Genomic DNA, 230,686 nt, shown 5'->3' with positions numbered 1-230,686 from the left:
CAATTGACTGTAAAACAACTGGAGTTGTGGGATATTGATACTCCTTATTTGTATACATTGGTTACCAAAGTGATGCGAAACGAGGAATGTATGGATAGGTATACGACTCCTGTCGGTATCCGTACATTTAGTTTTGATGCCCGGAAAGGATTTACATTGAACGGTAGGCAAACCAAGATTAACGGGGTATGTATGCACCATGATCTGGGCTGTCTGGGGGCAGCTGTCAACACACGTGCCATTGAACGGCAATTGCAGATTCTGAAAGAAATGGGATGCAATGGCATACGTTGTTCCCATAATCCTCCCGCACCCGAACTGCTTGATCTCTGTGATCGTATGGGATTTATCGTGATGGATGAGGCTTTTGATATGTGGCGGAAGAAAAAAACAGCACATGATTATGCCCGTTACTTCAATGAATGGCACGAGCGCGATTTGAATGACTTTATTTTGCGTGACCGCAATCACCCTTCTGTCTTTATGTGGAGTATCGGTAATGAAGTCCTCGAACAATGGAGTGATGCTAAAGCGGATACATTGAGTCTGGAAGAGGCCAATTTGATCCTGAATTTCGGGCATTCTTCTGAAATGCTGGCAAAAGAAGGAGAGGAGAGTGTCAACTCTTTGCTGACGAAGAAGTTGGTAAGCTTTGTGAAAGGGCTTGATTCTACCCGTCCTGTCACTGCCGGATGCAATGAACCGAATTCCGGCAATCATTTATTCCGTTCCGGTGCACTGGATGTGATTGGCTATAATTATCATAATAAAGATATTCCTCATGTTCCGGCTAATTTTCCGGACAAGCCCTTTATCATTACTGAAAGTAATTCGGCATTGATGACACGTGGATACTACCGTATGCCCAGTGACCGGATGTTTATCTGGCCCGAGCGTTGGGATAAACCCTTTGCTGATTCTACTTTTGCCTGTTCATCTTATGAGAACTGTCATGTGCCTTGGGGAAACACTCATGAAGAAAGTCTGAAGTTAGTCAGAGACAACGACTTTATCAGCGGGCAATATGTATGGACAGGATTCGATTACATCGGAGAACCGACTCCTTACGGATGGCCTGCACGTAGTTCATTCTTTGGTATTGTCGATCTGGCAGGTTTCCCAAAAGATGTCTACTATCTATATCAGTCGGAATGGACAGATAAGCAAGTGTTGCATCTTTTCCCGCATTGGAACTGGACTCCGGGGCAGGAGATCGATATGTGGTGTTATTATAATCAGGCTGATGAAGTGGAATTGTTTGTGAATGGAAAGTCGCAGGGAGTGAAATGTAAAGATGCTGATAACCTGCATGTTGTTTGGCGTGTAAAGTTTGAACCGGGAACGGTGAAGGTTATTGCACGCAGAAAGGATGAAGTGGTAGCGGAAAAGGAAATTCATACTGCCGGAAAGCCTGCAGAAATTCGCCTGACTCCTGATCGTTCAGTTCTGGCTGCTGATGGAAAAGATTTGTGTTTCGTCACTGTAGAGGTGCTGGATGAAGAAGGGAATCTTTGTCCGAATGCAGATAATTTGGTGAATTTCACTGTGAAAGGTAATGGTTTCATCGCAGGAGTGGATAATGGAAACCCGGTATCGTTGGAACGCTTTAAGGATAAAAAGAGGAAAGCATTTTATGGAAAATGCCTTGTTGTCATTCAGAATGACGGGAAACCGGGAAAAACGGAGCTGACAGCTACTTCGGAAGGGCTTCGGCAAGCCGTGGTGAAGATCTCGGCAAAAGATTGTAAACTGTAAATGATTATGGGAATAATGAAGATATTTTTATTGACTATATGTTTCCTGTCTGTTCAGACAGGTATGGTGGTGATTGCTCAAGACAAGAAACAAAAACCGGTGTATCTGGATGATACACAACCGATAGAGGTCAGGGTACAGGATGCGCTGAACCGTATGACTGTGGAGGAGAAAACTCGTCTTAGTTATGCACAAGGGAAGTTTAGCTCCCCTGGTTGTCCCCGTTTGGGTATTCCTGAACTCTGGATGAGTGACGGTCCTCATGGCGTGCGTGCCGAAATTAACTGGAATGATTGGGGATATGCCGGATGGACGAACGATAGTTGTACTGCTTTTCCTGCACTGACCTGTCTGGCAGCTAGCTGGAATCCGTTATTGGCAGAGAAATATGGACAGGCCATCGGTGAAGAAGCCCGTTATCGTGAAAAGGATGTTTTGTTGGGACCGGGGGGTGAATATCTATCGTACCCCGCTCAACGGGCGTAACTTTGAATATATGGGGGAAGACCCTTATTTAGCCTCGGAGCTTTGCGTGCCTTATATTCAGGGAGTGCAGAAGAATGGAGTAGCCGCCTGCGTAAAACATTACGCACTGAACAATCAGGAATTATGGCGGGGACATATCGATGTGCAACTAAGCGACCGTGCATTGTATGAAATATATCTGCCTGCTTTCAAGGCTGCTGTAGAAAGAGGTAAAACGTGGTCTGTTATGGGAGCTTATAATAAAGTGCGTGGAACTCATGCTGCCCATCACAAATTGCTGAATAATGATATATTGAAGGGGGAATGGAATTTCGACGGATGCGTCATCACGGACTGGGGAGCTGCACATGATACTTATGAAGCTGCCATGTACGGATTGGACATTGAAATGGGATCTTATACCAATGGTTTGACTTCGGAATCGGAATTCGGTTTTGATGATTATTATTTGGGTAAGTCTTATCTGAAAATGGTTCGCGAAGGTAAGATTTCGATGGAGGTAGTGAACGATAAGGCCGCACGTGTGTTACGTCTGATTTTCCGTACAGCGATGAATCGTCGGAAACCGTTCGGTGCACTGACCAGCGAAGAGCACTATCGTACAGCTTATGAGGTTGCAACAGAGGGCATTGTCTTGTTGAAAAATGGGACAGGTAAGAAACAACCTGCATTATTACCCGTCCCCCAGGGAAAATATAAACGTATTTTGGTTGTGGGAGATAATGCTACCCGTAATTTGATGTTAGGCGGCGGCTCTTCGGAGTTGAAAGTTCAGAGGGTGGTTTCACCATTAGATGGTATAAAAGCGAAGTTTGGTGAGGATGTGGTTTATGCACAAGGCTATACAAGCGGTCGCCCGATGTATGGCCGGGCAGATGTTATTCCACAGACAACAGTAGATTCTTTACGTAATGACGCGGTAGAAAAAGCGATGAATGCGGACTTGGTGATCTTTGTCGGAGGACTGAATAAGAATCATTTTCAGGATTGTGAGGGTGGTGACCGTTTGTCGTATGGACTTCCTTTTGGACAGAATGATTTGATAGAAGCTCTGTTGAAAGTAAATAAGAATCTGGTAGCAGTAATTATTAGTGGAAATGCGGTGGAAATGCCTTGGGTGAAGGAGATACCCTCTATTATTCAGTCGTGGTATTTAGGCTCTGTCGGCGGAGAGGCACTGGCTGATGTGTTGAGCGGAGATGTGAATCCCAGCGGTAAGTTACCTTTTTCTTATCCGGTGAAACTGGAAGATTGTCCGGCACACTTCTTTGGTGAGATTAGTTACCCGGGTGATAGTATCCGTCAGGAATATAAAGAAGATATTTTGGTTGGTTATCGTTGGTATGATACGAAGAAGATCCGGCCGCTCTTTCCTTTTGGCTATGGCATGAGTTATACCACTTTCGAATATAGTAAGCCTGTGGTATCGGCTAAAACAATGAATGCTGATGGCAGTATTGATCTTACTGTAAGAATTAGGAATACAGGGAAAATAGCAGGGAAAGAGATCGTTCAGTTATATGTTGGCGACGAAGAGTGTAGTGTTCTTCGCCCGGTGAAGGAGTTGAAAGACTTCCGGAAAGTACGGCTTCTTCCGAATGAAGAAAAAGAAGTGAAGTTTACGATCAAACCGGAAGCATTGCAATTCTTTGATGATAAACAGCATACTTGGGTGGCAGAGCCTGGGAAATTTAAGGCATACATTGCCGCTTCTTCTTCTGATATTCGCGGTACGGTGACATTCGAGTATACCCAATGATAAAGTTAACAGGTTAATACACAGTGTTTAGTGGACATATAGATACAGCGTGGTGGATATATATACTCACCATCGTGTATCTATATGTCCACTACGATAAGTATATATGTCCACCAAATTGAAAGATGATGTCTTGGTAAACTATAAAAGGTAGAAAGCAAAGTATTACTACTTGTTTAAATTGTTCGTGTGGTTTGTTCACATTGATATGTCGTACTACTTTTACTCCTTAGTAAAAGTGAGTGTACGTTTATAATGCTTTAAAGGCGTATTGCTTTTAAGGGAATTAAGTTAGGGTTTTAATAGACCATTATCTGCCCATTCTTGTACTGAAAATGTGCAATTCCTAAATCGTTCAGTGCGTCCAACAGACTTTCTACCGAAACATTCCGGCTAAAACGAAAATGAATCCGTTTCTGTAAGAGGTTGGGTGAGTGGCAGATGACGCTGATATTATACCAAGTCCCTAAACTCTGTAATACTTGCATCATCTTCGTGTTGTCGAAATAAAACTCATTATCCGTCCATCCTTCTTTTTCGGTCTGCGTAGCCTTTGATACAACGATATCACCATTTGTTTCTAATGTGGCGGATTGACCTGGTGATATTTCCTTCCGGTGCGAAGAGTCGGTTTTTGCTACTTGCACCCGTCCTCTATATAATGTGACAGTGGGCGTATTACAAGGATAGGCATTTACATCAAATACTGTCCCCAATACCTGTGTCTGTATATCTCCGGTGGAAACGATGAAAGGACGAAGACTGTCTTTTGCCACTTCAAAGCGTGCTTCTCCGGTGAGGTTTACTATCCGCTTGTTTTGCGGAGTAAACTCTTTGGGGTATTCCAAACGACTGTTTGCACTTAACAGCACGTGGGTTCCGTCTTCTAATGTCAGATTAATGATAGTCGTTGGCGGGGTGGAAACGATTATTCTGCCGTTTTTTTCTTGTGTTGTGACCTGCTCGGGAACATTGAGAGCGGCAAATATTTTGATATCCGATGCTGTACTGTCTGATTTATTCCAGGGTGACCACAATATTAAGAGCAGGGCAATAGCTGCTGCCATGCCACCGGAAAGCCATATGCGGCGATATGCTTGTCGTTTCTTCTGCTCCTGTCGTTGCGAGAAAGCTGTCCATGCTTCCCGTGTCTCTTCCGGTAGGGGCAAATCGCCTAACGCTTCGCCAAAGGCATTTTGCAAACGACGTATCCCGGCATCCTCTGAAAAAGGGCGGCAGTCATCTCCCGTTAGTCCGTAATCGGGGGATTCCTCTTTGGGAGTATACTTTTTCTTTTCTTCCATTATCTGTTCTCCTTCCTTGATCGTTCATGATTTTCATCGTTCATGACTTCGCGTAATGTACGCAGTGCTTTGGATATATGCTTTTTTCACTGTATCGGGACTGATGCCAAGTTGTTCGGCAACTTCCCGATAGGTGAGATGCTCGTAGTAACACAGCCGTAAGATAGTGCAGGTAGGATCAGGCAAACTTCGGGCTATCACTTCCGCCTTTTGCAATAACGCTTCGTGCTCCTGATAGTTGCTCTCCACATCAGCTAGTGTCGCTTCGTAGATTGCTCTCGCATTATCATGCTCCACTTGAAGGTGTTTCAGGCGGTTGAGACAGGCGTTGCGGACTGCGGTATAAATCCATCCGCCCCGGTCGTTCTTATCCAACTGCTCAAAATGTGTCCAGACCTGTTCCATCACTTCGCTCACTATATCCCGTGCTTCTTCTTTATCTCCCGTCAATTGTGAGGCATAACGTACCATTCGCGGATACATTTCCACAAACATCTGCTCGAAAACTTCTTTCTTTGTATGGTCTTTATGAAACAGGAACATGCTCTCTTAGGGGGTTGATACTGCAAAAGTACACACTTCTCTTTAAAAAGAGAGTCTACAGACGCGATTTTTCACTCTCTCCGGCTCCGGTTCCTTTATATTTGCTTTTCGCCGCGTTGAACTGATAACTCAGCCGGATGCCGAAACGCTGCTGGTCTGAATAATCGCGGTTGGAACTGAATGTCCGGTCGCCATAGATGGTGAAGTATCTGTAGCCGGTGTGAAAGATGTCTTTGGCGGTTACCGATATTTTTAGCGACTGGTCTTTCAGGAACGATTTGGTCAGTTGGGCATCTACTCTTCCTTCGGTTTTCCAAATGGCGTAACTTTGTTTGGCTCCGGGCGACAGTACTCCTTTGATATTGAAGAACCAGCCTTTAGGGAAGTTGAAACTGTTGTCGAGACTGAAATAGAACCGTGGCTCATTCCAGTGCTGGGTGATGCCTATGGAAGTACCGTGGGAGTCAAACCAATTGATGCCGGTGGTCAGTTGAGGTTGCCAGATGCCGAATTTTGGTGAAAGGACGATGCTGCTTCCATAGCGGTTGGAATGCGGAATGCTTGCCATGCCGAACAGCAATACACCGGGATGATTGATGTCGTCATACGGGCGGGTGTAGCTGGTGTACATATTCCAGGAATGGTCGTAGTAAATACTGAAATTGATCCATTTCCATCCGGCGTCGAAGAAAGTTGCACGATGTATCTGGGGGACGAGAAACGGGTCTCCGCTCCGGTAAGAGTACTTGTTTTGATACGTGACGGCACTGGTGAGCATATCATAGCTGGGACTGTATTTCAGAGTGCGGTGGGAAAGGGCGAAAAACCAGTTGCCGGAGGTATATCTGATGCTGACTACCGGTATCCAGTCGCGATAGGTGGGGCTTTGACCGTCCTGGTGAATCCCTTTCTCGTAGTAATCTGTTTGTTGAAATTCATATCGCAGTCCGGCTAAGATATTGAACTTCCCCAATGGCAGGTTGTAGTCGATGAAGCCGGAAAACATAGTTTGTTTGATGCGGTCGTCGGCATCGGCGGAGAAGCCGCTTTGGAGAAATATGTCGTGGCGGTTGGTGAATGTCTCTTCTGTTCCGAAACTGAGTTTGCCTTTCCGGAGTGGGGTGGTGATCAGGAGTTTGGCGGCATAGAGGTGGTTGCGTACGCGGTTGCTCGAAGTGGCGTCTTCGGTTCCGTTGTTCTCGGCGTATTGACGGATGCGGTCCCGGCCATACAGATAGTCGGCGTTGAAGTCGATGTTGCATTTGCCGAACGTAGCGTTGTAGTATCCGTTGGCTGCCTGCCACCAGCCGGTATGCGCATCTGTCTGCTGGCGAGCATACAGGTGGTCTACTTCTTTGCCGTCTTGCAGAATGAGGGTTGTCCCTTCATTGGTAGTATGCGCATTACCTATGTTCGTACCGGGCATATAGCGCATACCGAATGACTGATCCTCGTCGATTTCGTAGTTGAATCCCAGTTCGCCGTTGAAGGTGCGATAGGTTTGTTTGCTTTTGTTCTCCGTTGATTGGTTCCAGTCGGACGAAGCGTAAATGTCCTGACTGTGGATGCTTGTCAGGTGATTGTTGATTTCGGCAAAGTCCCCTTTTACGAAAATATCCAGTCCGCCGGTACGGTAGTTCAAGGATATGCCTTCGTTGCCGATCGGTACATGTCCTTGCGAGTAATCGGTATAGAAACTGCCGCTCATGCCTTGTCCCCGTTTGCGAATGGTGTGGAGACGGATAACGGCACCTACGGAAGAGCCATATTGCACCCCCGGAGTGGTGATGATTTCTGCAGAAAGTATTTCGTTGGCTTGCAGGCGGTTCAGTTCTGTGTTGTCCCTGACTTTGCGTCCGTTGATATAGATTTCGGGAGTGCCCCTACCCAATACGGTGTATTCTCCGTCCGTACCTGTGACAAAAGGGAGATGTGAAATCATTTCGCTTGCCGATCCCATGAGTGAAAGGGGAGTTCCGGTTATATTGGCGGTTAATGTTCCGTCTTTCCTTTCTATCAATGGGCGTCCGGCGGTTACCACTATCTCTTTCAGCAGTTTCGTATCGGGTTGTAACCGGAGGATGTTTTGTTGCCGGCAGGAAATAATTTGCGGACAGTAACCTATATAGGTTGCTTTCAACAGGCAATCTTCCCCGGCTATGGCAGGCAGACGGAAAGAACCGTCCTCTTCTGTCACGCTCCCGGCCAGGAAACTGGAATCGGCAGCAAGCGCAAGTATATTGACGAATGCTAGGGGAGTTCCTTTCTCGTCATAGACTTTGCCTTGTACGGTTATGGCTTTGTTTGATTTCTTTCGTTGTACGACGAAATACTCTTCCCGTTCGACGGAAACGAAAGGTTTACCTTTCAATACGATGTCTATGGCTTCGCATTCTGTCTTTTCGTGAATACTGGCTGTCACGCGATAACTTTCGGTGCCGTTGTAAGTGAAGAGAATACTTTTTCCCCCTTTCTTTTCTATCTGTTTCAGTGCTTCGGGCAAGCTTTCATTCTTCAGTTCCAATGAGAACTTCTTGATGACTGCCTGTGCTTGTGCGTGGGAGGGAATAAAAGATAAACCGTATCCAATCAGTAACCAGCCGATTGTTGTCCAAGTAAAATTAAACTGTCGCATACTACTTCTGTTTTTGTAATTTTACTTATACTACAACAAAGGGGAGTGATCAGGTACGGTTTATCCGAATTATTTTTGCAGTTTATTTCAGTTTCTTCTGATACTCGTCCGAATTCAGTATTTCCAAAGCCTTTTGTATACTTTCATTCGTTGTATTCATTACCCGGAAATATTCGTTCATATCCCAAAGGTCGCGGGCGATCAGTGCTTTGAGTTGCGTTTTGATAAGTGGGAGCGATTTCTGATATTGTTCTTCATTGAACTTCACACCCTCTTTCTCACCCATTTCCCGTAAAGTAGCCAGCATATCGTCATCAATGACAAACTTCTCGTTGAATGATTCGAACTTCTTATACTTGTTAGCTAATTCTTTCCGGTGTCCCTCGATAAATTTCATGGTAAATTTGATAACCACTCCTTTAGCTACCAGGTTCCGGTGATAATCCGTATACAATGTAGTGTCGATGGGCACGAAATAATCAGGCATAATGCCACCTCCGCCATACACAGTACGTCCTAGTTTCTTTGTCTGCGCTTTCAATGAATCTGGGAAATGGATGCTGTCGGCATTCATAAGCTCACCGTGGTTGAAGCGCTCTATCAGGTCTTTATTGTAATCGACAGTGCTGTCGTATGGTTTTTGGATCGAGCGTCCCGATGGAGTATAGTAACGGGCGATGGTTAAACGAATCATGGAACCGTCCGGTAAGTCGATAGGACGTTGCACCAAGCCTTTACCGAAAGAACGGCGGCCTACAATAATTCCTCTGTCCCAATCCTGTACCGCACCGCTGACAATTTCGCTGGCGGAAGCTGTATACTCGTCTACCAATATGATGAGACGACCATTACGGAAGTCCCCGTTACCTTTTGCATAGAAATCACTACGCTTGGCAGTCCGGCCTTCGGTATATACGATTAGCTCCTTTTGTTCCAGGAATTCGTTAGCAAGGTCAATGGCTGCATTGAGATAACCACCTCCGTTTCCTTGCAGGTCAAGAATCATATCTTTCATACCTTGCTTCTGGAGATCTTTCATTGCTTTCTTGAACTCTTCAGCAGTTGTCGCTCCGAAGCGGTTGATGCGGATATAACCCGTTTTAGGTTGAATCATATAAGAGGCGTCGAGGCTAAGGATAGGTATCTTATCTCTTTTCACTGTAAACAATAAAGGGTCTTGCACGCCACGACGAACGATTGTCAGATTGACTTTCGAACCTTTCGGGCCACGAAGACGCTTCATAATATCTTCCGTACTCATTTTCACTCCGGCAATAGCGCTGTCATTCACGGCAATGATACGGTCACCGGCAAGGATACCGACTTTCTCGGAAGGGCCGTTGCTGACAGGCTGTACCACCAACAGGGTGTCTTCTATCATCTGGAATTGCACTCCGATACCCTCGAAGTTACCTTGGAGCGGTTCGTTCATCTTCTTCACTTCCTCTGCATCCGAGTAAGTAGAGTGCGGATCAAGTTGTGCCAGCATCTTGATGATGGCTTCTTCTACCAACTTGTCTTCATCTACTTTGTCCACATAGAAATTGGAGATTGCAAACTCTGCCATTTGTAACTTTCGCATGGCTTCGGAACCGAAGTTCTGGGCTTGTGCGGCAACTGCCCACAAGCAAACGGATAGTATAATCGTTAGTTTCTTCATCATCTTTTCTGACTCACCGCCTATTCCCTAACAAGTGTTATTCACTCATTTTCATTCCTTTGGGAATAAACTGGCTGATATCTTTATTATAGGTTAATAACTCGCGTACAATCGTAGAGCTGACGCAAGTCAGTTCCGGTTCTGTGAAGAGCAGGATGGTTTCAATCCCCGCCAGTTTACGGTTAATGTCCGCAATGGTCTCTTCATATTCGAAATCCTTTACCGTACGGATACCGCGGACAATGAACCTGGCCCCTACTTCCTGCGCAAAATCAATTGTCAGACAGTCGTAGGACATCACTGTGATGCGAGGTTCGTCTTTATAAAGTTCCCGAATCATTTCCTCCCTTTTCTCAATGGGGAAGTAGGTATTCTTGTTCTCATTGATACCGATTCCTATCACGATTTCGTCCATAAAGGTAAGTGCACGCTCCACTACCGAATAATGTCCGATGGTGAAAGGGTCGAAAGTACCCGGGAATATTGCTTTTCTCATGATGCCAAGTCTTCTTCTATAACCAGATTATCTATAATAAAGTTCTGCCGTTCCATAGTATTTTTACCCATGTAGAATTCGAGTAGTTCTTTTACTGCATCCGTTTTGCGCAGTGTCACCTGTTCCAGACGCATATCCTTGCCGATGAAATGTTTGAACTCGTCCGGTGAGATTTCTCCCAAACCTTTAAATCGGGTGATCTCCGGATTCGGTCCTAATTCGTTGATGGCATTGATACGTTCTTCTTCGCTATAGCAGTAACTTGTCTTTTTCTTGTTACGTACACGGAATAAAGGGGTTTGCAGGATATATACATGTCCTTTCTTGATGAGGTCGGGGAAGAATTGCAGGAAGAACGTAATCAGCAGCAAGCGGATGTGCATACCGTCCACATCGGCATCGGTTGCTACGATCACTTTGTTGTAGCGTAGTCCCTCAATACCATCTTCTATATTCAGGGCTGCTTGAAGCAGGTTGAATTCCTCGTTCTCGTAAACCACCTTTTTCGTCAGTCCGAAAGAATTCAACGGTTTACCACGGAGGCTGAATACTGCTTGAGTATTTACGTCACGACTCTTGGTGATGGAACCGCTTGCAGAGTCTCCCTCGGTGATAAAGATGCAGGAGTCTTCTTCCAGTCCTTTTCCTTTCGGGTCGTTGAGGTGGATGCGGCAGTCGCGTAATTTACGGTTATGCAGGTTCGCCTTTTTTGCGCGCTCACGAGCAAGTTTCGTTACACCTGCAATGGCTTTACGTTCTTTTTCGGATTCCTGTATCTTCTGTTGGATGGCTTCCGCTATATCCGCATTCTTGTGCAGGAAATTATCTACTTCAAGTTTGATAAAGTCGCCTACATATTTGTTGACCGTCACGCCACCGGGAACCATATTGGTAGACCCTAGTTTAGTCTTGGTCTGGCTTTCAAAAATCGGTTCTTCCACATTGACGGCAATGGCGGCAACCAGTCCGTTACGGATATCGGTATAATCCATGTTCTTGTTGAAGAACTCTTTGATGGTGCGGGCAATGTGTTCTTTGAAGGCACTTTGATGCGTACCACCCTGGGTAGTATGCTGACCGTTGACAAAAGAATAATATTCTTCTCCGTACTGCCCTGTATGTGTGAAGGCGATTTCGATGTCTTCCCCTTTCAGATGGATGATCGGGTAAAGTCCGGTTGCCGTCATGTTGTCGTTCAAAAGGTCTACTAGACCATTGCGTGACAAGATGCGGTGTCCGTTATAAATAATGGCAAGCCCTGTATTAAGGTACGTGTAATTACGTAGCATTGTTTCAATAAATTCGGGCTTGAAGCTGTAATTCAGGAATAGTGTATTATCCGGTTCGAAGAAGATATAAGTTCCGTTTTCTTCTTCGGTGTTCTGCGTCTCATCGGTCAGCAGGTTACCTTTTGAGAAAGTGGCGATACGTACTTTGCCATCGCGGTAACTGCGTACCTCGAAATGGGAGCTTAGAGCATTGACGGCTTTCACACCGACACCATTCAGTCCGACACTTTTCTTAAATGCTTTACTGTCGTATTTACCACCGGTATTCAGCATGCTGACTGCTTCGATGAGTTTTCCTTGCGGGATGCCCCGTCCGTAGTCGCGTACGCTGACACGAAGGTTTTCTTCAACGGTAATCTCGATTTTCTTACCGGCTTGCATTTTGAACTCGTCAATACTGTTGTCAATTACTTCTTTCAGGAGGACATAGATTCCGTCTTCGGCATGTGCACCGTCGCCCAGCCTTCCGATATACATACCGGGGCGTGTGCGCACATGTTCCATGTCGCTCAGATGGCGGATGTTGTCGTCAGTGTACTCTACTGCATTGTTGTTGTCTACAGGTATCAATTCGTTCTCTTCCATAGCTGTTTTTATTTTATCTCTTTGATGAACGCACGGCGGCGCTTATGTTGTTGAGTCTCAAAGTAATCCCATTGTGCCTGAACTTTTCCGTTCAGCTCCAGTTCGGGGTTGCTTTCCGCAAAGATAAAACCTAATTTTTGATAAACTGGAATTAAATCGGAAAATAACAAAGCATTAACACCTTTATTTTGGTATTCCGGTTTCACTGCAACAAGTAGCAGATCAAGCATTTTGGCACGGCGTTTCATGAATAGTGCTTTTAGCAGATAGAACCATCCGAGCGGTAACAGACGCCCGTGTGATTTTTGTAGTGCCTCGGCAAGGGATGGCATGGAGATACCTACACAAACCAGCTCGTCATTGGCATCGGTGATCAGGGTAACCATCCGTAAATCAAGGATTGGGAGGTACATTTTTACGTACTGGTCGATTTGTCGCTGTGTCAATGGAGAATAGCCGTAAAGTGGGCTGTATGCTTCGTTCATCAGTTCGAAAATCTTCTGTCCGTAGTCTTTGGCTATTTTTCTTCCGGAGGTGTATTTCTTTATTTTGAGGTTGTATTTTCGTTGGATCAGTTCGGAGATACGTTTGTGCTTGTCGGGAATGGCGTCCGGTATGTAGATTTTGTATTCCACCCAGTCGGCGTCTTTCTCGAAACCTAGCTTTTCCATGTGTACAGGATAGTAGGGGTAGTTGTAGATAGTGGCCATGGTGCTAAGCTGGTCGAATCCTTCAATCAGCATTCCTTCAGCATCGAAATCGGTAAATCCGAGAGGACCGGCAATGTGAGTCATGCCTCGTTCTTTTCCCCAGTCTTCTACTGCTTTGATGAGTGCGGATGACACTTCGGGGTCGTCGATAAAGTCTATCCATCCGAAACGAACGTTCTTACATTCCCACTTTGCGTTCGCTTGATTGTTGATGATTGCAGCTACACGTCCTACTATTTTATCGTCCCGATATGCGAGGAAATAATCTGCTTCACAGAATTCGAATGCTGCGTTCTTCTTCTTGTTGAAGGTGTTGAGCATATCGTCATAAAGATCAGGCACAGAGTAAGGATTATCCTTGTACATTCTGTAATTGAAACGGATAAATTTCTTAAGCTCTCTCTTTGTGGAGACTTTCTTGATTGTAATAGCCATATCTCGTATTTATGATTTGAGGAGGCAAAGATACGTGATAATCTTTAAATTACAACGCGTAGGGTGGCAAAAACTGCGCGAGGGTAAAACAATGCACATTGCCGGAATAATCGCAAACAATCATACAATTTCCGGATACGGCAACTGTTGAGAATATGGGTGCTCCAAGATTTAGTTTTTCTTTTATGATACCGGTTGACTGGTCGATGGCGTAAAGGTAGCCATCGGAAGCTCCGATAAACACGGTTCCTTGCGAAGCGACGGGACTGGTTTCTACTCCGGCTTGCGGTGTGGTGGAGTAAGGTGCAGTGTACACCAGAGACGGTAATGTTTCAGCTTTCCATTTGTTGAAAAGGGTTGATTTGTCCAGTGCCATCACTCCGCGTTCTACGGTTCCGAAAATGATCTCATTTTCAGTGACCAGAGGGGTAGAGGTGGCATCCAGATTGATTGATAAATCTTTTTGTTGAAGTACTGTTCCGGTTTTAGGATCGATGGTAAACAGGCTTTTGGAAGAGATAATCCATAATTTGCCATCTTTGTAAACCGGAGACGCACCACGATTGCCAAGTCCGTTGTCCGAGAGTTTCCAAAGTTGTTTTCCCGTGTGGATGTCATTGCCGTATAATCCTCCCCATTGAGTTCCGCTGATAAGTACACCATCGGCAATGGTTAATGTGGTGGTGGAGCCTTCACGTTGCCGCCAGTCTTTGTTGGTCCATAGAGTACGTCCGGTTTTCAGGTCATAGGCAGATAGACCTACACCGATTCCGGCATAGACTACTCCGTTATCTGTTGTCAGTCCCTCGGTGAGATATGGATAGCTGTCCAAGTTGATTCGTTGTTTCCATAGCAGCTGACCTGTTTTTGCATCAATGGCATATAGATGGCAGGCGGCATCCTGTGCTACAATAATTCCATCTTCGTAAGCAATGGTATTCTTTATTGAGTTTTCTGTCCGGTATTTCCATACGGGATTCCCGGAGTTGAGGTCGAATGCGCATATATAGGTGTTTAGTGAAACATTATCGTCTGTGGTAGCTGTAAATACTTGGCCGTCCGCAATGAGGGGGGAAGTCATAAAAATGTTGCTTCCGGCATTGGCGGTCCAAGCCAGTTGCAGAGGGAGATGGAGGTTGGAATGATTGATTCCTCCGGTATGGGCGGCATTTTGGAGTAAGGTATTCCAGTTCTCACCGGGAATGATGGACGGTTTGAAACCATTCTCATAAATGAAAGAACAGGAGTCTGTCGCTTTCTTTCCGTCATTGAAAGAGGAGGTGACTGTCAGTTTCAGTTCTTTCCCGTTTTTATCGGAGGGGATTGAAATATTAGCAGTCCAATTCCAGTCGGTGAGCGGTGTGAGAGTGCCTCGTACTACTTCTTCGTTACTTTCCGGAGTGGTCAATATATATGAGATTTGTTGGGTCTTTGCTTGCGAATTGTATGCATTTACAGAAATGGAAAGTTGTCCGTCAGTGTTGGTTCCCACTTTTTGTTGTTTCATTGGAAAAACAATGGTGGTTTGCGGGGCGACGAAAGCATATCGTAGCTGTGTGGTGATGTTGTCGTTTGCGTCTACTTTAATGTTGCGGAAAGAGGAGGGGGAGTGGTCAATACCACCTTTGTCCAGTGTGCCGGTACAAATGGTATAGATTCCGTTTTGATTGCGCACATAGTTGTAGTGCATGTGCCCGTATATTTGGGCTTTGGCATTGAATGGGCGGAAGTCGAGCACGTGCTGATTGTCTGCTTTGAATACGAAAGTATCATTGGGAGTAAATAGGTCGTGATTGAAAATAATCAGGGCTTGGCCTTTCTTCATGGAGGAGAGGTCATTTTTCAGCCAGTTATATACATCTTTCAGAGTGTAATCGGTCGGGTTGTCGCCGTGGTCGATGGGGGTGACCACGTAATGGATATTGCCGATATCAAATGAATACCAGGTCGGGCCGTAGATTGATTCATAAAGTTCTTCGCCGTAGTTGCCTTTTACAAGGTCATGATTCCCTATGCAGTAGTAAACAGGGCAGTTCATGGTTTGTGAATTTACTATCCGGTTGTGCATTTGCAAGCCCGGTTCGTAACAAATATCTCCGGTGTGAATCAGAAAGGCGGGCTTTTCGCTGTTGATGTAATTTTTCAAATCTGTCACCCATCTTCCCAGTCCTCCGGTAGCTTCAGTATCAGTGATTTGGATGAAAGAGTGCTCTTTGGATTGAGTCCGTTCACTTTCTGTCAGCAGGAAGTCATAGGTTTTTCTGTTTTCCTGGGTAGGCAAATAGAATTGTTGCGTTTCGAATCCGGCAGGGGTGGTAATAGTGATAAATCTTGTTTTTGCGAATCCGGGTAAAGAGAACCGACCTTTTTTATCTGTTTTTACCACATTCAATCCATCTGTTACCATGACTCCCATCAGCGGCTTATCGCTTTTATCCAATATGCCCGATTGGTTGCTGTCGATATAGACTGTCCCTTTAAATTGAGCGCATAGTGGGAGGCATAGTATCAATGACAATAGTATGACGGATAGTTTTTTCATGATCGGTTCTCTGTCTTTTAGTGTGTTAAGCTAATAATCTTTTTTCCTTATTTTAGTTGTTTCATTTCTTCATTATACCTTACTTCTTCTTTACACAAGGGTTTATACCAGGTTTTTCTTAGTATCAGTGTCGTAACCAGAAGTAACGCGATAGAACTCCATAACCCCAGTTGTTCGCGGACAACGAGATACATCGGAATGATCGTGAGGCTGCATTGCCAGATAATACCGATAACCACGTTGAATGCATCTCTTTTGAAGTTCTTGTTGGGCTGTATATGGGGGTAACGGGCTAATGCTTTTTCTTCAATCGGTTTCCACCATCCCCATGGACGTACACGGGTGTAGAAACTGATTAATGTTTCTTCGTCTGTCGGAGGTGCACTGTACGTTCCGGCAATACATCCTATCAGAGAGACACCGAACAGTACCGGGAAGAAGTAGAGCACCCATGCGTCGGGAACTGTAAACTTCATGACAATGGCTGCTATGACTCCGGCAGTCATTCCCCAGAAGTAACCTTCGCCATTGAAGCGCCACCAATGCCATTTCAATACATTGGCTGCGATGTATCCTCCGAAGAGTGCGCCTACAATCCATTGGAATATTTCATTGATGTCTTTCAGGAAGAATCCGATGATAGTGCTGACAACTACCACTGCAACAGAAATGATATAGCTGCTGCGTATCTGTGTTTTCACACTCGCTTTCGGATTGATATATTTCAAATAAATATCATTCACGATATAGGCTGGTGCGGCATTGACTGTGGATGCAAAGGTTGACATGAAAGCCGCCAGTAGTCCGGCTAATAGCAAACCTGCCAGTCCTGCCGGTACGTAACGTGTGATTAGGGGGGGGAGAATGGTCTCAAAATCGGTCCGTGTCACTTCCATTTGTGTCAGGCCGCCATCTTCCTTAAAGAAGTAGATAGCCAACAAGGCAAATCCCATAATCATCAGGTAGCGGGGAATTAACAGTACGACCGATACGGAGCCGCTCATCATAGCCGCTTCTTTAGGGGATTTGCAGGATAGAATTTTCTGCATATCATAGTTGGGTGCAGGTCCTGCCATACTCATAAATATTCCTTTGAGTAAAGCCATCATGACGAAGATACTAATCAGGCTATATGGTTCATTTGCCATGCGTTCCGTCAGGAGGTTCATTCGGCTGCTCCAGTCAATGTCCAGTGTCCATCCGAAGAAAGGGGAATCCCATCCGGCGGGAACGAAGGAGTGAATCATATCCGGTGCTACCATTTGCATTCCGATAATAACGATCACTATACCTGCTACTGTCATAATCAGGAATTGCACCACATCTGTCCATACAATACTCAACATACCTCCGAGCATTACGTAGAATGTGGCAATAGCGGTAAAGAAGATACCATATACGTGGGGGACGTATTCTGCCGGAACATTGAAAGGAATGTAAGGAGATACTACTTCCCAGGGGATGAATATCTCCATAAACTTGCCAATACCTATGAAACCGTAACTTAGAAAACCTAAGACACTCAATAGTGCGAAGATGATAACAATCGTATGTGAAAGAGTAGACCCTTTACCTTTTCCGAAACGTGTCTTGATCCATTCCGCTCCGGTAAGTACATTGGAACGGCGGAGCCACACCGATAGATATATCATTAGAAATATCTGATTGAATACCGGCCATAACCAGGGAATCCAAAGGCTCTTGAATCCGTAAGCGAATGCCCAATATACCATTAGCATCGTGCCTGTGATGTCGAACATTCCGGAAGCATTGGATAGTCCGAGCATATAGAAAGGCAGTGATTTCCCTCCTAGAAAATAGGAGTTCATATTTTGGGCAGCCCGTTTTTTTAGAATAAGTCCGATGGCAATCATAGCGATCAGATAAGCGCAAATGATGAGAAGGTCGGTAGTGTGTAATTTCATACTATAGGTTTGAATCGATTTATATGTTATGATCTTTGTGACAAAGGTAGGTGGAAAGCGATAACGAAACAAATATTATTTTAACTCATTCTGATACTATGTTGATATCACCGGAGTTTTCTTTTTGTATTGACATATTCAGTGATAGATGCGGAGATGCGGGTGGAAGTAGTTCTATATAAAGAGGAGAATGCAAAACTGCCGGTTTTAAGCAATAAAACCGGCAGTTTTGCGCTTTGTGCCTGAATACCTTAAAAATGAAACTGTTCTGCCAAGATCAGTTTGTTGGCTTCTACGGACTTACAAATGTTCTTCACAGAAGCAGCGGAACGGAAACCGTCCGCAGGTGTGTGGAAGCAATAGTCTATCAGTCTGTCGATTGTAGAAGTTGCCACATGCATACGAGTATCGGAAGAGGCATAATAGATATACACTGTTCCATTTTCATCAGCAATCCATCCATTAGAGAAAAGTACATTGGATACATCTCCTATCCTTTCTTCTCCCATGGGTGCCAGTAAGAAACCACCCGGTTCGGCAATGATCTTTGTCGGATCTTCCAAAGAAGTCATGTACAGATAGAGCACATAGCGCAGACCGGCGGCGCATGCACGGACTCCGTGAGCCAGGTGCAACCATCCTTGGGAAGTTTTGATGGGATGAGGCCCTTCACCGTTTTTCACCTCTTTGATGGTGTGATAATGACGGTGGTTTATAATGGTTTCTTCTTTTATTTCTGCATGGGTGATGTCGTCTATCAGTGCCCAGCCGATACCTCCGCCGTTACCGGCGTTGATAAAGTTATCCTGCGGACGGGTATATAAAGCATATTTGCCATTTACAAATTCCGGATGCAGTACGACATTGCGCTGCTGACTTTGGGAAATCAAATTAGGGAGACGTTCCCAGTTCTTTAAATCTTTGGTACGTATGATACCCGCTTTGGCTACGGCAGAAGACAGATCACCCGGCGCAGCGTTGGGATCAAGACTTTCGCTGCAGAAAATTCCATAAATCCAGCCGTCCTCATGGGCTGTCAAGCGCATATCATATACATTCGTTTCTTCGGGATATAAATCCGGGAGTTGAACCGGATACTCCCAGAAGTGGAAACGATCAATACCGTTAGGGCTTTCGGCAATGGCAAAGAATGATTTGCGATCATACCCCTCTACCCGTCCCATTACAAGATATTTCTCATTGAACTTGATTGCTCCTGCATTGAATACGGCATTAATGCCGAAGCGTTCCATAAAATATGGATTTGTCTCGGGGTTGAAGTCGTATCTCCATTCCAGTGGAGTATGGGCAGCCGTTAATATGGGATATTTATAGCGTTCGAATATTCCATTGCCTGGCAGTATCTTTTCATTTTCACGTGAGATGAGCGTTTCGTATTCTTCCATAAGAACACGTAATCTGTTATCATATCTATTCATATCTATTCAAAATTAATAAAAAGAGACTGACCACAATACAGACAGATACAAGGGATATACTGTGTTGCAAGAACAGTCTCTTTTTATGTTTGTCACTTCAAAAGTATGGGGGTACTTTTAAAATACATGCGTCAAGTTTACAAATTATTGTTTAGTTATAAAATACGAACGAGCTGTACAGTTCGGTTCCGTAAAACTAACCCAATACCAGTCGTTTTCAACTTTATCGATACGGCAATTTTCTGCCGGATATTTCACACTTTTATCTATTGCATTTCTTGTCACCTTATACAGTACAGCGTTGCTCTTATCGCCCACTGTCAAGTCTCCTGTAAATTGGATGGCAAAACCGCTGGCATACGTTCCTGTTCCTTTTATAACCAGTTCGGACATGTTGAACTCTGCTGCGTGAGTTACTGTGCCTACTGCTGAGGTAGATAGGCTTTGGTAAGAAGCAGAACCGGCTATAAAGTAGCGATAAGACGGGTTTGTCAGATAAGGGTCGTCGATATATACCACATTGATGCTGATTGATTCCCCTTCCTGGTCACTGATAGTTATCGTCTTGTTGAAACGGTATCTTTTAAGACCTTCGACTACGACATCCGTTCCATTCTCCGCCATTGTACATTTCAGATAAGTGGCAGAGCCATTATTGACACAGGTATATTCTCCGTTACCGTCCAGAATCTTGAGAATCAGAGGTTCACCAATAGTCAGATAAGCAATTTCTTCACTGTTGTCGAGCACTAGTTGTTTGACTACTTTCACAGAAAGTTCAGCAGTCTTATTCAGTCTGTCGGTAACTGTTACGGTCGCAATGCCCGGTGCCAGGGATTCCACTTGGATATGTCCCTCTTCATCCACCGTAGCTTTGGCTATGGATTCTTTATCGACTGTCACTTTGTATCCTCTATTTCCTGTATGTATGTTAATCACTTTATTTTCACCCAGATACATTTTAGTGGATGAAACAGCCAGAACTAGCTCACTTAACTGATCTACTATAACTTTTACATTGGTACTCATTTGTGCCCAGTCGGTGATTGTCAGATTAGTGATGCCCGCTTTCAAGGCTGTCACTTTAATCATATTTCCTTCGGCAACGGCAGTGGCCACTTCTTCATTAGAACTGACTATCTTGTAGTTGCCATTTCCCTGAAGCATCTGAATCGTTCCTTGTGGTGCTTCATCAAAATTAATTATCAGCTCCTGTGTATCTGTCACGAGATTGTGATAGGAGGGATCTTCATCGTTACAGCCAGAGAAAATAGTAGCGGCTGCAAGCAGGAATCCTGCTAAATATAATAGATTTCTTTTCATGATATTCATTGTTTATTTAGGATGATTATTCAGCTCCAATGTCTTTCATTTTACCGGTGATGGTTACAACGCTAAATTTGGGAACAGTGATGGCGCGCAATCCGCTAAGAGACGGGTTTACTTTCTTACGCTGCCATTTTACACCCTCGTCTGACGTATATGAAATCATTGTCTGGAATTCTTTTCCCTCAATCTCCAGTTTAGTTTCGAAAGCTTTGCTTGTAGAGTTATTCACTAATACGATCGTATAAGTGTCGTCTTTAACATAAGCTGTCATTAACAGTTCTTTAGGGAAAACTTCTTCACCATTTTCAGGAGCAATCGTTTTTACGTCTACGCGACGGCTTCCCTCCGGAATGAACTTGGTGAACTGTCCATAACTATAATAGCGGGCGGCTCTTTCATAATTTGTTCCGGGTAGTGCCTCTTCCAGTCTGATAAGTGCTTCATTATTGGTACAAGGACGTGCGCCTGCCCACCATACAAATGCATTCAGATTGGAAACAGCCAGATAATTGTGGAAAGTAGTGGCCCATTGCATTGCATTTTTCCAGGATGGATCGTATGTGTCTGTAGAGCTGGTCTCTGTATTCCATATATGAATGTTATTTTCTGCACAGAGAGGTGATTGTACGAATTCAGTGTTACCGATTAAAGTATATCCATGAGCAGCTGCAATGATATTAGAATTTGCTAATTCGGGGCGAGCCTTCAAACCGTTTTCAAGGAAGGTGACTCCCGCTTTCCACCATGAGTGTTCTCCAAAGATAATTTTCATATCCTGATAACCTGCCTTGTCTAAAGCCGGGCGAAGATTATCTTGGCAGAAATTTGCAAGATTGGTGTAACTCCAGCTACATCCATTCCAACCCGTTCCGCTACTGTTCGGCTCATTGGATGGTGAAATGGCATAAATCTTGATTCCGAATTTCTCTGTATATGCTTTGATGAAGTCTATCAGATAATCAGCGAATGCATCTTCCGAACCGGATTTCAAACTACCGCCGGAAGGCTTACCATTAGATTTCATCGTTCCGGGAGGACTCCATGTGGAAAACATGAACTTTACATTTTTGTATTTCCTCTGGAGAATGTCCACTAACCACATTTGCCCCAACTGTACCTGTTCGCCGCATCCTGAACCATTAAAGTCTCTCCAGTAATCATTAATCATAGACGGATCATTGGCTGCCAGATTGAATGTGCGGTTAATGCCGAAGTCGATAACGTTGGTGACAGGATTCTGATAGTGTGGAAATACTTCTCCCCGGAATATGTTCAGTTTTAAACCATTTTCGCCAAACAGATCGTCCACTACGTCTTCACGCATCATATTATTCCAGATGCGGTGTGACCATTCGGCAAAAGCACATCCGAAACCATCAATAATCTGATGCTCATGTCCATCCCCGAACTGCATTTTGATGACAGCCTCGGTGGTTGGTTCGGCAGAGAATCCGTCATCTTCATCGGTTTCTTCTACCGGATCAGGAATGTAGACATCACTGTGACTCAGACTTCCGTCGTCACAAGAGTATCCTAGAAATAGGAAGAGGGATACGAATAATAATGAATATATCTTTTTCATATTGTTTCTTTATTAAGTTAATCTTGTCTGGACATTATTTCCATAGACTGGTTTGCACCATGGCAGTATTATTGTTCAATTCACTTGTCGGTATAGGATAGTAAAGGTGCTTTTCCTGAAAATTTTCTGCACCCTGCTTCCCGTTGGCCTTGAAAATCAATTGAATTTCGCTGACAGAATACCAACGCTTGAGATCATAAAAACGGTGACCTTCTCCGAAGAATTCCAATAAACATTGATGTTCGATTTCAGTCATAAGTTCCTCTTGTGCGAAAGTCTTTTCCTGAAGTCCTGCTCTGTTGCGGATTAGTTTTAAAGCATAGTTGGCACCGTCCGGATCATTGGTTTTGGCACATGCCTCGGCATAAAGCAGCAAGACTTCCGCAAAACGCATCACACGTAAGTTGCTGGACCTTCCTTCCTTATTACCCATATTATCCGGTGCTTTATCATCTACATAGTATGCGGTATTTTTCTTGATTAAGAATTTACCTGCCGTTCCGTTGACATTGAAGCTGGGAGCTCCTCCTGCCATTTTACCCTCATTACCTTCCCAAAGCTCATCCATCGAGTAATTGTTTCCATACCATTTTTCGTTGGGTACTTTGTCGCCGTAGTTGGCTGCATCAAAGAAAAGACTGGCATACATACGTTTGTCAAACTTGGTATCTGCATCGCTCGGGCGAGTTTCTTTGGTGAATTCTCCTACGATGAAAGAGCTCGGCATCAGTTTGGCCCATCCGCCGGATTTTACCGGACCGATAAACTGTGGTATATAGCAACCCAGACAGATTCCACTTTCGTTGCTCCATGAGTATTCTCCGTCGGGACTGTATGCTATTTCATACACGGATTCTTTATTGAACTCATCTTCATTTGTGAAGTTCTTACCGAAGTTGTCAACTAACTCATAAGAATAAGGAGCTTTTAATAATGTTCCTAATAATTGCTTGGCTTCCGGATATTTATGTTGGGTGGCATATACTTTACCCAACATTGCGATAGCAGCGCCTTTGGTAACCCGCTCTTTGGCAGTGGTGCGTTCTACGGGCAGATTGCATTTGATAGCGTTACCCAGATCTTCTTCCACTTGTGTCCATAATGCTGCTTCAGTGGCAGGCCCTTTGTTGGTTTCATCTTCGTTAGACGGTATCAGTCGCAAAGGGACTTCTTTGTAGTTGTTGACTAACAGAAAATATTGATAGCCGCGCAGAAAGAGCGCTTCGCCCTTAATCATCGAACGATCTTCTTCCGTAATGCCCGAAGCCGGTACCTGGTCGATATAGCGTAATACGATATTGGCACGTTGGATACCCGAATAAAGCGCTCCATAAGGATCGTTGCCGGTGGACGGTGAATTCAGGAAGTTTGCAATATTCCACATGGGAACTTCTTCTCCTTTGATGGTGAAGATATCGTCGCCGCGACCGTTGAGGTTCAGCCAACCGTCGAATGCGCCGAAGTATCCGTACATGGCTCCTTTTATAGGTGAATAGGCGGCTGCCAAAGCACTTTCCGCATCTGCTTTATCTTTCCAGAAGTTGCTTTCAGTGAAATGGTTAGGGTCCGACAGATTCAAAAAGCTGGATTCGTTGCACGATGTCAGTGCTCCGGAAAGAAGAGCTGCCATGCACATATATGATAACCAATTTCTTTTCATGTTTATAGACTTTTAATGTTTAATATTAATTTAAGGCATTACAGGTTAACTTGTATTCCGAATGAGATGGTGCGGGGCAATGGATAACGTCCCTGGTCGATACCTCTTGAGAATACGTTGTAGTCAACACCGGCAACAGTACTTTCACCCAAATCCGGAGTATAACCCGAATATTTGGTCAGTGTGAATAGATTTTCCATTGAAGTGTATATTCTTACATTCTCAAGTTTGACTTTTTTGGTCAGGTTTTTGGGCAATGTATAGCCGATATCCAATGTTTTCAGACGCATATATGAACCATTCTCAAGCCATCTGTCGGAGTATGCCCATTTGTTGTCTGCACCATCTGTTTTAGAGAAGCGTGGAATATCGGTGTTCTGATTGTCCGGTCTCCACGAGTTTGCCAATACAGTGCTCATATTTCCGTTGAAGTTTCCTGATTCCAGGCGATAACGCGGATAATTATAGATTTTGTTACCTACCATACCGTCAAAGAAAAGGTTGAAGTCAAAGTTGTTCCACTCACCACCCAGTCTGACGCCGAAAGTGAAATCGGGGAAAGGGCTTCCTACATCATGCTGGTCGTCTGTATTAATCTTGCCATCACCGTTCCAGTCCTTGTAGCGGATATCGCCGACCTGGGCTCCGGGTTGAATGAGTTCGCCGTCTTTGTTCTTGTAATTGGCAATCTCTTCTGCCGAACGGAACAAACCGTCTGTTTCAATCAGGTTGAAATAGGACATGGAATGTCCTTCGGCAAACATATTGATACCACGACCACCGGCACCGTGTGCGCTATAACCGGAAATCATCAGATTCTGGCCGCCCAATGTGATTTTCGTTACTTCATTCTTGTCGGCAGCGATATTGGCACCTATATAATAAGTGAACTTATCTTTGATAGAACCCCGATAATTCACGGCAAATTCAAATCCCTTATTTCGTACCTGTCCTGCATTTTGGATCGAGTTTCCGCTGATACCGGTAGATGCGGTCGAGGGAATAGGCAGCAGTACGTCATTGGTGTTTTTCACATAAGCATCGGCAGTGAAAGTTAATTTTCCGTTCAGCAGGCTGACATCCAGACCGATGTTATATGTTTCTGTATTTTCCCATGTCAGATTGGCTGGTGAAATAGCCTGTACATAAGGCATGGAGCCAAACCATGGTGAATTGTTCGATATATAGTTCATTCCATCCGATACTACACTTTGCGTAGGATAGTAGCTGGTCATTTCCTGATTACCGAGTTTACCGTAGCTGAAACGTAACTTCAATTGGTCGAATACATTTTCCAACGGTTTGAAGAACTTTTCGCGGTTAATGTTCCATCCGATGGAAGCGGATGGGAATGCACCATATTGATGTCCTTTCTTGAAACGTGACGAACCGTCGCGACGGATGGAGGCAGAAAACAGATAGCGGTCGTCGAATGAATACATGACACGTCCGAATAGAGATACTAATGCCAGTTCATTCAGGCTGCTGGATGCTTTCAGGTTGGACGGATCCACATTGCCCGGCATTGTTTCTATGAATTGGGCCATATCGCTATTCTTTCCATATAAGCTGTGGCTTTTGTCTTTCTGCGCAGAGTAACCGGCGAGAAGTGACAGGTTGTGTTTGCCGAATGTACGGTCGTAGTTCAAAGTATTCTCTAAAACCCACGATTCCCAGGTGGATGATTTTTCTTCCAGGTCGGGTTTGTCATTCTTTCCAAATGTACCTAAATCGTATGCATCTGTATATTTGCGCCATTTAGTATGTTCTTTTCTGATACCTACGTTGAGCTTGTATTTTAATCCTTTGATGATTTCCGCTTGCAAATAGGCATTGAGGAAAATTCTGGTTGTTTCAGTTCGCTCATCATTGACCGTCATTTCTGCCAATGGGTTGGGTAAGTTGATATCGTTGGAAGTACCCCAGCCCCCTGAATTCGTCGGGTCATAGACGGGTACAACGGAGGGAAACTGGAAGATGTCGAACATTGTATCCTGATGAATGTAGCCACTTCCTTTTGTCATGTTTACAATCAGCGATTCACCTATGGTTAATCGATTGTTCAGGAAAGAATAATCGCTCTTCAGGCGGATATTATAAGACTCATGATCTGTATTGCGCAATATACCCTCTTTATTGAGATAACTTACGGATGAACTGTAAGAACCATTTTTCGAACCGCCGCTGATTGTAGCATTGGCTTTGTAGGTCATGGCGGTGCGTAACATTACATCCTGCCAGTCTGTACCCTCACCGATAAAAGGAGTTGCTCCGTTTTCTGACCCGTAACCGTCGCCCGCCAGACGATAATAACGTGCGAAACGACTGTATTCTTCTCCATTGAATACTTTTAGTGTTTTAGGGGTTTGGCTGATACCTGTGAAGAAGTTGATATCCAATTTGGTTGGCATATCTTTACGGCCGCTTTTCGTAGTGATCAATACCACGCCACCTGCTGCACGTGAACCGTAGATGGCTGCTGCGGCAGCGTCTTTTAATACCTCGATAGAAGAGATATCATTCGGATCGACCATGCTGATGTCGCCAAATGCACCATCAATTACATACAGTGGATTGTTGTTGGATAATGAACTGATACCGCGTACGTTAATTGTCATCGTTCCATTCGGATCACCGCTGGAACTTGCCACTGATACTCCGGGTATCTTTCCTTGTAATGCTGTTGCAGCATTGGAAGCAACCTGTCCGTTAAGCTCTTTGGCACTAACCGAACTTACAGCTCCCGAAAGATGGCTTTTCTTCACTGTACCGTAACCGATAACTACTACTTGTTCAAGAGCAATATTATCTTCTTCCATTGAGACGTTGATCGGAGCACCGGATGTAACTGCTCTCTCTATATGTTTCATACCTATTGTAGAGAATACCAGCGTATTCCCTTTGTTCGCTTTGATGGAGTATTTACCATCCATGTCTGTTACTGTGCCGGTGTCTTTTCCTTTAATTCTGACTGTGACTCCAGGTAAAGGTTCATTTGTTGCAGCTTCTGTTACTACTCCTTTTACTTCAATGTCTTGAGCCGCTAGTGGAATGCTAGTCATGCAGAGAAATAAGAATAGTAAGAAATGAATTTTTCTTCTCATAATTTATTGCATTAGATTTATAAACTCTGGTCAACTGTCAATTGATCCATGGAAACTTCAACCAACAATTGTATGATGCAAAAATAGAGGATTATGCCATGTGATGCAGATATTATCTTAGCACGTTCTGATATTATTTTGCCTGTCTTTGTGTGATGTATTTATTTTTTTATGGCGAAGATGTACTTTACATATAGAGCTTAAATGTCCTGCTTTTGGGCTGTGAATGGCTTGCTTGCTATATTTGTATATCCTGTATGTTGGATATTAATGTCTTATTTCTTGTTTTTGAAAAAGGAACAATGGTATTATAAGGGAGAAAGGTAGTATTGCTTAATTTGCAGAAATGATACTATTTTGCAGCTTAATACATGAAATTATAACGAGTGGGCGTATTCGATTTGATGAAATGTGTATCGAATGAGGGATAAGAATAGGCTTTTAATATAAAAAAGAAAAGCGCAAAGCTGCCGATTTTATGTATTGAATCAGACAACTTTGCGCTTTATTTATTGGACGCTTTAAAAATAAAGCTGTTCTGCCATGACGAGTTTGTTCGCTTCTACAAGCTTGCAAATGTTCTTCACAGAGGCAGTAGAACGGAACTCATCTGCTGGAGTGTGGAGACAGTAATCTACCAACCTGTCTATGGTCGAAGTTGCTACATGCATACGAGTATCGGAAGAGGCATAATAAATATACACTGTTCCGTCCTCGTCTGCAATCCACCCGTTAGAGAAAAGTACATTGGATACGTCGCCGATTCTCTCTTCTCCCATAGGGGCTAATAAGAAACCGCCCGGTTCGGCAATGCTCTTTGTCGGGTCTTCCAAAGAAGTCATGTACAGATAGAGCACATAACGCAGACCGGCAGCGCATGCGCGAACTCCGTGGGCCAGGTGCAACCATCCTTTGGGGGTTTTGATAGGATGGGGACCCTCACCGTTCTTTACCTCCTTAATCGTGTGATAATGGCGGTGGTTAATAATGGTTTCTTCTTTTACTTCTGCATGGGTGATGTCGTCTATCAGTGCCCAGCCGATACCTCCGCCGTTTCCGGCATCGATAAAGTTATCTTGCGGTCGTGTGTAAAGAGCATATTTACCATTTACAAATTCCGGATGCAATACCACATTCCGTTGCTGACTTTTAGCGATCAGATTGGGCAGTCGTTCCCAATTTTTCAAGTCTTTGGTACGCACAATACCCGCTTTGGCTACGGCAGAAGACAGATCACCCGGGGCAGCGTTGGGATCAAGGCTTTCGCTACAGAAAATACCATAAATCCAACCGTCTTCGTGGGCTGTCAGACGTATGTCATAGACGTTTGTTTCTGTCGGGTCTATGTCGGGTAATTCTATCGGATACTCCCAGAAACAGAAATTATCTATTCCATTAGGGCTTTCAGCGATGGCGAAGAATGATTTCCGGTCATTTCCCTCTACACGTACTACCATCATATACTTTCCATTCCATTTGATGGCTCCCGAATTCATGGTGGCATTCACACCGATTCGTTCCATTAGGTATGGATTCGTTTCCGGATTCAGATCATAACGCCACTCCAAGGGAGTATGCTCGTTTGTTAGAACCGGATATTCGTATCTTTCAAAAATCCCATTGCCCGGAAGAATCATTTTGTTTGGGCGGGTTATCAGAGCTTCATGCGCTTTTTTGAGAAGACGCAATCTATTGTCATAAGTTCTACTCATAATACTATTTCTTTATAAAATAATTCCAGGTCTGATAAAAGAGTCCGGAATTATTTTATCGACAATACATAACTTAATTGTTCCTCTTTCGAGTTACCGGATTGTCTTATTTGAACTTTCCGGTGATTGTTACTACACTGTATTTAGGAACATTCACAGAACGTTTGCCAGTCGAAGACGGATTCAATTTCTTACGCAGCCATTTTACACTGGAATTGGAAGTGTATGAAACCATGCTGTCGAATTCTTTGCCCTCTATCTCCAGCAAAGTGTCAAAGCCTGTGGTTTTAGATTTGTTCACCAGTACAATGGTATATGTGTTGTCTTTGATGTATGCGGATGCACTTAAATCTCTCGGAATTCTGTTTGCCGTTGTTGAGGCAGTTTCTACATCTACACGTATGGAACCTCTTTGAATATATCTGGAGAATTGTCCGATAGAGTAGTAGCGGTCTACACGGTAGTATGAATCACTAAAATCCCATTTGTCGGTTTGAAGTAAGTTTTCTCCCGTTGACGTGCAGTAGCGTGCTCCTGCCCACCATACGACGGCACTGGTCTGTGCTTTCGTCAGGTAGTCGTGATAGTTCTTTGCCCATTTCATTGCATCATTCCAAGTCTCATCACGGGTTTTGTCATCACAGGTTTCTGTTTGCCATACATGTATACCCTTTTCCTGAGCTGCTGTCATTGGCAGAATATTGGAGTCAACTGTAGAGTAACCATGTCCTGCAGCCACAATGTTGGCATTCACTAATTCCGGGTTATTCTTTAATGAAGTTTCTACCCATGTTACGGCATTTGCCCACCAGGGTAACTCTCCATAAATGATTTTTGTATCCTGTAAGCCTTGTTTATCCAGTTCTGGACGTAGGTTTTTGATTGTAAAATCTGCCATTTGCTGATTACCCCATAAACATCCGTCCCATCCGCCCATGGCTTGGTCGGGTTCGTTCCAGCCAGAGATACCGTAGACATTGATACCAAATTTGTTTTTAAAGGCCTTTGCAAAGCCGGTTAGGAACTCGGCATATTCTTTGCTATATTCACTGTTGAAAGAGCCACTTCCACCACTGACTTCTTCGCCCACGCCAAAAGATTTCCATACGATCGGAGGAGTTCATACAGAGAAGAAATAATAGATATCCATCAGTTTTCTCTTGCACAAATAGTCGATAATCCACAATTGCGAATATTCCTTATATATCTCGCTATCTGCACTCAATAGTGCTTTTTGTTCAGCAGAATGTGCTCCCAGATGATAGTTTTCTTCAGTTTTGAAATTGAAAGTTTTGCCATCTTTAGATGCGGATGAAGCACATACTTCCCCACGATAGATATTAAATCTCAATCCATTTTCGCCATACAATTCGTCCATGAGCTGTTCACGTTTTGTACATCCGTATACAGCTTCCGCCCATCCGAAATTACATCCGAAACCATCTATTTCCTGGTGTTTGCTTTCCGGCTGGATTCTGATAACCGACTCTGTAGTTGGTTCCGCTGAAATACCGTCGTCTTCGTCTGAAATGACTACCGGGTCCGGAATATTCACTTCATCATGGCTCAGGCTGTTATCATCACAAGCTGTGATACCTCCGAATAACAGGAACAATGATGTGCTTAAAAATAAATATATCTTTTTCATAAAATCGTTTCTTATAGTATTCTTAATTATTTCCACAAATTATTCTGTTCTACAGATGAGTTGTTCAGCTCTCCTGCCGGAATAGGGAAATATTTATGTTTTTCTCTGAAATTGGTTGCACCCTGTTTATCATTTCCTTTAAATATTGCCTGAATTTGAATGGTTGAATACCAGCGCTTCAAGTCATCGAAACGATGTCCTTCACCGAAGAACTCAAGTAGACATTGATGTTCAACTTCTTTCATCAGATCGCTTTGTGGGAATTCTTTTTTCGGCAAACCTGCTCTTTGGCGAATTTCGTTCAATGCCCAGTTGGCTTGGTCTGTATCTACCTCTTTTGCACAGGCTTCAGCATAGAGCAATAATACTTCTGCGAAACGTATAATGCGTACATTGTTTGCTCTTCCCTCTATATTACCCATGTTATCGGCACTTTTTGATTTTACGTAGTGAGCGGTGTATTTCTTCAGAAGAAATTTACCGACTTGAGCACCAGTGGCCTGACTGACATTAAAGGTTGGAGCACCACCAGCCATTTTGGAAGCATTTCCGGTCCAAAGGTCATCCATTGTGAAAAGACCACCATAGAACTTTCCATCGTACCAGCCGTTTTCTTCCGACACCCAATCGCCATACTCGCTCGGAGTGAAGAACATGCTGGCGTAGATACGTTTGTCATATTTTGAGTTGGGTTCTGCGGTTGGGTCTGTATCGGTTACCGTTTCTTCTTCTCCCTTGTCATTAATGATCGTTTTAGTAGGACGGTTGCCGCGCGTTTCAGTTGTAAATTCACTAACAAGGAATGCAGAGGGCATCAACTTCGCCCATCCTCCAGATTTTGCAGGTCCTACAAACTGTGCCAGTGAGCTACCTAAACTGATACCACCCTCATTACCCCATGACATATCTCCGTCACTACTGTATTGCAATTCGAATACAGATTCGGCATTGTTTTCTTTAGCAGTAGTAAAGTTGTCGACGAAGTTCTCCATCAATTGATAACGTTTGCCCGATGTTCCGAATGGACTGTAAGACGAATCAATCAACCCTTTCAATAACTCTTTGGCTTCTTTGTATTTTTGCTGCATTACATATACTTTTCCGAGTATAGCAATGGCAGCTCCCTTTTCGATACGTCCTTTTTGTTCGGCAGGACGGCTTTCCGGCAGATTGCCGTCATTGATTGCAGCGAGCAGGTCCTTTTCAATTTGCATCCAGATTTCAGATGCGGGAGAAGCCGTTTTGTTGGGATCATCCTCGTTTGACGGAACCAGGCGCAAAGGCACGTCTCCATAGTTGCTCACCAATAGAAAATATTGGTAGGCTCGTAGGGTGAGGGCTTCGCCTTTGATGGTGGCACGGTCGCCCTCCGCAATACCGCTTGCCGGTACCTGATCGATGTATCTAAGTACAATGTTAGCACGTTGTATGCCTGTATATAGTGCACTGTACGGGTCATTTCCTGTTGTTGCGGAGTTTTGAAACGTGGCTATATCCCACATACTGGCTTCTTCGTTCAGTATCGTGAAAATATCATCTCCACGGCTATTGAGGTTCAGCCATCCGTCGAATGCCCCATAATATCCATTCATCTGATATTTGATGGGCGAGTAAGCTGCCGCTAATGCACTTTCTGCATCTGCCTTATCTTTCCAGAAGTTTTCGTTGGTAAAGTGGTTTGGGTCTTTCAGATCTAGAAAAGAGTCGCTGCAGGATGTCAGCACTCCTGATAGGAGGGCTGATATAAGCATATATGATAACCAATTCTTTTTCATAATTTCATTTTTCTGTGTATTAATCTTAGTATTTATAATCCTAATTGGATACCAAAAGAGAACGTACGTGGAATGGGGTAGCGTCCTTGGTCAATTCCTCTTGAGAATACATTGTAGCTTACACCGGTTGAAGAACTTTCACCCAGGTCGGGAGTATAGCCGGTATATTTGGTCAGTGTCAACAGGTTTTCCATAGATACATAAATGCGCAGGTTTTGAATCATTGCTTTCTGTAACCATTGTTTCGGGAAAGTGTATCCGAGGTCAATTGTTTTCAGACGTACATAAGAACCGTCTTCCAGCCATCTGTCGGTATAAGCCAGTTTGTTGTCCGTACCATCTACTTTAGAGAAACGAGGCATGTCAGCGTTCGGGTTGTCCGGTCTCCATGAGTTGGCAACGTTTGTGCTTAAGTTACCGTTGAATGCGCCTGACTCGAGACAATAACGGGGATAGTTATAAATCTTGTTACCGGCTACACCATCAATAAAGATGTTGAGGTCGAAGTTATTCCAGTCACCGCCCAGTCTCAGACCAAAATTAAAGTTAGGAAGCGGGCTGCCTACATCATGCTGGTCGTTTGTGTCAATCTTTCCGTCACCATTCCAGTCTTTGTAGCGGATATCACCTACTTGTGCACCCGGTTGAATTAATTCGCCTTTGCTGTTCTTGTAGTTTTCGATTTCTTCCATGCTGCGGAAGATACCATCTGTTTCAATCAGGTTGAAGTAAGACATGGAATGTCCTTTCTTGAACATGTTGATACCACGTCCGCCTGCTCCGTGAGCTGAATATCCGGAGATAGACATATATTTTCCGCCGGCAGTGATTTCGGTAACTTTATTATTTGCAGTGCTCAAGTTGGCACCAACGTAGTAGTTTACTTTGTCGCCGATAGAACTGCGCCATGTAGCGGATACTTCGATACCTTTGTTTTGTACTTGTCCTGCATTTTGGATAGAGAGCCCACTGATACCGGTGGAAGAAGCATAAGGAATCGGTAACAATACATTATTTGTATTTTTGATATAGGCATCTGCCGTCAGTGCCAATTTTCCATTTAGTAAAGTTACATCCAGACCGATATTGTAAGTTTCTGTATTTTCCCATGTCAGGTTGTCTGGAGATACTGCGTTTACAAAAGGCAGTTTACCAAACCAGATACTGTTGCCTTGCAGATAGTTCATGCCGTCACTTACCACACTCAGTGTAGGGTAGTAGCTGTCCATTTCCTGATTACCCAATTTACCGTAGCTTAAACGCAGTTTTACTTGGTCGAAGATATTCTCCAATGGGCGGAAGAATTTCTCTCGGTTGATATTCCATCCTACGGAAACAGACGGGAAGCTGCCATAGCGGTGTCCATCCTTGAAGCGTGACGAACCGTCACGACGGATAGAAGCAGACAACAGATAGCGATCATCGTAAGAGTACATCACACGTCCGAAGAGAGAAACTAATGCCTGTTCATACAAAGCACTTCCGGCTTTCATCGTCGTTACGTTTCCGGTCATTGTGTCGATATATTTGGGAAGGTCCGAGTTGCTTCCATTTAAAGAATAGCTCTTGTCTTTCTGTGCAGAATACCCCACCATAGCGGATATATTGTGCTTGCCGAAAGTACGGTCGTAGTTCAATGTGTTTTCAAGTACCCATGAGTCGAAACTTGAGAAGCTTTCTGAAAGGTCCGGTGATTCGTTGATCCCGTAAGTTCCCAGATCATATGCGTCTGTATAATTACGGTTTTTGGTGTGGTTTCTTCTTAGACCCAGATTCAGTTTGTATTTCAAACCATTGATGATTTCGGCCTGGAGGTAAGCATTCAGGAAGATTTGCGTGCTTTCACTTGTAATATCATTGATTTCAGAGATTGCATAAGGGTTCGGAAGATTGATATCAGCAGATGTACCCCATCCTGTAGCGTTTTCCGAGTCAAAAATAGGAACAACGCTAGGGAAACGCAGTAAGCCGTTCATTGTGTCTTGATCTGTACCGCCTTTACCCTCTGCTAGGCGAAGAATTAAAGATTCACCTACAGTTACACGATTGTTGAGGAAGCTGAAATCACTTTTTAGACGAATATTGTAAGACTCGTGGCTGCTGTTACGCATAATACCATCTTTGTTCAGATAACCACCTGATGCGCTGAAAGATGCATTTTTTGAGCCTCCTGTAACGGCAACATTGGCTTTGTATACCATCGCTGTGTTCAACATGACGTCCTGCCAGTCTGTGCCTTTCCCAATGTATGGCACAGCATCGGTTTCTGCACCGTAACCATCAGCGGCAAGACCGTAGTAACGTGCGAAACGGCTGTATTCTTCTCCATTCAATACATTCAGTTTTTTAGGGTTCTGCTGAACGCCTGTGAAGAAGTTAACGTCGACTTTGGTCGGCATTTCTTTGCGACCGCCTTTAGTAGTAATCAATACTACACCACCGGCAGCGCGCGAACCATAGATGGCTGCTGCAGCAGCATCTTTCAAAACTTCGATAGACTGTATATCGTTAGGGTCTACCATGTTGATATCACCAAATGCACCGTCTACTACGTATAGTGGAGCATTGTTTGATAAAGAACTGACACCACGTACGTTGATAGTGGTTCCATCATTCGGATTACCGCTGGAACTCATAACGGATACACCTGCAATTTTTCCTTGTAGGGCAGTAGCGGCAGTGGTTGCCACGTCTCCATTCAGTTCTTTTGTTCCTACGGAACTTACCGATCCAGAGAGATGGCTTTTCTTTACTGTACCGTAACCGATGACTACCACTTGATCCAGTTGGACATTATCTTCTGCCATTGAGATATTGATGGGAGAGTTGGAAGATACTTTTCTTTCAACAGTTTTCATGCCAATGGTTGAAAAGACAAGAATGTCATTCATCTTCACCTGAATGGTATATTGACCATCTACATTTGAGATAGTCCCGTTGGTGGTTCCTTTCACCTGGACGGTAACTCCGGGCATCGGCTCATTGGTCGAAGCCTCTGTTATTATACCCGTTACCTTTATTTCCTGGGCGAATCCGGAAAGGGTAATGAGGCATAATATAAAGAATATGTAAAGTCTTTTTTCATAATACTTGGGTATTAAACATGTGCTGTTTTGGGGTATTTTTAAAGGTAACATACATTCATTTCCTAACCGATAATTAATGTCTATGCATCGGTCTATAAAATGTGGTTTGAAAGTGTGGAGAGAATATGTTGATTCTCTCCTTTTCAACTTTTTTAATTCAATGATAGTGATGTTTCCTGAAAACTCCTTTTTCTTGTTTGGTGCTATTTCTTGATAAACTTCAAGCCTATTTTAACGTATTGGCATTCATCCTCTCTCAATGCTGTCGGGAGACCTTCTAATAGATTGACTACAAAGTCTTTGGTATCCCCTAAACTATCAAATGCTCCGTCTAAATACGATTTTACAGTCGGGTCATTCACTACTACCATCGCCTTGGCCAAAATATTTCTCAGTGTAACCCCTTCGATATTGATTGCCATATTGTTACCATCGATTTTATATTCGCAAAGAATACCTTGCTCAAGGACTGGAACCAATAATTTGATTAGTGCTTTAGCTTTGTCGCGAAGATCACCATCATCCGCACGAGTACTGCCATCAGTACGAGTACTGCGAGAAAGAGAAGTTCCTAGACTGTTGATCATATCTATGAGGAAGCCGGAGTTGAGTTCCAAGTAAATTCTTTCATCCGGTTTTTCGGAATCATAATAATATCGCAATACATTGTGAGTCCCTTCCGTGCTGTAAGGTCCTGCTTGTGTTATATCTTCGTTGTAGGAGTAGCTGGCAAGCATACCTCCGTTAGGTTCTGCTTCTACATATTCTAATAAATTGAATACAATTTGATTCATTTTTATATTTTTGCCAGTTATTGCCTCCATAATCTTTGCACTGAAAATCATCCCGTCCACTGTGCCGAGCATTGTGTTAGGTGTACCGGATATATTAACACCAAATACTTTGCCAGGACTGAGTATTACGTCTGATTTCCAATCAGCCCAAAAGGGAGCGTGATTAGCTATTCCACCGATTTGGCTCATCTTTGCTGAATACCACTTACCTACTAATTTCTTATTTGTCAGTTCATAATTGATGGCTACTGTTGCTTTTTCGTTTCCAATCTTCCCCCTATAATCCATAGTATATGTTGGTTGGACGTAGCTTCCTTCAAATATATAATCTGTTCCATTTCTATATAAAGGAACATTAGTTACAGTAATTTCCTTTACTCCCGGAACAGGGCTGTTGCCTGTATATTTGAGTCCCCAGCCTGAGACCAATCCTCCCACACCGCCAGGGATTGCAGTAGCGATTGCTGTTTCCAAATCTGTTTGTGCTGCTGCAAATGTAATAGAGGCAGTTTCGTTATTTTCGTCTACTGTCATGATCATTTTCTTTCCCTCAAGCTTATCGCCGTTACAAGTCATCACCAGATCATAATCACCCTCTATACTATACTCTCCGTTCAAATCAGGAAGTTCTTCACTTTCATCATCAGTTCCACCATTATCAGTAAACTTCTGCTCAAGATATTCGTCATCAACTCCGTTTACACAAGAAGTAAATGTACCAGTGTAGCTCAAAAGGGAGGCTACTCCAATAAGATAAAATAATTTGTTTTTCATTGCATATATTTTTATGATGTTAAACTCTGTGGGCAAAGGTAGGGTGGTTTGTGGTGGGGGACAAATATAATTTTATCAAATACTAATACAAAATTAACAAAAAGCATAAAAATAGGTAAAAAGGATGATTGAACATCTTTGATATAATACTAAAACGTCATAAATAGATGTGTTTGTTGATATGGAGATTAGATGCACGTATATTTTGTTTGTCTATCTTCTCCTTTACTAAAACGAGTTGTTTGCTTATAAAAAGAAAGGGGATACTTTATTTTTCCTTGTTGGAATATTATGATTATATTTACTGCAAAATATACGGAAAATATGGAATGCATCTATATTTGGCAACGAAAAGGCTGGCCAGTTTTTATTTGGAATGACTCAAAGCTGTCCTATAAATTAGGTAGAGTCCGGAGCTTGCAAGGTAAACTTGTTGGTAAAATGAGTGCACTTGGTTTTGAACTAAAAAACAGCGCTATGCTTGATGCCCTCACAGCTGATATTACAAAATCATCAGAAATAGAAGGAGAAATATTGAATGTTGATCAAGTACGTTCTTCTGTAGCTCGCCATTTAGGAATAGAAATAGAAGGATTACCAGATACGGATCGTTATGTGGATGGTGTGGTACAAGTAATGATAGACGCTACTCAAAACTATATGCAACCATTGACAGAAGAACGTCTTTTTAACTGGCATGCTGCTTTGTTTCCTACAGGACGAAGCGGTGCATATAAAATAACAGTTGCTGATTGGCGACAAGGTACGGAACCGATGCGAGTTATATCGGGTGCGATGGGAAAAGAGAGAATTCATTATCAGGCACCAGATTCAAATAATGTACCTCATGAAATGAGTGTGTTTTTAGCATGGGCAAATGACAACCAAAAAATAGATTCGGTTTTGAAAGCAGCCATTGCTCACTTGTGGTTTGTTACTATTCATCCCTTTGATGATGGGAACGGACGTATATCCCGAACGATTACTGATCTGTTTTTGGCTCGTGCAGACGAAATGCCGCATCGTTTCTATAGTATGTCTGCTGAAATACGGAGACAGCGTAAAGGATATTATGAGATATTGGAGAAAATACAAAAAGGTGATTTGGATATCACTGCCTGGCTAGAATGGTTTCTCGATTGTTTGGAGGCTGCATTGCTTGATACTGAAAAATCAATTCGTACAATTCTACAGAAGGCAACTTTCTGGGATAAGCATCGGTCGATTCCAATGAATGAGCGGCAGATTAGGATGGTGAATATGCTTTGGGATGGTTTCGATGGAAAGCTGACCTCTTCCAAATGGGGAAAAATTACAAAATGTTCTCCTGACACTGCGTTGCGTGATATACAGGATTTAATAAATAAAGGAGTATTACGTAAAACGGAGGAAGGCGGACGAAGTACCAACTATGAATTAGCTTTATAAAAGAATTGCGGAGAATAACAATGTTATTCTCCGCAAAATATGCGGATAAAATAGATCTTATTCTTCACATTTCTCTCAAAGCTTCAATTACCTTTCTCTTTCTTTTATTCTTTTAAAGCAAAAGTCAAGGTTAGTGTAATAGCAGGAAGCAATTGTTTAATCCATATAATCCGTGCCTGAATTATATCATTTCAATATGATTATTTGAAAACCTGTTTCATCGGTCTGCCTATCCAGACTTGTGGTTGTTCAAGATTGAAAATAGATGCTATTGTAGAAGCTACATCGTATTGCATCATACTTATATCATCAAATCTAAGTCCTTTTTTGATATTCTTTCCGGAAATGATAAACGGAGTTTCCATTTCCTGCATTGTTTTTCCTCCGTGTCCTTTGTCAATACCTCCATGATCGGCAGTCAATATGAAAATAGTATCATCAAGTATTCCGGCATCTTTTACGGCTTGTACTATTTGTCCGATGTACGTATCCAATTCCGCTAATTTGGTATAATATGCAGGGGTGTCATGTCCTTCAGTATGCCCTGTGTGATCGGGGCTGTCAAAGCATATTGCAACCAATGCTGGCTGTTTTTCTTTAATATAAGCAGATGCCATATTTCCTAATTCTTTAGGAGTTTTGTTGCAATCAGCAACGTGATAATGATAGCTCATGGAAAGAGTATCTACCAAATATTTGATCCCCTCCCATTCGTACAAGCAGCCGATTTCTGCTTCAGGACGAGCATCACGCAGCAATTGGAAAACTGTTGGGAAAATGCCATGCTGGTTTAATACTCGTGAGGGAAGTTCCGGAGTTTTAGAGCCCCACTCGGTATATCCGTGCAGTTCCGGTCCGGCTCCCATGAACATGGAAGCCCAGTTGATGGCACTGGACGAAGGAAGTGCGGAGCGTTTCTTTAATGTATAGGCTCCGTCCTCCATTAATTTTTTGACATTAGGCATATCCGCTTTGGGGAGACTGTATGCACCCCAGCCGTCCAAACCGATGAAGACAACGTGTTTGGCTTTGTCTTTTCCTTTGGCATTACAAGAATATGTGAAACAGAAGAGTAATGCGAATGTAGCAAATAAAGTAAAAAGGTTTTGTCTATTCATGATACTTTTATTTAAAGGGTTAATGTTTTATTCGTTGTTTAATGAGATGTTGTAATTGACGATAAGCAAAGGTAGGGCTATTTTGAACGGGAGACAAATATAATATTAGCAGATACTAATACTTTTTTTCTATTTCCTTTGAAACTACATGATTTGCTTTTTGATTTTCTTATTTGGTAACTGGTTTTTTAGAGAGAAAGGATGTACTATTAATATATGTAAGAAAAATATCACGTAGTATTTGTATGTAATATTGACTATATAGTGACCTTTCTTGTTAAGATATGAATAAGCCTGCTGTTTTATAGAGATAATATATTTACAGCTCTATAATAAATCCGAATATCGTTTTTAATAAATAGTTGAAGAGTTTATTAAGAACGGTATTCGAGTTTATTAGAAACTATTTTTGATGAATATCAGAAATGTTTGTGAATTATATAAATAAAATGGGAGAAAATCAGTACTGATCTTCTCCCATTCCTATTCTTGTATATATGGAAATATATGCTTGTTAATACGTATTTATGTCTTGATATTTATATGTCTCATCTTGCTTTTCTTCTTTTTGTTTTCTCAAAGATACGAAATAAAACAGGAGAAGTCAAGGGTTTGGCTACTATTAAACTGTTCTCTTCTTTACTTGTTTCATCCACAACACAAAAAAGTGATATTTATTGATTTTCTTACTTATAAGGAATAAAAACAAGGAGCTGTGTTACATGATAGTTTCCATTCGTAATGGATAATAGTTTCCAGTGCGACTGGAAGCTATTATATAATGCTGATTATCAATTATTCCTCATGATAAGAATGATCTCTCGGAAAATCCTCTCCATCCCATGCCTTTTTCGAAGTCCAGGGCTGTGAAGCATCTGTCCAAAAGGGATCGTCGGCAGGAAGGCCTAACGGTAGAAAAGCAAGGGAAGCCATATATAAACTGCCATTGTTGGTGTAATAGTCTGAAATGCCGGGTTGGGAACCATTGAAACCTAGCGTGAGAAAATCTTTCTCATTGAAATTGCGGTTATTTCCAAACATGCGGTTGATGACGGCCGTCATGCCGGCACGTACTTGTCCGTTTGTCAATTCTTCAGGAAGCCATTTGCGCCAGGCGAGTAATGCCAGTGTTTGCAGTGAACCGGTGCGGTAAGTAATGGAACGTCCGACAACGGGCAGTGTTCCTTCCGGAGAGATGAGTCGTTCGAGGATCACTCCGAATCGCTGTGCACGCATGATCGCTTTGTGGTAATCGCAGCCGGGCATGTTCCATATCTTTTTATGTTTGCCGGCTTCGGTGATAATTTCCAATGCTTCGATATACATGGGGTGTATCACGAAACTATTATAATAATCGAATGCGAAGTTGGGGCCATCCGAATACCAGCCGTCACCTACGTACCATTCTTCTATCTTTCGTAAAGAAGAACTGATACGATAGGTGTCGCTGGGTGCGCCTGCTTTTCGAAGAAACGATTCGACAGTTGCGCTGAACAGTAACCAGTTGCTGTATGAAGGGTCCACTCGTCGGAGTTGGGTAAACTCATTGATATATCGTTGTTTGGTAACACTGTCTAAAGGCATCCATAAAGCATCGTACCCTCTTAAAAAACTCTCTGCAATATACGCTGCATCAACTAAAGTCTGTCCTTCCTGACGCCACAGCAGATAATCCGGTGCTGCAGGGTCAACAGCCTGTTTATAGCTATTCAAAGCCCATTCCCGTAGCTGCTTGCGTTGTACGCCTTCTGCCGTATCGTCATCCGGTAATGATAGCCAGGGAGCCAGCCCTGCCATCAGTCGCCCGAAACACTCCATGTAAGTGACTTCTTTATTGCGACCATCCCATGTCGGGCTTAGTTCTACAAGCATATTCTGTTTCAACAGGCCGTCACTCATATTCTTTAATACAGGGGTCGCCATCCGGTACATTATTTCACACCAGATCTCTCTATCGCTTTTTTCTGTTTTCTTTTCAGCAGTCATACTTTCTGCCGGAAGCAGCAGAATGAAAAGTAAGAGTAGCCAATTTTGTTTTTTCATGTATTACCTTAATTTTTGAGATGCAGGCAAAGGTAGGGTAATTCCTGTCGTGGGACAAATACAATCTTAGCATTATCCAATACTTTTGCATTATTTATCCCAAACTGATACTTTACTGTGCGAAATGAGTGATAACGGATGGTCGTGTTTCGATTTGTTATATATTTGCCGGCAAACAATATATTACTATGAAGAAGAACTGGATGTATGGCAGTGTAATAGCTGCTTTATTTGCCTTGTTGGCAAGTGGATGCGGTGATTCCCGGCGGACTGTTGAGTTTCGCGGAATCTGTGTCGATGATTTACACGGTGAGAATGGGCTCTATAATCCCGGAAGAGGATTCCGGCTGGAGACAGCGGTAGATGTGCTGCATGAAAAGGATAGCCCTACAAAAGAGCTGGTAGAATTGTCGGAGAAATATGTGGCGGATAGTGTTTCGCTGGCTCAAAGCTATTTCTATCTTACCTATTTAATCGGTGAAAAACTATCGGAGGAAAACTTCCTGACCATGCAGGCGTATTTCGATGAATTGCAGAAGCAGGGAAAGAAAGCCGTATTGCGTTTTGCTTATGAAAGAGATTTCATGGGAAGAGCTGCCGTTGGCCCCACCGGCGAACAGATTCTGGAACATCTGGACCAGCTGAAACCTTTCCTGGAGAAGAATAAAGATTTGATTCTGGTGGTGCAAGCCGGAATGATTGGAGCATGGGGCGAATGGCATAGCTCTATTCAGGGGCTTGAGAACTCGGAAAAGACAAAGGCTGCGGTATTGGAAAAATTACTGTCAGTAGTGCCCGAAGGCAGAAATGTGCAGGTGAGACTTCCGGAGTTTAAGAACCTGTTGAAAGATAAACCGGAACTGTATAAAAGGCTTTCATTCCACGATGATTTTATCGTCATACGACCTGATAGATGGGATGCCGACATGCACGAAGGGACTGCCAAATTCGATCAAATCGTAGCAGAATCTCCTTATCTGGTAGTAGACGGAGAACTCCCCTGGGGATTCTGGAGCGTAGGAGCCGATCCCGACAGCCCGTCTGCCGGATGGATTATTGACGGACTGCAAGCAGCGAGACGTCTGTTCCTCCAGCATTATACTTCTTTGAGCGTTATCCATAATTATAAGGAACAGCATCCTAATAACAGATTTGATGAGAATAATCCTCCCGAATATTCCATGATTGTCTGGAAGAAGACAATGATAACGGAAGATTCTCTTCGCCAGCATCTCATGCCTGTGTCCGACAGCTATTTCCGGAAACAGGACGGAACGAAAGTGAAACGCAATATGTTCGATTATATACGCGACCATCTAGGCTATCGTATAGAAGTGCAATCCCTTCAATTACCGGATCATCTGCAAGCAGGAAAAGAGAACCAACTGACTCTGAACCTGGTGAACAGAGGTTTCGCCACCGTCTTCGGAGAACATCCGGTTTATTTTGTATTGATTGATGATAAAGGAAAAGTGACAGAGCTCCTGACTGAAGCCAGTCCGTTGGATTGGCAACCTTTCCAACCGGGTGATATATTATGTAGACCATTGACACATTCTGTAGAACAAGCTGTTCAGTTACCCGGTTCAATGGCTGCCGGAGAGTATAAACTAGGTCTGTGGATACCTGATGGTTCAGATCGGTTGAAGTATAATCCCCGTTATGCTATCCGTTGTGCAAATGGGAATACTACTTGGTGGACATCTGCCGATGGAAAATATGGTGTAAATATACTGACGACTGTCGAGGTGAAATAAATATCAGAGTTTAATTGGCTAGTGGGAATAAAAGGCTTCCGGTGTTTTTGCCGGGAGCCTTTTATTATTTTCAGGTATTATAAATCAATACCACCGTATATGCCACATAACAAAGTATCATAATTCCTCCTTCGATTCTTGTAATGGTCCTTTTGGCAAAGAACAGCCCGAATAACCAAAGCAGAATACCGGAACCTACTAACGTAAACAGGTCGAAATTGGTGATTCCGCTAAGATGGAGAGGCGTGATGCTTGCGCTACACCCTAGTACAAAGAAAATATTGAAGAGGTTACTACCGATTACATTTCCGATGGCAATCTCCGGATTTTTCTTTAATGCGGCAACGATAGACGTAGCCAGTTCCGGAAGAGAAGTACCTCCCGCCACCAAAGTCAGTCCGATAATCGATTCGCTGACACCCAGATTGCGGGCGATGCCTGTGGCACCGTCGACAAACAACTGACCTCCAAAAATAAGTGCAGCCAGACCTCCGATGATATAAAGAATGGATTTCCACCAGGGCAGTGATTTGATTTCTGTTTCCTCTTCTATGACCGGGTGTCCGGCATCTCCCGTTGTGGCAGGCTTGGAGGCGATGGCAAAAGTGTAGCCCATGAAAATGACAAAGAAGCAAAGCAACAGCAAACCGTCTACCCTGTTCAGGATATTTTCTGAAGCTTTATCCAGAAAGACGTCATTGGCACAGATCAGCAGGACAATAGAAGAAAGTATGCAGAGTGGTATCTCTTTTCTAAGTGTATTGCGGGTGATGACTATCGGGGCAAATAATGCCGTGCAGCCCACAATCATCAATGTATTGAAAATGTTGCTTCCCACTACGTTGCCTATGGCAATATCCGCACTGCCTTTGAGGGCAGAAGATACACTGACCGTCAGTTCAGGGGCGGAAGTACCGAATGCGACAATGGTAAGACCGATCACGATGGGAGGAATGCGGAAACGTTTGGCTACCGAGGCGGCGCCGTCTGTTAATCCGTTAGCTCCTAGAAGAATGAGGATTAATCCCCCGATGAGTAGCAATATATTCATGGTTTTTCTCTTTTAGTGGCAAAGATAATCAATTTGGAAATGGTAATGTCAAAAACAATCCGTATGTTTGCTCTGTTTTTAATGAAAAGTTTGATTAACCTTAATTATAATCAAGGAATATAAGGTATGGAAAAAAATAAAATAAAGCGGTCGTTACTGGTGTTGTTCCTTTCTTTCCTGGCAATCGGGGCGCAAGCACAGCTGGAACAGGCTGTCAAGAAGATATTTGCCGGAGATACAATAACGAACGGACATGTTCCTTTGAGACGGGATTCGGATTCTATCCATCTGGCGAATATGCGGAAATCATTGGAAGAAGCCCGGCTCAACGAGGCGAATATGCGGATGGAAATGGAACAGATGAAGCTACAGATGGCTTCCGCCGACTCCGTAAAATATGCCCAGCAGAGACAGCGTATCGACTCTTTACGCCAGTTCACTAAAGGAGTGCCGGTAGTGGCGGACGGCGATACCTTATTTTACCTTTTCACCAAACGCGGAGGATATACTCCCCAACAACGTGCTCAAATGACCGGTGCGGCGATTGAAGAAATAGGAAGACGCTTTAATCTACGCCCCGATTCTGTTTCTATCGATCATTCGGACATTGTTTCCGATTTGATGTACGGCAGCAAAGTGCTGCTTTCTCTTACCGATCAGGATGCTTTGTGGGAAGGCATCTCACGTGATTCGCTGGCTAAAGAAAGACAGCAGAATGTCATTACCAAACTGCATGAGATGAAAGCGGAGCACGGACTTTGGCGAATGGCAAAGCGTGTGCTCTATTTTGTGTTGGTGATTGTGGGACAGTATTTCCTGTTCCGCCTGACCAACTGGCTGTTCCGTAAACTGAAAGCGCGTATCCTACGTCTGAAAGATACGAAGATAAAACCGGTATCTATTCAGGGATATGAATTGCTGGATGCGCAGAAACAGGCGAATCTGTTAGTATTCCTGTCCAGTATCGGGCGGTATATACTGATGGGATTACAGCTACTGTTTAGCGTACCGTTAATTTTCATCATCTTCCCGCAGACAGAAGGACTGGCATATCAACTGTTAGGGTATATATGGAATCCGATTCGCGGTATTTTTGTGGGGATTATCGACTATGTTCCCAAGTTGTTCACCATCATCGTTATCTGGTATGCCGTGAAGTATCTGGTGCGTCTCGTTCTGTATCTGGCGCGTGAAGTGGAAGCAGGACGGCTCAAAATCAACGGATTCTACCCGGACTGGGCGATGCCGACTTTCCATATCGCCCGTTTCCTGCTCTATGCATTTATGATTGCGATGATTTATCCTTATCTGCCGGGCTCCGATTCCGGTGTGTTCCAAGGCATTTCGGTATTCGTCGGATTGATCGTTTCATTGGGATCAAGTACGGTGATCGGTAATATTATCGCCGGACTGGTGATTACTTATATGCGTCCGTTCAAGATGGGCGACCGGATCAAGTTGAATGATACCACGGGAGATATTATCGAAAAGACTCCTCTTGTTACCCGTATCCGGACACCCAAGAATGAGGTGGTGACCGTACCTAACTCGTTTATCATGTCGTCTCATACGGTAAATTATAGTACCTCGGCACGTGAATATGGACTGATTATTCACTCGGAAGTATCTATCGGTTATGATATTCCCTGGCGACAGGTTAATCAGATTCTGATTGATGCTGCATTGAACACTCCCGGAGTGGTAGATGATCCGCGTCCGTTTGTGTTGGAAACCTCTTTAAGCGACTGGTATCCGGTCTATCAGATCAATGCATATATCAGGGAGGCAGATAAAATGGCACAGATTTATTCGGATTTGCATCAGAATATTCAGGATAAATTTAATGAAGCCGGCATTGAAATTATGTCGCCACACTATATGGCTGTACGGGATGGAAATGAAACAACCACTCCCAAAGAGTATCAGAAAAGTAACAATCCTTCCAATAAAGCGGGGGAAGAAAATAAACCTGAATAGTTATTACTGTCGCCGCCGTTATTGCTGTTGTGTTGTATAATGAATATCAAAACGTCCGTTAGTCAGACGTTTGCCGTTGCCGAAGGTTGCACTGATAATATTCAATTCTGTGTCGAAATGGCTTATAAAAGCTGTTCCGTCTTCCAGTTCTTCTCCTCTGAACCGTATATCGGTGATTGTTGACTCTTTGCCTTCTTTGGGGGATAAAATAGTGAAGTGTATGTTGATGTCAGGCTTGACGGAAACATTGACGGATAGTTTGTCCTCCTCCGGATAGTAGTGGAATGAATCATACGTCCATACATATGAGTGTCCCCAATTCAGGTATCGTCCTCCCACATAAATCCATCCGTCCATCAGACAGCCAAAGGTGTTGGCACCTGTAGTGGTGGCAGGAGGTAAAACTGTGATGTCGATCGATTCGTCTTCCGTACAGCTCCAAAAGCTGATGATGGAGAAAAGAATAAGTATATATTTCTTCATAGTGCTTTTTTTAGTGAATGTTAGAAATAATAGGATAATCCCGAAGTGATATTTATTCGTGTGAGGTTAGCATCAGCATTGCCATCGAGTTTTACAATGACCTTTTCTCCATGATAGTGGGTTCTCATTCTGAGTAGTTCGCTATACATATATTGTACTCCTAAACTGACTCCCAGATTGGGATTCAGCTTATAGGTAAGATTAGCATTGGTCAGAAGACCAATAGTGAAGGCTCTCACTTTTCGTGTCTTGCCGAATACCTCACTATTGTTCCGTAGAAAGACTCCACCGGGACCGGTTGTCACGCGGATTTGCCAATGTTTGGTGTTGGCATTACACATTCCGATTTGAGTGCCAATGAAATGAACCCATAAATGATCTTTCCCTTCCGGATGGCTTCCTTTGGAAGAAAATCCGGAGTAGATTCCTCCGAAGACAAAACGTTTGAGAGGGCGGAAATTATATTGTCCATCCCAGCTTACGCCTTGTGCGAGTGTACGTTGGTAACTGTGGGTACTCAACGTGAGTGTGGGAGGGTGATGGAACATAACGCCATAGCCCGCGTGAAAAGAGAACTCGTGTCGCTCAAAATCTCTCTGTGAGAAAAGTGGAGTGTGGCAGGACAGGGTGAGTGCGATTAGTAATAGAATCGCTTTTACGGGTGTTTGATTCATCTGGATTAGTTTAGATTGTGTTTGTTATGTAGGTCGGCGGCATTGCTGCCGCTTTCCCCATTAAGAACTGTACGTGCGACTTTCACCGCATACAGCTCCGATAATTCTAAATTTAATTCTCATAAAATTAAATCGGCTCATAATCATCTTGCGATGACTTGTTTCCGATAAAGTTTTCTTCACGCACGTTGACGGGCACTTTTGAGTTTCCGCCTTTCGAAGTATTCGTCCCATGATGGGTCGAACGGATTGGCCTCGCATCTTATCTTTGTGTGTCGCTTGATTGGAATTTCTGTCAGTTGCTGTAATGTGAACTTATCCTTTATTTCTCCACATACATATTCAAAACCGAAAATCCAATTTCTGCCACCTTTTCGGATAAAATACTTCTTCCTTATCCATTTCCTTGACTTGTCGGTATGTCTGCGATATGACCATCTTTTAAGTTGATTTATTAAGATATGGTCACATCGGCAGAACACCTCCTTTGATACCACATGGCTGTAGTAGTTACCCCATCCCTTTATTATAGGATTGAGTTTCTCTATCAGCTCCTGCTGGGATGATGCCTTACCTTTGGTCAGCACAACCTCATGCAGCTTGTCAGTGAAACGTTTCTGACTTTTCTTTGACGGCTTTATTAACAATGTGCCGTTGTACTTCCGGACATTGAAACCTAAAAAGTCAAATCCGTCACTGATATGTGTTATCAGTGTCTTCTCATCGGATAGGGTAAGTCCTCTTTCCTTTAGAAAAACTGTCAACATTTCCTTTATTTCAAGTAACGTTTTCCTTTTGTCAGCAGTGACAATGAAGTCATCCGCATATCTTACGAGATTGACTTTGGGGCAGTAAAGTTTTCCATTGACATAACTTGCCTTGTACTTCTCTTTGAGCATCCTTTCCATGCCGTCAAGAGTTGCATTTGCAAGTGTCGGTGAAATAATGCCGCCCTGTGGTGTCCCTTCAATAGTCGGTTGAAGCAGTCTGTTGAATACAACTCCACTTTTCAGCCATTTTCTTAATATCTGCCTGTCGATTCGTACGTTATCGAGAAGCCATTCATGGCTGATATGGTCGAAGCAGCCTTTTATGTCTCCCTCCAATATCCATTCGGGAGAGCAATCCCTGCTTAGCCATCTGTGAAGCGCATCTATCGCATCTGCCGTACTTCTGAACTTTCTGAATCCGTAAGAGTTTGCATCCGCTTCACTTTCCGTTATGGGTTCCAATGCCATAAGATACAGTGCCTGCATGGCTCTGTCTTTCATGGTCGGTATTCCCAACGGTCTTGTCTTGCCGTTTGCCTTAGGTATGTTAACTCTTTTCAATGGGAGGGCTTTATATCCTCTCCGTGTCAAAGAACGTATAGCTTCTATTTTATTGGCATCGGTATCCCACTTTATGTGGTCAACCCCTGCCGTGCGTTTACCTTTATTGGAGGTCACTTTCCTTACTGCCAATGCCTTGGCTTCGAACGAAGTGACAAGCAGGTGCTGCAAGGCTTTAACCTTGTTGTACCTCTTTTCTTTATGAGCCTTTGCTATTCGGACTTGCAGCTTTCTGACCTTTCGTTCACATTTGGAGAAGTCAATGCTTTTCCATGTTGTGTTACGCTCGGCTGAAGATGCACACTCGGCTTTCGCCTTGCTCCTTTGCTGTTTCTTCATTTCGTTAAAGTTCTACAATCGTTTCACAAAGAATTACCCTGCGGAAGTCTGCCTGCTTTCGCATGAGGTGACGTTTAAACCTCTATCTTCCGCATTACACGGAAGCGTTCGCTTTCTCCGCAATCCTTTACCCGCACATCATTCGGCTTCTCTTGCGATTGGCTTACCTGTCCGATAAAGGACAGGAGAGATACGGGCTTACCAAGTTCCGTACAAGTAACTTACGACCGACTTAAAGTCCGCCCATCCACCGGCAGTGCTGCATCCGTGTAGTCCTGAAAAAGAGAGAACTATCCTGACTGCCCGCCATTTTGGCTATAGCTTGTAAATATCCGTAAGCTATTCTTTTGTTACGATGGTGCAGCGGTTCACATACGTTACTCATATCGGTCAGCCTAACAGCCTATACATTGGATATTTCTGCATAGAACCATATTGTCAAGAGGGCTTCGCACCAAACAATTACTCGTAAAGCACGCCTCTTTAGGCTACTGTTGACGGAACAACAGGTTCAGACATTATGCTGAACAATTACTTGTACGACTTCTTGTCGCACCTTTTTTGCAAAAATAGAAAATAGTTCAGACTTTCTCACAGCGGATCAGAACTTTTTGCCCATTGTTTAATGTACTGGCAAATAAGTAGGTATCTCCTCCTTCAGCTAAATGGATTCGTTTGCGGAGTTCGGCTACTGTGGCGGGGAAGTTACGGACTGTCACATTTGCTTTTTTCAGGTCTGCCAGATTCTCCTTTACTTCTTTTTTATTGAAACTGCACTGGTTGATAATACGGAATATTCTTCCGGGGAAGTTTTCAATGAAAGTATCGGAAGTATAAAGATGGCTATTGGGATGCAATTTGCGGACAGGGTAAGCTGCTGCAATGCTACGGAAAGCGCCGGCTTTCAGAAGGGAGGCATTCGGTTCGTAAAGATAGGTTTCTAAAGAATCCGTATATGTGCATTCGCTGCATTGCTCCTGTTCGCGGGTAAATACAAAGTGTTGTTCTTCTTGAGTCCCTTTCGTGGAGAGGTTCACGCAATGAATGGAGATTTCTGACGGTGATGTTTGTCCGAGTAAGATTAGTAATTCCTTACATTCGTTGTTGACGGACAGAATGTGAACTTCTTGTGTATGTTTCAGCTCTTTCAGTGCCAACGAAAGATCGAGCATGGGGGAAAGTTTGATCATTACCCGGTTGGCTTTATGAAGTAAAAGCTCTTCAAGTTCGGCTACATTCGGTTCGCAGTCGGAGATGGCAACCGTTTTTCCGCCGTGCTCATTGCGGCGCGCGGGGTCGAGGAAGAGGCAGTCTACGGGGGACATTGCTTGCAGGTAGGCTACTCCGTCTTCGTTTCTTATGTTTATATGGTTTAGATTCAGTACGGGAAAGTTATGTGCCGCTATTTCGCAGAGTTCTTCCTGACGTTCTACGTAAGTGGCGGATTTGAATCCGGTGGCAAGAAAAGAACAGTCAATGCCGAATCCGCCGGTGAGGTCGGTCAGAGAATCTCCCTGCAAAAGACGTGCTTTGTAGCGGGCGGTGATTTCTGAAGAGCATTGCTCCAGCGACAGATGTTTTGGATACCATATCTTTTCCATCTCCCACCATGAGGGAATCTTTTCAGCCGCTACCTTCCTTCCTGCAATTTGGGTGATGGCAGTCGGCATATCTATATCCGGGTACTTTTTAGCTTGTAAAGCCAGTGCACGTACATCGTCCGATGAATGTTCTCGAATAAAAAGTTGGGTTTCAGGGGAGATTTGCATCATGGTGTTATTGTGTTATAGGATATTACAATGAATCGTCGAGCTCTGATTATGGGGTTGTTGAATGTCGGTTATGGTATTAACTTATACTTCTGTTTGGCTACGTCCCGGCTGCAAAAATTGAAATGCCACCATTCGCTGGGTAATGCACGGAATCCGGCCTCTTTCATCACCTTTCGTAGCAGTAACCGGTTCTGACGCTCCGTTTCACTTATTTTTCCATTATGTACCAATCCGATCTCGTCTGTGATGTGTGCTTCCACGCCTAAATGGTCTACTTTGGTTCCCATAGGCAGGGGCTGTCCCAGAGAGTCTTGGATACTGATGTCTACTGCCAGTCCGTAGTTGTGTAATCCGCCTCCACGGTTGGGGTTGGAGACATATTTATATTTGGACGTTCCTTTCACTACGTTCCACATCTTTTTCTGTACTGATATTGGACGTGCCGCATCGTAAATGATAAGACTGTAAGACGGGTGTAGTCTCTTCAATACTTTTTGTGCTTCTATCAGAGCGTATGCCGCATCCGGATGCAGGTAGGCTTCCGTTAAGTTGTCGTAAAGCACTTCACCCGTGAAATTATCAGCCTGTGTATACATTAGTTTTACGACGAGGCTGCTGTCCAGATCAGCTATATTGATGAGTCCTAATGAGTCCATGTAGAGAGCCATTTCGCTTCGCTCCGGTGGCGAGACGGTGGAACATTCTTCGCGCGGTTGTATATTCTCCGGCGTATGTTCGTATTCTACGAGGGGGATGCTTTCCTTTTCTTCTTTATGACTCGAAAGGAAAGAGCATCCTGTCAGTAGCAGACAGAGGATGGGTAAACTATACTTCAGAATGATCATTCAGCCTTTTGTATTTAGTGTGCCAAAGATACTTCTTTTAGGCTTTAGCTCCAATAAGCTGCCTTTAAATTCTGGTTGTTTAAGTGATCGGGTAGTACCATCTTACTGTCACAATTGTACTAATACTGTGGCATAAAGTAAGGGATTAAGTCTTTTCAATCCATTATAGATTGCTGAGTGAAGTTGCCACCTTCTTCAGGTTGCTGTTCGTTGCCCATTCTTGCAGATGTTGTAAGAGTTGTTCGTCTGTAACTTTGCTATGGTTGATAGTCAGTAGTTCCAGATAGAGTTCGAGCAGCTGTTTGAGTCCGGTGACGGGTTTGTCAGGCAATCCGCTGATAAAGACTGTGAGTAGCTCTTCCAATTGACGGTTGTGGAAAGTACTTCGTTTGTACATGCTTTCGTATACTTGGGTGGTGAAGCGCTTTAGCGGAGCAAGCTCCATCGTGATGAGGCGAGCCAGGATTTCTCCTACCCGGCGGTTGTTTATTCTTCTTGCGGCAAGTCCCTCTACCCATAATTCCGCTGCATAGGAACGGACTGTCTTGTCTACGAAAAGTAGTGAGCCGCCTAATAAGAGCAGGCTCATCTCCCGAAGCGGGCAGTGGAAAGAAAGGAGCATCCGCAAAGCACAGGTGAGGGTGCGTTTGCTGTCTTCCTGCGGAGTGCCGAAAGCCATGTAGCAGGTGATGATCTGGGCTATCAACGGTTCCGGCCGGTTAGGGAAGTAACATAGCAGAGGTTCCATGTAGCGGGAGTCGTCTATATTATATTTACTGTTGATAATCAGATGTTCCTGCCATAGCTGATGGCTGTTGAATTCGACGTATTTGTGCCATTTGTAGGAATCGAGTTCAAGCAGACGCCTGTCCGTTTCGTATGATTTCTCTTTTGGTTTCAATTTGTTCCACCCATAGTCTCCTGCCAGATAGTTGTGTGGCAACGTGCAGCAGGCGAAGGACTTGAATACTTCGAATTCAGTTTCCGGTGCTTTTACCAGTCCGGCGGCTACCCAGCCGGTCGGATGGTTGTAGGGCGGTTCGGGTTGTGTGTTCTCATCCAACAAGAACAGGCAGAGATGGAGGTATTCATCTTGCAATAGTTGCCGGGCGGTGGTGACGGCTTCTTCTTTGCCTTCCATGGCACAGCGGGCAATCGCTAGTTGGAAATCCCATGGACAGGGCTTTGTGCCTGCTTCCTGATATGCGGCGAGGCGGCGTATCAGTTCGGTGGCCTGTATGTATGCCGGAGTATGGGTAGGAGTGGAAAGTAAGGGCAATGTATTATTCTCCTTTAGTTGACGGATTACATTCAGCCATAACTGTTGGACGGGTGTGAAACAGGTTGCGTCGCTGTAGCCGGGTTTCCAGTCGGCAAGTCGTTTGAAAGAACGCTCGTCATAAGCTCCCCTGTTTTGATCTCTTCCTTTCAGTCTTTCTTCCAGCCGGGTGAACATATTTCTCAAGAATCCTGTGCGGGAGGTGTCTGTCGTCTGTGTCCATAGACGTTGATATTCCAACAGGAAGGTAGCCAGAAGCTCCTCGTATGGTTCCCAACTGTTGGCTACGATATTGGTTGCCCGTTGGAAAACAGGTCCCATCCGGTCGAAATCTTCTTTGTTCAGTTGAGGATGGAAGGCAATAATAGCGGCAACTGTTGTTTCTATCTCCCAGCTTTCCTCCATATCGAACAGGCGGCTAAGTTGGAACAGAAAATCTTCTTTGCTGGCAGGAAAGGGAATATGGTTGTCTTCCCTGCAAATGCGGACGGTTGCCGAAGACGGCTCCTCGTTAAAGGAGGTTTCGTCTGTAATATTTCCTCCGGTATGAATGATTTCTTCAAGATTCATGTCTGTCGCATTTGATACTCCGGCAGACTGTACTCTGAAAGATATGAGTATTGCTTGTACGCTTTGAAACATCTCCGGCTGATAGGATTGTAATGTCTCTTGGAGACTGGACGAAGAAGCGTCTCCATATTTTATGATGAAGTCGGCGGCTTTCTTTTGTAGGTTCTCGTCCTTCTTCAGGAACAGTTGGCAGAGAGTGATGCAGCAGACTTCTCTTATTTCGGGATGCCGTGCAACGATCTTCTCAAAGATAGTATGGATGGTAAGTAGCGAGTTTTTGGGGCTGGAGAAGAAAAGGGGAGCTGCACGTTCGATGAATTCCTGATAACGGAATCCTTCTTCGGATGCGATACTTTTCAGTTGTTGCAACATCACATTCACCGGTTTTGTATAAGAAGAGGTGAATATTTGCATCATCTCTTCTTGCAAGGATAACAGTTCTCCGGTAGTTGGTTGTAGAGTTTCAAAGAATCCGGCAAACCATCCTGCCATGTCTTTTTTGAAGCTCCGGTGAAAAGTGGCGAGTGTGGCTTTTAATAGTCGTTCTCTATCCAGATGGCCATCCAAAGAGAAGCGGTAAAGAGCGGCACTGATACTTTCATCCCGTGCGGTAACTCCTTTTTTATAAGCCTCTTTGGCACAATCATCCTGATAGCTGATGCTCGATTCGTACTCGAAAATCGTCCAGATGTGCTCTTTCAGTGTGATATCCCGTTTGAGCAATAACTAACTGTTGAACGTATCATTTCCTTTGGGGTTCTTATTTCTGATACGGGTAATCCAGGGGAGTACCTGTGCAATGCGGCTTGGAGCGATTTCTTTGAGGTATCCCATATCCATGAGCTGCGTCAGCTGTTCGTAATTGAGATCGAAATTAAACCAAGTTTTGTCATCGTTGATGAAATCTGTCAGCCAGGTGGGGTAGTAAAGCGGGAGCAGTTTGCAAAGCGTATCAAACTTCATATGATAGGCCATATCCATTTCCCGTTTGTTGGCGCAGACAAACTGGACAGCGGATAGAAAATGTGCCCGTGCCGCACTGCAGGTTGTCTCACTGCTGAAACCTGCAAACTTGCTTTTTATCCATTGTAAATCCCGGATAACCGGCAGCAGTTTCCGCCTTTCTTTCATTGGTAACTCCAGTAATCTCTTGACAAAAGGGATTAATATCTTCTCTTCGTTCTCCGGAGTATCCACATAAGCTTTGGATAATTTCTCCAGTTCTTTTTTTAATTCTTCCATTGTACTAGTTTCTTTACTGCCAGAATATGTTTGCAAGCTCCCCGTTCTCCCTGATTGCTGCTGAACCAGGTGCAAGTGCAACGCTCTTTCTCACTTTCTCTGTCGAGAATGACCGTATGCCTGACGCCTCCGCTTCCTGCCACACGTGCTTCTGTCCGTTTCTCGTCATTCGATATGATTTCTACTTTTTCTTCTTCCAATAGTTTTTCTGCAGCTATCATTCGAGGATTGAGACTTAAAATACGTTCGGTTTTGAAGGGCAGACGACGGTAGAAGAAACTGTTTTCATCCAGATCGAATCCCAATAATCCCATTGCTGCCAGCCGTGCCGAGAGGGAATCCACCTTATCCAAGTCAATATGTTCTTCTATGGCAAAAAGAGTGGGGTTGAACTGTTGGTTGGCATAACTGTATTTGTCCATTGCCTCTATCCATCTTTCGGGGACGTCTTCGAGCAGAGATTCCAGTGCGGCGCCTTCTCCGGAAAATCCTCTCCAACATTCGCGGGAAAGAGAAAGGCTGAAGCGTACCGGACCGAAATAAAGTTGCCAAATGGTAGATTGCATGGTGGGATGCGCAAAGACTTTCAGCTCATCGGCAAACGGAAGCAAGGGCTCGAGCAGACGTAAGCGATGAAGTCCTCCAATGCAGACGGCATTCATGCTTTTCACCGGTGAAAAGGCGGGTTTTTGACCACGCATCACTAAATAATAGTCGCATTTCACGCTACTTTTCGGAAGAGTCTGGAAGAGTTGCAAGGTTTGTATGCGATTGAAGGAGTAGAGCTGTTCCGCAGCGGATTGATAAATCTGTACCGTAGTCAGTCCTTTTATCCATTTCACGGGAAGAGGTACTTTCCGTTCTATCACTTTCTCCCCTTTATGATAAAGCCCCACCTTTTTGGGACCGACTGACATTACCACATTCTCTTGTCTGCCTATTCCTCCTAAAGCGGAAATCATTCCGGGATTAAAATCTACGTTTGTTGTCCCGTTTTCCGGAAATTCTCCGTCGTGTCCGTCAGGAAGTACGTCGACCCTGGCATATACACCTGCACAATTAGAAAATCCTTCAAAGCGCAGGCGGTCATTTCCTGCGGTTACAATCGGATCTTTCAGCATGGCAAGCTGTGCCGGTGTCAGATTGAAACTGGATTGCACAACGTTGGATAATGCGATGAGGCAGCGTGCTGTCATGTAGGGTTGTGTCAACTTTCCCCAAAAGAAACAAGGTGCTTCTTTCTTTTCTATTTCGCTGTATTTGGCAAGAAACAGTTCGTCCTGATTGGCCGACCGTTGCAGGGCGGAAGGAGCTGCATATTGGTAAGAGATGGTATCAGTCATAGATAATAAATCGGAATTTGGTTGTATATTCTCCAAATATAGAAATTAATTCTTAGTGAAAAAAAAAGTAGGAGAATTTACATCGCTTTGGAATGCTGATATTATAAAATATCATCAAATGAAGCATTTATATCTCTTTTGATGGCAAATATCAAATACAATTCTTAATAGTCAGACACAATTTTTTATACATAAAACAATTATTCTTTATAACTATTCTTAAATCCTACGTTTCTTTTTGCCAGAAAATAATATTTTTGTGCCCACAATTAGAATGTTCTAGCAACAGATTCTAAATTAAGTCTTATGAATTTTTAAAGATGAAAAAGACAGCTGTTTGTGAAAATCGCTAATATTGTTTGTTTTGTTTGTGTTATCCCATTTTGAGTCAGGTGTGGCTTCAAAATGGGATTTTCGCTATAAAGACAGTCTCAAAACCACCTGAATACTATCAGAAATGACCTAAATTCTATCAGCCGATAGATTTTCCCCTAAACAATGTCTGTTCTTCACCTGTCACATTTGTTGAAAACCCGTAAACTTGCAGCATCAAAATAATGATAACGAATACTCACAATTAAAAAAATAACGTATATGAAAAGTTTAAGCTTCAAGAAAGATCTGATAGGAGTACAGGATGAATTACTCCGTTTTGCATATAAACTGACGACCGATCGTGAAGAAGCAAACGATTTGTTGCAGGAAACCTCATTAAAAGCATTGGATAACGAAGATAAATATACTCCCGACACAAATTTCAAAGGATGGATGTATACGATAATGCGGAACATCTTTATTAATAATTACCGCAAAGTAGTGCGCGACCAGACATTTGTCGATCAGACTGAGAACCTTTATCACCTAAACCTGCCGCAGGATTCAGGTTTTGAAAGTACGGAAAGAGCTTACGATTTAAAGGAAATGCGCCGTGTAGTCAATGCTCTGCCGAAAGAATACAGAGTTCCGTTTGCTATGCACGTTTCAGGATTCAAGTACCGTGAGATTGCAGAAAAGTTGAATCTTCCGTTAGGTACTGTAAAGAGCCGCATATTCTTTACCCGTCAGAAATTGCAGGAAGAGTTGAAGGACTTCCGCTAACGTTTACTATCAATTTTCAGTTAGTATCAATAGGTATAGGGCAAAAGGAAACGAGATCCTTTTGCCTTTTTTATTTTATGTGTTGGAGGTCTGTATTTGTTATGGGAATTTTTTCAGTAACTTTGTCACTGGTTAATTGACTGCTCTGACTTATCAGTCGAGGATAGTCGATTTGCTTCCCTTAATTTGTCGAAGAATGAATAAAGATATAAATGTTATGATAAAAGCGATCATGCTCGATGTGGATGGAACATTGGTAAGTTTTGAAACTCATAAAGTGTTGCCATCCTCTGTTGATGCCCTTAGGAAGATTCATGACGGTGGAATTCGAATAGCCATTGCTACCGGTAGAGCGGCGGGCGACCTTCATGAAATAGCTGATGTTCCGTATGACGGAATTATCGCGTTGAATGGAGCCGACTGTGTTTTGCGGGATGGCACTGTGATAAGAAAGCACCTTATTCCGAAAGATGATTTTAAGAAAGCCATGGAAATAGCAAAGGCCTTTGATTTTGCAGTCGCTATTGAATTGGATGAAGGTGTGTTTGTCAATCGTCTGACTCCGACTGTCGAACAGATTGCTAAAATCGTGGAACACCCTATTCCGGCCGTTGTAGACATTGAAGATCTGTTTGAAAAGAAAGAGTGCTGTCAGCTTTGTTTTTATATCGATGATGAGATGGAACAAAAAGTGATGCCGTTTCTGCCTAATCTTTCCTTGTCACGCTGGCATCCTTTATTTGCTGATGTGAATGTGGCAGGAATAAGTAAGGCAACCGGGCTTTCGGTATTTGCTGATTATTATGGGATCGGAATGACGGAAATAATGGCTTGCGGTGATGGTGGTAATGATATTCCTATGTTGAAAGCTGCCGGAATCGGAGTGGCGATGGGAAATGCATCGGAGATAGTCAAGGCTTCAGCCAATTTTGTTACTGATACGGTGGAGAATGACGGGCTTTGTAAGGCGCTGAAACACTTTGGAATTATTTAATATTGGGTACTCTAAAGCTTAATATTATAGGTGTTATTCCCCTATTGTTTATTCTTCTGTATTTCTGCCTCTGTTGTTTTTACCTGTTTAGGAACAATTAAAGAACAACAATGCAGCAATATCGGGTAGATGTTGTATGATTTCAGTTATCTTTCCTCTAGTTGGAGGATAGCTATAAAAGGAAAAATTCCTGCAAGTGTTTCACTTACAGGAATTTTTCAGTGGGCCATCTTGGGCTTGAACCAAGGACCTCCAGATTATGAGTCTGTTGCTCTAACCAACTGAGCTAAAAGCCCGATGTATCCATTAACTGGATGCGGTGACAAAAGTAGTATTTTCCCTCGAATTATGCAAATCCTTTTGATAAAAAACTACGATACTTTATTTTTAGAACTTATATTTGCGCTTCGGGTTCTTGGGAAACCATCCTTTTTGTACCCGTTCTTCCTGTTCGAAAACCTCTTTAATCGTCCAGAAGGAAGAAAACGCAAACACGCCAAGCAAAGAAGATAAAATCACATTATCGATGCTTAATGAGGCGACCACACCGGCTATGCCGAGTATCAGGAATATCCACCAGCATTTTGTACCCCAATAGTATTCGGCCTTTACCACGACGGGGTGAAAAAGGCCGATAATCAAAAAGGTACATATTCCGATGAATAACCCTGCGAGGTGATATTCATTTAGAAACTCCATCACAATTATTTTTCAACGCGGATGGGGATTTCTTTCTTGATACTCTGTTCCAGAGAAATCAATGTCTCGGTAGCTACCACACCCGGTATTTCTTGCATTTTGTTATTCAGCAAATCCATCAGATGTTCGTTGTCGCATGCATAAAGCTTTGTCAGCATTGTGTACGGGCCTGTAGTGAAATGACATTCCACAATTTCGGGAATCTTTTGTAGTTCCGCTACGACAGATTTGTACATGGAGCCTTTTTCCAGTTTGATACCCACGTAGGTACAAGTTCTGTATCCCAGCGATTTCGGGTTAACATGGTAACCAGAGCCTACAATGACACCTAGGTCAATCAGTCTTTGCACACGCTGATGAATAGCTGCGCGTGACACTCCACATTCGGCTGCTACGTCTTTAAAAGGGATGCGGGCATTCTGGGAGATAATCTCTAAGATCTGCCTGTCGAGGTTGTCTATTCTTTCCATAATAATAAATTGTAATTTCCTGTTGTTATCAAATAGTAAGCAAATATAGAGATTTATTTTAATTATTCTTCTTTTCCGAGAAAAAAAATAGGAAAAAGCAAAAAAAGAGGCGCAAATGTTTTGCGCCTCTTTCCTTTTTCTATTTAGAAAGAACTTCCTTATTTTTCGATGCTTACCAGTTCAACTTCGAAAATCAAAGTAGAGAACGGTTTAATCTGGTTGCCGGATTCTCTTGCACCGTAAGCAAGGTCTTGAGGGATGTAAAGTTCCCATTTAGAACCTACAGGCATCATAGTCAATGCTTCTGTCCAACCTTTGATTACTTGGTTAGCACGGAAAGTAGCCGGTTCGTTACGTTTGTAAGAGCTGTCGAATTCTGTTCCGTCGATCAAAGTACCTTTGTAGTTTACTTTCACTTTGCAAGTGTCAGCAGGAATTTCACCCTTACCTTCAGTGATTACTTTGTATTGCAGACCGCTCGGAGTTGTTTTTACACCATCTTTAGTCTTGTTCTCAGCAAGGAATTTTTCGTTTTCAGCTTTGTAGTCAGCATATTTCTCTGCCAAAGCTTTTGCTTTGATAGTTTCCATAGCTGTACGAGTGTATTCTTGAGCTGCTTCCATGGTCATTACGCCGCCTTTTTCCAAAGTACCTGCGATGAAACCTGCCAGGAAGTTTTCTTTGCTGATAGTTTTAGTAGAGTCAGTGCCAAATAATTCCTGGTTGATACCTTTCATCATCTGGTTGCTGATTTGCTGACCGATTTGCAGACCTGCCATGTAAGCGATGTCTTTTTTGCTAGTCTTGTTTGCGCCTTCGTTCAAACCTTTGATGAAATCTGCCATGTAGGTAGTATCAACGTCCAGACGACCTGTCAGATAGCCTTTCAGACCTTGAGTCTGAGCCATACCGATAGAATAAGACAGTGAGTCGATGTCTGATTTCAGATTTGCTTTAGGAGCTTGAGCTGTACAAGAAGCAAGGCTTGCAGCAGCGGCGATTGCCATAAAAATACTAACTTTTTTCATTTTGCTTTGAAATTTTTTATTTATAATACTTCGAGTAATTCTACTTCAAAAATGAGTGTGCTATGAGGAGGGATCATTTCCCCGGCACCTCTTGCGCCATAGCCGAGTTCTGACGGAATATACAGTTTCCATTTAGAACCTTCCGGCATCAGCTGCAACGCTTCCACCCATCCCGGGATTACTTGGTTGACACCGAATACAGCCGGTTCTCCGCGTTGGATAGAACTGTCGAACAGCGTACCGTCGATCAATGTTCCTTCATAGTGGCATCTTACCTGGTCGGTAGCTTTCGGCTTTTTGCCTGTACCTTCTTTGATAATTTCATATTGTAGTCCGCTGGGAAGAACAACTACCCCCGGTCCTTTTTTGTTTTCTTCGAGGAAAGCCTGTCCTTGCTCGATAGCAACGGCACCCATTTTAGCTTCCAGTTCTTCGAAATACTTGTTTACTATTTCGCGGGCTTCATTGTGGCTGATAGCCGTCTGATTGCCTTCCAATACGTCTTTGATTGCTTGTGCGAAATCATCTACCGCAAGGTTTCCGATTCCCATACTTGATAAGTTTTGACCAATTCCGAGGCCAATAGCGTAACTGAATTTATCCATATAATGTTTTTTGTTGGCGATTGAAATGCATCACCATCATGGTTTTAGCTTTCAATCAATTGCAAATTTATGAATCGCAAAAGTACGTGTTTTATTTGAATGATTTAGCATTTGCTATTTAAAAATTCTTATATCTGTGAAAGTTAATCGCTTTTCTTTTAAGAATTAGTCCTTTTATTCGTAGGATTTAATCGGCTTATTCTTATTATTTAGGTTGGTTTATGTAGATAATTAATCGTCTGACAACTGTTGAACTTGCGTCTGACAATAGTTGTTGCCATAAATAATGCTAACTATCTGTATCTTTCATCTTAAAGTTCTGCATAAACCGGATTATATTAAGCGTAAGAAAGTGTTCTTTTATTCGATGATTCTGATTACATTTGTGTGGCTATTAAAAAAGAAGGAGGAATAGTAATGAAGAATCTGGTAGTTTTGACGGGTGCGGGTATGAGTGCCGAGAGTGGGATTAGTACATTTCGCGATGCAGGCGGTTTGTGGGATAAATATCCTGTGGAGCAGGTGGCTACTCCTGAAGGTTATCAGCGTGACCCGGCTTTGGTGATTAATTTCTATAATGAACGTCGGAAACAGTTGTTGGAAGTAAAGCCGAACCGTGGACATGAATTGTTGGCAGAACTGGAGAAAAACTTCCATGTAACGGTGGTGACACAGAATATCGATAACCTGCACGAACGTGCCGGGAGCAGCCACATCATTCATCTGCATGGCGAACTGACGAAGGTGTGTTCCAGTAGAGATCCTCATAATCCCCATTACATAAAAGAACTGAAACCGGAAGAATATGAAGTGAAGATGGGAGACAAGGCCGGCGACGGCACTCAATTGCGACCTTTTATCGTATGGTTTGGAGAAGCTGTGCCGGAAATTGAAACAGCCATCCAATACGTGGAGAAAGCGGATATTTTCGTTATTATCGGTACGTCGCTTAATGTATATCCTGCAGCGGGGTTGCTTCATTATGTACCGAGAGGAGCAGAGGTGTATCTGATTGATCCGAAACCGGTAGATACGCATACTTCCCGTTCGATACATGTAATTCAGAAGGGAGCTTCTGAAGGAGTGGCTGAATTGAAACAATTGTTGGGAGTTTGAGAGGTTTTCTCTTCCCGGTTTTATTCCAGTTCGGTGGCAAAAATATGATTGTTCCGGAGTACTTCCGATATTTCGAGTGCAGAGATATCCCTGCACTCGATTCTTAATATTTTCTCCCAGTCCTCAAAGTCCACATTCCATTTGTCTATTTGGGGGAACTCTGCCAAAAGCTCTCCTATGCGCTTGATGTCACGCCTTTGGGTGATAGAAGTTCGAAAAATCAGAATCTTATTTTCTTTTTCCATATTCTTTAGAGTTTTATTTTAATGAACGGAACTCCCGGATCGTCATACTGAAATGTAACCTGAAATTGCGACTTAAAAGTGAAAGGCTGCTAAAGCCGCAAAGGCGGGCGATTTCGGTGGCGGAAAGTTCCTTGTTTCGTTTTAATAATAGGGCTGCTTTTTCAATCCGGGTGCGTTTGATATAATCCGTAGGCGTTTCGCCCGTCAGGATTGTAAATACGCGATGGAAGTGGAAAGGAGAAAAGCAGGCGATACCTGCCATTTTCTGTAATGATAACGGCTGGTCTATGTGATTGTGAATATAGTCGGTCACTTTATTGATCCGTAACTGATATTCCTGTTTATTGATATCTTTCGTCTCCATGTTTTCTGCAAAGTAAAGGATAATAAATGCCGGAGAGTTGTCCTATCTTGCTAACTTCTCCGGCAGATAATCAATCTCTTTTTTGTCCTATATAGAATACGTAGCCGTAGTATTCTTTATACTTATTATATAGGCTCTCTTCATACCGTTGCCCGGTGATGAGGTCTGCGGCTGCGTCATTTCCTGCATATTCCTTTAAGAAAGCTTCCTGAACCGGGAATTGGGGAGCATAGAAATGCTCGGTCCAGCAATTTTCCGGTAAAATGAAATGGGCTGTCGGGATATATCCTGCTTTTTCCATTTGCATTATCTTTCTTGGGATCGTATCGATTTCCGGGTAATTGGCCATCCAGAAGTCTTCTATTTCGGAGGGACGTTCCGGGGTGAACCACGAGGCTTCCGTTACAGCGATAAATCCGTTCTTTTTCAGGAATTTGTTCCATTCGTTCATGCCGCGTTCGAATCCTATATTGTAGATAGCGCCTTCGGACCAGATCAGATCGAGCTCTTCCTCTTGAAACGGCAGAGCGTCCATGGAGCCGACGATACCCTTTACTCTGTCTTCACAATGGGCTTCTATTGCATTTTTGTTGAATAGCTCGATAAAGTTGGGGAAAAGGTCGATACCTGTAATTTCTCCTTTCGTATAGTTGGCTAATGCCATTGTCTGACCGCCCGTGCCACAGCCAATGTCGGCTATTCGTGCCTTGTCGGACAGTTCGTTGATGAAGCTTACGGCTTTTTGTGTGACTTCAGGACTTCCGGGACCTTGACGTTTTAGTGCCTTGAAGTAATTACATATCAGTGTAAAATCGAATTCGTGGATTGATTTAAAATCGTTACTCATTGTTTTAATGTTTTAGTTGTACGGCGAATGGAGGCATATAATGATGCTTGCAACCATTTGACCATACAAATAGTTTGAAAATTTAGATATAGAAAATAACTCTGACAAGAGTATGTCAGAAAACATAAGGGATAATCTGTAATGAGAGGAGGTTTACAGATTATTTACAGAACGGAATCCTTATGGAATGAAAATGAGTTAAACATCCAATTTTTCTTTTAGTTTGTGGCAAAGATAGGGCTTTAGCTGTAAAACTCAATGATAACTTGATTGAAAAAAGACTGTATACCTGCATTTTAGCAAGAATAGTCAAATAGGAATATGTTTATATATCCGGTTGTATGGATGAGATTGATCGCCCAAATTGATTGAAACTACATTTTTTTGAGTTATTTTTGTCGAATATTGAATACAAATCTCTCATTTAATGTATGATACCGATGAAAAGCAAATTATTACTCACATGTACCATCCTGTTTTTCTGTTCCTCTTTTCTGTGCGGACAGAATCAATCTTCTAAAGTGGCAAACTCTGTTGAAACGAATAATGGATGCATCCGGCACCCGTGGCAAGGAAAAAGAGTGGGATATTTGGGAGACTCTATTACAGATCCCAACTGTTATGGCGACAAGATAAAGAAATACTGGGATTTTCTGCAGGAATGGCTGGGAATTACTCCTTATGTATATGGTATCAGTGGCAGGCAATGGAATGATGTGCCCCGGCAAGCCGAGCTGTTGAAGAAAGAACACGGTGGAGAAGTAGATGCTATCGTGATTTTGATGGGTACGAATGATTTTAATGACGGTGTACCTATTGGAGAATGGTTTACGGAAACAGAAGAACAAGTGATGGCAGCCCGTGGACAAACCCAAAAGCTGGAAACCCGTAAGAAACGCACTCCTATAATGGATGGAAGCACGTATAAGGGACGTATCAACATAGGAATCAATAGACTGAAACAACTCTTCCCGGACAAGCAGATTGTGTTGCTGACCCCGTTGCACCGCTCATTGGCCAATTTTGGAGAAACGAACGTGCAACCGGATGAAAACTACCAGAACAGTTGTGGCGAATATGTGGATGCCTACGTGCAGGCTGTTAAAGAAGCCGGCAATGTGTGGGGAGTCCCCGTGATTGATTTTAATGCGGTAACCGGATTGAATCCGATGGTGGAAGAACAACTGATTTATTTCTACGATGCGGGATATGACCGTTTGCATCCCAGCACGAAAGGACAGATACGCATGGCACGAACGCTGATGTATCAGTTGCTTGCGTTGCCTGCTACATTTTAAATAGGCCGGACAGAATTCTATGAAATTGTACGCTATTCTATAGTACATTTTCTGCAAACCTGTAATTTTGTCTTCTATAAATAATAGAACCTATGAGACATAAACTTCTGTTTTCTTTTTTCATCTTTTTGATCGTTGCTTTACCGATTCGTAGTAAGGATTTTGTTTTGACTTCCGGTCAAACAGTTGTCATCGCTTGCAGCCCTTCTGAAGAACTGGTTGTACGAACTGCATTGGAAATGCTGGGGCGTGATATTCAGACAGTATTGTCGTCGACTACCCAAACGAATGAGAAAACAGGTGAAATTGTGATAGGAACGGTGGGACAGAGTGAGCTTATCAGCCGGACCGGTGTAGATGTTTCTGCGTTAAAAGGCAAGAAGCAGGCTTTTCTATTATCTGTTTCTCCGGAGAGTAAATTGGTAGTAGCCGGCAGTGACAAACATGGAACGGCTTATGGAATACTCGAAATATCCCGCTTGCTGGGTGTCTCTCCCTGGGAATGGTGGGCGGACGTGACTCCGGAAAAGAAGAAACTTTTTAAATTACCTTCCAAATTCCAAAGCCTTCAGGCTCCTTCAGTGGAATATCGTGGTATCTTTATTAATGATGAAGATTGGGGCTTGATGCCGTGGAGTAACCGGACTTATGAACCTTCAAAAGTGAAAGGGGAAATCGGTCCGCGTACCAATGAGCGTATCTTCGAACTGCTGCTTCGTCTGCGTGCCAATACCTATTGGCCTGCAATGCACGAATGTACACTTCCTTTCTTCCTGACCGAAGGCAACCGGGAAGCTGCCAAGAAATATGGAATCTTTATCGGTGCTTCCCACTGCGAACCGATGGCTTGCAATGCTGCCGGTGAGTGGAAACGAAGAGGGGAAGGGGCTTATGATTATGTGAATAATGCTCCGGCTGTTTATAAATTCTGGGAAAACCGTGTAAAAGAAGTGGCAGATCAGGAAATACTCTATACGCTGGGAATGCGTGGTGTACATGATGGCAAGATGCAAGGAGCGAAGACGGTGGAAGAACAGAAGGCGGTAATAGACCGTGTGTTTGCAGATCAACGCGGGTTGATTGAAAAATACGTAGATAAAGATGTAACTAAAGTACCGCAGGTTTTTATCCCTTATAAAGAAGTACTCGACATTTATCATGCCGGATTACAGGTGCCTGATGATGTAACATTGATGTGGTGTGACGATAACTATGGCTATATCCGCCATTTTCCTACGGCCGAAGAATGCGCACGTAAAGGAGGGAATGGAGTCTATTATCATGTTTCTTATTGGGGACGTCCGCACGACTATCTCTGGTTGGGTACGATGAGCCCGTATCTGATCTTCCAGCAAATGAAACTGGCTTACGATCAAGGCATACAGAAGATGTGGATACTGAACGTCGGAGATATCAAGCCTGCCGAGTATCAGATAGAGTTGTTTATGGATATGGCCTGGAATATAGAAGCTGTGTCCTCGGAAGGAGTGACCTCTCATTTGAAACACTGGCTGGAGCGGGAATTGGGAACTTCGTGCGCAAAGGCGGTATTGCCTGTGATGCAGGAACACTATCGTCTGGCCCATATTCGTAAACCTGAATTTATGGGAAATACGAGGGAAGAGGAGAAAGATCCTGTTTATCGTGTTGTCAAAGATCTCCCATGGAGTGAAAAAGAAATCAACGGACGTTTGCAGGCTTATGATAAATTGTCGGAGGCAGTGGAACGGGTAGCTTCGAAAATCCCATCCGGCAGACAAAGTGCTTATTTTGAATTGGTGAAATACCCGGTGCAAGCTGCTGCACAGATGAACCGGAAATTGCTATATGCCCAACTAGCCCGCCACGGAAAAGCGGATTGGGAGAAAAGTGATCTTGCCTATGACAGCATTGTGGTATTGACAAAACAGTATAACTCACTGGAAGATGGAAAGTGGAATCGCATGATGGATTTCCAACCCCGAAAACTTCCTGTATTCAATCGCGTGGAAAGAAAAACGGCTACTTCTCCGATGATGAAAGAGCGTGTAGCCATCTATAAATGGAACGGCTTGGATGGGAAGAATATCTCGAATGGAAGGAATACCTTGAATGCGCGGAAAGGAACTTCTGCTATTTGTGAGGGTCTGGGATATGAAAGCAAAGCGACAGGCATTGACAAGGGAGATGCACTGATGTTCTCTTTTGACAACTGGAAAACAGACTCGGTAGAGGTTGACATCCGCTTATTGCCTAATCATTCAGTGAGGGGAGATCAACTACGTTTTTCAATATCGTTGGACGATGCAGCGCCTGAAGTGATCTCTTATGAAACGAAAGGACGGAGTGAAGAATGGAAAGAGAACGTGCTGCGCAATCAAGCTATCCGAACGGTTCGACTCCCGATATCCGGAAAGAAGTCCCACAAATTGGTAATCAAGGCATTGGACGAAGGGGTGATATTAGACCAGGTGATGCTTTATATGCCGGATAAACCCTAATCAGTTTGTATGATAGATTAGAAGATGAATGCTGTAAAAGAGAATATACGATGGTATTCATGATAAAAAAACAGCCCTGCTGCCAGTTAAAGGTAACAGGGCTTTCTCAATCATGCAATTATTTGTAGGGTATTGGGGATTGTGTCATGATTGAGTACCTTATGAATGTGCGAAAAGTTCGTCTATCTTTTTCTTGAGTTCTTCTCCGCGTAAATCTTTTGCTATAATTTTTCCCTCCTGGTCTATGATATATAATTTAGGGATGGCATATACCTGATAAAGTTGTGCAATCGGGCACTTTTTCATGCCCTTGAGGGATGATACATGAGCCCATGGAATCTGTACTTTATCAATGGATTTTATCCATGCTGTTTTTGAATTATCCATGGAGATACCCACTACCTTTAGTCCTTTATCCTTGTATTTTGCATAGATTTCTTTTACAGTAGGCATTTCTGCTATACAAGGAGCGCACCAGGAAGCCCAGAAATCGAGAATAACAATGTGCCCCTGCAAGCTTTTGAGCGAAAGTTCTTCTCCGCTGACAGTCGGTAATGTGAATTCGGGCGCTTTTGTTCCCGGAGCTAAAGCTTTCATCTTGGCGATACTTTCCTTTAGTTCGATTCCTTTCGGAGAGTTTCTGGCCTTTTCTCCCATACGGTTGTAGAATGCCTCCGTCTCTTCTATAGGAATACCTTTCAGTAGATTCATGGTAATGAAGTAGGGGGCAGCGAGGCAGTTTCCGTATTGGTTTAGAAAATCATTCTTCTCTTTATCACGTGTGTCAATACATTCCTGCAGTTTTATTCTTTGGGCTTGTTCATTCTCGGAGTCACCGTTTGCTTTCGCACGTTCGGCCTCTCCCTCCAGACCGCCCATCGATATCTTTCGGATAAAGTCATTCCCCCAAAAAGATAGAATATTAGCGACAGCAGCATGCTCTATAGTGTCACCTACTATTGTGAAAGCTGCATCGGGATGTTTGTAGTAATATTTAATGTCCTTGATATTGACCGTTGCCGGGCGACCGTCTCCCATGAGAGTACGGAATCCTTTATCTCCTTCAATGGTAATCGAGAGAGGTTGCATTTCATTTAGATTTCCCGCTAGCCGATATGTTCCGTTCGAAGCTACAATGGCGGAATCGATACAGGTGCTTTCCGGTGTTCCGGATGGAAAAGCATTCAAGTATACCTTTTTGCCTTCAGCTCCTGTCCATGTTCCGGAGATTTGGTAGGGAACCTGTGCAAATATGGTGCTTATCCCCGATATATAGAGGAAGAAAGCTGTTATTAATGAAGATTTTATCATATAGTCTTATTGGATTATTTAGTCGTTAAAGTAATCTGACGGATACGGGTCGTCCGGACACGCTTCATTCTGCATTGCTATGGGGTCCATCATAAGTCCGTTTTTGATGAAATTCGCCACGAGTAAAGCACGCTGCTTGAGGATTTCAAAATCTGCTCTCGCAAATATTTTATCCATTTTTGATTTGGGAGTGGTAAGGATGAACGAAATATATTGTCCCAGATCGTTGGCTATGTTGTTATAAGGGGGAATAATCAGATCATTGTCCAGGTATATTTCTCCATCTACATAGGTATTTGCATATAAAGAATATTCTATGTTCGAGAATTCTCCTTGCGGGTCATCTTCTATATCCAGCATATAAGACCATGGTTGCTGTAAACTTCCGAATTGCTTGATGGTATAATTCTCCTTAAATGGTTGGTATATGGAGTTCAGGACAAATCCAAGCACATTGGTTTGTAATGTATTCCAATCTCCCTCTGTCCATGTATCCATTTCTTTTCCCAAATGGGCTATGGCAACTCCATGAGTCTCTACCTGCATTACATCTTGCAACCGGCTTTTATCATAAGTCACCGTGTTGCAGATAGAGTCAACGAAGAATATGCGGAAAGGCAGATATTTCTCAATGAATGTATCCGGATATTTTTGAAATGCCTTATCTTTCAGGAAAAGGGTAACGTCACTAATATAGTGCTTGTATTCTGCTTTTACGGGAGCATACCAGTAATTTCTTGAACTCGACCATCCGAAAGCCAGATCCGATCTGTTAAAATCATATAATATTCTACTCCCATATTTTTCATAGAAAGCATTGATATTCGCATCTTCCGGTGCATCAGACGGATCATAAATTGTTTTTCCCAATTCATCTATGGGCGATAAAGAGTCTTCGGAACAAGCAAATAGCGTCATTAGTGAGATGACGGTGCTGCAAAGTAAGATGTTGTATATGAATCTCCTAATCATAATCCTTATTTATTTTAGTCGTTATTATTCAAGGCTTCCAGATGAAGAAGCTCCAATGGTTTCGCGGAAATTATTAATAATAGCTGTATTATACGAGGTCTCATCTTTCGGAATTGACAATACATAGTTCGGGCTATTATTCTTTAGTTTGTATACTTCATAATTCTTCTTGGTACTGAAAAGCCAATGTTCCTGTGCCGGCATTCCTTGACGGCGCATATCCCAGAAACGCATAATCTCTTCAAAGCATAGTTCTCTTCGGCGTTCCTGCCAGATGAACTTAATCAGATCTTCTTTGCCGGAAAAATCGGCTGCAGTTTTCTCTGCATTCGGGCTGCCGGACTTATATTTCTTTACCCGCAGTTGGTTCAGAATCCTGATAGCATCTTCACTGACTCCGTTTGCTTTCTGTGCATAGGCTTCTGCCAGATTCAGATACAGTTCGGGAGTTCTCCATGCCTGGCTGGTATAGTTATTACCCGAACGGGCATCGTATTTCAGAGTGAAATATTGACCAACGTAATATGACGGTTTTTTGGCCGTACCATATTTGTAGTATCTTCTTATGAAGTATGCCAACTTACGCAAGTCATCTTCATCATACAGGTTTATTAGTGCATTGTCTCCTGTCCATGATGTATGGAACCCGAATTCATAGTACCTTAGATTAGTGTCAGTGGAAGATAGATAATCCAGTATCTTATTATCATTCCGACCGAAAGCGAATATGACTTCATTCAGGTTGGTATTATTGGCACAATAAGAAGGACCTTCGAGTCCAATATCCTTAACTCCTGTACTATTAAATCCAAGGAGTGCCTCTTTTTCGTCATTAAGATTGTAAATCGACTCATTCAGATTCAGGAACTTTTGGGCAGCCTTGATAACTCCATCCCAATCATTCTGAAACAATGCAATGCGTGCTGCCAGGAAATAGACAGCTTCGGGAGTGATCTCCATTTTGGAAGCTTGGGTATCGGCACCTTCCAGATGTTCCTGCGCTTTCTTGATGTCATCGTTGATTAGAGCATATACCTGCCCTATGGTAGCGCGTTCATGAGAAGTCACTTCGATTTCTGAAGATGTCTTGAGCACTACACCCGGTTGATTCAGGTTCTCCGTAGCATAAGGTAAAGCGTAAGTGTTGACTAGACAGAAATAATGGTAGGCTCTAAGAGTATATGCTTGAACGGCAAGTTTGTGATAGAGTCCCGTTTGCGTTTTTTCAGCATAAGTCATAGTAGGCAGGGCTTCTATGATAGTATTACATGCCAGGATATTGCTGTATCTTCCGCTCCAGAATAAGTCGGAAAGATTCTCCTGATAATCCTTTTGCCAAATGAATGCATTCTGACCATAGCCGGCTTTGGGGTCGATGCCCTCTTCCCAGTTGGTCACTTTGCTGTCTCCTACCATTTCCGTATCATAATCCAAAGGCCCCATTTCCACATCATCCGTCATTAGGTTGACGAAGGAGATTTGGGAATTGAATTTATCGGGATAACCCTCTCCAAGCAGGATGGGAGCATAATCGTCTACTGATTTAGGGATCAACAGGTCCGAGGAGTCCTCTTTCAACAGATTATCACAGGAGAAAAAAGATATTGCGATAATGCATGGTAAAGTGTATTTCGATATTTTAAGCATTGTTCTTTGTTTTAGTAGTTAGAATGAGATATTTACTCCTAAGCTGTAAGTGGGAAGCTGGGGAATTCCGGTTCCATTAGTTTCCGGGTCCAGACCATTCCACTTCTTATCTGCAATGGTAAAGAGATTGGTTACCTGCATTCTCAACATCAGGCTGCTGATATTAAGATGGCTGATAAGATGCTTTGGAAAAGTATAGCTTAAAGCAACCATTTTAAGTTTCAGGAAGTCGGCTTTAGCCACACGGATATCACTGTAATTATACATTTGATAGGCCGGGATAGCTACCCCTTTTGTCGAGTCGAATGTATCGTATACCTTACCTTGTTCGGTGGAAAAATAATTATCCTGGGCATTACTGTTGAATGCAGTCGGAAAGACGGTCTGGTCGCCCGCCTGTTTCCATGATGCCAGCCAGTCGGTGCTTAGGTTGGATAGCGGATCAATATAATAATTATTTCCGGTGAAATAATCAGGAATACGTGCCACACTTCCTATACTATAAGTAAAATTCATCGAAAGCGAGAAGTTCTTATAGTTGACTTGTGTATCAAATCCTCCTGTTAATTTAGGGAAGATAGAGCCGCAACGCACTAATGACATATCACTCTTATTCCCTTTGATGGAAACTTTTCCATCCTTGGTATAGAACATCGGATAACCGATATCTTGATTCAAACCTGCAAATTCGTAGGCATATAGTGAGCCGATAGGTGCTCCCTCGACTGCTAACGTACCTGCCAGCATCTTATTCACTACTTCTACGTCGCTCATATTTTCGGGATTGGCGTAGGTGATCTCATTGACATTGCGACTGAAGTTGACTCCCAACCGCCATTCCCAATCTTTGGTTTTCAGCAGTCCGGCATTGATAAAGCCCTCGAAACCTTTGTTGGTCATTTTACCCGCATTGTAATATAAGAGACTTCTTCCGTTGGAAGAGGCAACAGCTTTGCTCATGATAAGGTCGGATGTCTTTTTGCCGTATATATCGAGCCCTCCGCGGATTCGTCCCTTGAGGAGAGCGAAGTCGACAGCGACGTTCCATGAGTGTGTTTTCTCCCACCGCAAATCAGGGTTGGGCAATTTACTGATTTTGGATATGGGAAGTCCCAGGATATTATCTCTGTCACCTGTGGTTACAATCAGATAGGGAGTAGAGTCTTCATGGATATTTCCCTGAATACCGTATGAGGCTCGTAAAGACAACACGTTCAATAATGAGATATCTTCCATGAAAGCTTCGTTCATCAGGTTCCATTTTACGGCGAACGAGTAGGTAGGCAACCAGCGGTATTTCGGGTTACTTCCGAATTTATTGGAGCCATCCGAGCGGAAATTGGCGTTCAAGATATAACGTTCATCGTAAGAATAGGAGCCCACCCCATAAAAAGAGGCCACCTGTGTAAAAGAGTTTGTGTTGGACGGATCAGTTGCGTTCTTTTCGGCATAATCTGCAATGTATTTGTCTGTCATTACCGGGTTGAACTGCTCCCCGAAGTCCGGAATCCATCCATATCCTGTGGAAGAGAATCCTTTATAAGCAACTCTTCGTGTCTCGATACCTCCCATCAGAGTCACGTGATGAGCATTTTGGAGAAGTTGGTTATAGGTAATCTGGTTTCGGATGGTATAACCTGTCTTCCGGATATTGCTTTGTGCCAGCCTGCCACCGTAGGGGAGTGCGGAGGTCCAATAAGCGTCATCGTATGCAGTATACCTGCCATAGTCATATTCCCTGATTTTTCCTATTTCGTAAGATTCTGCGGTAGCCCAGTCCCGGGTATACGTATTTCCATTCTGCCAGGAGAAAGTACCCTCATAGGTCAGCCCGCGGATCAGTTTGACATTCAACTGTAACAGAGCGTTGAAGTCATCCATCTTGGATGATTTACCGGTGTTTTCCAACTCTTTGAGTATGTTGTAACCCACAGATTCCGTTCCAAGTGCTCCCGATTTCTCATAAGTCATGTAATAAGAATCATCTGTATTGTAGGCAGGGATGGTACGTGATTTGGTATAAGCGTAATCGAACGGATTCACTCCTGTGGCATAACCGCTGTTGGAAGTCGTGGTGAAATCAATTTTAGTCATAAAACTGATATGTTTGTTGATTTCTGCCGAGAACTTAGCCAATGTCGTGAATTTCCGCGAGTCGGACTGCTTGGATGAACCCTGAATGTCCTGATAGCTTACGGACACATAATAAGTGACTTGATCTGTTCCGCCCGATACATTGACATTATGAGTTTGGGTAATACTGTTGCGGAACAGATGGTCGAACCAATCGGTATTCCTTACCTGCATGTCGGATACTTGCGTTTTGAATTCATCCAATGTGATATCTTTATTCATAAGTGCTTCATAAGAAGCCTCATACGTAGGGCCATAAGGCACGCGGCCGAAAGTATAGCCCGCATCTACCAGTTGTTTGGAGAATGCTACACGCTCTTGTGAATTCATCAGATGGTAGTTGGAGTAGGACGGGCGGGTGTTGACCGTCATATTGCCGTTGTAGGTAATGATTGGTCTGCCTGCTTTTCCTTTTTTGGTCGTAACTACGATTACTCCATTGGCTGCTTTCACACCATAGATTGCGGTTGCGGATGCATCTTTCAATACAGTAATGCTTTCAATATCCTGTGGGTTTACTCCGGAGATGGCGTTACCGATTAGATACTCTGCATCCTCACTGTTGATGTCGGAAGCAGTGAAAGGAACATCCTGCTCCAGAATCACTCCATCCACTACCCATACCGGTGATTTATTACCATTGATTGTTGCATTACCACGAATACGAATCCTGGGTGTGGCGCTCGGCTCCCCCGAAGTATTCATCACTGCCATGCCCGGTATGGTTCCCTGAAGCATCTGGTCGATTGAACCGACTCCCTGTACCATGATGTCTGCCGCTTTTATCGATGAAACAGCACTTGCAGACTCCCGGCGATTCATCACCTGATATCCTGTAATGACCACCTCATTCAAGGTGGCATCACTTTCTTTCAGCATGATGGGAGATACTTTCTTGTTAGCAATTCCTTTTTCAACGGTAACTTTCACTTGCTTCATTTCCATTCCCAGATAAGAAATCCGGATGGTGTAGCTTGCATCATTTTCTATTAAAAAGCTATATGCCCCGTTTATGTCGGTAGTTGTCACCCACTTTGTTCCCTCAATGATGACGTGTGCTCCGGGAAGCGGCTGCTTGTTTTCGTCAATAACAACACCGTCCAATTGGCACAATCTGGCTTTTGCCGCGGCTTCCGGACTTCCGGGTTTTAAGGCAATCGTGATAAATTTGCCGTTTATCTTATACACCAGAGGTTTCTTACCGATCACTTCGTCCAGCGTTTCCGTAACCGTTTTATTCTTGATAATCCCTGTGACACCATAAACAAAAATGTCTTCATAGTTAAAGATAAACTTGTATCCACTTGCTGCTTCAATTTTTTTGAAAGCATCGGCCAGCCGTTCATTCTTGAACTCAAGTGAGATTCTCTTTTCACTTTGTTGCCCCTGCATAGTGGCGCTGAATGTTATTAAGGTTATAAATAACCATAACATTTTCGCCGCAAAGTGATTCCTTTTGTTCCTTTTGAAAGAATTAGTCCAAATTTTCACCATGATTGTGCGTTTAGTGTTTGATAAACTTTGTTCTTTTATTCCGATAAAACTCTCTCGAAAGCTTTTTTAAGGCTTCTATGTTTTTATTACGTTTCAAGAATCGGAATGGGTGACAGAAAAGATACTTTTTTTGAGAAAATATGTGCAATAGGTTTTAATATCTCTTTTTTGAATGGTTTTGTTGTGCCTGAAAGAATCACTATTCTAACAAAATGTAAAGTGTTAATGGATAAAAACTGCCATATGACTCCGTTGATGGTAGCTATATGGCAGTTTTTTAGTGCGGGATAATTGAAAAATTATTTTGTGAAAAGTTCGTCCATTTTTTCAGCAAGTTTTTCTCCGCGCAAGTCTTGTGCTATGATTTTTCCTTGTGCGTCAATGATGTACATACGCGGAATTCCTGTCACCTTGAACCGTTGTGCTACGGGACATTTCCATCCTTTTAGCGAAGAGACATGTTGCCAGGTCAGCCCTTTTCTTTCGATGGCACCTTTCCAGGCCGCTTCTTTCTCGTCCAGTGATACGCCGAGTATTTCCAGACCTTTGCCGTGATATTTCTCGTAGATTGCTTTCAGATTGGGCACTTCTGCCAGGCAGGGGCCACACCAGGAAGCCCAAAAGTCGAGCAACACAATATGTCCGCGGAGATCGTACAAGGAAAGCTTTTTTCCGTCGGGGGTAGTCAATTCAAAGTTGGGGGCCATACCGCCTATATTCACCTGTTGCATATCTTCCATTTTCTGCTTTAGGGCTACTCCGGGAGCTGATTTCTTTACCCGGTCTGTTAGGTTATCATAGAAAGCCTGTACCTCATCCAGCGTCTGGTTAGTCATCAGATAACGCTCAAAGAAATAGGTTGAGGTGATATCATTGCGTGTTGAGTCCATATAGTTTTGCACTGATCTTGTAATCAGGCTGTCTATCATGGCTACTTTGTATTTGGCAGAGTCGATAGCGGTAGTGTCTTTCGAGTCCAACGCCCGCGACAGGGTTATCATTTTTCCCAGCTGGAAGAAAGAAGCGGTGGTAGAAAGAGTTTCACCCGATTTCAGAACTTCCTGTTCGCGATCCCCTTTGACTGCTATCTGACAGGTATTTCGTGTTCTTCCTTTCTTATCGGTGACTGTTTTTTCTTGGATGGTGACTTGAAGCGGGGTGGTGTTGACAAAGATTTCGGCTTTGTTTCTGGGACTGCAACTGATGGCCATACGTTGTTCTTCTTTTACCTGTCCTTTCAGTGAAAAAGAGAAATCTTGGGCAACCTTTACCGAATCAACGGTTTGCAGGCTGTCGGCTGTAATATATTTCTGTAGATAAACCGTTTTTCCAGCTCCGTTTTTCCAGGTTCCTTTGATCTGATAGGGCACTTGTGCCACAGTCATTGAAACGGCTGGCAGGAGAATACAAAGTCCATAAAATCTTTTCATTTTCATCATTCTCGTTTTTATAGTTTACTTATGGTAATCCGGCTACCCTCGAGAGTAGCCTTTACTTTTCCTACCTGATTGAGAAGTTGAAGAACCTGTTCCGGTTGGTTGGTGCGTTCCGCCCAGAAGTTGAAATGATAGCGCATGGAAGCTTCGTCCGTGAAAACAATAGTTAGGTTGTACCACCGTCCGATAGCTTTCATTATTTCTGCCAGTTCTGCTTCCCTGAAACAGAATAAATCATCTTTCCAGACTACGTATTCATTGATGTCCACTTTGCGCGGGATTAGCAACAAATCGTTTTCATCCAGAGGTACATCTTCGCCGGGAGTGAGCTGTAACTCATTTTCTTTCTGGGTGTCGGATACGATGACACTGCCTGATACGAGTGTCACGTGCCGGTTTTCATGCGGATAGGCCCGGAAGTTGAATTCCGTTCCCAATACCCGAGTTTCCGCAGTTCCGCTTTTCACAATGAAAGGGCGGCTGGCATCTTTGGCTACATGGAAAAAGGCTTCACCCTCCAGTGTCACTTTTCGTTCCTTACCGGTGAAACGGTTCGGGTAGTGGAGCTTACTTTCCGCATTCAGCCAGACTTCGGTTCCGTCTTCCAGTACGAGTTTGAAATTCTTTCCCCGTGGCGTGCTTAATGTATGCGTAACCACTTCTTCCTGCACTTCTGTGTCGTTCTGGTAAATAAGGGACTCGGCTTCCAGCAGAGCCCCTGTCTCTGCTAATAATTGTTTGTTTGCCCGATCGGTTATCGATACAATATGTCCGTCACCGGTCTGTAGTTCTATATCTTGTACTCCATCAGAAGCAGGAAAAACAATGGCTGTTTCTGCATACGGATTTTCTTCTTCTGTAGTGGAAAAGATGGAATAACCTATTACAAGCAAGGCGATGGCTGCCGCACTTGCCACCCATACATAATATTTCCGGATGGATGAGACTTTGGGATGCGGGTCTATCCGTTTCCAGGCTTTCTCTATGTCCGGTGCCATTTGCGGGTTCAGGTTCATCAAGGCTTCCCGGTTATCCATCATTTCCTGGAACAGGGCGTGATGGGCTTCCTCTTCGAGCCAAGCAATGAATTCTACCGACTGGCGGAATTTCCAATCGTCCAATGCCCGTAAGGCATATTCATAATCTTGCTCCAGTATGGGTTGCTCTTCAGTTTTCATATTCTATATATTATTACGTTATACCATCAGAAAAGGGTGACAAGAGAAACTTTTTTTTGTTCCTCCATGCTGTTTTTATTCCCCAGTCTTACTCCTGATAAAGGATAAAGCTCTGGATATGTGCGTTTTTACGGTGTTGATCGTAATATCCATTTCTTCTGCTACTTCTTTATATTTTTTTCCGTGGAGAAAACAGGCTTCGAAAACTTTACGGGTTTGCGGGGGAAGCTGGTTGATGGCGGACATCACCCTGGAGATGCGCTCCTGATGATCTTCGTCATCATTGTTTTCTTCCCAATGCTCGGCAGTTTGAGAAATATTAGATGCGTATCTGCTTTTTACATCACAGTGGCGCAGATAGTCGATACAGCTGTTGCGGACGAGTGAATATAATAAAGGTAGTGGTGAAACATCTCCCACTACCGTGTCGTAGTTTTCCCATAAATAACTGAAAGTGTCTTCAACGATATCGTCGGCACATTCCTGATCGTTGACGAGATTAAGGGCGTAGAAATATAACCGTGAATAGTTTGCCCGGAACAAAGCTTCAAAGTCTTTATACTTCTTCTCTTTTGAATAAGTCATATCAGTGTCGGGTTGCTAACCGCAGAACGAACCATGCATGATGCGCCACGGTTCCAATCAGCCCGTAGTGCTTTGCCATGATCCTAAATCTTTCTTTGAGGGATGCTTTCTGATTCCGGGTAGTCATTCCCTCCTCCAGATAGTCGATGATTGTCAGGTGAGTATTGTGCAAAATACGTGCTTTCTTCATGATGCGGATGCACCAGTCGAAATCTGCAGAAAAGCGATATTGCAGATTGTATGGCTCTACGAGCGTGTGGCGGGGGAAGAATGCCTGATGGCAGACTGACATTCCCTGTTTGAAACTTTTCCAGGTGAGCGTTTCAGGGGCGGACAATCTGCGCATCCGCAGGAAATGCCTGTCCTTGTCTACGATAGCGGTTTCCCCGTAAAGTATATCAGGTAGTTCGTTGCCGTTAATGGTGTGCACCATTTGTTGCAGAGTGTCGTCTTCATGAAAACAGTCGCCTGCATTCAGGAAACAGAGATAATCACCGCTGGCAAGGGCGATTCCTTTGTTCATGGCGTCATACAGTCCTTTGTCAGGTTCACTGACGACGGTGTGTATGTGTGAGCGGTACCGGTTGATAATAGAGAGGGTTCCATCCTTGGAAGCTCCATCCACGATAATATATTCTATATGATGATAGGTTTGTGCGATAACACTTTGAATTGTGTCTTCCAATACCTTTTCAGCATTGTACGTTACCGTAATGATAGAGAACTTAGGAGTAGGATGGACACTATGCATATTTCCCCGTTATTTTATTGTAGACATCTGTGTATTTCTTTGCAACGATGCTCTCCGAATAATTACCCAGCACTTTGCGGCAGGCCTGTGCGGAGAGTTCGTTATATCCCGGTTCCGTCAATATCCAATGTATGCCGTTGGCAAAATCTTCCGAAGATTTGTATTGTGCCACATAGCCGTTGTGCAGATGATCGATCATTTCGGGGATACCTCCCACATTAAAACCGACACAGGGCACTCCGCAGGCCATTGCTTCCATAATCATATTGGGAAGATTCTCTTCCAAAGACGGGATGGCGAAAAGGTCTACGGCATTGTAGATATTCACCACTTCATGCTCATTCTTGATATAAGGGAGCGGGTATACATGGAAAGGAAGTTGTTCCTGCAATTGCTGCGATTGGTTGCCGAATACGACTACACCCAATGAGTCTTTCCATTCCGGATGTTTTTCTGCCAACAGTTTGCAGGCTTCGATTAAATAGTCGACTCCTTTGCGTTTGTCGGTGATCTTTAGCGAACCAAACAGAATCAGTTTCTTACCTTCCGGCAGCATGAACTTGGCACGCGCTTCCTTCTTGTTCATAGGTTTAAACAGGTTGGTGTTGATGGCGTTCGGTATATTGGTGACGCTTTTTCCTTCGAACAATGCACTGGTCTGTGCTTGTTCCTTCAGCCAATGGCTGCACGTGACGAAATGAATGGGAGCGTAGCTGTATAACTTCTGTTTTTTGTGGAACGTGCGATAGGATAAATCTTTTCGTCCCCCGCCTTTGTAGATGTACGGACAGTCATGACATTCCTGCTGATAGTTGTTGCACTCCCGCGCGTAATGGCAGATGCCGGTGCATGGCCACATATCATGCATGGTCCAGACTACGGGTTTGCCGGAGGTCAGTATCTTTTGTATATCGTTCAGTGAGAGCATTCCCTGGTTGATCCAATGCAGATGGATCACGTCGGCCTGGCGGAATTCCGGGAGTGAGGTGATGTCTGTACCTGTGTTGGCGATGTCTACGTCGAACAAATGGTAGCGCCGGAAACGGTTGGCGCTCCAGATCACGATACGTTCCCACATGAACTTCCACACTTGCAGCCAGTTGCTTTTCAAACGGACGACGCTGATCTGGTCGGTCTGCTTGTCGCGCACCAGCATTTTGGCTTTGATACCGTTGTTTTTCAGTGATTCCAACAATCGACTTGCTGCGATGGCTGCTCCTCCTATTCGTTCAGATGTATTTATAATCAGGACTCTCATGGGCAAAAGTTTATGCAAATGTACGGTTTTTAGAGGAAATGTTTGATATTTCCAGCAAGCTTTCTGCTATTTCGCGTGAAAAGATTTCGAGGTTGAAACGTTCTTCCGCCAGTTTGCGGGCATTCTCTCCCATGCGCCGTGCCTCTTCGGGGTGGTCGGCGATGTAGCGGATAGCGTCTATCCAGCCTTGTACGTCGTTATATTCTACGGTGATGCCTATTCCTTCCTTGTCGATGTCTATTTCGAAGTTGGGGTTGCGCGAACAGATGACGGGGATGCCGAGGGCGAATGCTTCCACGAGCGTGGTCAGTCCTACGGTATAGGGGAAGTCCAGACAGCAGATTACGATGCAACTTTTGCGTGCCACCAGTTTCCCCAGTTCATAGGGAATCACTCCGTCGGTATAATGGATGTGAATGGAGTCGGGCAATGCATACGGGTCGATGATCTTTTTATAGTTGATGTTACCGCATGAGACGGCAATGTACAAATCCAGTTTCTCGTTCGTTGCGGCAAATGCTTGGAGCAAGGTATCTACGTCCCGGTTTTCTTTGCCGGTGGAGATAAATCCTTCGGGCTTCCGGTCGGGCATTTCTGCAAGCAGGTGGTCGTAGAAAGGAAGATCCGGTCCCCAATGGATGAGTTTCAGTTTGTGGGACGGTGCTTTCCGGGTTTTCTGCGAGTCCTGAATCAGTTTCCGGCTGAATAGGAACATTTGGTCTATGCCTTTGTAGAAAAGGCGGGAGATTTGTTCGCGCCACGGTTTGGGATTGGTCACGACTGCCGTATGATGCCAGATCACGATAGGTCTGCGATACAGTCCCAGGGCACGGAGGAAGATGACGGGTTCTATGCCCCGGAAAGAGGTGGCGTAGAGGACGTCGTATTTCTCCGTGCAGAAGAGAATTTCTTTGGTGGCGTAAAGCATGAGTTTCAGACGACCGGAGAAATATTTGCATTTGTGCATCACGGAGTGTATTCCGTAATTCTCCAGTAAAGGAAGTCCGTATAGGATATGTCCGGGGAATTTATATTCTTTCCATTCCTCGTAGCTTTCCCGCGTGAGGCGGGTATGGTAAAAATAAATAGTAAGCAACTTATTTAGTGGTGCTTGTTTCTTTTCAGCCATTTGTTGATTCGGTTTTTGACAGCTTTCGTAATGAGGGAGAAATTACCGTATTTCAGGTTGAGGAACAGTTCTTCGAACGAACGTCCGATCTTGATCCACGGATGATCCCAGCCCATGATGCGGTAAACGCTCTCTTTGTAGGCAACGTTTTCGATGACGTAGCGGGGATGTTTCAGTGGAAAGTCCACCTCATAGCGCTTCATCGTGAAGATGCGGCGGTAACCTTTGGGCAGGGTATGAATCGAGCCGGCGAAGTGGGTGGAATCTGCCGTTGCTCCGAGGTTGTTGATCATGTTGCGGGTAGGCACGATGCTTAGTCCGGAGTTGAACAGTATGGAGGCGTGGAAGATTGTTTCATAAAAGGCTTTCTGCTGTTCCCGGTGACGCTGGCACATGTAGATAAAGTCGCTCCGGAATTTGCGTTCCTTGATAAGCTGTTCCAGTTGTTGCATGTTGAAGGAGTCGTCCAGGAAGCTGTAGAACTCATCCCATTGGTCGACTACCCGTTTCCAGCTTGCCCATCCCCAGATGGAGAAGGTGGTGGTAAAGAAATAGTCGTAGGGCATGTCTTGGGTGATTTCTTCGGGGTTAAATCCGGCAATCATGCTGATGCGGGTGTCATGTTCGTATTTATCCAGCATCTCCTTGCAGAATTGGAAAAAGGAGACGGCGGGCACATCGTCGTCTTCCAATACGATGCACTTGTCGACTTTCGAAAAGGCCCATTTCTGCGAAATGTATTCCGAAGGGTCGCAGCCGAAATTCTTTTCCTGATAAAGCCGTTCTACTTCACATTCCCAGTCTATCTGTGATACGATTTCACGGCAGGCTTCTATTCCGGGCAGGTCACGTTCGTTTCGTGCTCCGTCCTGATAGAGGAAGAGTCGGGACGGACGCGCTTTCTTCACTTGCTCGAACACTTGCGATAGTTGTTGCGGTCGGTTGAAGAACAGGATAAGTACCGGGACGTCTACTAAAGCGGATTTCATATTCATAGTTCTTGTTTTGAGGTTGTACTGAACGACAGGGCGGCAGGATAGTGGTTGTTCACTTTTTCCTGCTCTTCTTCTGTAAATCGATGCAGGGTTGGATAGTTGTAACGCAAAAATCCTTCCAGGTCATCGGGAGCGGTCACTGTGAGAGGCCCGAATTTCACCGGTTGCAGGTGGCGGATGCTTTCTACGGTTACGTGGTCGGCAGTGGCCATTACGTTGTTGTAGTAACGGGTGTTTCGTGAGTTGAAACAGCTTTGAACTGACACCAGCATGCGGTAGATTGCTTTTTTAGAGAAAAGCAGGTCGACTACCCTGTTCAGGAAACAGGAGAAGGCTCCCCGGTTCGTGGGGTTCTCTATTTCACATGTACCGAAGTGTTTCCACATCCATATCTCTTTTCCCATCAGGCAGCATTTGAGGAAGCCGAGTGCTTCGGATTGTATTCTTCGCAGCAGCTTGTTGTCGGGAATTTTGTCGAATGGGAATATATCGACAAAAATACCCGGATGCATCGGGACATTCTTGAACATTTCTTCTACAAAAAGGGTGTCGTTTTTCTTGACTTTGGCAAAATAATACGGGGTATGAGGGTCTGTTTCTATCCATGAAAGGAAGTAGGAAGGACCTAGTTCTCCGGGAGCCACTTTCAGAAATTTGTTGTAGTTCTCCCGCGTCATGCCTATGTCAATATCATCATCCCAGGGGAGGATCGCCTGGTCGTAGAGTGCACCGATGGCCGTGCCGCCAATCACAAAATAGGGAATGTTGTGTTTCTGACACACCCGGATGGTTTCTCCCAATATGTCGTAGAGTTCGGCATGTAATAAATCAAGCTCTTCGGCTGTATATTTCTTGTTCATCGGAAATGGTTAATGCACGTTGTGCTACAAAAGTAGCAATTATATTGCTAAGTTACTATAACTTTGAGTTACTATCATTTTAAGTTCCCTTGCATGTTGAGTTTCCTTGTATAAATTCGGTGGCCACTTGTCCGCGTCCCGGGATGGGGAGGACGGATGCTTGTGGGAAATCTTTGAGCAGACAGTCTGCCGGATGGATGTCCGGATAGAATTTCTTCAATAGGAACAGGCTGGGACCGGTGGTGATGCTTCCTATAAAGACGGAGGCGTCCATCAATATCTGTATTGAGGAAAGGAAACGTGCCATTTGTTTCTGTTTCAGCTCTTTGGTGGTTTGTGTGAAGGTGCTGTTGACATAGCCTTTTTCGTCGGGGCTGCAAAGGGTGTACCAGTGTATGTCCGGGGCAAGGGTTTTCACTTGTTCGAAAAGGCGGTAATCGTCCGTTAATACAAAGACGTCGCGTATGGCGGTCTTTTCTTTAATAAGCCGTATGTAGTGTTCCGGTGGAAGCAGGTTGGTTTCGGTGATTTTGTCTCCTCCCCGTATCTGGCATCCTGCGTATTGGGGTGGGAGTTGCAGGTCGGCGGCACATTGGCGACATTCCTGTGCGGTGGTGTCGTTGAGTTTCCAGGTGATTTCTGTCAGTTTTTGGAAGGTATGGAGATAGTCGCCGTCTATTCCCAGTTCGGGAATATGGAAATGCTGATTGGGGTTGAATGTCAGTTGAAAGTTGAGCAAGACCGGTTTGCCGTATGTGAAAAAGGCAATCGTTTTTCCGATGATGTTCTTACAGGTTACTTTCAGTTTCCATTTCAGTAACTTCGTCTTAGGCAGCTTTTTGTCTTTCATCAATGCTTGCCAGGAGGGGAGGCGATGGGTGTTATAGGTGTGATGAAACGGTTCGTGCACTTGCTCGCAGAAGGAGGCGAAACAATCTTCCCAACCTTTTTCCCATCCGAAGTTGGCGTCGTCGGAGTAAAGCTTGAACTGTATTTTATGTTGCAGGCAATAAAGTATTGCGTGAAGCATATAGGTATATTCGGTGAAGAAACCGGCATCTATGCCTATGTGATAAATCATCGTCTTTTTGAAAGAACTATTCAGAAGGCGGTATCGGGTGGCAAGGTCATTTGGGTTCATGTGTCTTCTTTTTGATGAAATATTGGATGCTTTCTTTAAAAGTAACCGATCGGCTGCCCCACATGGCTGCTACGTAGAGTGCTGCAGCAAGCACTATCTTGCTTGCCAGGCGGAGATAAATATTCTCGATGGAGCGGGTGGTGTAATAGGTGATTACCATAACCGTAGCCGCAATGGCAGCATAAGGAAGTATGTCCATCAAGGCATGGCGAAGCTTCAATCCTATTTCCTGCCATACGAAGTAGTGCCATGTCAGTAGCCACAATATATTGATGGATACATAGACGGTGAGCATGGTAAAGATCCCATAAGAGTGGGCTAATAGAACGCTTGACAGTAAGATGATGCCGAGTGCTATGGTGTTCCACATATAGATGCGGGATTTTCCTTTACTGATAATCAGTTGTTGATAGAGGTATGCGATGGGAGCAAAGGCTCCGCTGATACACAGTATTTGCATGATTGATATGCTGGAATACCACTTGTCGGTGATGGTGATGATAATCAGCTCTTCCGATACGATTCCCAATCCCAACATGGCGGGAAACGAGACAAAAGCGGTGAAACGCAGCATTTTGCGGAATACCCGTTTTTGCCGTTCAAGGTCGTCGGACACTTTGGTGAGTACCGGTTGCGCTACTCCGTTTATCATGCCGGAGATGAAGAGTTGTCCCATGCCGCACCATTTATTGGCTTGGTTGTAATATCCTACTTCTTTTTCGCTGTAGAATTTACCCAGTATCACGGAAAACAGATTGTTGTTGATGTGATTGAATACATTGGTAACCAGTAGTTTCCCACTGAATCCGAACATTTCCTTAATCGGGGTGAAGTTGAATTGCAAGCTCGGTCGCCAACGGGTGAAATGCCAGTAACAGGCTGTGTTGATGGTTACGTAAACGATGCTTTGCGTAGCAATACCCCAATAAGAGAAACCAAAGTAGGCGAGAGTGACTCCGGTGATTCCGGACACGGTGAGCCCGATAACCGAAGATAATGCCCGCTGTTTGACCATCAGGTTACGCAGGAGATAGGCGCTGTGGGATATTCCCAGACTGGCAATGAAGAAGCCGATAAAAGAATAACGTGCCAGTGGTGTCAGTTCGGGAGTATCGTAAAAGTCAGCGATAAGCGGTGCACAGAGGAATAACAGCAGGTACAGCGACAGACTGATGGCCGCGTTGAACCAGAATACGGCATTGTAATCATTGTGCGTCACTTCTTTCTTATTAACAAGGGCAGCTGTGAAACCACTTTCCTGTATCGAACTGGCAATGAGGGAGAAGATGGCCAACATTCCCACCATTCCATAATCTGACGGAGTGAGCAATCGCGCGAGGAATATTCCGAAAAGCAGATTTAGCAATTGCTGTATGCCGTTGCTGAATCCTCCCCAAAATAGTCCTTTGGCTGTCTTTTCTTTTAGTGACTGATTCTCGCTCATATTATTTGCAAAGAATACATGAAAAGGCTATGCGTGATGATAGCTTTTCATGTATTCCCTATTCTAGTTTTATTATTTTACTTCGCTACCCGGCTTCACTTCACGTCCCGGCATGATAACTGCCAGACTGCCGTCATTGTTTTCGGCACTTAGAATCATGCCTTCGCTGACGATACCTTTCAGTTTGCGCGGAGCAAGGTTGGCGATGAAGCAAACCTGTTTGCCTACCAGTTCTTCCGGTTGATAATGCTTGGCAATACCCGATACGATGGTACGTGTTTCCAGTCCGTCGTCGATTTTGAATTGCAGCAATTTATCCGCTTTCGGCACTTTCTGACATTCAAGAATGGTACCTACGCGGATATCCAGTTTCTCAAAATCCTCGAAGGCAACGTTTGCCCGGATAGGATTGGCTTTGTAGTTGGCTTCCTCGTTTGCTTTCTTTGTATCGAGCAATTTTTGTACCTGTGCTTCGATAGTAGCGTCTTCAATCTTCTCGAACAATAATTCCGGTTTGTTCAACTGGTGGCCTACGGGAAGAAGGTCGTCACGTCCCAGTTCAGACCATTCGAAAGTATCCATGTTCAGCATTTTGCGGAGTTTTTCCGAGCTGAACGGCAGGAACGGGTCGAAGGCGATGGCAAGGTTGGCAACCAGTTGCAGGGAAATGTTGAGGATGGTTCCTACACGTTCCATATCTGTCTTAGCCAGTTTCCACGGTTCGGTGTCGGCCAGGTATTTGTTTCCGATACGTGCCAGATTCATGGCCTCTTTCTGTGCATCGCGGAATTTGAATACGTCGAGCAGTTTTTCTACTTCTGCTTTCACGTCTGCGAATTCTTTCAGCGTTTCTTTGTCGTAGTCGGTCAGTTCGCCCTGTGCGGGTACGCGACCGTCGAAGTATTTTTGAGTCAGCACCATTGCACGGTTTACGAAGTTGCCGTATACGGCTACCAGTTCATTGTTATTGCGTGCCTGGAAGTCTTTCCAGGTGAAGTCGTTGTCTTTCGTTTCCGGTGCGTTGGCGGTTAGTACGTAGCGGAGTACGTCTTGCTTTCCGGGGAAATCAGCCAGATATTCGTGCAACCATACGGCCCAGTTGCGGGAAGTAGAGATCTTGTCTCCTTCGAGGTTGAGGAATTCGTTGCTCGGCACGTTGTCCGGCAGGATATAGCTGCCTTCTGCTTTCAGCATGGCGGGGAATACGATGCAATGGAATACGATATTATCTTTTCCGATGAAGTGAATCAGACGCGTTTCAGGATCTTTCCACCATGTTTCCCAGCTGTCGGGAAGAAGTTCTTTGGTGTTGGAGATGTATCCGATCGGAGCGTCAAACCATACATAGAGCACTTTCCCTTCTGCTCCTTCTACGGGAACAGGGATACCCCAATCAAGGTCACGGCTCACGGCACGTGGTTGCAGACCCATGTCGAGCCAGCTTTTGCATTGACCGTATACGTTCGGACGCCATTCTTTGTGATCTTCCAGAATCCATTTGCGCAGCCATGCTTCGTGTTTGTCGAGAGGAAGATACCAGTGTTTGGTTTCTTTCATCACCGGCTTGCTACCGCTGATAGCACTTTTCGGGTTGATAAGATCTGTAGGAGAAAGCGAGGTTCCGCACTTTTCGCATTGGTCGCCGTAAGCGCCTTCCGAATGGCAGTGAGGACATTCTCCGGTGATATAACGGTCGGCAAGGAATGTTTTTGCTTCCTCGTCGTAATATTGTTCGGACGTTTTTTCGATAAATTCGCCTTTGTTGTACAATGTTTTGAAGAAATCCGAAGCCAGTTGGTGATGCGTCGGTGAAGTGGTGCGGCTATACACGTCGAATGAGATACCGAATTCTTCGAATGATTTTTTAATCAGCGAATGGTAGCGGTCTACTACATCCTGTGGAGTAATTCCTTCTTTCTTGGCACGGATGGTGATAGGTACTCCGTGTTCGTCTGAACCTCCGATGAATAATACATCTTCTTTTTTCAGACGCAGATAGCGCACATAGATATCTGCCGGCACGTATACACCCGCTAGGTGACCGATATGGACAGGACCGTTCGCATACGGCAGTGCCGATGTGACGGTGGTTCTTTTGAATTTCTTTTCCATTATATAGTGTGATTTTTGTTGTTTTCAGCTTTGCAATGTGCAAAGATAGTGACTTTTCACCACAGATTACACGGATTAACACAGATTTTTCATTCTCATAGCCGTGGTTGTCTCATAAGAATGATGTAAACTTGATAGCTATTCTAACATAAAGCTATTTGCTGATATGTTGGATTTATTCTCACATGTTCTGTTTTTAAGATTAAAATAAAATATTAGTATCTAAATTTCGTTCTAATAAAATAAATGCTGTATAAGATATTGCAAGAATATGCAGAGATAACTAGGTGGCTTTGAATATAAATAAGCAAATATGTATAATTATTGGCAGAATTGAATACCGTTCCTTTTAAAGGAAGCTTCTGTTGCTTTTAAAGGAACGATTCATTGGTTAGAGAGAAACATGTTTTTGCTTTTAAACAAAGGGATAAAAGAGTCTTTTGGGTACAGATTTTCTTCTGGTTGCTCCTGAAATAGTGAGATGCTAATGGTGTTAATTTGAAATGTGGAATTGAGATAATCGATCCTTTTTTATATATAATCTCTTTGAACTATTAATTTAATTCGTTTTAATCTCTATTTCGTGTGAATTTGAAATTTACAAATGGTCTCTCTTTCCTTTTTTTGATACATATTGATCTTTGTGGCGTATATTCCAAATTCTCCATCAGTTTTATATCCGTTTTTTCTGCATAAAAAAAATTTCATCCCTGATGATCAGAATTTCATGAAGAGATGACAGCTTCACTTTTCAAAAAGTTAGTATAATCTATTTGTAATCTTAATCTTTTTCTTTTTTACAGTCTGTTTTTATATACAATTCTTCCCTTTTTCTTTCTTTTTTCTCATAAGAAAGAATATATTTGTATTTAAGTTAAACGAAAACCAAAGCATGATATGATAACAACCCAGTTGCTTCGTCCTGAAAGCATTGTTGTAGTAGGGGCATCGAATAATGTGCATAAGCCGGGTGGCGCAATATTAAAGAATTTGATAAACGGAGGTTATCAGGGAGAACTTCGGGCGGTGAATCCGAAGGAGAAGGAGGTGCAGGGAGTTCCCGCTTTTGCTGATGTGAATGATCTGCCGGATACGGATCTGGCGGTGTTGGCTGTGCCTGCTTCAATGTGTCCTGATATAGTGGAAACATTGGCTAGTAAGAAACAGACCAGAGCATTTATCATACTTTCGGCAGGTTTTGGTGAAGAGACTCACGAAGGGGCATTGTTGGAAGAACGCATTCTGGAAACAGTCAATAAATACGGGGCCTCATTGATTGGACCTAATTGTATCGGATTGATGAATACATGGCATCATAGCGTGTTTAGCCAGCCAATTCCTAATTTGAATCCGAAAGGGGTGGATTTGATTTCCAGTTCCGGTGCTACGGCGGTATTTATTCTGGAAAGTGCTGTGACAAAAGGTTTGCAATTTAATTCTGTCTGGTCGGTGGGAAATGCCAAGCAGATCGGGGTAGAAGATGTATTGCAATTTATGGATGAAAACTTTGATCCTGAAAAAGATTCCCGTCTGAAACTACTTTATATTGAAAGTATTCAGAATCCGGACCGGTTGTTATTTCATGCCTCCTCTTTGATTCGAAAAGGATGCAAGATTGCAGCAATCAAAGCTGGCAGTTCGGAGAGCGGAAGCCGGGCGGCATCTTCTCATACAGGCGCAATTGCCAGTTCCGATTCGGCAGTGGAGGCTTTGTTCCGTAAAGCGGGGATTGTGCGGTGCTTCTCCCGTGAGGAATTGACTACCGTAGGTTGCGTGTTTACTTTGCCCGAATTGAAAGGAAAGAATTTTGCCATTATCACCCATGCCGGAGGGCCGGGAGTGATGCTGACAGATGCGTTGAGTAAAGGCGGGCTGAATGTTCCTAAACTGGAAGGAGAAATAGCCGAAGAACTAAAAGCTCAACTGTTCCCCGGTGCTGCCGTCGGGAATCCTATTGATATTCTGGCTACCGGAACACCGGAGCATCTGCGTCTTTGCATTGACTACTGCGAGGAGAAACTCGACAATATAGACGCCATGATGGCCATCTTCGGAACTCCGGGACTGGTTACCATGTTTGAAATGTATGATGTGCTTCATGAGAAGATGCAGACTTGCAAGAAACCAATTTTTCCCATCCTTCCTTCTATTAATACAGCCGGGGCAGAGGTTGCCGCCTTCCTGGCAAAAGGACACGTGAATTTTGCAGATGAGGTGACCTTGGGCACTGCTCTTTCCCGTATTGTCAATGTTCCTAAACCGGCAGTTCCTGAAATTGAACTGTTCGGAGTAGATGTACCGAGGATTCGTCGCATTATCGATTCTATTCCGGAGAATGGCTATATTGCTCCCAATTACGTACAAGCATTACTGCATGCTGCCGGTATTCCGCTGGTAGATGAGTTTGTTTCCGATAATAAAGAGGAGATAGTAGCCTTTGCCCGTCGGTGCGGATTCCCGGTAGTTGCCAAAGTCGTTGGTCCTGTGCATAAATCGGATGTCGGTGGTGTAGTTCTGAACATCAAAAGCGAGCAACATCTGGCACTGGAATTCGAACGTATGATGCAGATTCCTGATGCAAAGGCAATTATGGTACAGCCGATGCTGAAAGGTACGGAACTGTTTATCGGTGCAAAGTATGAAGAGAAGTTCGGTCATGTGGTACTTTGCGGTTTGGGAGGTATTTTTGTGGAGGTGCTGAAGGATGTGTCTTCCGGTCTGGCTCCGCTTTCCTACGAAGAAGCCTACTCAATGATTCATTCGCTGCGTGCCTATAAAATCATTCAGGGAACACGGGGACAAAAAGGAGTCAACGAAGATAAGTTTGCTGAAATTATTGTTCGTTTGTCCACTTTGTTACGCTTCGCTACAGAAATCAAAGAAATGGATATAAATCCGCTTTTAGCTACGCAAAAGGCAGTTATAGCAGTTGACGCGCGTATCAGGATAGAAAAATAGGACTATTCTTTCATTCATTGAGACATATTTACTATCTTTCCGCTGTGATTTTGCCTACATTTGGTAACTCAAACGGAAAGATAGAAAACACGTATGTTTATGAAGAAAGTTCTAATACTTTTGATCTGTTTAATAGGCTATCAGATAGGCTGCCATGCACAAATGGCGGACGAACATTACTATTTTAAAAATCTTAGTGTACAAAACGGATTATCCCAGAATACGGTCAATGCAATTTTGCAGGACAGACAAGGTTTTATGTGGTTCGGTACAAAAGATGGCTTGAATAGATATGACGGTTTGTCATTCCGTAGATTCAAACATGATGACCGTACGCGGTGGAGCATCGGTAATAATTTTATCACAGCACTTTATGAAGATGCGAAAGGAGATATCTGGGTAGGTACCGATGTAGGACTTTATATCTATCATCCTGAAAAAGATTCTTTCCGGCACTTTGCCGAATTGAGTGAGGAAAACACTAAAATAGAACATACTGTAACTGCAATTTCCGGAGACAACAAAGGATGTGTCTGGGTGGCGGTAGAATCACAGGGGTTATTTTGTTATGACCTGGAGGAAGGAAAACTCCGGAACTATACATTAAAGAATTTTTCTTTTCTTACCACCAATATCCAGTCTTTTGTCTTCGATAATAGCGGAACTCTCTGGATCGGTTGCTATGGTGACGGGCTTTTTTATTCGAAAGACCGTTTAAAAACTCTTCAGCCTTATGTTTCGCCCGTAGATAATCGGGAAATCTATGCCAATGATGTCGTGACATCTCTGGTGAGAGGAGCATATAATTGTCTATATGTAGGTTCTTTAAAAGGAGGAGTGAAAGAGTTGAACCTGACTTCCAACAAACTGCATGACTTGCTTTCGGAGGATGAAAGTGGAGAGTCTGTTTTTTGTCGTGAACTGCTGGTTGCTTCTGACAATGAATTGTGGATTGGTGCAGAATCGGGACTTTATATTTATAATCTCCGGACGGCCAAATATGTTCATTTGCGCAGCTCGATTAACGATCCTTATTCTTTGTCCGATAATGCTATCTATTCATTGTGCAAGGATCGTGAGGGCGGCATTTGGATCGGTTCTTATTTTGGCGGTGTGAACTACTATCCGCGTTTTTATACGTATTTCGAAAAATATTATCCGAAAGGAACAGATAATGGTTTGCATGGAAAACGGGTACGTGAGTTCTGCCTGGATAATCAGGGTATTCTGTGGATTGGTACGGAAGACGGTGGTTTGAACCGTTTCAATCCGAGGACCAAGACTTTCTCCTTTTTTACACCTAGCAGTGCTTTTACAAATGTGCATGGGTTGTGTTTGATTGATAATTATCTTTGGGTAGGAACCTTCTCAAAAGGAGTGAAAGTGGTGGATACGCATACAGGGGCTATTGTGAAAACCTATCAGAAAACAGATTCTCCCCGTTCATTGATAGACAATAGTGTGTTCTCTATTTGCCGTACAACGACAGGTGATATTTATCTGGGAACTTTATTCGGCTTGCTCCGATATAATAAACAGTCTGATGATTTCGACCGGATACCGGAACTGAACGGCAGGTTTGTATATGATATAAAGGAAGATTCCGGCGGTAATCTATGGCTGGCAACTTATGCAAATGGAGCTTATTGCTACAATGTGAGCGAAAAGAAATGGAAGAACTATTTGCACGATGAAAATAATCCGAAGAGCCTTCCGTATGACAAAGTATTGAGCATCTTTGAAGACTCTCACCGGCAAATCTGGCTGACTACCCAAGGAGGAGGGTTCTGTCGTTTTCAGCCGGAAACAGAAACATTCGTCAATTATAATTTGTCTGCCGGATTGCCGAACGATGTTGTATACCAGATTGTGGAGGACAAAGATGGATTTTTGTGGTTGACAACTAACAACGGTCTGGTTTGCTTCCGACCTACCACTGGAGTGATGAAAGTATATACCACCTCCAATGGTTTGTTGGGCGATCAGTTTAATTATCGTTCAAGCTTTGAGACCGAGGATGGTACGATCTATTTGGGTAGCATTGATGGTTTTATCGCTTTTAATCCTAAGAATTTCTCGGAGAATAAGTTCATTCCGTCTGTTGCCATTACTGATTTCTTCCTGTTTGGTAAGGAGGTATATGCCGGCGAACCGGGATCTCCGTTGGAGCAGAGTATAACTTTCTCCGACCAGCTTGTGCTTCAATCCAATCAGAACTCTTTTTCTTTCCGTGTAGCAGCATTGGATTTCCAGGCTCCGAAAACGAGCCGGATTATGTATAAACTGGAGGGCTTTGATACGGATTGGCTGACGGTTGGCGAAAGCCCTATCGTTACTTATTCCAATCTTCGTTATGGTGATTATACTTTCCGGGTGAAGATTGCTAACAGTGATGGTATATGGAGTGACAACGAAGTGTCATTAGGGCTACATATTCTTCCTCCTTTCTATCTCTCTATATGGGCGTATTGTGTGTATGCTTTGCTGATTATCGGCTGTTCCCTGTATACGGTTATGTACTTCAAGAGACGTAGTAACAGCAAGCACCGCAGGCAGATGGAGAAATTCGAGCAGGAGAAAGAGCGTGAAGTCTACCATGCAAAGATTGATTTCTTTACGAATGTGGCCCATGAGATACGTACACCGTTGACGCTGATTAAAGGTCCATTGGAAAACATTATATTGAAGAAACAGGTCGATGCGGAAACGCGGGAAGACTTGAATGTAATGAAGCAGAATACAGAACGGCTGTTGAACTTGACTAATCAGTTGCTTGACTTCCGTAAAACGGAAAGTCAGGGATTCCGTTTGAATTTTGCGAAATGCAATGTAACGGAGGTATTGAAAGAGACTCATGTGCGTTTTACTTCTCTTGCCAAACAGAAAGGCCTGGAGTTCACCTTGCAAGTGCCTGAAAAGGACTTCTATGCACATGTGAACCGGGAAGCGTTTACGAAGATTATCAGTAATCTGTTGAATAATGGGGTGAAGTATGCTGAAAGCTATGTACACATATCTTTGGAAGTGCCGGAAACGGATGATAACAATTCATTCTGTATTCGTACGGAAAATGATGGAGTGATTATTCCCAATGAGATGAAGGAGGAAATATTCAAGCCTTTCGTTCGTTTCAATGAAAAAGAAGACGGAAAGGTGACTACCGGAACTGGAATCGGCCTGGCTCTTTCCCGTTCATTGGCCGAGTTGCATCAAGGGACACTGGCTATGGGAGAAGGAGAGAAAAACAATACTTTCTGTCTGACCTTACCGATTGTTCAGGATATGACAATTACCTTGACTCCGGAACCGGAAGGTGAAGTAGACAAGATGAGTGAGATTCCTGCCGGGGAGCCGGAAAAGAAAGATAACCGACCTACAGTGCTGGTTGTGGAAGACAATCCGGATATGCTTGCCTTTGTAGTGCGCCAGCTGTCGAAAGAATATACAGTATTGACTGCTACCAATGGTGCGGAAGCGTTGCAAGTGTTGGACGGCAATTATGTGAACTTGGTGGTTAGTGATGTTGTGATGCCTGTGATGGATGGTTTTGAATTGTGTAAGACGATTAAGTCGGATTTGAATTATAGCCATATCCCCGTCATCCTGTTGACTGCGAAGACAAATATCCAGTCTAAGATAGAAGGAATGGAGTTGGGGGCCGATGCTTATCTGGAGAAGCCTTTCTCTGTGGAATACTTGCAGGCTTGTGCTTCCAGCCTTATCCAGAACAGGGAGAAATTGCGTAAGGCTTTTGCACAGTCTCCTTTTGTGGCAGCCAATACGATGGCGTTGACGAAGGCCGATGAAGATTTTATAAAGAAGCTGAACGAGGTGATTCAAATGAATTATAGTAATCCGGAATTTAGTATGGATGATATGGCGGATAGCTTGAATATGAGCCGTTCCAATTTCTATCGGAAGATAAAAGGAGTGCTGGATTTGAGCCCGAATGAATATCTTCGTCTGGAACGTTTGAAAAGAGCTGCCCAATTATTGAAAGAGGGAAAAAACCGGGTGAATGAGATTTGCTACATGGTAGGATTCAATTCTCCGTCTTATTTTGCCAAGTGTTTCCAAAAACAATTTGGAGTGCTACCAAAAGATTTTGTAAGTTAATATTGATTTAGAGCTATAAAGATAAGGTAAAAAGGAACTTTTAAAAGAATGATTTGATGAAAAAGTATGTAAATTTGTTCGTTTTCATTTTCATGGTGGGTACTTGTTTTTCGCAGAACAAAGCACAGGCGAAATCTGCAGTGAGCTATAAGAATCCGGTTGTAGATATTGCTATGCCTGATCCTACAGTGATTAAGGCTGCGGATGGTTATTTTTATGTGTATGCTACCGAATCTACCAGAAACGTTCCGATCATGAAGTCGAAAGACCTGGTGCAATGGACTTTTTGTAACACGGCATTCACAAATAAAACTCGTCCCAGATTTGAACCTAAAGCTGGGATTTGGGCACCGGACATCAATTATATCAACAATAAATATGTACTTTATTATGCGATGTCGGTGTGGGGAGGAGAACAGACGTGTGGAATTGGAGTAGCTACGGCCGACTCTCCACAGGGACCTTTTACGGATCATGGTAAGATGTTCCGTAGTAATGAGATCGGTGTGCAGAATTCGATCGATCCCAGCTTCCTGCAATATGAAGGGAGAAACTATCTGGTATGGGGAAGCTTCCGGGGAATATATGTTATTGAGCTGACTGAAGATGGTCTGTCGTTGAAGCCGGGAGCGGAAAAAAAGAGAATAGCAGGAACTGCTTTTGAAGCTGCCTATATTCATAAGCACGGCGATTATTATTATATGTTTGCCTCTATCGGAAGTTGTTGCGAGGGGATTAGGAGTACTTATAAAGTTGTAGTGGGCCGCTCTAAAAAAGTCTGGGGACCATATAAAGATAAGTCGGGCAAACCGATGTTGAAGAATGGTTATTCTTTGGTGATAGGTGCGAATGACCATTTTGTAGGCAATGGACATGGCTCACAGATTATCCGGGATGATGCGGGGCAAGACTGGCTTTTGTATCATGGCTTTTCAAGATCGGCTCCGGAGAATGGACGTATCCTGTTGCTGGACCAGATCAAGTGGGATAAAGAAGGATGGCCTTATGTGGAAGGTGAAGCTCCTTCTTACGAAACACAAAAAGCACCTGTATTTAATAACTGATTTTCAGATAAACTAATTATAATCTTAAATACCACAAGCATGAAACATACCCCTATTAGCAGGCGGGATTTTCTAAAGAATTTAGGCATGGCTGGGGCTGGCACTCTTCTTGCAGCGAGCCCTTGGCTTTCTGCTTTTTCGGAGGTGACGAACACCTCAAACGAAAAGTGTCGTCTGGCAATTATCGGTCCTGGTTCCCGAGGACGTTTTTTAATGGGATTTTTGGCTAAGAATCCCAAAGTCGAGATCGTAGCATTGTGTGACATTTATAAACCATCTATCGAAAAAGCGTTGGAGCTTGTCCCTAATGCCAAAGTATATGGTGACTACCGGGAAGTGCTGGAAGATAAGTCGATAGATGCCATACTCGTAGCTACTCCTCTTAGCTCGCATTGTAAAATCGTATTGGATGCTTTCGACGCAGGAAAGCATGTGTTCTGTGAGAAGTCGATAGGCTTTACGATGGAAGAGTGTTACCGTATGTATCAGAAGCACCGTAGCACAGGGAAGATTTTCTTCACAGGGCAACAACGTTTGTTCGATCCTCGTTACATCAAAGCGATGGAGATGATTCATGCGGGTACCTTTGGTGAAATAAATGCAATCCGTACTTTCTGGAACCGGAATGGCGATTGGAGACGCTCGGTGCCTTCACCTAATCTGGAACGTCTGATAAACTGGCGTCTTTATAAGGAATTTTCGAAAGGACTGATGACGGAACTTGCTTGCCACCAGCTTCAGATTGGAAGTTGGGCTTTGCGTAAGATTCCCGAGAAGGTAATGGGGCATGGTGCCATTACTTATTGGAAGGATGGTAGAGATGTGTATGACAATGTGAGTTGTGTATATGTCTTTGATGATGGGGTGAAGATGACATTTGACTCCGTTATTTCCAATAAGTTCTATGGACTGGAAGAACAGATCATGGGTAACCTCGGCACGGTAGAACCGGAAAAAGGAAAATATTATTTTGAGAATGTGGCTCCTGCACCGGCTTTCCTGCAGATGGTGAATGATTGGGAAAACAAAGTTTTCGATTCTCTTCCTTTTGCAGGAACGAGCTGGGCTCCAGAAACAGCAAACGAGAATAAAGGAGAATTTATTATTGGAGAACGTCCCAAGAGTGACGGTACGTCCTTATTGCTGGAAGCGTTCGTTGAAGCCGTCATAACACAGAAACAACCGGAAAAAATAGCGGAAGAAGGATACTATGCAAGTATGCTTTGTTTGCTGGGACATCAGGCATTGGAGGAAGAGCGGACGCTCTATTTCCCCGATGAATATAAAATAGATTATCTGAACCATCAATCTGTAAAAACACCCGAAGCAGTATGAAAGACACGATTGTAACCGCACGACGAAAGAAAATAGAGTTAATCACTTTACTTATTTGTTTCGTAGTATCCAATTTGATACACCTCTATGCAGTTATTGCTTATCATGCGCCATTTACGGAGATGATAACCTCTATTTTCTATATCATCATATTTGCTTTTGTGCTTTATGCTTTTTGGGGGATTTTGCGTCTCTTGTTTTATGGGCTACGGGCACTGTTTACTCGTTCACGAACTTAATCAATATCAATGAAAATAAATAACTTATGGTAACACGAAGAGATTTTCTGAAAACGATGTCAATGGCTTCTGCCGGATTGGCGTTGGGAGCAGGTGACTTGCTGCATGCTCAAACGATTTCACCCAAGAAAGGAAGGGGTGACAAGGTAAAGATAGCTTATATCGGTATTGGTAACCGCGGGGAGCAGATTATTGAAGATTTTGCGCGGACAGGTATGGTAGAAGTGGTAGCGTTATGTGATGTGGACATGGGTGCCAAACATACGCAAAAGATAATGGCTAAATATCCGAAAGCAAAACAGTTCAGGGATTTCCGCCAGATGTTTGATAAAGCAGGTAATGAGTTTGATGCTGTAGCGATTGCTACTCCCGACCATTCACATTTCCCGATCAGCATGCTGGCATTGGCATCCGGAAAACACGTATATGTAGAAAAACCACTGGCGCGTACTTTCTACGAAGCCGAGTTGTTGATGCAGGCTGCGCTTAAACGTCCTAACTTAGTTACCCAGGTCGGAAATCAGGGACATTCTGAAGCAAACTATTTCCAGTTTAAAGCTTGGATGGATGCGGGAATTATCAAAGATGTTACCGCTATCACTGCCCATATGAATAACCCGCGGCGTTGGCATAAATGGGATACTAATATCTATAAACTTCCTTCGGGACAGCAACTGCCGAAAGATATGGACTGGGACACTTGGCTCGGAGTTACCCCTTATCACGAGTATAATAAAGATTATCATTTAGGACAATGGCGTTGCTGGTATGATTTTGGTATGGGTGCATTGGGCGACTGGGGGGCACATATCCTCGATACGGCTCACGAATTTCTGGAACTGGGATTGCCTTATGAAGTCACCATGCAATACGCAAATGGTCATAATGATTATTTCTTCCCTTATTCTTCCACGATTCTCTTCCGTTTCCCGCAACGTAAAGGAATGCCACCGGTAGACATTACCTGGTATGACGGTCTGGATAATCTTCCTCCTATTCCTGCCGGTTATGGAGTTTCGGGATTGGATCCGAACATTCCTTCGACGAATCAGGGAGATACTCCTGCGGCTAAATTGAATCCGGGAAAGATTATCTATACGAAAGACTTAATCTTTAAAGGGGGGAGTCATGGAAGTACTTTGTCTATTATTCCGGAAGAGAAAGCGAAAGAGATGGCTGGCAAATTACCGAAGGTTCCTAAAAGTCCTTCCAATCACTTCGAGAACTTCTTATTGGCATGTAACGGCATTGAAAAGACGCGCTCACCGTTCGAAATCAACGGTGTTTTGAGTCAGGTGTTCTCACTGGGTGTAATGGCTCAACGTCTTAATACACAACTGTTCTTTGACAGCCGCACGAAGCAGATTACAAATAATGAATTTGCTAATGCCATGTTGGCGGGACTTCCGCCGCGTAAGGGTTGGGATGAATTTTATAAATTATAAATAAAAACAGCTTTTTCCATTCCTTTCTCCAGGAGAAGGGGATGGAGAAGGACCAATAAATAATCATGAAAAATATTGTATTAACTTTACTTTTATTTTGTGCCGCTTCGTTGGGTGCACAAAACTGGGAACCTCTTTTCAACGGGAAAAACCTGAAAGGATGGAAGAAATTGAATGGCAAAGCCGAGTATAAAATTGTAGATGATGCCATTGTCGGTGTATCTAAGATGGGAACTCCCAACACTTTCTTGGCAACTACAAAGAATTATGGTGACTTTATTCTTGAATTTGACTTCAAGATAGATGATGGTTTAAATTCCGGTGTACAGCTTCGCAGTGAAAGCAAGAAAGACTATAAGAAAGGTCGCGTACACGGTTATCAGTTTGAGATTGATCCTTCTAAGCGTGCTTGGTCGGGTGGCATTTATGATGAGGCACGTAGAAACTGGCTTTATCCTTTGACGCTGAATCCGTCGGCAAAAACTGCTTTTAAGAATAACGCATGGAATAAAGCCCGTATTGAAGCTGTTGGTAATTCGATCCGTACCTGGATAAACGGAGTACCTTGTGCTAATATCTGGGATGACATGACTCCTGTAGGTTTCATCGCTTTGCAAGTACATGCTATTGGAAATGCAGCAGATGAAGGAAAAACAGTTAGCTGGAAGAATATCCGCATTTGTACGACGGACGTAGAGCGCTATCAGACATCGGAAGCGCAAGCTGCACCGGAAGTGAATCTGATTGCCAACACGATTTCTCCTAGCGAAGCAAAAGAAGGCTGGGCTCTATTATGGGATGGCAAGACTACTGACGGATGGAGAGGTGCTAAACTTTCTACTTTCCCTGCAAAAGGCTGGAAGATAGAAAATGGTATTCTGAAAGTAATGAAGAGTGGTGGAGCTGAATCTGCTAATGGTGGTGATATTGTGACTACCCGTAAATATAAGAATTTTATTCTGAAAGTAGATTTCAAGATTACTGAAGGTGCAAATAGCGGAGTTAAATATTTCGTAAATCCGGGGCTGAATAAGGGTGAAGGTTCTGCTATCGGCTGCGAATTCCAGATTCTTGATGATGACAAGCATCCTGATGCAAAACTGGGTGTGAAAGGCAACAGAAAGTTGGGGTCTTTGTATGACTTGATTCCGGCTCCAAAAGATAAACCTTTCAATAAGAAAGAATTCAATACTGCTACTATCATTGTAAAAGGCAATCATGTAGAACATTGGCTGAACGGAGTTAAGCTGATTGAATATGATCGTAACAATGATATGTGGAATGCATTGGTAGCATACAGTAAATATAAAAACTGGCCTAATTTCGGAAATTCGGAGGAGGGTAATATACTTCTTCAAGACCATGGAGATGAAGTATGGTTTAAGAATGTAAAGATTAAAGAACTGAAATAGTCCCGTTTTCTAGTTATTAGGAGATACGTTAAAACTCTTTTATGATTTTTCAGGCACGGATTACACGGGTTTCAGGTTACGCTAATGAAATAAAAAACGTGTAATCTGTGTAATCCGTGCCTAATTTGTATTTTATACGATGCAGACCACTATTCAACATCTATACAAACCGTCAAATGATGATAATTCCTTGTTTTATGCCTGGTTTCTTGCCATGCATACGCGGGTGGATATTATCCTATGCAGCCGGAAGTCGGAAGGAGAATTACTGCTTGTGGTCAATCGTATTTATGATGCATTGTGCCGGTTGGAAAAGATGGCAAACTTTTATAATCCGGCCAGTGAATTGTTCTGTTGTTAACCGGACAGCCTTTGTCTCTCCGGTCGTTCTTAGCGAAGAACTTTATTCAATGATCGATTTATGTTTGGAATATAACAGCAAGACTTTGGGATGCTTTGATGTCACAGTTCATTCGGAAAATTATAACCAGAACACAATACATTCAGTACATTTATCAGCCGGAGATCATAGTATCTGTTTTTCACAGCCGGGAGTAACTATCAATTTGTCCGGCTTTCTCAAGGGATATGCTTTGGAAACAATCAGAGGTATATTGAATGAGGCTCTGATAGAGAATGCATTGATAAATATGGGAAACAGTTCCATTCTTGCTTTGGGTAATCATCCGGTAGGTTCGGGATGGAAAATTAATGATATACTTCTTCACAACGAATGCCTTACAACCTCCGGCAATGACTCTCCCAATCGTCGGCACATCGTTTCTCCCCGAAATGGGAAATTGGTGGAAGGCGTTAAACAAATTGCTGTAGTAACGACTGACGGATCAATAGGGGAAATCTTGTCTACCGGCTTATTTGCCGCTGATAGCGAACAGCGTAAGGTTTTGCTGGCTGAATTCTCTTCTGTATTAAGTCAGTTTTTCTTGATTGGTTGTTAAGTGTTAGGTATTCAATAGTTGAGATGGTCACTATTAATATCTGACAGGGCTTTTTGGGTATATTCTTTCATTTATAGGTCGGTTTCTTTTATCCGTTTTGCTGCTTTTTGCCTTATTTTGCGATATTAATTGTCAATCTAACGTTTATATGAAAAATAAGATTTTATTGTTGGGCTTATTTTGTTGTAGCCTGATTTCGGCAGAAGCACAAGTTTTACTCGACAAAGGAACCGGAAAGAATAGTTTTCCTATTGTTTCTTCATCAACGAATGCAGTTGTTTGTTTTGATGGAAAAGATGCGACTGTAGTACGTAAGAGTGCATCTCTTTTGGTAGATGATGTTTGCCGTGTGACGGGGCAAGAGTTGAAGATGGATGAAAGTAAGCCCGGGAAAGTATCCGCGCGTTATGCGATTATCGCTGGGACTATAGGAGAAAGCGGATGGATTGACGCTTTGGCATCCGGAAACAAAATAGATACGACGGCTATTGCTGGAGGTTGGGAACGCTATATGATAGAGTTAGTCAACAATCCTGTTCCGGGTATAAAGAAGGCAATTGTCGTTGCTGGAAGCGACAGGCGCGGTACTGCCTACGGACTTCTCTCTATTTCAAAAGCAATCGGAGTATCTCCCTGGTATTGGTGGGCAGATGCTCCAATCAAGCAGCAGAAACAAGTAAGTGTGAAAGTCGATAAGTATATCTCCAAAACACCATCAGTTAAGTTCAGAGGTGTCTTTATCAATGATGAAGACTGGGGACTTTATCGTTGGTCCAAACGTAATTTTGAAAAGGAACGTGGAAACTTCGGACCGAGAACGTATGCAAAAGTATGTGAATTATTGCTTCGTCTTCAGGCCAATTATCTTTGTCCGGCTATGCATGATGCATCTATGGCTTTCCACCGTATTCCAGAAAATCGTTTGGTAGCAGATAGTTTTGCTATCGTCATGGGTTCCTCTCATTGCGAACCATTATTGTTTAATACAGCAAGCGAATGGAAACGTGATAAAATGGGCGAATGGGATTATATCAATAATAAGGATGATGTCGACAAAGTCTTGAAATCGCGCGTAGAAGAATGTGCTCCGTTTGAAAATGTATATACTCTGGCTTTGCGTGGATTGCACGATCGGGCAATGAATGCAAGCAATAATATGTCCGATAGAAAAGATATGCTTCAGGAAGCGTTGATGGCACAAAGGCAAATGCTGGTAGATGCCATCGGTAAGCGTGCGGAAGACATTCCTCAAGCCTTTACTCCATATAAAGAAGTGCTCGATGTATACGATCAGGGGTTGGAACTTCCGGATGATGTGACCATTATCTGGCCGGATGATAATTATGGATATATGAAACGCTTGAGTAGTCCGAAAGAGCAGAAACGTTCCGGACGTTCGGGAGTATATTATCATTCATCTTATCTGGGTAAACCTCACGATCATCTTTGGATGAACACAACTTCCCCTACATTGATGTATGAAGAACTCCGTAAGGCATACGACATGACGGCCGATCGCATTTGGCTACTCAACGCCGGAGATATCAAGTCCTGTGAATTTGCTGTAGATTATTTTCTGACAATGGCTTTCGATATTGACTCGTTCAATTTTGAAAGAGCGGCAAACTATCGTACCGAATGGTTGTGTGGTATGTTGGGCGATGACTACCGAGTTGAATATCAGGATGTGATAGATTCTTTCTATAAATTGGCTTTCGCCCGTAAACCTGAATTTATGGGATGGGGTTATCAGTGGGCTACCGATAAACACGGAAGAGAGCGAAATACGGATACTGATTTTTCGCTTGCCAATTATCGTGAAGTGGATACTCGTCTGGCTGAATATCAACGGATAGGAAATATGGCAGAGAAGATTCTGAAAGCTTTGCCTGAAGACAAGAAAGCATGTTATTATCAATCATTGTATTATCCGGTCAAAGGATGTGAACTGTTGAACCGTATGATTCTTAACGGGCAGAGAAATCGTTGGTATTCTATTCAACAGAGGGCGACTACTGCAGAACTGGAGAAAATGACCAAAGCTTGTTATGACAGTCTGGAAGTAATAACAAAAGGATATAACTCATTACTTGGAGGTAAATGGGATCACGTAATGACCATGAAACAAGGATTTGCCGCAGCCTATTTTGAACTCCCGGCTCTGCGGAAGGTCAATCTGGCACCTACAGCCTCTTTGGGCATATTAGCAGAAGGAGAAGATGTTTTGAAAGGACAGAAGAGTTTCCATTCACTGCCATCTTTCAACACATACTTCCGTCAATCCTATTACGTAGACGTTTTCAATAAAGGAGCGACTCCTCTGAAATGGAAAGCATCGGTTTCAGATAGTTGGATTCTGTTAAGTCAGAAAGCCGGAGAAACTGCTACGGAAAATCGTATAGAAGTCTCAATCGACTGGGCTAAGGTCCCGACTGGTGAGAAAGTATTCGGAATATTGGAAATCGTGTCTGATCGTGGTGAGAAGGAGAATGTCTATATTTCAGTCTTCAACCCTTCTTCTCCGTCATTAGCCGAAATGGACACTTTATTTGTAGAGCACAATGGATATGTTTCTATTGATGCTGCCGGTTTCCACCGGAAGGTAGAGAACAAAGCAATTCAAATGAGAACGATTCCTAACTTGGGAATAGAAAATACAGCTATTCAACTAGGTGATCCGACAGCCGCCCCACAGCGGACTGCAGGTCGCAGTGCCCCTCGTCTGGAATATGATTTCTATACATTCGAACAAGGTTCGGTTGATGTTTACACATACGTATTGCCTACATTTACCTTAAGTAAGGACCGTGGGTATGCCGGACATGAAGCAACGAATGTGGAAACGAAATATGGAGTATGTATTGACGAAGGTCCTGTGATGAATCCTTCTACTTCTTCTTTTGAGTATGCACAAATTTGGTACGAAAGTGTGTTGAAGAACTGTAGAATCAACAAAACCACTTTGCATATCGACAAACCGGGTAAACACACTGTGAAAATTATATGTGGCGATGCCGGAACTGTTCTGCAAAAGATTGTTTTGGATTTTGGAGGAATGAAGCGTTCTTATTTAGGTCCGCAACCGACGAGAAACTCAAAATAAGGGTTGCTCAGATCTGGGAAAATGAAAGGAGGAAGGTGCTGTAACTCTGTATATCGATGTCACAGCACTTTTTTCAATAATTAAATCTAATAAATTTATTCACCTTAAAATAGTGAGAATATGAAAACAAGTCGTAGTTTAATCTCTTTTTTATTATTGTTTTTAATTAGTTCTGTTGCAGCACAGAATTATTGGGAGGATTTTCCTGTACGCGCAAACCCTAAGACTGTGGGTGATAAGTTAAGTAAACGTTTTTTGGAAAGTAATCACCAGCTATATTTCGATAGAGGAATACATTATGCTGAAGTGTGTACTTGGTATGGTGCACTTAGGTTTGCCGAGTTGACGAATAACAAAGAATTGATCAAACAACTGCGAAATCGTTTCGAACTATTGTTTCATATAGAAAAAGATCTTCTTCCGCCTCCAATTCATGTAGATCAGAATATGTTCGGTTGTCTGCCTTTGAAATTGTATAGTATCACAAAAGATCAACGTTATCTTGATCTGGGGTTACCCTATGCCGATACTCAATGGACATTACCAAATACTACCAATGAGGAAGAATGTAGCTGGCATAAGAAAGGATATTCCTGGCAGACTCGCCTTTGGATCGATGATATGTATATGATTACAATAGTGCAATCGGAGGCTTACAAAGTAACGGGGGATAAAAAATACATAAACAGAGCTGCAAAAGAAATGGTGTTATATCTAGATGAATTACAACATCCGAACGGACTTTTCTACCATGCACCCGATGTGCCTTATTATTGGGGACGTGGTGATGGCTGGATGGCTGTGGGAATGACAGAGCTCTTATTTAACTTGCCAGAAAATGATCCCAATCGAGCACGCATACTTAAAGGTTATCTTTTGATGATGAATAATTTGAAAAAATACGTAAATAAGGACGGGCTTTGGAATCAATTGATAGATGAACCTGATTTTTGGACAGAAACATCTGGCTCTGCAATGTTTGCTTATGCCATGATTGTAGGTGTGAAGAACGGATGGTTGGAAAAAGATGAATTCGCTCCTGTTGCGCGTAGAGCTTGGCTTTCTTTATGTAATTATATAGACGATAATAATAATCTAACCGAAGTTTGTATTGGTACCGGCAAAAAGAATAGCAAACAGTACTATTTGGATCGTCCTCGTATAGCTGGAGACTTTCACGGACAGGCTCCAATATTGTGGTGTGCTTATGCATTACTGAATAGATAGCTTTTTATATTGATGGGAATAAATAAGAATGCTCACTTTTGTTTGATATTAAAGTGAGCATTTTTACTATTAGTATATTAGATAAAATCCAGCCTATAAAATAGGCTAGATTTTCTGACCAAATATAAGTGGAGTTTGCTTTGTTGAATAAGCAATAAATTATTCAATAAAAGCAATAATTTGTTCAGAATAAAAATATAAAAGGGACTAATAATTGTCTTAAGACAATTTTTCTATCTTTAGATTAGTTTGGGACTAATTTTTCATTTATTGACCTGTTTATAATATCTTCGATAATTCCATTTTTCTACTTTTGTATCAGTCAATAAGGACTGCTGGAGCTTCTATTATGAAGATAATGATCATTATTATAGCACGATTTTTAGTTTTTGGATACGGTTGAGGAGACTGTTAAAGGATAACATTTTTTGATTATAAAACACACTAAGTTTTACTTAAATCTATGTGTAATGAATAACAAATCGATTAAAAAAAACATTCTTAAGATTAGCACAATGTGCCTACTGATAGGATTATTCCTATTTATATCATGCGGTTCAAATGATAGTGGAGAGGATGACAAAGTTCTGACTAAACAGTATTTGTCATTGAAGTCATATGGTTTAACCGATTTTAAAGTTACTAATTATTCAGAAGAGGAAACATTTTCTCTTGGGATAAAAAGAATTGGTGGAACATTTACTACCGAACTCAATGCTAAATTGGAGACATGGAGTAAAGAGGAATTAGAAGCCTATAATAAAAAGGAGGAAGTTACTTATATTCTTTTACCAGAAACGTCTTACTCGATATCTAAAAATGTATCTTTTGCTGCGGGAGCAGATGAAACTACGGTCGAAATAAAAGTTAATCCAACAGAAATTTTTTCTAAGCAAGAAGATTTGTTAAAGGATTATGTAATTGCATTAAAACTTAAAAGTGATGATGTAGAGTTGAGAAAAGGACAATCGGATTTGCTGCTTCGTCTTGTTGTTGATTACGCTAGGGTTGGTTTTACTTCTACTGAAGTTGATAGAGTGAACGTAAATGAGGCAATAACCAACTTTAAAATAATGACATCTCTTGACTATAAAGTAAATGGCGTTATTAGTGGTAGTAATTGGGATTTTTCTTGTAAACTTAAAGTTCCAGATAATGCGGCGGAATTAGTCGCAGCTTACAATCAAAAATATAAATCTAATTATGAATTATTGCCTCAAGGTAGCTATACATTGGGTGATGTGACCTATACTGTAGGTTCTAAGGAAGCGGAAGGTATGCTTACTATTACGCGCAATGCTATAGAAGTCAAATATTATATGTTACCATTGACTTTAGCAAATATTTCTACAGAAAGTGTGTTGTGTAATGATGAAGTACATTATGCCACGATTGGACAAACGTATAGCAATCCTATTATCACACATACAAGTGCGGCGGATCCTACTGTAATAAATGTAGATGGAACCTTTTATTTGTATGCTACTCAGACGGGTAGTTATTGGGTACCAGTTTATAGTTCAAAAGATTTAGTGAATTGGAAGTATGAGCGTACCGCCTTTGTAAATGCTTATAAGCCTAACTTGCCAGGTGGAGGTACATTTTGGGCACCAGAAATACGTTATATCAATGGACAATATGTACTTTATTATTCATGGGCTAAATTGAATGGTGCAAATCAGAGCTATACGGCTGTAGCGGTTTCTGATAATCCGCTAGGTCCTTTTAAAGATAGTAAAGAATTGCTTGGTAATGAGGAGTTTGGCTCTAATTGTATTGACCAATTCTACATAGAAGATGGTGGGAAGAAATATATGTTTTATGGAAGTTTTCAAGGTATTTATGTAACAGAACTGACAGACGATGGACTTTCTGTTAAACGAGATGCGGCTAATAATCCAGTTTTGAAGAAAAAGGTTTGTGGTAATGCTTACGAAGGAGTCAATATTTATAAGAAGAATGGATTTTACTACTTGTTGGCTTCCATTGGATCCTGTTGTGCTGGTGAGAACAGTACTTATGAACTGGTGGTGGGACGTTCTCAAAATATTCTAGGTCCGTATGTCGATAGAAAGAATGTAGATATGATAAATAATAGCTGGGAGTCTGTTTTGGCTGGTAATATTACTAAATGGATTGGTCCTGGACATAATGCTATAATTGTCCAAGATGATGCAGGTACGGAGTGGATGGTATATCATAGTTTTCGTAAAATTGGTACCCAGTTTACAGGACGCCATGGAATGTTGGATCGCTTGCAGTGGTCGGATGATGGTTGGCCTTATGTTAAAGGTTATGTACCCTCTGATACAGATTTGATTCCAGTTTTCTATAATAAGTAAATCATTTCATGGAGTATATAGAGAATAATAGTGAATATGTTAATTAACTAAAATTTAATTTATGAAGAAAAGTAGTTATTGGAAAGGTGGGTATGCCTCTTTGTTGGGGGTGATGCTGGCATTGATTACTCTTTGCTTTATCGGTTGTAAAGATGATAAAGATTCAGCCGGAGTAGCATTCGATCCCAGTAAGCCCGTCGTAATTACGGATTTTATGCCCAAAGAAGGTGGGTATGGTAGTAATTTGATCTTGTATGGAGATAATTTTGGTAATGATCCTGCTAAATTAAAGGTAACAGTAGGAGGACAGTCTGCCAATATTATTAGTGTACAAAATGACAAATTGTATTGTGTTGTTCCACAGAAAGCCTATGATGGGGATATACAAATCAGTATTTGTAATGATAGTGGAGAGGAAGTTGCTTATGCAGAGGCAGAAGGTACATTTGAGTATACTAAAAAGTGGTTAGTGACTACTCTAGTAGGAACTCGTTATACGAATGCTAATGATGCTGAAGAAAAATCTGGTCCATTTAATGATTGTGGGTGGATTACATATCAAATGTGGTTTTCTTTTGATCCACAGTCAAATTTTGATCATCTGTATGTGACTACTCACAAGACCAAATTGCTTCGTAAGGTTGATTTGGCAAATGAACGTGTAGATATACTTCCGCAGTTTAGTAGTGGTCTTGACAGACCTGCTATTATTAATTGGACTGTAGATGAAAATCAGGATATGATTCTGACTGATGACCGTTCGGAGGGGAGTAATGTGAATGCGCATTTTGTATTTAAGCGTAGTACTGATTTTAAAAATTCCGAACCATTGGTAAATGCGAAAGCAAGAAGCCTTACGGCTGCGATAGTCCATCCTAAAAATGGTGAGCTTTATTATACTGCATATTACGATCAGAACATATTTAGATATGATTTTGAGACACAGCAGGTAACAACTCCGAATAGGCATTTTGCCACCAAAGAAACTATACGTATGGTGGTTCATCCAGAAGGAAAATATGCATATCTTATGAGATATTACCATCAGAATGGTGGAGGGTACATTGCACGTATGGATTATGATGATAATGCAAAGGCTTTTACCGACCCTTATATTATTTGTGGAACAACAGGAGCAGGTGGCTATGTTGACGGAGTAGGTGATAGAGCTAAAGTAAATAAGCCAGCACAAGGAGTTTTTGTAAAGAATCCAAATTATGAAGGAGAAGAGGATGAGTATGATTTTTATTTCTGTGATGAAGGTAATAATTGTGTTCGTATGATGACTCCGTATGGAAGGATAACGACATTTGCAGGACGTGGAAATGGTATAGCAACAGGAGATTACGCTGATGGTGAATTGCGTACAGAGGCCCGTTTTAATGCTCCATGTGCAATTGCATATGACGAAAAGAGAAAATGCTTTTATGTTGGTGATTCCGGAAATAATGTGATACGTAAAATTGCTCTAGAAGAATAATAAATGATAAACACACATTCTATGATGAGAAATTTCTTATTTATATTGATGTTACTCGGATTTTCTTTGGGTGTGCAGGCACAAGGAAATATAGAGGTAACAGGAGTTGTGACCGATGGGAATAAAGAACCTATGATCGGTGTGAACATTTCTATCCAGAATATGCCGGGACTTGGTGTTATTACTGATATAAATGGTAAGTATACAATTAAGATGCCTCCTTACAATAAATTGGTCTTTTCGTATATTGGATACGAGACCCAAGAGGTTTTGGTAAAGGAGCAACGTGTGGTGAATGTTACCATGAAAGAATCTTCTTCTACTATTATTGATGAAGTAGTGGTAACTGGTACAGGGGCACAGAAAAAGATAGCCGTAACTGGTGCTATCACTAATGTAGATATAGATGCGTTGAAATCTGTACCTTCTACATCGGTTGCTGACGGTTTAGCAGGTGTTGTTCCTGGTGTTATGGCTATGCAAACTTCAGGCCGTCCTGGTAGTGTGTCTGAATTCTGGATACGTAGTATTTCTACATTTGGTGCTAGTACGGCTGCTTTGGTATTAGTTGATGGCTTTGAACGTGATATTGATGAAGTGAATGTGGAAGATATTGAGTCTTTTACAGTTTTGAAAGATGCTTCAGCTACTGCCATTTATGGTAGCAAAGGTGCTAATGGAGTTGTATTGATTAATACTAAACGTGGTAAAGAGAGTAAGATTAATATTAATGCAAAGGTAGAAGGGTTTTATAGTACTTTTACTCAGGTACCAGACTTTGTGGACGGATATACGTACGCTTCTATGGCAAATGAGGCTAGGTTGACACGTAATCAGGATGCTCTATATTCTGCGTCGGAGTTGGAACTATTTCGTACAGGATTGGATCCGGATCGTTTTCCAAATGTTGATTGGATGGATGTTATGATGCGTGATGGTGCTTGGAGTTCACGTGCTACGTTGAATTTAAGTGGTGGTGGAAAAACTGCGCGGTACTTTGTTTCAGGAAGTTATCAGGATCAACAAGGTATGTATAAGGTGGATAAAACAATGAAGGATTATAACACCAACGCAAATTATCGGAAATGGACTTATCGCATGAATGTTGATATTGATATTACGAAAACAACTTTATTAAAAGTGGGTGTTTCTGGGTCGTTACGTAAACAAAATGATCCAGGTTCCGGGACAGATGCTATTTGGACAGCGCTGATGGGATATAATTCAATTATGATGCCTGTTACTTATTCTGATGGAAAGATTCCTACTTGGTCTAATCAAGATGATAATCTGAATCCTTGGGTACAAGCAACGATGACTGGATTTAATGAAAGCTGGAAAAATAATATTCAGACAAATGTGACGTTGGAACAAAAGCTGGATTTCATCACGAAAGGTTTACGATTTATTGGAAAATTTGGATATGATACTAATAATTCCAACTGGATTAAACGTTATAAATCTCCTGCACTATATAAAGCTGACCGTTATCGACAACCAGATGGCTCTTTACATATGCAGGAAGTGAGAAAGGAAAAGCCAATGGAACAAACTTCAAATTCGGAAGGTGATAGGCGAGAATTTTTTGAATGGGAATTACATTATGATCGTGGTTTTGGAAATCATCATGTCGGAGGAGTTCTGAAATATACACAATCTTCCAAGGTGTTTACGCAGAACTTGGGAACAGATCTAAAGACTGGTATGGCACAACGTAATCAAGGATTAGCAGGACGTTTCAATTACAACTGGAGTTATCGTTATTTTATTGATTTCAATTTTGGATATACAGGTTCTGAAAATTTCCATAAAGACTACCGTTTTGGCTTTTTCCCGGCTATTTCGGGAGCGTGGAATGTAGCTGAAGAATCATTTATTAAGAAGCGCGCAGGAAAATGGCTGAATATGTTAAAAATCCGCTATTCGTATGGAAAGACGGGTAATGATTATTTGGGAAAAGATATCCGTTTTCCTTACTTATATGATATAAAGGATGGTGGTTCATTTAATTTTATAGATGTATCTGCTCAAAATCCAGATAATCCAGGGACTTGGACTGGTAAATATTATGCAACAGTTGCTTCTCCTACTGTTTCATGGGAAGTAGCGACTAAACAAGACTTAGGACTTGATTTCTCTTTGTTTGATGATAAACTATCGGGTGCTATTGATTATTTCCATGAACGCCGTGAAGGGATCTATATGGAACGCAAATCTATTCCATATATGGTCGGAATAGAGAATAATCCAAAGGCAAACGTAGGTAAGGTGAAATCTCAAGGTTTTGATGGAAACTTTACTTTCAAACAGAAAATAGGTAAAGTCGATTTTACGTTGCGTGGTAATATTACTTATAGTAAGAACGAGATTTTGGAGAGAGATGAAGAAAATACAATTTATACGTATAAATTGGATGAAGGTCATCGGGTTAATCAGGCTAAAGGTTTTATTGCTCTAGGACTGTTTAAGGACTATGAAGAAATTCGGAATAGCCCGAAGCAGGAATTCAAATATACAAAGACTCAAAATGGATTCACAAAAGATGATATATATGAACTCATGCCGGGGGATATTAAATATAAGGATGTTAATGGTGATGGTATCATAGATGATAATGATAAAGTGGCTATTGGAGCTACAGTGAAGCCGAATTTAATTTATGGTTTTGGACTTTCTGCTAAATGGAAAGGATTAGATGTAAATGTGCATTTTCAAGGGGCTGGAAAATCAACTTTCTTTATAAATGGTACTACCGTACATATGTTTAGTGGTGGTGATGGCTGGGGAAATGTGTTAAAAGAAATGGCTAGTGGTAATCGTTGGATTTTGGGAGAGAATGAAGACACCAATGCAGAATTTCCCCGTTTGACTTATGGAGAAAATCCGAATAATTATCAGACATCGGATTATTGGTTGAGAAATGGTGCGTATTTACGTTTGAAGACATTAGATATTGGATATACACTTCCAAAGACTTTAGTAAACAAAATTCGTCTTAATCAGGTACGGATATTCTTTGTAGGAACTAATTTGCTTACTTTCTCTAAATTCAAACTTTGGGATCCAGAATTGGGTAGTTCGGATGGAAAGAAATATCCATTGAGCAAAACTTTCTCTATGGGAGTATCGGTTAATCTATAAACAGTAGAAATATGAAAAATATTATTATAATTTTGTGTTTTGTGACAGGACTTGGTACTACTTTGACAGGATGTACCGATTATCTGGACTCAGATTACATCTTTGACGAACGTACTACTATTGAAGATGTTTTCTCAGATAGAGACTACACTAATCAGTGGTTAGCATATGCTTATTCATTTTTAGGAAATAATTATCTGCAGCAGGTATGTAGTAAAAAGAGTGTACCATTTAATTTTGCAGATGATATGTATTATGGCGATGGTGATTATGTCGATTGGAAATATGGTAGGTACACTGAGAAAGGTTTAGGCAGCGGAAATAGTTTGTATATTTGGCAGGCTGCTTATAAAGGTATTCGTCAAGCATCTATATTCCTGAATCACATTGATACGAGTACGCAATTCACCGCAACGGAAATTGCTGATTTAAAAGGTCAGGCTCATTTTTTGAGGGGTTATTTCTATTGGATGTTAATTCGCTCTTTTGGTCCGGTTCCTATTCTTCCTGATGAAGGAGTTGATTATACAAAAGATTATGATGAAATAGCTCAACCACGAAATACTTATGATGAATGTGCAGATTATATATCTAATGAACTAGTAAAAGCTGCTGCCCAGCTTCCTGATGATCGGGGGTTGCAAGAAGTGGCTCGCCCTACGCGTGGTGCTGCGTTAGCACTTCGTGCCAGAGTACTATTGTATGCTGCAAGTCCATTGTATAATGGAAAAGCTCCATCAGAAGTACTTACCGCAATGGTAGATAAAGAGGGAAGACAACTACTCTCATCTACTTATGATGAGGTAAAATGGGCGAGAGCTGCTGCTGCTGCTAAAGATGTGATGGAGTTGGGAAAATATAATTTGTACGTAGTATATGCTAAAGAAAATGGTGATATTGCAGAGCCTGCAACTATTACTCCTCCAGATGATAATGGGACTTTTCATTCAAATCCTTGGCCGAAAGGTTGGCAGAACATTGACCCGTTCCTGTCATATCGTTCCTTGTTTGATGGAACGGCTATTGCGTATGGTAATGATGAATTGATTTATACCAGAGGTTCCAATCAAGGAAATGAAGGCATTGATATCATGGTGATTCATCAGTTGCCTCGTTCGCAAGGTGGAGGATACAATTACCATGGTATAACACAAAAGCAGTGCGATGCTTATTACATGAAAGACGGTGCAGATTGTCCTGGTATGAACAGTATGTATCAAGGCAGGGAGGGATATACTGATCCAAGCCGCTATGATGTCGAAGCACGTCCCTCTGGTGTGATAACACAGAATGAACTTGCAGAATATCCGGAATTAGGTTCAATGGGAACTGGGGTTTCTAAACAATATGCAGCTCGTGAGCCTCGTTTTTATGCCTCGGTTGGTTATAATGGTAGTATTTGGCATATGCTGAATGCAAATACAGATAAAGGAGAGAAAACGAATGTACAGATTTTCTATTATAGAGATAAGCCAGACGGATATAAGGCAGGGGCTTATTGGTTACATACTGGTATTGGCATTAAGAAATTTGTAAATCCACATGATAGAGCTGATTCTGAAAAAACGTATGATGTCAGCCGCGTACAAGCGAAGACTGCTCCTGATATTCGTTATGCCGAAGTTCTTTTGATTTATGCGGAAGCACTAAATGAATTGGAAAATGTGCATGAAATACCTTCTTGGAATGGTGAAAAAACGTACACAATTCAACGTACAGAAACTGAATTAAAGAAAGGGATACAACCTGTACGTATCCGCGCAGGATTACCGGATTATGACGTGTATGGTGATCGGGAACAATTCCGTATGAAGTTGAAACGTGAACGTCAAATAGAGTTGTTTGCAGAAGGACATCGTTATTTTGATTTGCGCCGTTGGTGTGATGCTCCTTTTGAAGAATCTACTCCTGTTTATGGATGTAATATTTATGTTGGTAGCTCAAATCCGGATGCATTTCATAAACCGGTTGAAATACCTTCATTACCTGCAATCTTCACTACTAAAATGTGGTTCTGGCCCATTCATCATTATGCGATGAAACGTAATGCGCTGCTAACTCAAAACCCTGGTTGGACTGATCCTGAATAAACTCAATAATTTGCATATAAAAATGAAAAAAATACAATACTTTTTTCTAGCGATGATAACAGCAATATGCTGTACTTCATGCAATAATGAATGGGAAGATGAACAATTTGTGCAATTGGCTTCTTTTAAAGCTGTACCGAATAGTGATGGAGTAACTTCTGTTTATGTGCGTTATAAACCTGGAGGTGTGGTGACATATAATCTTCCTATTCTTTTAAGTGGTTCTACTGCAAATACTCAAGACCGGACTATTCATGTTGCTTTAGATAAAGATACATTGAATACATTGAATGAAGAGCGTTATGGCCAACGCGATAAACTCTATTACCAATTGTTGGAGTCGCAATATTACACAACACCAGAGAGTGTAGAAATACCAGCAGGTGAGAGTATAGGTGTATTGCCTATTGATTTAACCCTAGGTGGAGCCGAGGGAGGTAATCCTATAGATATGTCAGATAAATGGATTCTACCTTTATCTATTATGGATGATCCCTCATATAATTATCAGGTAAATCCTCGTAAGCACTATCGGAAAGCTTTATTGAATATTACTCCGTTTAATGATTATTCTGGTACTTACAGTGGCAGTAACTATTTGATTTACTTGGATGGTCAGAGTGCTGCTTTTACTAAGACTCAATGTAAAGCTTATGTACATGATGATAAAACAATTTTCATTTATATGGGACTTAGAGATGGGGAATATTTAGATCGGAAAGACTATAAATTATTTATAGAGTTTACTGATGAAGAAATAAATCCGGTGAAAAAGAAACTGCGACTATATACAGATAGGCAAGATCAAAACAAATTTGAAATATCTAAAGGAAAAAATGATTATGGTGAAACTGTAGAACTTCAAGCTTACTACATGGTCGATACAGAAAAGGATGCGGCAAAACCTTATTTGGAGCATACTTATATTACACTTTATTTGGCTTATGAGTTTGAAGATAGTACACTTAGTCCAGGGAATCCGTTAAAGTACAAAGTGGAAGGTACATTGAGTATGCAACGTGACTTGAATACATTAATTCCTGATGAAGATCAGCAAATTCAATGGGATTAAATTCTACTTTTAATTAGAATGGAAAGAGGTTGGACTCAAATCCGAATTTGAGAGCAACCTCTTTACCTCTATACATATCTTTTTGATTGAATTATTAGACAACTCAACTTTCTCAACTTGAATTAAACAATATTTTTATGAAAAACCCGATTTACTTAAGGCTATTTTATCTGCATTTGGTAATGCTATCAGCAATCGTATTTGCTGGTTGTCAAAAAAACGACGATACTCCCAATGATTTACCTTTAAGCAAAGGAGAAATAATATTTAATTTGCATGTTCCTGGAGCATTTCTTACCAGAGCTACGGGGCTTGGTGATGAGAATGGAAGTTCCAGAGACAAGATTGCTTTCTATCAATTTAATAAGGAAGGAAAATATGAGCAGAGATATGTTCTCAATTATGCAGCGGCTAGTTCTGTAGCTGAAAGTGGCAATACAAGATCATATACCTTAGAATTAACTTCTTCGACTGGGGGAGAAAAGAGGTTCGTTATTGTAGAGAGTGAAGATGAGAATAATTTTCCCAGTATGAGTGAGTCAAATACAATCAATGATTTACTAAAAAGCAAAACTATTGTTGAGAATGGCAAGTTAAATCCTCCATTTGTTATGTCTAATGTTAGAACTGATGGAAAAGAGTACGTAACTATTGCTGATGTAGAATCTTCCGATAATCAAGTTGATGTAAAACTTAAAAGACGCGTAGCCAGATTTGATTTGTTGAATGATCCGGCTGAATCAGGAGTAGTTCTTGATAAAGTGTATATCAAAAATAGATATACTCAAGGATTCATTGGTGATGTAAGTGGAAATGCAGGCAATATATCTGCTGATGTTCTGGAAATACCGGCAGCTGATTTAGTTAATGATGGAAAGAGTTTCTATCTTTATCCGACTCAGTTGACGTCAACTCTTGACCAGAATGAAAAGACTGTTGTATGGGCTACGACCAAACTTGCTAATACCAATACAGCAGGTCCGACTCTATATCTTAATCTTGCATCTGATATTAACGTTGAGGCTAACTACTTGTATCAGCTTAATACAAAACGTATAGCAGGTTCTGCAGGCTTTGAGGTATCAGTAGAGGAATGGAAAGATGGTACATCTATTGACTGGGTAACAGTTGAAAATGGGATTTCTGTTATGGATGATAACGCTAAAATTATAGCAGGAACCGAGATTAAGGGAACTTATGTAAAAATTGGGGTTGATGCCACAATGCCATATACTATAAAACGTGTTGTTACGGATTATAGCTCCGCTGCTTTGGAAGCATTGTATGATGGAAGTCTGCCTTCATGGCTTACGATCTCTTCGTCTACCATAGCTGCAGGTAGTGGGCTTTATCGTCACGAAATTGTTTATACAGTGACAGGACGTCCAGGAAACTCTTATCAGTATGCAGTTACATACCTTAACGGAGCAGTATCGGATGAAAATTTACTTGTGATAGGGTTTATTGATCCGTATCCTGGAACTCCTCTTCCTTGTCTATCATGGGGCACTAAACTTTACTCACCTATTCATGCTAAACAGTCCACCTATCTTACACATAACAGTGTAGATAAGGCTTATTTCTGTGGTGCTGAGGGATATACGTTTAGCGCAAATATGTCTTCTATTAATAATGATGTTGCCGTAAATCCGTGTCCGGAGGGGTGGTCTACTTTGAATGATAAGGAGGCGGAAGATTATATTTCGTGGGTAGGTAAGAATCTCAAATCTCAGGTTTCTGAATCAGTATATGCCTATCGTTGGTTTGAACCGGTGGGGGAAGGTACTTATATGCGTATACTTGCAGGTTATCCATCAACGAAGGCGAATTTAAAAGATTTGGCAGCTTTTGGTACGTGGCCAAATGTTGCCTGGGTAAATATAAAATTGTCAGATCTTACCGTACAGGACCAGACTTTTGGTAGTGCATGGGTAGTGAAAAAGGAATATGGAATCCCTTACAGATGTATCCGTGATAAGGCAGGTTGGAATTGATTTGCATATTTATCGGTTGATATCTTCTAATATAATGACTAAATTTGTAAGACAATGCTAAAGAATACCTTATTAGTGATTCTCCTGATGATTTCTAGCTTGTTCACGGCTTGTGCTGAGGGATATGTAAGTGATGGGCAGAAAGAAGGAGACATAAAAGAAATATGTTTCAGTTTAAATATGGATGGAGGGAGTCCTACCAGATCCTCTGTGTCTTTGGACGGAATGAAATGGAAAATATTCTGTTTTGATGACCAGTATAATTATCTGTTTGAACGAGTTGGAAATGTAGGTGATGTGACAAATGAAATAAAACTTTCTGTAACTAAAGGTATCATTTATCGATTCCTGTTTTTGTTTACTACAGCTGATAATACGTTTCCTACGTTAACTTCCGGTGATACTTATTGGGATTTAGAAGCATATTCTCCGCAATTGCCGTTAACTGATCCTATGACAATGCTTGTCAGCAAAGGTGAACAAGATGGCACACTCCGTGTAGCTGCTTCTACGTCATCGGTGCAAGTTACTCTTTCCCCACGTGCATCCAGAATAGTGCTTGAGAAAGATCCGGATACTGCTTCAGATATTATAGTGAATTCTATGACTTATACGAATGCTGTATCTTCTGTTCCTTATCCTCATATTGAGCCGCAATATTATAATGAGTATGAGAAGCTTCCAGTAGCTGACAGAACAACTTATCAGTATGTACCTCAGGAAGGTATATGCTATATGCTTCCAGATATGTGTGCTAACTTATTCGGAATGAATGCCACTTTGCATATAACAGATCCAGTTTCAGGGAATCAGGATATACCAGTGGCAGTGCCGGTAGGTCTTGCGCTTAATGTTGGTGGAGGAAAGACCTATTATATTGAAATAGCAGCCGATGCAAACGGGAAAATTACTGCTACTTGGGCAACACGCGTTGTTCCTAAGACTCTGAAACTTGCAACCCAGAATTTATGGGGTAAAGCGACTTCTACAGTCATAGACTATTTTAACAAGATAGATGTGGATGTACTTTGTGCGCAGGAATGTAGTAAGCTTTCTGAAGCTGAAATAAAAGCACAGGGACTTTATATACATACTCATTCCAACAATGGACAAGGGAAATGTAGTATCATATCGCGTTATCCGTTTTCAGGGACTACTCCAAATGAATATGGAGTTTATATCGACTTGGGTGAGGGAATTGTCGCGTTAGTGATGAATTGTCATGGTGCTTTCTATCCTTACGGTCCTTATCAATTGAATGGCATCGAGTATAAAGGATATCCCGGCACGGACGATGTCGATTATGTGGTAAAAGTAAATAAAGAAGCGCGTCAGGCAATGGTGGACAAATTATTGGAAGACCTAGCTTCGGCTACTACTCCATTTATTTCCCTTTCAGGTGATTTCAACGAACCTTCATGGCTTGATTGGACTGTAGATGCTCAATCGGCAGGCATTGTTCCTTATGTGGTACAGTGGCCCACGACCCGTTCATTGTGGGAAGGTGGTATGCAAGGCGATGCATACAGGACAATACATCCGAATCCTGTCACACATCCCGGATACACATGGACACCTTTCCCGAGCGAGAAGGATACAAAAGATCGTTTGGATCTCACTCTTTATACCTTGTCGCCAAATACAACGGTGAAAAGTTGCCAGATAATAGGGGAGAATGCGGAAACATCGGATATTGTTTTTCCAGGATGGATTTCCGATCGGATTTTCGATCATAGAGGATTGCGTACAGAGTTTGTTTATACCAGATAAAATTTAAATTAAATATCAACAATCTTAAACCCATTAGTGAACATGTACAAATTATCAAATTTACTTTTTATTCTTTTATTGTTGTTCCTTTTTTCCCCTTTTTCCATGGGGCAAACTCCTCCGAATTTGTCAAGATCATCAGATCGACTTTGGCTCGATTCTGAAATAGGTCATCAGGGAGATTGTCAGTGGAAAATGATTAAAGCTGGAGATGCAACAGATCCCGGAGAAAAGATTTCGTTATCCAATTATGCAACTGCAAATTGGATGCCGGCTATCGTACCCGGAACAGTGTTGAATTCTTTGGTGTATAATAAAAAATATCCGGAGCCTTATTATGGAATCAATAATAAGATTGAATCTAAATTGATACCGGATATTTCTGAAACCGGACGTGATTTTTATACCTACTGGTTCCGTACAGATTTTACAGTTCCGCAGTCATTTAAGGGAAAGACTGTCTGGTTACAGTTGGATGGTATTAACTATCGGGCGGAAATTTGGGTGAATGGTAACTTGTTGAGTACAATGAACGGCATGTTCATTCAGGACTATATTGATGTCACAGACTTTGTAAAAGTCGGAGAGAGCAACGGGCTGGCCATAAAAGTCTATCCAGTAGATGTTCCCGGAAGTACAAAGCCAAAGTCTTGGGGGGCAGCCGGTGAGTTCCATAATGGTGGAAATGGCAATATTGGTTTGAATACTACCATGTTGATGACGGTAGGTTGGGACTTTACCTTTATGGACGGTATCCGTGACCGTAATACAGGCATATGGAAGAATATTTCTCTCTATGCTACAGGTAGAGTGGCATTACGCCATCCTTTTGTTAAATCTGAATTGCGAAAGCCTGATTATGACCAGGCTCGTGAGACTGTATCAGTTGAAATTGTCAATCCATCAACCAGTAACCGGGTAATCAGTTGCAAGGTAAAGGGTGAAATTGTGGGTGAGAATATCACTTTCGAAAAAACTTTCCGATTAATGCGTGGAGAAGAAAAGATAGCTACCTTCTCTCCTGAAGAGTTTCCTCAACTTATCATCAATTCTCCAAAACTTTGGTGGCCTGTTAATAAAGGACCACAAAACTTATATGACCTGAAGCTGACAGTGTCAGTTGATGGTAAAGAATGTGATTCAGTGAAAACGAGATTTGGTATTCGAGAAATTGTTTCGGATAGAAAGACTCCGGATAAATCACGTGTCTTTTATGTGAACGGTAAACGATTGTTTATTCGTGGTACTAACTGGATACCGGAAGCAATGTTGAGAACTTCAGATGAACGTACTTATGCTGAATTGCGCTACTCCCGTCAGTCCGGTGTCAACCTTTTACGAATGTGGGGAGGTGGAATTGCGGAATCTGATTATTTCTTCCAATTGTGTGATGAATTGGGATTGTTGGTATGGCAAGAATTCTGGATGACCGGTGACACTCGTCATCCACATGATAAAGCTCTCTATATGAGTAACGTGGAATCTACCGTAAAACGTATTCGTAATCATCCTTCTTTGGCTTATTATGTTGCTTCTAATGAAAGTACAGAAGTTACCGGCACTCCTGAATTACTTAATAAACTGGATGGTACACGTGGATTCCAGATGCAGTCCGAATGTGAAGGAGTGCACGATGGCAGTCCTTACAAGCAGGTAAATCCGATGCAACATTATGAAAATACAGCCTCTCCCAGAGGAAGCCGGGTAGACGGATTTAATCCGGAATATGGTGCACCTACTCTTCCGACTGTGGAAATTCTTCGAGAAATGATGGATGAAAAAGACCTGTGGCCTATCAATAAAGAAGTATGGGATTATCTGGATGGAAATGGTTTCCATCTGATGAGTACTATGTATACAGACTTGGTGAATAACTATGGAAAATCATCATCAATCGATGAATTTGCGCAGAAAGGGCAACTGTTGGGAGCTATTAATTCGAAGAGTATCTGGGAAGTATGGAACTATAATAAACTGGACTATGGTGATCGTTTTTGTTCCGGGCTCTTGTTCTGGTATCATAACTGCTCTATGCCTCAAGTGGCTTCCCGTATGTGGGACTGGTCTTTGGAACCGACAGCATCCCTTTATCATACTGCTAACTCATTAGAGCCATTACATGCGCAGTTTGACTATCTTAAAAATACGGTGTCTGTAGTGAATGACTATTACCGTGAATTTAAGAATTATAAAGTAATAGCACAGGTTTATGATATTGACAGCAAGAAAGTATTTGAAGAGTCAGCAATGGTTAATTTGCCTTCGGATGGAGTGGTGAACGATGCGTTAACTATTCGTTTCCCGGAAAATATATCTCAAGTTCACTTTATTAAATTGATACTGAAGGATGAAAAGGGAAAAGATGTTTCTTCTAACTTCTATTGGCGTTCTAATGACAAATATGAAGGAAGCAAAACTTTGACCGGGCCGGCTGCTTCTGGTTTTGAAGATTTGAGTAAACTAAAACAGGCAAAAGTGAAACTTACCTATAAAGTAAGAGAAGATAATGATAATTACTTTGTAGATATTACTTTGAGAAATACTTCCGAGCAAATTGCTTTCTTTAATCAGTTGCAATTCCTGAATTCAAAGATGAGTCCGATACGTCCGTCGTTCTATACAGATAATTTCTTCTCCCTGATGCCGGATGAAAAGAAAACGGTGACTATTGAGACTGCAAAAGGAAAGCTGAAAGACGGAGCTGTATTGGCGCTAAAAGGTTGGAATATAAAAAGACACACTAGTGTCCCATTAAAACTGGGACAAATTAAAAATTAAATAAATTTGGCCCACTTGGTCCGAATCGTTCTTTGTCATTTTGAAATTTAGTTTTATCAAAGAGGTCTCTCAGATGAGTTTTATCAGTCAATGAGATACTCAATATTTGTAGCATTTCGTATGTACTTCTATCTAGTTTCATATCGTGTTGAATGATTGCCACCAAACAGTAAGTACATATTGCAGCATATATCTGTATTCGAACAGCGTTCTCTGTAGTACCCCAAAATCTTTTAATTTTAAGATGCTGCTTGAGCCATTTGAAAAACAGCTCTACCTGCCAGCGATTTTTATAAAGTTCGGCAACTTGAAATGCAGATATATGCATCGCATTGGTTATGAATATGAACTCCCTTTTTTGTTCTTCATCCCAATATTTAACCAGTCTAATTGGCTCCGGATAATATTGTTTAGGATAGAATCCAGTCAGAAGTACACTTGCGTCTGAAAACACATTCTTAGGCAGCCTACGTTTCCATTTGATGGATTTGTACTGGAGATTCTTTTTTGCTCTGACAACGAAGTTGGCTTCAATCTGATGAATCTTATACAGCATCTTGAAGTTGTTATAACCGCGGTCAAAGATGTAATAAGAGCCTGGTTCATAAGGAACTTCAATCATCGCTTTAGAATCGTGTATGGATGCTTCCGTGATATGAAAGAATGCAGGGATCTGCGTTTCTACATCATATAATGTATGCACTTTGATACCACCTTTCTTCTTGCGGAATTTAGCCCACCAAAAGACTGAAAGACACAAGTCAACAGTTGTCGAATCGAAGGCATAAACGTTACCGCCAAGTTTGAAAATATGATTAACACGCTTTTGTCGTGCTTCACCAACCAAGTAGTAAGCGTATTCTTCAAAGATATGATAGTCTCTATCTTGATTTGCTCGTGCCAGCGATGACTTTGATACGTTTTTACCCATTCCTAAATGATAACATTTGGAATGATGGGCTTCAAGCGCAACTATTAAATCTCGCAGACTTTCACGATTAGAAAGTTGACCAAACATCAAAGCAAGTAGTTGATTCCAGCAAGTGAAGCGCTTCACATATTTGTCGCCATCATACTTGCGTACAATGTAGTTGAACTTATTCCTATCTAAGAATGACACTAGTTGAGCGAAAACGTATTTATCTTTATGCATTTGCAAATCTCCTTTTAGAGAGGCAAAGGTGCAAATCGAAATCCGTTTAATCGAAAAAACTCTGTAACTAACTAAATTTCAAATATTTCAAAGAACTATTTTAGGTTTTAATGGGACAGCAATGAAAAAGACAAGAGTATAAATTGAAACAATAGGTGCGGAATCAATCATTTGCATTATAGAAAAATCATTATTAATTATAGAAAAGGAATAGGATGAAACTAAAATTGAAACTTATTATTGGTGTAGTCGGTGTATTATCTGCGTGTGGATTTACTAATGCACCTTCTTTGGATATTAATCAGGAGGAACAGGATAATAATTGGATGCTTGGTCCATTCCAACGCCCTGAAGGAGTTAATCCTGTTATATCACCGTTGCCGACAGAGTTTTACTGTCCGATGCGCAAGCAGCAAGTTAAGTGGGAGGAAAGTGACACATTTAATCCGGCTGCTACTGTAAAAGACGGAAAAATTGTCGTGCTTTATCGTGCAGAAGATAATTCTGCTCAAGGTATAGGTAAAAGAACTTCGCGTATCGGCTATGCTGAAAGTAAAGATGGGATTAAGATGAATAGACTGGATAAGCCGGTACTTTTTCCTGGCGAAGATAATTTTAAGGATCAGGATTGGCCCGGTGGTTGTGAGGATCCTCGTGTGACTATGACTGAAGATGGACTATATGTGATGCTTTATACGGCATGGAATCGGAAAAAAGCGCGTCTTGCAGTAGCTACCTCCCGAGACCTGAAGAACTGGACAAAACATGGACTTGCTTTTGATAAAGCCTATAATGGTCGGTTTAACAACCTTTTCTGTAAATCGGGGTCTATTTTAACAAAATTGAAAGGAAATCAATTAGTCATCGATAAAGTTAATGGTAAGTATTTCATGTATTGGGGAGAACATGCTATATATGCTGCTACTTCTGATAACTTGATAGATTGGTATCCTATCTTGGATGAAAAAAATGAGCTAATGAAGATCATACAACCGCGTAAAGGGCATTTTGATAGCCTGTTGACAGAGTGTGGACCTCCGGCAGTTCGTACCAAGCATGGTATTGTTCTTATGTATAATGGTAAGAATAGTGGCAGTACTGGAGATCCCGACTATCCAACCAATGCGTATTGTGCCGGACAACTTTTATTAGATGGTGATGACCCTTATAAAGTATTGGCTCGCTTGGATAAACCCTTCTTTGCTCCAGAGGCTCCTTTTGAGAAGAGTGGACAATACAAGGATGGAACAGTATTTATTGAGGGACTTGTTTATCACAAGAAGAAACTATACCTTTATTATGGATGTGCGGATTCGCAAGTGGCAGTAGCTGTATGTGATGATGTAAAGAAATTGAAAACTAAATAGTAGATTATAAGACGATGAAAATAAGGCTGAATACATATATTGCTTGTGTAATTGTTTTTCTGTGTGCTTCTACAGAATGCATTTATTCACAAAAATTAAAATGGAATTTTGGTTTATCCCGTAAACAGAGTTCCGAAGTGATACCTCATTCAAAACATTCATTTCAGACAGCTAAGCCTAAAAAGAAGGTGGTAGAACCCGGAGAACTGAGTCCGCTTTCTGATTGGGAATATCAACTTTCCAAAGGTTGGGAGATGATAGAAGGATATAAAGCTCGGGCAGCTGAAAAATCGGTATTTGCACAAGATTTAGATACAAGCGAATGGTATTCGGCAACAGTTCCCGGTACGGTATTAACTACATTGGTGGATCAGGGAGTATACCCTGATCCCTATTGGGGGCTTAATAATCTGTTGATTCCCGATACACTTTGCCGGATGGATTGGTGGTATCGAAATTCATTTAATATTCCCCGTAATAGCAAGGGAGAAAAAGTAAAATTGATTCTGAATGGAATTAATTATAAAGCGGAGGTATGGTTTAATCATCAGTTATTAGGGACCATGACGGGTGCTTTTGAAAGAGGAATCTTTGATATAACTCGTTGGGTAGATTATGACAAAAAGAATCTGTTAGCCATCCGTATTCTTCCGCCTAATAATCCCGGCATTCCTCATGAGGCAAATAAGAAAGAAGGAATTGGTCCCAATGGTGGGGCATTATGTTTAGACGGTCCTACTTTTATCTCTTCGGAGGGGTGGGATTGGATTCCTGGTATACGCGACCGAAATATGGGGATTTGGCAGGATGTCAGAATAAAATTTGGCAATGAACTCGAAATTGTTGATACGCACGTGATTACGGATCTGCCTTTGCCTGACACTACTTCTGTTAATTTTATTGTTAATACGGAGATTTATAATTCTTCTAAAACTGCGTGTACTGCTGATTTGCATTTTAATATTGGAGGAGTATCTGCTATTTATCCGGTTTCTTTGAATGCTAATGAAAAGAGGATGATTAAACTGACTCCTCGTGAGTGTAAGGAATTGCAAATGAAGAATCCACGTCTTTGGTGGCCCAATGGATATGGAGAACAGTATTTATATGATGCATCTTTAAGTCTGGTCTCGTCAGGTAAGGACACACTTGATGTTAAGAAGATGCGCATCGGTATCCGTGAGCTGGAGTATGAATTGTCTGCATATGAGGATAATTCTCCTGTAGTGCGGTTAAACTATAATCCGACTGCTGCTTTGCAGGATGGAAAACCTGTTTTTGATGCTGTGAAACGCAAAAGAACGGATAGTAAGGTTCGCTATACGAATTATGATGGAGAATTTGTACCGAACTTATTGAAACCGGTATCTTCACAGGGAATAGAGTTAATAAAGGATTCGCTGATGAAAGAATATATGGTGATAAAGGTGAACGGTCAACGAATCTATTGCAAAGGAGGTAACTGGGGTATGGATGACGGTATGAAGCGTGTTTCCCGGGAGCGATTGGAACCAGCTTTGAAGTTGCATAAGAATATGAATTACAATATGATTCGTAATTGGACGGGTGAGAGCACGGAAGAAGTGTTCTATGAACTTTGTGATGAATATGGCATGTTGGTGATGAATGACTTTTGGCTTTCAACAGACGGATTTAATCTTAATCCATTAGATTATCGTCTGTTCATAAGGAATGTGACAGAGACAGTACGTCGTTTCCGTAATCACCCTTCCATTGCTTTATGGTGTGCACGTAATGAGGGGTTTGCTCCGAATGAACTTGAATACATGTTGGCTGCTACTTTGGCTAAAGAAGACCGTAGCCGGCACTATACAGGAAATTCTCGTTCATTAAATAGTTCAGGAAGTGGGCCTTGGCGTTATCAATATGATGCCGGATGGTATTATCGTTCTTTGGCTGGTGGTTTCCGTTCAGAAGTGGGTACTCCTTCGTTACCAACGGCTGAAACCATTCGTGAATTTATGGCGGAAGAGGATACTTGGCCTATCAGTGATGTTTGGTATTACCATGACTGGCATAACCATAGATATGGTGACAAGACTTTTAGTGAACTTTATAAGGAAGGGATGGATCGTAAACTGGGACCTTCCGATAACTTGGATGATTTTTGCCGGAAAGCACAATTGATTAATTACGAAAGTCATCGGGCTATTTTTGAAGCATGGAATAGCAAGATGTGGAATGATGCTTCTGGAGTGCTACTTTGGATGAGTCATCCCGCATGGCCTAGTATGGTTTGGCAGAACTACAGTTCGAATGGGGAAACAGCCGGTGCTTATTATGGCACGCAAAAAGCGTGCCGTCCTCTTCATATTCAGATGAGTCTTAATCATCATAAAGTAGATATTATTAATACTACGCTGAAGGAATATCGGAATTTGAAAGTGGAAGTTGTGGTTTACGATAAAGTAGGAAAAAAGATACGCTCCTCACAACAGAAGGTAGCTCATGTGAAAGCTAATGTACTGACTCCTGTAATACAATTAGAGGATATAAAAGGACTTCCTGATTTCTGCTGGGTAAAGTTGGTGTTGACAACTAATAGCGGAAAGTTGCTTGATGATAATGTTTATTGGCTCAATCAGAAGGAATGGGACGGAAAAGTCTTGGCTAATTTGCCGGTTTCTTCGGTGAATGTTTCGGTGAAGAACTTCACGAAAAAGGCTAACCATTATGAGGGCAGGCTTATTGTGAAAAATCCGGGGCAATACTTGGCTGCTGCAATAGCATTGACATTAAGAGATGCGAAAACTGATGCGCCTATTCGTCCGGCTTATTTTGATGACGGATACTTTTATTTGATGCCTGGCGAATCTAAAGAGGTCCGTTTCCAAGTAGACTGTAAAGAAGGTATTGATAAGATGCTTTTACGGGTAGATGGATATAATGTTGAATTGAAAGATATATTGTTGAATAATTAAAGACTAGGTGTTATGTATAAGAAGGTATTAATATTATTGTTTTTTGTTCCTTTTCAGTTGTTGTTTGCTCAAACAAGTATGTTGAAGGACTTTCCGGAAGGTTCTACTCCGGAAGAAATTGGTAAACGATTGGCATATCGCTTTCTAACCGAGAAGCATGCACTCCATATTGGAAAATGGATTGGTTATCCGGAAACATTTTATTGGAACGGGGCTTTGCGATATGCTTATCTTGCAAAAGATAAGGAACTTCTCAATCGTTTGCAAGATAAGTTTGAGCCTTTATTTACTGAAGAGAAGGCGTTGCAACCCATAATGAATCACGTTGATGTAAATATGTTCGGTAGCTTACCTCTTGAGTTGTATCTTGTGACAAAAGATAAGAAATATTGGTATTTAGGGTTGCCTTATGCCGATTCTCAATGGAAAGTGCCAGCAAACGCAAAACCGGAGGAAAAAGAATGGGCTGAAAAAGGATATTCCTGGCAAACACGTTTGTGGATTGATGATATGTATATGATTACAATCGTGCAGACTCGTGCTTATAAAGTGACGAAGGATAAGAAATATATCGATCGTGCAGCTAAAGAGATGGTGATGTATCTGGATGAGCTACAACGTCCGAATGGCCTTTTCTATCATGCACCAGATGTTCCTTATTATTGGGGACGTGGAAATGGTTGGATGGCTGCAGGTATGACAGAGTTGCTTCAATGTTTGCCTAAGAATCATAAAGACCGTCCGCGTATTTTAGAAGGTTATCGGACAATGATGGAAAGTCTGAAGAAATATCAGAATCCGGAAGGTTTGTGGAATCAGTTGATCGATCAGTCTGACTGTTGGACTGAAACTTCTGGTTCGGCTATGTTTACTTTCGCATTTATCAAAGGGGTTAAGAATGGCTGGCTAGATGCAGAAGAATATGCTCCTGCGGCTCGTAAAGCATGGATGGCTTTAGTTTCATATCTTAATGATAAAAATCAGGTGAGAGAAATTTGTGTGGGAACGAATAAGAAGAACAGTAAACAGTACTATTATGATCGTCCGCGCCGTACGGGTGATTATCACGGACAGGGTCCTTATTTGTGGTGTGCTGCCGCTCTTATGGAAAAATAATCGTTTGGGTATGGGATCATAGTTGAGGCTTTGGAGAATTTCTGCCGATTTGGATAATTATTTCTATTTATAGCTCAATTTGTTTTATTCAATGTGGAGGATGTTCCCTAATTTTGCCTTAACAATTTAGTACAAATAGAATCAGGCAGGCTGATTCACATTAATATTTTATATGAGTCTGAAATATTTACTTTGTGGGATAGCTTTTGTAGCATGTGCTACTATTGCTAAAGCTTTTAATAATGTGCCGGAATCGATTTCGGCATCTATTTCCTTGAAAGTCCCGGGAAATAGCGCGAAATGTTATCCATTGACTTTTCAGAAGTCGCAGAATAATAACGGCACTTATTATTTGGAGAATTCGGAAAAAATACCGTTGACTGTGTCTCAAAACATAGTGGATGGTAACGATGGGATATGTATTAGTGTGTCTATCACTGCATTGGAAGATATTTACTTTAATTACAATCAGCAGGTGGCAACAGACTTCCGCCATAACGATTGCCTGTTCTATATGCCGGGATTCTGGTATCGGCGTAATCTGCGTTCGCCCAAAGAAGCCCCTTCATTCCATACTTCAGACAGTTGGATTGTAAGTGAGGACAGGTTAAGCGCACCTCTCACCGGGATTTTCTGTGAGAAGAAACAACGTTTTATGACTGTCAACAGATTGGATAAATTCGTAAATAACACGTTGGCTACTCATCGCGAAGGGGAGGTTATTCTTTCGGATAAGACTTCTTTGGGGTATACCGGATTTGAAAATAAGGATGGGGTTGCTACTCTTTCTTTCGGCTTTCCTTATCGGGAGGCCCCTAAAAGTTATATCCGTAAATTGACATTAGCTCCGGCTGTAACGGCTTATCAGCATCTTAGAAAAGGAGAGACGATTTTGTTGACTTGGCAAATTACTGAAGGTGAAGCAAAAGATTATTCTGATTTTGTGCGCCATACTTGGGAATATTGTTATGATACATATTTGCCCAAGCCTGTAGATGCTCCCTATTCAATTGAATATATGAAGCAGACTCTTAGCCAATTCTTTGTAAGTAGTTTTGTGGATAAATATCCGTTGGTATATAATTCGGGCATACATCTTAGAACAGATGCATGTACAAGTAATGGGCAGGCAGAAGTTGGTTTTATAGGACGTGTTCTTCTGAATGCATTCAATGCCTGGGAATATGGTTGGGAATGTAACCGGGAAGATTTGAAAGTTAACAGTACCAAAATATTCGATAGTTATTTGAAGAACGGCTTCACGGTAGCAGGCTTTTTTAAGGAATCGGTAAACTTTGATAAGAACTTTGAGGATCCTGTTCATAGTATCCGTCGTCAATCGGAAGGGCTTTATGCAATCTTCCATTTCCTGGCTTATGAAAAAGAAAAAGGGCGCAAGCATCCGGAATGGGAACAGCGATTGAAAAAGATGTTGGATATGTTTCTGCAATTGCAAAATGCTGATGGTAGTTTTCCACGAAAGTTCCGTGATGACTTTTCCGTTGTAGATAAAAGCGGGGGAAGTACTCCTTCGGCTACATTACCTTTAGTCATGGGATATAAATACTTTAAGGATAAACGTTACTTGGATAGTGCCAAGCGGACTGCGGGTTATCTGGAGAAAGAATTGATTTCTAAGGCAGATTATTTTTCATCTACCCTTGATGCAAATTGTGAGGATAAAGAAGCGTCACTTTATGCTGCAACTGCTACCTATTATCTTTCATTAGTTACTAAAGGGGAGGAACACAAGCATTATGCTGATCTGACGAAGCAAGCCGCTTATTTTGCATTATCGTGGTATTATTTGTGGGATGTTCCTTTTGCTCCCGGACAGATGCTGGGTGATATTGGTTTGAAAACACGTGGTTGGGGAAATGTTTCGGTAGAAAATAATCATATCGATGTGTTTGTATTTGAATTTGCCGATGTACTTCGTTGGTTATCGAACGAATATAAAGAATCCCGTTTCTCGGACTTCGCAGAAGTGATTTCAACCTCTATGCGGCAGTTATTGCCTTATGAAGGACACATGTGTGGCATTGCCAAAGTGGGTTACTATCCGGAAGTTGTCCAACACACCAGTTGGGATTACGGGAAGAATGGCAAAGGATATTATAATGACATTTTCGCACCCGGATGGACTGTTGCTTCTTTATGGGAACTGTTTACGCCAGGGCGTGCAGAGACTTTTATGGAAAAGTAATTATAATAAATTAATTTGTAATGACGTCTAGAAGAGATTTTCTTAAAAAAGCCGGGTTGATTACTGCTGCTTTTGCAGTTCCCGCTCTTAATGTGAATGGAAATACCACACAATCCAAAATGCGTCTGAAGAACACCAAGATTGCAGTGGACGATCAATGGGATGTTATTGTAATTGGTGGAGGACCTGCCGGGTGTACTGCTGCAATTTCTGCAGCCCGGGAGGGAGCTAAGACTTTGCTGATTGAGGCAATGGGACAACTTGGCGGTATGGGAACAGCAGGTATGGTTCCCGCATGGTGTCCATTCTCTGATGGTGAAAAGATTATTTATCGAGGCTTGGCTGAGAAGGTATTCGAAGCGTCAAGGAAAGGAGTGCCTCATGAGAGAAAGCAAAAACTGAATTGGGTGAACATAAATCCTGAATATTTGATGCTGGTTTATGACCGGATGGTAGCTGAATCGGGGGCAAAAGTCCTTTTCTTTTCGAGGGTTGCTGCTGTAGAGATGTCAGCTGATGATACGGTAGATGCTATCATTGTAGCAAATAAATCCGGGCTTGTTGCATTCAAAGCAAAAGTTTTTATTGATGCGACGGGAGATGGAGATGTAGCTACCTGGGCAGGTGCTTCATTTAAAAAGGGAGGTGAGGATGGTATACTGCAAAGTTCTACTTTGTGTTTCTCGTTTGCCAATGTTGATAGCTATAACTACAATCTCATAGGCCCTTCATTGCATACGAGTAACAAAAATAGCCCTATCTTTGACGCGATTAAGTCCGGGAAATATCCATTGATAGGCAGACATTTCAATAGTAATCTGATCGGTCCGGATGTGGTACAATTCAATGCAGGACACATTGACAATGTTGATTCGACCGACCCGTGGGCTACTACGCGGGCGATGGCTACCGGTAGGCAAATCGCTGAACAATACTTGGAGGCACTGAAAGAACTTCAGCCTAAAACTTTTGGTAGTGCTTTTGTCGTAAAGACTGCCTCTTTGTTGGGAGTTAGAGATAGTCGTCGGATTGAAGGGGATTATACGTTTACTTTCCAAGATTGGCTGGAACGTAAAACATTTGAGGATGAAATCGGACGTAATTGTTACTATATTGATGTTCATAAACCGGGACATAAAGAGACTCGTTACAAAAAAGGTGAATCTCATGGAATTCCTTATCGTTGCTTGACTCCTAAAGGTATGAAGAATCTATTGACCGCCGGACGCTGTATTTCTACTGATGAAGAAGCTTTTGGAAGCTTACGAGTGATGCCACCTTGTCTGGTGACTGGTGAAGCTGCCGGAATGGCGGCAGTACATGCTATTAAACAGACAAAGAATGATGTTCATAAGATTGATGTCGGTTTTCTACGCAAAAGATTAAAAGAAGAGGGACAATACTTTTTATAAATATGTTAAGGACAATTTTTATAGGATATTCGTCTTGACAAATGCTTTTTAATGTTGTATCTTTGTAGTACGAGCGTGAATATCCACTTTAATAAATAACAGATAAAAGAAGATGAAATTAATAACTTGAATGATATAATATTCTAACAAATTCGGACATGTTCCTTGATTAGTATCAGAAATGGTGTATCAGATATAGGCAAAAAGGCTGCAAATTTTATGAAATTTGCAGCCTTTTTGTTGTAAAAGATGGATTTGAAAACTCGAAAATCCGATCGTAGAGTTTCTAATAAACTCAGATACCGTTCTTAATAAACTACTCAAAAGTTTATTAAAAACGTGAGATCCGTTTATATAGAAAGTTGTTCATATTTTTATATATTCTCAAGTTTGCGTTTAGAACCTTCTTGGTCGAAGGTAACTATACTTAACAAGTCAGAAAGTAATCAAATGAGACAATAGCTTTCTTGTTGGCTAAATTTATACGTGAAGCTCCAGAACAAACCGCGCTCCTTTCGTGTAATTCGTATCCAGTGTCAGGCTTCCGTTCATCTTGGCAGCAATCAGTGAACAGATCGGTAATCCTAGTCCATCCCCTGTAGTCAGGTCTTTTACTTCTGTGAAAGGCTTAAAGAGATTTTCCTGTTGCTCTGCCGGAATTCCTGTCCCTGTATCTGTAACGATGAATTGGTGCGTGTGTGCTCCCCGTTTCTTGAATTCGAGACTGATACGACCCTGTTCGGTGTAGAAAGCGGCATTTTTCAGTAAATAGAGAAGAATGCGTTCCAACTGTTCCTTGTTTGTCTTTACCTGAAGTTTTGGTGCATTGACTGAAGATGTGACATCCGGTTTTATGTGTTCTTTGGCTCTATCCATCACATTTTCACAGAAAGTTCCCACATTGGTTTCACTTAGTTCATAGAACTCGGTTAGTGAGTTTTCCAAAGATGACAGTTCTTGAATATCATCACTGAATTTCTTCAAAGCTGCAACTTGTCCCTGCATTTGGGCAGCTTCTTGAGGAGCCTTCTGTGACAGTTCTTCGGCTGAAGTAGCCAGCGTATTCAGGGTAGGTTCCATTTGCGAAGATATATTCTGTATAAATTTGGTTTTTAGTTCATTGTGTTCATTGGCAATTTTCACGCTTTTCTTTAATTTACGATTGCCGGCGATGAATCGCAGCAATATCACAGCCAGTATTGCCAGGCCGGCTACCAATATAGCCACTAGCACACAGAGACTTATGATAATATACTGCTTGGCAGATAGTGAGTCGTCTTTCTCCTGTATGGTCAGTTGGCTTTCGTCATATTTTCTCTTCAGTACATTTAGCTCATCCTGTGCGGTTAACGTTTTTACAGAGTCTGTCCAGACAATGAAGCTTTCGTAAGTGCGTTCCATCAGTGGAGCATTGTTGCCTTTCCGTGCAATACTGATAAGGTTCTTGTAGCAATCGCTCACTTTGGCATAGTCTTTCTTTTCTTTATATTGGTTGATAAGTTTGCGGAAACAGGCATCGCCTTGTGTGTTCTGGTTGAAAGTATAATAATAGTTGGCTTTTGTATACAGCAGTGCCTCCGTTAGGGAGTCGTTCTTTGCAAGATTAGCTGTTTCTTCCAGTTTATCCAACTGTGTCTTTGCCTGTGCGGGGTTTTTCAGTGCGGTGTACATCTGCAATCGTTCCTTATTGATAAGGAAACGCAGGTCATAAAAGACTTTCTTTTTATTCTGTTCTCCGGTCCATAGAAGCTGCTCCATGTCACGGCAAAGCTCGAATCCTTCTTTATAGAAATTCTCTCTGACATATAAAGCATTGGCCTGGACACCACATTCTATTGCCTGTGGGTAGTTTTCGCGGGCGGCAAATGCTTCGTATGCTTTTTTGAATAAATAGCGCGCTTTGATATAATCTTTCTGTTTAAGGCTGTTCTGCGCTTGTTCCTTTAGCTCTGTAGCTCTGTCTTGGGGAGTTTGCGCAGAAGTCAGTATGGTGAAACAAAATATTATCAGGAGGCTTGTTATGGATGCTTTCATATTATTGCTTATTTGTTTGTCACAAATGTAAAACAAATATATGAAAAAAGGTAGCGTTCACGGTGAAATAATTTTTATCTGTTTATATTTACTGTGATTACCCTGCCCAGTTCTCTCTGTCGAGATTCCGATAACTGATGGCTTCTGCCAGGTGGCTGGGAAGTATTTGCTCTGTTTCTTCCAAATCGGCAATGGTGCGGGCTACTTTTAAAATCCGGTCATAGGCACGGGCGGATAAATTGAACCGTTCCATGGCGTTTTTTAATAACACAAGCCCTTTATCATCCGGTTGGGCATATGTTGCCAGCAATCTGCTGTTCATCTGTGCATTGCAATAAATACCCGTACATTCGGCATACCGTTTCTCCTGTATCTGACGCGCTTTTATTACTCGCTGCCGGATGATACTGCTCGACTCTCCCTGTCTTTGATCGGATATCTTGTCAAAGGGTACGGGAACTATCTCTATTTGAATGTCTATACGGTCTAATAACGGACCGGATATCTTATTCAGGTATTTTTGTACTTGTCCGGGACTGCATACGCATGCTTTTGTCGGATGATTGTAATATCCACATGGGCATGGGTTCATAGATGCGACAAGCATCAGGTTAGCCGGATAACTAATGGTGCTTTTGATACGGGAAATGGTGATGTGTCGATCTTCCAGCGGTTGGCGCAATACTTCCAACACGCCCCTGTTGAACTCTGGTAACTCGTCCAGAAATAAAACCCCATTATGTGCCAGACTGATTTCTCCCGGCTGCGGGAAACTTCCGCCACCAACCATTGCTACTTGCGAAATCGTATGGTGTGGATCGCGGAACGGGCGTTGGGTAATCAATGAGGACCCGCGTTGCAGTTTTCCGGCAACCGAGTGTATCTTGGTCGTTTCCAGACTTTCCCCTAATGAAAAAGGGGGAAGAATGGACGGGAGTCGTTTAGCCATCATTGATTTGCCGCTGCCTGGAGCACCTATCATGATTAAATTGTGTCCTCCGGCTGCTGCAACTTCCAAGGCTCTTTTCACGTTCTCTTGTCCTTTTACATCTGCAAAATCCAGGTCACTATGATTCTGTTGTTGATAGAATTCTTCCCGGGTATTGACAATAGTTGGCTCCAGTTCGCGTTCGTTGTTGAAAAACTCGATGACTTCTTTGATATTACTGACTCCGTATACTTTTAACTGGTTGACAACGGCGGCTTCCCGTGCATTTTGTTGGGGAATGATAAGTCCCTCGAACCCGTCTTCGCGGGCTTTGATGGCGATAGGGAGTGCTCCCTTGATAGGCTGGATACTTCCGTCCAGACTTAGTTCACCCATCAGTAAATAGCGGGAGAATTTCTCGGAAGAGATTGTTTCACTGGCACCCAGCAGTCCGATGGCAAGCGGTAAATCATAGGCTGAACCTTCTTTGCGGATGTCAGCCGGTGCCATATTGACTACTATATTGCTTGTAGGCATTTTATAGCCATTCACTTGCAATGCGGAGATAATGCGTTGATGGCTTTCTTTGACCGCAGAGTCCGGAAGGCCGACGAGATAAAACATACAGCCGCGCGAGCTGTTGACTTCGATTGTGATGAGTGTTGCATCAATCCCTTGAACAGCCGCTCCGAAAACTTTGATTAACACGTTTGCTTACAGGTTATTTTTTTCTTTTTATTGTCTTGTTTTTCCTTTTCTTCAGCTGCTGTGACTACTTCTTCAATTTTCTTTTTCAGCTGCTCTCCTTTGAGGTTTTTTGCCAGAATCTTGCCGTCTGCTGCCAAAAGAATGTTGCTGGGAACTTGTTTGATAGCATATTGTTTGGCAACCTCGGAATTCAATCCACCAAAATCACAAACTTGTTCCCAATTTAGCGTATCGCGTTTAATAGCATCCTGCCATTCCTTCTTGTCCATATCAAAGGAGACTCCGAGCATAGCGATGTGTTTGTTCTTTTTGTACTTCTTATAAAGTTCTTTTAACTCGCTGTTGCTTTGATGATTGGAGATACTATCTGCCCATGAGGCCCAGAAGTTGATTAACAGATTCTTCTTTTTGAAATCTTCGGATGAACGGGTAATTTTCTCTCCTTTTATATTGGGCAGGCTGAAAAACGGAGCATATTTGCCTGTCTCTGTCTTTTCGGACAAGGAGATAGCTTCGTTCAATTTCTCGATATATAGCTTGTCTTGCAGTATTCCTGTCATGACTTCAATTAATTTCTTTATCTTGTTGAAATCAGGAGAGTCTTTCTGCACAAAGTATTTATCCAACAGGTAAAGACTGACAAAAGAAGAATGATGTGTCCTGATGAATTCTTCCGCCTTTTGCTCTAAATCTTTTTCGGAAGGGTTGTTTAAACTACTCAGCTCTTTCTGAAAGGCTGTGAACTCTTCATTATATCTATTCCCGTTGATGTCCAGAAATTCGGGGTGGTCTATATTTCCTTTTATCTTGATTTGGTTTCCTTTATCGAGGAAGATCGGATATTCTATTTGGTTGTCAATCAGCAGATAGGCCGAAGTTATGGTATCTATGGAGGTGGTGTAGGAGAATTTGTCTCCTTTCGCGAAAATAGTATCTATCCGGTCAAAGGATTCGTCCATTCCGTACAAGTAGAGCGTATCTGTACCCAGTCCCTTGATTTCTCCGGTTATGCTTGTTTTCTTAGACGATTTGCCACAACCGCACAGACAGATGATTATGAGGATTAAAATGCTGCTCTTTTTCATTGCTTTGAATTCTTTTCTGCGAAAGTACGGTTTTTATGGATAAAAAAAAGAATTGCCCGTCATTTATAATGACAGGCAATTCCTAATATTTAAAATAGAGTGGTAATTCTCTTATTTAATGATGCTCATGAAATCTGCATTTGTGAAGTATTTTGCAAATTCCAGGTCAGTAGCTGCTTTCTTAGCTAATGAAGAATCTTTAGCAACTGCGCTCTTCAAGCTGCTTGTTACCATAGAAGAATTGTTAGTTCTAGCACCTAAAACTGCCATCAGGTAGTCAGTGTAAGCATCCGGTCTTGTTACGTTAGCCAATGTATTTTTAGCTTTGTTGTAGTCCTTAGCAAGGATTTGAGCCAAAGCAGCACTGTTAGTCTTAGAGTCACCGAATGAGTTAACTGCTCTTTCATATTGACCTTGAGCGATGTACAGGTTACCCATAGATTCGCCAAGTTCTTTTGTTCCGGCAGCTTTACCGAAGTATGCTTCTGCAGCGGTTTTGTCACCCTTCATCAAAGAGATCAAACCTAAGTTCATGTTAACTTCAGGAGTAGCATTAACGCTGGCAGCTTTCTTGAAGTAAGATTCAGCTTTGTCAATGTTACCAGCTTGGTAAGCTAATTTACCCAAGTTGTTGTAACCACGGTAATCGTTCGGGAATTGTTTGGTAGCTTGAGTATAGATAGCTTCTTGTTTAGCAGGATCGCTAGTCAGTGTAGCAGCATACAGCAATTCTTCTACATTCAGTTCAGAAGGATTAGAAGAAGCCAGTTTAGTGATTTCTTCGTCAGACTTACCGATGATTTCATAGTTCAAAGTCAAACGAGAACGACGCAACTGAGGAAGAATAGTGTTAGCCAATTCTTTGTATACAGCAGAGATGTTTTTGATTTCGCTTTCTCTTTGAGCAGGATCTTGGTACATTGCAATAACGCGGAGGATCAACTCTTTGTCTTGGATGTTAGATTTAGAAACTAATTCTTGGAAACCTTCCCAGTCCTGTGCAGTATATTTAGCATCGATCGGAGCGTCGATTTTTGCTTTCTTCAGGTCTTTGCTCAACAGCTTAGTTGTGTTGTCTTCGCGGTTTTCAGCAAGAGTTGTATTCAAGCTTACACCACCATCAGGAGAAGCGTATGCAGAAACTTCGATGTTGCTGATCTTCTTGTTAGCAGCTTCGTTTACGTTAGCTACTTCTTTGTTGAATTCCTTAGCAGTCTTCAATTCGCTGGAACGAATGTTAGCCTGTTGGATCAAGAACATGATGTTAGCATCGTGTTTTTCTTTAATGATACGTTGGAAAGCGTCTTCGCCCAATGCAGGGTTAGCGTTACCTAATGTATTGTTTACTAATTCAGAAGTAGAAATTACACCATCAGCAATTTTCACAGCAGGAATAGTAACTACTTTCTTACCGATAGTAGCTTTGAATTCCAGGTACAATTCAGACTTAGCCATTTCCGGAACATAGTCGAAAGAAGTTTTCATAGTGTAGCTACCGCCCATCTTGTAAGAGATAGACTGGTCGTTACCTTCCACTTTTTCACCTTGGAAAGTAGCTGGTTGGCCTTTAGCTTCGCCGCCATTCCATTTCAAAACCGGAGTAACTTCTACAACCGCTTTCTTGTTGAAATACTTTTCAGGAAATTTACCATTGATGGTCGCAGGAACTTTACCACCTACTGCCTCCAGCACTTGCGGAGTAACAGTGAAGTAATCAGCTGATAATTCACCCATTTTTTTGCTGCAAGAAGAGAATAATGCAACAACCATTGCCATGAGTAAAGGCAAGTACAACTTCTTAGTCATTTTAGGTATAAATTAAATGTTTGTAATTGAAATATCGTCTATTTGTCAACCTCCTTCTGCTCGCACAGAAAAAGTAACGCAAAGATATTAATTCTTAATATAAATATATAGATAAGGGGCTGATTTTATCATAATTTAATGAAATAACTCCTCTTTTTCTTTCCGGTACTTGATATTTCGCGGGTGATGCTCAATAATCTCACTACGAAGCATGTTGCGGTCAATATGTGTATAGATTTCCGTTGTAGCAATAGATTCATGTCCGAGCATGCATTGAATAGCTCGCAAATTGGCTCCACCTTCCAGTAAATGAGTGGCGAAGGAATGCCGGAAAGTGTGCGGACTGATGTTTTTGGTAATACCTGCTTTTTCCGCTAATTCTTTTATCATGTGAAAGATCATAATCCGGGAAAGTCCTTTGCCTCTCCGTTGGCTGACGAAAACGAAATCTTCATGCCCTTTTTTAACTTCAATTTGATTGCGGTCTGGTATGTAAAGTTTTATTTCATTAATGGCTCGCGGAGAGATGGGGACGAGGCGCTGTTTGCTTCCTTTTCCTTCTACTTTGATAAAACCTTCATCAAAATAAAGGTCGGACAGCTTGAGAGTGACAAGCTCCGATACGCGAAGTCCGCAACTGTATAATGTCTCTAAAATAGCTCTGTTTCGCTGTCCTTCGGTTTTGCTGCGGTCAACGGCAGAGATGATCCGGTCAATTTCCTCCACAGTCAGTACTTCAGGAAGTTTAAAGCCTATTTTAGGTCCTTCTAATAACTCACTGGGGTCTGCTTCCAAGTAGTCTTCAATGATGAGAAAACGGAAGAATGATTTGATTCCTGATAAGATGCGGGCCTGTGAACGAGGGTGAATGCCAATATCGTGTAATCCGGCTGCAAAATGTTGAAGATCAGATAAACATACGTCTAATATATCTATCTTTTCCTGCTTCAAAAAACTCATCAGTTTGTTCAGATCCGTAAGATAGGCATCCAGCGTATTAGGAGATAAAGACTTTTCCAGTTTGAGATACTGCTGATACTTCCTGATTATCACGCCTTGTTGTTCCTTCTTCTTCTTTTTTTCGTTGATTTCCATTTCTTTTTTCTACCTTTGCACCTTGAAATATTGTTCTTTGGATACAAAGGTATATAAAAAACAGGATTGCGCGATGAAGATACAAATTATTAATGGCCCGAATATTAATCTGTTGGGTAAGCGTGAACCTTCCATTTACGGAAGCGTTACATTTGAAGATTACTTGGCTGATCTTCGCAAAAGATACGTTGACGTGGAGATCGACTATTTTCAATCGAATATTGAGGGTGAAATGATAGACTGCATACAGCAGGTGGGATTTGATGTGGATGGCATTATTCTGAATGCAGGTGCGTATACACATACTTCCATAGCCTTGCAGGATGCTATTCGCTCTGTGACGTCTCCGGTGATTGAGGTACATATTTCCAATGTGCATAGTCGGGAGTCTTTCCGACACGTATCGATGATTGCTTGTGCCTGCAAGGGAGTGATTTGTGGCTTTGGGTTGAATTCGTACCGTTTGGCCTTGGAAGCTTTGTTAGATAGATAATAAATAAGGTAATATAATATATAATAGGTAGAAAGACTATGTTATTGAAACAGACTAAAATTGTGGCTTCCATCTCGGATAGACGTTGCGATGTGGATTTTATAAAACAGTTGTTTGAAGCTGGGATGAATGTGGTGCGTATGAATACAGCGCACGCTAGCCGTGAAGGTTTTGAAGCTTTGATTGCAAATGTACGTGCTGTGTCCAACCGTATTGCGATCTTGATGGATACAAAAGGTCCGGAAGTTCGTACGACGGCTAATGCAGAACCAATTCCATATAAGACAGGTGATAAAGTAAAGATTGTAGGTAATCCGGATTTGGAGACAACCCGTGAATATATTGCTGTTTCATACCCGAACTTTGTGTCCGATCTGAATATCGGTGGTACGATCCTGATTGATGATGGTGATCTGGAACTGGAAGTTATTGATAAGACTAACGATTATTTGTTGTGTGAAGTCAAGAACGATGCTACTTTGGGAAGCCGTAAGAGCGTAAATGTTCCGGGTGTTCGCATTAATCTTCCTTCATTAACGGAAAAAGACCGTAACAATATCCTTTACGCTATTGAAAAGGATATTGATTTTATCGCTCATTCTTTTGTACGCAATCGTCAGGATGTGCTTGATATACGTGAAATTCTGGATGCTCATAATAGTGATATCAAGATTATTGCTAAGATTGAGAATCAGGAAGGGGTAGATAATATCGATGAAATTCTGGAAGTGGCAGATGGTGTAATGGTGGCCCGTGGTGACTTGGGTATCGAAGTGCCTCAGGAACGTATTCCGGGGATCCAGCGTGTACTGATTCGCAAATGTATTTTGGCAAAGAAGCCGGTAATCGTTGCTACTCAGATGCTCCATACGATGATAAATAACCCTCGTCCGACTCGTGCGGAAGTGACTGATATTGCTAATGCAATCTACTATCGTACAGATGCATTGATGTTGAGTGGGGAAACTGCTTATGGTAAGTATCCGGTAGAGGCTGTGAGAACAATGACTAAGATTGCTGCCCAGGCTGAAAAAGATAAATTGGAGGAAAATGATATCCGTATTCCATTGGATGAGAATAGTAATGATGTTACGGCATTCCTTGCTAAACAGGCAGTGAAAGCTACCTCTAAACTAAAAATACGTGCCATTATTACTGATAGCTATAGCGGACGCACTGCCCGTAACCTGGCAGCTTTCCGTGGAAAGTATCCGGTGTTGGCTATCTGTTATAAAGAAAAGACGATGCGTCATTTGGCTTTGTCTTATGGTGTGGAAGCTATCTATATGCCGGAACTGGCTAACGGACAGGAGTATTACTTTGCAGCATTGCGTCGTTTGTTGAAAGAAGGTCGTTTACAGCCTTCTGACATGGTTGGTTATTTGAGTAGTGGTAAGGCGGGAACGAAAACATCATTCCTTGAAATTAATGTGGTGGAAGATGCTCTGAAGCATGCAGAGGAGACTGTATTGCCTAATAACAACCGCTATTTGTAATTTGTAAGAGCTACTTTTATGCAGGAAACCGAATCGATAGACGAATATATTTTGCAGCATATTGATCCCGAGAGCGATTATTTAAAATCGCTCTACCGGGACACACATGTAAAACTGCTCCGTCCTCGTATGGCTTCCGGGCATTTGCAGGGACGGATGCTGAAAATGTTTGTAGAAATGATTCGCCCCCGTCAGATATTGGAAATAGGAACGTATAGTGGTTATTCTGCCCTTTGTCTGGCGGAAGGTCTGGCCGAAGGTGGAATGTTGCATACGTTTGAGATCAATGATGAACAAGAGGATTTTACCCGTCCATGGTTGGAAAAATCACCATTTGCCGATAAAATTCGTTTTTATATAGGTGATGCTTTAGAACTTGTTCCGCGTTTAGGTGTTACCTTTGATATGGCTTTTATTGATGGTGATAAGCGTAAGTACATTGAATATTACGAGATGACGTTGGTGCATCTATCTGCAGGCGGATATATCATTGCTGATAATACTTTGTGGGACGGTCATGTTCTCGAACAGCCTCGCAATACGGATGCACAGACGATTGGTATTAAAGCCTTCAATGATTTGGTGGCGGAAGATGTGCGAGTGGAAAAAGTGATATTGCCTTTACGTGACGGATTAACGATCATAAGGAAGAAAATAGTAAGTAGTAAATCGTAAAATAGTAAATAACTTTATGGAAACAACCAGACAGAATAAGATATCTCGCCTGTTGCAAAAAGAACTAAGTGAGATATTCCTGCTTCAAACAAAGTCCATGCCGGGTACACTGGTCTCTGTTAGTGCAGTTCGTATCAGTCCTGATATGAGTATTGCCCGTGTTTACCTCAGTGTTTTTCCTTCGGAGAAAGCGGAAGAGATGGTGAAGAATATCAATAACAATATGAAATCCATCCGCTATGAGCTTGGAACTCGTGTGCGTCATCAGTTGCGCATCATTCCCGAGCTGAAATTCTTTGTGGATGATTCATTGGATTATATTGAGAAAATAGATTCATTGCTGAAGTGAAATAATTCATTACAGAGGTGAACTTCCCTTTTTATATAGCCAGGCGTTATCTTTTCTCAAAAAAAAAGCATAACGCTATTAATATCATATCCGGTATTTCCGTATGTGGGGTAGCTCTTGCTACGCTTGCTTTGGTTTGCACTCTTTCCGTTTTTAATGGTTTTCAGGATATGGTCGCTAGTTTTTTTACGGCTTTTGATCCGCAATTGAAAATTACGGTCCGTGAAGGAAAGGTTTTTGATGCACAAGATGAACGGATTCGTGCCGTTTGTGCGCTTCCTGAAGTGGAGGTGTTTACAGAGACGCTCGAAGAGAATGCAATGGTGCAATACAAGGACCGTCAGGCTATGGTTGTACTAAAAGGGGTGGAGGATAATTTTGAAGAACTGACGGCCATAGACAGCATACTTTATGGCGCAGGTGAATTTCTTCTTCATGACTCTATTGTGAACTACGGGGTCATGGGAGTGGAACTGGTTGCGACTTTGGGTACTGGTTTAGAATTTGTTGATCCTCTTCAGGTTTATCTACCCAAGCGAAATGCCAAAGTGAACATGGCAAATCCCGGCGCTTCTTTTAATCGTGATTACCTGTATTCTCCGGGTGTCGTATTTGTTGTGAATCAGCAAGAATATGACGGGAAATATATTCTGACCTCTCTCGATTTCCTCCGTGAGCTTCTGGATTATACCACAGAAGTCTCTGCGATGGAATTGAAATTGAAACCTAATGTAAATACTTCATCTGTACAATCCAAAATTGAAAATATGTTAGGCGATGATTTTGTAGTTCAAAACCGTTATCAGCAGCAGGCGGATGTTTTCCGTATTATGGAGATAGAAAAATTAATTTCTTATTTGTTCCTCACTTTTATTTTAATGATAGCCTGTTTCAATGTAATTGGTTCCCTTTCTATGCTAATTCTGGATAAGAAAGATGATGTGGTGACTTTGCGAAGTCTTGGAGCTAGCGATAAACTTATTTCCCGGATATTCCTTTTTGAAGGTCGTTTAATTTCTCTTTTCGGTGCTATTTCTGGTATTGTTTTAGGATTAATCCTATGTTTTATCCAACAGAAATTCGGCATAATTTCATTGGGAGGCGGTGGTGGTACTTTTGTTGTAGATGCTTATCCTGTCAGTGTTCATGTATGGGATGTAGTACTAATCTTTGTGACAGTCTTAGCTGTCGGTTTCCTTTCTGTATGGTATCCAGTGCGTTATTTAAGTAAAAGGCTTTTGTAGTATTTGTTGTATAAAATTTTCTATAATTGATAACTTTTAATTCGTCTTTTATTTTTATATTTCCTAATATACCATTATATTTGGCTTAATTTTGTTAATTAAGAATAATCTGTAAAACACTTCCGTGAAACCTGAAAGTAACGACATAGACAGAATTGTAAACGGTGATGAAACGGCTTTTTGCCGTTTTATGGAGCATTATTCTTCGCGTTTATATCATTATGTATATGCTTTGATTGGCCAAAAGGAACCAGCTGAAGAAATTGTGAGTGATGTTTTTTATGAAGTTTGGAAAAATAGAAAAACTTTGGCTGATATAGAAAATATGAATGCTTGGATACAGACTATAACTTATAGAAAAGCTATTTCTTATTTGAGGAAAGGAACGGCTAAAACAGATTTGTTGCTTGATGATATAGGGGATTTTATATTTGATCCAATTCAATCACCAGATGAGGAGATGATTAGTAAAGAGGAAATGGAGAAAATAAACGATGCTATTCAACAACTACCACCTAAATGTAAACATGTTTTTTTTCTGGCAAAAATAGAAGGCTTACCTTATAAAGATATTGCGGCGTTATTAGATATATCTGTGAAGACTATAAATAATCATATAGCTTTTGCATTGGAAGAAATTGCTAAAAAACTAAATATCCACTTTCGAAAATAATCTTTTTATTTCTTCTCTATTTCTCTGTATATCATTTGCTAATCCAAAAAAGACTTTGTTTTTAAGTGCTTTTTGGGGAGGAAATGAAAAAAAGTTCATTTTAACTAGGAGATTCTTTTTTAAATTGCGTCTTTAATTATAGAACAACACTAAAAAGATTATGAACTTGAAAGAATACTTTCGCCTTGCAAATTTATTTGGTAAATTGAATTCTCAGGAGGAACTTGAGGATGATTTTACTACTATACCTGAAGGTGAGAAGTTGAGATTCTTTTGGGAAAGCTGCAAACAAGAGAAAATTGATGCTTCTTCCATAATAGAAAGAACGTGCATAAGAATGCGAAAAGACGCAATGAAGCGCAGACGGAACTATTTCTTGATAACTTCTGCTTCTATTGCTGCTTCAGTTTTGATTTGTATATCAACCATTTATTTTCTGAATCAAACAACAACTGCTGATGTTGATTTGCAGGCTATTGCAACAGAGATGGATAGTCAGACTGTTGATGAGGTAACTCTTATAACTGCTAAAGAACAATTAAATTTAGATGAAGATGCCTTTATCAAATATTCAAAAGAAGGGAAAGTTGCAGTCAATTCTCAAATAATCAAAGAGGAAGAGGAAAAAGTTAAGGATGAACAGGAATATAATCAATTGCTTGTTCCGCCGGGTAAGAGAGCACGAATCGAATTATCGGATGGTACCCACCTGATTGTAAATTCTCAATCAAAAGTAATTTATCCTCGTCGTTTCAAAGGTGATATTCGTAAAATATATGCTCAGGGAGAGGTGTTTTTAGAGGTTGCTCATGATAAAAAACATCCTTTTGTTGTTGAATCTGAAGACTTTAGCTTGCGAGTGTTAGGCACCAAATTTAATATTTCCAATTATAAAGGAGGAACAACTAATATCGTGCTAGTAGAAGGTGCTGTGGAAGTAACTGATAAAAATGAGAGAAAGGCACAGCTGACTCCTAATGACTTGTTGAATATAGCTAATGGTACAATAACTTCTCAAAAGAAAGTAGATGTAGCAGAATATATAAGTTGGGTAGATGGTATTATGCTATTGAATGGAAATGATTTGTCTCAAATTATTCAAAGATTGAGTATTTATTATGGTCTGTCTATTCAATGTGATCCTCTTGTTGGTAAAGAGAAGGTCTACGGAAAACTTGACTTGAAAGATGATATAGATGAAGTGATTGAATGTATTCAACAAACACTTCCATTTAAAGTAGAAAAGAGTAGTACTAGTATATACTTGAATAAATAATATTTTTTTAATTAATCTTTTAAATACGCTTGCCTATGAGAAACAAATGAATATTATGACGCACAAAAAAAAATCGGATAAATATTGGCGTATTTATCCGATATTAATTCCTTAGTTAAATCAATAAATCCAAAATTGTTAACCTAAAAAGAAATTTTTATGGTAAAGAAAACTATTTTTTTACATCTAAAGAAAAGGCTTAAGCTTTTTTGCATAATAAATGTCTTTTTTATGATTCCAACATCTTCATTCGGAGTAAGCTTTATTAGTTGGAACTCTGAAGAAGATTTATTCTCAGTCCAATATGAGAATACTACAGTTAAAGAGATCTTAGATTATATCGAAAAACACAGTAAATATATTTTTATATATTCAGAAGTTGTTCAGAAGAATCTGAATAATAAAGTCTCCATTTCAGTTTCCAATAAGAAAATAGATGCTATACTCAATGAGTTGTTTTCAAAGACAGGACTAAATTATAAAATGTCGGGAAGACAGATTACAATTTCAGTGCCAGAACAAGCTCCTGCGATAAAGCAGGTTAAAGGTTTTAAGGTTGTAGGTAACGTTACTGATGAGAAGGGTGAACCCTTAATTGGTGTTTCAATTTTCATGAAAACAGATTCTACGGTAAATGCGATAACAGATATGAATGGTGCATATAGTATTGCTGTGCCGGATAAATATGCTGAACTTTCTTTCCGTTATATAGGCTTTGTGCCGAAGAACGAAAAGGTCGATAATCGTAGGGTGTTGAATGTAATAATGGTAGAAGATGTCGGTCAGTTGGACGAAGTTGTTGTTGTAGCTTACGGTGCGCAGAAGAAAGAATCTGTAGTCGGTTCTATTACGACTATTGAGCCTGCAAAGTTGAATGTTTCTACTTCACGATCATTGAGTAATAATTTGGCTGGTACAGTGACTGGTGTAATTGGTGTACAACGTTCTGGAGAACCGGGATACGATAACTCTTCATTCTGGATTCGTGGTATCAGTACCTTTCAGGATGTAGGTAAGGACCCGTTGGTGCTGGTAGATGGCATCGAACGTAGTTTGGATAACATTGACGTGGAGGAAATCGAATCTTTCTCCGTATTGAAAGATGCAGCTGCCAGCGCAGTGTACGGTGTACGTGGTGCCAATGGCGTAATTTTGATTAATACTAAGCGCGGACATGTAGGTAAACCTCGTGTGGTGGTGAAGTCGGAGTTTGCATTCACACAGCCGATAAAGCTACCTAATTATATTGGTGCTGCCGATTATATGCAGTTGCTGGATGATGTACTAGTGGATACCGGACAGTCTCCGATGTATGCCGATCGGATTGCCAAAACCCGTGCAGGATATGATCCTGACTTGTACCCGGACGTTAATTGGATTGACGCTATTTCTAGAGATCACGCTGCCAACCAGCGTGTTACAGTAGACGTATCCGGTGGTTCGGAGAATTTACGCTATTCGTTTGTGGCCGCAGTTTATAACGAACGTGGTATTCTGACACGTGACAAGAGTCTGGACTGGGACCCTACTATCAAGCTACAACGTTACAACGTACGTTCCAATGTAGATTTGAAACTTTCTCCCACTACTCAAGTTCGTTTTAACATCGGTGGTTATCTTCAGGACCGTAATTCCTCGCCTGAAAGTACAGATCAAATTTTCAGTCGGGCGTTCCGTTTTACTCCGTTTATGTTCCCCACTCGCTATTCATCTGGTGAAATTCCTGCATGGCAAGAAGAAGGTAATCCTTGGGCAATGGCTACTCAGAGAGGCTTCGCACGTTCTAGTGCTAGTAAAATTGAGACACTGTTTTCTTTAGAGCAGGATTTGAAGTTTTTAACTCCTGGCTTGAAACTGAGAGGAACATTCTCGTTCGATCGTTATTCTACAGGTAAAGTGACTCGCTCTAAAACTATAGAATATTGGAATGCCGCTAGCGGTAGAAATGAAGAGGGAGAATTGATTCTAGCCCTAAAACAACAAGGAAGTAACTTCTTGGGTACCTCTACATCGGCAGAGTATGGTAACAAGAGTATCTATATGGAAGCAAGCTTAAATTACGATCGTACATTTGTCAATAAGCATGCGGTTTCGGCTATGTTGTTGTTTAATCGCCGTCATTATGATGATGGGGCTGCATTGCCTTATCGCAATCAGGGGTTGGCAGGACGTACTTCCTATACGTATAATGGTAGGTATGTAGCCGAATTCAATTTTGGATATAACGGTACTGAAAATTTTGCCAAAGGAAAACGCTACGGATTCTTCCCCTCAGCTGCTGTTGGTTGGATTGTTTCAGAAGAATCATTTATGCAACCGCTTCGCAATACGATATCTAAATTGAAGTTACGTGCTTCTTACGGTCAGGTAGGTAACGCTAATCTGCAAGGGCGTCGTTTTGCTTACATTTCCACAATTCTTGATCAATGGGATGATGTTCCTTATTTGTACCGTTGGGGATTGGATGGGGATTACGGACGCAATGGTATGGTAGAAGGCGATTTCGGAATTCCTGATTTAACTTGGGAAATTGTGAACAAGGCTAACGTTGGTTTGGAATTGGGATTGTTTAATGGTATGGTAGATTTGCAGGTCGATTTGTTTGATGAGCGCCGTAATAACATTCTTGTAGAGTTGAATTCAATTCCTGCTACATCAGGTTTTTATAGAAAACCGTGGAGTAATCGTGGTAAGGTGAAAAATCAAGGAGCGGAAGTGACGCTGAACTTCAACAAGCAAATTGGCAAAGATTTCTTCCTCGGTTTGATGGGAAGTTTCACTTATGCTCACAATGAAATTATTGATAAAGACGAACCTTTGGGTACAATCGGAACGACACGTGCTGAAACTGGTCATCCGGTGGGACAGCTCTTTGGGTATGTACACGACCGTCTGTTTACGGAAGATGATTTTACTACCAATGCTGCGGGAGAACAGGTGCTAAAAGAGGGTATCCCTACACAGACCTTTACGGCAAAAGTCCGTCCGGGCGATATTAAGTATGTGGATTTGGATCAGAACGGAGTTATCGACACTTATGACCAAATGGCTATCGGAGGTACTGAAAATCCGGAAATTGTTTATGGATTCGGAGTGAATTTACGTTGGAAAGATCTTGATTTTGGAGCTATGTTTCAAGGTATCGGACGTACTTGGCGTATTCTTTCTTCGAATATTATGCCAGCATCCAATAAGGGATCTATGTATAATATCTTTGACAACTATCAGGATCGTTGGACAGTGGATAACCAAAGTCAGGATGTATTTTATCCGCGTGCCGATTACGGGCCGAATGCCAATAATAGTCAGAAATCTACCTGGTGGCTGCGTAATATGAGTTTCCTGCGCCTGAAAAATGTGGAATTGGGATATTCTTGTCCGAAGAAATGGTTACAGGGATTTGTGATTTCCAATGCTCGTGTTTTCGTGCGTGGAACGAATTTGCTGACTTTTTCCAAGTTTGATTTGTGGGATCCGGAGCTCGCAACCGGTGACGGTGCTAAATATCCAGCCATGAAATCTGTGTCGGTAGGTTTTGATATTACTTTCTAAAATTAATATGATATGAAAAATAGAATTATTGCATATATTTTATTGGGTGTTTTGGGGATATTACCTTTAGCGTCCTGTTCTGATTATTTGGATAAGCAACCGGACGATCAACTGACGTTGGAGAATGTATTTGCTAATAAAACTAATTTGGAACGTTGGTTATCCTATCTCTACATTGTAATGCCTGAATTTTATATTTACGACGGACCGGATGCTATTGGTGATGAATTGGCTCCTTCTACAGGATGGGAATCACAGGGTTTTAAGGCAATTCAGTATCAGAATGGAAACTGGACACCTATTAATCCGGGTGTGGTGACTTATTGGTCAACGTACCCACAGGCTATTCGTCAGGCGTATACTCTCATTAAATATGCACATCCTTTGCCTGATGTATCTGAAAAGGAAATTAATTACATGAAGGCAGAGTGCCGTTTCTTTATCGCTTACTATCACGCTATGATGGCGATGACCTATGGTGGAGTGCCTATTATCCGTGAGGCAGCAGAAGAGATATCCGGTGAATCTTTGTTGTTGAAGCAAGAGCCTTTTTATGATGTGGTGGACTGGGCTGCCAATGAGTTATTGGAAGCTTCCCGCCAGTTGCCTGCTTCTTATGATGAAGCCAATAAATACGGTCGTATCACCTCGTTGATTTGCCTGGCTATTCGTGCCCGCCTGCTGACGTTTGCCGCCAGCGATTTGGTGAATGGTAATCCTGATCCGGAAATGCAAGCGATGACCAATGTGGATGGTGTGAAAATCTTTAGTGCAACTCCCGAATCGAATCATTGGAAAAGGGCGAAAGATGCTAATAAATTGCTGATAGAAGAGGCAGAGAAAGCAGGGCACACTCTATATAAAGAATATCTGTCTGATGGGGTCACCATAGATCCGTTTCTTTCGTATCAGAACATGATGATGAAAACTTACAAAGAAGGCAATACGGAAATTATCTTTCCGCGTACCAAAGATAACGCAGGTTGGTTTGATGATTGTGCTCTTCCTCGTGGTGCTGGTGGTTTAGGTTCGCTAGGTGTTACTCAGTTACTGGTGGATGACTTTTTTATGAAGGATGGTAAAATGCCTATTTTAGGATACAACAATAGTGGCAATACACAAACAGCTGTCATTAATGCAGAAACTGAATACAGTGAAACTGGTTACTCTACCGAAGATGATGTACGTGCCACCAACTGGCATTATGCTGTGGCAGGTGCCAGCGCTAGTGGTGATTCTCATGTGGTTGCCCCGAAGAATACATTTAATATGTACTGCAATCGTGAACCTCGTTTTTATATATCGGTAGTCTACAACGAACAATACCATTGGGGAAAAGGGAAAGCGACAAATTTTTTCTTTAATGGGGAAGACGGACAGCCGTCACATGATAATCCGTCGGCTGGTTATTTGATTCGTAAGCACGTGGACCCAACTTTTGTTCACTCAACAAATACGGGTACTTATAAGTCACGCCAGGGAATCCTTTACCGCCTCGCCGAGGCTTATTTGAGTTATGCGGAATCAGCACTCGAGTATAGTATTGCCAAAGGTACTTACAATTCGGAGAAAGAAGATATTGTAAAATACGTCAACAAGATTCGTGAAAGGGCCGGTATTCCTCAGTATGGGACATCTGGTCTTGGAATTCCTGCCGACGAGGAGGAGATGCGGAAACTGATTCGTCGCGAGAGAAGAGTTGAGATGAATTGTGAGGGAGGTTTGCGTTGGTTCGATTTACGTCGTTGGAAAGAGGCGGAGAATGTGCTGAATGGCAACTTCTATGGTATGAATATGTTGGCAGAAAAGGACAATAGAGATGACTTTTATAAACGGGTATCTTATCAGACTCGTAAGTTTATCAGCTATTGGTGGCCAATACCCCAAGATGAGATAGACAAGAATCCGAATCTAAAACAGATGCCGGGCTGGATGAATTGATTAACACTATAAAATCAATAAGAAATATGAGAAACAAATTATTTTATAAATATCTGTCATTGGTAGTACTGTTTATCCTTGGCGGATGTAAGGAGGAGAAGGAAGCAGACTTGACGTGGCTCATCAACCCTGGTGAGAAAATGGAACTGACTGTTTCGGCTACGGATATAGAACTGGACAGAGACAAGCCGAATAATGTGGCACTGAGTTTTGAGTGGACGCCTGCTCGTGAGATGCCCGAAGAATATGTTCTCTCTTATGTGACCAAGATAGATATCGAAGGACATGAGTTTGAGAGTTGTGTGCGTGTTGATGAGGACTATGGGGTGTTCAATAAGAGTTATACCACTGAAGAACTGCAAATGTTGCTGGTGGATAAGTGGGGGCAGAATTACTCCAAAGTAGTGCCTGTGCAGTTCCGTGTCATTGCAAAGTGGGAGGGTGGTCCTCGTTATGCAATGCCCGAAGTGCGTACTGTTACTGTAAATGTACGTCCTTATCGTCCGTTGGTGTGGGAAGCTGATCGTATTGTTCTCTCCGGTACTTCTACCGACAATGACAAGTTGGTAATGAGTAAGACAGTAGAGAATGAATTCCAGTATGCATTTGTACAAGATTTGGTACAAGGTGAGATAGGGATCACTTTAGAAACTGAGCAAGGTGATACTTATATTCAGTTGGCAGAAGGTGTTGATAATTGGGTAGACGGTGAAGAGGTAGATGTTGTATTGGGAGATGAGCCTGCGATGTTGAACTTGCCTAAGGATGGAGAATATCGTGTAATATTGAATACAGAAACCCGGAAACTGAAAATCTACTCACCGGATAAGAAGCTGGAACCATATAAGGCGCACTTTGTGGATAAACTGGATGGATGGCATGATGTGGAGGTTACTAATCTTTGGGCATATGGTGACATTACTAAGTGGGGTAATGACCTAAAGGGCGGCGGCTTCAAACCGAGTTTGGCCGATCCGCAACTGCTTGTCGGCAAGATTTCATGGACTTCTGCCTGGGGAGGCGGTTCGGATAAAAAAGAAAACGGTAAGTTCGTTCTTGATGTCCCGCATTTCGAAGGCGGTTACCCCGGTGGTCCTCATTTCTCATGGTGTCTTGTTCCTGTAATTCCTGATGATATACTTGCATTGGATCAGAGTGATAGCCGATGGAAATACAAGCAAGAACTGAAGCTGAACACTTGGACACCTATCCATGCGGAAAGTGAGGCCCGTGAGCAGTATCGTGAGGCTATGTTCACATGGTATATGAGACCATTGCTGACTATCGTCGACTTAAGAAATATGCGAATATACATGAGCGAATATTAAAGTCATTTATTGAAGAGGGTGTGCTTGCCCTGTTTTTAGGGCGGCATATCCTCCTTTTTAAAGAATAACTATATGAGAATGAACTGTAAACGAATAATGATGCCTTTGGGCGTGTTGCTTTTCGGGGCTATGGTAGCAATTGCTTGCTCGAATAGCGAAAGTGAGACGGAAAATACTGGTGATGGAGATTTGCTTGCTGAGAATGTCACGGTGCGGATTAACCCTAATAAGACACGTGTTCTTCGGAATCCTTTGAATGGCTGGGTGCTGTATTTGGCTCGTGAGAAAAACGAGACATTTTGGGAAGAAAGAGGCTACGACCATATGTATGTGCCCGATTTGGCAAAATACGTGAAGGTCTCTGATTACGCCTCCTCCTGCTACTTGCGTACGAATTGGAAGACACTGGAACCCCAAAAGGGAAAATATGCCTGGGACGATCCTAACTCTGATATCTCACGCATCATTAAAAGTGTACATGATAGGGGGTTACGTATTGCTTTTCGTGTACTGGTAGATGGACGTGACCAGACGCAGAACACACCAGAATTTGTGTTCGACGATGGTTGCAAATGGTATAATAACGAAAATAATAAGTGTCCGTATCCTGATGATAAAGTATTTCAGAAACACTATGAAGATTTTGTCGAAGCTTTTGGACGCCAATATGATGACCCCGATAAGGTGGACTTTATTGATGGTTACGGATTGGGTAAATGGGGAGAGTCGCATGCTATGGTTTATGCCAACAATGAGAACAAGTTTCCGGTAATGGAATGGATTACTGCATTGTATGCACGTTGTTTCACGAAAGTGCCCTTGGTGATTAACTATCATCGTATGCTGGGGGATACCTACCAGGATTCATGGCAAGAGACAGTGCCGCCTGATGCAGAACCGTTACTGAATATAGCCATCAATAACGGATACATCCTGCGTCACGACGCTTTTGGAATGAGCGGTTATTACAAGGATTGGGAGAAAAGCATTGCTCGAAAATGGAGATATAAGCTTCCTATCATTATGGAAGGTGGATGGGTTACCGACACGCATCGTTATTGGTATTTTGATGATGCCTATCGTTATCGGGAAGGTCATCCTGAAGATGTCCGTAAAGGAGAGTTTGAAGATTCCATGCTGGAATGTGTCAATACGATGGACTTCCGTTTGGGAGAAACAGAATCATGGTTTGAAAAAGCTTTCTCTTATGTGCAGCGCTTTATAGCGGAAGGGGGATATCGCCTCTATCCGGATATGGTTTCTTTGCCTGTCTCGGTAAATGGTGGTCAGGATGTCACTATTGTTCATCGCTGGCGCAACATGGGCTGGGGATATTGTCCTACTAATATCAAGGCTTGGAATCAGAAGTATAAAGTGGCTTTTGCATTGCTGAATGATAATAATGAAGTGAAAAAGATATTTGTGGACGAGCAAAGCGACTTGTCTACTTGGCTGAAGGAAGCTCCGACCACCTATACTACCAAATTGAGTATGAAAGGCGTTTCCGTAGGTGCTTATTCATGGGCTGTAGGTCTGGTAGACGTAACCAAGGACAATGAGATCGGACTTGAAATGGCAGTGAATCAGGATGATAATCTGTTGAATTCCGGCTGGTTGAAGTTGAAGACCATTACGGTGAATTAAGTAAAACATGTAGAAGAAAAGTATGATGAAAGGTAAAATGAAAGTTGGATTTCTTGTATCTATATTTCTTGGCTCGATGGCGCTTCAAGCCGCCAATTTGGGTGATGGGAAGCCTGCCAGTGCTTTGAAAGAAAACTTAGCGAGGGATAACAAGATCATAAGAATAGAACCTGATAGGCAACGCCTGTTGCGCAATCCGCAGACCGGATGGGTGCTCTATGCTACCCCCGGTGTGAAAGAAGACTTCTGGGAGAAGTGCGACCATATGCAGGTGCCCGGTGTGGGAACGGTAAAGGTGTCCGATTATGCCCATACCCTTTATATCCGTACCAGTTGGAAGAAATTGAATCCTAAAGAGAATGTTTACGGATGGAATACGGATCCCATGTTGAAAATGTTGATTGAGGGAGCACGTGCAAGAAATATGCGTCTTGCTTTCCGGGTAGTTGTAGACAGTCGTGACAAAGGTTACGATTTTACTCCCGATTTCGTACGGAAAGCCGGTACAAAGGGTTTTGTGTGGAGAGGAAGATGGTCACCTTATCCCGATGATCCTATCTTCCAGAAATATTATGAAAAGTTTGTCTGGGCACTGGCTAAAGATTTCGGCAATCCGGAGGAAGTAGACTTCATTGATGGAACGGGTTTAGGTAAATGGGGCGAATATCACACTACACTTTATTCTACGGGAGATGAAATGCCCCGGAAACCTGTACTCGACTGGTTGTCGGATCTGTATCTGAAAGCATTCAAGAATGTTCCGGTTGTCATCAATTACCACCGCTTTGTAGGTGCCGGTAAGGACTGGGATGATAACAAGTATGACCTTGACAGTGAGTTTCTGCTTGATGATGTAGTTGAAAAAGGATATTCTTTGCGTCATGACGCTTTCGGTATGGGGTTGTATTATGGTGAATGGGAACGTGACTTTGCCAAGAAATATTTTGGTGTTCGCCCCATACTAATGGAAGGCGGATGGATTACAGGCAAAATCCACAGTTTTTGGGTTGACCCCCGCAATTATCGGAAAGGACACCCTGAAGATGTGCGTCAGGGAGAATTTGATGATAGTAAAGAGGCGCGTGTCAATATGATGGACTTCCGTGTAGGTGAAACGGAATCATGGTTTCACAATACATTCCCGCTTGTGCAGCAGTTTATTTCGGAAGGTGGTTATCGCCTCTATCCGGATATGATTTCCGTACCTACAGATGTAGTGAAGAATCAGAAACTTCGGATTATACATCGCTGGAACAACCTTGGCTGGGGATATTGCCCTACCAATATCCCGCAGTGGAACCAGAAATATAAAGTGGCTTTTGCACTGATGGACAGTCAAAACAGAGTGCAGAAAGTGTTTGTTGACAAACAGACAGACCTGTCTAAATGGATGCAGGGCATTCCTGCGGTATACACTTTTGACTTGTGTCTCAAGGGGGTAGTCCCAGGAAACTATTATTGGGCAGTGGGACTTGTCGATACGACCAAGGATAATACGATTGGCTTGGAAATGGCTGTGCCGGAAAACTTATTAAGTGCCGGGTGGGCTAAGTTGCAAGAAGTTACCGTGAGGTAATTCATCCGTATAGTCAATCTTACATCTTTAATTTTTAAGAAGTCAATGGAAGAAAGTTACACTTTCTATAAGTGTATCTTTTCTTCGGCTTCTTCAGTTCAAACACAATAACAACGAATGATATCATGAAGAAACTAATGACTATTCTGTTATTGGTTATACCTCACTATATATGTTACTGATCTATTTAATGAGGCACATGAGCACTTGTCCGTCCCGCGTGCCTTAAAGAAATACTAATAACTTAATGAACCATGAAAAGACTATTTGCAACTTTGGTTGTTGCCTCTACTATATATTCGCTCTACGCACGGGAGACTTGTTATAGCGAGTTGAAGGGAGATACATTAGCGATTGGAAATGAGTGTATCGAACGAAAATTTATTTGGAATGACGGTAATCTTATCACCTATAGTTTGAGCGATAAGGTAAACCGGAAAACAACTTTTACAGTAAAGCAAGCACCGGACTTTTTTATTTCCAGGGATATCCGGAAAGTTTCCAACGGGGCTTATTGTGTAGAAAAGGTTGCTGCGACCGATATTCATCCGGCTTACTTGAAGACGACAGTAACATTTTCTTTGGGAGGATTGGATATACAAAGGATTTATCGCATATATGACGGTTGTCCGGCTATAGCATGCGACACTTATCTGCGAGGGACTGTTAACAGTCTTTTGGGCGGACGGGAAGAAAATGCGGCTGACCGGAAAAACATTGAGTTCGTTGAAGACATGAAATCCAAATCCGTTACGGCTATTCTCGACCAATTGTATCTCAAAGGACAGCACTGGCATGCTAAAGCTGTTGAGTTTTGGGATGTGACGGACTGGAATAATAATCTGTTGGCTGAAAGAGATATTATTGCTTATCGTAAGAATAATTACCGTGGAAATTTGCTTTTTGTGCGAAACGGAGAAGACGGTAACGGCTTTTTCTTTCTGAAGGAATCTCCTTGTTCGAGTGTTCAGTTGGCCTATAAAAACGTTGATTTTATAGCAGAATTTGGAAAGTTCATGGTTACAGGACTAGGAATTACCGAAAAGGATATTCAGAAAGAGGAATGGACAAAAACATACAGTTGTGTTACAGGGGTATATGGTGAAGGTGAATTGCAGGCACTGACAGCTCTTCGCAATTATCAGAAGAATATTCGCCGTCACTTTCGGGATCGTGATGAAATGATTATGATGAATACTTGGGGAGACCGTAGTCAGGATACTAAAGTCAATGAGGCGTTTTGTCTGCAAGAGTTAGAGCGTGCAGCTAAATTGGGAATCACTCATTTTCAGATAGATGATGGATGGCAGGTGGGCAAAAGTCCGAACTCTGCGGTGGCCAAAGGTTCCTTTAATAATATTTGGGATAACAAGGACTATTGGAAACCAGACCCTGTGAAGTATCCTCACGGGCTGGTTCCTATCGTAAAGAAAGGAAAAAAACTAGGTATTGAGATTGGCTTGTGGTTTAACCCAAGTGTGCAGAATGACTTTGCTGATTGGGAGAAAGATGCTGAAACATTGATAGGTTTGTATCATAAATATGGTATTCGTATTTTTAAGATTGACGGATTGACTATTCCTACCAAAAAGGCAGAGATTAATCTCCGCAACCTGTTCGATAAAGTCTTGGCACAAACCGATAATAAAGTCATGTTCAATCTGGATGTAACGGCCAGTCGGCGGGGAGGTTATCATATGTTCAATGAATATGGAAATATCTTTTTGGAGAACCGTTATACGGATTGGCAGAATTACTATCCTTACTGGACGCTTCGTAATCTGTGGATGCTGTCTAAATATGTTCCGGCAGAGAAACTTCAAATTGAGTTTTTGAACAACTGGAGAAATATCAAAAAATACGGAGATGATCCATTTGCTCCTGGTCGATATTCTTTCGAATATTTGTTTGCAACCACTATGGCAGGGCAACCATTGGCTTGGTTTGAGGCTTCAAACTTGCCGGAAGAAGCATTGGGCATTAAAGATTTAATCGAGAAGTACAAAACTGTGCAATATGATTTCCATCAAGGAACCATTTTGCCAATTGGCGATGAACCTTCAGGTCGATCTTGGACTGGATTTCAATCTATTTGTCAGCCAAAGAATGGTTATCTTCTTATTTACAGGGAAAATAATGACCGGGAGGAGACATGGATAGAAACTTGGTTGCCTGAAGGTGCTGAAGTGGTATGCACTCCGGTGTTGGGGAATGGGAAGAGGATAGCAACTACTGTGGATAGGAAAGGAGCCATCAAAGTCTCTCTACCAGAGAGTAATGACTTTATGATGTATCGGTATGAGATAAGATAGTTATCCTGTTCGCTGTATCTATAGATCTAGCGTATTGGGCATATATATTCAACACGCTGGGCATATAGATCCAATAAGTCGGGTACAAATAGCTAATAGCTACGAAAATAAATGTTAACTTCATAAACAGATAAATTAATGCAAATCAGTAAAAAGACAATCGTGTGTATGTTGCTATTTATTCTTTTTGCAGGGAATATGGTAGCTCAAAATTTGATGACTAATGTATATGGCCGGGATATTCGTTCCTTAAATGGTAAATGGAATGCCATCATTGATTTATATGACCAGGGGCGGGGAATGAAGGTATATAGGAATCAAAGTCCTAAGGGTGCCACTGATTTCTATGAATATTCTTTTAAAGGAGGATTGCGGTTGAATGTTCCCGGAGATTGGAATTCACAAATGCCGGAACTTAAATACTACGAAGGAACCGTGTGGTATGCACGCCATTTTGATGCTAAACGGTTGGTGGATAAGCGTCAGTTCCTTTATTTTGGAGCTGTCAGCTATCGTTGCCGCGTTTATCTGAATGGAACGGAAATCGGTAGTCATGAAGGGGGATTTACTCCTTTTCAGATAGAAGTGACAGACCTGCTGAATGAAGGCGATAATTTCATTGTGGTTGAGGTGAATAATCGTCGTACAAAAGATGCCATTCCCGCCATGTCATTTGACTGGTGGAACTATGGTGGTGTCACACGTGATGTATTATTGGTTACTACTCCACAAACATATCTGGAAGATTATTTCATCCAATTGGATAAGGAATCTCCCAATCAGATTATTGCTAAAGTACATCTTTCAGATAAGAAGCCGGGTGAGAAGATTACCATTGCTATTCCAGAACTGAAAACAAGCATTGATATGCAGACTGATGCAGAAGGAAAGGCAGAAGGAAAGTTCAACGTGAAGAAGTTACAACGTTGGTCACCGGAGAATCCCAAACTCTATGAAGTAATAATTTCCTCTGCTGGTGATTGTGTAAAAGAGCAGATCGGTTTTCGCAATATCACGGTGAAAGGAACAGATATTTATTTGAATGGTAAGCCGGCATTCATGTGCAGCATTTCTTTTCATGAAGAAATCCCCCAACGTATGGGACGTGCATTTTCCGAAGCTGATGCAGCTATGCTGCTTGATGAGGCGAAAGCACTTGGTGTGAATATGATCCGTCTTGCACACTACCCGCAGAATGAATACACGGTTCGGCTGGCCGAAAAAATGGGTTTTATCCTCTGGCAAGAAATACCTATTTGGCAAGGAATTGATTTTATTGATAATAATACTCGCAAGAAAGCTCAAAGGATGCTGACGGAAATGATTAAACGCGATCAGAACAGGTGTGCTGTCGGATATTGGGGGATTGCAAATGAGACACAGCCATCTAAAGAAAGGAATGAATTCCTTACCTCACTTTTGGAGACAGGTAAGAAATTGGATACAACCCGTTTGTATGTAGCAGCTTTCGACTTGGTGCGCTTTAACCGTGAAAAAAAATGTTTCGTGATGGAAGATTCATTTACTTCACAGTTGGATGTTGTGGCAGTCAATAAATATATGGGTTGGTATCATCCTTGGCCAATCGAGCCGGAAAATGCTGCCTGGAAAGTGATACCGGACAAACCGCTGATTATATCCGAATTTGGTGGCGAAGCATTATACGGACAGTCGGGAGATGAGAATGTGGCAAGTTCATGGAGTGAAGAATATCAGGCTCGGCTTTATAGAGACAACATCCGTATGTTTGATAATATACCAAATCTTCGAGGCGTATCACCCTGGATTTTATTTGATTTCCGCTCCCCGTTCCGTTTCCATCCGACCAATCAGGATGGTTGGAATCGGAAAGGCTTAATCTCGGATCAGGGGATGCGCAAGAAAGCGTGGTACTTGATGAAGGATTATTATAAAACAAAAGCTGGTGAGTAGAAAACTAGTTATGATGTCGGCTGGTAACTAGTCGTGTTATCAGGTACTGGCTATCATATTGCTCACCAACATTTGGAAAAAGACCATTAATAGATATTTATATGAGAAACAAGTTGATAGAATTAGCTTTTATTGCATTTGCGATGGTAGTTCAATTATTACCGATGAAGGCGCAGACGCAAGAGATAGACTTATCCGGTAAGTGGGGATTTCAGACAGATGTGATGGATTTCCGGCGTGGCTCGCTGGATGTTCGTTATATGCATCGTTTGCAAGAATCAATTGTATTGCCGGGGATCACGGATGATTATAAGATAGGTTACAAATCTCCTTATCGCCATATCGATCGTTTGACACGTGTGTATGAGTATATGGGGCCGGCTTGGTATCAACGTGAAATCATTATTCCGGAAGAATGGAAAGGGAAACGTATTTTCATGTACTTTGAACGGACACATTGGTTAAGTTCCATTTATGTAGACACGAAGGAAGTTAGTAAGATTGATTATGTCAGTGTACCTCACAATCATGAATTGACGGATTTTGTGAAACCGGGTAAGGCGCACCTTTTTACAGTATGTATTGATAATCGTTATCAGTACGATACGCACAAATGGGATCATGCCCATTCCGAATTTACGCAAATTAACTGGAATGGCATACTGGGTGAAATGAAGTTGATGGCTATAGACCCTGTATATATTGAAGATATGCAGTTATATCCGAATGTAGCAGACCGTTCGGTGAAAGTAAAAATGAAGATATTGAATCATACTCATAAACCGGTTACCGGGAAAGCTACTTTTACAATCTCCGGCAATCAGTATGATTTGAATAAAGAGATGGCAGTCAGTGGTAATGATTCTGTTTTTTATGTGGAAGATGTGATTGCATTAGGGAAAAATATTCAGTTGTGGGATGAATTTACCCCCAATCTTTATACCTTGCAGTGCAAGTTGGCTACGACTGCCGATAATGAAAACTATCAGCATTGTAAATCCACCATTTTTGGTATGCGTGAGATAGCGGTGGATAAAGATAAAATTTATCTCAACGGTCACCGGATACATTTACGCGGTACGGTAGAGAACGCTGTATTTCCTAAAACTGGGTATGCCCCGGTAGATGATGCTTCCTGGGAACGTGTATTGACTATTTTGAAGGACTATGGAATGAACCACATGCGTTTTCATTCCTGGTGTCCGCCTGCGGCTGCGTTCAGGGTAGCTGATAAATTGGGAGTTTACCTGGAAGTAGAAATGCCGATGTGGGGAAAAGATGCTGAACCGGATGAGGCCCGTTACAATTTCTTTCGTCGTGAGCAGAAAGCCATACTGAAGGAGTATGGCAATCACCCTTCTTTTGTACTTTATTGTAATGGTAATGAGATTACCGGAAACTTTGACTTTATTGAGGAACTTACTCATTATGGACGGACAAATGACAGCCGCAGATTATACAGCGGTTCGACAGCCCGTACCCGCGTCAAGTCCGACCAATTCTATATTACTCATCAGACAACCAAAGGGCATATGGCTATTTATGAAGGAAGACCATATACTGATTGGGATAAAAATAAAGAATTAGGTATTGACGTACCTGTGATTTCCCATGAGTCGGGACAACGTTGCATCTATCCTAATTTTAAAGAAATACCTAATTTTACAGGTCCTGTGCAGGCGCGTAATTTTGAAGTGTATCGTGACTCGTTGGAGGCACATGGGATGCTGGATCAGGCTGATGATTTCTATCAGGTTTCCGGTGCGCAAACCGTACTTGAATATAAAGATGTGATTGAAGCCCAGCTACGTACCTGGTTGAAGTCAGGTTTCCAACTTTTGTCAATTAATGATTTTACAGGGCAGGGGTATGCTCCTGTTGGTATTCTCGATCCTTTCTGGAATTCCAAAGGATTAATTACGCCAGAGAAATTCAGGGAATTCTGTGCGCCGACTGTTGCTTTGCTACGTTTTCCGCAACGTTCGTATTACAATGACGAAGTGTTCACGGGAAAAGCGGAAATCTATAATTATAGCCTTTCTACTCTAAAAAATGCCAAGTTTAAATGGTGGGTGACAGATAAAGATGGAAAAGTATTGAAAAGCGGAAAACTAAAGACACAGAATATCGGTAATAATGGTGTTTTTCCTGCAGGAGAATTTCGTTATGCACTAAATGGCATCGCTGCTCCTCAAAAGTTGACTGTCCATTTGTCAGTTAATCATACAATAAATAATAGCTGGGACATTTGGGTATATCCTCGCCGGGACCTGAAAGAATTGATGCAATCTACAGCAGATGTTCTCTATACAACGGTTTTTGATGCTAAGGCTAAACGGTTCCTTGAAGAAGGGAAGAAAGTTGTTTTATGTCCGATGCCGGCCAAAGTGAAAGGGCGTAGTTCTAATTTTCATAATCATTTCTGGAATCCTATCATGTTCAAGTGGAAACCGATGACATTGGGTTGTCTGATTCATACAGACAAGGGCATGTTTGATGATTTCGTCACGGAAAAACATCTCGATTGGCAGTGGTGGGATATCCTGGCACATGCTAAAGTAATTGAGATGGACGAGGCACCACGCCAGTTACGTCCGTTTATTCAAGTGATAGATAGTTATGAGACCAACCACAAATTGGGAATTGGTTTTGAGGCTAAAGTAGGAAACGGAAAGCTAGTGGTATTGGCGTTAGATACGAAGAAAGAAATGGAGAAACGTCCCGCTACTCAACAGCTGTTGGTTAGTATCGATCGTTATGTAAAGAGTGATCGCTTCAGCCCGCAGGTGAAGGTAGAGGAATCATTTATAGAATCATTCTTAAGAAAATAGAGAAAGGATGAAAAGTTTTAGTTTAATTCTAGGTCTGTTATTTATGACATCTGTATCAGCACAGGAAATACAGATGTCGGAGACGGCTTCTTTGGAACAAATTTACGGAGAAGTGCAGGAAGCACAGGAATTGTTGCCAATGAATGAATTGGGGATAGAGTTTGGATACGCTCTTTATGAAACAACGGTCACGGCAGGAGAGAAGAATCCCGTGTTAGCATTGGAAAATGTAAGGGACTATGCTTCTGTGTATGTAGACGGAAGGTTGCAGGGATGGATAACCGAAGAGAAAAAAACAATCGCCCTACAAATGTCTGCAGGTGAACACACCTTGCAGTTGTATGCGGAAAATATCGGTCGTATTACCTATGGACCGGAGATACTGGATAACTCCAAAGGGCTTTTTGGCAGCATAACTTTGTCAGGCACGGAAATCGAGAATTGGAAAATGATTCCTTTGGCGGTACGTGAATGTTCGGTCGGTGAACTGACTTTCACTCCACAGGCGAACGGTGGTATCCCTTGTTTCTATAAAGGATTATTTACGGTAGAGACGCCTGCAGAAACATATTTGGATGTTTCTGGCTGGGGAATGGGGGAAGTATGGGTGAATGGGCATTATGCGGGTTCTTACTGGGAACAGAATGCGCAGCAATCCATACAACTACCGGCAGATATATTGCAAAAGGGAACAAACTCTTTGATCGTTTTTGAACTGAAAAGTAACGGCAAACGCATTATGCGCTTGTCTGATAAAGCCATATTTAATTAAATGAAAGAAGTAATGATGACAAAAAGGTTTGTAGTGTGCGGGTTGTGCCTTTGTATAATGCTTTGTACACTTGAAGCAAAGAAAGAAAAGTCTCCTGTATATAAGAATGCAAATGCTCCGACAGAGAAGCGTGTGGAGGATTTACTCTTGCGCATGACAATGGAGGAGAAGGTACTTCAACTAAGTCAGTACGTTGCGGGACGGAATACGAATGCGAACAACATTGGTGAAGAAGTGAAGAATATTCCGGCGGAAATCGGTGCACTTCTTTATTATAGTACCAGCCCCCGTCTGCGTAACGATATACAGAAAAAGGCGATGGAAGAATCTCGATTAGGTATACCTGTCCTGTTTGGGCATGATGTGATTCATGGATTCCGTACGGTTTATCCGATTTCCATTGCACAGGCTTGTTCGTGGAATCCGGCTTTGGTGGAGAAGGCTTGTGCTATGGCTGCCAAAGAAGCACGCCTGGCTGGATTGGATTGGACGTTTTCACCGATGATTGATGTGGCACGTGATCCTCGTTGGGGACGTGTTTCCGAGGGATATGGGGAAGATCCGTATACGAACGGGGTCTTTGCTGTAGCTTCCGTGAAAGGGTATCAGGGCGATGACTTGGCAGATGGAGAGCATATTGCTGCTTGCCTGAAGCACTATATCGGTTATGGAGCTTCGGAGGCGGGGCGTGACTATGTGTACACGGAAATCTCTTCGCAGACTCTTTGGGATACCTACATGCTTCCCTATGAAATGGGAGTAAAGGCGGGGGCTGCTACCCTGATGAGTGGCTTCCACGATATCAGTGGTGTACCTGCCTCTGCCAATCATTATACGATGCGAGAGGTGTTGAAAGGTCGTTGGAATTATGACGGATTTGTAGTTTCAGACTGGGGATCCGTTGTTCAGCTGATTTCTCAAGGAGCTGCCGCTAATCTGAAAGAAGCTAGTGAAAAAGCAATAATGGCAGGTGTGGATATGGACATGATGTCTCGTGGATATGACAAATACCTGATTGAATTGGTGAAGGAAGGCAAGGTGCCGGTAGAGGTGGTGAATGATGCCGTTCGCCGTATACTCCGTCTGAAGTTCAGATTGGGTTTGTTTGAAAACCCTTATATCAGAGAGACTACAGAGAAAGAGCGCTTTTTACAGCCGGAAGACATAAGGTTGGCGGAGAAACTGGCAGAAGAGTCTTTTGTATTGCTCAAGAATAGGGAGAATCGGTTGCCATTGCCGGTGGATACGAGGGTTGCGGTGATTGGCCCCTTGGGTAAAAATCGCTGGAACTTATTGGGGTCTTGGACGGCTCACGGTAAAGATGGTGATGTGATAGGAATTTATGATGGACTAGAATTAGAATTAAAGGATAAATCGCAATTGCTGTATGCCAAAGGATGTGAATTTGAAGGCAATGATGAATCCGGCTTTGCCGAAGCTGTCGCTACGGCAAAGGAGGCGGATGTAATCCTGCTCTGTTTAGGTGAAAAGCGGAACTGGAGCGGAGAGAATGCTTCGCGTGCCTCTATTGCCTTGCCGAAAATACAGGAAAAGTTGGCCATGGAGTTGAAGAAGACAGGCAAACCGATTGTACTGCTTCTGTCGAGCGGACGTCCTTTGGAACTCTGCCGTCTGGATCCGGTTTGCGATGCTATTATCGAAATCTGGCAACCGGGCATTGCTGGCGGTAGACCGCTTGCGGGTATTCTTATGGGGAGAATCAATCCTTCCGGTAAGTTGCCTATTACTTTCCCTTATACTGCTGGGCAGATTCCTATTTATTATAATCGGCGTCAGAGTGCCCGTCCTCACCAAGGCAAATATCAGGATGTTACAATTGAACCGCTTTATGAGTTTGGGCATGGATTGAGTTACACTACCTTTGAGTATGGTGATCTCAAAGCCTCTGCTACTCAACTATGTCCGGGAGATAAGCTAACTGTAGAAGTACTAGTGACCAATACTGGTGATAGAGACGGTATGGAGACTGTTCATTGGTTCATTACGGATCCTTATTCTACAATTACTCGTCCGGTGAAAGAATTGAAATACTTTGAGAAGCGAATGCTGAAGGCAGGTGAGACTGGAATATTCAAGTTCGAAGTGGATTTGTTGCACGATCTGGGTTTTGTGGATGGAGATGGCAGACGTTTTTTTGAATCGGGTACATATTACATACAAGTGAAGGATAAGAAAGTAAAGGTAGAAGTAGCTACTGAATCATAAACTAATGAATATATAATGAAGAAATTTTTTTTATTGGGAACTTCTCTGATATGTGTTGCTTTGATAATGGCAGCAGAAGTTCCTTTTCAAAAAGCAGAGATCAAATCTATCATGCGAAAGGTTGCAGATTGGCAGATTGCCAATCCACATCCTGCCCCTGAGCATGAAGACCTGAACTGGCCGCAAGGTGCTCTTTATGTCGGCATGATCGATTGGGCTGAATTGGCCGAAAAAGAAGACAATGATGACAGTTATTATAAATGGCTGACTCATATTGGCCGCCGGAATTGCTGGCAGCCGGATAAACGGTTTTATCATGCTGATGACGTTGCTGTATCACAGTCTTTTTTGGATCTATATCGCAAATACAAAAATGAATCAATGATTATCCCTACGCTGGCTCGCACGGAATGGATTATTGATCATCCATCTAATGGTAGTTTCAAATTGGTGGATGGCGACTTGAAGACTTTGGAACGCTGGACTTGGTGCGATGCCCTCTTTATGGCTCCTCCTGTATATGCCAAGCTGTATATGTTGACTGGTGATAAGAAGTATATCAAGTTTATGAATCGCGAGTATAAAGCGACTTATGATTATCTGTTCGACAAAGAGGAAAACCTGTTTTATCGTGACTGGCGGTATTTTGGGAAACGCGAGGCCAATGGGAAGAAAGTCTTTTGGGGGCGTGGTAACGGCTGGGTACTTGGTGGTTTAGTTGAAATACTGAAAGAGCTTCCTAAGAAGGATAAGAACCGTAAATTTTATGAGGAATTGTTTGTGAAACTGGCTACACGAGTTGGGGGGCTGCAACATCCTGATGGCTTTTGGCATGCAAGTTTGTTAGATCCTGCTTCTTATCCTTCACCGGAGACAAGTTGTACAACATTTATAGTTTATGCTATTGCTTATGGTATTAATGAAGGGCTATTGGATAGAGAAACTTATCTTCCAGTGATGATAAAAGGATGGAAAGCTCTTATTTCAGCAGTGGAACCCAATGGAAAGTTAGGTTATGTGCAGCAAATTGGTGCTGATCCAAAGAAAGTAACCCGTGACATGACGGAGGTTTATGGAGTAGGTGCTTTCTTGATGGCAGGTAATGAAATTTACAAGATGGCGAAATGATTTATTTCTATATAAAAAGGAAATTGTATCAAAACTGAAAATACCCACTCTATAAAGTTCAGATTGTAATTATTGAGTATAGAAGAACCATATCAAACCCTGTTTTTGAGTGTTGATATGGTTCTTCTTATTGTTGGAAAAGAATAATCTCATAGAAAACATACTAAAATTAGAAATAATCAGTAAAACGAATATTTTCGTGGCATAAATATTTCTGTGTTTCCTTATTTTCAATACATTTGCGGCATGCATGAATTTATTTCATCATACCTGTGTAATTGAAAAAATATCGCGATAGCTTAATGGATAGAATCTTGATGAAATAAGCTTTTTAGGGAATGGTCAGGTAACTCCACATTAATTTTAATATTTGTTGAAAGATAAGTCGTTTTAAAATGTGCATTAATCGATTGAAAATGTTAATTTAGTATAACGATACCTATATAATACATGAAGTTTAGGTGTCAATATATAAAGTAGTAATCTAATATATCTTAAATGGAAGACCTGGAAAGAGAACTTTTGTTGATATCGAAAGGGGATGAACTGGCCTTTAATAGTTTCATGAATCGATACTCGAGAAGACTATACTATCATGCCTTTGGTATTCTTAGTAAGAAAGAAATGGCTGAAGAGGTGGTGAGTGATGTCTTCCTTGAAGTGTGGAGACTACGTAGGACACTTTTGGAAATTGTTAGCATGTCGAGCTGGTTGAATACGATTGTTTATCGAAAATCAATTTCTTATTTACGGAAAGAGATCAAAAGTAATCAAGAAATATCTTTTGAGGAACTCCAAGATTTCTCTTTCCCTGATATGCAGAGTCCAATGGACGACATGCTTTCACGTGAAGAAATGCAATGTTTGAATGAAGCGATTAAAAGTTTACCGCCTAAATGTAAGCACGTATTCTTTTTGGCAAAACTAGAACAAATACCTTATGCAGAGATTGCGCATATGTTGCAAATTTCGCTTCCTACTGTGAATTATCATATAGGATATGCTATGAATGCCTTGAAAAAGAAACTTGTGAATGGGTGATTTGAAAAAAAAGAGCCCTGAAAGAAAAAAGTTGAATTTAAACCTATAGATAAATCTAACCTCTGCGTCTTTATAAGTAGAAAGGAACTTCTAAGGTAAAGATTGTAAAAGGGAAAAGATTTTGAAAGGATAAAAAGAATTGAAAATGGATAAAGATATTAATGATTATACATATGGGGATTTGCCGGGTGACCTCAAGTTGAAGTCGTTTATGGAGCATAGTACTCCGGTAGAGATAGATATTTCTGCTATTAAGAAAAAGGCTTTCCTGAAAATACATCAACAAGAACGTAAACGCAAACGGCGACGCATTTTGATGTATGTTGCCTCGACGGCTGCTATGTTGCTTCTTTTAATAGGTGTTAGATATATAGTTGCAGAGGATGCAATGGACGGTTTACCCCGTGCGGAAGTTATGGAATTAATGGCTGATGTATACGATGAGGAGGTGGAAGTGCCTACTGGTGAAAAAATGACGTTGATGTTAGCTGACGGCACTAAGATTATAGCCAATTCCCGTACTATTGTTCGTTATCCCAAACGTTTTGAGGGCGATTGCCGTGAGATATACGTGAAGGGTGAAGCCTACTTTGATGTGGCACACGATGCAGAACATCCATTTTTGGTTTATTCGGATAATTTTAGGGTGAAGGTACTCGGAACAAAGTTTAATGTGAACAATTACGATGCTTCGGATTCGCAAGTGGTATTGGTTCAAGGATCGGTAGAATTGAAAACGGCAAACAATGATCGGGTTCGTATGAAACCAAATGAATTGGTGAATTTGCAAGAGGGGAGTTTCGCCGAAAAACGAACAGTGAATACTGATGAATACACTTGCTGGATGCAGGGTATGATTAACCTTGATGGCGAAAGTGTAGAGTCCGTGGCTCAACGACTCAGCCATTATTATGGGGTGACAATTATGTTTGACGACGGGATGTCGGCAGATAGATTTTACGGCAGGTTAGTGCTTAGTGATCATGTGAATGAAACCTTACATGCCATTGAAACCATGACCCAAACTCGTATGGAAATTCATGGTGATACGATCTACTTAGTGAAGGAATAACTGCTTTTTTTATCGGTTTTTCCCGGATTAAATAATTACATAGGAACTTATTGTCAACCAATTTGTAATGCCTTTATAGCAAGGTAGAGGAGACTTATATGCCTTCTCGTAAGGAGAAACAATGCTTTTTAATACCATTGGAAAATATGAAAAAATACACTTTGTTACGTACATTTATGCTTTTTATGCCCGTTTTAATACACTGTGGATGGGTTTCAGCGCATACGCAATCAGCTATGCTTAAAGAAGCGAAGGCACTTGGTCAAACAGTATATTTTGAGCCTGATACTACTTCTGTACTCAAAAATCCCCTAACAGGTTGGGTGATGTATTTGGGACGTGCATGGGATGAAAACTTTTGGCAAACTCACCATTATGATGCTATGCCCGTAAATGGTGGGGATTCCACTGTTCGCGTGAGCGATTACGCCGGTACATGTTACATTCGCATCAATTGGAATATGCTTGAGAGTAAAGAGGGAGATTATGTATGGAACGATCCGGACTCACGTATCTATAAATTGCTTGCTTCGGTGCGTGAACGTGGTATGCGACTGGCTTTCCGTATCAATGTAGACAGCCGCGACCAAGGACAGAACACACCTCTTTATGTGAAGGAAGCCGGTGCGAAAGGTTTTCAAGATCCTAATAATCCCCAAATATGGTCGCCTTATCCTGACGATGCTGTGTTTCAACAGAAATACGAAAAGTTCCTTCAAGCCTTTGCTGTTGCTTTTGACGATCCCGATAAAGTAGATTTTATTGATGCTTATGGGCTTGGTAAATGGGGAGAAGCACATGGCGTGAAGTATAATAACTATTCAAATAAAGTAGAAGTATTCGAATGGATTACCGATACCTATGCAAAAGCTTTCAAACGTGTACCATTGGTGATAAACTACCATCGTTTGGTGGGAGATACCATCAGCTGGGCAGAACCACACCCTGATAGTAAAAGATTGCTCGAAAGAGCCATTGCCAAAGGATACACCATTCGTCACGACGCTTTTGGCATGACTGGTTACTACGAACAGTGGGAAAAAGATTTTGCCCGTGCTTACCGCTTTCGCTTGCCCATCATTATGGAGGGAGGATGGATTACCGGAGCGCACCACCGTTACTGGATTGATCCTAGTGGCAAGTATCGCCAGGGGCATTCGGAAGATGTGCGGTGGGGCGAGTACGAAGAAAGCCGTAATGCCCATGTCAATATGATGGATCTTCGCATTGGTGATGAAGTAGCCTCGTGGTTTAATAGCTCTTTCGATTTGGTGAAGCGTTTCGAACGTGAGGGAGGATACCGGCTCTATCCCACTGAGGTCAGTTTTGTAAATAAAGCCCGTTCAGGCGAGCGTGTGAGCGTGCAACACAATTGGCGCAATCTGGGTTGGGGATACTGTCCTACCAATATTCCTCAATGGAAAGGAAAATATAAAGTCTGCATCGCTTTGATGGATGACAATCATAACATTGTGAAAAAACAGCTTGCAGATGAGGCTGATCTCTCAACTTGGGTACAAGGGCGTGATGGTCATTATACCACAACTGTCAATTTGGATGGACTTCAAAAGGGAAACTACACTTGGCTTATTGGTTTGGTTGATACAACCAAAGCATGCCAGCCGGGCTTGAAAATGGCGGTCGACAAGAATCTTTTATTTGAGGGATGGTGCAAAGTCGGTAAACTTAAAATCAACAACTAACTGGTAGATTACTCATAAATCGTTATGCAATAAATATTAATTATTAATCTTATATTATGAATCGAAAAACAATCACAACTACGGTGGTAAGCTTAGCAAAAGCTTTCTGTTTGGCTGGACTACTGTCTGTGCCCGCTTATTCTAGCGCGTCGACTGTTTCGTTCGAAAAGGTAAATGGGATGTATATCCTTAAAGCCGAAGATTCGACAGTGAAACAAGTGTTCGACTACATTGAAAAACATAGCCAATATGTTTTTGTCTATGATCAACCTGTAAAAGATCGTCTCAACAACAAAGTGAACATCGAATTGAAAGGAAAGTCGATCGATGCTATTTTGACGGAAGTATGTCGGCTAGCTGATTTGAAATATACCATTCAGAACCGTCAAGTAACCATCACTGCTAATCCTTCTAAAAAGGCTACTACTCAAGTGAAAAAGGCGAAGCGCATCTCTGGTCAGGTAGTCGATGCAACTGATCTACCGATGATTGGTGCTACGGTTCGTGTGAAAGGTAGTGATGCAGCTACTATCACCGACCTTGATGGTAAGTTTCAGATAGACGTTCCCGAGGGTAGCGAATTACTCATTAGCTATGTGGGCTTTGTGGATAAAATCGTGCGGATAGATAGCAAAAATATGTATGCCATAGTAATGGAAGAAGCTAGCAGAGCGCTCAACGAAGTAGTTGTTATCGGTTACGGTGTGGTAAAGAAGAAAGACCTTACCGGTGCGGTGGCAGCCGTGAAGGGAGAAGAGCTGGTGAACAAGCGTACAGCCATGCTTTCCAATGCATTGCAAGGATCACTCTCGGGTGTGATGGTGACGCGTAATAGCTCTGCTCCCGGTGCAGGAGCCGCCTCTATTCGTGTGCGTGGTATTACCACTATGGGTGAATCGAGCCCGTTAGTGATTGTAGACGGGGTGCAGAGTTCGCTCGACTATGTGAATTCTAATGATGTAGAGAGCATATCTGTATTGAAAGATGCTGCGGCTGCCAGTATCTATGGCTCGAAAGCTGCTGCTGGTGTTATCTTAGTTACTACCAAGCGCGGTAACGATACCGGTAAAATCAATCTGAAATATAATGCTGAATTTGGTTGGGAAATTCCTACCAAACAACCTAGTATGGTGGGAGTCACTCGTTACTTGGAGATGAGCAACGAGTTGAAATACAACGATAACCCTACTGGTGGTTTTTTCCAAGAATATACGGCTGACAAAACCAAGAATTGGGTGAAGTATAATGCTACTGATCCGAACAACTACCCCATTACCGATTGGACTGATCTGATTTTGAAGTCAAGTGCTCCCCGTATGACTCATACTCTCTCTGTATCAGGCGGTAACAAAGCGGTAAAGTCGGTAGCTACCCTTTCGTATGACGAAGTAGACGGTCTTTATGACGGTCGTGGTTTCCAACGCTACATGTTCCGTTCGAACAACGACTTTAATATCAATGATAAACTTAGTGCTCAAATAGACGTAAATATCCGTCATGCTAAGAGTACTGCCACAAACTATGACCCTTTTGATACCATGCGTAAAATGCCCGCCATTTACCCCGCAACTTGGGATGATGGTCGTTTAGCTTCGGGTAAGAGTGGTGCAAATCCTTATGGATTGCTTGTAGCCGGTGGTAATTCGGTAGCTCATAGTACGCAGGTGGCAGGTAAAGGTTCGCTAACCTTCAAGCCTATCAAGGGACTAAGCATCTCGGGTATCGTATCTCCTTTTATCAACTATCAAAAGAAGAAAGCGTTTAAAAACTCATGTGGATACACCTTGCCCGATGATCCCGAAACCTTTGGTGGTTATTTCGACTCTGGGAGCACTTGGACTACCAATTCGCTCACAGAAACTCGTAACGATGATTATAATGTCACTAGCCAGGCAATTGCCAATTATATGGGAACCTTTGGCAGTCATAATCTCACAGTAATGGCCGGTTTCGAAAACTACTATATGAAGAGCGAAAGTCTCGGTGCTGCGCGCGATAAATATGAACTGACCGGTTATCCTTACCTCAATATCGGTTCGGAAGATTTCCAAACCAATAGCGGTACAGGTTCAGAGTATACTTCGAACTCTGTTTTTGGCCGTGTTATTTATTCGTATGCCGATCGTTACCTGTTCCAGGCTAACGTACGTCACGATGGTAGTTCACGTTTTGCCAAAGGTTATCGTTGGGGTACTTTCCCTTCATTTTCAGCTGGTTGGGTAGCGAGTGAAGAGAAGTTCATGAAGAACCTCAAATGGGATTGGCTTTCATTCTTGAAGTTACGTGGTTCATGGGGTATGTTAGGTAACGAACGTATCGGCAGCAACTACTTCCCCTACATTGCTTTGATGAGTTTTGGTAATTCACTTTTCTATATGGCTGATGGAAGTGTAGTTTCTGATAAAACTGCTCGTCCTGCTGTGTTGGCTGTAGAAGATATTACTTGGGAAACGACTACCAGTACTGACTTAGGTCTGGATGTCAACTTTTTGAACAACCGTCTGCAGTTTCATTTCGATTACTATTGGAAAGAGACCAAGGACATGTTGCTGAATATCGAAATCCCTTATTTTATGGGATATAACAACCCTAGTACGAATGCAGGTAAGATGTCTACTCATGGTTATGATATTGAAGTGGCATGGAACGACCAGATAGGGGATTTTAAGTATGGTGTAAATGTGAATTTCTCCGACTTCCTTTCAAAGATTGATTATATGAATGATGGTGAGCAAATCAGCGGTGGTAAGATTAAACGTGCCGGCGTGCTCTTCAATGAATTCTATGGTTATGTGTGCGAGGGCATCTATCAAACTCAAGAAGAAGTGAACAACTCGGCTCGCACTAGTACTACCGTTACAGTTGGTGACTTGAAGTATCGTGACATCAGTGGTCCCGATGGTGTACCCGATGGCGTAATCAGTCCCGAATACGACCGTGTACCTTTGGGTAACTCACTGCCTCGTTTCCAGTATGGTGGTAGCCTTAACGCTTCGTACAAAGGCATTGACTTCAGTCTTGCTTTCCAAGGCATCGGCAAGCAAAATTCTTACCTCTCTACTTCTATGGTACAACCTTTGCGTGATAACTATGGTAACGTACCAGCCATTCTCGAGGGTAAATATTGGAGTCCTTTCAATACTACTGAAGAGAATTTAGCAGCCAAGTATCCGCGCCTTTCGAATGTGTCGAAGAGCAATAACTATGCTACCTCTAACTTCTGGATGTTCAACGGTTCATACTTCCGTTTGAAGAATATCACATTAGGTTATACCCTGCCTAAGAGTTGGACACAAAAAGCCGGTATAAACCGTGCCCGCTTCTATGTGAGTGGTAGTGACCTCTTCTGTTTGAGCAATTTCCCTAGTGGTTGGGATCCTGAAATGGGTACATCGGATTATCCTATTACCACCTCTTTAGTAATGGGTATACAAGTTAACTTTTAAATAAATAGGAATAGAATATGAAAACAAAGATATTATTAGCCGGAATGTGCCTGAGTCTTGCTGCTTGCGAGAGCATGGACTTGGTACCCAAATCGCAAGGCAATACCGAGTCTTGGTACACATCCGAAACAGAATTGCGTTTGGCTTCCAATGATTTCTATATTTTAGGTTATTGGCAAGAACCTCTTAGCTCATCCGAACAATGGTCGGACAACACAACCTATCGTCAGACGAACCGTAACCCGGGAAGTGGTGGAACCGTGCTTGATGGAACCCTGAACGGCCAGCAGTATGAAGTATATGCTTTGTGGCAGCAATCATTCAAACTTATTGCCCGTACCAACACAATGCTCGAAAATATTCACAAGGCAAAGGGTGCTGTGACCGAGGAAGTTTATAATCGCTATGCCGGTGAGGCTTATTTCTGTCGTGCCTGCAAATATGCTGAACTGATCTTCTTTTATGGTGATGTGCCCTATCAGGAAGAGACTATAACCATTTCCGAAGCTTTGCAACGTGGTCGCAGACCTAAAGCGGAAGTGATTCCTTTGGTGTATGCTGATTTCGATAAAGCCATTGCCGGTTTGCCTGAAAGCTATGGAAAAGACGAAAATATCCATCCTACCAAAGGAGCAGCCCTGGCTATGAAAGCGCGCTTTGCCCTCTATATGGGTGATTATGAGATAGCTGCACAAGCCGCCAAAGCTTGTATGGATCTTAAACTCTATTCTTTGGAACCTGACTATGCTAAACTTTTCAAGCAGAGCACCAAACTGAATGACGAGAAAGTGTTTGTGATACCTCGCTCCATTGAAAACGAAGTGATGCTCGATTCCTGGATTGTGAAGAACGGTCTTCCTCGTAATGCCGGAGGATATGGCTCATACAATCCCTCATGGGACCTCTTGGCCTCATATCTCTGTACTGACGGGCTACCTATTGACGAATCACCGTTGTTTGATCCTCGCAAGCCTTTCAAGAACCGTGACCCGCGTTGTACAATGACCATCGTTGAATTCAATACCGAGCACTGTGGTTTCGAATACGACCCCAGTCCTGCAGCTAAAACTGTAATGAACTATACCACAGGTAAGACACAAAGCAACCAAGATACCCGTATCGTGAATCAATATAGTTCATATACAGGATTGTTGTGGAAGAAAGGTATTGATGCTACGTGGACAGTAGACCAAAAGGTAGAACAAGACTATATCATAATGCGCTATGCTGACGTACTGTTGATTTATGCTGAAGCCATGATAGAACAGAACCTGATTGACGACAGCGTGCTGAAAGCCATTAATATGGTACGTGCTCGTGCTTATGGTGTGAATGTAACAGCTACTGATAGTTATCCTGCCGTGACCACTACCAACCAAACCGAACTGCGACGTGCCCTGCGTATAGAGCGCCGCATGGAGTTTGCTATGGAGAACCAACGCCTGCAAGACTTGATGCGCTGGAAATTGGCAGGAAAAGCATTGAATGGTTACAATTACATCATGCTTATTGACCCCACAGAATTGCTGAACAATATCGTGAACAAGAACCTCTGGTTCTGGGGAATGACTCCGCAAATCGACGAAGATGGTTTAGCAGACTTTGCAGCTCTCTTTAATGCCGGTTATTGTTCGCAGGGTGCTAAACGCATCTTCCCCGAACGCGAATATTTGTGGCCGCTGCCTACACATGATGTGGAGTTGTGTCCCAACTTGTTACCCAACAATCCGGGTTATTAATCCTATAAACTATTACGAACATGAAAACAATGCATTTATATAGAAACCTTGGAATGGTGGCTGTGGGAATGATGAGCATGCTTGCCACCTCGTGCGAAGAGGAGATAGACAATACTGCCTCACGCAACCAGTCGGAGATTGAGTTGACTCCTTCGGGCGAATATATTAAGCTCGATGAAAGTAAACCCAACGAGACAGCTTTTACGCTGAAGTGGAGCACCGCTCACAATTTTGGTGAAGATTATATTACAACTTATAAATACGAGATGCAGCTTATCGGTAGCGATGTTGCAAATATCAAGGAATTTGATGATGATGGTGAATTTCTTCGCTCGTACACCAACAAAGAGATGCAAGATATATTGGTCGATTACTTCGGTCTAACCACCAGTACCATTGGCGAAGTCCTTTTTACTGTTACAGCCAACTTTGAAGGTCCCCGTCTTATGGTGCCCGATATTGCTACTGCAACGGTGAAGTTCAAAACTTATGGCCCCAAACAGTATAAAGCTGATAACCTTTATGTGGGAGGTACTGCCGTAGGCGATGATAATATTAAGATGACGCTGAAAGACGAGACAAACAGAATTTATAGTTACGAAGGAGCTTTGGTTACCGGTAAGATAAACTTTCCCGTTGACTATGCCGACGAATTGAATGCCATTGGCCCGGAAACCGCCGATGCCCCCATCACCACAGGTGAAATGGCAGGCGTCATATCCGATCGCGCTGAAGCCAATTCGTGGTTAATTCCATCTGCAGCTACCTATCGTATCACTGTGAATATGAGTAAACAGACGGTGAAGATAGTAGAAGCTGGTGCTGTAGTTGAAGCCGACCAGATATTCCTGGCTGGTAGTGCCGTAGGTGGGGAACAGATTGAGATGGCTCAAGCCCTCGAAAATGACCAGATTTATGCTTGGCGTGGTGCACTGAAAGCTGGTAACCTTTACATCCCGCTCACCTTCGAAGGTGAACAAGCGATGGCCATTGTACCGGAAATAGCTGATAGTCATGACATCGAAGATGGTCAATTGTCAACATTCGGACAAGTACTCATTAGCAAAGTGGATAAACAATATTGGACAATTCCGGCCGATGGAACTTACCGCATTGTATTGAATAAGGAGGAGAAATCTATTACCATCTATTCGACCGCTACCGATCTGAAACCACTCACCGTATCGTTCAACAATACCGAACTGGGGAAAAACCCATGGAGTCAGGAAGTCAATGTACTGCACATGTATGGTGGTTTCAATAGTTTTGCTTACGATTCGGGTATTGATGAAGAAACCGGAAAAAGCTTCAAGTACTGTCAAGTGAAGTATAACCTTATTCAGAGTGTTGCCAATCCGAAAGTATTCGTTTATAAAGGTGATGTATTGCCACGTAATGAATATAAGGATAATTATGGGAAGACAAATGCCGGTTGGGTGAACTTCAGCACGCTGCGATATGCTAATAACGGATGGTTCGTTGGTTCTACTGCTGATGCTGTTCGTAATAGCTACAATGGATACACTACAGTAACAGCAGGTAAGATAGAAGGAACCGTAACAGGTCAGGGCAATAACCGCTATGCTTATTTCCTCATCCCGGAGGGCTGTAACTATGTGGTAGTGGACCTAGAGAACAACACTGTACTCTTTGATATTAAATAAATCCAAAATGAAAGAATAAGAGGTGGAGCTTTTATCACTTCACTTCTTATTCTACCTTTAAATGATAACAATAAACGAGATATATTTTATGAACAAAATAATAAAAAACAGCATCAAGACCTTGTCGATGTGTCTGCTAGCTACTACGCCTTTCATTGGCACTGCTTGTTCAGACGATGATGCCCCTATAACCGATTATAATTGGAACATTGAAGGCAACACGACCGTCAATATCATGCCCGAACGCTACAAACTGCAGCGTAACCCTATGAGTGGATGGGTCATTTACTCGGGTATTGGAAGTGGTATGATGATGGATTTCTGGGATCTTTATGATAACTTCGAGTCGTCAGAAGGTACTGTGAAGGTATCTGACTATGGTAATACGCTCTACGTTCGTGGTCTTTGGAGCCATTTTAATCCTGAAAAAGGCAAATATGTATGGGATGAGAGTGTACAGACTGAACCTGCCAAGCGTTTTCGTATGCTGGTGGAAGGAGCTAAAGAACGAAACTTGAAGCTCGCCTTTACCTTTGTGTGTGATAGTCGTGACAAACATGAAGATGCCTGTCCCGATTATGTAAAAGATGCCGGTGCCGAAGGGTTTACCACTACTACCGGTAGTGTAAACGTATGGACACCTTATCCGGACGATCCCATTTTCCAGAGGGAGTATGAAGGGTTCCTTACTGCTTTTGCTGCCAAATACAATGATCCTGATGTCACTCAATTTGTGAGCGGTTTTGGATTAGGCAAATGGGGTGAGACTCACACCCTGAAATACTCTACAGGTGATGAAGCTCCTAGACAAGCAGTATTTGAATGGATTACGGATGTAATGTCACGCCTTTTCACTAAAGTGCCTATCATGATTAATTATCATCGCTGTTTGCTTAGTGGCAAAGAGTTTAGTGATACCGATACCGAGGTAGCTGCCGATATGGTGAAACGTGCCGTAGCCAAAGGCTTCTGTTTGCGTCACGATGCTTTCGGCATGAAGCAATATTATAAGGATTGGGAGCGTGGCATCAGTACTACCTATCATGGTATCGTACCTATCACTATGGAAGGTGGTTGGGTAGAATCATCACACGGTGGTTCTATTGCCGGCGATGGTTACAAGAATTTTGCCGAGGTGCGCCAGGGAGAATATGATGAAGCCAAGGGTGGTTATGTCAACATGATGGACCTCCGCTTTGATACCAACGTGAACAAAGGTGAAACTCATTCTTGGTTCAATACAGCTTTCCATTTGGTGAAGGAGTTTATTGCTGAAGGTGGTTACCGTCTCTATCCCGACCGTCTGTCTATTCCTACTATAGCCCGTAGTGGCAGTAGTGTATCGCTTACTCACCGCTGGTCGAACTTGGGTTGGGGTTACTGTCCTACCAATTTGCCGCAGTATGGTGACAAGTACAAACTAGCTATCGCTCTGCTCGATAAGAATACAGAGGATCCCGTCCGCATCTATATAGAAGACAAAGCAAATATTGCCACTTGGATGAAGGGAGCTCCCAAGACTTACACTACTAATATCAAACTCACTGATGTAGCCGCAGGGAATTACATTTGGGCAGTAGGATTGGTAGATACTACCAAAGAGAATGCCATTGGTATCTTAATTTCAGCCCGCGATGAGTATCAAACCTCCAAAGGTTGGGTGAAAGTGGGTGATATAACTATTCAATAATTAAAAAACGCTGTGCTATGATGAAAAAAATCTTACTGACATGCATAGCCGTAGCCTGTAGCCTTGTGGCTGTAGCCGGAGAACTGCTCATCGAAGCAGAAAGCTTCAGCCAGCGAGGCGGCTGGGTGCTCGACCAGCAGTTCATGGATCAAATGGGTTCACCCTATCTCATGGCACATGGCATGGGTATTCCTGTGGCCGATGCTACGGCAGAAATCAATATTCCCCAGGCGGGCACTTACTATGTATATGCCCGCACCTACAACTGGACTTCACCTTGGACCGATGCCGAAGGGCCCGGAAAGTTTCGTCTGGCTTTAGGTGGTAAGTTACTGAAAACTACATTGGGACACACTGGTAATTCCTGGCAATGGCAGTCCGCCGGCAAGGTCGTATTGAAAGCAGGTACTATCACCCTTGCTTTGAAAGACCTTACAGGTTTTAATGGTCGTTGTGATGCCATCTATCTCACGACTGATATGAATGTGCAACCCACTGCATGGGGCGAGGCAGAGACAGCTGCACTTCGTGCCCGCTTGCAACAACAACAAACGGTGCCCACCCATCAGTACGACTTTGTGGTAGTGGGAGGAGGCGTAGCCGGCATGTGTGCCGCTACGGCTGCTGCCCGGTTAGGTTGTAGGGTGGCATTAGTGAACGATCGTCCTGTACTGGGTGGTAATAACTCGTCGGAGATACGTGTACACCTGGGTGGTATCATCGAAAAGGGACCCAACGAGGGGTTAGGTCGTATGATACGCGAATTCGGTCATGAACGTTCCGGTAATGCCCAACCGGGTGACTATTATGAAGATCAGAAAAAGGAAGACTTTATAGCTGCCGAAAAGAATATCACCCTTTATGCTTCACAACGTGCTGTGGCTGTAAAGATGCAGGGTGATCGCATAGCATCAGTCACTATTCAACATATTGAGACGGGTGAACAAACCGAACTTACCGCTCTTCTCTTTAGTGACTGCACTGGCGATGCTACCATAGGCTACTTAGCCGGTGCCGATTGGACTATGGGACGTGAAGGCCGCGATGAATATGGCGAAAGTCTCGCTCCCGAGCAGCCCGACTCGCTAGTGATGGGCGCATCGGTACAATGGTATAGCAAGGACATGAAGAAGAAGACCTCTTTCCCCCGCTTCGAATATGGTATGCGCTTTGGCGCTGATAATTGCGAGCCTGTAACTATGGGCGAATGGAAATGGGAAACAGGAATGAACCGTAATCAAATCACCGAGGCTGAACGCATACGCGACTATGGACTTTTGGTGGTATATTCCAATTGGAGCTATCTGAAGAATCACTATGCGGATCGTAAAAAGTATGCCAACCGTTCACTCGATTGGGTGGCGTATGTTTCCGGTAAACGTGAATCTCGCCGTCTTCTGGGCGACTATGTGTTAGCACAAGACGATATAGACAAAAATGTGGCACACGAGGATGCTTCGTTTACTACCACTTGGAGTATCGACCTCCACTTCCCTGATAGCGTGAACAGTGTGCGTTTTCCTGATAATGAATTCAAGTCGGCAACGGTGCATCGTTGGATTCATCCTTATGCTGTCCCTTATCGTTGTCTTTATTCGCGCAATGTGGATAACCTCTTTATGGCAGGTCGTAATATGAGCTGCACACACGTAGCCTTGGGTACGGTACGTGTGATGCGTACTACTGGTATGATGGGTGAAGTAGTAGGTATGGCAGCCGGACTCTGTCATAAGCATGGCGTAGAACCGCGTGATATCTATCATCATCATCTGCCCGAATTAAAGCAGCTTATGCAGGCAGGCTTGGGCAAACACAATGTACCCGATAACCAACGTTTCAACGAACCCAACAAGTTGTTGGAGGCTCCGGCTTACATCAAACCGCAGACAAACTATGAGTAAAAAAAGTATTATCACGATATTTCTCTCAACCATATTGGGATTGCCGCTTTGGGGAGGACAGCACTATTATGCTTTCCTGAAAGGTGATACACTACGTATGGGCAATAACTACATGGAGCGTACCATGCTGTGGAATAATGGTACACCTGTCACCATTAGCCTCACCGATAAGCTATGTGGAAAAGTAATCCCGGCTCAAGGCAAAGAGCCTGACTTTTCGATTGTGAAAGGCATCCCTACAGCTGCTACTTTCACTGTGAATGAGATTCCAACGAATGGTATACATGCCAGCTATCTGCAAGCCACTGTGGCTTGCACCATCGGTTCTCTAAGTATAGAACGTCGCTATCGCATTTATGCAGACTGTCCCGCCATTGCCTGCGATACCTATCTGAAAGGACAAGTAGAACTTTACCAGAATAAAAATGACAATCGTTCTAATGCTGATCGTAAAAATATAGAGCACACAGTCGATATGACTACGGGGGTGAAAACTCCGACGATCGACAGATTGCAACTCTTCGGTAATCATTGGCGTGCCCGTACGGTAGAGTTCTTCGACTATACTGATTGGAATGACAATCTGGTGACTGAACGTACCTGGCTTCCTTACCGTCGCAACACCTATCGTGGTAATCTGCTTTTTGCTCACGATGTGGCTACCCGGCAAGGTTTCTTTTTCTTGAAAGAGGCTCCTTGCAGCAGTACCCAATTACATTATAATGGTTCCGACTTCGTGGCCGACTTTAGCGATTTTATGGTAGTGGGTCTGGGCATTGCATCTGATGATGTGAAACCGGATAGCTGGACTCGTGTTTATGGATGCGTTACCGGTGTTTATATCGGAGATGAACAAGAAGCACTAACAGCATTGCGCCTTTATCAAAAACAACTGCGCCACCACACCGCCGCACAGGATGAGATGATTATGCTCAATACTTGGGGCGACCGTAGTCAGGATGCCAAAATAGATGAGGCTTTCTGCCTGGCCGAGCTGGACCGTGCCGCACGTCTGGGTGTCACCCTCTTTCAACTGGACGATGGTTGGCAGAGCGGAAAAAGCCCCAACTCAAAGACAGCCGGAGGCAGTTTTAAAGATATCTGGAAAAATGCTGATTATTGGACGCCCAACCCCACGAAATTCCCTCATGGACTGAAACGCATTGTAGAGAAAGGAAAGAAATTGGGTATTCGTATCGGATTATGGTTTAATCCTAGTATACAGAATGATTTTGCCGATTGGCAAAAAGATGCGCAAGTCATTATCGGGCTTTACAAGGAGTATGGCATCTGCTGTTTCAAGATAGATGGCTTACAAATACCTACTAAAACAGCCGAACAGAATTTACGCCGGTTGTTTGATACCGTGTTAGCACAAACCAACCATGAGGTGATTTTCAACCTCGATGCCACTGCCGGTCGTCGCGGTGGATATCATTATATGAATGAGTATGGCAATATCTTCCTGGAAAACCGTTATACCGATTGGGGCAACTATTATCCCTATCGCACCTTGCGTAATCTTTGGATGCTGTCTCGCTATGTACCGGCCGAGAAGATGCAGATAGAATTCCTGAATAAATGGCGTAATGCCGATAAGTATAGCACTACCGATCCATTTGCTCCCGCTCGTTATAGTTTCGACTACCTCTTCGCCATCACCCTGGCGGCACAGCCATTGGCTTGGATGGAGGCTTCGAACCTGCCCGAAGAGGCTTATGCTACGGCAACTCTGCTTAAAAAATATCAACCCTTGCAACTTCAATTTCATCAAGGTATCATATTGCCCATTGGTGAAGAACCTTCGGGACGCTCGTGGACAGGATTTCAATCAATAGTCTCTGATATGCAAGGTTATCTCATTATTTACCGCGAAGACAATGATATAGCCAGAAGAACCATTGATACTTGGCTTCCGGAGGGCAAGAAGGTAACTTTTACTCCTTTGATGGGAAATGGCAAAAAGTTTGTTGCTGAAGTTGGTGTACAGGGCAAAGTAAGTTTCGAGTTGAATGATAAGAATTCTTTCACTCTCTATCAATATCAGGTAAAACCATGAAAAGACTATAAACAATAACGGAATTATGATAAAAAGTTTGCGTTCTGTTTTTCTTGCTTTGTTTGTTGCCGTGCAATTCGTTGTGTACGGGCAACCGGCGGAAAGGCTGATTCAAGTACTGGTCACTCCCGACCACACCAATTGGTTGTATCAACCGGGAGAAAAAGTGAAATTCAAAGTAGCTGTACTGAAATGCAATATTCCACAGGATCATCTGGAAGTGCGTTATGAGATTTCGGAAGATATGATGAAACCTCATCAGACAGGTAAACAACCTTTGAAGAATGAAAAGCTCGAAATTAATGCAGGTACAATGAAAAAAGAGGGTTTCCTGCGTTGCCGTGCTTTTGTCAGTTATCAAGGGCGTGAATATGAAGGTGTAGCTACCGTTGGCTTTGATCCGGAGAAGCTACAACCGACTACTCCGTTGCCTGCCGATTTTCTTGAATTCTGGAAGAGCACCAAAGAAGCCGCTGAAAAGTGGGCGCTGGAACCTATAATGACTTTATTGCCGGAAAAGTGTACGGACAAAGTGAATGTATATCATGTTTCTTTTGCGAATAATGACTATGCATCCCGTATGTATGGCATCCTTTGTGTGCCGAAAGCTCCCGGAAAATATCCGGCCATCTTGAAAGTGCCGGGTGCAGGTATCCGCGCATATAACGGGGAGCCCGAACGTGCGGGAAATGGTTTTATCATTTTGGAAATCGGCATTCACGGCATTCCGGTCAACCTGACGGGAGATGTATATCACCGACTTTATAACGGGGCTTTGAAAAATTACCATTCGTTCAATACGGACGATCGGGATAAGTATTATTATAAGCGGGTTTATACAGGCTGTGTAAGAGCCATTGACTTCATTTACACACTTCCCGAATTTAATGGTAATCTGGCAACTTTCGGTGGAAGCCAGGGCGGAGCACTTTCCATAGTGATTGCCGGACTGGATAACCGTGTCAAAGGATTAGTTTCTTTCTATCCGGCTTTGTGTGATATTGCAGGCTATGCTCATGGTCGTGCAGGAGGTTGGCCGCACATGTTTAAGGATGAAAGGAACCGGACACCGGAGAAGATTAAAACCATTCAGTATTTTGATGTAGTCAACTTTGCCCGGCAGGTTAAAGTACCGGGATTCTATACTTTCGGTTATAATGATATGGTCTGTCCGCCTACCACCACTTATTCGGCTTACAACATGATTAATGCTCCGAAAGAGTTGTTCGTGGCCGAAACGACTGCCCATTATGCCTATGCAGAGCAGTGGAGTGCTGCCTGGAACTGGGTGATGAATTTCCTGAAGAATGAATCGAGAAATGAATAATGTATAAATACCACAAACTAATAGATAAATGAAAATAGGTAAGAAATTAAATCTATGTCTGTTGTTGCTGATCGCTTTTGCAGGAAGCGTTGCGGCACAGGAACTGATAACGAATGTCTACGGTCGTGACATTCATTCACTGAATGGTAAATGGAATGCCATTATCGACCTGTACGACCAGGGACAACGAATGAAAATCTATGAAAATCAGCAACCGAAAGGAAATACTGATTTCTACGAATATGCATTCGAAGGCGGCTTGCGTCTTAATGTCCCGGGAGACTGGAACTCGCAGTCGTCCGAACTGAAATATTATGAGGGTACTGTATGGTATGCGCGTCATTTTGATGCCAAACGTCTGGCAGACAAGCGTCAGTTTCTTTATTTTGGTGCTGTCAGCTATCGTTGCAAAGTCTACCTGAACGGAAAAGAAATAGCAGAACATGAAGGTGGGTTCACCCCTTTCCAAGTAGAAGTGACGGACCTGTTGAAAGACGGCGATAACTTCTTGGCAATAGAAGTGAACAATCGTCGTACCAAGGACGCCATTCCTGCTATGGCGTTCGATTGGTGGAATTATGGCGGCATCACAAGAGATGTGTTGCTGGTGAAAACTCCCCGCACATTTATAGAAGATTACTTCATCCAACTGGATAAAAACGCTCCCGACCGGATCATTGCCCGTGTACGTCTTTCTGATAAAAAGGCGGGTGAAAAGGTGACAGTCGCCATTCCCGAACTTAAAATCAATGCGGAACTTACTACTGATGCGGAAGGAAAAGCGGAAACCGTATTGAATGCAAAGAAACTGCAACGCTGGTCGCCCGAAGAACCGAAACTCTATGGCGTGGTCATTTCTTCAAGTACCGATCGCGTGGAGGAACAAATAGGCTTCCGTAACATCACAGTGAAAGGAACGGATATTTACCTGAACGGGAAACCGACATTTATGTGTTGCATCTCTTTCCATGAAGAGATTCCGCAGCGCATGGGACGTGCTTTCTCGGAAGCCGATGCATCCATGTTGCTGAATGAAGCTAAGGCGCTTGGTGTGAACATGATTCGTCTGGCACATTATCCGCAGAATGAATACACGGTACGCTTGGCAGAAAAGATGGGTTTCCTTCTCTGGCAGGAAATTCCTATTTGGCAAGGCATTGACTTTACAGACAAAGATACCCGTAAGAAAGCACAGAAGATGCTTTCTGAAATGATAAAGCGCGATCAGAATCGTTGTGCAGTAGGTTACTGGGGTGTTGCCAATGAAACACAGCCTTCCAAAGAACGGAATGATTTTTTGACTTCCCTGCTTGAAACAGGCAAACAGCTGGATACTACCCGTCTGTATGTCGCCGCTTTTGACCTTGTGCGCTTTAACAGTGAGAAACAGCGTTTTGTAATGGAGGATTCCTTTACTTCCCAATTAGATGTCGTAGCAATCAATAAATATATGGGCTGGTATCATCCATGGCCTGTTGAACCGAAAGATGCAATTTGGGAAGTAGTGACGCACAAACCGTTGATTATTTCTGAATTTGGTGGTGAAGCATTGTACGGTCAGTCTGGCGATGAGAATGTAGTCAGCTCCTGGAGTGAAGAGTATCAGGCACGTCTGTATAGAGACAATATTCGTATGTTCGACAATATCCCTAACCTGCGTGGAGTATCTCCCTGGATTCTGTTCGACTTCCGTTCTCCGTTCCGTTTCCACCCCACTAATCAGGATGGCTGGAACCGCAAAGGGTTAATATCCGATCAGGGAATGCGCAAGAAGGCATGGTATCTTATGAGAGATTATTACATGAAAAAAAGAAATAACTAATAGGTTTAGCTATATTTGATTGTGATGAAGAGATATAGAATTGTTGCGATTTGTATGTTCATATTGCTCCTTCTGACGGAGGGGGTATATGGACAACAAAAGGTAGTTAAGATATTGGCTATCGGCAATAGCTTTTCCCAAGATGCCGTGGAGCAATATCTGCATGAACTTGCGGAAGCCGAAGGTATTTCAACCATAATCGGCAATATGTTTATTGGTGGCTGTTCCTTAGAACGCCATGTGAAGAATGCCCGTGAAAATGCTCCTGCCTATGCCTACCGGAAAATCGGTACAGATGGAAAGAAACGGGAAAAAGGCAAGATGTCTTTGGAAATGGTACTGGCGGATGAAGACTGGGATTATGTCAGCCTGCAACAAGCAAGTACTTTTTCGGGAATGTATGAGACGTATGAAGCCTCTCTTCCCGAGCTCATAGAGTATGTAAAAGCACGTATTCCCAAGAAAACAAAGTTGATGCTGCACCAGACTTGGGCCTATGCATCCACTTCCAATCACGGTGGATTTAAAAACTACAACCGCGATCAGCTGACGATGTATCACGCAATTGTAGATGCAGTGAAAAAAGCAGGTAAGGCATATAAGATTAAGATGATTATCTCTACGGGCACTGCCATACAGAATGCCCGTACCTCTTTCATCGGCGATCATATGAACCGTGACGGATATCATCTGGATGTGAAAGTCGGACGTTATACTGCTGCCTGCACTTGGTTCGAACGTATCTTCAAACGCAATGTAATCGGAAATCCTTATGGCCCGGAGAGCCTGGATGAGGCTCGAAAAGCTGTTGCCCAGAAAGCTGCTCATGCAGCAGTGAAGCATCCGTATAGGGTGACTGATTTATCTGAAAGACAATAAAAAGAAGCCATGTTGTGGCTGTCTGATAAAGCTATATTTATATACTAATTAACCGACGAAAACATCGATGAGAAAGAAAGTATTGGTTTACGGATTATGTTTGCTAGGTTCTATATGCACCCTTTCGGCAAAAGATAAAAAAGATGTTGCACTATATAAAGACGCAAAGGCTCCGATTGAGAAACGCGTAGATGATCTCCTATCCCGCATGACTTTGGAAGAGAAAGTGATGCAGCTTAATCAATATACCCTGGGACGGAATAACAATGTGAATAATGTAGGTGAAGAAGTGAAGAAAGTGCCCGCAGAAATCGGTTCTCTGATTTACTTCGAAACAAATCCCGCACTGCGTAATAGTATGCAGAAAAAAGCGATGGAAGAGTCTCGTCTGGGTATTCCTATTATTTTCGGCTACGATGCAATTCATGGTTTCCGTACCGTGTATCCTATTTCGTTGGCACAGGCTTGTTCCTGGAATCCGGATTTGGTAGAGCAGGCGTGTGCTGTATCTGCACAGGAAGCGCGTATGTCGGGAGTGGACTGGACTTTCTCACCGATGATTGACGTGGCTCGTGATCCTCGCTGGGGACGTGTGGCAGAGGGTTATGGTGAAGATCCTTATACAAACGGGGTATTCGGTGCAGCTTCCGTCAAAGGTTATCAAGGAGATGACTTGTCAGCAGAAAACCGTATGGCAGCTTGTCTGAAACATTATGTAGGTTACGGGGCATCCGAAGCCGGGCGTGACTATGTCTATACCGAGATCTCCAAACAAACTCTTTGGGATACTTATCTGCTCCCTTACGAGATGGGTGTGAAAGCAGGTGCGGCAACACTGATGAGTTCCTTTAATGATATCAGCGGTGTGCCGGGTTCGGCCAATCCTTACATAATGACCGAGATATTAAAGAAACGTTGGGGGCATGATGGATTTATTGTTTCCGATTGGGGAGCCATCGAACAGTTGAAAAATCAGGGATTGGCAGCGACCAAAAAAGAAGCAGCCTGGCATGCGTTTACTGCCGGTCTTGAAATGGATATGATGTCTCATGCTTACGACCGCCATTTGCAAGAGTTGGTAGAAGAGGGCAGAGTATCGGTAGCTCAAGTAGATGAAGCTGTACGTCGTGTTTTACTTTTGAAATTCCGTCTCGGCCTTTTCGAACGTCCTTATACTCCCGCAACAAGTGAGAAAGAACGTTTCTTCCGTCCGCAAAGTATGGATATTGCAGCCCGGCTTGCGGCGGAATCCATGGTCTTGCTGAAAAATGAAAACAAAACATTACCGCTGACTGATAAAAAGAAGATTGCCGTGATAGGACCAATGGCAAAAAATGGTTGGGACTTGTTGGGTTCCTGGTGTGGTCATGGAAAAGATACGGATGTTGTCATGCTCTATAATGGACTGGCTACTGAATTTGCAGGAAAAGCTGAATTGCGTTATGCAGCAGGCTGTGCTACGAAAGGAGATAACAGAGAAGGATTTGCAGAAGCATTGGAAGCTGCACGCTGGTCTGATGTAGTTGTTCTTTGTTTGGGTGAGATGATGACCTGGAGTGGTGAGAATGCTTCCCGTTCTTCTATCGCATTGCCGCAGATTCAGGAAGAGCTGGCCGCAGAACTGAAGAAAGCCGGAAAGCCTATTGTACTGGTATTGGTGAATGGACGTCCGTTGGAATTGAATCGTCTGGAACCGATTTCCGATGCTATACTGGAAATCTGGCAACCGGGTGTGAATGGAGCGTTGCCGATGGCCGGTATATTATCAGGACGTATCACCCCATCCGGTAAACTTGCCATGACGTTCCCTTATTCCACAGGACAAATTCCTATTTATTACAATCGCCGCAAGAGCGGACGTGGGCATCAAGGATTCTATAAAGATATAACAAGCGATCCGTTGTATCCGTTCGGGCATGGATTAAGTTATACCGAATTTAAGTATGGCACCGTTACCCCTTCTGCTACTAAAGTGAAGCGCGGCGATCGATTGTCTGCAGAAGTGACTGTCACCAATGTCGGTGCTCGCGATGGAGCAGAGACTGTTCATTGGTTTATATCCGATCCGTATTGCTCGATTACCCGCCCGGTGAAAGAACTGAAACATTTTGAGAAACAGTTGATTAAAGCCGGAGAAACGAAGACTTTCCGTTTTGACATAGACCTGGAACGTGATTTCGGTTTTGTCAATGAGGATGGTAAACGATTCCTTGAAGCCGGAGAATATCATATTTTGGTACAGAGACAGACCGTTAAAATAGAACTGATAGACTAAAAATGTAAAGAACAAAAGTGTGTCAAGAGCTGATAGCCAAGTTGGTTTTTGACATATGCTATATTAATACAAAATCACCATGAAAAAGAAAATAGGAGGCATAGGTTTATGTATGCTTGCATGGAGCATATTAACCTGTGCGCAGACAATCACTCCCCAAGCCGAACAACGTGCCAGGGAAATTGTATCTAAAATGACTTTGCAAGAGAAAATAGAGTATATCTCCGGATATACCAGCTTCTCGCTTCGTGCAATCCCCCGTTTGGGAATTCCTGAAATAAAACTGGCGGACGGACCGCAGGGAATTCGTAATCATGCCCCCAAGAGCACTCTCTATCCTTCTGGAATACTTTCCGCTTCTACCTGGAACCGGAGTCTGCTTTATCAACTGGGGCAAGGATTGGGACAGGATGCCAAAGCTAGAGGAGTGAATATACTGCTCGGGCCGGGAGTAAATATCTACCGCGCTCCTATGTGTGGACGTAACTTTGAATACTTTGGCGAAGACCCTTATTTAACGGGTGAAACGGCTAAACAATATATCCTGGGCGTGCAATCGGAAGGAGTTATTGCCACCATCAAGCACTTTGCAGCTAATAATCAGGAATGGAGCCGTCATCATGCCAGTTCGGACATAGACGAACGTACTTTGCACGAGATTTATTTTCCGGCCTTTCGGAAAGCTGTACAGGAAGCGAATGTGAGTGCTGTTATGAACAGCTATAATCTTCTGAACGGTGTCCATGCTACCGAACATAAATGGTTGAATATTGATATCTTGCGTAATCTCTGGGGATTTAAAGGTATCTTAATGTCGGACTGGACTTCCGTATATTCTGCCGTAGGAGCCGCTAATGCCGGACTTGATCTTGAAATGCCGAAAGGACGTTTTATGAATGTCGACAATCTTATACCTGCTATCAAAAACGGTACGGTGACAGAAGAAACCATCAATCTGAAAGTGCAGCATATCTTGCAGACCTTGATTGCTTACGGCATGCTGGATAAGGAACAGAAAGACAGTAACATCGCGCAGGATAATCCTTTTTCCCGCCAGGCTGCTTTAGAACTGGCACGCGAAGGTGTAGTCTTACTGAAGAATGAAGGAAATCTACTCCCCTTAAAAGGAAAGACTGCTGTGATGGGGCCCAATGCCGACCGCATTCCTACAGGTGGTGGAAGTGGTTTTGTAACTCCATTTTCTACGGTATCTGTTAGTGAGGGACTGGGAAAACTGAAAAAAAGAACCTCGTTCAGTTGACGGACGATGTGATTTATGAGGATATTCTTCATGAATTTTATGCGGATGCCGCTCGGCAGACGAAAGGATTTAAAGCCGAATATTTTAAGAATAAAACGCTTTCGGGACAACCGGAGGTCACTCGTACAGAAGCATCAGTTGATTATGACTGGCAATATGGAGCACCACTGGAAGGTTTTCCGGAAGATGGATTTTCTGTCCGTTGGACAGCCAGTTATATGTCTCAAAAGGATGGATTATTAAAACTATCCATTGGTGGCGATGATGGTTATCGCCTGTTTGTGAATGATAAGCATATTACAGGCGATTGGGGTAATCATTCATATTCAAGCCGTGAAGTGGAACTGCCGGTTGAGGCAGGTAAAGAATACAGTTTCCGAATCGAGTTTTTTGATAATATCTCTTCAGCAATTATCCGTTTTAAAGCATCCAGGCTGAATGAAGAGAAACTTCGTCAAGGATTGGCAAAGGTGGATAACGTTGTATTCTGTACCGGTTTCAATAGCAATACAGAAGGAGAGGGGTTCGATCGCCCGTTTGGCTTGTTACATTATCAGGAATTATTCATTCAGAAAGTAGCTTCTCTGCATCCGAATCTGGTAGTAGTGTTAAATGCTGGCGGTGGAGTTGACTTTACCTCTTGGCATGAGGCTGCAAAAGCGATTTTGATGGCATGGTATCCCGGACAGGAGGGTGGACAGGCAATAGCCGAAATATTGACCGGAAAGATTTCTCCGAGTGGTAAGTTGCCGATTTCTATCGAAAAGAAATGGGAAGATAATCCGGTGCATGACAGCTATTATGAGAATCTGAAAGCGGAGATTAAGCGTGTCGATTATTCAGAGGGTGTTTTTGTTGGCTATCGGGGATATGACCGTTCGGGCAAAGAACCTTTTTATCCATTTGGCTATGGGCTGTCTTATTCTACTTTCGCTTATAGTAATTTAGCTGTGGAGAAAACCGGTGAACATCAGGTGACGGTTAGCTTTGATATAAAGAATACAGGAAAAATGGATGCTTCGGAAATAGCCCAGGTATATGTGCATGATGTAGAATCTTCCGTTCCCCGTCCTTTGAAAGAACTGAAAGGCTATGATAAGGTGTTCTTGAAGAAAGGAGAGACACAACGCCTTTCTATTGTATTGAATGAAGACGCATTTTCTTATTACGATATGAATCAACACCGCTTTGTAGTAGAAAAGGGTGTATTTGAGATTCTTGTCGGTCCGGCTTCCAATCAATTACCTTTAAAGGCTGCGATTGAATTATAATTACCGATGCATCAAATGCCTTGTTCATGCCGGTAAACAATCTGTTTCGAGGCATGAAACAAACTGTTCGCAGGTTTAAAACAAATAAAACTGCCGTCAACCGGAAATTAGCACCTAAGTAATCAGGCACTAATACTCTATCCCTAGGATATTAATACCTGAATTGTAGAGTATATATACGCAATGTGTTGGATATATATATCCAACACATTGCGTATATATGCCCTGTATATTGGATATATATGTCCTTAATCTATATGAAAGACCCTAATGGTGAAAGATGATATCTTCTGTGTTTTGTGCTTTATGTCACTGTAAAACGTTGATTCATAGTTGTTAAACTGAAAATGAAACCTGTGAACCTTCTAAATGCTTCTTAATAGTTGTATATTCGTTTTCAGAAATCTAGTGTTGAGTTTATAACTATGAACCAGGTTCCAGTTTTCTACCCTTTTCTCCACTCTTCTCCATTTTTTATTTATAAATAAGTACCTGTTAAAATAGCTTCTTATCATCAGTTCTCTATCCATAAAGTTAATGATATTGATAGATAGGTGTTATTTAGTCAAAGGAAATGGGTAGTGTATATTGCAATATCGATTAGAGAAAGAGAGAAATGAAAACCGAGTTCTTGACGAACTTGGTTTTATTTTGATATGAAAACGAATGCCTTATTATTTTTAATTCTTAATAACAACAAAATAATCGTTTATAATATCATTATAGTAAAACAAAAGTAGAATAAAATAAAGTATTACGCAAGTGAATCTACTAAAATATTTTAAAATAAAATAGTTGGATCGTTGTGCTTTCTGGCAACAAAAATGTGATAACAGTTTTATCAACTTGCCTTCGGTACCAAAATAAGTATTTATTATATAGCAATTTACATACAAATAGTATCGAACTCAAAACTGTGCGAGTGTATGGATGATTGTTTTATCTAAAATGTCCTTCCAAGTTGTATTTCCAAGCATAGGTAAAACCAAGTTCGTCAAGAACTCTGGCAAATATTAACCTAAGATAAAAATAGAAAAGCCTATGGAAAACTAAACACACAAATTGCCTGAAACATGGTGTCAAATAATATATGAAGGCACCACAAAACCTTAGAAATTCTAACTTACTAATGTCTAACTGAATAAATTAAAGTATGACAAGAAAAACTAACCGATGCCCGGCCTTTATGGAAGGACGGGGAACACGTTGCCTGAAAATGGCAGCAGTTGCTATTTTTATTGTTATGGTGCACACAACCTATGCAAGCAGTAGCTAATACTAATGAAACACAGGAAACTGCTGATATACAGCAGCAAAAAGTAAAGACTATAGGTGTTGTAGTGGATGAAAACGGAGAACCTCTTATTGGAGTCTCTGTAAAGGTGCAAGGTACTGCCACAGGTACTGTTACTGATCTCAACGGACGCTTCTCTATCGATTCCCCCAAAGGAGCAGTTCTCTCACTTTCGTTTATTGGTTATAAAACTATTACCGTGAAAGCTGATGGGACACCCCTTAATATCGTTATGAAAGAAGATTCGGAACAGCTCGACGAAGTAGTCGTTGTAGGCTACGGAACACAAAAAAAGTAAATGTAACCGGTGCGGTAGGTATGGTTGATGCGAAAGTGTTGGCTGCACGTCCTGTAACCAATGTGGCGCAGGCCCTGCAGGGTACAGTGCCAGGATTGAACTTCACGGTAGGAAGTGAAGGTGGAGCCTTGGATGGTTCGATGAGTTTTAATATTCGTGGTGCAGGAACAATCGGTGATGGTTCCGGGTCGTCTCCACTTGTGTTGATTGACGGTATCGAAGGTAATCTTAATTCGTTGAATCCGAATGATATAGAAACGGTTTCTGTTTTGAAAGACGCTGCTTCTGCCTCTATTTATGGGGCGCGTGCTGCTTTTGGTGTTATTCTGATTCAAACCAAGAAAGGGAAAGCGGGTAAAGCCAGAGTCAGTTATAATGGAAATGTCCGTTTCAGCGACGCGGTATCAGTGCCTGAAATGATGGACTCATATACTTTTGCCCAGTACTTTAATCGTGCCGCAGAGAATGCGGGCAGATCCGGTGAGGCTCCGTTCTCATCCGAGCAGTTACAGAAAATAAAAGATTATCAGGAGGGAAAGATAACATCCGTCACAACACTGAATACGAATAATAACCGTTGGAACAATTATGGCGGAGCGAATGCCAATACGGATTGGTTTAAAGAATTCTACAATGACTGGGTGCCATCTCAAGAACATAATCTAAGTATTTCGGGAGGTAATGAAAAAATCCAATTTTCATTGAGCGGTAGTTTTATGGACCAGAACGGTCTGTTGCGGCATGGTGAAGATAATTTGCAACGTTATACAATGAACAGCACCATTACAGCGCAGATCACAGATTGGTTCAGAGTGAACTATTCTACCAAATGGACACGTGAGGACTTTGACCGACCCTCTTATCTGACCGGGCTATTCTTCCATAATATCGCTCGCCGCTGGCCCACCTGTCCGGCTTACGATCCTAATGGCTATCCCATGAATGGTGTGGAAATTACAGAATTGGAGGATGGTGGCCGACAAACCAACCAGAAAGACTTGAATACTCAACAGTTGCAGTTTGTGTTTGAACCGGTCAAGAACTGGACAATTAATATCGAGGGTGCTCTAAGAACGGAAAACAAAAATGAACATTGGGAAGTATTACCTATCTTCTCTCATGACGGTGACGGTAATCCGTATTCTATACCATGGGGAAGTTATGGAGCCGGCAGTTCCGTTGTGAACGAATATAATTATAAAGAGAATTATTACAGCACGAATATCTATTCCGATTATTTTAAACAATATGAAAGCGGTCATTACTTTAAAGTGATGGCAGGTTTTAATGCGGAGTTGTATAAGACAAGAAGTTTGTCGGGGCAGAAGAATACGCTGATCTCCAATTCTGTGCCTACACTGAATACAGCAACGGAATCTCCTACTACTTCCGGTGGATATGCACACAATGGGGTAGCCGGATTCTTCGGGCGTATCAACTATAATTATAAAGAACGCTATCTGATAGAGTTGAACGGTCGTTATGACGGTTCGTCCCGTTTCATTAATGACAAGCGTTGGGGATTTTTCCCGTCATTGTCAGTCGGATGGAATATAGCACGTGAAGATTTCTTCAGGAATATAGCCGATAAAGCTCATATTGATGTATTGAAATTAAGAGGTTCATGGGGGCAGTTGGGTAATACGGATACTAAGGATGCATGGTATCCTTTCTATCAGACGATGCCACAAGGCACTGATTATAACTGGTTGGTGAATGGAAAAAGACCGAATTATGCAAGCCTACCCGGTATCGTCTCCAGCTTGAAGACTTGGGAAACGATTGAAACCTGGGATATCGGTTTGGACTGGGGGCTGTTTAATAATCGCTTGACCGGTTCGTTCGACTACTTTGTGCGTTGGACGTATGATATGATTGGCCCGGCTCCGGAATTGTCTTCCGTACTGGGTGCTACTCCTCCGAAAATCAACAATTCCGATATGAAATCCTATGGTTTTGAGCTGGAACTGGGGTGGAGAGATATGATTGGTGATTTCTCTTATGGTGCTAAATTTACGTTAGCCGATGACCAACAGAAAATCACTCGCTATCCGAATGAAAACAACAAACTTTCCGAAGCATATTATCCGGGAATGATGAAAGGAGAAATCTGGGGATATGAAACGGTAGGTATCGCACAATCACAGGAAGAGATGGACGCTCACTTGGCCAAAGTGGATCAGTCTTCTTTGGGAAGCAAGTGGGGAGCAGGTGATATCATGTATAAGGATGTAGACGGCGATGGAGTGATCTCGACAGGTGAAAATACCACAGAGAAACCCGGTGACCGTGTGATTTTGGGCAATAATACACCTCGATTTAAATATGGTATCACGTTGGATGCAGCATGGAAAGGTGTGGATTTCCGTATATTTCTGCAAGGAGTGGCCAAGCGCGATTATGTGTTGAGCGGTCCCTATTTCTGGGGAGCCAATGGAGTGGACGAATGGCAGGCTACCGGATTTAAGGAACATTGGGACTTCTGGCGCCCGGAGGGTGACCCGTTGGGTGCTAATACAAATGCCTATTATCCACGCGTGTTGAAAAGTGATTCGAGAAATATGGCGGTGCAGAGCCGTTATATTCAGAATGCAGCTTACTGCCGTATTAAGAATGTTCAGATTGGCTACACGTTGCCTAAGAGCTGGACGAATAAAGCTGGAATGTCTTCAGTTCGCGTATATGTGTCGGGTGACAATCTGTTGACATTCTCTCATATGTCCAAGATTTTCGACCCGGAGGCTTTGGAAAGCACTTATGATGCGAATAATGGTAAACTCTATCCGTTGCAGCGCACCATCTCGGTAGGTTTAAATGTTAACTTCTAATTTTAAGGCTTATGAAACTGAAACATATTATATTACAAACAATCTTGATGGCAGGAGCTACGTGGTCGCTTACATCTTGTAATGATTTTCTGGATATGGCGCCTCTGGATCAGGTGACTCCGCAAGAGTATTTCAATACGACGGACCACTTGGCTGCATATAGTATCTCGCAGTACAACAGTATCTTTTCAACGCATGGTGGATATGGAGTCGGTACAGTGAACAATGACCAGAATACAGATAATATGGTAGCCGGAGGATATTCTTCTACCTATTTTGAGAAAGACCAGTGGCGTGTTCCTAATACTGGAGGTGGCTGGGATTTTACTCAAATCCGCTATTGCAATTATTTCTTCGAAAATGTGCTTCCTAAATTCGAGGCGGGCAAGATTGAGGGCAATCGTGAACAGATTCTTCACTATGTCGGCGAAATGTACTTTATCCGTGCATGGATTTATTACAGTAAGCTGAAATCATTCGGAGATTTTCCAATTATAACCGAAGTCTTGCCGGATGATCAGTCTGTTTTGATAGAGAAATCTGTTCGTCAGCCGCGTAATCTCGTAGCTCGTTTTATCATCAATCAGCTCGATTCCGCCGCCAAATATATGGTGGATGATATTTCAGGAAACAAAACACGATTAACAAAGAATTGTGCGTTATTAATAAAGTCGCGTGTTGCTTTGTATGAGGCTACATTTGAAAAGTATCATAAAGGGACAGGGCGTGTGCCAGGGGATGCGACCTGGCCGGGTAAGAGAATACATACCGATTTCTCCACGAACATGGATAATGAAATCAATTTCTTTCTGGATGAGGCTATGAAAGCAGCGGAACAGGTGGCTGATGATATTACTTTGACCAATAATACCGGTCTGACCAATCCGAAAAACATATCGGGGATTGTTGGCTGGAATCCGTATTTCGAGATGTTTGCGGAAGAAGATATGAGCAGTTATTCCGAAGTTCTTTTCTGGAAGCAATATATGAATGGTAGTGGCGTGTCAATCACGCATGGTACACCGGCTTATATTTTTAGTGGAGGCAATAATGGTATGCTGAAGAGTTTTGTAGATTGTTTTGTCATGGAAGACGGACTTCCCTATTATGCAGCAGGAAATGAATATAAAGGTGACAAAACTATCATGGATGTGAAAGAGAATCGTGATCTGCGTCTGCAAATGTTTGTTTTGGGCGAGAAGGATTTGCTTCCATCCAGTTCGACAGAAGAGCCTGCACTTGAAGAATTCAAACAGCCTAATATTATATCATTGGAAGCCCAAACATCTGATAATACAGGGTATCGGATTCGGAAATGCTTGACATATAATAATAAGCAGATTATTTCCGGTCAGTCGCAATCGACTACAGGGTGCATTATCTTTCGTGGTGTCGAAGCTTATCTGAATTATCTGGAAGCCTACTATTTGCGTAATAATAAGGTAGATGGCAAAGCGAAAAGCTATTGGGATGCAGTACGCAATCGGGCAGGCATTACAGGCAGTTTCCAGACAACCATTGACAATACCGATATGAATAAGGAGACAGATTTGGCCGCTCATCCCGGTTCGTATGAAGTGGATGCTACCTTATATAATATCCGTCGAGAACGTCGTTGCGAGTTTATAGGTGAAGGAATGCGTTGGGATGACCTGGTGCGTTGGAGAGCTTGGGATGGCGTACTTACTAATAAGTTTATTCCTGAAGGGTATAACTTTTGGGAAGAGGCTTATAAAACTTATGAACTTCCGGAAGACGTTACTTTAAAAGATGATCCGGATGATGCTACTTCTAATATTTCCTCCAGAGAATTCAAGTATGTTCGTCCTTTTAGCAAGGTGAGAATCAATAATCAGGTATATGATGGATATTCTTGGGCTAAAGCCAACTATTTGAGTCCGGTTGCTATTAATGAAATGAGACTTGCGTCTCCTGATAATAGTACAGATAATTCTGTTATTTATCAGAATCCGTATTGGCCGGAAAAAGTGGGTGGCACTGCTCTCGAATAGGTTGATATAACTATAGGTTACACGATAGAAAGAATGAAAGGCGTAGACAAGAGAATCAATTCTCTTTCTACGCCTTTCATTCTTTTATGGATTGAAGTGGTGAATTACTTCACTTCCCAAGTATCATTAGTCATTAGCAATTCCTGGAAATTATGATATTTCTTCTTGCCTTTGATTTCTTCAATCTGTCCAATTACAGCATCATTGTAGGTTGGAGCATCTACATCGCGGATCACACCGAGTGCAATCGGGAAATCAGGACCTTCCATTAACGCTAGTTTCAACTGAAGCGTATTATCTTGGCAGTGGGCATCGTGAATAAGAATATCTTTTTCTGTGATACCATTTTCACCAAGTTTCACCACTTTCAGTCCGAAACCTTCCTGCATCAATCCGAATTCCTTGTTTTCACCAAACAACATGGGTTTGCCATGTTCCAGATAGATAGCGTTCTTGGCACGTCCTTCTTTGGTGGCTACAGAAGCATGAGTGCCATCGTTGAAGATCACGCAGTTTTGCAGAACTTCTATAACAGAGGCGCCTTTGTGATTAGCAGCAGCTTTCAATACCTCTACAGAAGCGGCACCGTCTACTGCAATACAACGTGCAAAGAAATGTCCACGGGCACCAAAAGCAAGTTCTGCCGGATGGAATGGATCTTCTACGGTACCGTAAGGAGATGATTTCGTAACAAGTCCACGTTCCGAAGTCGGTGAATATTGTCCCTTTGTCAAACCGTAGATACGGTTGTTCAGCAGGATCATATTCAAATCGATGTTACGGCGTAATGCGTGGATGAAGTGGTTACCACCAATTGCCAGACCGTCACCGTCACCGGAAATTTGCCAGATTGTCAAATCAGGGTTGGCCACTTTTGCACCTGTTGCAACAGCAGCGGCACGTCCGTGAATCGTGTGGAAGCCATACGTATTTACATAGTAGGGCAGGCGGGAAGAACAACCGATACCGGAAATGACGGCAATATTGTGCGGAGCTACTCCCAATTCGGCCATAGCTTTGTGCAGTGAGTTCAGGAAAGCGTGGTCACCGCATCCCGGACACCAGCGAGGTTGGCCTGATTTATAATCTTGTACGGTATATACTTTATCGCTCATCTTTTATTCCTCCAATAATTTAGTGAATGCATCTATCAATTCTCTCGTAACGAAAGGTTGTCCTTTCACTTGGTTGAACTGGCTGATGTTCAATCCGGGTATCTTCATCCGTAAAAAACCTGCGAATTGTCCCAAATTCTGTTCAGCTACTACGATCTTCTTGTATTTACGCAATACATCGGCTGTATTCTTTGGCAGCGGGTTGATGTACTGGAAGTGTGCGAAAGCCACTTTCTTTCCATGATCGCGCATAAAGTCCATAGCCAGACGGAGATGACCATACGTGCCGCCCCAACCAACAATCAGTAAATCTGCATCTTCATCACCCAGTACTTCGAGTTCGGGGATATAGTCTGCAATCTTATCCACTTTAGCTTGGCGGAGATGAACCATCTTATTATGGTTTTCAGGTTCGGTAGAGATCGCACCTGTTTCATTGCTCTTTTCAAGACCACCGATGCGGTGCATGAATCCTTCAGTTCCCGGAATCGCCCAGTAACGTGCACCGGTTTCTTCATTGCGTTGGTATGGAGTCCAGTTACCAGCCATGCCCGGAGTCACGTATGGAGGATTGATGGCAGGATATTCGTTTAAGTTAGGAAGTTTCCAGGCAGCCGAGCCGTTAGCAACGAAAGCATCTGTCAGCAGTACAACCGGAGTCATGTGTTCCAGAGCAATCTTACATGCCATGTATGCGGCATCGAAACAGTTTGTCGGTGAAGTTGCGGCAATCACCGGCATCGGACTTTCACCATTGCGTCCGTAAAGTGCCTGCAATAAGTCTGTCTGTTCTGATTTAGTAGGCAAACCTGTTGACGGACCGCCACGTTGCACATTCACAATCACCAATGGAAGTTCGCCAATTACAGCAAGGTTCATAGCCTCACTTTTCAAACAAATACCGGGGCCGGAAGTAGTCGTTACAGCCAAAGCACCGGCAAAAGCGGCACCAACGGCAGAAGCACAACCTGCGATTTCATCTTCGCACTGTACGGTTTTTACTCCCAGTGATTTATGTTTAGCTAATTCGTGCAGAATATCAGTGGCCGGAGTGATAGGATAAGAACCCAGGTAGAGTTCCAGACCTGCTTTCTCGGCAGCAGCAATCAAGCCATAAGCCGTTGCTTTATTTCCGTTGATATCTGTATAAAGTCCTTTTGATTTCGGAGCTTTACTTTCAATTTTATAAGTAGAGACAGAAGCATGTGTGTTGGCACCATAGTTGAAACCATCGTTCAATACCTTAATATTAGCTTCTGCAATTTCGGGTTTCTTGGCGAATTTCTCACGCAACATTTTTTCAGCAGCGGCAAGGTTGCGGTTGAACAACCAGCAAACCAGTCCGAGTGCGAACATGTTCTTACAACGGAGTGCTGATTTATTGTCTAGCCCGGAGTCTTTCAGGCTCTCTTTACACATGGAAGAGATGGGAACTTCCAGCACTTCCTTGTTTTATGCCTAATTCCTCAAAAGGATTGTCAGTCTTGAATTGTGCTTTTTCCAAATCTCTGGCTTCGAATGAGTCGGAGTCGGTAATGATAAGTCCTTGCGGTTTACAGAATTTGATTTGTGTTTTCAGTGCGGAAGGATTCATAGCCACTAATACGTGGCAACGGTCTCCGGGAGTGTAAACCTGTCCGGCACCGATGTGGACCTGAAAACCGGAAACACCGGTCAGTGAACCTTGCGGGGCGCGGATGTCTGCCGGGTAGTCGGGGAATGTACAGATGTCATTTCCTACCGTAGCCGACACGTTCGAGAAGATGTTGCCGGCCAGCTGCATACCGTCGCCGGAGTCGCCGGAGAAACGTACTACTACTTCCTCCAATTCTTTAACCATCATTTCGTCTGCCATAACTTTAATTACTATATTTAATTTAAAAACTGATTTTACTTTCAATTTGTGAGCGCAAAGGTCGGAAAGTTAATCGAATTATCAAAATAAATCGAACTTTATTGTCCTATTGACGCCAATTATTTGAAATATCTGAAAGGAACCTGTATTTTTATTCTTGTTAAATCGACAGAAACCGTTATCTTTGCAAGCAAATTTGAAGCGGCCTTGTAGTTCAACGGATAGAATAGAAGTTTCCTAAACTTTAGATAGGGGTTCGATTCCCCTCGGGGCTACTACGGAGAATCTGTGAGAAGTTGTTTTGGTTTGCTTTCATGCTGTATCTGGTTTTAAGTTTAACAATGGCTTCTTTTAAGATGAACGTCTTATAGCTTCTATTTGTTTTAATAATCAATAGAAAAAGCCTCTACCGAATTGTTCGGAAGAGGCTTTTTCTATTTCTGGAATTTATTATTCTTCCGTAGTTACTGGTACAACTTTTTTGTTCTTCATCATGTTGTATGCAATCGGAGATGCAATGAACAGTGATGACAATGTACCGATAACAACACCCAAGATCATTGCGAATGCAAAGCTGCGGATTGAATCACCACCAAGGATGAAGATACACAGCAATACGATCAATGTACTTAATGATGTATTGATAGTACGTGCAAGTGTAGTGTTCAATGAATCGTTGAACAACTGACGTTTGTCACGTTTCGGATACAGGCCGAAGAACTCACGCACACGGTCGAAGATTACTACCTTGTCATTGATAGAGTAACCGATAGCTGTCAGGATAGCCCCAATGAATGTTTGATCGATTTCCAGTGAGAATGGAACGATGCCCCATAACAATGAGTAAGCACCGATAATCATGATGGTATCGCACGATAGAGCTACGATAGAGCCAATACTATATGCGATGTTGCGGAAACGGATTAAGATATACAGACCGATAGCAATCAATGCCAATACTACAGAATAAATAGCACCTGTCTTGATATCGTCTGCGATACTTGGACCCACTTTTTGAGAACTTACAATACTACCACCAGTGTGATTATCACGGTCGATAAAGGTAGCTAGAGTGATGTTTTGAGTCAGCACAGGTTTCAAAGTCTCATATAAGTATGCTTCGATTTGAGAGTCAACATCGTTTCCTGCATCTTCAATACGGTAGTTGGTACTGATACGTACAGTTTTCTTGTCTGTACCGATAGCGATAACACTAACGTTAGCATCACCGAACTTGCTGGAGATCAATTCACGAATCTGTTCGGGTTCTACCGGATTCTCGAATTGTACTTTGAAATTACGTCCACCGGTAAAGTCGATACTCTGACTTAAACCACGCATGGCAAATGAACCGATACAAACGAGGATGATGGCTACAGTGATGATAAGGGATTTTTTATTTGTTCCCATAAAATCAAAACGTGTGTTGGTCATCAAGTTTCTTGAAACAGGGGTTGTGAATGTAAGGTTCAACAGTTTGTCCTTGTTCATGAAGTGTTCGTAAACTATACGAGTCATGAACACAGCGGTGAAGAAGGATACCAGAATACCGATAATCAATGTCGTGGCAAAACCACGGATCGGACCGGTACCGAAGTTAAACAGAATGATACCTGTGATGATGGATGTCAGGTTCGAGTCGAAGATAGCGGAGAATGCGTTGGAATAACCGTCAGCAAGTGCTTTCTTCACACCTTTACCCGCACGAAGTTCTTCTTTTGTACGTTCGTAGATAAGTACGTTCGCATCCACTGCCATACCTAGTGACAACACCATACCGGCAATACCGGACATTGTCAATGCTGCCTGGAAGGAGGAGAGGACACCTAATACGAAGAAGAAGTTCAGGAACAATGCACCATTGGCAATCATACCCGGTATGAAGCCGTACATCATACACATATAGATCATCAACAGAATCAGAGCCACTACGAATGAGAATACACCTGCATTGATAGATTCTTGACCCAATGACGGACCAACGATATCTTCCTGTACGATGTGAGCCGGAGCCGGCATCTTACCTGATTTCAATACGTTTGCCAAGTCTTTTGCTTGTTCAGGGGTAAAATGACCTGTAATCTGTGAACGTCCACCTGTGATTTCAGAGTTTACGTTTGGTGCAGAATATACATAGTTGTCAAGAACGATAGCAATAGAACGGCCGATGTTCTGTTTGGTCAACTGTGCCCAACGACGTGCACCGTCAGAGTTCATTGTCATGCTGACAGCCGGTTTGCTGTATTGGTCGAATTCGTCTTTCGCATCTGTTACTACATCGCCTTCCAACGGAGCTTTGCCGTTACGTTCGGTAGACTTGATAGCATATAATTCGAAAGTCTGTCCTTTCTTGTCAAATTCAGAAGGAGAAACACCCCATTTCAGACGAAGGTCTTTCGGGAGTTCTGCTTTAACTTCCGGCATAGCCAGATATTTGTTGATATCAGCAGTATCTTTGTAGTTAGCGTAACCGATGACAGGACCTTGTCCGCTAGAGTTTAATTGCAGGATAGCCAGCAGAGGATATTGTTTTTTAATTTCTGCTAGGTTGGCTGTTGAATTCTCTTCAGCAACTGCATCTCCTTTCAGGGCAGCAGCAAGACTGTCGGCAGCACTTACGCTTTTCTTGGCCGGAGTAGCTTCTGCAAGCGGAGCTTCTTTGGAAGAATCTACAGCGGCAGAGTCTACATCTGTCTCCTGTGCCAATATAGCGCGCAATTTAGCGTCTGCAGATTGCATGGCAGGAAGAACTTCTTTAGCTGTATAAGTTTCCCAGAATTCCAGGTTAGCAGAACCTTGGAGAAGTTTTCTCACACGTTCCGGCTCTTTGATACCCGGCAATTCCACCATGATACGCCCCATTTTGTCTTCCAGGCTCTGGATATTCGGCTGAACAACACCGAAACGGTCGATACGGGTACGAAGTACGTTATATGAGTTCTCAACAGCAGCTTTTACTTCTGTTCTCAATACTTTTTCAACTTCTGCATCCGATGATTTTTGGTTAACTTTGTCTTTCAACTGTTGTGTTGCGAAGAGTTCGGAAAGTTTTGCGTTAGGAGCAGCTTTGTGATATTCTCTAACAAACAGGGTGATGATATCGTCCTGGCTGTTGACAGCCTGTTTTGCAGCTTCTGCCAATGCATTGTTGAAAGCTTCATCCGGCTTGTTGTCAGCCAGTGCTTTGATAACATCAGGTACAGATACTTCAAGGATAACGTTCATACCACCCTTTAGGTCCAAACCTAAACTAATCTCCATCTCACGACATTGTTTCAGCGTCCAGTTACCCAACCATACTTTCTCATTGGAGAGAGAGTCGAGGTAGTCTTGTTCCACTTTCGGGTCACCGTTCGCAACTTCTTTCGCCTTGTTGGTATAATGGCGTGTTACGAAGGAGAAGGAAAGGTAGAACAAACATACCAATGTGAGTAGTACCGCAAAAACCTTTACAAATCCTTTGTTTTGCATTTTACTTTTAATTTATGATGATTACTTTTTTAATTTAATTTTCAGTTAAATTCTGTCGTACACAAGTTCTTTTTGCCGTATACAAGGCTGCAAATATAGTTTTTTTTTCACATTTATATGTAAGAAGCCCTCAAATATTTGATGTTTAAGGGCTTTTTTGCTGAATTATTTCATTCCTCTGTTTTTCAGTAGTGGTTCCAGGCTTGGTTCCGTTCCACGGAAATTTTTATAAAGCACCATCGGGTCTTCGCTGTCTCCCTTCTCCAATACGTTATGGCGGAACAGGTCAGCGGTGTTTTTATCAAAGATTCCGTGTTCTTTGAAAGCTTCGAAAGCATCATTGTCCAATACGTTGGCCCATAGGTAGCTATAGTATCCGGCCGCGTATCCGCCAATGATATGGTTGAAGTAAGTCACACGATAACGCGGTGCTATTTCGGGAATCAAATTAAGCTTGTCCATCGCTTCTTTTTCGAATGCAAGCATATCCAGATTCTTTACATCTGTCATCGTGTGCAGGTTCATGTCGAGGATAGCGGCAGCCAGTAATTCGGTGGTCATGAAGCCCTGGTTGAAAGTTTTCTGTTGCAGTATCTTCTCGATGATTTCGTCGGGTATCACTTCTCCTGTCTGATAATGTTTGGCATACATTTTCAGCACTTCCGGTTCAGTCGCCCAGTGCTCGTTGATTTGAGAAGGAAGTTCTACAAAGTCACGTACCACATTGGTTCCTGATGTTCCTTTGTATTCACATTTGGTCAGCAGTCCGTGCAGGGCGTGACCAAATTCGTGGAACAAGGTTTCCACTTCATCCATGGTCAATAAAGAAGGAGTGTCGCCTACCGGCTTGGTAAAACTACAAACATTGCATACCAACGGACGGGTTGTTCCACATTGCTCACGGTAGTTGCTCATCCATGCACCCCCGCTTTTCCCGGAACGTGGGAAATAGTCTACATAGAAGATACCGAGCTGGGATCCGTCTGCATCTTTCACCTCAAAGACTTCTACATCCGGGTGATAAGTCGGTATGCCTTCCAGTTTGCTTAGGGTGATGCCATATAATTTGTTGGCTACGGCGAAAGCACCATCGCGTACATTTTCCAGTTTGAAGTAAGGTTTTGTATCTTCTTCTGACAGATTGTATTTTTCTTTCCGCAATTTTTCGGTGTAATACCACCAGTCCCATGCTTCCAACTTTTCTCCTTTTCCTTCCTTGTCCATTAACTTTTGGAGTTCGCCAGCTTCTGTTTTCGCTTTGGGGAGTGCATAGCTCCATAGATTGTTCAGAAGGCTCATTACGTTGCTGGCGTTCTTTGCCATGGTTTCATCCAGGACGAAGTTTGCGTAACAGTCGAAACCTAATAAGTTCGCTTTTTCCAGGCGGAGAGAAACGATTTTGCGGATATTTTCCTTGTTGTCATTTCCATCGTTGTTGTTGCCGCGGTTGATATAGGCTTTGTATATTTGCTCCCGGAGAGGGCGATTTTCTGAATATTGCAGGAAAGGCAGACGGCTGGCGTTGTGCAAGGTGAACAGCCATTTTCCCGGTTGTCCGGCTGCTTTCGCTTCTTCAGCGGCACTTTGGCGGAACCATTCAGGCAATCCTGCCAGATCTTCTTCCTTGTCAACGAAAAGTTGGAAAGCATTATTCTCATTCAACACATTGTTGCTGAAAGTGATACCAAGTGTAGAAAGCTCCTTGTTGATTTCGCGGAGGCGAGCTTGATCTTTTTCGCTAAGGTTTGCTCCGGAACGGACAAATCTTTTATAAGTCTTGTCCAGCAGACGTTCTTGCTCCGACGTCAGATTCAATGAATCTTTCTTTTGGTAGACATCGTTCACCCGTTTGAATAGTTTCCCATTCAGGGAGATATTATCATTATGTTCCGAAAGAACCGGTGCCAGTTTGATGGAAAGTGCGGTCAGCGAATCAGTAGTTTCCGCATCTGTCATATTGAAGAAAATGGCGCTTACCCGGTCTAAGATAGGTGCGCTGTTATCTAAAGCTACAATCGTATTTTCGAATGTCGGAATTTCCGGACTTTCGATGATGGCTTCGATGTTTTGATTCTGTTCTTCTATACCTTTTAAAAAGGCAGGTTCATAGTGCTCTAATTCAATCTTGTCAAAAGAAGGAACACCATACTCGGTTTGAAACTCTGTAAAGAAAGGATTGCTTTCTGTTTTCGTAGCACAGGAGTACATCATACAACTTACTGCTAAAATGGTTAGTGTCTTTTTAATCATCATAAGTGTTTTTTTATTAGAGTTTTCAGTTCTCATCGTTTACTGATATAGCACCAGATCGGGTAATGGTCTGATGCCTTGATAGACCGGTCTACGGTGCAATTGTAGGCCTTCAGGTTGGGACTGATCAAGATGTTGTCTATGCGGAAATAGAACTTGTTCAGATTGTAGGAGATCCCCAGACCTTTGCCGGATTGTGTGAATGCGTCGTCCAGCTCTTGAGTTAGGATGCGGTGTGTGTACGAAATGGAACCATCGTTGAAATCACCGCATACGATGGTTGTCGGGTATTTACTTTCGGCAATGACTCTCGCCACGGAATCTGCTTGTGAAGCCCGAATGGCCGATGCTTCCGCTAGTTTTCTTATTAACTGTCTGAGTCCGGTTTTTACTTTCCTGGCATTCGGGTCTTTAATCATATCTTCATAAATCCCTCTGTCTTCTTTGGTGAGTTTGTTAGATTCCAGATGATTGTTGATTAATGTAAGAGTGTCGTTATTCACATTCAGTACATATCTCATGGAACCGTTATAATTGCTTTTATATTCGATAGGATGTGTCGAAAGTATAGGGAATTTGGAGAAACAGGCAAGCTGAACATCTCCTTTTCCTTGCTGGTGGATGGATTGGTAAGGATAGGCCTTCAATGCTTTTTTTACATCCTGTTCTGTCAGATACTTTTTGTTGGTAGCAGTGTTATATTCTTGCAGACAGATAATATCGGCATTACTATCTGCAAGATAAGACAATATCGGGTTCTTTCCGCCTTTCTTCTCCAGATTGCTGAAACTCATTACATTGTACGACAGGATTTTGATGCTTCCTTCCGGAATAGTTTTAGTGGTGGAGTTGAAAGGGATATAAGTCCGTATCTGTGGAATACAAATGAGAAGGCCAATGGCGGGCAAAAGAGCATAGCGGTAATTGACGAATGCCCAGAAACCGATAAAAATTAGATTAATAGTCAGGAATATCGGAAATGCAAGTCCCAGACTGGAGGCAAGTGGATTTATTTTCGGGTTAAGGTAAGGGCTATAAGCACTTAATATCAACGTTCCCACAAAGAGAGCGTTGACAGCAAGTATCAAATATGTGACAAATTTGCCAATATGTTCCATTCTTTTATCTTTTGCTTGCGTCGAACAAGCTTTTCTTTTCTTCTGTTGTCAGACTGTCGTAACCGGATTTTTTTAGTTTTTCCAGGATACGGTCTACTTCATCAGACTGTGCTTTCTTTTGAGCGTTGTAATCATAATCCTTCTCACGACCGGTAGCACTGTTGCCATAGTGTACTTTCATTTTCGGTTTCCGTTTCCATGTTTTTTTCTGAAACAGGGAGATGAAACCATCCAGAATCCAGTTGATCCAGGAAGTTAAATCAGTTCCTTTGCTTAGGCTGGCGGCAAACCAAAGTCCTGCAAGGGCACCGCCTAAGTGGGCGATATGTCCTCCGGCATTGCTTGAGGTAATGGACAATACATCAATTCCGATAACGATCAGTGCCAGGTATTTGAGACGGATGGCACCGAAAAGAAAAAGTTGTACCCTGTAATTAGGCTCACGATAAGCTGTGGCAGCTACGATGGCTAACACGGAGGCCGATGCTCCTACTAATGTTGCCCCCGCTACTTGCGAGCTGAATAAAGGAAATACATTGTAGGCAACCATATACAGCAACCCTCCACAAATACCTCCCAGTACGTATAAACCTCTTAAATGTTTTGCCGAGAAAAAGTAGAGAAACAAACTTCCGAACCAATACAGCCAAAGCATATTGAATAGAATATGCAGGATGCCGGCATGCATAAACATATAAGTAAATAACGACCACGGCTGATGAATAAATCCGATAAAGGATGCCGGCAGGGCAAATATACCGAATATATCGGGGGTGCTTACTTCAAACAGTCGCAAGAAAACGTTGATCAACGTGCCGATTACAAAGATGCCTACGTTGATATAAATCAGTTGGATAAAAATATTTCCTCTTCTGAATGTCTCCTTTAAATCAGCTATAATATGTCCCATTGTTATTGCTTTTTTTTCTCCAGTACAAAATCAGGATCAATCCGAACAGCATTCCTCCCAAATGTGCAAAGTGAGCGACATTGTCTCCGGCGCTATTGGCAAGTCCTGACCATAATTCAATTGCGGCATATCCTATAACGAAGAACTTCGCTTTGATAGGAAAAGGCAGCGGGAAGATAAACAACCGGTTATTGGGAAATAACATACCGAATGCCAGCAATATGGCGTAAACGGCTCCCGAAGCACCTACGGTGGTCATCATGTTCAGATACTCTTCCATTGGGATAACGCCTGTACCTATATTCACTTGTGCGTAGTGACTAAGTTCCGTTACATATTGAATATACTGTACTCCTTCTTGAATAAGTCCCGCACCGATACCGCATAGAATATAGTAGAAGAGGAAACGTTTGGGGCCCCAGGTTTGTTCGAGAATCGGTCCGAACATAAAAACGGCAAACATATTAAAGAAAATGTGGCTGAATCCGCCGTGCATGAACATATAAGTGATTAGCTGCGCCGGATTAAAGTCACTTGCAAGGAAAAAATGTAATCCCAGATAATTCGTTAAATCCAGACCGTAACGTTGGGCTACGATTGTTCCGAAAAATACTAGTACATTGATAATTATCAGGTTTTTAGTTACAGTTGGCATCATTTTAATTTCTGAATATTTAGATAATAGACGCAAAAGTACGAATAAATTCTGTTTTAAAGCATGAAAAATACTTCCTATTAGCTCTTTTTCAATAATTTGCTGCGTTTTTTTTATGTTTTTATTTGATATGTTGTTTTGTTCGGCTATATTTGTGAAATCAATCCATTGTGGGATAATCTTTTGTGTAACATATATATTAATTAATCATTTTACGTATTATGAATAAGTCTGATCTTATTAGTGCAATGGCTGCTGAAGCTCAAATGAGCAAAGCCGATGCAAAAAAAGCACTTGATGCTTTCATCACTTCAGTTACTAACGCTATGAAAGCTGGTGACAAAGTATCTCTCGTAGGTTTTGGTACTTTCTCAGTAAGCGAAAGAGCTGAAAGAACTGGTATTAACCCTTCTACAAAGGCAACTATTACTATTCCTGCTAAGAAAGTAGCTAAATTTAAAGCTGGTGCTGAATTATCTGCAGCTGTTGAATAAGATAGATAGTTGAAAGAAATTAAGAGAGGAGACGTGATGCGTCTCCTTTTTTTGTATCTTTGCGCGCAAGAAATAACTTGATTATGAAGATAGAAGATAAACTTGTAGCGTCCGTTATCAGCGGACTCAAAGCACTTTACGGTCAGGAAGTCCCTGAAAAGATGGTGCAGTTGCAGAAAACGAAGAAAGAATTTGAAGGACATTTGACGTTGGTGGTATTTCCTTTCCTGAAGATGTCAAAAAAAGGCCCGGAACAAACGGCACAGGAAATTGGTGAATATCTGAAGGTAAACGATCCGGCTGTAGCAGCGTTTAATGTGATAAAAGGCTTCTTGAACCTGACTATTGCATCGGCTACATGGATTGAGTTGCTGAACGAAATCCAGGCAGATGAACAGTACGGCTTGGTGCAGGTTACTGACGCTTCTCCATTGGTGATGATTGAGTATTCTTCTCCGAATACAAACAAACCGCTTCACTTGGGACACGTGCGTAATAACCTTTTAGGCAACGCATTGGCTAACATTGTAGCGGCAAACGGCAATAAGGTAGTCAAAACAAATATTGTAAACGACCGTGGTATCCACATCTGTAAGTCCATGCTGGCATGGAAGAAATACGGAAACGGTGAAACTCCTGAAACTTCGGGTAAGAAGGGGGACCATCTGGTAGGCGATTATTATGTATCTTTCGATAAGCATTATAAAGCGGAAGTAAAGGAGCTGATGGCTAAATTTACAGCGCAGGGAATGAGTGATGATGAGGCGAAGGCAAAGGCTGAAGCTGAATCTCCGTTGATGCAGGAAGCCCGCGAAATGCTGGTGAAGTGGGAAGCCGGTGATCCGGAAGTACGCGGATTGTGGGAAATGATGAACAATTGGGTATATGCCGGATTCGACGAAACCTACAAGAAGATGGGTGTCAGCTTCGATAAGATCTATTATGAATCCAATACTTACCTCGAAGGAAAAGAAAAGGTTATGGAAGGTCTGGAAAAAGGTTTCTTCTACAAGAAAGAAGACGGTTCCGTATGGGCCGACCTGACTGCCGAAGGACTGGATCATAAACTCCTTCTCCGTGGTGACGGTACTTCTGTTTATATGACACAGGATATCGGTACGGCTAAACTTCGTTTTGCCGATTACCCGATTAATAAGATGATTTATGTAGTAGGTAACGAACAGAACTATCACTTCCAGGTGCTTTCTATCTTGCTCGATAAACTTGGTTTCGAATGGGGTAAGAGTCTGGTACACTTCTCTTACGGAATGGTGGAACTGCCGGAAGGTAAGATGAAATCCCGTGAGGGTACGGTAGTTGATGCTGACGACTTGATGGAGGAAATGATTGCCACTGCTAAAGAAACTTCACAAGAACTTGGAAAACTGGATGGTTTGACGCAGGAAGAAGCTGATGATATTGCCCGTATTGTGGGGCTGGGAGCATTGAAATATTTCATTCTGAAAGTCGATGCCCGTAAGAATATGACATTCAATCCGAAAGAATCTATCGACTTCAATGGTAATACAGGTCCGTTTATCCAATACACCTACGCACGTATCCAGTCTGTACTTCGGAAAGCTGCCGAATCAGGTATCACAATTCCTGAACAGATTCCGGCTGGTATTGAACTGAGTGAGAAGGAAGAAGGGTTGATTCAGATGGTTGCCGACTTTGCTGCTGTTGTAAAACAAGCCGGTGAAGATTACAGCCCGTCTATTATTGCCAATTATACTTATGACTTGGTGAAAGAATACAATCAGTTCTATCATGACTATAGTATTCTGCGCGAAGAGAATGAAGCGGTGAAAGTATTCCGTATCGCTCTGTCTGCTAATGTGGCTAAAGTCATTCGCTTAGGAATGAATTTACTGGGTATCGAGGTTCCTTCCAGGATGTAAGACTTTCTCTGAATAAAATATACTTTTGCGGGGTTTCTTTTATATAAAAGGAACCCCGCATGTTTTATTCTCCCCATCCAATATCCGGCCTGCTCTTATTTAAATCGTATTAATCTTTATTTGTACCAATCTTTATTTTGTTTTCCATTCGATGATACCCATCCTGCGAACTTAGGATATGATTGATCGATTCGTTTCCCTTCCTCCGGAACCGGGAGATTACTTACCGGCATATTGATAGCAAACGGCATCAAGTCTGCTGAAACATAATACATCCCTTCTTCCGGTCTGTAGATGTCTTTTCCGGTTCCCAGTATTGATAAGTCGGCTTTGTCAGTCGGGGGGGTAATTTATCAGATGTAATTCTTTGCCTCTACCCTCATTGGAACTGATGAAGATAAACGGATTGTAAGGAGGTACCACATCTTTCTCACTGGCTCCATCAAGCGTGATGGTTACAGTATATTCTTTCTTTGATTCATCAGTGACGTTTTTGAATTTGGTCATGTCGTCATACAACAAAATGGTTGGGTGAGACTGTCCAGGCTCTGTTTCTTTTCCTTCCATGTATATAGAACTTGATAAACCATTGGCATCAGGCCCCGTTATTTTTACACTCTTGACATTGCTGTTTGAGAGCTTGTGGAATTGATATCCAAATCCGTTTTGCAGATAACCTCCACAGTGCTGTAAGATAAACTTGTCTTCTATTTCGTAAATGCGATTGTCGAGAGCGTTTCGGGTCATGGTACTGGTGTACTTTACCATTACGTCATTCATATCGTAATCACCTAACTTAGGCCATAAATCTTCAAAAGCCAGTGTGCCGGAATAAGAAATTTTATATTGCTCAGGGATTGCTTCGGGGTTCTCAGGCAGTGAAGGCAATGTCGGGTCAATCGCATTCTTTTCTGACGTATGAATATAGAATATGGCATCTGCATAATCAAAGTCAGTATTATCTTCAAATCCTACCGCTACAATCTGCCCGGACTTGGAATCACGGAGAGATACGGTTCTTTGTGTATTATTCGTGTTTAGATTCCTGGTGGAGTAGCGTGCTCCCATACCTTTTATAATATCACCCACTTTGTCTTTATCTGTTTCTGAGGTGAGTTTGCTCTTGAATCCCATACCTTGCAGGCACCAGCCAATTGTGACTCCGGCGGGAAATTTGTCCTCGTATTCTTGTGTAGCTTCATTCCAATATTTGAGTTTTATTTCTTCGCCACACACTAATGCTCCTGCTCCTAAAGTCTTGTAAATAGGAGAGGTGTTTGGAAATGCGATTATTTGTTTTATATCACTTGCGCTCTGGGGCGGATTATCGGTCGGATAGGTATAATATCCAACTGTATTGTACCATGCAGCAGAGCTGGTTATAAATACGAGGCTCACTTCGGTCGGGTTAACAATTGGAATATCTGAAGTCATTTTAATGGTACCATCAAAAAACTCCGTATAATTCTGACTGATGTTCATAACCTTGTTTTTACCGTTTTCATCTTTGACTGTAACCTTTCGGAAAACATACTTGATGTTGTATAGTACGTCTGCCGGCGGTATATTTATTTTAGGTTCCAGGTTGGTTGGTCTTCCTCTGTCATCCCAGTCTGCATCGGGAAGAACATTCCATTCTTTTAGATAGGTATGTTGGTTCGTGGTTACTCCTCTGGTTTTTGATGCCGTTTGTGAACGTAAGGCAGCGATATATGCATCTTGATTAAATAAAAGCCGATGACTCTCGTCAATCGTTAGTTTAAGAGGAGATACGGTAGCTAAATAATCCGATGATAACCATACTTCCGAGATGTCCGCCGAGATATTATTCATCTCCCCGCTGAATTTGCCATCTTCATCTGTAACTGCGCGGTAGATAGGCTCTATGTCTTTTTTGGACGCGGTGCCGTCAGTTGAGTATTCAATGGGATCTTGATCGTAAACATCAAAAAGGACACGATAATTTTCGCTTTTAAAACAATAATCAATATCCAAAGCAACAGCTTGGGTCATGTTGAAGTCGAAGTATGCTTCTTTTGGCATATGTCTTCTCTCCCAGGATAAGTCACGCTCTTTGTCCATGCAACTGATGGAAGATATGATAAGTGCTCCTATCATTAAATACTTTAAATTTGTTTGCTTCATAAGTTTGTGTATTAAATAGATAAAGAACAAATATATACATTTAATTATATAATTTGCTCTTTTTCTGTTTTTTTTTATTTCTTTTTTGCGAATCGTCCTTTTTTTGTGGTCGCTGGTCCTTTTTCATCTTGCAATTTGATGAGTTCCAAACAGCTAGCCAAACTCAAATCCTGCGGGACGATATCTTTAGGTATTTTATAATTGGAACCCTTATAGGTAATATAAGGTCCGTAACGTCCATTCAGAATCTCAAGTTCCGGCTCCTCTTCAAACGTCTTGATGTGGCGTTCCGCTTCCTTCTGGCGTTTCTCCAGAATCAACTGTTCTGCCTCTTCCAAAGTAATTTCCATCGGGTCAAGTGTTTTCGGGAGCGATACATATACCTTATTATGCAGGACATACGGACCGAAACGGCCTACGCCTACACTGACTGATTTTCCTTCATATTCGCCCAGTGTACGAGGTAATTTGAATAATTCCAGTGCATCTTCCAAAGTGATGGTTTCCATGGATTGACCTTTTTTCATTTGTGCAAAGCGTGGTTTTTCTTCATCTTCTACAGTACCAATCTGTACAACAGGACCGAAGCGACCAATCTTAACAGAAACAGTCTTACCTGTTCCCGGTTCTTCTCCCAGAATACGTTCGCCTACTTTATGTTCCGTCTTGATAGCCAATGTGTTTTCTACAGACGGATGGAACTTATCATAGAAATTCTTCATGATAGAAGTCCATTTCACTTCTCCTTCTGCAATCTCGTCAAATTCCTTTTCTACGCTGGCGGTAAAGTTGAAATCCAGAATGTCCGGGAAATATTCGGTAAGGAAATCATTTACCACAGTGCCGGTGTCTGTCGGGAATAACTTCGCCTTTTCTGCACCGGTAATTTCAGTATGGTTTTCATCCTTAATCTGACGATCTTTCAATGTCATGACATTAAACTGCCGTTCTTCCCCGTCTTTATTACCTTTTTCCACATATTCGCGTTGCTGGATGGTAGAGATAGTAGGTGCATACGTAGACGGACGTCCGATACCCAGTTCTTCCAACTTGCGTACAAGACTTGCTTCCGTATAGCGTGGAGGACGTTGGGTGAAACGTTCTGTTGCGGTGATAGGGCCGTGTTCCAACTTCTGGCCTTTTTTCAGAGGAGGAAGCAGGTGGCTCTCATCTTCCTGTTCGTTGTCATCGTCATAAGATTCACGGTATACACGCAGGAATCCGTCAAACTTAATCACTTCACCGATGGCTGTAAATACATCGCTGCTGCCACTTATTGTTATGGTAGCAGTTGTTTTTTCCAGTTCCGCATCTGCCATTTGTGAGGCAATGGTACGTTTCCATATCAAGTCGTACAGTTTCTTTTCCTGTGCTGTTCCTTCAATGGACTGGTTTTCCATATAGGTAGGACGGATGGCCTCATGCGCTTCTTGTGCACCCTTAGTCTTTGTTTCGAAATGGCGGGGATGTACGTAACGGTCGCCCATCATTTTAATGATAGCGTCTTTACTGCCTGCTGTCGCAAATTCCGAGAGGTTGACAGAGTCCGTACGCATATAAGTGATGAATCCCGATTCGTATAAGCGTTGCGCGAGCATCATGGTCTGCGCTACGGTATATCCCAGTTTACGTGCGGCTTCCTGTTGCAACGTAGATGTTGTGAACGGAGCAGGAGGTGTTTTCTTGACCGGGCGGGTAGTGATATCGTCGATGGCAAAGCTTGCTCCCTGACATGCGTTGAGGAAAGCTTTTGCTTCTTCTTTTGTTTTGATACGGCGAGCCAGTTCAGCTTTCATTTCCACCAGTTTTCCGTCCGTGTCCGGAACGAGGAATACGGCAGTGATACGATAAGCAGCTTCCGTTTGGAAAGCATGTATTTCACGTTCACGTTCAACGATCAGGCGGACAGCAACTGACTGAACACGTCCGGCAGAAAGTGCCGGTTTCACTTTTCTCCAAAGCACGGGAGAGAGTTCGAAACCTACGATACGGTCCAGAATCCGTCGTGCTTGCTGTGCATTTACGAGATTGAGGTCTATGTCTCGTGGTTGTTCAATCGCTTTTAAGATAGCGCTTTTCGTAATTTCATGAAATACGATTCGTTTTGTGTTTTCCGGTTTTAGTTTTAAGACCTCATAAAGATGCCAGGCAATCGCTTCTCCTTCGCGGTCCTCATCGGATGCGAGCCATACGGTTTCTGCGTCTTTAGCTTCTGTCTTCAGCGTGTTAACCAGAGCCTTTTTGTCTGCCGGAATTTCGTAGCTGGGTGTAAAATTCTTCTCTACGTCGATGCTGAATTCTTTTTTCTTCAGATCACGTATATGTCCGTAACTAGAAAGGACTTTAAAATCTTTCCCAAGAAACTTTTCAATCGTTTTTGCTTTTGCCGGAGACTCGACAATGACAAGGTTTTTCTGCATAATTCTTTCTTTTATAATGGCTTGTACCACAATATTCGGGGACAAAAGTAAAAAAAAAGATTCTCCCTACCTTATAATATAAGGAGAATTTAATAAAATCTTAAGATTTACATTTTATTGCAGGAAATAAAATATCAATTGGTATAGGTTAGTTTCTCTATATTCTACGTACATTTGTCTCATTAGTAAGTTGGTTTTCGTTTGACTTAAGTTGAACTATCGCTTGACTTAACTAAAACTATCGCTTGACTTAAGTCGAACGAAGATTCAATAGCATGATAAATAATTAATAATAGGGAAGTGGAGTTTAATCTTTCCTAATGAAATACTAATAGATAATGAGTGTAAATTATGATCTTTATGAGACTCCCGATCTCACAAAAAGTGGGGAAGAACAACCTTTGCATGCACGTGTCGTTTTGAAGGGAAGTTATACAGCCGAAGAATTTGTAGAACAAGTGACTGCATTTCAGCATATGCCTCATGCACAAGTGGTGGGTGTCATAGAAGCTATTTCGAAAGAATTGAGACATTTGCTTTTGAAGGGATTTTCCGTTGAATTGGGTGATATTGGCTATTTTACTCTTTCTTTGAGTGTGAACAAAGAAGTGACTGATTCAAAAGACTTGCGTTCACCGTCAGTATCTCTTAAAGATATTAATTTGAGAATCAACCGTCAGTTTAAGAAGGATATTGAGACTGAATTGGTATTACAACGTTATCATTCGCCTTTTCGTGTGAAGAATCTATTGGCAGAAGAAAAGTGCTTGCAGCGACTTAATAAATTCTTGGAAAAGAATCCATGTATTAACCGGCAGGATTATGCCTTACTTGTTGGAAAGACAAAAACACAGGCATTGCAGGATATTAATGCATTTATTGAAAAAGGAATTTTGAAAAAATATGGTTCAGGACGTTCGGTCGTATATATTAAGGCTGGATGAACCATTTTATCGGATATATATACTTGATATTAAACATTTTCTGCTTACCTTTGTTTGCATGAAAAAAGAAAATGGGAAAGGAGACGAACCTATGGCCAGTAATTATATTCGTTTCGATTGGGCTATGAAACGCTTATTGCGTAATAAAGCCAATTTTGCAGTTCTTGAAGGCTTTCTGACTACTCTTCTCAATGAAAAGATTGTCATTCAGAAATTGTTGGAAAGTGAGGGTAATCAAGAAGATGAGTTTGATAAGTATAATCGTGTTGATATGCTTGCGGAGAACTCTAAAGGAGAACTTATTCTGATTGAAGTTCAGAATAACAATGAGTATGCTTATTTCCAACGTATGTTGTTTGGTACTTCTAAATTGGTGACCGAGTACATCAATCGTGGAGAAGGTTATGATAAAGTACGTAAAGTGTATAGCGTCAATATTGTCTATTTTTCATTAGGCAATGGAAAGGATATAGTATATCATGGTAAAACGGAATTCAGAGGGATTCATCAGAATGATGTACTGGAGTTGACTCCGTTCCAAAAACAGACGTTTAAGGTCGATGCTGTCAGCCAGCTTTATCCTGAATATTATATACTAAAGGTGAATGACTTTAATCAGGTTGCCAAGAGCCCGTTGGAAGAATGGATTGGCTATCTGAATACAGGTGATATTCCTGATAGTGCTACTGCTCCCGGTTTGACGGAGGCTCGTGAACGATTGAAACTTGATAAAATGACGAAAACCGAACTTGAAGCATATTATCGTCATTTGGATAATATTGTAATATTGAAAGATAATATATTAACAGAACGTGCGGAAGGTCGTGCGGAAGGTCGTGCAGAAGGTCGTGCGGAAGAAAAAAAAGAAACAGCACGTAATATGAAGATTTTGAATATTCCTATTAATACTATTTCACAGATAACAGGTCTGTCGGTAGAAGAAATACAAGGCTTATAAATCTATTGGTGGCGGATTTGTGGTGGAGACAACGGAATAATTGAAGTTTAAGTTTTTGAGAAGGGGCGTTATCCGGAAATGGAAACGCCCCTTTCATTAATTTAGAACCGGAAACTCAATCCTCCTAAGAAGTTGAATCCTTCTGTAGGATAACCCAAATAATATTGATATTTCTTATTCAGCAGGTTATGTACTTGCGCATAAACGGATACTCCTTTGAATACATTATAGCTGGCTCCGATATGCAAATCATTAATTGCGGTCATTTTTGCATATTCTTTCACTTCTTTCCGGCTGATGTAATCATAGCCCAGATTTATGTTAAGAGCAGAGATCGGATGAATACGTACATTGAAAGACATTTCACTGACGGGTTTCACAGCCAACAGATATTCCTCTGTTTTGCTGTCCCAATTATGATAAGTGTATTTAGCTGATATTCCGAGGATATCTTTGTAATCGTAACTGATTTCACCGCCAAGGTAGAGATTATCTGTATTATCTTGAGCAAAAGTAAGATAAGAGCCTGAATGAATATTACTCGGGTCAAAACCTAAATAAGATAAGTCGTTCTTTAGATTTTGATAACCACCGAACACGTTGAACCAAAGTCCCGGATAAGGGCTTGCTTTGAATCCGATACTACCGTTGATTTGCTCGTAAGTATCATAAGGACGTTGTACATATCCCAAAGTAGCAGTGGTATTTGCCTCCGGCAGTTCACCGTAAGGACAGATGTTTTCTAATCTGCGGAAATCATTCAGTTGCTTACCGCCAGTTGCTTTTGCATAAACAATGTAGCTGTCAGAAAAAATATACTGTGCAGTGATATCGGGTGAGATACGGAAAGACTTGTCAAATCCGAAAGATAAATCTACATTGGCTCCGATATGCAGTTTCCAGTCATCATTATCCAGTTCATAATATGGATTTAAAAGAAGCGTTGTGTAGTTCTTGAAATATTCATCTCCGGTGGAAACATTCTTTGTATATCCGCTGTAGAGAAGATTGTTCATTTCCAAAGCGATAGTTATTGATTGTTGGTCGCCGATAGCTCCCGTGACATCGCCTTTGGTACGTATGATTGTCTCCTTGATACCTGTATTGGCTTCAGATTCATTGAACATGTTATGCTGGCGTTCATACATCAACAGATTTGTTTCTGCATTGAAACGCAGTGGTGCAGTCTCATCAATGAAATGAATGCCTGCATGAAAGTCACCGGATGTGAATTTCTGCTTGCTGTTTACGCTTTCCGGTTGGAAGTTGAAGTTGCTCAATCCGAAGTTTCCGGCAATATTTAAATCCAATTGATCGAATTGATGCGTATAATCCACATTAGCACGTGTGCGGTAGTAGAAAGCGTTCCATTTCTCTCCATCTGTGAAAGGAAGAGTTAACTTACCATCCATCCCATCCATTTGGAAACGTACATTCAGCTTATCTTTCTTCGACAGGCGGAATAGATAATTGGCAAGAACATCCAAATTGCCATAATTGCCATATCCGGCACGTACATATCCGGGAGTAGTGCTTGGCTGAATTTCTTTTCCGGTATAGGGACGCATCAGACCTGCCGGAACAGAAGTAGCCGGAAAGAATGTCGTAGCATATTCCACCTCTTTCTTACTCACTGTCGGTTCTTCTACTTTAGGCAGGACGTTCACTTTCGAAGCATCCATAATGTCCGGGTTATATTCTTGTTCCACAACGACCGTGCGGTTCATTGTCGTATCCTTCGGTTGGGTAGTTTGGGCTTGAAGGCAGGATGGCATTGAGATTGCCAATGCGAGTCCTCCTATTATATAATAAGATCGTTTCATACTTTTCTATTTTTTAATTCTCAATTCTCAACTTTCAATTTATGAAGTCTGCTTTCAATCATACTTTGAATATCGTCATTACCCTGGTAATTCTGTTGCAAACTTAACAGATACTGACGTGCATCCAGATCTTTACCCGTAGCGTGGTAAACATCAGACAGAAGGACAAAACTACGTGCCAGCCAATAAGCATGAGGTGTGCTCTGTTCTATATAGTTGAGCAACTCTTTCTCTGCAGCGGCATATTCTTTTGCATCGTAAAGTGATTGTGCAACCTGATATTTTGCTTCGGCACCATAAGAGTTACGCGTATCTTTAGCCAGTTCACGGTAGTCTTCCAGTGCTTTTTTGTCGGCCTTTTGCTTGGCGTAGGCTTTAGCACGGTAATAAAGAGCTTCGTTCCTTAACTCCGGACTTAGTTTGGCTTCTGCAAGTAGGTCAGTAGCTGCATGGATGGTTTCTATATCATCTCTCAACAGGAAGGCGCAACGCAAAATACCTGTTTCGGCAAGTTGGCGACGTTCTACGCTAGTTGCTTTTTCTTTCAGCATTTTATAGCTAGCCAATGCTTCAGCCATGTTTTGTTGGTTGAACTGCACTTCGGCACGCAAGATTAGCGCTTCTTCTGCAAATGGGTTGTTAGGATATTCCAATAACTTATCGGAATGGAGAAGTACCATATCGTAATTCTTCTGTTCGTTACCAATCAGGCAGAGGTAATAATGCGCATTCAGACTGAAAGCACCTTCCGGGAAAGTCTGCAAGTATTTGTTGAAACTTGTTTTGGCTTCTTCCATCCGGCCTTTTATATAAATCTTTTCTGCAGCGGCATACGTAAGTGAGTCTTGTTCATTGGCATCGAAACGGATATGTCCCGGCATGGCATTTGCTAAAGCTGCAAATTCGTCGATGCGGTTCAGGTCTACATAAATAGATTTCAAGTCACGCATGGCAAGGCGGGCTTCTTCGCTGCCCGGATATTTCTCGATCACTTCCTTGTAAGCTCCGATAGCCTGATTGTAGTCTCCTTTCTGATAGTACAATAATCCGATTTCTGCAGCGGCTTTCCGGCTGACAGGGCTTTCGGGGTATTTGTTCAGTAATTCTTTAAAAGAGGTAATGGCTTGATTGTTGTTATCCATCAGGACATAAGAACGTCCTTTCTCATAAATGGCATTTACTGCATAAGGCGAAGAAGGATATTTACCCACCAGTCGGTTTAATAAAGTGATTTTGCCGGAATAGTCTTTCTGTAATCCCGATACGAGAGCGAGTTGATAGAAAGAATAGTCGCCAGAAGAAGTATTCATTTGTTCCGCTTGTGAGTAGTAATGTTTGGCCTCTTCGAAGCTGCGTACATGCAGGTAGCAGTCGCCGATACGGTTATAGGCATCGGCAAGTGCGGTTGTATTTTCACCTTTTTCCAGTTGAATATATTTCTGAAAGTAGTTACTTGCCTGTGTATAGTCTTTGCGGTGGAAAGCGATATACCCTAAGTTGTAGTTGGCAAGTGCGTACATTTCGTTATTGGGCTGGGTGGTGAGTTGCAGGTAAGCGTTGAAGTCACGGGTTGCTTCCGTCATTCGGTTAAGGCGATAGTAAGATTCGCCGCACCAGTAGTAAGCGTCTGCTTTGGTCTGCCGGTTGTATTGTCCGATGGCGATGGATTGATTCAGATATTTAAGAGCCTGTGTGAAATCAGCATTGGCAAATGCTTGTGTACCTAGTTGGAACAGGATTTTCTGTTTGGCTTCCAATATTTGTGCACTTGGTTTGGCAATCCGGTCGATGGATTTCAGGGCTGCATCATAACTGCGGGTATTCATGTAAACTTCTACCAAATAGCTGCTGACTTTTTCAGCGTAAGGAGAAGTCGGAAATTCATTCAGGAACTTTTCGAAGGCAGTGACGGATTCGCCGAAAGCGGAGAAGGAAGTTTCATGCAGGCAAAGAGCGTAATTGTAAGCTGCCTGTTCCTTGATTTGCATATTGGCACTGGAGGCGGCTGCCTGTTCGAAAGCCATGCGGGCTTTGCTTTTTTCCGCCAGTTGCAGATAAGAGAGCCCCATGTGGAGGTATGCGTTTTGAGTAAGGGCATCATTGGCAGTTGTAACCTTGCCTAATGTTTCGGCTGCTTTGGAATAGACTTTCGTCTGATAGTAGGAGAGCCCTAACATATAAAGAGCATCGCGACGTGGAGCCGAATGATCTTTGTTCAGGTAATTGTTGAATGCTTCTACAGCTTGGTGATATTGTCCGAAGTGGTAGTAGGCATCTCCCAGAATGCGATACATTTCTGCGGCATGTTCATTATTTGGATAGGCCGACAGATAGTTTTGTGCTACAATCTGTGCCTTATCATAGTTTTGGAGCTGTGCATAAATTTCGGCAATGTAATAGGGGACAAGTGCCTTGTATTTTGAATCGTCCTGCAACGGCAAGAAACCTTTCAGTGCTTCGTTATAGCGTTTTTGCGTATAGCGGATATAAGAGAGATAATAATCACAGTCTTTAGCATATTTGGGACTGTTGGCGCGCAATGTTTCAAACCAAATTGCGGCTTCTCGTAGATTATCGGTTTTCAGATAACAGGTAGCCAATTGGTAAGTGCAGTCATCCCGTTCCTCATTACCCAGTAGACCGAGGTCGGCAGAGTTGAAGAGTGCCAGTGCTTCGTCGTATTTTCCTTCATAGAAATAGCAGGAGGCTAATAGTGCATAAATACGGTTGGCGTAAGGAGTGTCAGGATAGCGGTCGAGATACTTGCGCAGGATTTCGATCCGGTTCTTGTCTTTCAGTTCATAAGCGGAACTGGCCAGCATGTATTCAGCGTCTTGAAGAAGGCTGGCGGCAGGCTTTTGTTTTACAAATGCTTTCAGTGCCGGTAGGGCGGCTGCATAATTTTTTTCCTGGAAAAGTTCTTTCCCTTCTTTATAAAGGTTGTCGGTCGAAGTGAACTTATCACTTGTCTGGGCAAATCCTATCATAGGAGTGCAGCAGATAGCCGCACAAATGAGTCTAGTAATTTCTTTTTTCATAATCGGGTGTTTATGCAAAAGTACAGAATGAAAGGGGATATGTTTCTGTAGTTTGTTATATTTTAACGAATTATCTGTCAGATAAGAACTTTTTAAGTCCTCGCCGGATAGAATCCAGCCCAAAATCTTCCGGTTGAATCTCGGAGAGAGGTAGGAAGAGAGAATCTGCTACATCATCCATGGCGGAGAAATGGCTCATGTCTTCTACGGTACAGAGGAAAAACATATCAAGTGTGTGTACTGGAAAACCTGAATAAACATAAATATTGGGAAGTGTGAACTGGTAAACGGCTTTTTTAACTTTCAGCCCTGTTTCTTCCAGTACTTCGCGGATAACACCTTCTTCGCCTGTTTCATTCATGTCGATGAATCCGCCGGGTAGGTCGAGAGTTCCTTTGGCCGGCTCTTTGGCACGTCGGCAGACAAGCAGTTCATTTTTCTCATTCAAGATAAGTGCTACTGTGGCGGCAGAAGGATTGAAGTAATAGACAAAGCCGCAATCTGCACATTTTTTAGATTTCTCGTTGTTGACCTCAAAATGAGGGGAACCGCATTCAGGGCAATATAGGAATTGGGCAAGAGGATGTTCCATGATCGTATATATTTTCAGGTTTTTGTTTATGCTTGCAAAGTTATAAAATGCTTTTATTAATTTCATCTATCATGGCATAGAAATATTCGATTGGACTTTTTTTGCAAAGGCGGGGGGCTGCCTTTATCTTTGCATCAGAAACAAAAAACAAAACGTTGTTTCTGATGTTATAAGTCAAATCAATTAATAACAATAAAAGCAATAAAGATTATGGAACCAATTTTAAATTCTCAACTTCCTGAATTCAGCGTTCAGGCTTTTCACAACGGAGCTTTCAAAACTGTAACCAACAATGACCTGAAAGGTAAATGGGCGATTCTTTTCTTCTATCCTGCTGACTTTACTTTCGTATGTCCTACTGAATTGGTGGATATGGCTGAAAAGTACGATCAGTTCAAAGCGATGGGGGTAGAAATCTACTCGGTAAGTACTGACTCTCATTTCGTGCACAAAGCTTGGCATGATGCTTCTGAAAGTATTCGCAAGATTCAATATCCGATGTTGGCAGACCCGACTGGCGCTTTGAGCCGTGCACTGGGTGTATATATCGAAGAAGAGGGTATGGCTTATCGCGGTACATTCGTTGTCAATCCGGAAGGAAAGATTAAAGTGGTGGAATTGAATGATAACAATATTGGCCGTGATGCAAGTGAATTGCTTCGTAAAGTGGAAGCTGCACAGTTTGTAGCCAGCCATGACGGAGAAGTTTGCCCGGCTAAATGGAAGAAGGGTGAGTCTACCCTGAAACCAAGCATCGACCTGGTAGGTAAGATTTGATAGATCTTGATAATGGTGATTATGGGAGGTCGGTAACGGAAGACGCTGCCGGCCTTTTTTCTCAAAAAACGAAAGGAAAAAGATATGTTAGAATCTGCATTAAAAGAACAACTAAGGGGTATTTTTGCTGGGCTGGAGGCAAACTTTACTTTTGATATATCCGTATCATCCGGCCACGAAAACAAAACCGAACTGGTGGAACTGCTGGGAGATGTAGCGGATTGTTCCGATCACATCACTTGTGTAGTGAATGAGGGAGACGCGTTGAGGTTTACTTTACTGAAGAATGGCAACCGTACCGGAATCACATTCCGTGGTATTCCTAACGGACATGAGTTCACATCGTTGCTTCTGGCTATCCTGAATCTGGATGGCAAAGGAAAGAACTTTCCCGATGAGGCCGTTTGCAACCGTGTGAAAGCACTGAAAGGCCCTATACATCTGACCACTTATGTTTCGTTGACTTGTACGAACTGTCCTGACGTAGTGCAAGCTCTGAATGCAATGACTACTTTGAATCCGGCTATTACGCATGAAATGATAGACGGTGCGCTTTATCAGGATGAAGTAGATGCACTGAAGATACAAGGAGTGCCCTCTGTCTTTGCAGACGGAAAATTACTTCATGTAGGCCGTGGTGAATTTGGCGAATTGCTTGCCAAGTTGGAAGAACAATATGGTATTGACGAAACCAAAGCGAATGCAGAGGTGAAAGAATATGATGTGATTGTGGCCGGTGGAGGACCTGCAGGAGTATCGGCAGCTATTTATTCTGCCCGTAAAGGACTCCGTGTAGCTATCGTGGCCGAGCGTGTCGGCGGACAGGTGAAAGAAACGGTAGGTATTGAAAATCTAATCTCTGTTCCGGAAACGACAGGAAATGAACTTGCCGATAATCTGAAAACACATCTCTTACGCTATCCGGTGGATTTACTGGAGCATCGTAAAGTAGAAAAAGTAGAAGTGGTTGGAAAACAGAAGCAGATCACTACCTCTGTTGGTGAGAAATTCCTGGCTCCGGCACTGATTATTGCAACTGGTGCAAGCTGGCGTAAACTGAATGTTCCGGGAGAAGCCGAATATATAGGTCGTGGTGTCGCTTTCTGTCCTCATTGCGATGGTCCGTTTTATAAAGGAAAGCATGTAGCAGTAGTAGGTGGAGGAAATTCCGGCATTGAGGCAGCCATTGACTTGGCTGGTATCTGCTCCAAAGTGACTGTTTTTGAATTTATGGATGAGTTGAAAGCAGACAGTGTACTTCAAGAGCGACTTAAATCATTGCCGAACGTGGAAGTGTTTGCAAGTTCGCAGACTACGGAAGTGATAGGAAATGGTGATAAGCTGACTGCCCTGCGCATCAAAGACCGCAAAACGGAAGAAGAACGTTTGGTTGAATTGGATGGTGTATTTGTACAGATCGGGCTTTCTGCGAATAGCAGTGTATTCCGCGACATAGTGGAAACTAACCGTCCGGGCGAAATCATGATTGATGCACATTGCCGTACGAATGTGACGGGTATCTATGCAGCCGGAGATGTTTCTACGGTTCCTTATAAGCAAATTATTATCTCTATGGGCGAAGGGGCGAAAGCTGCGCTTTCTGCATTTGACGATAGAGTGAGAGGGATTATTTAAAATGTACAGATAGAACTGGACACACACAAACAACTCATGGTAAAGGCAATAAAGGTATGAATACATATTTTTGTTGCCCTTTATTTTTTTCTTACCTTTGGGGCACTTAACATTAACCCCCAAAAATGAGAAACATGAAAAAGATCTTTTTACTAATTTTCGTTATCCTATTTATTTTTCCGGTACAGGCCCAGCATACATTGAGACTGATGACTTATAATATTAAAAATGCGAACGGCATGGATGATATTTGTAATTTTCAACGGGTAGCCAATGTGATAAATAATGCTTCTCCTGATGTTGTGGCTATACAAGAGGTAGACAGTATGACCCGTCGGAGCGGACAGAAATATGTGCTGGGTGAGATAGCTGAACGTACACAGATGCATGCTTGTTTTGCACCTGCCATAGAGTTTGATGGAGGTAAATATGGAATCGGACTGCTGACAAAGCAAGTTCCGCTACGTTTACAAGCTATCCCTTTACCTGGTAGAGAAGAGGCTCGCACCTTGATTCTGGCAGAATTTGAGGATTATATTTATTGTTGTACTCATCTGTCATTAACGGAAGAAGATCGCATGAAGTCCCCTGGAAATAGTGAAGTCATTTACTGCTTCCTATAAAAAGCCTCTTTTTCTGGCTGGGGACATGAATGCTGAACCGGAATCCGATTTTATAAAGGAGTTACAGAAAGACTTCCAGATACTCTCCAATCCTAAACAATCTACTTATCCGGCTCCTGATCCCAAGGAGACTATAGATTATATTACCGCATTGAAGTCAAATGCTAATGGCTTCGCTCTTATATCCTCTCAAGTGTTGGATGAACCGATGGCCTCCGATCATCGCCCTATCCTTGTAGAGCTGCGTACCGCTGAAAAGGCAGATAAAATATTCCGTACTAAACCTTATTTACAGAATCCCATAGGTAATGGTATGACAGTTATGTGGGAAACTACCGTTCCGGCATATTGCTGGGTGGAATATGGAACAGACACTACTCAACTGAAACGCGCTCGTACAATTGTTGACGGGCAGGTAGTCTGCAATAATAAACTACATAAAATACGTATCAACGATCTAATACTGGGACAGAAATATTATTATCGCGTATGTTCGCAAGAAATATTGCTTTATCAAGCATATAAGAAAGTATTTGGAAATACTGCCCAGTCAGATTTCTCAGAATTTACGCTTCCGGAAACGGATACAGATTCTTTCACTGCTATTGTTTTCAATGATTTGCATCAGCATACAAAAACCTTTCGTGCTTTATGCAAACAGATACAGAATATCAACTATGACTTTGTAGTTTTCAATGGTGATTGTGTAGACGATCCTGTCGACCACGAACAGGCAACGACTTTTATTAGTGAACTTACCGAAGGTGTACGCAGTGATCGCATTCCAACTTTTTTTATGCGTGGCAATCATGAGATTCGCAATGCTTATTCTATCGGTCTGCGCGACCATTATGACTATGTAGGGGATAAGACCTATGGTTCTTTTAATTGGGGCGATACCCGTATTGTCATGCTTGATTGTGGAGAGGATAAGCTAGACTCTCACTGGGTGTATTACGATTTGAATGATTTCACACAGTTACGTAATGAACAAGTCGATTTTCTGAAAGAGGAGTTATCTGCCAAAGACTTCAAGAAAGCGAAGAAACGTGTTCTTATTCATCATATTCCGCTTTATGGTAATGATGGAAAAAATCTCTGCGCTGACCTATGGACTAAATTATTGGAAAAAGCACCTTTTAATGTGAGCCTGAATGCTCATACTCATACGTATGCCTATCATCCGAAAGGTGAGTTGGGAAACAATTACCCGGTCATTATTGGTGGAGGATATAAGATGGATAGCGCTACGGTGATGATTCTGGAAAAGAAGAAAGATGAATTGAGGGTTAAGGTGTTGAATGTGAAAGGGGAGGTTTTGTTGGATATTACAGTTTAAAGTTAAAAAAAATGGAGGTGTATCAGACTTTTAGACACACCTCCATGAAATAATTGTTTCATAAAATGTTATTCGGAGAAATATGTATAATAGAATTTCTCAATATCTCCGTCATAGTTCTTGCTTTCTTCTTTGATACAACTATTTTCATCATATTCGAATGTGTAAGTAGATGCAACGGATGAATGCTGCCAGCCGCTACTCGTATGACAATTAGCTGAAGCTTTTCCAAAGAGGCCTGTTTCAACCAACCAACGGCTTAGCCCACTACCTTCTGCATAAATACAATGTGCACCGCCAACATTAGGTACAGCAGAATAAGTCTGAACTTTGAACTGCTCTACTCCATCAGAGAATCTGGTCCATTGCGTAATATTGCCATTCTCTATTGTGATGTTAGATGCGATATTGCCATTCTTTTCAGCTTTTGTCATGTAGCCATTCTCGTCGTAAGTATATTCATATGTATTTGAACCGTCTACAAAGGTGGCGACATAGCCTTGGTCATTTAAAGTCATTGTATATGCGTTCTTACCTGTTACCGTAATATTGTTTCCTTCGTAAGCAAAGAGCCATTCTCTATCTAGTTCTCCTTCATATAATCTGTAGACACGTTTAACTGTACCGTTGTCATTATATTCATAATACCATTTATCCCAATCATCAGCAAAAGTAGCTATCCGGTAGACTGTTACTTCAGAAGTCGTTGTAAAAGTGATTTCTGCGTATTCTGAATCTTCAAAATAGATCGATCCGGTTTTTTGAGCTTTCACTTTGAATGTGTAACTTTTCTCCGGCTCTAGACCTGTCAGTTGAATGGTATTCTGGTCGGTACTTTGTTCACTACCGTTATTCAAACTATAAATATAAGCTGTTGCATTTCCTATAGCTTTCCATGTAATAACGGCCGAGCTTTCTTTTACATCAGGAACGGTGACTTCTGGTTTATCCAACACATTTGTACTGGGATGATTGTCGTCATCACTACAAGCAACTGTACTTAGTACTACTGCCAGCATGGTTAATAAATAAAAATACTTTTTCATGTTGTTCTATTTAAGGTTAATAATTTAATTTCCAGCAACTACTATCATTCCTAAGCCAATCAGGAAGAAGATAAACATCGAAGCCAGCAACTGATTAACAGATTTGGTTGATCCCTTAAACTCTTTCCAGATAAATACTCCCCAGATAGCAGCGATAAGCGGTGCGCCTTGTCCTAACGCATAAGATACCGCCGGACCAGC

At 42.3% G+C, this 230,686-nt stretch carries 139 protein-coding genes, 2 tRNA genes and 9 pseudogenes (2 of these 150 only partly in view); 76 read left to right on the top strand and 74 right to left on the bottom strand.

Features of this window, described 5'->3' with window-relative positions; all coding sequences use genetic code 11:
• A protein-coding gene (locus tag NXV01_RS03575; protein WP_259023428.1) for a glycoside hydrolase family 2 TIM barrel-domain containing protein crosses the window boundary here: on the top strand, positions 1–1,755 show its 3' portion. The gene continues 771 nt to the left of window position 1, outside the view; the window shows 1,755 of its 2,526 coding nt (coding positions 772–2,526); its start codon lies off the left edge, out of view; its stop codon occupies positions 1,753–1,755.
• Positions 1,756–1,770: 15 nt separating this feature from the next.
• Positions 1,771–4,000, top strand: a pseudogene (locus NXV01_RS03570) (glycoside hydrolase family 3 C-terminal domain-containing protein).
• Between the two features lie 299 nt (positions 4,001–4,299).
• Here NXV01_RS03570 and NXV01_RS03565 read toward each other — a convergent pair.
• From NXV01_RS03565 to NXV01_RS03470, 20 genes and pseudogenes are all read right to left on the bottom strand, one after another.
• Positions 4,300–5,304 (bottom strand): FecR family protein, encoded by a 1,005-nt coding sequence (locus NXV01_RS03565; protein WP_234133146.1) that lies wholly within the window; start codon positions 5,302–5,304, stop codon positions 4,300–4,302.
• Positions 5,304–5,847, bottom strand: a pseudogene (locus tag NXV01_RS03560) (RNA polymerase sigma-70 factor). Before NXV01_RS03560 ends, NXV01_RS03565 begins: the two are co-directional and overlap by 1 nt.
• A gap of 55 nt (positions 5,848–5,902) precedes the next feature.
• Complete coding sequence (locus NXV01_RS03555) at positions 5,903–8,482, bottom strand: outer membrane beta-barrel family protein (protein WP_259021729.1); 2,580 nt, start codon at positions 8,480–8,482, stop codon at positions 5,903–5,905.
• Between the two features lie 82 nt (positions 8,483–8,564).
• Positions 8,565–10,142, bottom strand: a complete 1,578-nt coding sequence (locus NXV01_RS03550) for a S41 family peptidase (RefSeq protein WP_259023427.1) — start codon at positions 10,140–10,142, stop codon at positions 8,565–8,567.
• Between the two features lie 37 nt (positions 10,143–10,179).
• Positions 10,180–10,638 (bottom strand): pantetheine-phosphate adenylyltransferase, encoded by a 459-nt coding sequence (gene coaD, locus NXV01_RS03545; RefSeq protein ID WP_148366827.1) that lies wholly within the window; start codon positions 10,636–10,638, stop codon positions 10,180–10,182.
• A complete protein-coding gene (locus NXV01_RS03540; RefSeq protein WP_148366826.1) occupies positions 10,635–12,512 on the bottom strand; it encodes a DNA topoisomerase IV subunit B in 1,878 nt (625 codons plus the stop codon). The genes coaD and NXV01_RS03540 overlap by 4 nt, the downstream gene beginning before the upstream one ends.
• Before the next feature lie 8 nt (positions 12,513–12,520).
• Positions 12,521–13,657, bottom strand: a complete 1,137-nt coding sequence (locus NXV01_RS03535) for a GNAT family N-acetyltransferase (RefSeq protein ID WP_148366825.1) — start codon at positions 13,655–13,657, stop codon at positions 12,521–12,523.
• A 49-nt stretch (positions 13,658–13,706) separates the two neighbouring features.
• Complete coding sequence (locus NXV01_RS03530) at positions 13,707–16,199, bottom strand: PQQ-binding-like beta-propeller repeat protein (RefSeq protein WP_259021728.1); 2,493 nt, start codon at positions 16,197–16,199, stop codon at positions 13,707–13,709.
• A 47-nt stretch (positions 16,200–16,246) separates the two neighbouring features.
• Complete coding sequence (locus NXV01_RS03525; protein ID WP_259021727.1) at positions 16,247–18,124, bottom strand: sodium:solute symporter family protein; 1,878 nt, start codon at positions 18,122–18,124, stop codon at positions 16,247–16,249.
• A 251-nt stretch (positions 18,125–18,375) separates the two neighbouring features.
• Complete coding sequence (locus NXV01_RS03520; protein ID WP_148366822.1) at positions 18,376–19,563, bottom strand: glycosidase; 1,188 nt, start codon at positions 19,561–19,563, stop codon at positions 18,376–18,378.
• Between the two features lie 144 nt (positions 19,564–19,707).
• Positions 19,708–20,886 (bottom strand): hypothetical protein, encoded by a 1,179-nt coding sequence (locus tag NXV01_RS03515; protein ID WP_258978728.1) that lies wholly within the window; start codon positions 20,884–20,886, stop codon positions 19,708–19,710.
• A gap of 25 nt (positions 20,887–20,911) precedes the next feature.
• Positions 20,912–22,474: a glycoside hydrolase gene (locus NXV01_RS03510; RefSeq protein ID WP_148366820.1), complete on the bottom strand. Its 1,563-nt coding sequence runs from the start codon at positions 22,472–22,474 to the stop codon at positions 20,912–20,914.
• Positions 22,475–22,508: 34 nt separating this feature from the next.
• The gene (locus tag NXV01_RS03505; protein ID WP_195648799.1) at positions 22,509–24,134 is read right to left on the bottom strand and encodes a RagB/SusD family nutrient uptake outer membrane protein; all 1,626 of its coding nucleotides are present in this window, start codon (positions 24,132–24,134) and stop codon (positions 22,509–22,511) included.
• Between the two features lie 38 nt (positions 24,135–24,172).
• Positions 24,173–27,238, bottom strand: a complete 3,066-nt coding sequence (locus NXV01_RS03500; protein ID WP_259021726.1) for a TonB-dependent receptor — start codon at positions 27,236–27,238, stop codon at positions 24,173–24,175.
• Between the two features lie 521 nt (positions 27,239–27,759).
• Complete coding sequence (locus NXV01_RS03495; RefSeq protein WP_259021725.1) at positions 27,760–28,950, bottom strand: glycosidase; 1,191 nt, start codon at positions 28,948–28,950, stop codon at positions 27,760–27,762.
• A 106-nt stretch (positions 28,951–29,056) separates the two neighbouring features.
• Positions 29,057–30,040: a glycoside hydrolase family 30 beta sandwich domain-containing protein gene (locus NXV01_RS03490; protein WP_259021724.1), complete on the bottom strand. Its 984-nt coding sequence runs from the start codon at positions 30,038–30,040 to the stop codon at positions 29,057–29,059.
• 30 nt (positions 30,041–30,070) lie between these two features.
• Positions 30,071–30,598 carry a hypothetical protein gene (locus tag NXV01_RS03485; RefSeq protein WP_259021723.1) on the bottom strand — a complete coding sequence of 176 codons (528 nt, stop codon included), beginning with the start codon at positions 30,596–30,598 and terminating at the stop codon, positions 30,071–30,073.
• Positions 30,599–30,624: 26 nt separating this feature from the next.
• The gene (locus NXV01_RS03480; RefSeq protein WP_259021722.1) at positions 30,625–32,373 is read right to left on the bottom strand and encodes a RagB/SusD family nutrient uptake outer membrane protein; all 1,749 of its coding nucleotides are present in this window, start codon (positions 32,371–32,373) and stop codon (positions 30,625–30,627) included.
• A gap of 32 nt (positions 32,374–32,405) precedes the next feature.
• Complete coding sequence (locus tag NXV01_RS03475) at positions 32,406–35,510, bottom strand: TonB-dependent receptor (protein ID WP_259021721.1); 3,105 nt, start codon at positions 35,508–35,510, stop codon at positions 32,406–32,408.
• Positions 35,511–35,662: 152 nt separating this feature from the next.
• Positions 35,663–37,027: a DUF4925 domain-containing protein gene (locus tag NXV01_RS03470; protein WP_259021720.1), complete on the bottom strand. Its 1,365-nt coding sequence runs from the start codon at positions 37,025–37,027 to the stop codon at positions 35,663–35,665.
• Between the two features lie 324 nt (positions 37,028–37,351).
• Between NXV01_RS03470 and NXV01_RS03465 the strand changes: the two genes are divergently transcribed.
• Entirely contained in the window at positions 37,352–38,455 is a 1,104-nt protein-coding gene (locus NXV01_RS03465) for a Fic family protein (protein ID WP_309569295.1), read from the top strand.
• A 200-nt stretch (positions 38,456–38,655) separates the two neighbouring features.
• Here the strand turns inward: NXV01_RS03465 and NXV01_RS03460 are convergent, their stop codons facing one another.
• Entirely contained in the window at positions 38,656–39,573 is a 918-nt protein-coding gene (locus tag NXV01_RS03460) for an alkaline phosphatase (RefSeq protein ID WP_259021718.1), read from the bottom strand.
• Between the two features lie 795 nt (positions 39,574–40,368).
• On the bottom strand, positions 40,369–41,616 hold the full coding sequence (locus NXV01_RS03455) for a DUF2264 domain-containing protein (protein ID WP_259021717.1): 1,248 nt from the start codon (positions 41,614–41,616) through the stop codon (positions 40,369–40,371).
• Between the two features lie 188 nt (positions 41,617–41,804).
• On the opposite strand from NXV01_RS03455, the gene NXV01_RS03450 reads away from it, so the two are divergent.
• On the top strand, positions 41,805–43,373 hold the full coding sequence (locus NXV01_RS03450) for a DUF4832 domain-containing protein (protein ID WP_259021716.1): 1,569 nt from the start codon (positions 41,805–41,807) through the stop codon (positions 43,371–43,373).
• Positions 43,374–43,443: 70 nt separating this feature from the next.
• Here the strand turns inward: NXV01_RS03450 and NXV01_RS03445 are convergent, their stop codons facing one another.
• Positions 43,444–44,424: a calcium/sodium antiporter gene (locus NXV01_RS03445; protein WP_259021715.1), complete on the bottom strand. Its 981-nt coding sequence runs from the start codon at positions 44,422–44,424 to the stop codon at positions 43,444–43,446.
• A gap of 126 nt (positions 44,425–44,550) precedes the next feature.
• Here NXV01_RS03445 and NXV01_RS03440 point away from each other — a divergent pair, with 126 nt between their 5' ends.
• Positions 44,551–46,401, top strand: coding sequence for a mechanosensitive ion channel family protein (locus NXV01_RS03440; protein ID WP_195648804.1), 1,851 nt, complete (start codon positions 44,551–44,553; stop codon positions 46,399–46,401).
• An 18-nt stretch (positions 46,402–46,419) separates the two neighbouring features.
• Here the strand turns inward: NXV01_RS03440 and NXV01_RS03435 are convergent, their stop codons facing one another.
• The 8 genes and pseudogenes from NXV01_RS03435 to NXV01_RS03400 form a co-directional block, all read right to left on the bottom strand.
• On the bottom strand, positions 46,420–46,884 hold the full coding sequence (locus tag NXV01_RS03435; protein ID WP_259021714.1) for a hypothetical protein: 465 nt from the start codon (positions 46,882–46,884) through the stop codon (positions 46,420–46,422).
• A gap of 20 nt (positions 46,885–46,904) precedes the next feature.
• A complete protein-coding gene (locus NXV01_RS03430) occupies positions 46,905–47,558 on the bottom strand; it encodes a hypothetical protein (RefSeq protein ID WP_259021713.1) in 654 nt (217 codons plus the stop codon).
• A 179-nt stretch (positions 47,559–47,737) separates the two neighbouring features.
• Positions 47,738–49,228, bottom strand: a complete 1,491-nt coding sequence (ltrA, locus tag NXV01_RS03425; RefSeq protein WP_258978446.1) for a group II intron reverse transcriptase/maturase — start codon at positions 49,226–49,228, stop codon at positions 47,738–47,740.
• A gap of 232 nt (positions 49,229–49,460) precedes the next feature.
• On the bottom strand, positions 49,461–49,613 hold the full coding sequence (locus NXV01_RS03420) for a hypothetical protein (RefSeq protein WP_167511788.1): 153 nt from the start codon (positions 49,611–49,613) through the stop codon (positions 49,461–49,463).
• A gap of 196 nt (positions 49,614–49,809) precedes the next feature.
• Positions 49,810–51,000 (bottom strand): THUMP-like domain-containing protein, encoded by a 1,191-nt coding sequence (locus NXV01_RS03415; RefSeq protein WP_259021712.1) that lies wholly within the window; start codon positions 50,998–51,000, stop codon positions 49,810–49,812.
• A 68-nt stretch (positions 51,001–51,068) separates the two neighbouring features.
• On the bottom strand, positions 51,069–51,845 hold the full coding sequence (locus NXV01_RS03410) for a M15 family metallopeptidase (protein ID WP_259021711.1): 777 nt from the start codon (positions 51,843–51,845) through the stop codon (positions 51,069–51,071).
• Positions 51,846–52,008: 163 nt separating this feature from the next.
• A pseudogene (locus NXV01_RS03405) lies at positions 52,009–54,936 on the bottom strand (DUF6493 family protein).
• Positions 54,924–56,279, bottom strand: coding sequence for an SWIM zinc finger family protein (locus NXV01_RS03400; protein WP_259021710.1), 1,356 nt, complete (start codon positions 56,277–56,279; stop codon positions 54,924–54,926). The pseudogene NXV01_RS03405 and the gene NXV01_RS03400 overlap by 13 nt, the downstream one beginning before the upstream one ends.
• Before the next feature lie 594 nt (positions 56,280–56,873).
• Between NXV01_RS03400 and NXV01_RS03395 the strand changes: the two genes are divergently transcribed.
• On the top strand, positions 56,874–57,377 hold the full coding sequence (locus tag NXV01_RS03395) for an RNA polymerase sigma factor (protein ID WP_148365742.1): 504 nt from the start codon (positions 56,874–56,876) through the stop codon (positions 57,375–57,377).
• 217 nt (positions 57,378–57,594) lie between these two features.
• The gene (locus tag NXV01_RS03390; RefSeq protein WP_217721027.1) at positions 57,595–58,371 is read left to right on the top strand and encodes a Cof-type HAD-IIB family hydrolase; all 777 of its coding nucleotides are present in this window, start codon (positions 57,595–57,597) and stop codon (positions 58,369–58,371) included.
• A gap of 222 nt (positions 58,372–58,593) precedes the next feature.
• Here the strand turns inward: NXV01_RS03390 and NXV01_RS03385 are convergent.
• The 5 genes from NXV01_RS03385 to NXV01_RS03365 all read right to left on the bottom strand — a co-directional run bounded on the left by NXV01_RS03385 (position 58,594) and on the right by NXV01_RS03365 (position 61,173).
• Positions 58,594–58,667: transfer RNA gene (locus tag NXV01_RS03385), tRNA-Ile, on the bottom strand.
• 91 nt (positions 58,668–58,758) lie between these two features.
• Positions 58,759–59,070 carry a DUF4491 family protein gene (locus NXV01_RS03380; RefSeq protein ID WP_148365852.1) on the bottom strand — a complete coding sequence of 104 codons (312 nt, stop codon included), beginning with the start codon at positions 59,068–59,070 and terminating at the stop codon, positions 58,759–58,761.
• A gap of 5 nt (positions 59,071–59,075) precedes the next feature.
• A complete protein-coding gene (locus tag NXV01_RS03375) occupies positions 59,076–59,540 on the bottom strand; it encodes an Lrp/AsnC family transcriptional regulator (protein ID WP_004302580.1) in 465 nt (154 codons plus the stop codon).
• A gap of 158 nt (positions 59,541–59,698) precedes the next feature.
• Positions 59,699–60,568 (bottom strand): FKBP-type peptidyl-prolyl cis-trans isomerase, encoded by an 870-nt coding sequence (locus NXV01_RS03370; protein ID WP_009001118.1) that lies wholly within the window; start codon positions 60,566–60,568, stop codon positions 59,699–59,701.
• Positions 60,569–60,588: 20 nt separating this feature from the next.
• Positions 60,589–61,173 carry an FKBP-type peptidyl-prolyl cis-trans isomerase gene (locus tag NXV01_RS03365; protein WP_008775241.1) on the bottom strand — a complete coding sequence of 195 codons (585 nt, stop codon included), beginning with the start codon at positions 61,171–61,173 and terminating at the stop codon, positions 60,589–60,591.
• A gap of 417 nt (positions 61,174–61,590) precedes the next feature.
• Between NXV01_RS03365 and NXV01_RS03360 the strand changes: the two genes are divergently transcribed.
• A complete protein-coding gene (locus NXV01_RS03360; protein WP_148365696.1) occupies positions 61,591–62,289 on the top strand; it encodes an NAD-dependent deacylase in 699 nt (232 codons plus the stop codon).
• 20 nt (positions 62,290–62,309) lie between these two features.
• Here the strand turns inward: NXV01_RS03360 and NXV01_RS03355 are convergent, their stop codons facing one another.
• The 3 genes from NXV01_RS03355 to NXV01_RS03345 form a co-directional block, all read right to left on the bottom strand.
• A complete protein-coding gene (locus tag NXV01_RS03355; RefSeq protein WP_004311131.1) occupies positions 62,310–62,534 on the bottom strand; it encodes a hypothetical protein in 225 nt (74 codons plus the stop codon).
• Between the two features lie 13 nt (positions 62,535–62,547).
• Complete coding sequence (locus tag NXV01_RS03350) at positions 62,548–62,898, bottom strand: helix-turn-helix domain-containing protein (RefSeq protein ID WP_004302575.1); 351 nt, start codon at positions 62,896–62,898, stop codon at positions 62,548–62,550.
• A 70-nt stretch (positions 62,899–62,968) separates the two neighbouring features.
• Positions 62,969–63,745, bottom strand: coding sequence for a class I SAM-dependent methyltransferase (locus NXV01_RS03345; RefSeq protein WP_259021709.1), 777 nt, complete (start codon positions 63,743–63,745; stop codon positions 62,969–62,971).
• A gap of 440 nt (positions 63,746–64,185) precedes the next feature.
• Here NXV01_RS03345 and NXV01_RS03340 point away from each other — a divergent pair, with 440 nt between their 5' ends.
• Together NXV01_RS03340 and NXV01_RS03335 are read left to right on the top strand one after the other, a co-directional pair.
• Entirely contained in the window at positions 64,186–65,043 is an 858-nt protein-coding gene (locus NXV01_RS03340; RefSeq protein ID WP_074638582.1) for an SGNH/GDSL hydrolase family protein, read from the top strand.
• 92 nt (positions 65,044–65,135) lie between these two features.
• On the top strand, positions 65,136–67,523 hold the full coding sequence (locus tag NXV01_RS03335) for a glycosyl hydrolase 115 family protein (RefSeq protein WP_259021708.1): 2,388 nt from the start codon (positions 65,136–65,138) through the stop codon (positions 67,521–67,523).
• 159 nt (positions 67,524–67,682) lie between these two features.
• Here NXV01_RS03335 and NXV01_RS03330 read toward each other — a convergent pair whose 3' ends face one another.
• From NXV01_RS03330 to NXV01_RS03315, 4 genes are read right to left on the bottom strand one after another with little or no spacing between them, the layout of a single operon-like run.
• Positions 67,683–68,834: a TlpA disulfide reductase family protein gene (locus tag NXV01_RS03330; RefSeq protein WP_259021707.1), complete on the bottom strand. Its 1,152-nt coding sequence runs from the start codon at positions 68,832–68,834 to the stop codon at positions 67,683–67,685.
• Positions 68,835–68,852: 18 nt separating this feature from the next.
• Positions 68,853–69,806, bottom strand: a complete 954-nt coding sequence (locus tag NXV01_RS03325; protein ID WP_234133721.1) for a hypothetical protein — start codon at positions 69,804–69,806, stop codon at positions 68,853–68,855.
• A gap of 24 nt (positions 69,807–69,830) precedes the next feature.
• Positions 69,831–71,453, bottom strand: coding sequence for a RagB/SusD family nutrient uptake outer membrane protein (locus tag NXV01_RS03320; protein ID WP_258978695.1), 1,623 nt, complete (start codon positions 71,451–71,453; stop codon positions 69,831–69,833).
• Between the two features lie 18 nt (positions 71,454–71,471).
• On the bottom strand, positions 71,472–74,978 hold the full coding sequence (locus NXV01_RS03315; protein ID WP_259021706.1) for a SusC/RagA family TonB-linked outer membrane protein: 3,507 nt from the start codon (positions 74,976–74,978) through the stop codon (positions 71,472–71,474).
• Between the two features lie 207 nt (positions 74,979–75,185).
• Between NXV01_RS03315 and NXV01_RS03310 the strand changes: the two genes are divergently transcribed.
• On the top strand, positions 75,186–75,371 hold the full coding sequence (locus NXV01_RS03310) for a hypothetical protein (protein ID WP_234133724.1): 186 nt from the start codon (positions 75,186–75,188) through the stop codon (positions 75,369–75,371).
• Between the two features lie 8 nt (positions 75,372–75,379).
• Here the strand turns inward: NXV01_RS03310 and NXV01_RS03305 are convergent, their stop codons facing one another.
• The 11 genes from NXV01_RS03305 to metG form a co-directional block, all read right to left on the bottom strand.
• Complete coding sequence (locus tag NXV01_RS03305) at positions 75,380–76,510, bottom strand: TlpA disulfide reductase family protein (RefSeq protein WP_259021705.1); 1,131 nt, start codon at positions 76,508–76,510, stop codon at positions 75,380–75,382.
• 17 nt (positions 76,511–76,527) lie between these two features.
• Positions 76,528–77,694 (bottom strand): FecR family protein, encoded by a 1,167-nt coding sequence (locus NXV01_RS03300; protein ID WP_234133726.1) that lies wholly within the window; start codon positions 77,692–77,694, stop codon positions 76,528–76,530.
• Positions 77,695–77,769: 75 nt separating this feature from the next.
• Complete coding sequence (locus NXV01_RS03295; protein WP_234133727.1) at positions 77,770–78,279, bottom strand: RNA polymerase sigma-70 factor; 510 nt, start codon at positions 78,277–78,279, stop codon at positions 77,770–77,772.
• 1 nt (position 78,280) lies between these two features.
• On the bottom strand, positions 78,281–79,030 hold the full coding sequence (locus NXV01_RS03290) for a glycosyltransferase family 2 protein (protein WP_259021704.1): 750 nt from the start codon (positions 79,028–79,030) through the stop codon (positions 78,281–78,283).
• Complete coding sequence (locus NXV01_RS03285; RefSeq protein WP_259021703.1) at positions 79,023–80,288, bottom strand: glycosyltransferase family 4 protein; 1,266 nt, start codon at positions 80,286–80,288, stop codon at positions 79,023–79,025. Before NXV01_RS03285 ends, NXV01_RS03290 begins: the two co-directional genes overlap by 8 nt.
• 10 nt (positions 80,289–80,298) lie before the next feature.
• Positions 80,299–81,417 carry a glycosyltransferase family 4 protein gene (locus tag NXV01_RS03280; RefSeq protein WP_259021702.1) on the bottom strand — a complete coding sequence of 373 codons (1,119 nt, stop codon included), beginning with the start codon at positions 81,415–81,417 and terminating at the stop codon, positions 80,299–80,301.
• On the bottom strand, positions 81,390–82,412 hold the full coding sequence (locus tag NXV01_RS03275) for a hemolysin activation protein (RefSeq protein WP_258978690.1): 1,023 nt from the start codon (positions 82,410–82,412) through the stop codon (positions 81,390–81,392). Before NXV01_RS03275 ends, NXV01_RS03280 begins: the two co-directional genes overlap by 28 nt.
• Positions 82,409–83,272 carry a phosphorylcholine transferase LicD gene (locus tag NXV01_RS03270; RefSeq protein WP_148365682.1) on the bottom strand — a complete coding sequence of 288 codons (864 nt, stop codon included), beginning with the start codon at positions 83,270–83,272 and terminating at the stop codon, positions 82,409–82,411. Before NXV01_RS03270 ends, NXV01_RS03275 begins: the two co-directional genes overlap by 4 nt.
• A 79-nt stretch (positions 83,273–83,351) precedes the next feature.
• Positions 83,352–84,413 carry a hypothetical protein gene (locus NXV01_RS03265; protein WP_259021701.1) on the bottom strand — a complete coding sequence of 354 codons (1,062 nt, stop codon included), beginning with the start codon at positions 84,411–84,413 and terminating at the stop codon, positions 83,352–83,354.
• The gene (locus NXV01_RS03260) at positions 84,400–85,857 is read right to left on the bottom strand and encodes a lipopolysaccharide biosynthesis protein (protein WP_259021700.1); all 1,458 of its coding nucleotides are present in this window, start codon (positions 85,855–85,857) and stop codon (positions 84,400–84,402) included. The genes NXV01_RS03265 and NXV01_RS03260 overlap by 14 nt, the downstream gene beginning before the upstream one ends.
• 72 nt (positions 85,858–85,929) lie before the next feature.
• On the bottom strand, positions 85,930–87,969 hold the full coding sequence (gene metG / locus NXV01_RS03255) for a methionine--tRNA ligase (RefSeq protein WP_217720908.1): 2,040 nt from the start codon (positions 87,967–87,969) through the stop codon (positions 85,930–85,932).
• A gap of 897 nt (positions 87,970–88,866) precedes the next feature.
• Between metG and NXV01_RS03250 the strand changes: the two genes are divergently transcribed.
• The 18 genes and pseudogenes from NXV01_RS03250 (at position 88,867) to NXV01_RS03165 (ending at position 122,494) form a co-directional block, all read left to right on the top strand.
• Entirely contained in the window at positions 88,867–90,927 is a 2,061-nt protein-coding gene (locus NXV01_RS03250) for an acetate--CoA ligase family protein (protein ID WP_195649376.1), read from the top strand.
• Between the two features lie 99 nt (positions 90,928–91,026).
• Positions 91,027–95,043, top strand: a complete 4,017-nt coding sequence (locus tag NXV01_RS03245) for a two-component regulator propeller domain-containing protein (RefSeq protein WP_259021699.1) — start codon at positions 91,027–91,029, stop codon at positions 95,041–95,043.
• Between the two features lie 56 nt (positions 95,044–95,099).
• Complete coding sequence (locus NXV01_RS03240) at positions 95,100–96,107, top strand: family 43 glycosylhydrolase (protein ID WP_259021698.1); 1,008 nt, start codon at positions 95,100–95,102, stop codon at positions 96,105–96,107.
• 39 nt (positions 96,108–96,146) lie between these two features.
• Positions 96,147–97,442, top strand: a complete 1,296-nt coding sequence (locus NXV01_RS03235; RefSeq protein ID WP_217720910.1) for a Gfo/Idh/MocA family oxidoreductase — start codon at positions 96,147–96,149, stop codon at positions 97,440–97,442.
• Positions 97,439–97,681, top strand: coding sequence for a hypothetical protein (locus NXV01_RS03230; protein ID WP_259021697.1), 243 nt, complete (start codon positions 97,439–97,441; stop codon positions 97,679–97,681). Before NXV01_RS03235 ends, NXV01_RS03230 begins: the two co-directional genes overlap by 4 nt.
• A 26-nt stretch (positions 97,682–97,707) precedes the next feature.
• The gene (locus NXV01_RS03225) at positions 97,708–99,126 is read left to right on the top strand and encodes a Gfo/Idh/MocA family oxidoreductase (RefSeq protein ID WP_148365666.1); all 1,419 of its coding nucleotides are present in this window, start codon (positions 97,708–97,710) and stop codon (positions 99,124–99,126) included.
• A gap of 62 nt (positions 99,127–99,188) precedes the next feature.
• A complete protein-coding gene (locus NXV01_RS03220) occupies positions 99,189–100,538 on the top strand; it encodes a DUF1080 domain-containing protein (RefSeq protein WP_148365664.1) in 1,350 nt (449 codons plus the stop codon).
• A 139-nt stretch (positions 100,539–100,677) separates the two neighbouring features.
• Positions 100,678–101,497: pseudogene (locus NXV01_RS03215) on the top strand (FAD:protein FMN transferase).
• A gap of 148 nt (positions 101,498–101,645) precedes the next feature.
• The gene (locus tag NXV01_RS03210; RefSeq protein WP_259021696.1) at positions 101,646–104,600 is read left to right on the top strand and encodes a glycosyl hydrolase 115 family protein; all 2,955 of its coding nucleotides are present in this window, start codon (positions 101,646–101,648) and stop codon (positions 104,598–104,600) included.
• 120 nt (positions 104,601–104,720) lie between these two features.
• A complete protein-coding gene (locus NXV01_RS03205; protein WP_148365655.1) occupies positions 104,721–105,827 on the top strand; it encodes a glycoside hydrolase family 105 protein in 1,107 nt (368 codons plus the stop codon).
• 470 nt (positions 105,828–106,297) lie between these two features.
• Complete coding sequence (locus NXV01_RS03200) at positions 106,298–108,169, top strand: family 43 glycosylhydrolase (RefSeq protein ID WP_148365653.1); 1,872 nt, start codon at positions 106,298–106,300, stop codon at positions 108,167–108,169.
• Between the two features lie 61 nt (positions 108,170–108,230).
• Positions 108,231–109,649 (top strand): IPT/TIG domain-containing protein, encoded by a 1,419-nt coding sequence (locus tag NXV01_RS03195; protein WP_148365651.1) that lies wholly within the window; start codon positions 108,231–108,233, stop codon positions 109,647–109,649.
• 21 nt (positions 109,650–109,670) lie between these two features.
• Complete coding sequence (locus tag NXV01_RS03190) at positions 109,671–112,790, top strand: TonB-dependent receptor (protein ID WP_148365649.1); 3,120 nt, start codon at positions 109,671–109,673, stop codon at positions 112,788–112,790.
• A gap of 11 nt (positions 112,791–112,801) precedes the next feature.
• The gene (locus NXV01_RS03185; RefSeq protein ID WP_148365647.1) at positions 112,802–114,880 is read left to right on the top strand and encodes a RagB/SusD family nutrient uptake outer membrane protein; all 2,079 of its coding nucleotides are present in this window, start codon (positions 112,802–112,804) and stop codon (positions 114,878–114,880) included.
• Between the two features lie 22 nt (positions 114,881–114,902).
• Positions 114,903–115,952: a DUF4973 domain-containing protein gene (locus NXV01_RS03180; RefSeq protein ID WP_259021695.1), complete on the top strand. Its 1,050-nt coding sequence runs from the start codon at positions 114,903–114,905 to the stop codon at positions 115,950–115,952.
• Between the two features lie 137 nt (positions 115,953–116,089).
• Positions 116,090–117,946, top strand: a complete 1,857-nt coding sequence (locus NXV01_RS03175) for a hypothetical protein (RefSeq protein ID WP_259021694.1) — start codon at positions 116,090–116,092, stop codon at positions 117,944–117,946.
• 54 nt (positions 117,947–118,000) lie between these two features.
• Positions 118,001–119,716 (top strand): endonuclease/exonuclease/phosphatase family protein, encoded by a 1,716-nt coding sequence (locus NXV01_RS03170; protein ID WP_259021693.1) that lies wholly within the window; start codon positions 118,001–118,003, stop codon positions 119,714–119,716.
• Between the two features lie 42 nt (positions 119,717–119,758).
• Positions 119,759–122,494 (top strand): glycosyl hydrolase 2 galactose-binding domain-containing protein, encoded by a 2,736-nt coding sequence (locus tag NXV01_RS03165; RefSeq protein ID WP_259021692.1) that lies wholly within the window; start codon positions 119,759–119,761, stop codon positions 122,492–122,494.
• Here NXV01_RS03165 and NXV01_RS03160 read toward each other — a convergent pair.
• Positions 122,484–123,647 carry an IS4 family transposase gene (locus tag NXV01_RS03160; RefSeq protein ID WP_259021691.1) on the bottom strand — a complete coding sequence of 388 codons (1,164 nt, stop codon included), beginning with the start codon at positions 123,645–123,647 and terminating at the stop codon, positions 122,484–122,486. The genes NXV01_RS03165 and NXV01_RS03160 overlap by 11 nt on opposite strands.
• A gap of 215 nt (positions 123,648–123,862) precedes the next feature.
• On the opposite strand from NXV01_RS03160, the gene NXV01_RS03155 reads away from it, so the two are divergent.
• The 5 genes from NXV01_RS03155 to NXV01_RS03135 all read left to right on the top strand — a co-directional run bounded on the left by NXV01_RS03155 (position 123,863) and on the right by NXV01_RS03135 (position 132,690).
• Positions 123,863–125,014, top strand: coding sequence for a glycoside hydrolase family 130 protein (locus NXV01_RS03155; RefSeq protein ID WP_148365639.1), 1,152 nt, complete (start codon positions 123,863–123,865; stop codon positions 125,012–125,014).
• A 14-nt stretch (positions 125,015–125,028) separates the two neighbouring features.
• Positions 125,029–127,956, top strand: a complete 2,928-nt coding sequence (locus tag NXV01_RS03150; RefSeq protein ID WP_309569294.1) for a glycosyl hydrolase 2 galactose-binding domain-containing protein — start codon at positions 125,029–125,031, stop codon at positions 127,954–127,956.
• 12 nt (positions 127,957–127,968) lie between these two features.
• The gene (locus NXV01_RS03145; protein WP_148365636.1) at positions 127,969–129,072 is read left to right on the top strand and encodes a glycoside hydrolase family 105 protein; all 1,104 of its coding nucleotides are present in this window, start codon (positions 127,969–127,971) and stop codon (positions 129,070–129,072) included.
• 172 nt (positions 129,073–129,244) lie between these two features.
• A complete protein-coding gene (locus NXV01_RS03140) occupies positions 129,245–131,278 on the top strand; it encodes a hypothetical protein (protein WP_217720925.1) in 2,034 nt (677 codons plus the stop codon).
• Between the two features lie 20 nt (positions 131,279–131,298).
• Positions 131,299–132,690 (top strand): FAD-dependent oxidoreductase, encoded by a 1,392-nt coding sequence (locus NXV01_RS03135; RefSeq protein WP_074558052.1) that lies wholly within the window; start codon positions 131,299–131,301, stop codon positions 132,688–132,690.
• Between the two features lie 480 nt (positions 132,691–133,170).
• On the opposite strand, the gene NXV01_RS03130 is transcribed toward NXV01_RS03135, so the two are convergent.
• The 5 genes from NXV01_RS03130 to xerD form a co-directional block, all read right to left on the bottom strand.
• Positions 133,171–134,724: a HAMP domain-containing sensor histidine kinase gene (locus tag NXV01_RS03130; protein WP_259021689.1), complete on the bottom strand. Its 1,554-nt coding sequence runs from the start codon at positions 134,722–134,724 to the stop codon at positions 133,171–133,173.
• A gap of 97 nt (positions 134,725–134,821) precedes the next feature.
• Complete coding sequence (locus NXV01_RS03125; RefSeq protein ID WP_259021688.1) at positions 134,822–136,360, bottom strand: YifB family Mg chelatase-like AAA ATPase; 1,539 nt, start codon at positions 136,358–136,360, stop codon at positions 134,822–134,824.
• Positions 136,354–137,445: a TlpA disulfide reductase family protein gene (locus NXV01_RS03120; protein ID WP_259021687.1), complete on the bottom strand. Its 1,092-nt coding sequence runs from the start codon at positions 137,443–137,445 to the stop codon at positions 136,354–136,356. The genes NXV01_RS03125 and NXV01_RS03120 overlap by 7 nt, the downstream gene beginning before the upstream one ends.
• 111 nt (positions 137,446–137,556) lie before the next feature.
• A complete protein-coding gene (locus NXV01_RS03115) occupies positions 137,557–139,251 on the bottom strand; it encodes a tetratricopeptide repeat protein (protein ID WP_167511802.1) in 1,695 nt (564 codons plus the stop codon).
• Between the two features lie 135 nt (positions 139,252–139,386).
• The gene (gene xerD, locus NXV01_RS03110) at positions 139,387–140,346 is read right to left on the bottom strand and encodes a site-specific tyrosine recombinase XerD (protein ID WP_074558044.1); all 960 of its coding nucleotides are present in this window, start codon (positions 140,344–140,346) and stop codon (positions 139,387–139,389) included.
• A gap of 73 nt (positions 140,347–140,419) precedes the next feature.
• On the opposite strand from xerD, the gene aroQ reads away from it, so the two are divergent.
• The 34 genes and pseudogenes from aroQ to NXV01_RS02940 all read left to right on the top strand — a co-directional run bounded on the left by aroQ (position 140,420) and on the right by NXV01_RS02940 (position 199,376).
• Positions 140,420–140,839: a type II 3-dehydroquinate dehydratase gene (gene aroQ, locus NXV01_RS03105; protein ID WP_004311171.1), complete on the top strand. Its 420-nt coding sequence runs from the start codon at positions 140,420–140,422 to the stop codon at positions 140,837–140,839.
• Between the two features lie 38 nt (positions 140,840–140,877).
• Positions 140,878–142,335 (top strand): pyruvate kinase, encoded by a 1,458-nt coding sequence (gene pyk / locus NXV01_RS03100; RefSeq protein ID WP_259021686.1) that lies wholly within the window; start codon positions 140,878–140,880, stop codon positions 142,333–142,335.
• Positions 142,336–142,353: 18 nt separating this feature from the next.
• Positions 142,354–143,010: an O-methyltransferase gene (locus NXV01_RS03095; protein WP_217720929.1), complete on the top strand. Its 657-nt coding sequence runs from the start codon at positions 142,354–142,356 to the stop codon at positions 143,008–143,010.
• A gap of 16 nt (positions 143,011–143,026) precedes the next feature.
• Positions 143,027–143,359, top strand: coding sequence for a 30S ribosome-binding factor RbfA (rbfA, locus tag NXV01_RS03090; protein ID WP_004296522.1), 333 nt, complete (start codon positions 143,027–143,029; stop codon positions 143,357–143,359).
• 17 nt (positions 143,360–143,376) lie between these two features.
• The gene (locus NXV01_RS03085; RefSeq protein ID WP_259021685.1) at positions 143,377–144,603 is read left to right on the top strand and encodes an FtsX-like permease family protein; all 1,227 of its coding nucleotides are present in this window, start codon (positions 143,377–143,379) and stop codon (positions 144,601–144,603) included.
• Between the two features lie 124 nt (positions 144,604–144,727).
• Positions 144,728–145,276 (top strand): RNA polymerase sigma factor, encoded by a 549-nt coding sequence (locus NXV01_RS03080; RefSeq protein WP_195649359.1) that lies wholly within the window; start codon positions 144,728–144,730, stop codon positions 145,274–145,276.
• A 160-nt stretch (positions 145,277–145,436) separates the two neighbouring features.
• On the top strand, positions 145,437–146,552 hold the full coding sequence (locus tag NXV01_RS03075; protein WP_195649358.1) for a FecR family protein: 1,116 nt from the start codon (positions 145,437–145,439) through the stop codon (positions 146,550–146,552).
• Positions 146,553–146,711: 159 nt separating this feature from the next.
• Positions 146,712–150,104: a TonB-dependent receptor gene (locus NXV01_RS03070; RefSeq protein ID WP_259021684.1), complete on the top strand. Its 3,393-nt coding sequence runs from the start codon at positions 146,712–146,714 to the stop codon at positions 150,102–150,104.
• Between the two features lie 12 nt (positions 150,105–150,116).
• Positions 150,117–152,045 carry a RagB/SusD family nutrient uptake outer membrane protein gene (locus tag NXV01_RS03065; protein ID WP_195649356.1) on the top strand — a complete coding sequence of 643 codons (1,929 nt, stop codon included), beginning with the start codon at positions 150,117–150,119 and terminating at the stop codon, positions 152,043–152,045.
• A 26-nt stretch (positions 152,046–152,071) separates the two neighbouring features.
• Positions 152,072–153,373 (top strand): SusE domain-containing protein, encoded by a 1,302-nt coding sequence (locus tag NXV01_RS03060; RefSeq protein WP_254883708.1) that lies wholly within the window; start codon positions 152,072–152,074, stop codon positions 153,371–153,373.
• Between the two features lie 72 nt (positions 153,374–153,445).
• A complete protein-coding gene (locus NXV01_RS03055; protein ID WP_217720932.1) occupies positions 153,446–155,017 on the top strand; it encodes a DUF4832 domain-containing protein in 1,572 nt (523 codons plus the stop codon).
• Positions 155,018–155,039: 22 nt separating this feature from the next.
• A complete protein-coding gene (locus NXV01_RS03050) occupies positions 155,040–156,593 on the top strand; it encodes a DUF4832 domain-containing protein (RefSeq protein WP_229128606.1) in 1,554 nt (517 codons plus the stop codon).
• A gap of 254 nt (positions 156,594–156,847) precedes the next feature.
• Entirely contained in the window at positions 156,848–158,905 is a 2,058-nt protein-coding gene (locus tag NXV01_RS03045) for an alpha-galactosidase (RefSeq protein ID WP_259021683.1), read from the top strand.
• Between the two features lie 138 nt (positions 158,906–159,043).
• Entirely contained in the window at positions 159,044–160,837 is a 1,794-nt protein-coding gene (locus NXV01_RS03040; RefSeq protein ID WP_217720933.1) for a glycoside hydrolase family 2 protein, read from the top strand.
• Positions 160,838–160,938: 101 nt separating this feature from the next.
• Complete coding sequence (locus tag NXV01_RS03035; RefSeq protein WP_259021682.1) at positions 160,939–163,668, top strand: sugar-binding domain-containing protein; 2,730 nt, start codon at positions 160,939–160,941, stop codon at positions 163,666–163,668.
• Between the two features lie 7 nt (positions 163,669–163,675).
• On the top strand, positions 163,676–164,440 hold the full coding sequence (locus NXV01_RS03030) for a hypothetical protein (RefSeq protein ID WP_229128605.1): 765 nt from the start codon (positions 163,676–163,678) through the stop codon (positions 164,438–164,440).
• A gap of 15 nt (positions 164,441–164,455) precedes the next feature.
• Positions 164,456–166,666 (top strand): glycoside hydrolase family 3 N-terminal domain-containing protein, encoded by a 2,211-nt coding sequence (locus NXV01_RS03025; protein WP_195649404.1) that lies wholly within the window; start codon positions 164,456–164,458, stop codon positions 166,664–166,666.
• 15 nt (positions 166,667–166,681) lie between these two features.
• The gene (locus tag NXV01_RS03020; RefSeq protein ID WP_195649351.1) at positions 166,682–167,794 is read left to right on the top strand and encodes a glycoside hydrolase family 105 protein; all 1,113 of its coding nucleotides are present in this window, start codon (positions 166,682–166,684) and stop codon (positions 167,792–167,794) included.
• 498 nt (positions 167,795–168,292) lie between these two features.
• Positions 168,293–168,835 carry an RNA polymerase sigma factor gene (locus NXV01_RS03015; protein WP_195649350.1) on the top strand — a complete coding sequence of 181 codons (543 nt, stop codon included), beginning with the start codon at positions 168,293–168,295 and terminating at the stop codon, positions 168,833–168,835.
• Between the two features lie 145 nt (positions 168,836–168,980).
• Complete coding sequence (locus NXV01_RS03010) at positions 168,981–169,907, top strand: FecR family protein (protein ID WP_195649349.1); 927 nt, start codon at positions 168,981–168,983, stop codon at positions 169,905–169,907.
• Positions 169,908–170,053: 146 nt separating this feature from the next.
• Positions 170,054–171,610 (top strand): DUF4832 domain-containing protein, encoded by a 1,557-nt coding sequence (locus tag NXV01_RS03005; RefSeq protein WP_309569293.1) that lies wholly within the window; start codon positions 170,054–170,056, stop codon positions 171,608–171,610.
• A 56-nt stretch (positions 171,611–171,666) separates the two neighbouring features.
• On the top strand, positions 171,667–175,056 hold the full coding sequence (locus NXV01_RS03000; protein WP_004302517.1) for a TonB-dependent receptor: 3,390 nt from the start codon (positions 171,667–171,669) through the stop codon (positions 175,054–175,056).
• Between the two features lie 17 nt (positions 175,057–175,073).
• Complete coding sequence (locus tag NXV01_RS02995; RefSeq protein WP_004302516.1) at positions 175,074–176,795, top strand: RagB/SusD family nutrient uptake outer membrane protein; 1,722 nt, start codon at positions 175,074–175,076, stop codon at positions 176,793–176,795.
• A 20-nt stretch (positions 176,796–176,815) separates the two neighbouring features.
• Positions 176,816–178,459, top strand: a complete 1,644-nt coding sequence (locus NXV01_RS02990; RefSeq protein ID WP_259021680.1) for a SusE domain-containing protein — start codon at positions 176,816–176,818, stop codon at positions 178,457–178,459.
• Between the two features lie 88 nt (positions 178,460–178,547).
• The gene (locus NXV01_RS02985; RefSeq protein WP_217720938.1) at positions 178,548–180,149 is read left to right on the top strand and encodes a DUF4832 domain-containing protein; all 1,602 of its coding nucleotides are present in this window, start codon (positions 178,548–178,550) and stop codon (positions 180,147–180,149) included.
• A gap of 20 nt (positions 180,150–180,169) precedes the next feature.
• Positions 180,170–182,050: an FAD-dependent oxidoreductase gene (locus tag NXV01_RS02980; protein WP_259023426.1), complete on the top strand. Its 1,881-nt coding sequence runs from the start codon at positions 180,170–180,172 to the stop codon at positions 182,048–182,050.
• Complete coding sequence (locus NXV01_RS02975) at positions 182,043–184,109, top strand: alpha-galactosidase (protein ID WP_259021679.1); 2,067 nt, start codon at positions 182,043–182,045, stop codon at positions 184,107–184,109. The genes NXV01_RS02980 and NXV01_RS02975 overlap by 8 nt, the downstream gene beginning before the upstream one ends.
• Positions 184,110–184,134: 25 nt before the next feature.
• Entirely contained in the window at positions 184,135–185,436 is a 1,302-nt protein-coding gene (locus NXV01_RS02970) for an acetylxylan esterase (protein ID WP_004311196.1), read from the top strand.
• Between the two features lie 28 nt (positions 185,437–185,464).
• Positions 185,465–187,258: a glycoside hydrolase family 2 protein gene (locus tag NXV01_RS02965; RefSeq protein ID WP_259021678.1), complete on the top strand. Its 1,794-nt coding sequence runs from the start codon at positions 185,465–185,467 to the stop codon at positions 187,256–187,258.
• A gap of 24 nt (positions 187,259–187,282) precedes the next feature.
• Positions 187,283–188,137: a DUF4886 domain-containing protein gene (locus tag NXV01_RS02960; RefSeq protein ID WP_259021677.1), complete on the top strand. Its 855-nt coding sequence runs from the start codon at positions 187,283–187,285 to the stop codon at positions 188,135–188,137.
• Between the two features lie 67 nt (positions 188,138–188,204).
• The gene (locus NXV01_RS02955; RefSeq protein ID WP_259021676.1) at positions 188,205–190,412 is read left to right on the top strand and encodes a glycoside hydrolase family 3 N-terminal domain-containing protein; all 2,208 of its coding nucleotides are present in this window, start codon (positions 188,205–188,207) and stop codon (positions 190,410–190,412) included.
• A gap of 79 nt (positions 190,413–190,491) precedes the next feature.
• Positions 190,492–192,944 (top strand): annotated as a pseudogene (locus tag NXV01_RS02950) (beta-glucosidase H).
• A gap of 1,153 nt (positions 192,945–194,097) precedes the next feature.
• A pseudogene (locus NXV01_RS02945) lies at positions 194,098–197,364 on the top strand (SusC/RagA family TonB-linked outer membrane protein).
• An 11-nt stretch (positions 197,365–197,375) separates the two neighbouring features.
• Positions 197,376–199,376, top strand: a complete 2,001-nt coding sequence (locus tag NXV01_RS02940; protein WP_259021675.1) for a RagB/SusD family nutrient uptake outer membrane protein — start codon at positions 197,376–197,378, stop codon at positions 199,374–199,376.
• A 104-nt stretch (positions 199,377–199,480) separates the two neighbouring features.
• Here the strand turns inward: NXV01_RS02940 and NXV01_RS02935 are convergent, their stop codons facing one another.
• Together NXV01_RS02935 and NXV01_RS02930 are read right to left on the bottom strand one after the other, a co-directional pair.
• Positions 199,481–200,491, bottom strand: a complete 1,011-nt coding sequence (locus NXV01_RS02935; RefSeq protein ID WP_148365601.1) for a 2-oxoacid:ferredoxin oxidoreductase subunit beta — start codon at positions 200,489–200,491, stop codon at positions 199,481–199,483.
• Positions 200,492–200,494: 3 nt separating this feature from the next.
• Positions 200,495–202,346: pseudogene (locus NXV01_RS02930) on the bottom strand (2-oxoacid:acceptor oxidoreductase subunit alpha).
• Positions 202,347–202,549: 203 nt separating this feature from the next.
• Between NXV01_RS02930 and NXV01_RS02925 the strand changes: the two are divergent.
• A tRNA-Arg gene (locus NXV01_RS02925) sits at positions 202,550–202,621 on the top strand.
• Positions 202,622–202,796: 175 nt separating this feature from the next.
• On the opposite strand, the gene secDF is transcribed toward NXV01_RS02925, so the two are convergent.
• The 5 genes from secDF to NXV01_RS02900 form a co-directional block, all read right to left on the bottom strand.
• A complete protein-coding gene (gene secDF, locus NXV01_RS02920; RefSeq protein ID WP_148365599.1) occupies positions 202,797–205,817 on the bottom strand; it encodes a protein translocase subunit SecDF in 3,021 nt (1,006 codons plus the stop codon).
• Positions 205,818–205,982: 165 nt separating this feature from the next.
• Positions 205,983–208,067 carry a M3 family metallopeptidase gene (locus NXV01_RS02915; protein WP_259023425.1) on the bottom strand — a complete coding sequence of 695 codons (2,085 nt, stop codon included), beginning with the start codon at positions 208,065–208,067 and terminating at the stop codon, positions 205,983–205,985.
• 32 nt (positions 208,068–208,099) lie between these two features.
• Entirely contained in the window at positions 208,100–209,185 is a 1,086-nt protein-coding gene (locus NXV01_RS02910) for an endonuclease/exonuclease/phosphatase family protein (RefSeq protein WP_217720963.1), read from the bottom strand.
• Between the two features lie 4 nt (positions 209,186–209,189).
• Positions 209,190–210,095 carry a rhomboid family intramembrane serine protease gene (locus NXV01_RS02905; RefSeq protein ID WP_195649337.1) on the bottom strand — a complete coding sequence of 302 codons (906 nt, stop codon included), beginning with the start codon at positions 210,093–210,095 and terminating at the stop codon, positions 209,190–209,192.
• A complete protein-coding gene (locus NXV01_RS02900) occupies positions 210,076–210,750 on the bottom strand; it encodes a rhomboid family intramembrane serine protease (protein WP_008776855.1) in 675 nt (224 codons plus the stop codon). The genes NXV01_RS02905 and NXV01_RS02900 overlap by 20 nt, the downstream gene beginning before the upstream one ends.
• A 221-nt stretch (positions 210,751–210,971) precedes the next feature.
• Here NXV01_RS02900 and NXV01_RS02895 point away from each other — a divergent pair, with 221 nt between their 5' ends.
• Both NXV01_RS02895 and argS read left to right on the top strand, forming a co-directional pair.
• Positions 210,972–211,244 carry an HU family DNA-binding protein gene (locus tag NXV01_RS02895; RefSeq protein WP_004296482.1) on the top strand — a complete coding sequence of 91 codons (273 nt, stop codon included), beginning with the start codon at positions 210,972–210,974 and terminating at the stop codon, positions 211,242–211,244.
• A gap of 83 nt (positions 211,245–211,327) precedes the next feature.
• Complete coding sequence (argS, locus tag NXV01_RS02890) at positions 211,328–213,145, top strand: arginine--tRNA ligase (RefSeq protein WP_259021674.1); 1,818 nt, start codon at positions 211,328–211,330, stop codon at positions 213,143–213,145.
• A 116-nt stretch (positions 213,146–213,261) separates the two neighbouring features.
• Here argS and NXV01_RS02885 read toward each other — a convergent pair.
• Positions 213,262–215,290: pseudogene (locus NXV01_RS02885) on the bottom strand (LruC domain-containing protein).
• A 74-nt stretch (positions 215,291–215,364) separates the two neighbouring features.
• Positions 215,365–217,710 carry a type I DNA topoisomerase gene (topA, locus tag NXV01_RS02880; protein WP_148365594.1) on the bottom strand — a complete coding sequence of 782 codons (2,346 nt, stop codon included), beginning with the start codon at positions 217,708–217,710 and terminating at the stop codon, positions 215,365–215,367.
• Positions 217,711–218,048: 338 nt separating this feature from the next.
• On the opposite strand from topA, the gene NXV01_RS02875 reads away from it, so the two are divergent.
• Together NXV01_RS02875 and NXV01_RS02870 are read left to right on the top strand one after the other, a co-directional pair.
• Positions 218,049–218,654 carry a DNA-binding protein gene (locus NXV01_RS02875; RefSeq protein ID WP_148365593.1) on the top strand — a complete coding sequence of 202 codons (606 nt, stop codon included), beginning with the start codon at positions 218,049–218,051 and terminating at the stop codon, positions 218,652–218,654.
• A 58-nt stretch (positions 218,655–218,712) separates the two neighbouring features.
• Positions 218,713–219,612, top strand: coding sequence for an Rpn family recombination-promoting nuclease/putative transposase (locus NXV01_RS02870; protein WP_143259277.1), 900 nt, complete (start codon positions 218,713–218,715; stop codon positions 219,610–219,612).
• Positions 219,613–219,713: 101 nt separating this feature from the next.
• On the opposite strand, the gene NXV01_RS02865 is transcribed toward NXV01_RS02870, so the two are convergent.
• From NXV01_RS02865 to NXV01_RS02855, 3 genes are all read right to left on the bottom strand, one after another.
• Entirely contained in the window at positions 219,714–221,435 is a 1,722-nt protein-coding gene (locus NXV01_RS02865) for a TonB-dependent receptor (RefSeq protein ID WP_259021673.1), read from the bottom strand.
• A gap of 20 nt (positions 221,436–221,455) precedes the next feature.
• The gene (locus NXV01_RS02860) at positions 221,456–224,473 is read right to left on the bottom strand and encodes a tetratricopeptide repeat protein (protein ID WP_259021672.1); all 3,018 of its coding nucleotides are present in this window, start codon (positions 224,471–224,473) and stop codon (positions 221,456–221,458) included.
• Between the two features lie 70 nt (positions 224,474–224,543).
• Positions 224,544–225,065 (bottom strand): NUDIX domain-containing protein, encoded by a 522-nt coding sequence (locus NXV01_RS02855; RefSeq protein ID WP_195650224.1) that lies wholly within the window; start codon positions 225,063–225,065, stop codon positions 224,544–224,546.
• Between the two features lie 210 nt (positions 225,066–225,275).
• Here NXV01_RS02855 and ahpC point away from each other — a divergent pair, with 210 nt between their 5' ends.
• The 3 genes and pseudogenes from ahpC (at position 225,276) to NXV01_RS02840 (ending at position 229,439) form a co-directional block, all read left to right on the top strand.
• On the top strand, positions 225,276–225,842 hold the full coding sequence (gene ahpC, locus NXV01_RS02850; RefSeq protein WP_004307892.1) for an alkyl hydroperoxide reductase subunit C: 567 nt from the start codon (positions 225,276–225,278) through the stop codon (positions 225,840–225,842).
• A gap of 84 nt (positions 225,843–225,926) precedes the next feature.
• Positions 225,927–227,477, top strand: a complete 1,551-nt coding sequence (gene ahpF, locus NXV01_RS02845) for an alkyl hydroperoxide reductase subunit F (protein WP_259021671.1) — start codon at positions 225,927–225,929, stop codon at positions 227,475–227,477.
• Positions 227,478–227,611: 134 nt separating this feature from the next.
• Positions 227,612–229,439, top strand: a pseudogene (locus NXV01_RS02840) (endonuclease/exonuclease/phosphatase family protein).
• A 68-nt stretch (positions 229,440–229,507) separates the two neighbouring features.
• Here the strand turns inward: NXV01_RS02840 and NXV01_RS02835 are convergent.
• Positions 229,508–230,485 carry a fibronectin type III domain-containing protein gene (locus NXV01_RS02835; RefSeq protein ID WP_148365586.1) on the bottom strand — a complete coding sequence of 326 codons (978 nt, stop codon included), beginning with the start codon at positions 230,483–230,485 and terminating at the stop codon, positions 229,508–229,510.
• A 24-nt stretch (positions 230,486–230,509) separates the two neighbouring features.
• Positions 230,510–230,686, bottom strand: partial view of a GRP family sugar transporter gene (locus NXV01_RS02830; RefSeq protein WP_009001002.1) — the final stretch only. 831 nt of this gene lie beyond the right edge of the window; only the last 177 of its 1,008 coding nucleotides appear in the window; the start codon falls outside the window, past its right edge — the gene reads right to left on this strand; its stop codon occupies positions 230,510–230,512.

The sequence above is a fragment of the Bacteroides sp. BFG-606 genome, from assembly GCF_024788145.1.
GTDB classification, from domain to species: domain Bacteria; phylum Bacteroidota; class Bacteroidia; order Bacteroidales; family Bacteroidaceae; genus Bacteroides; species Bacteroides vicugnae.
The sequence above is the reverse complement of the archived record's forward strand: the minus strand, read 5'-3'. Positions and strand labels throughout refer to the sequence as shown.

Excerpts from the sequence above, each read along its gene's own strand:
- NXV01_RS03565 (WP_234133146.1), bottom strand. The coding sequence starts at position 5,304 with ATGGAAGAAAAGAAAAAGTATACTCCCAAAGAGGAATCCCCCGATTAC.
- NXV01_RS03555 (WP_259021729.1), bottom strand. The coding sequence starts at position 8,482 with ATGCGACAGTTTAATTTTACTTGGACAACAATCGGCTGGTTACTGATT.
- NXV01_RS03550 (WP_259023427.1), bottom strand. The coding sequence starts at position 10,142 with ATGAAGAAACTAACGATTATACTATCCGTTTGCTTGTGGGCAGTTGCC.
- coaD (WP_148366827.1), bottom strand. The coding sequence starts at position 10,638 with ATGAGAAAAGCAATATTCCCGGGTACTTTCGACCCTTTCACCATCGGA.
- NXV01_RS03540 (WP_148366826.1), bottom strand. The coding sequence starts at position 12,512 with ATGGAAGAGAACGAATTGATACCTGTAGACAACAACAATGCAGTAGAG.
- NXV01_RS03535 (WP_148366825.1), bottom strand. The coding sequence starts at position 13,657 with ATGGCTATTACAATCAAGAAAGTCTCCACAAAGAGAGAGCTTAAGAAA.
- NXV01_RS03530 (WP_259021728.1), bottom strand. The coding sequence starts at position 16,199 with ATGAAAAAACTATCCGTCATACTATTGTCATTGATACTATGCCTCCCA.
- NXV01_RS03525 (WP_259021727.1), bottom strand. The coding sequence starts at position 18,124 with ATGAAATTACACACTACCGACCTTCTCATCATTTGCGCTTATCTGATC.
- NXV01_RS03520 (WP_148366822.1), bottom strand. The coding sequence starts at position 19,563 with ATGAATAGATATGATAACAGATTACGTGTTCTTATGGAAGAATACGAA.
- NXV01_RS03515 (WP_258978728.1), bottom strand. The coding sequence starts at position 20,886 with ATGAAAAGAAATCTATTATATTTAGCAGGATTCCTGCTTGCAGCCGCT.
- NXV01_RS03510 (WP_148366820.1), bottom strand. The coding sequence starts at position 22,474 with ATGAAAAAGATATATTCATTATTATTCGTATCCCTCTTCCTATTTCTA.
- NXV01_RS03505 (WP_195648799.1), bottom strand. The coding sequence starts at position 24,134 with ATGAAAAGAAATTGGTTATCATATATGTGCATGGCAGCTCTTCTTTCC.
- NXV01_RS03500 (WP_259021726.1), bottom strand. The coding sequence starts at position 27,238 with ATGAGAAGAAAAATTCATTTCTTACTATTCTTATTTCTCTGCATGACT.
- NXV01_RS03495 (WP_259021725.1), bottom strand. The coding sequence starts at position 28,950 with ATGAGTAGAACTTATGACAATAGATTGCGTCTTCTCAAAAAAGCGCAT.
- NXV01_RS03485 (WP_259021723.1), bottom strand. The coding sequence starts at position 30,598 with ATGAAAAAGATATATTTATTTTTAAGCACATCATTGTTCCTGTTATTC.
- NXV01_RS03480 (WP_259021722.1), bottom strand. The coding sequence starts at position 32,373 with ATGAAAAAGAATTGGTTATCATATATGCTTATATCAGCCCTCCTATCA.
- NXV01_RS03475 (WP_259021721.1), bottom strand. The coding sequence starts at position 35,510 with ATGTTACCTTTAAAAATACCCCAAAACAGCACATGTTTAATACCCAAG.
- NXV01_RS03470 (WP_259021720.1), bottom strand. The coding sequence starts at position 37,027 with ATGAAAAACAAATTATTTTATCTTATTGGAGTAGCCTCCCTTTTGAGC.
- NXV01_RS03465 (WP_309569295.1), top strand. The coding sequence starts at position 37,352 with ATGGAATGCATCTATATTTGGCAACGAAAAGGCTGGCCAGTTTTTATT.
- NXV01_RS03460 (WP_259021718.1), bottom strand. The coding sequence starts at position 39,573 with ATGAATAGACAAAACCTTTTTACTTTATTTGCTACATTCGCATTACTC.
- NXV01_RS03455 (WP_259021717.1), bottom strand. The coding sequence starts at position 41,616 with ATGAAAAAACAAAATTGGCTACTCTTACTTTTCATTCTGCTGCTTCCG.
- NXV01_RS03450 (WP_259021716.1), top strand. The coding sequence starts at position 41,805 with ATGAAGAAGAACTGGATGTATGGCAGTGTAATAGCTGCTTTATTTGCC.
- NXV01_RS03445 (WP_259021715.1), bottom strand. The coding sequence starts at position 44,424 with ATGAATATATTGCTACTCATCGGGGGATTAATCCTCATTCTTCTAGGA.
- NXV01_RS03440 (WP_195648804.1), top strand. The coding sequence starts at position 44,551 with ATGGAAAAAAATAAAATAAAGCGGTCGTTACTGGTGTTGTTCCTTTCT.
- NXV01_RS03435 (WP_259021714.1), bottom strand. The coding sequence starts at position 46,884 with ATGAAGAAATATATACTTATTCTTTTCTCCATCATCAGCTTTTGGAGC.
- NXV01_RS03430 (WP_259021713.1), bottom strand. The coding sequence starts at position 47,558 with ATGAATCAAACACCCGTAAAAGCGATTCTATTACTAATCGCACTCACC.
- ltrA (WP_258978446.1), bottom strand. The coding sequence starts at position 49,228 with ATGAAGAAACAGCAAAGGAGCAAGGCGAAAGCCGAGTGTGCATCTTCA.
- NXV01_RS03420 (WP_167511788.1), bottom strand. The coding sequence starts at position 49,613 with ATGAGTAACGTATGTGAACCGCTGCACCATCGTAACAAAAGAATAGCT.
- NXV01_RS03415 (WP_259021712.1), bottom strand. The coding sequence starts at position 51,000 with ATGATGCAAATCTCCCCTGAAACCCAACTTTTTATTCGAGAACATTCA.
- NXV01_RS03410 (WP_259021711.1), bottom strand. The coding sequence starts at position 51,845 with ATGATCATTCTGAAGTATAGTTTACCCATCCTCTGTCTGCTACTGACA.
- NXV01_RS03400 (WP_259021710.1), bottom strand. The coding sequence starts at position 56,279 with ATGACTGATACCATCTCTTACCAATATGCAGCTCCTTCCGCCCTGCAA.
- NXV01_RS03395 (WP_148365742.1), top strand. The coding sequence starts at position 56,874 with ATGAAAAGTTTAAGCTTCAAGAAAGATCTGATAGGAGTACAGGATGAA.
- NXV01_RS03390 (WP_217721027.1), top strand. The coding sequence starts at position 57,595 with ATGATAAAAGCGATCATGCTCGATGTGGATGGAACATTGGTAAGTTTT.
- NXV01_RS03380 (WP_148365852.1), bottom strand. The coding sequence starts at position 59,070 with ATGGAGTTTCTAAATGAATATCACCTCGCAGGGTTATTCATCGGAATA.
- NXV01_RS03375 (WP_004302580.1), bottom strand. The coding sequence starts at position 59,540 with ATGGAAAGAATAGACAACCTCGACAGGCAGATCTTAGAGATTATCTCC.
- NXV01_RS03370 (WP_009001118.1), bottom strand. The coding sequence starts at position 60,568 with ATGAAAAAAGTTAGTATTTTTATGGCAATCGCCGCTGCTGCAAGCCTT.
- NXV01_RS03365 (WP_008775241.1), bottom strand. The coding sequence starts at position 61,173 with ATGGATAAATTCAGTTACGCTATTGGCCTCGGAATTGGTCAAAACTTA.
- NXV01_RS03360 (WP_148365696.1), top strand. The coding sequence starts at position 61,591 with ATGAAGAATCTGGTAGTTTTGACGGGTGCGGGTATGAGTGCCGAGAGT.
- NXV01_RS03355 (WP_004311131.1), bottom strand. The coding sequence starts at position 62,534 with ATGGAAAAAGAAAATAAGATTCTGATTTTTCGAACTTCTATCACCCAA.
- NXV01_RS03350 (WP_004302575.1), bottom strand. The coding sequence starts at position 62,898 with ATGGAGACGAAAGATATCAATAAACAGGAATATCAGTTACGGATCAAT.
- NXV01_RS03345 (WP_259021709.1), bottom strand. The coding sequence starts at position 63,745 with ATGAGTAACGATTTTAAATCAATCCACGAATTCGATTTTACACTGATA.
- NXV01_RS03340 (WP_074638582.1), top strand. The coding sequence starts at position 64,186 with ATGAAAAGCAAATTATTACTCACATGTACCATCCTGTTTTTCTGTTCC.
- NXV01_RS03335 (WP_259021708.1), top strand. The coding sequence starts at position 65,136 with ATGAGACATAAACTTCTGTTTTCTTTTTTCATCTTTTTGATCGTTGCT.
- NXV01_RS03330 (WP_259021707.1), bottom strand. The coding sequence starts at position 68,834 with ATGATAAAATCTTCATTAATAACAGCTTTCTTCCTCTATATATCGGGG.
- NXV01_RS03325 (WP_234133721.1), bottom strand. The coding sequence starts at position 69,806 with ATGATTAGGAGATTCATATACAACATCTTACTTTGCAGCACCGTCATC.
- NXV01_RS03320 (WP_258978695.1), bottom strand. The coding sequence starts at position 71,453 with ATGCTTAAAATATCGAAATACACTTTACCATGCATTATCGCAATATCT.
- NXV01_RS03315 (WP_259021706.1), bottom strand. The coding sequence starts at position 74,978 with ATGCAGGGGCAACAAAGTGAAAAGAGAATCTCACTTGAGTTCAAGAAT.
- NXV01_RS03310 (WP_234133724.1), top strand. The coding sequence starts at position 75,186 with ATGGGTGACAGAAAAGATACTTTTTTTGAGAAAATATGTGCAATAGGT.
- NXV01_RS03305 (WP_259021705.1), bottom strand. The coding sequence starts at position 76,510 with ATGAAAAGATTTTATGGACTTTGTATTCTCCTGCCAGCCGTTTCAATG.
- NXV01_RS03300 (WP_234133726.1), bottom strand. The coding sequence starts at position 77,694 with ATGAAAACTGAAGAGCAACCCATACTGGAGCAAGATTATGAATATGCC.
- NXV01_RS03295 (WP_234133727.1), bottom strand. The coding sequence starts at position 78,279 with ATGACTTATTCAAAAGAGAAGAAGTATAAAGACTTTGAAGCTTTGTTC.
- NXV01_RS03290 (WP_259021704.1), bottom strand. The coding sequence starts at position 79,030 with ATGCATAGTGTCCATCCTACTCCTAAGTTCTCTATCATTACGGTAACG.
- NXV01_RS03285 (WP_259021703.1), bottom strand. The coding sequence starts at position 80,288 with ATGAGAGTCCTGATTATAAATACATCTGAACGAATAGGAGGAGCAGCC.
- NXV01_RS03280 (WP_259021702.1), bottom strand. The coding sequence starts at position 81,417 with ATGGCTGAAAAGAAACAAGCACCACTAAATAAGTTGCTTACTATTTAT.
- NXV01_RS03275 (WP_258978690.1), bottom strand. The coding sequence starts at position 82,412 with ATGAATATGAAATCCGCTTTAGTAGACGTCCCGGTACTTATCCTGTTC.
- NXV01_RS03270 (WP_148365682.1), bottom strand. The coding sequence starts at position 83,272 with ATGAACAAGAAATATACAGCCGAAGAGCTTGATTTATTACATGCCGAA.
- NXV01_RS03265 (WP_259021701.1), bottom strand. The coding sequence starts at position 84,413 with ATGAACCCAAATGACCTTGCCACCCGATACCGCCTTCTGAATAGTTCT.
- NXV01_RS03260 (WP_259021700.1), bottom strand. The coding sequence starts at position 85,857 with ATGAGCGAGAATCAGTCACTAAAAGAAAAGACAGCCAAAGGACTATTT.
- metG (WP_217720908.1), bottom strand. The coding sequence starts at position 87,969 with ATGGAAAAGAAATTCAAAAGAACCACCGTCACATCGGCACTGCCGTAT.
- NXV01_RS03250 (WP_195649376.1), top strand. The coding sequence starts at position 88,867 with ATGATAACAACCCAGTTGCTTCGTCCTGAAAGCATTGTTGTAGTAGGG.
- NXV01_RS03245 (WP_259021699.1), top strand. The coding sequence starts at position 91,027 with ATGAAGAAAGTTCTAATACTTTTGATCTGTTTAATAGGCTATCAGATA.
- NXV01_RS03240 (WP_259021698.1), top strand. The coding sequence starts at position 95,100 with ATGAAAAAGTATGTAAATTTGTTCGTTTTCATTTTCATGGTGGGTACT.
- NXV01_RS03235 (WP_217720910.1), top strand. The coding sequence starts at position 96,147 with ATGAAACATACCCCTATTAGCAGGCGGGATTTTCTAAAGAATTTAGGC.
- NXV01_RS03230 (WP_259021697.1), top strand. The coding sequence starts at position 97,439 with ATGAAAGACACGATTGTAACCGCACGACGAAAGAAAATAGAGTTAATC.
- NXV01_RS03225 (WP_148365666.1), top strand. The coding sequence starts at position 97,708 with ATGGTAACACGAAGAGATTTTCTGAAAACGATGTCAATGGCTTCTGCC.
- NXV01_RS03210 (WP_259021696.1), top strand. The coding sequence starts at position 101,646 with ATGAAAAATAAGATTTTATTGTTGGGCTTATTTTGTTGTAGCCTGATT.
- NXV01_RS03205 (WP_148365655.1), top strand. The coding sequence starts at position 104,721 with ATGAAAACAAGTCGTAGTTTAATCTCTTTTTTATTATTGTTTTTAATT.
- NXV01_RS03200 (WP_148365653.1), top strand. The coding sequence starts at position 106,298 with ATGAATAACAAATCGATTAAAAAAAACATTCTTAAGATTAGCACAATG.
- NXV01_RS03195 (WP_148365651.1), top strand. The coding sequence starts at position 108,231 with ATGAAGAAAAGTAGTTATTGGAAAGGTGGGTATGCCTCTTTGTTGGGG.
- NXV01_RS03190 (WP_148365649.1), top strand. The coding sequence starts at position 109,671 with ATGATGAGAAATTTCTTATTTATATTGATGTTACTCGGATTTTCTTTG.
- NXV01_RS03185 (WP_148365647.1), top strand. The coding sequence starts at position 112,802 with ATGAAAAATATTATTATAATTTTGTGTTTTGTGACAGGACTTGGTACT.
- NXV01_RS03180 (WP_259021695.1), top strand. The coding sequence starts at position 114,903 with ATGAAAAAAATACAATACTTTTTTCTAGCGATGATAACAGCAATATGC.
- NXV01_RS03175 (WP_259021694.1), top strand. The coding sequence starts at position 116,090 with ATGAAAAACCCGATTTACTTAAGGCTATTTTATCTGCATTTGGTAATG.
- NXV01_RS03170 (WP_259021693.1), top strand. The coding sequence starts at position 118,001 with ATGCTAAAGAATACCTTATTAGTGATTCTCCTGATGATTTCTAGCTTG.
- NXV01_RS03165 (WP_259021692.1), top strand. The coding sequence starts at position 119,759 with ATGTACAAATTATCAAATTTACTTTTTATTCTTTTATTGTTGTTCCTT.
- NXV01_RS03160 (WP_259021691.1), bottom strand. The coding sequence starts at position 123,647 with ATGCATAAAGATAAATACGTTTTCGCTCAACTAGTGTCATTCTTAGAT.
- NXV01_RS03155 (WP_148365639.1), top strand. The coding sequence starts at position 123,863 with ATGAAACTAAAATTGAAACTTATTATTGGTGTAGTCGGTGTATTATCT.
- NXV01_RS03150 (WP_309569294.1), top strand. The coding sequence starts at position 125,029 with ATGAAAATAAGGCTGAATACATATATTGCTTGTGTAATTGTTTTTCTG.
- NXV01_RS03145 (WP_148365636.1), top strand. The coding sequence starts at position 127,969 with ATGTATAAGAAGGTATTAATATTATTGTTTTTTGTTCCTTTTCAGTTG.
- NXV01_RS03140 (WP_217720925.1), top strand. The coding sequence starts at position 129,245 with ATGAGTCTGAAATATTTACTTTGTGGGATAGCTTTTGTAGCATGTGCT.
- NXV01_RS03135 (WP_074558052.1), top strand. The coding sequence starts at position 131,299 with ATGACGTCTAGAAGAGATTTTCTTAAAAAAGCCGGGTTGATTACTGCT.
- NXV01_RS03130 (WP_259021689.1), bottom strand. The coding sequence starts at position 134,724 with ATGAAAGCATCCATAACAAGCCTCCTGATAATATTTTGTTTCACCATA.
- NXV01_RS03120 (WP_259021687.1), bottom strand. The coding sequence starts at position 137,445 with ATGAAAAAGAGCAGCATTTTAATCCTCATAATCATCTGTCTGTGCGGT.
- NXV01_RS03115 (WP_167511802.1), bottom strand. The coding sequence starts at position 139,251 with ATGACTAAGAAGTTGTACTTGCCTTTACTCATGGCAATGGTTGTTGCA.
- xerD (WP_074558044.1), bottom strand. The coding sequence starts at position 140,346 with ATGGAAATCAACGAAAAAAAGAAGAAGAAGGAACAACAAGGCGTGATA.
- aroQ (WP_004311171.1), top strand. The coding sequence starts at position 140,420 with ATGAAGATACAAATTATTAATGGCCCGAATATTAATCTGTTGGGTAAG.
- pyk (WP_259021686.1), top strand. The coding sequence starts at position 140,878 with ATGTTATTGAAACAGACTAAAATTGTGGCTTCCATCTCGGATAGACGT.
- NXV01_RS03095 (WP_217720929.1), top strand. The coding sequence starts at position 142,354 with ATGCAGGAAACCGAATCGATAGACGAATATATTTTGCAGCATATTGAT.
- rbfA (WP_004296522.1), top strand. The coding sequence starts at position 143,027 with ATGGAAACAACCAGACAGAATAAGATATCTCGCCTGTTGCAAAAAGAA.
- NXV01_RS03075 (WP_195649358.1), top strand. The coding sequence starts at position 145,437 with ATGAACTTGAAAGAATACTTTCGCCTTGCAAATTTATTTGGTAAATTG.
- NXV01_RS03070 (WP_259021684.1), top strand. The coding sequence starts at position 146,712 with ATGGTAAAGAAAACTATTTTTTTACATCTAAAGAAAAGGCTTAAGCTT.
- NXV01_RS03065 (WP_195649356.1), top strand. The coding sequence starts at position 150,117 with ATGAAAAATAGAATTATTGCATATATTTTATTGGGTGTTTTGGGGATA.
- NXV01_RS03060 (WP_254883708.1), top strand. The coding sequence starts at position 152,072 with ATGAGAAACAAATTATTTTATAAATATCTGTCATTGGTAGTACTGTTT.
- NXV01_RS03055 (WP_217720932.1), top strand. The coding sequence starts at position 153,446 with ATGAGAATGAACTGTAAACGAATAATGATGCCTTTGGGCGTGTTGCTT.
- NXV01_RS03050 (WP_229128606.1), top strand. The coding sequence starts at position 155,040 with ATGATGAAAGGTAAAATGAAAGTTGGATTTCTTGTATCTATATTTCTT.
- NXV01_RS03045 (WP_259021683.1), top strand. The coding sequence starts at position 156,848 with ATGAAAAGACTATTTGCAACTTTGGTTGTTGCCTCTACTATATATTCG.
- NXV01_RS03040 (WP_217720933.1), top strand. The coding sequence starts at position 159,044 with ATGCAAATCAGTAAAAAGACAATCGTGTGTATGTTGCTATTTATTCTT.
- NXV01_RS03035 (WP_259021682.1), top strand. The coding sequence starts at position 160,939 with ATGAGAAACAAGTTGATAGAATTAGCTTTTATTGCATTTGCGATGGTA.
- NXV01_RS03030 (WP_229128605.1), top strand. The coding sequence starts at position 163,676 with ATGAAAAGTTTTAGTTTAATTCTAGGTCTGTTATTTATGACATCTGTA.
- NXV01_RS03025 (WP_195649404.1), top strand. The coding sequence starts at position 164,456 with ATGACAAAAAGGTTTGTAGTGTGCGGGTTGTGCCTTTGTATAATGCTT.
- NXV01_RS03020 (WP_195649351.1), top strand. The coding sequence starts at position 166,682 with ATGAAGAAATTTTTTTTATTGGGAACTTCTCTGATATGTGTTGCTTTG.
- NXV01_RS03015 (WP_195649350.1), top strand. The coding sequence starts at position 168,293 with ATGGAAGACCTGGAAAGAGAACTTTTGTTGATATCGAAAGGGGATGAA.
- NXV01_RS03010 (WP_195649349.1), top strand. The coding sequence starts at position 168,981 with ATGGATAAAGATATTAATGATTATACATATGGGGATTTGCCGGGTGAC.
- NXV01_RS03005 (WP_309569293.1), top strand. The coding sequence starts at position 170,054 with ATGAAAAAATACACTTTGTTACGTACATTTATGCTTTTTATGCCCGTT.
- NXV01_RS03000 (WP_004302517.1), top strand. The coding sequence starts at position 171,667 with ATGAATCGAAAAACAATCACAACTACGGTGGTAAGCTTAGCAAAAGCT.
- NXV01_RS02995 (WP_004302516.1), top strand. The coding sequence starts at position 175,074 with ATGAAAACAAAGATATTATTAGCCGGAATGTGCCTGAGTCTTGCTGCT.
- NXV01_RS02990 (WP_259021680.1), top strand. The coding sequence starts at position 176,816 with ATGAAAACAATGCATTTATATAGAAACCTTGGAATGGTGGCTGTGGGA.
- NXV01_RS02985 (WP_217720938.1), top strand. The coding sequence starts at position 178,548 with ATGAACAAAATAATAAAAAACAGCATCAAGACCTTGTCGATGTGTCTG.
- NXV01_RS02980 (WP_259023426.1), top strand. The coding sequence starts at position 180,170 with ATGAAAAAAATCTTACTGACATGCATAGCCGTAGCCTGTAGCCTTGTG.
- NXV01_RS02975 (WP_259021679.1), top strand. The coding sequence starts at position 182,043 with ATGAGTAAAAAAAGTATTATCACGATATTTCTCTCAACCATATTGGGA.
- NXV01_RS02970 (WP_004311196.1), top strand. The coding sequence starts at position 184,135 with ATGATAAAAAGTTTGCGTTCTGTTTTTCTTGCTTTGTTTGTTGCCGTG.
- NXV01_RS02965 (WP_259021678.1), top strand. The coding sequence starts at position 185,465 with ATGAAAATAGGTAAGAAATTAAATCTATGTCTGTTGTTGCTGATCGCT.
- NXV01_RS02960 (WP_259021677.1), top strand. The coding sequence starts at position 187,283 with ATGAAGAGATATAGAATTGTTGCGATTTGTATGTTCATATTGCTCCTT.
- NXV01_RS02955 (WP_259021676.1), top strand. The coding sequence starts at position 188,205 with ATGAGAAAGAAAGTATTGGTTTACGGATTATGTTTGCTAGGTTCTATA.
- NXV01_RS02940 (WP_259021675.1), top strand. The coding sequence starts at position 197,376 with ATGAAACTGAAACATATTATATTACAAACAATCTTGATGGCAGGAGCT.
- NXV01_RS02935 (WP_148365601.1), bottom strand. The coding sequence starts at position 200,491 with ATGAGCGATAAAGTATATACCGTACAAGATTATAAATCAGGCCAACCT.
- secDF (WP_148365599.1), bottom strand. The coding sequence starts at position 205,817 with ATGCAAAACAAAGGATTTGTAAAGGTTTTTGCGGTACTACTCACATTG.
- NXV01_RS02915 (WP_259023425.1), bottom strand. The coding sequence starts at position 208,067 with ATGATTAAAAAGACACTAACCATTTTAGCAGTAAGTTGTATGATGTAC.
- NXV01_RS02910 (WP_217720963.1), bottom strand. The coding sequence starts at position 209,185 with ATGGAACATATTGGCAAATTTGTCACATATTTGATACTTGCTGTCAAC.
- NXV01_RS02905 (WP_195649337.1), bottom strand. The coding sequence starts at position 210,095 with ATGGGACATATTATAGCTGATTTAAAGGAGACATTCAGAAGAGGAAAT.
- NXV01_RS02900 (WP_008776855.1), bottom strand. The coding sequence starts at position 210,750 with ATGCCAACTGTAACTAAAAACCTGATAATTATCAATGTACTAGTATTT.
- NXV01_RS02895 (WP_004296482.1), top strand. The coding sequence starts at position 210,972 with ATGAATAAGTCTGATCTTATTAGTGCAATGGCTGCTGAAGCTCAAATG.
- argS (WP_259021674.1), top strand. The coding sequence starts at position 211,328 with ATGAAGATAGAAGATAAACTTGTAGCGTCCGTTATCAGCGGACTCAAA.
- topA (WP_148365594.1), bottom strand. The coding sequence starts at position 217,710 with ATGCAGAAAAACCTTGTCATTGTCGAGTCTCCGGCAAAAGCAAAAACG.
- NXV01_RS02875 (WP_148365593.1), top strand. The coding sequence starts at position 218,049 with ATGAGTGTAAATTATGATCTTTATGAGACTCCCGATCTCACAAAAAGT.
- NXV01_RS02870 (WP_143259277.1), top strand. The coding sequence starts at position 218,713 with ATGAAAAAAGAAAATGGGAAAGGAGACGAACCTATGGCCAGTAATTAT.
- NXV01_RS02865 (WP_259021673.1), bottom strand. The coding sequence starts at position 221,435 with ATGAAACGATCTTATTATATAATAGGAGGACTCGCATTGGCAATCTCA.
- NXV01_RS02860 (WP_259021672.1), bottom strand. The coding sequence starts at position 224,473 with ATGAAAAAAGAAATTACTAGACTCATTTGTGCGGCTATCTGCTGCACT.
- NXV01_RS02855 (WP_195650224.1), bottom strand. The coding sequence starts at position 225,065 with ATGGAACATCCTCTTGCCCAATTCCTATATTGCCCTGAATGCGGTTCC.
- ahpC (WP_004307892.1), top strand. The coding sequence starts at position 225,276 with ATGGAACCAATTTTAAATTCTCAACTTCCTGAATTCAGCGTTCAGGCT.
- ahpF (WP_259021671.1), top strand. The coding sequence starts at position 225,927 with ATGTTAGAATCTGCATTAAAAGAACAACTAAGGGGTATTTTTGCTGGG.
- NXV01_RS02835 (WP_148365586.1), bottom strand. The coding sequence starts at position 230,485 with ATGAAAAAGTATTTTTATTTATTAACCATGCTGGCAGTAGTACTAAGT.